Annotated in this window: 209 protein-coding genes, 1 tRNA gene, 2 rRNA genes, 1 pseudogene and 1 riboswitch (1 of these 214 cut by a window edge); of the genes and pseudogenes, 117 read left to right on the top strand and 96 right to left on the bottom strand. The window is 40.8% G+C overall.

Annotated features, from left to right (window positions below; genetic code table 11):
- The 3 genes from I6758_RS05315 to I6758_RS05305 all read right to left on the bottom strand — a co-directional run.
- A protein-coding gene (locus I6758_RS05315) for a DUF4446 family protein (RefSeq protein ID WP_231038527.1) crosses the window boundary here: on the bottom strand, nucleotides 1–72 show its 5' end (the start). 432 nt of this gene lie to the left of the window's left edge; only the first 72 of its 504 coding nucleotides appear in the window; it begins with the start codon at nucleotides 70–72; its stop codon lies off the left edge, out of view.
- Between the two features lie 148 nt (nucleotides 73–220).
- A complete protein-coding gene (locus tag I6758_RS05310) occupies nucleotides 221–1,123 on the bottom strand; it encodes a ParB/RepB/Spo0J family partition protein (protein WP_231038526.1) in 903 nt (300 codons plus the stop codon).
- Nucleotides 1,116–1,874 (bottom strand): ParA family protein, encoded by a 759-nt coding sequence (locus I6758_RS05305; RefSeq protein ID WP_196604161.1) that lies wholly within the window; start codon nucleotides 1,872–1,874, stop codon nucleotides 1,116–1,118. The genes I6758_RS05310 and I6758_RS05305 overlap by 8 nt, the downstream gene beginning before the upstream one ends.
- A gap of 438 nt (nucleotides 1,875–2,312) precedes the next feature.
- On the opposite strand from I6758_RS05305, the gene I6758_RS05300 reads away from it, so the two are divergent.
- Complete coding sequence (locus I6758_RS05300; RefSeq protein WP_196604160.1) at nucleotides 2,313–2,978, top strand: vitamin B12 dependent-methionine synthase activation domain-containing protein; 666 nt, start codon at nucleotides 2,313–2,315, stop codon at nucleotides 2,976–2,978.
- Nucleotides 2,979–3,037: 59 nt separating this feature from the next.
- Nucleotides 3,038–5,440, top strand: coding sequence for a homocysteine S-methyltransferase family protein (locus I6758_RS05295; RefSeq protein WP_196604159.1), 2,403 nt, complete (start codon nucleotides 3,038–3,040; stop codon nucleotides 5,438–5,440).
- Nucleotides 5,441–5,543: 103 nt separating this feature from the next.
- Here the strand turns inward: I6758_RS05295 and I6758_RS05290 are convergent, their stop codons facing one another.
- On the bottom strand, nucleotides 5,544–6,506 hold the full coding sequence (locus I6758_RS05290; protein ID WP_196604158.1) for an ATP-dependent 6-phosphofructokinase: 963 nt from the start codon (nucleotides 6,504–6,506) through the stop codon (nucleotides 5,544–5,546).
- 243 nt (nucleotides 6,507–6,749) lie between these two features.
- Between I6758_RS05290 and I6758_RS05285 the strand changes: the two genes are divergently transcribed.
- Nucleotides 6,750–7,922 (top strand): phosphoribosylaminoimidazolecarboxamide formyltransferase, encoded by a 1,173-nt coding sequence (locus I6758_RS05285; RefSeq protein ID WP_196604157.1) that lies wholly within the window; start codon nucleotides 6,750–6,752, stop codon nucleotides 7,920–7,922.
- A 374-nt stretch (nucleotides 7,923–8,296) separates the two neighbouring features.
- Here the strand turns inward: I6758_RS05285 and I6758_RS05280 are convergent, their stop codons facing one another.
- The 9 genes from I6758_RS05280 to rpmH all read right to left on the bottom strand — a co-directional run bounded on the left by I6758_RS05280 (nucleotide 8,297) and on the right by rpmH (nucleotide 15,582).
- On the bottom strand, nucleotides 8,297–8,986 hold the full coding sequence (locus I6758_RS05280; protein ID WP_196604156.1) for a hypothetical protein: 690 nt from the start codon (nucleotides 8,984–8,986) through the stop codon (nucleotides 8,297–8,299).
- Between the two features lie 104 nt (nucleotides 8,987–9,090).
- Nucleotides 9,091–9,807, bottom strand: a complete 717-nt coding sequence (rsmG, locus tag I6758_RS05275) for a 16S rRNA (guanine(527)-N(7))-methyltransferase RsmG (protein ID WP_196604155.1) — start codon at nucleotides 9,805–9,807, stop codon at nucleotides 9,091–9,093.
- Nucleotides 9,807–11,681 (bottom strand): tRNA uridine-5-carboxymethylaminomethyl(34) synthesis enzyme MnmG, encoded by a 1,875-nt coding sequence (mnmG, locus tag I6758_RS05270; RefSeq protein WP_196604154.1) that lies wholly within the window; start codon nucleotides 11,679–11,681, stop codon nucleotides 9,807–9,809. Before mnmG ends, rsmG begins: the two co-directional genes overlap by 1 nt.
- Nucleotides 11,682–11,745: 64 nt before the next feature.
- Entirely contained in the window at nucleotides 11,746–13,143 is a 1,398-nt protein-coding gene (mnmE, locus tag I6758_RS05265) for a tRNA uridine-5-carboxymethylaminomethyl(34) synthesis GTPase MnmE (RefSeq protein WP_231038525.1), read from the bottom strand.
- A 260-nt stretch (nucleotides 13,144–13,403) separates the two neighbouring features.
- Entirely contained in the window at nucleotides 13,404–14,042 is a 639-nt protein-coding gene (jag, locus tag I6758_RS05260) for an RNA-binding cell elongation regulator Jag/EloR (protein WP_196604153.1), read from the bottom strand.
- Between the two features lie 18 nt (nucleotides 14,043–14,060).
- The gene (locus I6758_RS05255) at nucleotides 14,061–14,726 is read right to left on the bottom strand and encodes a YidC/Oxa1 family membrane protein insertase (protein WP_196604152.1); all 666 of its coding nucleotides are present in this window, start codon (nucleotides 14,724–14,726) and stop codon (nucleotides 14,061–14,063) included.
- Between the two features lie 26 nt (nucleotides 14,727–14,752).
- Nucleotides 14,753–14,962, bottom strand: a complete 210-nt coding sequence (yidD, locus tag I6758_RS05250; RefSeq protein WP_231038553.1) for a membrane protein insertion efficiency factor YidD — start codon at nucleotides 14,960–14,962, stop codon at nucleotides 14,753–14,755.
- A 5-nt stretch (nucleotides 14,963–14,967) separates the two neighbouring features.
- The gene (gene rnpA, locus I6758_RS05245; RefSeq protein ID WP_196604150.1) at nucleotides 14,968–15,324 is read right to left on the bottom strand and encodes a ribonuclease P protein component; all 357 of its coding nucleotides are present in this window, start codon (nucleotides 15,322–15,324) and stop codon (nucleotides 14,968–14,970) included.
- Between the two features lie 123 nt (nucleotides 15,325–15,447).
- Nucleotides 15,448–15,582 carry a 50S ribosomal protein L34 gene (gene rpmH / locus I6758_RS05240; RefSeq protein ID WP_196604149.1) on the bottom strand — a complete coding sequence of 45 codons (135 nt, stop codon included), beginning with the start codon at nucleotides 15,580–15,582 and terminating at the stop codon, nucleotides 15,448–15,450.
- Nucleotides 15,583–16,012: 430 nt separating this feature from the next.
- Here rpmH and dnaA point away from each other — a divergent pair, with 430 nt between their 5' ends.
- The 10 genes from dnaA to I6758_RS05190 all read left to right on the top strand — a co-directional run bounded on the left by dnaA (nucleotide 16,013) and on the right by I6758_RS05190 (nucleotide 26,714).
- On the top strand, nucleotides 16,013–17,431 hold the full coding sequence (gene dnaA / locus I6758_RS05235; protein WP_196604148.1) for a chromosomal replication initiator protein DnaA: 1,419 nt from the start codon (nucleotides 16,013–16,015) through the stop codon (nucleotides 17,429–17,431).
- A gap of 246 nt (nucleotides 17,432–17,677) precedes the next feature.
- On the top strand, nucleotides 17,678–18,796 hold the full coding sequence (dnaN, locus tag I6758_RS05230; RefSeq protein WP_196604147.1) for a DNA polymerase III subunit beta: 1,119 nt from the start codon (nucleotides 17,678–17,680) through the stop codon (nucleotides 18,794–18,796).
- A gap of 53 nt (nucleotides 18,797–18,849) precedes the next feature.
- Nucleotides 18,850–19,965 carry a DNA replication/repair protein RecF gene (recF, locus tag I6758_RS05225; protein WP_196604146.1) on the top strand — a complete coding sequence of 372 codons (1,116 nt, stop codon included), beginning with the start codon at nucleotides 18,850–18,852 and terminating at the stop codon, nucleotides 19,963–19,965.
- Nucleotides 19,959–20,870: a DUF721 domain-containing protein gene (locus I6758_RS05220; RefSeq protein WP_196604145.1), complete on the top strand. Its 912-nt coding sequence runs from the start codon at nucleotides 19,959–19,961 to the stop codon at nucleotides 20,868–20,870. Before recF ends, I6758_RS05220 begins: the two co-directional genes overlap by 7 nt.
- The gene (gene remB / locus I6758_RS05215) at nucleotides 20,870–21,112 is read left to right on the top strand and encodes an extracellular matrix regulator RemB (RefSeq protein WP_196604144.1); all 243 of its coding nucleotides are present in this window, start codon (nucleotides 20,870–20,872) and stop codon (nucleotides 21,110–21,112) included. Before I6758_RS05220 ends, remB begins: the two co-directional genes overlap by 1 nt.
- Complete coding sequence (locus I6758_RS05210) at nucleotides 21,109–22,068, top strand: glycosyltransferase family 8 protein (RefSeq protein WP_196604143.1); 960 nt, start codon at nucleotides 21,109–21,111, stop codon at nucleotides 22,066–22,068. Before remB ends, I6758_RS05210 begins: the two co-directional genes overlap by 4 nt.
- Nucleotides 22,069–22,180: 112 nt before the next feature.
- A complete protein-coding gene (locus I6758_RS05205) occupies nucleotides 22,181–22,531 on the top strand; it encodes a PTS glucitol/sorbitol transporter subunit IIA (protein WP_196604142.1) in 351 nt (116 codons plus the stop codon).
- A gap of 193 nt (nucleotides 22,532–22,724) precedes the next feature.
- The gene (gene sucC / locus I6758_RS05200) at nucleotides 22,725–23,894 is read left to right on the top strand and encodes an ADP-forming succinate--CoA ligase subunit beta (RefSeq protein WP_196604141.1); all 1,170 of its coding nucleotides are present in this window, start codon (nucleotides 22,725–22,727) and stop codon (nucleotides 23,892–23,894) included.
- A 23-nt stretch (nucleotides 23,895–23,917) separates the two neighbouring features.
- On the top strand, nucleotides 23,918–24,820 hold the full coding sequence (gene sucD, locus I6758_RS05195; protein WP_196604140.1) for a succinate--CoA ligase subunit alpha: 903 nt from the start codon (nucleotides 23,918–23,920) through the stop codon (nucleotides 24,818–24,820).
- 280 nt (nucleotides 24,821–25,100) lie between these two features.
- Nucleotides 25,101–26,714, top strand: a complete 1,614-nt coding sequence (locus I6758_RS05190; RefSeq protein ID WP_196604139.1) for a peptide chain release factor 3 — start codon at nucleotides 25,101–25,103, stop codon at nucleotides 26,712–26,714.
- 114 nt (nucleotides 26,715–26,828) lie between these two features.
- Here the strand turns inward: I6758_RS05190 and I6758_RS05185 are convergent, their stop codons facing one another.
- Entirely contained in the window at nucleotides 26,829–27,989 is a 1,161-nt protein-coding gene (locus I6758_RS05185; RefSeq protein ID WP_196604138.1) for an iron-containing alcohol dehydrogenase, read from the bottom strand.
- 200 nt (nucleotides 27,990–28,189) lie between these two features.
- Entirely contained in the window at nucleotides 28,190–29,527 is a 1,338-nt protein-coding gene (locus I6758_RS05180) for a threonine/serine exporter family protein (RefSeq protein WP_231038524.1), read from the bottom strand.
- Nucleotides 29,528–29,777: 250 nt separating this feature from the next.
- Here I6758_RS05180 and I6758_RS05175 point away from each other — a divergent pair, with 250 nt between their 5' ends.
- The 12 genes from I6758_RS05175 to I6758_RS05120 all read left to right on the top strand — a co-directional run bounded on the left by I6758_RS05175 (nucleotide 29,778) and on the right by I6758_RS05120 (nucleotide 42,966).
- Nucleotides 29,778–30,653, top strand: a complete 876-nt coding sequence (locus tag I6758_RS05175) for a LysR family transcriptional regulator (protein WP_196604137.1) — start codon at nucleotides 29,778–29,780, stop codon at nucleotides 30,651–30,653.
- A 184-nt stretch (nucleotides 30,654–30,837) separates the two neighbouring features.
- The gene (locus tag I6758_RS05170; protein ID WP_196604136.1) at nucleotides 30,838–31,704 is read left to right on the top strand and encodes a DMT family transporter; all 867 of its coding nucleotides are present in this window, start codon (nucleotides 30,838–30,840) and stop codon (nucleotides 31,702–31,704) included.
- A gap of 12 nt (nucleotides 31,705–31,716) precedes the next feature.
- Nucleotides 31,717–32,370: a hypothetical protein gene (locus I6758_RS05165; RefSeq protein ID WP_196604135.1), complete on the top strand. Its 654-nt coding sequence runs from the start codon at nucleotides 31,717–31,719 to the stop codon at nucleotides 32,368–32,370.
- A 14-nt stretch (nucleotides 32,371–32,384) separates the two neighbouring features.
- Nucleotides 32,385–33,218 carry a DNA-formamidopyrimidine glycosylase gene (gene mutM / locus I6758_RS05160; protein WP_196604134.1) on the top strand — a complete coding sequence of 278 codons (834 nt, stop codon included), beginning with the start codon at nucleotides 32,385–32,387 and terminating at the stop codon, nucleotides 33,216–33,218.
- A 43-nt stretch (nucleotides 33,219–33,261) separates the two neighbouring features.
- The gene (gene coaE, locus I6758_RS05155) at nucleotides 33,262–33,870 is read left to right on the top strand and encodes a dephospho-CoA kinase (RefSeq protein WP_196604133.1); all 609 of its coding nucleotides are present in this window, start codon (nucleotides 33,262–33,264) and stop codon (nucleotides 33,868–33,870) included.
- The gene (locus tag I6758_RS05150) at nucleotides 33,867–34,487 is read left to right on the top strand and encodes a lytic transglycosylase domain-containing protein (RefSeq protein ID WP_231038523.1); all 621 of its coding nucleotides are present in this window, start codon (nucleotides 33,867–33,869) and stop codon (nucleotides 34,485–34,487) included. Before coaE ends, I6758_RS05150 begins: the two co-directional genes overlap by 4 nt.
- A 179-nt stretch (nucleotides 34,488–34,666) precedes the next feature.
- Entirely contained in the window at nucleotides 34,667–35,629 is a 963-nt protein-coding gene (locus I6758_RS05145; protein ID WP_196604132.1) for an aspartate carbamoyltransferase catalytic subunit, read from the top strand.
- Nucleotides 35,613–36,905, top strand: a complete 1,293-nt coding sequence (locus tag I6758_RS05140; protein ID WP_196604131.1) for a dihydroorotase — start codon at nucleotides 35,613–35,615, stop codon at nucleotides 36,903–36,905. The genes I6758_RS05145 and I6758_RS05140 overlap by 17 nt, the downstream gene beginning before the upstream one ends.
- A 95-nt stretch (nucleotides 36,906–37,000) precedes the next feature.
- Nucleotides 37,001–38,068 (top strand): carbamoyl phosphate synthase small subunit, encoded by a 1,068-nt coding sequence (locus tag I6758_RS05135; RefSeq protein WP_196604130.1) that lies wholly within the window; start codon nucleotides 37,001–37,003, stop codon nucleotides 38,066–38,068.
- Nucleotides 38,069–38,070: 2 nt separating this feature from the next.
- Entirely contained in the window at nucleotides 38,071–41,298 is a 3,228-nt protein-coding gene (gene carB, locus I6758_RS05130; protein ID WP_196604129.1) for a carbamoyl-phosphate synthase large subunit, read from the top strand.
- The gene (locus I6758_RS05125) at nucleotides 41,291–42,052 is read left to right on the top strand and encodes a dihydroorotate dehydrogenase electron transfer subunit (RefSeq protein ID WP_196604128.1); all 762 of its coding nucleotides are present in this window, start codon (nucleotides 41,291–41,293) and stop codon (nucleotides 42,050–42,052) included. Before carB ends, I6758_RS05125 begins: the two co-directional genes overlap by 8 nt.
- Complete coding sequence (locus tag I6758_RS05120; protein WP_196604127.1) at nucleotides 42,052–42,966, top strand: dihydroorotate dehydrogenase; 915 nt, start codon at nucleotides 42,052–42,054, stop codon at nucleotides 42,964–42,966. The genes I6758_RS05125 and I6758_RS05120 overlap by 1 nt, the downstream gene beginning before the upstream one ends.
- Before the next feature lie 50 nt (nucleotides 42,967–43,016).
- Here the strand turns inward: I6758_RS05120 and uraA are convergent, their stop codons facing one another.
- The gene (gene uraA / locus I6758_RS05115; protein ID WP_196604126.1) at nucleotides 43,017–44,288 is read right to left on the bottom strand and encodes a uracil permease; all 1,272 of its coding nucleotides are present in this window, start codon (nucleotides 44,286–44,288) and stop codon (nucleotides 43,017–43,019) included.
- Nucleotides 44,289–44,529: 241 nt separating this feature from the next.
- On the opposite strand from uraA, the gene I6758_RS05110 reads away from it, so the two are divergent.
- Nucleotides 44,530–46,242: a methyl-accepting chemotaxis protein gene (locus tag I6758_RS05110; RefSeq protein ID WP_196604125.1), complete on the top strand. Its 1,713-nt coding sequence runs from the start codon at nucleotides 44,530–44,532 to the stop codon at nucleotides 46,240–46,242.
- Nucleotides 46,243–46,343: 101 nt separating this feature from the next.
- Nucleotides 46,344–46,841 (top strand): hypothetical protein, encoded by a 498-nt coding sequence (locus tag I6758_RS05105; RefSeq protein WP_196604124.1) that lies wholly within the window; start codon nucleotides 46,344–46,346, stop codon nucleotides 46,839–46,841.
- A 153-nt stretch (nucleotides 46,842–46,994) separates the two neighbouring features.
- Here the strand turns inward: I6758_RS05105 and I6758_RS05100 are convergent, their stop codons facing one another.
- The 3 genes from I6758_RS05100 to I6758_RS05090 form a co-directional block, all read right to left on the bottom strand.
- Nucleotides 46,995–48,983 carry a methyl-accepting chemotaxis protein gene (locus I6758_RS05100; protein ID WP_196604123.1) on the bottom strand — a complete coding sequence of 663 codons (1,989 nt, stop codon included), beginning with the start codon at nucleotides 48,981–48,983 and terminating at the stop codon, nucleotides 46,995–46,997.
- Nucleotides 48,984–49,332: 349 nt separating this feature from the next.
- Nucleotides 49,333–49,764, bottom strand: a complete 432-nt coding sequence (locus I6758_RS05095; RefSeq protein ID WP_196604122.1) for a flavodoxin — start codon at nucleotides 49,762–49,764, stop codon at nucleotides 49,333–49,335.
- A 21-nt stretch (nucleotides 49,765–49,785) separates the two neighbouring features.
- Nucleotides 49,786–50,358: a DUF3793 family protein gene (locus tag I6758_RS05090; RefSeq protein ID WP_196604121.1), complete on the bottom strand. Its 573-nt coding sequence runs from the start codon at nucleotides 50,356–50,358 to the stop codon at nucleotides 49,786–49,788.
- A 220-nt stretch (nucleotides 50,359–50,578) separates the two neighbouring features.
- On the opposite strand from I6758_RS05090, the gene I6758_RS05085 reads away from it, so the two are divergent.
- The 7 genes from I6758_RS05085 (at nucleotide 50,579) to I6758_RS05055 (ending at nucleotide 57,698) form a co-directional block, all read left to right on the top strand.
- Entirely contained in the window at nucleotides 50,579–50,785 is a 207-nt protein-coding gene (locus I6758_RS05085) for a 50S ribosomal protein L9 (protein WP_196604120.1), read from the top strand.
- A 122-nt stretch (nucleotides 50,786–50,907) separates the two neighbouring features.
- The gene (locus tag I6758_RS14880; RefSeq protein ID WP_231038522.1) at nucleotides 50,908–51,390 is read left to right on the top strand and encodes an HMA2 domain-containing protein; all 483 of its coding nucleotides are present in this window, start codon (nucleotides 50,908–50,910) and stop codon (nucleotides 51,388–51,390) included.
- A gap of 13 nt (nucleotides 51,391–51,403) precedes the next feature.
- Nucleotides 51,404–51,991 (top strand): HMA2 domain-containing protein, encoded by a 588-nt coding sequence (locus tag I6758_RS05075; protein WP_196604119.1) that lies wholly within the window; start codon nucleotides 51,404–51,406, stop codon nucleotides 51,989–51,991.
- Nucleotides 51,982–54,135 (top strand): heavy metal translocating P-type ATPase, encoded by a 2,154-nt coding sequence (locus I6758_RS05070; RefSeq protein ID WP_307223306.1) that lies wholly within the window; start codon nucleotides 51,982–51,984, stop codon nucleotides 54,133–54,135. The genes I6758_RS05075 and I6758_RS05070 overlap by 10 nt, the downstream gene beginning before the upstream one ends.
- Nucleotides 54,136–54,748: 613 nt before the next feature.
- Nucleotides 54,749–55,537: a TIM barrel protein gene (locus I6758_RS05065; RefSeq protein WP_196604118.1), complete on the top strand. Its 789-nt coding sequence runs from the start codon at nucleotides 54,749–54,751 to the stop codon at nucleotides 55,535–55,537.
- Between the two features lie 280 nt (nucleotides 55,538–55,817).
- The gene (locus I6758_RS05060) at nucleotides 55,818–56,600 is read left to right on the top strand and encodes an AraC family transcriptional regulator (protein WP_196604117.1); all 783 of its coding nucleotides are present in this window, start codon (nucleotides 55,818–55,820) and stop codon (nucleotides 56,598–56,600) included.
- Between the two features lie 552 nt (nucleotides 56,601–57,152).
- On the top strand, nucleotides 57,153–57,698 hold the full coding sequence (locus I6758_RS05055; protein WP_196604116.1) for an NADH peroxidase: 546 nt from the start codon (nucleotides 57,153–57,155) through the stop codon (nucleotides 57,696–57,698).
- A 91-nt stretch (nucleotides 57,699–57,789) separates the two neighbouring features.
- On the opposite strand, the gene I6758_RS05050 is transcribed toward I6758_RS05055, so the two are convergent.
- The 3 genes from I6758_RS05050 to I6758_RS05040 all read right to left on the bottom strand — a co-directional run bounded on the left by I6758_RS05050 (nucleotide 57,790) and on the right by I6758_RS05040 (nucleotide 62,320).
- A complete protein-coding gene (locus I6758_RS05050) occupies nucleotides 57,790–58,608 on the bottom strand; it encodes an undecaprenyl-diphosphate phosphatase (RefSeq protein WP_196604115.1) in 819 nt (272 codons plus the stop codon).
- 215 nt (nucleotides 58,609–58,823) lie between these two features.
- The gene (locus I6758_RS05045; protein ID WP_231038520.1) at nucleotides 58,824–60,575 is read right to left on the bottom strand and encodes an ABC transporter ATP-binding protein; all 1,752 of its coding nucleotides are present in this window, start codon (nucleotides 60,573–60,575) and stop codon (nucleotides 58,824–58,826) included.
- Complete coding sequence (locus tag I6758_RS05040) at nucleotides 60,572–62,320, bottom strand: ABC transporter ATP-binding protein (RefSeq protein ID WP_231038519.1); 1,749 nt, start codon at nucleotides 62,318–62,320, stop codon at nucleotides 60,572–60,574. The genes I6758_RS05045 and I6758_RS05040 overlap by 4 nt, the downstream gene beginning before the upstream one ends.
- Before the next feature lie 124 nt (nucleotides 62,321–62,444).
- Between I6758_RS05040 and I6758_RS05035 the strand changes: the two genes are divergently transcribed.
- Nucleotides 62,445–63,311, top strand: coding sequence for a LysR family transcriptional regulator (locus tag I6758_RS05035; protein ID WP_196604114.1), 867 nt, complete (start codon nucleotides 62,445–62,447; stop codon nucleotides 63,309–63,311).
- Between the two features lie 206 nt (nucleotides 63,312–63,517).
- A complete protein-coding gene (locus I6758_RS05030) occupies nucleotides 63,518–64,240 on the top strand; it encodes a flagellar brake protein (protein ID WP_196604113.1) in 723 nt (240 codons plus the stop codon).
- A 26-nt stretch (nucleotides 64,241–64,266) separates the two neighbouring features.
- On the opposite strand, the gene I6758_RS05025 is transcribed toward I6758_RS05030, so the two are convergent.
- Nucleotides 64,267–65,022 carry a DeoR/GlpR family DNA-binding transcription regulator gene (locus I6758_RS05025; RefSeq protein WP_196604112.1) on the bottom strand — a complete coding sequence of 252 codons (756 nt, stop codon included), beginning with the start codon at nucleotides 65,020–65,022 and terminating at the stop codon, nucleotides 64,267–64,269.
- Between the two features lie 364 nt (nucleotides 65,023–65,386).
- On the opposite strand from I6758_RS05025, the gene rhaB reads away from it, so the two are divergent.
- The 7 genes from rhaB to I6758_RS04990 all read left to right on the top strand — a co-directional run bounded on the left by rhaB (nucleotide 65,387) and on the right by I6758_RS04990 (nucleotide 73,133).
- Complete coding sequence (gene rhaB, locus I6758_RS05020) at nucleotides 65,387–66,811, top strand: rhamnulokinase (RefSeq protein WP_196604111.1); 1,425 nt, start codon at nucleotides 65,387–65,389, stop codon at nucleotides 66,809–66,811.
- A 101-nt stretch (nucleotides 66,812–66,912) separates the two neighbouring features.
- The gene (locus tag I6758_RS05015; RefSeq protein WP_196604110.1) at nucleotides 66,913–68,148 is read left to right on the top strand and encodes an L-rhamnose isomerase; all 1,236 of its coding nucleotides are present in this window, start codon (nucleotides 66,913–66,915) and stop codon (nucleotides 68,146–68,148) included.
- Between the two features lie 140 nt (nucleotides 68,149–68,288).
- The gene (gene rhaD / locus I6758_RS05010) at nucleotides 68,289–69,107 is read left to right on the top strand and encodes a rhamnulose-1-phosphate aldolase (protein ID WP_196604109.1); all 819 of its coding nucleotides are present in this window, start codon (nucleotides 68,289–68,291) and stop codon (nucleotides 69,105–69,107) included.
- Nucleotides 69,108–69,264: 157 nt separating this feature from the next.
- Nucleotides 69,265–70,548, top strand: a complete 1,284-nt coding sequence (locus I6758_RS05005; protein WP_196604108.1) for an MFS transporter — start codon at nucleotides 69,265–69,267, stop codon at nucleotides 70,546–70,548.
- Between the two features lie 55 nt (nucleotides 70,549–70,603).
- The gene (locus tag I6758_RS05000) at nucleotides 70,604–70,921 is read left to right on the top strand and encodes an L-rhamnose mutarotase (protein WP_196604107.1); all 318 of its coding nucleotides are present in this window, start codon (nucleotides 70,604–70,606) and stop codon (nucleotides 70,919–70,921) included.
- 135 nt (nucleotides 70,922–71,056) lie between these two features.
- Nucleotides 71,057–71,926 carry an aldose 1-epimerase family protein gene (locus tag I6758_RS04995; RefSeq protein ID WP_196604106.1) on the top strand — a complete coding sequence of 290 codons (870 nt, stop codon included), beginning with the start codon at nucleotides 71,057–71,059 and terminating at the stop codon, nucleotides 71,924–71,926.
- Nucleotides 71,927–71,960: 34 nt separating this feature from the next.
- The gene (locus I6758_RS04990; protein WP_196604105.1) at nucleotides 71,961–73,133 is read left to right on the top strand and encodes a pyridoxal phosphate-dependent aminotransferase; all 1,173 of its coding nucleotides are present in this window, start codon (nucleotides 71,961–71,963) and stop codon (nucleotides 73,131–73,133) included.
- A gap of 111 nt (nucleotides 73,134–73,244) precedes the next feature.
- Here I6758_RS04990 and I6758_RS15135 read toward each other — a convergent pair whose 3' ends face one another.
- The 7 genes from I6758_RS15135 to I6758_RS04955 all read right to left on the bottom strand — a co-directional run bounded on the left by I6758_RS15135 (nucleotide 73,245) and on the right by I6758_RS04955 (nucleotide 81,102).
- Nucleotides 73,245–74,198 carry an AEC family transporter gene (locus tag I6758_RS15135; protein ID WP_196604104.1) on the bottom strand — a complete coding sequence of 318 codons (954 nt, stop codon included), beginning with the start codon at nucleotides 74,196–74,198 and terminating at the stop codon, nucleotides 73,245–73,247.
- A gap of 89 nt (nucleotides 74,199–74,287) precedes the next feature.
- Nucleotides 74,288–75,478 (bottom strand): D-alanyl-D-alanine carboxypeptidase family protein, encoded by a 1,191-nt coding sequence (locus I6758_RS04980; RefSeq protein WP_196604103.1) that lies wholly within the window; start codon nucleotides 75,476–75,478, stop codon nucleotides 74,288–74,290.
- Between the two features lie 30 nt (nucleotides 75,479–75,508).
- The gene (locus I6758_RS04975; RefSeq protein ID WP_196603708.1) at nucleotides 75,509–76,564 is read right to left on the bottom strand and encodes an IS30 family transposase; all 1,056 of its coding nucleotides are present in this window, start codon (nucleotides 76,562–76,564) and stop codon (nucleotides 75,509–75,511) included.
- Nucleotides 76,565–76,722: 158 nt separating this feature from the next.
- Nucleotides 76,723–77,160 (bottom strand): PaaI family thioesterase, encoded by a 438-nt coding sequence (locus I6758_RS04970; protein WP_196604102.1) that lies wholly within the window; start codon nucleotides 77,158–77,160, stop codon nucleotides 76,723–76,725.
- Nucleotides 77,161–77,356: 196 nt separating this feature from the next.
- Nucleotides 77,357–78,721, bottom strand: coding sequence for an NAD(P)-dependent oxidoreductase (locus I6758_RS04965; RefSeq protein ID WP_196604101.1), 1,365 nt, complete (start codon nucleotides 78,719–78,721; stop codon nucleotides 77,357–77,359).
- 127 nt (nucleotides 78,722–78,848) lie between these two features.
- Complete coding sequence (locus tag I6758_RS04960) at nucleotides 78,849–80,435, bottom strand: sensor histidine kinase (RefSeq protein ID WP_196604100.1); 1,587 nt, start codon at nucleotides 80,433–80,435, stop codon at nucleotides 78,849–78,851.
- On the bottom strand, nucleotides 80,410–81,102 hold the full coding sequence (locus tag I6758_RS04955; RefSeq protein WP_196604099.1) for a response regulator transcription factor: 693 nt from the start codon (nucleotides 81,100–81,102) through the stop codon (nucleotides 80,410–80,412). Before I6758_RS04955 ends, I6758_RS04960 begins: the two co-directional genes overlap by 26 nt.
- 423 nt (nucleotides 81,103–81,525) lie before the next feature.
- On the opposite strand from I6758_RS04955, the gene I6758_RS04950 reads away from it, so the two are divergent.
- The 3 genes from I6758_RS04950 (at nucleotide 81,526) to I6758_RS04940 (ending at nucleotide 83,200) form a co-directional block, all read left to right on the top strand.
- Nucleotides 81,526–81,795 (top strand): hypothetical protein, encoded by a 270-nt coding sequence (locus I6758_RS04950; protein WP_196604098.1) that lies wholly within the window; start codon nucleotides 81,526–81,528, stop codon nucleotides 81,793–81,795.
- A gap of 129 nt (nucleotides 81,796–81,924) precedes the next feature.
- Nucleotides 81,925–82,257: a thioredoxin family protein gene (locus tag I6758_RS04945; RefSeq protein ID WP_196604097.1), complete on the top strand. Its 333-nt coding sequence runs from the start codon at nucleotides 81,925–81,927 to the stop codon at nucleotides 82,255–82,257.
- Between the two features lie 4 nt (nucleotides 82,258–82,261).
- Nucleotides 82,262–83,200: an NAD(P)/FAD-dependent oxidoreductase gene (locus I6758_RS04940; RefSeq protein ID WP_196604096.1), complete on the top strand. Its 939-nt coding sequence runs from the start codon at nucleotides 82,262–82,264 to the stop codon at nucleotides 83,198–83,200.
- A 106-nt stretch (nucleotides 83,201–83,306) separates the two neighbouring features.
- Here the strand turns inward: I6758_RS04940 and bioB are convergent, their stop codons facing one another.
- Complete coding sequence (gene bioB / locus I6758_RS04935; RefSeq protein ID WP_196604095.1) at nucleotides 83,307–84,293, bottom strand: biotin synthase BioB; 987 nt, start codon at nucleotides 84,291–84,293, stop codon at nucleotides 83,307–83,309.
- A gap of 200 nt (nucleotides 84,294–84,493) precedes the next feature.
- A complete protein-coding gene (locus I6758_RS04930; RefSeq protein ID WP_196604094.1) occupies nucleotides 84,494–85,678 on the bottom strand; it encodes a MalY/PatB family protein in 1,185 nt (394 codons plus the stop codon).
- Nucleotides 85,679–86,048: 370 nt separating this feature from the next.
- On the opposite strand from I6758_RS04930, the gene I6758_RS04925 reads away from it, so the two are divergent.
- From I6758_RS04925 to I6758_RS04855, 15 genes are all read left to right on the top strand, one after another.
- Nucleotides 86,049–86,312: an HPr family phosphocarrier protein gene (locus I6758_RS04925; RefSeq protein WP_196604093.1), complete on the top strand. Its 264-nt coding sequence runs from the start codon at nucleotides 86,049–86,051 to the stop codon at nucleotides 86,310–86,312.
- A 32-nt stretch (nucleotides 86,313–86,344) separates the two neighbouring features.
- A complete protein-coding gene (gene ptsP, locus I6758_RS04920; RefSeq protein ID WP_196604092.1) occupies nucleotides 86,345–88,066 on the top strand; it encodes a phosphoenolpyruvate--protein phosphotransferase in 1,722 nt (573 codons plus the stop codon).
- A 24-nt stretch (nucleotides 88,067–88,090) separates the two neighbouring features.
- On the top strand, nucleotides 88,091–88,474 hold the full coding sequence (locus I6758_RS04915; protein ID WP_196604091.1) for a hypothetical protein: 384 nt from the start codon (nucleotides 88,091–88,093) through the stop codon (nucleotides 88,472–88,474).
- 384 nt (nucleotides 88,475–88,858) lie between these two features.
- The gene (locus tag I6758_RS04910) at nucleotides 88,859–90,208 is read left to right on the top strand and encodes a cytochrome ubiquinol oxidase subunit I (protein WP_196604090.1); all 1,350 of its coding nucleotides are present in this window, start codon (nucleotides 88,859–88,861) and stop codon (nucleotides 90,206–90,208) included.
- Entirely contained in the window at nucleotides 90,208–91,218 is a 1,011-nt protein-coding gene (gene cydB, locus I6758_RS04905; protein WP_196604089.1) for a cytochrome d ubiquinol oxidase subunit II, read from the top strand. Before I6758_RS04910 ends, cydB begins: the two co-directional genes overlap by 1 nt.
- A gap of 91 nt (nucleotides 91,219–91,309) precedes the next feature.
- On the top strand, nucleotides 91,310–93,028 hold the full coding sequence (cydD, locus tag I6758_RS04900) for a thiol reductant ABC exporter subunit CydD (protein ID WP_196604088.1): 1,719 nt from the start codon (nucleotides 91,310–91,312) through the stop codon (nucleotides 93,026–93,028).
- Nucleotides 93,025–94,713 (top strand): thiol reductant ABC exporter subunit CydC, encoded by a 1,689-nt coding sequence (gene cydC / locus I6758_RS04895; protein WP_196604087.1) that lies wholly within the window; start codon nucleotides 93,025–93,027, stop codon nucleotides 94,711–94,713. Before cydD ends, cydC begins: the two co-directional genes overlap by 4 nt.
- A 28-nt stretch (nucleotides 94,714–94,741) precedes the next feature.
- Nucleotides 94,742–95,284, top strand: a complete 543-nt coding sequence (locus I6758_RS04890; RefSeq protein WP_196604086.1) for an ECF transporter S component — start codon at nucleotides 94,742–94,744, stop codon at nucleotides 95,282–95,284.
- Between the two features lie 58 nt (nucleotides 95,285–95,342).
- A complete protein-coding gene (locus I6758_RS04885; RefSeq protein WP_196604085.1) occupies nucleotides 95,343–96,515 on the top strand; it encodes a phosphopentomutase in 1,173 nt (390 codons plus the stop codon).
- A 64-nt stretch (nucleotides 96,516–96,579) separates the two neighbouring features.
- A complete protein-coding gene (locus tag I6758_RS04880; protein ID WP_196604084.1) occupies nucleotides 96,580–97,902 on the top strand; it encodes a pyrimidine-nucleoside phosphorylase in 1,323 nt (440 codons plus the stop codon).
- Between the two features lie 12 nt (nucleotides 97,903–97,914).
- On the top strand, nucleotides 97,915–98,316 hold the full coding sequence (locus I6758_RS04875; RefSeq protein WP_196604083.1) for a cytidine deaminase: 402 nt from the start codon (nucleotides 97,915–97,917) through the stop codon (nucleotides 98,314–98,316).
- 195 nt (nucleotides 98,317–98,511) lie between these two features.
- Nucleotides 98,512–99,267: a MurR/RpiR family transcriptional regulator gene (locus I6758_RS04870; RefSeq protein WP_196604082.1), complete on the top strand. Its 756-nt coding sequence runs from the start codon at nucleotides 98,512–98,514 to the stop codon at nucleotides 99,265–99,267.
- Between the two features lie 134 nt (nucleotides 99,268–99,401).
- Entirely contained in the window at nucleotides 99,402–100,253 is an 852-nt protein-coding gene (locus I6758_RS04865; protein WP_231038518.1) for a tagatose bisphosphate family class II aldolase, read from the top strand.
- A gap of 17 nt (nucleotides 100,254–100,270) precedes the next feature.
- Nucleotides 100,271–101,197 carry a 1-phosphofructokinase family hexose kinase gene (locus I6758_RS04860; RefSeq protein ID WP_196604081.1) on the top strand — a complete coding sequence of 309 codons (927 nt, stop codon included), beginning with the start codon at nucleotides 100,271–100,273 and terminating at the stop codon, nucleotides 101,195–101,197.
- Nucleotides 101,194–102,579, top strand: coding sequence for a PTS fructose transporter subunit IIC (locus tag I6758_RS04855; RefSeq protein ID WP_196604080.1), 1,386 nt, complete (start codon nucleotides 101,194–101,196; stop codon nucleotides 102,577–102,579). Before I6758_RS04860 ends, I6758_RS04855 begins: the two co-directional genes overlap by 4 nt.
- Nucleotides 102,580–102,629: 50 nt before the next feature.
- On the opposite strand, the gene I6758_RS04850 is transcribed toward I6758_RS04855, so the two are convergent.
- Nucleotides 102,630–103,658: an IS6 family transposase gene (locus I6758_RS04850; protein WP_196604079.1), complete on the bottom strand. Its 1,029-nt coding sequence runs from the start codon at nucleotides 103,656–103,658 to the stop codon at nucleotides 102,630–102,632.
- Between the two features lie 119 nt (nucleotides 103,659–103,777).
- On the opposite strand from I6758_RS04850, the gene I6758_RS04845 reads away from it, so the two are divergent.
- Entirely contained in the window at nucleotides 103,778–104,224 is a 447-nt protein-coding gene (locus I6758_RS04845; protein WP_196604078.1) for a PTS sugar transporter subunit IIA, read from the top strand.
- 39 nt (nucleotides 104,225–104,263) lie between these two features.
- Here I6758_RS04845 and I6758_RS04840 read toward each other — a convergent pair whose 3' ends face one another.
- The 4 genes from I6758_RS04840 to I6758_RS04825 form a co-directional block, all read right to left on the bottom strand.
- Nucleotides 104,264–105,682 (bottom strand): DUF362 domain-containing protein, encoded by a 1,419-nt coding sequence (locus I6758_RS04840; protein WP_196604077.1) that lies wholly within the window; start codon nucleotides 105,680–105,682, stop codon nucleotides 104,264–104,266.
- A gap of 266 nt (nucleotides 105,683–105,948) precedes the next feature.
- Nucleotides 105,949–107,115, bottom strand: a complete 1,167-nt coding sequence (locus tag I6758_RS04835) for a hypothetical protein (RefSeq protein ID WP_231038517.1) — start codon at nucleotides 107,113–107,115, stop codon at nucleotides 105,949–105,951.
- A gap of 36 nt (nucleotides 107,116–107,151) precedes the next feature.
- Complete coding sequence (locus tag I6758_RS04830; RefSeq protein WP_196604076.1) at nucleotides 107,152–107,934, bottom strand: histidinol-phosphatase HisJ family protein; 783 nt, start codon at nucleotides 107,932–107,934, stop codon at nucleotides 107,152–107,154.
- A gap of 32 nt (nucleotides 107,935–107,966) precedes the next feature.
- A complete protein-coding gene (locus I6758_RS04825) occupies nucleotides 107,967–108,224 on the bottom strand; it encodes a TIGR03905 family TSCPD domain-containing protein (RefSeq protein WP_196604075.1) in 258 nt (85 codons plus the stop codon).
- A gap of 524 nt (nucleotides 108,225–108,748) precedes the next feature.
- Between I6758_RS04825 and I6758_RS04820 the strand changes: the two genes are divergently transcribed.
- From I6758_RS04820 to I6758_RS04800, 5 genes are all read left to right on the top strand, one after another.
- Complete coding sequence (locus I6758_RS04820) at nucleotides 108,749–110,071, top strand: UDP-glucose dehydrogenase family protein (RefSeq protein WP_196604074.1); 1,323 nt, start codon at nucleotides 108,749–108,751, stop codon at nucleotides 110,069–110,071.
- A 61-nt stretch (nucleotides 110,072–110,132) separates the two neighbouring features.
- Nucleotides 110,133–110,702 (top strand): dTDP-4-dehydrorhamnose 3,5-epimerase, encoded by a 570-nt coding sequence (rfbC, locus tag I6758_RS04815; protein ID WP_196604073.1) that lies wholly within the window; start codon nucleotides 110,133–110,135, stop codon nucleotides 110,700–110,702.
- 32 nt (nucleotides 110,703–110,734) lie between these two features.
- Nucleotides 110,735–111,628, top strand: a complete 894-nt coding sequence (locus I6758_RS04810) for a GHMP family kinase ATP-binding protein (protein WP_196604072.1) — start codon at nucleotides 110,735–110,737, stop codon at nucleotides 111,626–111,628.
- Between the two features lie 45 nt (nucleotides 111,629–111,673).
- On the top strand, nucleotides 111,674–112,756 hold the full coding sequence (gene cobD / locus I6758_RS04805) for a threonine-phosphate decarboxylase CobD (RefSeq protein ID WP_196604071.1): 1,083 nt from the start codon (nucleotides 111,674–111,676) through the stop codon (nucleotides 112,754–112,756).
- Between the two features lie 190 nt (nucleotides 112,757–112,946).
- Nucleotides 112,947–113,993 (top strand): aldose epimerase family protein, encoded by a 1,047-nt coding sequence (locus I6758_RS04800; protein WP_196604070.1) that lies wholly within the window; start codon nucleotides 112,947–112,949, stop codon nucleotides 113,991–113,993.
- A gap of 51 nt (nucleotides 113,994–114,044) precedes the next feature.
- On the opposite strand, the gene I6758_RS04795 is transcribed toward I6758_RS04800, so the two are convergent.
- From I6758_RS04795 to I6758_RS04760, 8 genes are all read right to left on the bottom strand, one after another.
- Nucleotides 114,045–116,759, bottom strand: coding sequence for a sigma-54-dependent transcriptional regulator (locus I6758_RS04795; protein WP_196604069.1), 2,715 nt, complete (start codon nucleotides 116,757–116,759; stop codon nucleotides 114,045–114,047).
- Nucleotides 116,760–116,927: 168 nt separating this feature from the next.
- Complete coding sequence (locus I6758_RS04790) at nucleotides 116,928–117,755, bottom strand: PTS system mannose/fructose/sorbose family transporter subunit IID (protein WP_231038515.1); 828 nt, start codon at nucleotides 117,753–117,755, stop codon at nucleotides 116,928–116,930.
- Complete coding sequence (locus tag I6758_RS04785; protein ID WP_196604068.1) at nucleotides 117,752–118,561, bottom strand: PTS mannose/fructose/sorbose/N-acetylgalactosamine transporter subunit IIC; 810 nt, start codon at nucleotides 118,559–118,561, stop codon at nucleotides 117,752–117,754. Before I6758_RS04785 ends, I6758_RS04790 begins: the two co-directional genes overlap by 4 nt.
- Before the next feature lie 18 nt (nucleotides 118,562–118,579).
- Nucleotides 118,580–119,068 carry a PTS sugar transporter subunit IIB gene (locus I6758_RS04780; protein ID WP_196604067.1) on the bottom strand — a complete coding sequence of 163 codons (489 nt, stop codon included), beginning with the start codon at nucleotides 119,066–119,068 and terminating at the stop codon, nucleotides 118,580–118,582.
- A 14-nt stretch (nucleotides 119,069–119,082) separates the two neighbouring features.
- A complete protein-coding gene (locus I6758_RS04775) occupies nucleotides 119,083–119,499 on the bottom strand; it encodes a PTS sugar transporter subunit IIA (protein ID WP_196604066.1) in 417 nt (138 codons plus the stop codon).
- Between the two features lie 21 nt (nucleotides 119,500–119,520).
- On the bottom strand, nucleotides 119,521–120,168 hold the full coding sequence (locus tag I6758_RS04770) for a bifunctional 4-hydroxy-2-oxoglutarate aldolase/2-dehydro-3-deoxy-phosphogluconate aldolase (RefSeq protein ID WP_196604065.1): 648 nt from the start codon (nucleotides 120,166–120,168) through the stop codon (nucleotides 119,521–119,523).
- 16 nt (nucleotides 120,169–120,184) lie between these two features.
- Nucleotides 120,185–121,141, bottom strand: coding sequence for a phosphoglycerate dehydrogenase (locus tag I6758_RS04765; RefSeq protein WP_196604064.1), 957 nt, complete (start codon nucleotides 121,139–121,141; stop codon nucleotides 120,185–120,187).
- Nucleotides 121,142–121,330: 189 nt separating this feature from the next.
- Nucleotides 121,331–121,867 (bottom strand): hypothetical protein, encoded by a 537-nt coding sequence (locus tag I6758_RS04760; RefSeq protein WP_196604063.1) that lies wholly within the window; start codon nucleotides 121,865–121,867, stop codon nucleotides 121,331–121,333.
- An 80-nt stretch (nucleotides 121,868–121,947) separates the two neighbouring features.
- On the opposite strand from I6758_RS04760, the gene I6758_RS04755 reads away from it, so the two are divergent.
- The 3 genes from I6758_RS04755 to I6758_RS04745 all read left to right on the top strand — a co-directional run bounded on the left by I6758_RS04755 (nucleotide 121,948) and on the right by I6758_RS04745 (nucleotide 124,553).
- A complete protein-coding gene (locus I6758_RS04755; RefSeq protein WP_196604062.1) occupies nucleotides 121,948–122,100 on the top strand; it encodes a hypothetical protein in 153 nt (50 codons plus the stop codon).
- Between the two features lie 52 nt (nucleotides 122,101–122,152).
- On the top strand, nucleotides 122,153–122,719 hold the full coding sequence (locus I6758_RS04750; protein WP_196604061.1) for an N-acetylmuramoyl-L-alanine amidase family protein: 567 nt from the start codon (nucleotides 122,153–122,155) through the stop codon (nucleotides 122,717–122,719).
- 253 nt (nucleotides 122,720–122,972) lie between these two features.
- Nucleotides 122,973–124,553: a hypothetical protein gene (locus tag I6758_RS04745; protein WP_196604060.1), complete on the top strand. Its 1,581-nt coding sequence runs from the start codon at nucleotides 122,973–122,975 to the stop codon at nucleotides 124,551–124,553.
- Nucleotides 124,554–124,614: 61 nt separating this feature from the next.
- Here I6758_RS04745 and I6758_RS04740 read toward each other — a convergent pair whose 3' ends face one another.
- From I6758_RS04740 to I6758_RS04725, 4 genes are all read right to left on the bottom strand, one after another.
- Entirely contained in the window at nucleotides 124,615–125,844 is a 1,230-nt protein-coding gene (locus tag I6758_RS04740; protein WP_196604059.1) for a hypothetical protein, read from the bottom strand.
- A 174-nt stretch (nucleotides 125,845–126,018) separates the two neighbouring features.
- The gene (locus I6758_RS04735; RefSeq protein WP_196604058.1) at nucleotides 126,019–127,263 is read right to left on the bottom strand and encodes a hypothetical protein; all 1,245 of its coding nucleotides are present in this window, start codon (nucleotides 127,261–127,263) and stop codon (nucleotides 126,019–126,021) included.
- Between the two features lie 276 nt (nucleotides 127,264–127,539).
- Entirely contained in the window at nucleotides 127,540–128,004 is a 465-nt protein-coding gene (locus I6758_RS04730) for a chemotaxis protein CheX (protein WP_196604057.1), read from the bottom strand.
- Complete coding sequence (locus I6758_RS04725; RefSeq protein WP_196604056.1) at nucleotides 127,995–128,855, bottom strand: response regulator; 861 nt, start codon at nucleotides 128,853–128,855, stop codon at nucleotides 127,995–127,997. Before I6758_RS04725 ends, I6758_RS04730 begins: the two co-directional genes overlap by 10 nt.
- Nucleotides 128,856–129,073: 218 nt before the next feature.
- Here I6758_RS04725 and rfbB point away from each other — a divergent pair, with 218 nt between their 5' ends.
- On the top strand, nucleotides 129,074–130,090 hold the full coding sequence (gene rfbB, locus I6758_RS04720) for a dTDP-glucose 4,6-dehydratase (protein WP_196604055.1): 1,017 nt from the start codon (nucleotides 129,074–129,076) through the stop codon (nucleotides 130,088–130,090).
- A gap of 247 nt (nucleotides 130,091–130,337) precedes the next feature.
- Here rfbB and I6758_RS04715 read toward each other — a convergent pair whose 3' ends face one another.
- Nucleotides 130,338–130,649, bottom strand: coding sequence for a hypothetical protein (locus I6758_RS04715; RefSeq protein ID WP_196604054.1), 312 nt, complete (start codon nucleotides 130,647–130,649; stop codon nucleotides 130,338–130,340).
- Nucleotides 130,650–131,015: 366 nt separating this feature from the next.
- On the opposite strand from I6758_RS04715, the gene I6758_RS04710 reads away from it, so the two are divergent.
- Complete coding sequence (locus I6758_RS04710; RefSeq protein ID WP_196604053.1) at nucleotides 131,016–132,266, top strand: efflux RND transporter periplasmic adaptor subunit; 1,251 nt, start codon at nucleotides 131,016–131,018, stop codon at nucleotides 132,264–132,266.
- A complete protein-coding gene (locus I6758_RS04705; protein ID WP_196604052.1) occupies nucleotides 132,263–135,397 on the top strand; it encodes an efflux RND transporter permease subunit in 3,135 nt (1,044 codons plus the stop codon). The genes I6758_RS04710 and I6758_RS04705 overlap by 4 nt, the downstream gene beginning before the upstream one ends.
- Before the next feature lie 44 nt (nucleotides 135,398–135,441).
- On the opposite strand, the gene I6758_RS04700 is transcribed toward I6758_RS04705, so the two are convergent.
- From I6758_RS04700 to thiD, 4 genes are all read right to left on the bottom strand, one after another.
- Nucleotides 135,442–136,659 carry a multidrug efflux MFS transporter gene (locus tag I6758_RS04700; protein WP_196604051.1) on the bottom strand — a complete coding sequence of 406 codons (1,218 nt, stop codon included), beginning with the start codon at nucleotides 136,657–136,659 and terminating at the stop codon, nucleotides 135,442–135,444.
- Nucleotides 136,660–136,677: 18 nt separating this feature from the next.
- Nucleotides 136,678–137,250, bottom strand: a complete 573-nt coding sequence (locus tag I6758_RS04695; protein WP_196604050.1) for a TetR/AcrR family transcriptional regulator — start codon at nucleotides 137,248–137,250, stop codon at nucleotides 136,678–136,680.
- A 242-nt stretch (nucleotides 137,251–137,492) separates the two neighbouring features.
- Complete coding sequence (locus I6758_RS04690) at nucleotides 137,493–137,870, bottom strand: RidA family protein (RefSeq protein WP_196604049.1); 378 nt, start codon at nucleotides 137,868–137,870, stop codon at nucleotides 137,493–137,495.
- A 100-nt stretch (nucleotides 137,871–137,970) separates the two neighbouring features.
- Nucleotides 137,971–138,774 carry a bifunctional hydroxymethylpyrimidine kinase/phosphomethylpyrimidine kinase gene (thiD, locus tag I6758_RS04685; RefSeq protein WP_196604048.1) on the bottom strand — a complete coding sequence of 268 codons (804 nt, stop codon included), beginning with the start codon at nucleotides 138,772–138,774 and terminating at the stop codon, nucleotides 137,971–137,973.
- 141 nt (nucleotides 138,775–138,915) lie between these two features.
- Here thiD and I6758_RS04680 point away from each other — a divergent pair.
- From I6758_RS04680 to I6758_RS04610, 15 genes are all read left to right on the top strand, one after another.
- A tRNA-Pro gene (locus tag I6758_RS04680) sits at nucleotides 138,916–138,992 on the top strand.
- Between the two features lie 225 nt (nucleotides 138,993–139,217).
- A complete protein-coding gene (locus tag I6758_RS04675) occupies nucleotides 139,218–139,856 on the top strand; it encodes a precorrin-2 dehydrogenase/sirohydrochlorin ferrochelatase family protein (protein ID WP_196604047.1) in 639 nt (212 codons plus the stop codon).
- Nucleotides 139,825–141,141 carry a glutamyl-tRNA reductase gene (gene hemA, locus I6758_RS04670; protein ID WP_196604046.1) on the top strand — a complete coding sequence of 439 codons (1,317 nt, stop codon included), beginning with the start codon at nucleotides 139,825–139,827 and terminating at the stop codon, nucleotides 141,139–141,141. The genes I6758_RS04675 and hemA overlap by 32 nt, the downstream gene beginning before the upstream one ends.
- On the top strand, nucleotides 141,104–142,036 hold the full coding sequence (gene hemC / locus I6758_RS04665) for a hydroxymethylbilane synthase (protein WP_196604045.1): 933 nt from the start codon (nucleotides 141,104–141,106) through the stop codon (nucleotides 142,034–142,036). The genes hemA and hemC overlap by 38 nt, the downstream gene beginning before the upstream one ends.
- Nucleotides 142,037–142,094: 58 nt before the next feature.
- Complete coding sequence (gene cobA / locus I6758_RS04660; RefSeq protein ID WP_196604044.1) at nucleotides 142,095–143,606, top strand: uroporphyrinogen-III C-methyltransferase; 1,512 nt, start codon at nucleotides 142,095–142,097, stop codon at nucleotides 143,604–143,606.
- A gap of 99 nt (nucleotides 143,607–143,705) precedes the next feature.
- On the top strand, nucleotides 143,706–144,548 hold the full coding sequence (locus I6758_RS04655) for a transporter substrate-binding domain-containing protein (RefSeq protein WP_196604043.1): 843 nt from the start codon (nucleotides 143,706–143,708) through the stop codon (nucleotides 144,546–144,548).
- 139 nt (nucleotides 144,549–144,687) lie between these two features.
- The gene (locus I6758_RS04650; protein WP_196604042.1) at nucleotides 144,688–145,485 is read left to right on the top strand and encodes an amino acid ABC transporter permease; all 798 of its coding nucleotides are present in this window, start codon (nucleotides 144,688–144,690) and stop codon (nucleotides 145,483–145,485) included.
- Nucleotides 145,486–145,510: 25 nt separating this feature from the next.
- Nucleotides 145,511–146,242, top strand: coding sequence for an amino acid ABC transporter ATP-binding protein (locus tag I6758_RS04645; protein ID WP_196604467.1), 732 nt, complete (start codon nucleotides 145,511–145,513; stop codon nucleotides 146,240–146,242).
- A 132-nt stretch (nucleotides 146,243–146,374) separates the two neighbouring features.
- The gene (gene hemB, locus I6758_RS04640) at nucleotides 146,375–147,373 is read left to right on the top strand and encodes a porphobilinogen synthase (RefSeq protein ID WP_231038513.1); all 999 of its coding nucleotides are present in this window, start codon (nucleotides 146,375–146,377) and stop codon (nucleotides 147,371–147,373) included.
- A 40-nt stretch (nucleotides 147,374–147,413) separates the two neighbouring features.
- A complete protein-coding gene (gene hemL, locus I6758_RS04635) occupies nucleotides 147,414–148,736 on the top strand; it encodes a glutamate-1-semialdehyde 2,1-aminomutase (protein ID WP_196604041.1) in 1,323 nt (440 codons plus the stop codon).
- 175 nt (nucleotides 148,737–148,911) lie between these two features.
- Nucleotides 148,912–150,285, top strand: coding sequence for a PTS transporter subunit EIIC (locus I6758_RS04630; RefSeq protein ID WP_196604040.1), 1,374 nt, complete (start codon nucleotides 148,912–148,914; stop codon nucleotides 150,283–150,285).
- A 14-nt stretch (nucleotides 150,286–150,299) separates the two neighbouring features.
- Nucleotides 150,300–151,457 (top strand): N-acetylglucosamine-6-phosphate deacetylase, encoded by a 1,158-nt coding sequence (gene nagA / locus I6758_RS04625; protein ID WP_196604039.1) that lies wholly within the window; start codon nucleotides 150,300–150,302, stop codon nucleotides 151,455–151,457.
- A gap of 34 nt (nucleotides 151,458–151,491) precedes the next feature.
- The gene (locus tag I6758_RS04620) at nucleotides 151,492–151,959 is read left to right on the top strand and encodes a PTS sugar transporter subunit IIA (protein ID WP_196604038.1); all 468 of its coding nucleotides are present in this window, start codon (nucleotides 151,492–151,494) and stop codon (nucleotides 151,957–151,959) included.
- Between the two features lie 262 nt (nucleotides 151,960–152,221).
- Entirely contained in the window at nucleotides 152,222–153,025 is an 804-nt protein-coding gene (locus I6758_RS04615; RefSeq protein WP_196604037.1) for a hypothetical protein, read from the top strand.
- Between the two features lie 185 nt (nucleotides 153,026–153,210).
- Nucleotides 153,211–153,363, top strand: a complete 153-nt coding sequence (locus I6758_RS04610; RefSeq protein ID WP_196604036.1) for a hypothetical protein — start codon at nucleotides 153,211–153,213, stop codon at nucleotides 153,361–153,363.
- Nucleotides 153,364–153,408: 45 nt separating this feature from the next.
- Here the strand turns inward: I6758_RS04610 and I6758_RS04605 are convergent, their stop codons facing one another.
- Entirely contained in the window at nucleotides 153,409–153,738 is a 330-nt protein-coding gene (locus tag I6758_RS04605; protein ID WP_196604035.1) for a hypothetical protein, read from the bottom strand.
- Here I6758_RS04605 and I6758_RS14875 point away from each other — a divergent pair.
- Nucleotides 153,731–154,177: pseudogene (locus I6758_RS14875) on the top strand (transposase). The gene I6758_RS04605 and the pseudogene I6758_RS14875 overlap by 8 nt on opposite strands.
- Before the next feature lie 154 nt (nucleotides 154,178–154,331).
- Here the strand turns inward: I6758_RS14875 and I6758_RS04590 are convergent.
- The 13 genes from I6758_RS04590 to I6758_RS04530 all read right to left on the bottom strand — a co-directional run bounded on the left by I6758_RS04590 (nucleotide 154,332) and on the right by I6758_RS04530 (nucleotide 171,040).
- Nucleotides 154,332–156,674: an FAD-dependent oxidoreductase gene (locus I6758_RS04590; RefSeq protein ID WP_196604032.1), complete on the bottom strand. Its 2,343-nt coding sequence runs from the start codon at nucleotides 156,672–156,674 to the stop codon at nucleotides 154,332–154,334.
- Nucleotides 156,675–156,691: 17 nt separating this feature from the next.
- Nucleotides 156,692–158,323 (bottom strand): glutamate synthase-related protein, encoded by a 1,632-nt coding sequence (locus I6758_RS04585; protein ID WP_196604031.1) that lies wholly within the window; start codon nucleotides 158,321–158,323, stop codon nucleotides 156,692–156,694.
- Entirely contained in the window at nucleotides 158,311–159,417 is a 1,107-nt protein-coding gene (locus tag I6758_RS04580) for a class II glutamine amidotransferase domain-containing protein (RefSeq protein WP_196604030.1), read from the bottom strand. Before I6758_RS04580 ends, I6758_RS04585 begins: the two co-directional genes overlap by 13 nt.
- A 608-nt stretch (nucleotides 159,418–160,025) precedes the next feature.
- Complete coding sequence (locus I6758_RS04575) at nucleotides 160,026–160,949, bottom strand: M23 family metallopeptidase (RefSeq protein ID WP_196604029.1); 924 nt, start codon at nucleotides 160,947–160,949, stop codon at nucleotides 160,026–160,028.
- A gap of 110 nt (nucleotides 160,950–161,059) precedes the next feature.
- Nucleotides 161,060–161,911, bottom strand: coding sequence for a CsgG/HfaB family protein (locus I6758_RS04570; protein WP_196604028.1), 852 nt, complete (start codon nucleotides 161,909–161,911; stop codon nucleotides 161,060–161,062).
- A complete protein-coding gene (locus I6758_RS04565; RefSeq protein ID WP_196604027.1) occupies nucleotides 161,901–162,734 on the bottom strand; it encodes a phosphorylase family protein in 834 nt (277 codons plus the stop codon). Before I6758_RS04565 ends, I6758_RS04570 begins: the two co-directional genes overlap by 11 nt.
- 31 nt (nucleotides 162,735–162,765) lie before the next feature.
- Nucleotides 162,766–163,797, bottom strand: a complete 1,032-nt coding sequence (mqnC, locus tag I6758_RS04560) for a cyclic dehypoxanthinyl futalosine synthase (RefSeq protein ID WP_196604026.1) — start codon at nucleotides 163,795–163,797, stop codon at nucleotides 162,766–162,768.
- A 42-nt stretch (nucleotides 163,798–163,839) separates the two neighbouring features.
- On the bottom strand, nucleotides 163,840–164,940 hold the full coding sequence (locus tag I6758_RS04555) for a radical SAM protein (protein ID WP_196604025.1): 1,101 nt from the start codon (nucleotides 164,938–164,940) through the stop codon (nucleotides 163,840–163,842).
- 18 nt (nucleotides 164,941–164,958) lie between these two features.
- Nucleotides 164,959–166,044 (bottom strand): aminofutalosine synthase MqnE, encoded by a 1,086-nt coding sequence (mqnE, locus tag I6758_RS04550; RefSeq protein ID WP_196604024.1) that lies wholly within the window; start codon nucleotides 166,042–166,044, stop codon nucleotides 164,959–164,961.
- A 157-nt stretch (nucleotides 166,045–166,201) separates the two neighbouring features.
- On the bottom strand, nucleotides 166,202–167,212 hold the full coding sequence (holA, locus tag I6758_RS04545) for a DNA polymerase III subunit delta (RefSeq protein WP_196604023.1): 1,011 nt from the start codon (nucleotides 167,210–167,212) through the stop codon (nucleotides 166,202–166,204).
- A 14-nt stretch (nucleotides 167,213–167,226) separates the two neighbouring features.
- A complete protein-coding gene (locus I6758_RS04540; RefSeq protein ID WP_196604022.1) occupies nucleotides 167,227–169,593 on the bottom strand; it encodes a DNA internalization-related competence protein ComEC/Rec2 in 2,367 nt (788 codons plus the stop codon).
- Complete coding sequence (locus tag I6758_RS04535) at nucleotides 169,590–170,177, bottom strand: helix-hairpin-helix domain-containing protein (protein WP_196604021.1); 588 nt, start codon at nucleotides 170,175–170,177, stop codon at nucleotides 169,590–169,592. Before I6758_RS04535 ends, I6758_RS04540 begins: the two co-directional genes overlap by 4 nt.
- A 95-nt stretch (nucleotides 170,178–170,272) precedes the next feature.
- Nucleotides 170,273–171,040, bottom strand: coding sequence for a DUF4931 domain-containing protein (locus tag I6758_RS04530; protein ID WP_196604020.1), 768 nt, complete (start codon nucleotides 171,038–171,040; stop codon nucleotides 170,273–170,275).
- 263 nt (nucleotides 171,041–171,303) lie between these two features.
- On the opposite strand from I6758_RS04530, the gene I6758_RS04525 reads away from it, so the two are divergent.
- On the top strand, nucleotides 171,304–172,983 hold the full coding sequence (locus I6758_RS04525; RefSeq protein WP_196604465.1) for a putative polysaccharide biosynthesis protein: 1,680 nt from the start codon (nucleotides 171,304–171,306) through the stop codon (nucleotides 172,981–172,983).
- A 2-nt stretch (nucleotides 172,984–172,985) separates the two neighbouring features.
- Entirely contained in the window at nucleotides 172,986–173,867 is an 882-nt protein-coding gene (locus tag I6758_RS04520) for a YegS/Rv2252/BmrU family lipid kinase (protein WP_196604019.1), read from the top strand.
- Between the two features lie 108 nt (nucleotides 173,868–173,975).
- On the opposite strand, the gene I6758_RS04515 is transcribed toward I6758_RS04520, so the two are convergent.
- Nucleotides 173,976–175,451 carry an acetyl-CoA carboxylase biotin carboxylase subunit gene (locus tag I6758_RS04515; RefSeq protein WP_196604018.1) on the bottom strand — a complete coding sequence of 492 codons (1,476 nt, stop codon included), beginning with the start codon at nucleotides 175,449–175,451 and terminating at the stop codon, nucleotides 173,976–173,978.
- A gap of 364 nt (nucleotides 175,452–175,815) precedes the next feature.
- Nucleotides 175,816–176,805: a Gfo/Idh/MocA family protein gene (locus tag I6758_RS04510; RefSeq protein ID WP_196604017.1), complete on the bottom strand. Its 990-nt coding sequence runs from the start codon at nucleotides 176,803–176,805 to the stop codon at nucleotides 175,816–175,818.
- A 215-nt stretch (nucleotides 176,806–177,020) separates the two neighbouring features.
- On the opposite strand from I6758_RS04510, the gene addA reads away from it, so the two are divergent.
- On the top strand, nucleotides 177,021–180,692 hold the full coding sequence (gene addA, locus I6758_RS04505; protein ID WP_196604016.1) for a helicase-exonuclease AddAB subunit AddA: 3,672 nt from the start codon (nucleotides 177,021–177,023) through the stop codon (nucleotides 180,690–180,692).
- A gap of 106 nt (nucleotides 180,693–180,798) precedes the next feature.
- Here addA and I6758_RS04500 read toward each other — a convergent pair whose 3' ends face one another.
- The 5 genes from I6758_RS04500 to I6758_RS04480 form a co-directional block, all read right to left on the bottom strand.
- Nucleotides 180,799–181,944, bottom strand: coding sequence for a mannitol-1-phosphate 5-dehydrogenase (locus tag I6758_RS04500; protein WP_196604015.1), 1,146 nt, complete (start codon nucleotides 181,942–181,944; stop codon nucleotides 180,799–180,801).
- 28 nt (nucleotides 181,945–181,972) lie between these two features.
- Nucleotides 181,973–183,397 carry a PTS mannitol transporter subunit IICB gene (locus I6758_RS04495; RefSeq protein WP_196604014.1) on the bottom strand — a complete coding sequence of 475 codons (1,425 nt, stop codon included), beginning with the start codon at nucleotides 183,395–183,397 and terminating at the stop codon, nucleotides 181,973–181,975.
- Between the two features lie 66 nt (nucleotides 183,398–183,463).
- Nucleotides 183,464–183,901, bottom strand: a complete 438-nt coding sequence (locus I6758_RS04490) for a PTS sugar transporter subunit IIA (RefSeq protein WP_196604013.1) — start codon at nucleotides 183,899–183,901, stop codon at nucleotides 183,464–183,466.
- Between the two features lie 24 nt (nucleotides 183,902–183,925).
- A complete protein-coding gene (gene hxlB, locus I6758_RS04485; RefSeq protein ID WP_196604012.1) occupies nucleotides 183,926–184,483 on the bottom strand; it encodes a 6-phospho-3-hexuloisomerase in 558 nt (185 codons plus the stop codon).
- A 1-nt stretch (nucleotide 184,484) separates the two neighbouring features.
- Nucleotides 184,485–185,183, bottom strand: a complete 699-nt coding sequence (locus tag I6758_RS04480; protein ID WP_196604011.1) for a ribulose-phosphate 3-epimerase — start codon at nucleotides 185,181–185,183, stop codon at nucleotides 184,485–184,487.
- Between the two features lie 196 nt (nucleotides 185,184–185,379).
- Between I6758_RS04480 and I6758_RS04475 the strand changes: the two genes are divergently transcribed.
- Nucleotides 185,380–186,147 (top strand): DeoR/GlpR family DNA-binding transcription regulator, encoded by a 768-nt coding sequence (locus I6758_RS04475; RefSeq protein WP_196604010.1) that lies wholly within the window; start codon nucleotides 185,380–185,382, stop codon nucleotides 186,145–186,147.
- Nucleotides 186,148–186,252: 105 nt separating this feature from the next.
- Here the strand turns inward: I6758_RS04475 and mscL are convergent, their stop codons facing one another.
- The 6 genes from mscL to I6758_RS04445 all read right to left on the bottom strand — a co-directional run bounded on the left by mscL (nucleotide 186,253) and on the right by I6758_RS04445 (nucleotide 192,879).
- Entirely contained in the window at nucleotides 186,253–186,690 is a 438-nt protein-coding gene (mscL, locus tag I6758_RS04470) for a large conductance mechanosensitive channel protein MscL (protein WP_196604009.1), read from the bottom strand.
- A 123-nt stretch (nucleotides 186,691–186,813) separates the two neighbouring features.
- A complete protein-coding gene (locus I6758_RS04465) occupies nucleotides 186,814–187,275 on the bottom strand; it encodes a MarR family winged helix-turn-helix transcriptional regulator (RefSeq protein WP_196604008.1) in 462 nt (153 codons plus the stop codon).
- A 140-nt stretch (nucleotides 187,276–187,415) separates the two neighbouring features.
- Nucleotides 187,416–188,609, bottom strand: a complete 1,194-nt coding sequence (locus I6758_RS04460) for an MFS transporter (protein WP_196604007.1) — start codon at nucleotides 188,607–188,609, stop codon at nucleotides 187,416–187,418.
- A gap of 191 nt (nucleotides 188,610–188,800) precedes the next feature.
- Nucleotides 188,801–189,982, bottom strand: coding sequence for an amidohydrolase (locus tag I6758_RS04455; protein ID WP_196604006.1), 1,182 nt, complete (start codon nucleotides 189,980–189,982; stop codon nucleotides 188,801–188,803).
- Entirely contained in the window at nucleotides 189,979–192,207 is a 2,229-nt protein-coding gene (locus I6758_RS04450) for a cell division protein FtsA (protein ID WP_196604005.1), read from the bottom strand. The genes I6758_RS04455 and I6758_RS04450 overlap by 4 nt, the downstream gene beginning before the upstream one ends.
- Before the next feature lie 186 nt (nucleotides 192,208–192,393).
- A complete protein-coding gene (locus I6758_RS04445; protein WP_196604004.1) occupies nucleotides 192,394–192,879 on the bottom strand; it encodes a GNAT family N-acetyltransferase in 486 nt (161 codons plus the stop codon).
- A 241-nt stretch (nucleotides 192,880–193,120) separates the two neighbouring features.
- Here I6758_RS04445 and I6758_RS04440 point away from each other — a divergent pair, with 241 nt between their 5' ends.
- The 6 genes from I6758_RS04440 (at nucleotide 193,121) to I6758_RS04415 (ending at nucleotide 197,369) form a co-directional block, all read left to right on the top strand.
- A complete protein-coding gene (locus I6758_RS04440; protein WP_196604003.1) occupies nucleotides 193,121–194,413 on the top strand; it encodes a DAK2 domain-containing protein in 1,293 nt (430 codons plus the stop codon).
- Nucleotides 194,414–194,996: 583 nt separating this feature from the next.
- Nucleotides 194,997–195,149, top strand: a complete 153-nt coding sequence (locus tag I6758_RS04435) for an aminoglycoside phosphotransferase (RefSeq protein ID WP_196604002.1) — start codon at nucleotides 194,997–194,999, stop codon at nucleotides 195,147–195,149.
- 44 nt (nucleotides 195,150–195,193) lie between these two features.
- Nucleotides 195,194–195,469: a hypothetical protein gene (locus tag I6758_RS04430; RefSeq protein ID WP_196604001.1), complete on the top strand. Its 276-nt coding sequence runs from the start codon at nucleotides 195,194–195,196 to the stop codon at nucleotides 195,467–195,469.
- 26 nt (nucleotides 195,470–195,495) lie between these two features.
- The gene (locus I6758_RS04425; protein WP_196604000.1) at nucleotides 195,496–196,080 is read left to right on the top strand and encodes a hypothetical protein; all 585 of its coding nucleotides are present in this window, start codon (nucleotides 195,496–195,498) and stop codon (nucleotides 196,078–196,080) included.
- A 118-nt stretch (nucleotides 196,081–196,198) separates the two neighbouring features.
- Nucleotides 196,199–197,032: a menaquinone biosynthetic enzyme MqnA/MqnD family protein gene (locus I6758_RS04420; protein WP_231038545.1), complete on the top strand. Its 834-nt coding sequence runs from the start codon at nucleotides 196,199–196,201 to the stop codon at nucleotides 197,030–197,032.
- Nucleotides 197,033–197,078: 46 nt separating this feature from the next.
- Nucleotides 197,079–197,369 (top strand): hypothetical protein, encoded by a 291-nt coding sequence (locus I6758_RS04415; RefSeq protein WP_196603998.1) that lies wholly within the window; start codon nucleotides 197,079–197,081, stop codon nucleotides 197,367–197,369.
- A gap of 91 nt (nucleotides 197,370–197,460) precedes the next feature.
- Here I6758_RS04415 and I6758_RS04410 read toward each other — a convergent pair whose 3' ends face one another.
- The 3 genes from I6758_RS04410 to I6758_RS04400 all read right to left on the bottom strand — a co-directional run bounded on the left by I6758_RS04410 (nucleotide 197,461) and on the right by I6758_RS04400 (nucleotide 200,159).
- Nucleotides 197,461–197,946, bottom strand: a complete 486-nt coding sequence (locus I6758_RS04410) for a hypothetical protein (protein ID WP_196603997.1) — start codon at nucleotides 197,944–197,946, stop codon at nucleotides 197,461–197,463.
- Between the two features lie 29 nt (nucleotides 197,947–197,975).
- On the bottom strand, nucleotides 197,976–198,275 hold the full coding sequence (locus I6758_RS04405) for a hypothetical protein (protein WP_196603996.1): 300 nt from the start codon (nucleotides 198,273–198,275) through the stop codon (nucleotides 197,976–197,978).
- Nucleotides 198,276–198,437: 162 nt separating this feature from the next.
- The gene (locus I6758_RS04400) at nucleotides 198,438–200,159 is read right to left on the bottom strand and encodes a methyl-accepting chemotaxis protein (RefSeq protein WP_196603995.1); all 1,722 of its coding nucleotides are present in this window, start codon (nucleotides 200,157–200,159) and stop codon (nucleotides 198,438–198,440) included.
- 299 nt (nucleotides 200,160–200,458) lie between these two features.
- On the opposite strand from I6758_RS04400, the gene I6758_RS04395 reads away from it, so the two are divergent.
- The 5 genes from I6758_RS04395 to I6758_RS04375 all read left to right on the top strand — a co-directional run bounded on the left by I6758_RS04395 (nucleotide 200,459) and on the right by I6758_RS04375 (nucleotide 207,301).
- Nucleotides 200,459–201,490 (top strand): hypothetical protein, encoded by a 1,032-nt coding sequence (locus I6758_RS04395; protein WP_196603994.1) that lies wholly within the window; start codon nucleotides 200,459–200,461, stop codon nucleotides 201,488–201,490.
- A 167-nt stretch (nucleotides 201,491–201,657) separates the two neighbouring features.
- Complete coding sequence (locus I6758_RS04390) at nucleotides 201,658–202,602, top strand: AAA family ATPase (RefSeq protein ID WP_196603993.1); 945 nt, start codon at nucleotides 201,658–201,660, stop codon at nucleotides 202,600–202,602.
- A gap of 2 nt (nucleotides 202,603–202,604) precedes the next feature.
- Complete coding sequence (locus I6758_RS04385; RefSeq protein ID WP_196603992.1) at nucleotides 202,605–203,726, top strand: DUF58 domain-containing protein; 1,122 nt, start codon at nucleotides 202,605–202,607, stop codon at nucleotides 203,724–203,726.
- Nucleotides 203,723–206,110 carry a transglutaminase-like domain-containing protein gene (locus I6758_RS04380; RefSeq protein WP_196603991.1) on the top strand — a complete coding sequence of 796 codons (2,388 nt, stop codon included), beginning with the start codon at nucleotides 203,723–203,725 and terminating at the stop codon, nucleotides 206,108–206,110. The genes I6758_RS04385 and I6758_RS04380 overlap by 4 nt, the downstream gene beginning before the upstream one ends.
- Before the next feature lie 24 nt (nucleotides 206,111–206,134).
- Entirely contained in the window at nucleotides 206,135–207,301 is a 1,167-nt protein-coding gene (locus I6758_RS04375) for a DNA polymerase IV (RefSeq protein WP_196603990.1), read from the top strand.
- A 93-nt stretch (nucleotides 207,302–207,394) separates the two neighbouring features.
- Here I6758_RS04375 and I6758_RS04370 read toward each other — a convergent pair whose 3' ends face one another.
- On the bottom strand, nucleotides 207,395–207,748 hold the full coding sequence (locus tag I6758_RS04370) for a winged helix-turn-helix transcriptional regulator (RefSeq protein WP_196603989.1): 354 nt from the start codon (nucleotides 207,746–207,748) through the stop codon (nucleotides 207,395–207,397).
- A 349-nt stretch (nucleotides 207,749–208,097) separates the two neighbouring features.
- Here I6758_RS04370 and I6758_RS04365 point away from each other — a divergent pair, with 349 nt between their 5' ends.
- Both I6758_RS04365 and I6758_RS04360 read left to right on the top strand, forming a co-directional pair.
- Nucleotides 208,098–208,409 carry a hypothetical protein gene (locus tag I6758_RS04365; protein WP_196603988.1) on the top strand — a complete coding sequence of 104 codons (312 nt, stop codon included), beginning with the start codon at nucleotides 208,098–208,100 and terminating at the stop codon, nucleotides 208,407–208,409.
- Between the two features lie 178 nt (nucleotides 208,410–208,587).
- Nucleotides 208,588–209,643, top strand: coding sequence for an IS30 family transposase (locus tag I6758_RS04360; RefSeq protein WP_196603708.1), 1,056 nt, complete (start codon nucleotides 208,588–208,590; stop codon nucleotides 209,641–209,643).
- A gap of 84 nt (nucleotides 209,644–209,727) precedes the next feature.
- On the opposite strand, the gene I6758_RS04355 is transcribed toward I6758_RS04360, so the two are convergent.
- The 5 genes from I6758_RS04355 to I6758_RS04335 all read right to left on the bottom strand — a co-directional run bounded on the left by I6758_RS04355 (nucleotide 209,728) and on the right by I6758_RS04335 (nucleotide 213,647).
- The gene (locus I6758_RS04355; protein ID WP_196603987.1) at nucleotides 209,728–210,522 is read right to left on the bottom strand and encodes an ABC transporter ATP-binding protein; all 795 of its coding nucleotides are present in this window, start codon (nucleotides 210,520–210,522) and stop codon (nucleotides 209,728–209,730) included.
- Nucleotides 210,522–211,403, bottom strand: coding sequence for an ABC transporter permease (locus tag I6758_RS04350; protein WP_196603986.1), 882 nt, complete (start codon nucleotides 211,401–211,403; stop codon nucleotides 210,522–210,524). The genes I6758_RS04355 and I6758_RS04350 overlap by 1 nt, the downstream gene beginning before the upstream one ends.
- Before the next feature lie 20 nt (nucleotides 211,404–211,423).
- The gene (locus tag I6758_RS04345; protein ID WP_196603985.1) at nucleotides 211,424–212,431 is read right to left on the bottom strand and encodes an ABC transporter substrate-binding protein; all 1,008 of its coding nucleotides are present in this window, start codon (nucleotides 212,429–212,431) and stop codon (nucleotides 211,424–211,426) included.
- 131 nt (nucleotides 212,432–212,562) lie between these two features.
- Nucleotides 212,563–213,423, bottom strand: a complete 861-nt coding sequence (locus I6758_RS04340; RefSeq protein WP_196603984.1) for an RluA family pseudouridine synthase — start codon at nucleotides 213,421–213,423, stop codon at nucleotides 212,563–212,565.
- Nucleotides 213,420–213,647, bottom strand: coding sequence for an AtpZ/AtpI family protein (locus tag I6758_RS04335; RefSeq protein WP_196603983.1), 228 nt, complete (start codon nucleotides 213,645–213,647; stop codon nucleotides 213,420–213,422). Before I6758_RS04335 ends, I6758_RS04340 begins: the two co-directional genes overlap by 4 nt.
- A 131-nt stretch (nucleotides 213,648–213,778) precedes the next feature.
- Here I6758_RS04335 and I6758_RS04330 point away from each other — a divergent pair, with 131 nt between their 5' ends.
- Nucleotides 213,779–214,252 (top strand): hypothetical protein, encoded by a 474-nt coding sequence (locus tag I6758_RS04330; protein WP_196603982.1) that lies wholly within the window; start codon nucleotides 213,779–213,781, stop codon nucleotides 214,250–214,252.
- 91 nt (nucleotides 214,253–214,343) lie between these two features.
- Here the strand turns inward: I6758_RS04330 and larC are convergent, their stop codons facing one another.
- Nucleotides 214,344–215,528, bottom strand: a complete 1,185-nt coding sequence (gene larC, locus I6758_RS04325; protein ID WP_196603981.1) for a nickel pincer cofactor biosynthesis protein LarC — start codon at nucleotides 215,526–215,528, stop codon at nucleotides 214,344–214,346.
- A gap of 20 nt (nucleotides 215,529–215,548) precedes the next feature.
- Nucleotides 215,549–216,148, bottom strand: a complete 600-nt coding sequence (locus tag I6758_RS04320; protein ID WP_196603980.1) for a DedA family protein — start codon at nucleotides 216,146–216,148, stop codon at nucleotides 215,549–215,551.
- 230 nt (nucleotides 216,149–216,378) lie between these two features.
- Nucleotides 216,379–216,563, top strand: a riboswitch (cobalamin riboswitch).
- 273 nt (nucleotides 216,564–216,836) lie between these two features.
- On the opposite strand from I6758_RS04320, the gene I6758_RS04315 reads away from it, so the two are divergent.
- From I6758_RS04315 to I6758_RS04295, 5 genes are all read left to right on the top strand, one after another.
- Nucleotides 216,837–217,832, top strand: a complete 996-nt coding sequence (locus tag I6758_RS04315) for a sirohydrochlorin cobaltochelatase (protein ID WP_196603979.1) — start codon at nucleotides 216,837–216,839, stop codon at nucleotides 217,830–217,832.
- Nucleotides 217,833–218,070: 238 nt separating this feature from the next.
- Entirely contained in the window at nucleotides 218,071–218,769 is a 699-nt protein-coding gene (gene cobI, locus I6758_RS04310; protein ID WP_196603978.1) for a precorrin-2 C(20)-methyltransferase, read from the top strand.
- Between the two features lie 42 nt (nucleotides 218,770–218,811).
- Nucleotides 218,812–219,765 carry an ABC transporter substrate-binding protein gene (locus I6758_RS04305; RefSeq protein ID WP_196603977.1) on the top strand — a complete coding sequence of 318 codons (954 nt, stop codon included), beginning with the start codon at nucleotides 218,812–218,814 and terminating at the stop codon, nucleotides 219,763–219,765.
- A gap of 118 nt (nucleotides 219,766–219,883) precedes the next feature.
- Nucleotides 219,884–220,840, top strand: a complete 957-nt coding sequence (locus I6758_RS04300) for a FecCD family ABC transporter permease (protein ID WP_231038544.1) — start codon at nucleotides 219,884–219,886, stop codon at nucleotides 220,838–220,840.
- A complete protein-coding gene (locus tag I6758_RS04295) occupies nucleotides 220,840–221,628 on the top strand; it encodes an ABC transporter ATP-binding protein (RefSeq protein ID WP_196603975.1) in 789 nt (262 codons plus the stop codon). The genes I6758_RS04300 and I6758_RS04295 overlap by 1 nt, the downstream gene beginning before the upstream one ends.
- 103 nt (nucleotides 221,629–221,731) lie before the next feature.
- Here I6758_RS04295 and I6758_RS04290 read toward each other — a convergent pair whose 3' ends face one another.
- Both I6758_RS04290 and I6758_RS04285 read right to left on the bottom strand, forming a co-directional pair.
- Entirely contained in the window at nucleotides 221,732–222,208 is a 477-nt protein-coding gene (locus tag I6758_RS04290; RefSeq protein ID WP_231038511.1) for an acyl-CoA thioesterase, read from the bottom strand.
- 189 nt (nucleotides 222,209–222,397) lie between these two features.
- Nucleotides 222,398–223,033 (bottom strand): HAD family hydrolase, encoded by a 636-nt coding sequence (locus I6758_RS04285; RefSeq protein ID WP_196603974.1) that lies wholly within the window; start codon nucleotides 223,031–223,033, stop codon nucleotides 222,398–222,400.
- A gap of 198 nt (nucleotides 223,034–223,231) precedes the next feature.
- On the opposite strand from I6758_RS04285, the gene I6758_RS04280 reads away from it, so the two are divergent.
- Complete coding sequence (locus I6758_RS04280; protein WP_196604463.1) at nucleotides 223,232–224,482, top strand: Nramp family divalent metal transporter; 1,251 nt, start codon at nucleotides 223,232–223,234, stop codon at nucleotides 224,480–224,482.
- A gap of 178 nt (nucleotides 224,483–224,660) precedes the next feature.
- Nucleotides 224,661–225,317: an MgtC/SapB family protein gene (locus tag I6758_RS04275; protein ID WP_196603973.1), complete on the top strand. Its 657-nt coding sequence runs from the start codon at nucleotides 224,661–224,663 to the stop codon at nucleotides 225,315–225,317.
- Between the two features lie 12 nt (nucleotides 225,318–225,329).
- Here the strand turns inward: I6758_RS04275 and I6758_RS04270 are convergent, their stop codons facing one another.
- Nucleotides 225,330–226,367 (bottom strand): DUF805 domain-containing protein, encoded by a 1,038-nt coding sequence (locus I6758_RS04270; protein WP_456291236.1) that lies wholly within the window; start codon nucleotides 226,365–226,367, stop codon nucleotides 225,330–225,332.
- 91 nt (nucleotides 226,368–226,458) lie between these two features.
- Nucleotides 226,459–226,929, bottom strand: a complete 471-nt coding sequence (ybaK, locus tag I6758_RS04265; RefSeq protein ID WP_196603971.1) for a Cys-tRNA(Pro) deacylase — start codon at nucleotides 226,927–226,929, stop codon at nucleotides 226,459–226,461.
- A 169-nt stretch (nucleotides 226,930–227,098) separates the two neighbouring features.
- Between ybaK and I6758_RS04260 the strand changes: the two genes are divergently transcribed.
- From I6758_RS04260 to I6758_RS04250, 3 genes are all read left to right on the top strand, one after another.
- Nucleotides 227,099–227,308 (top strand): hypothetical protein, encoded by a 210-nt coding sequence (locus tag I6758_RS04260; RefSeq protein WP_196603367.1) that lies wholly within the window; start codon nucleotides 227,099–227,101, stop codon nucleotides 227,306–227,308.
- Between the two features lie 194 nt (nucleotides 227,309–227,502).
- Nucleotides 227,503–229,052 (top strand): 16S ribosomal RNA (locus I6758_RS04255).
- Between the two features lie 463 nt (nucleotides 229,053–229,515).
- A 23S ribosomal RNA gene (locus I6758_RS04250) occupies nucleotides 229,516–230,686 on the top strand; the annotation flags it as partial.

Genomic DNA, 230,686 nt, shown 5'->3' with positions numbered 1-230,686 from the left:
AAGTAATACCGCCATCGCAGCTATTATATACAATACTGTTTCATTCATCATTCCTATAGAACCATTTGTCATGTTCTACTAATCTCCTTTATCTAAAAATAGGCTTATTTTTTACGGAATTAAAAAAACACCTCTATTGGCTGCCCATAACCAATTACTCAAAATTTTTCAACCGTGAGTACAAGTTATTATACCACAAAAATAATTTTCTTATCAAAACTTATATGAAAAATTCATGCTCTGCTATTTCCTTTTTCTCATCTTTCTTCATCACAGCATCAATTATTCTGTCCAAATCCTCAGCAGAGCCGAATTCTATTTCAATTTTGTTTTTTCTGGTACCTGTCTTAATATTTACTTTCGTTCCCAGGAGGAGTGCCAATTTTTCTTCTATATCTGCTATAAAAACATCATCAGCAAAATGTTTTTTCCTTTTTCCATCTATATCGGTTTGTTTTTGCAATATCTTTTTTACCACATCTTCAGCTTCTCTTGCTGATAATTCATTGGCCAATATATACACAGCTGTCTTCTCCTGAAGCTTTTCATCTTTTATCGCCAACAGAGGTTTAGCTTGTCCCATATTAAGATTTCCTTCCATTATGAGGAGTTGTATAGGTTTGGCTAAATGCAGGAGCCGTAAAAAATTTGCCACGTGGCTGCGGCTTTTCCCTATATATTGTGAAAGCTCATTCTGCGTGATTCCTGTTTCTGAAAGAAGCCGTGAATAGGCTGAAGCCTCCTCCATAGCATTTAGATCTTCTCTCTGCAAATTTTCAATAAGCGCAATTTGGGCTACTTCCCTATCCGAATAATCACGTATTATCGCCGGTATTACATCAAGTTTTATTTTTTTACATGCACGCCATCTCCTTTCTCCACTTATCAATTGATATCCTTCCGAAATTTTTCTCAGCAAAACAGGCTGCAATATACCACATTTTTCAATTGACTGTGCCAATTCTGTAATGGATTTCTCGTCGAAATTCGAGCGTGGTTGAAAAGGATTTGTTCTTATATCATTTGTATTGATCTGTTCTATTTTTTCTTTACTGTCAATTTCAATATTATTCAACAAAGCTCCCAGACCCCGTCCCAAGCCAGTATGTGTATTTTTAGGCATGAGACATCACCTCGTCCGCCAATGCCGCGTATGCGGCAGCGCCTCTTGATGAAGGATCATATTCATTTATCGGGCATCCGTATGATGGAGCCTCGCTCAATCGCACATTGCGGGGAATTATCGTTTTATATAATTTTTCAGGAAAATGTCTGTTCACTTCCTCTGCCACTTGCGCTGATAGCTTCGTTCTGCTGTCATACATTGTCAGTACAACTCCTTCCAAAAACAATTTTTCATTTAGATTTTCTTTTACCAAATTTATAGTATTCAAAATTTGTGTCATCCCTTCCAACGCATAATACTCACACTGCAATGGCAAAATTACTGAATCAGCAGCAGTCAGCGCATTTATAGTCAGCAATCCCAAGGAGGGCGGACAATCGATTACGACATAATCATACTCTGCTTTTACTTTATCCAATGCTTTTTTTAACTTTGTTTCACGTGAAAACATCGCCACAAGTTCCACTTCTGCACCAGCCAAATCTATAGTTGCAGGTAAAATATCTATTCCGCTCTTCGTTTTTCGCAGAATTTCTTTTATTTTTTCTTCTCTGAGCAATAAATCATACAGTGACTTCTCTATCTGTCCTTTTTCAATACCGCAGCCACTTGTAGCATTTCCCTGCGGATCAGCATCTATCAGCATTACCTTTTTATCTGCCTTAACAAAAGCTGCACTTAAGTTAATTGCAGTGGTAGTTTTTCCTACGCCGCCTTTTTGATTTGCTATAGCAATTATCTTTGTCATCTGATCTCCCCTTATTGATCTGCGTGTCAATTAAATGACCCTCTGCAGAAAACTCTCTTGTCCATTAATACATTCATTTTATCATCAATATTCATTTTTTCCATTTTCAGCCGCATATTCACAAAACATTTTTTACTAAGGCATATACTATATCCAGCTAAAAATTTTCTATATTACCACAGATAATTGTTTTATGATAGAATATATTATACTTCTTTCCTACAGAAAATAATTTTTAACAGCAATATAAACCGCATTGATATTTACCGCAATTATCTTCATTCACTGTATAAATATTATTCAGCAGAAAATCATCAATTGTGCTTTTCACCTTTCAGATTTATTCGCTGCTATCCATTTTTTAACCTGCCAGCCGGAAATATTTCTGAATTCTACATACTATTTTTACTATTTTATTTCATAAGGTGGTCTGCTCCCATGCCGATATATAATCCTCCTTTAAGAACTGTTGATATAAAGGAAACACGACGCTATGCCGGTCTTTCTGCCGCTGATTTCAGTGAACAAGCTATTATCGCTGCCTGCAACGAAATGGTATATCTTGCAGAACCGCGAGGAAGCTGGGAAATGTATAACTATGACAACATCAAAGGTATCGTTTCCGCTTCTGTTCCGTTTAGACTGCAGGGCAGTAAAATTCTTAAGCATCTGAGCCATTCTGAAAAAGTGATATTACTTTCTGTGACAGCAGGCAGTAATATTGAAACTGCCATTGAAAAAAATTTCCATGAGGGAAGCTACACACACGGGCTGCTGCTTGATGCAGCAGCCACAGCTGCAGTTGAACAAGTAGCTGACGGTCTTGAAAAAAACATTGATATTTCGATCAAGCCGCTTGGCTATAAACGTATTTGGCGATTCAGCCCAGGATATGGCGATTGGGATATAAGCTGTCAGCCGCATATGCTTCGTCTGACTAACGCGTCTGCCATAGGAATAGAATATACTTCATCCATGATGCTGACTCCCAGAAAATCTGTTACTGCTATCATCGGACTTGTGCCTGAGACAGATCCCTTCACTCCGCAAAGACCTTCCTGTGCTACATGCCCGCAAAAAAATTGTTCTTCCCGTATACAATAACAAAGATTCAATAAACTTACTGCATGTTTCACGTGCAACATTAAAAGGAGTTAATATCTATGCTTAATATATTTGACGGAGCCATGGGCACTATTTTGCAGTCAGCCGGTATTTTAAAAACAGGAGCATGTCCTGAAATACTTAATCTCAATAATACTGCTGCTATTATCGATGTCCATAAACAGTATATTTCCGCTGGATCGACCATTATTGAAACCAACACTTTTGGTGCCAGCTCCTTGAAACTTTCACATTATAATTTAGCTGACAAGGTACGTGAAATAAATATTGCTGGTGTAAAAAATGCAAAAGCGGCTGCACAAGGCCGCTGCAAAGTTGCCGGCTCAATGGGCCCTATCGGCAGATTTATCGACCCACTTGGTGATATCAGCTTTGATGAAGTATATAAAGCATATTTTGAACAGGCACACGCATTGATAGAAGGCGGTGCGGATTATCTATTAATCGAAACATGTATAGATCTGCAGGAAATGAGAGCAGCTCTCTTAGCCGTCAAAGATGCCTCTCCTGCAATTCCCGTCATCTGCCAAATGTCATATTCTGAAGATGCCAGAACCGTTACCGGAACCGATCCGCAGACTGCAGCGATCACACTTGAAGCAATGGGAGCTGATATTATCGGAGCCAACTGCTCCACCGGGCCTGAGGAATTACTTCCCATAGTAAAAATACTCGCCGACAATTGCAGGTGTCCTATCAGTGTTCAGCCTAACGCCGGCATGCCTCACTTGATAGGCGGACAAACTGTATTTCCGATGACTCCCGATGATATGGGCAGCTGGGCGCCAAAACTGGTAGAAGCAGGTGCCTCTTTTGTCGGCGGCTGCTGTGGGACAACCCCCGCACATATAGCCGCAATAAAAAATGCTATTGCGGATCAGTCTGATCCTATACGCAAGTCACCGCTAAAAAGGCTTGCTCTGACCAGCCGCACCAAGACTATTTTTATTGGTGCAGATCTTCCGACAAAACTCATTGGTGAACGAATAAATCCGACCGGCCGTAAAAAGCTTGCTGCTGAGATAAAAACAGGGTCCTTCATATCTGTAAAAAAAGAAGCTGTAGAGCAGACAAATGCCGGTGCTGACATTCTTGATGTCAATATGGGCGTGGGTGGCATTGATCAATCCATTGCCATGGAAAAAGCAATAAAAGAAATATCTCAGATAGTACCTACTCCCCTGTCGATAGATACCAGCGATCCAAAAGCTCTGGAAGCAGGATTAAAAGCCTATCCCGGACGTGCACTCATAAATTCAGTTTCTGCAGAACCTGATCGTTTAAAATATTTTCTGCCGCTGGCAAAAAGATATGGTGCTGCGGTCCTATGCCTTCCCTTATCCGATAAGGGACTGCCCAAAACGGGAAATGAACGCATCGCTATTCTGAAAAAAATAATTACGGCTGCCAAAAAATTCGGACTGCATGACAATGATTTTATTCTCGATTGTCTGGTAATGACTATTGCCGCAGATAAAACTGCCGCTGTTGAAGTATTAACAGCCTTATCTCTGTACCGCAGCGAGTTTGGCTACCCTTCGACAATGGGTTTATCAAATATATCTTTTGGACTTCCCAACAGACCTCTTATAAATAGTACTTTTTTTGCCATGTGCCTGGCAGTCGGTCTTGATGCTCCCATAATAAATCCTTATGATCATTTAATGAAAAACACATTACTGGCTGCTTCTGCTTTAAATGGAAAAGACTCAAACGGCCAAAAATACAGTTTATATGCATCAGATCAAGCTGTCGACAAGCCTGCCTCAATAATTGAAATAACAGATGAAAATATTATTGAGGCAATTAAACAGTCTATCATAACCGGAGAAAAGGAAAATATTGCCGGACTGGTGGAAAGAGCTTTAAAAAATGGACATTCATCAAATGAAATAACGGAAAATGCTCTTACAGCCGCAATGAATATTGTTGGTAAAAATTTTGGCGCCAAAAAAATTTTTTTACCGCAGGTCATGCTTTCTGCTGAAGCTATGCGAGAAGCGTTCTTAAAAATAAAAGAGATCCTGCCGGCCCAGCTGGCAAAAAGCAAGGGAACCGTTGTTATTGCTACCGTAAAGGGTGACATACACGATCTTGGAAAAAATATAGTTTCCGCACTTTTGGAAAATAACGGTTTTAAGCTTATAGATTTGGGCAAAGATGTTGATAATGAAAAGATTGTCCGAGCTGCCATCGAAAATGATGCTGACATAGTTGGTCTCTGCTCACTAATGACCACGACTATGACTCAAATTGACGCCGTCATAGCCTCTCTGAAAGAAGCAGGATCAACTGCTCAGGTAATAGTAGGCGGTGCCGTACTCACACAGGAATATGCCGACAGTGCCGGAGCCGATGCATATGCCGCGGATGGTGTTGTCGCCGTGGAAATAGCAAAAAATCTCACAAATAAGAGAAAAAATGATTCTTTCCCACAGTAAATATTTTTTAATAATATGGCTGCACAAAAATAAGGACCAAAATAAAATGGTCCTTATTTTTATGCTCTATAAATTTAAGCTCCGGCTGCCGCATGAAGACTTATTAGGTCAAAATTCTGGCAATACGCGCATATTCTCTGTCAAGCTCCTTCGTATTGGCAACAGCATCTTTCAAATCTATAGTAACAATATCATTTCTGTCATAACCTATTACCATATCATAAAGACCCGATAATAATGCCAATGCTGCTTTTTCACCCAGACGGCTTGCCTTCACTCTATCCTCCACAGTAGGAGAACCACCGCGCAGAATAAGATCCAACACAGAAATACGCGTATCCAAATGCGTTTTCTCGGCAATCTCCCTGCCTATTTTCATAATATCTCCGCAGCCATCGGCAACTACTATAAGGCTGTATGTTTTTTCTAAAGTATGCCGTTTTTTAAGTGCTTTTACTAATCCATCCATATCAATGCTGTATTCGGGAACTAAAATATATTCTGCCCCACTGGCTATTCCCGATACCATCGGCAGCCACCCGCATTTTTTCCCCGATACTTCTACTACAATAACGCGGCGATGGGAAAGTGCCGTATCGCGCAGTTTATTAAGCGCCTCAACCACCGTATTAGCTGCAGTATCGCAGCCTATAGTATAGTCAGTCCCCCAAATATCATTTTCTATTGTAGCGGGAATTCCCACTATCGGAAAAGCAAACTCTTCACTGAAAACTTTAGCACCTTTCATCGTACCATCTCCGCCGATAACGATCATCCCGTCGATTTTATGCTTCCTCAAATTTTCAAAGGCTCTTTTTCTTCCCGCGGTCGTTTCAAATTCAGGACAAAAACTTGTTCCCAAAAAAGTTCCCCCACGTTGAATAGTGTCACTGACCGATATCGATTTTAATAGGTTCATCTCATCATGTACCAACCCATAAAATCCATCATTAACTCCCCAGACAGTTTTTTTCTCAAACAATACCGCCCTCGTTACAGCTCTTATAGCAGCGTTCATGCCCGGACTATCGGTCCCACTAGTTAAAACGGCAATACTTTTTATCATTATATAAAACCCCCTCCCAAATCAGTCTATTATCTTCATCAACATTATACATATAAAAAATCTAAACGTCTATCGCTTATTAAGCTGTCAAATTTTCTAAAAAAGTGCTTTCCTGTATACCGTCTATTCTGTCTTGACAAAATATCACGTAAAATGATAAAGTGAGCTCATAAACAGATACTTTCTGTCTTTTTAACATCTTATCGATATGCATATATATCTGAAACCCAAAGGAGTATTGATATGAACTCAATAGAACTAAAATATGGCTGCAATCCGAACCAAAAACCCGCAAAAGTTTTCATAAACGAAGGCAATCTCCCTTTTACTGTATTAAACGGCCGCCCTGGTTATATCAATCTGCTTGATGCTTTTAACAGCTGGCAGCTCGTACAAGAGCTGCACGAAGCCACAAATCTTCCCTCAGCTGCTTCTTTTAAACATGTAAGTCCTGCCGGTGCCGCTGTCGGACTTCCTCTTTCAGCTTTGCTGAAAAAAATTTATTTTGTAGAAGATATTGAACTTACACCTCTTGCCGAAGCCTATATTCGCGCACGCGGCGCCGACCGTATGTCCTCCTACGGAGATTTTGCCGCTTTATCCGATGAATGCGATGCCGCTACGGCATCTTTCCTGACCCGTGAAGTTTCTGACGGTATAATAGCGCCTTCTTATTCAGCGGAAGCTCTTTCCATATTGAAGAAAAAAAGAAAAGGTAATTATCTTATAATTCAAATGGACAAAAGTTATCATGCACCGGCATCTGAAATAAAAGAAGTTTTTGGTATCACTTTTGAACAGAAACGAAATGATTTAAAAATTACTGACGATCTTTTTTCAAGTATTCCTACGGTCTGCAGAGATTTACCTCCCGATGCAAAAAGAGACCTTATTGTTGCTTTAATAACATTGAAATATACCCAGTCAAATTCCGTCTGTTATGCCAAGGACGGACAAGCCATAGGTATAGGCGCCGGACAACAGTCACGTGTTCATTGTACTCGTCTTGCCGGGAATAAAGCTGATTTCTGGCATTTACGCCAGCATCCCAAAGTTCTTTCTCTGCCATTTAAAGAAAATATTCGCCGCCCTGACAGAGATAATGCCATAGACGTATATATTTCGGATGAATATATGGATTTATTTACAGATAACAACTGGAAAAATGTTTTCACAGAAAAGCCTCCAGTTCTTAGCAGAGAAGAAAAACATGAATGGCTTTCTGCCATAACTGGTACTGCCCTCGCTTCTGATGCCTTTTTCCCATTTGGTGACAATATAGAACGTGCCCATAAAAGCGGTGTAAAATATATAGCACAAAGCGGCGGCTCCATTCGTGATGACAATGTCATTGAAACATGTGATAAATACTCAATAACTATGGCTATGACCGGTATTCGTCTCTTTCATCACTAATTTATTACTATGCAGCCATAATAGCAGATGCAAAAAAAAGAAGAATTATCCACAATTTTTAAAAATAATTTGTGGATAATTCTTCTTTTTCATTTTTCATATTAAATAAATGCCTATATATAAATCACATGGAAGCCTGATATATAAGGAAATTCGTGTTTCCAAAAAATAATTATAATTTTGCCGGCTCATAAATCCTCCTGTGGATAACTTTATTAGTTACCTACAGATTATCAACAGTTTTTTTCATTTATTCAACGGTTATCCACAAATTTTGAACATTTCCCTGTGGATATTGTGGATAACCGAATAATAAATTTCAGTTTCCTAAAGTCTTCGAACAGACACAATCCAGCTAAATACTGCCCAAATCATCACAAACCTATATTAAGCACTCTATCTAAAAAGTCTCTGGCCTGTATGTCCATACTGTTGCTCTGTGTATCAATTTTCACAAGACTTTCCTTTGTATTCACGACTGCGTTGAATATGGTTTCTTCAATGCTTCCGGGAATAATATCTTCCCAATTCTTAACAGAATACACATTCTGCGTCACATTATTAGATGGCTGCCCTACGACTTCAAGTTCACACAGGAATTGCATCTGCCGCAATTGAGGGCGTATATAATAATGATCCAGCAAATATGACTGATCAGCAGAAATATTTGAATATTTATCAGCCGGTGCACTTGCCTTGTTGGCATCAACCAATTGTATCCATACATCCATTATTTTTCTGCTGCTGTTCGGCTCAAAGATCCAGCGGGCTGATTTACGGTCAAGGTAATAAAAAAATCTGCTGTCTTTTGCTATCAGCACAAATCTTTTTTTATCGGCCTCATCCGCTTTATTCATTTTTTTAAATATATTTTCGTCTTTATCCTTTTTTGCTGCCGATCCCTTATTATCCTCAGCAGCAGTCTGTCCCACATCCTGATTTTTCACCGTTTCCGCATTTACTACCGGCTCAGAATCTATCGCGGCAGATGGAAGAGCTGCCAAAGCTGCCCTTGAGTCCAATAGAAAACTTATACACAGGACCAGTAAAATATATCTGCGCATATATCCCCCACCCTTCATATATAGTTATGATGATCATTACCATAATACTTTTTCAAAATATAGCCTCCGCTATATTATTAGCTGCCGCTCAGTAAATTCCTCTATTACAAATGTTTTCTTTCCGGACTACCCGATTTACGGGGATATACATCGGGGGTTTTATCCGTCTTGAGCACATAAACAACAGCCCGAACATCATCGAGACCCGGTAATTTGACAGGTTTTACTTCTGCCAGAGAGCCTCCTAATATTTTTATTGCATTTTCTGCCTCGCAAATTTCCTCTTTATACTGTTTTCCCTTAAGCGCTGTAAAATAACCATCTCTTTTTACAAGTGGCAGAGTATATTCACATAAAACAGGCATTCTTGCTACCGCACGGGAAAAAACTATATCAAAACTTTCTCTGTAATTTTTTTTGCGGCCTATTTCCTCAGCCCGCCCATGAACAAATTCTATATCTGATATATGAAGTTTATCGGCCACATCCTGAAGAAATTTTATACGTTTGGCAAGTGAATCCAGCAATGTTAAACGTAGCGCAGGATACATTATTTTCAAAGGTATACCGGGAAAGCCTGCACCTGTACCGACATCAATAATCCTTGCCGAAGGATCAAAAAAATTCTCATTCCAACCACTTAATGAATCAATGATATGTTTGACAGCCACTTCATCAGGATCAGTTATCGCAGTCAAATTGATTTTATTATTCCACTCAACAAGCAGTTTATAATATATATTGAATTTTTCACACTGCACTTCACTGAGCTGTATTCCATACTCTTTTGTTCGTCGCTGCAGACAATCATAAAAATCCATTAATCATTCCTCCGGCTATATTGTTCCAAATAAATCAAAAGTATAGATATATCCGCCGGAGAAACACCGGATATTCGCCCTGCCTGGCCAAGTGATAAGGGTTTTATTTTATTCAGCTTTTCAACAGCTTCTTCGCGCAAATTAGCGATTTTCATATAATCTATATCCGGTGGTATTTTTTTGTTTTCCAATTTTTCCATCCGGCTTACCTGTTCCTCCTGCTTGCTGATATATCCTTCATAAACCGCATCTGTTTCTATCTGCTTTATGACTTCATCATTTATATGAGGAAGATTAAATACCTCTTCCAATTCTTTATATCCTATATTTTTCCTTTTTAACATATCATATAAATTAATGCTTGCCCTGATTTCTTCCATATCATTTTTTCTGAGCAAATCATTTATTTCCCGGCTGGGATTGATCTTTTTCCCCTGCATTAAAATCTTTATTTCATTTATTTTATCCTTTTTTGCCAGGTATCTGCTGTATCGCTCGTCATTCACCAATCCTACTTGTCTGCCTTTTTCAGTCAAACGCATATCTGCATTATCCTGCCGTAGAAGCAAACGATATTCCGCACGTGAAGTCATCATACGGTATGGCTCCTGTGTACCCTTTGTTACTAAATCATCTATCAGCACTCCTATATAAGCTTCTGACCGCTTGAGTATGAGAGACTCTCTTCCCCTTATCTTCATGGCTGCATTGATACCGGCAATAAGACCTTGTGCCGCAGCCTCTTCATAGCCGGATGTCCCGTTAGCCTGCCCAGCAGAAAAAAATCCTTCTATATATTTATGCTCAAGCGATGGTTTCAGCTGTAAAGGATCCAAACAATCATATTCGATAGCATATCCCGGACGCATTATTTTTACGTTCTCCATCCCCGGTATAGTTTTTAAAAATTCAAATTGAATATCAACGGGCATACTTGTAGACATGCCCTGTACATACATTTCATTGGTATGCAGCCCCTCCGGCTCTATAAACAATTGGTGCTTATCTTTATCAGGAAAACGTATTATTTTTGTTTCTATGGAAGGACAATATCGCGGACCTACGCCCTCGATAATACCGTTTGCCATAGGCGCTCTATCTATGTTATCTCTGAGAATTTTATGTGTTTTTTCATTTGTATAAGTAAGCCAACAGGGAACTTGTTCACGTGTATGCTCATTGCTCAGGAAAGAGAAGTTGTGTACTTCACTATCACCGGGTTGAATCTGCATTTTAGAAAAATCCAGTGTTCTCTTGTCTACGCGCGCAGGGGTACCCGTCTTGAATCGCATAAGTTTTACTCCGATTTTCTGTAGGGACTGTGACAATGCCACCGCTGCTCTCTGCCCAATAGGACCGCCTTCATATGTTTTTTCACCTATTATTACTCTTCCGCGAAGATATGTACCAGAAGCCAGAACAATACATTGGCATGTGTATATCTCTCCTGTTTCTATCTGCACTCCAGCAATTTTTTCATTTTCTACCAGTATTTTTTCCACCAGCAATTGCTTTATATCAAGATTATCCTGATTTTCACATGTTTCTTTCATGGAAAACTGGTATGTTTTCTTATCCGCTTGAGCTCTCAAAGCCTGCACAGCTGGTCCCTTACTGGTATTGAGCATACGGAACTGTATGCATGTTTTATCGGCGTTCACCCCCATCTCACCGCCAAGCGCATCCAGTTCACGCACCAAATGCCCCTTGGCCGGTCCTCCCACTGACGGATTACACGGCATCATGGCTATATTATCCATATTCAACGTGGTGAGCAGCGTCCTGCATCCAATACGTGCCGCGGCGAGGCCGGCCTCCACTCCGGCATGGCCGGCCCCAACAACAATGACATCATAATCTCCAGCAATAAACACTTTATTTCCCCCAGTTAATGTCTAAACTTACAGTATTTCTTCCAAGCAGCAGTATTTTTATCTATTATTTCCCTATGCAGAACCGGCTGAAAATCTCATCAATTATATCTTCGCTGGCAGTGTCTCCTATAATATCCCCCAGCCTTTCCCATGCTGAACGCAAGTCTATAACCACAAGATCCTCCGGTATATCATTATCAAGGCTCTTTATGGCATCACTCAAATGTCGTTCCGCTTTTTTAAGTGCTTCACTTTGACGGACATTATTTACCAATTCACCCTCATTATAGACCACATTTCCGGCATAGACCTTCTTTTTAATAACTTCCGTCAATTCCTTTATCCCATTATCACTGACAGCAGATATATGCGCTATTTCACTGCCGGAGCATTGTTTTCTTATCCAGCGTTCGTCCAACGATTGTTCTAAATCATTTTTATTTATAACTATTACAACATTTTTTTCTTCTATCAATTTTATTATTTTTCTATCATCGTCCTCTATCGGTCTCGTTCCGTCAAACAAAGCCAAAATAAGATCAGCTTTTTCTATATAAGACCGAGCCCTGTCCACACCAATCTTTTCCACTTTATCTTCAGTATGCCGTATACCGGCTGTGTCTATAATTTTTAAAGGGATGCCTTCCATATCAGCATATTCTTCTATGCTGTCCCGTGTCGTTCCCGGAACATCTGTGACGATTGCCCTTTCAGAATGCAAAAGCCTATTAAGAAGGCTTGATTTACCTACGTTTGGTTTTCCTACTATAGCCGTAACCAATCCCTCGCTTAAAATACGTCCAGTATTGGCGCTGGCAAGCATTACATTGATCTTATCTTTAAGCTCTCCTATTTTTTCCATAACCTGTATATTATCTATTTCATCCACTTCCTCCTCAGGGAAGTCTATTGTTGCCTCATAATGAGCAATCATTTCCAATAAGGGGTCCCTTATCTGCCGTATATGTGAGGAAAAACAGCCTGATAAATGACCTGATGCCACTTTCAGCGATGCGTCTGTCTTGGCCTTTATTATATCCATAACAGCCTGCGCTTGTGCCAAATCTATTCTTCCATTCAAAAAGGCTCTTTTTGTAAATTCGCCTGGCGCTGCCAGTCTTATCTCTCCTATTTCTATTAAGAGGGATAATATTCTGCGCAGAGGCAGCATCCCGCCATGGCACTGTATCTCTACTATGTCCTCTTTTGTATAGGAATGAGGCCCTCTCATAATAATACATATTGCCTCATCTATTATATCTTTTGTTTTCGGATCTATTATTTTCCCGTATACAGCACGATGTGAATGTCTATCTGCCAATGCTCTCTTATTAATAGCCGCAAAAATCCTATCGACTGTTTCAATTGAATTTATTCCACTGACACGAATTATACCAATACCGCCTTCGCCTAATGGTGTCGCTATCGCGGCGATTGTATCATTTATATCCTTAGCTATCAATTTTTTCCTCCATCATATAATAAGCTCGGCCCTTTTTATATCAGCCAATGTTTCCTTAATATTATAACAGATAATTAAAAAAGCCGCCCCTCATTTCAGACAGCTTTTAAATGAAAATTATAAATTAATACTATTAAAAACACCTATATAAGCCTTCCTGAAATATAACCAATAAAAAAATAAAACAGACCACCCCCTGAATATCATTCAAAGGCTGGTCAGCAAAATATAAACATGACTATGCACACTGCATTAAAAATCTATCTGTTTTTCTTTATGTCTACTATTATCCTGCGATGCGGTTCTTCTCCATCACTGTAAGTTATAATATCAGCTTCATCCTGCAATGCCATATGAATTATCTTGCGTTCGTGCCTGTTCATCGGCTCTAATGTCATTTTTCTTCTTGAATTTCTTACTTTATCGGCAATTCTCCATGCCAAATGTTTTAGCGTATCCTCTCTGCGGTTCCTGTAATCTTCCACGTCCAGAATAATATGTTCTCTGTTGCTATCGGCCCCTTTATTTGCGGCCATGTTTGTAAGATATTGCAACGCATCAAGTGTTTGACCATGCTTGCCTATCATTATCCCCATATCCTGATTGCTGCTCATTTCAAACAGACATCCGAATTCAGTTTCTTTCCTGCTTATACTAACATCCATTTGCATAGCTGCGAATACATCTTTTAAAAAAGTCTGCGCTTTTTCTGAGGGAAGCAATTCCTTCACACTTGCGCGTATTTTAGCACCTTTATTGCCAATAAGACCTAGGAAACCCTTTGACGGTTCTTCCAGTATTTCAAACAGAACACGACTCTCAGGCATTTCCAGCTGCCTGAGAGCATTTCTCTTTGCTTCCTCTATATCCCGCCCTAATACTTCAATAACTTTCGCCATATTCTCAAGAAGCCCCCCTTACTTAGTTGGCTGTCCTTCATTACGGTACATCCACCACTGCTGCAATACCTGCATAATGTTCATCACTACCCAGTATAAAACCAGACCAGCCGCAAATTTAATACTTATCCATCCTATGAATATAGGCATGGCAATCATCATCACTTTCATCTGCGCTGCCTGAGCAGATGATCTGGATGTTTGCCACTGAGTGATAAGCGTGGTCAATGCCGATAAAACAGGCAGTATATATAAAGGATCCGGTAATGCAAGATTCGGTACCCACAAAAATGCCGGATTATTATCAAAATGAACACTTTGCAAAGCATAAAACATTGCCATTAATATTGGCATCTGTGCTAAAAGCGGTAGACATCCTGCCAACGGATTAACTCCCGCTTCCTTATAAATCTGCCCCATCTTCTGTTGAAGTTCCTGAGGTTTTCCCTTATACTTTTCTTGTAATGCCTTTATCTTAGGCTGTAAATCCTGCATAGCCTTCATTGACTTTACCTGCTTTACCGTAATAGGATATAGCAGCATTTTAATAACGATTGTCATTAATATTATAGCCAGACCATAATTATCCAGCCCTATAACCTGTGTCAGGGAATAAAAAAAACCCAGCACAGTTTCTAATATCTGTACTATCGGGTGAAATAGCGAATCAAAAAATCCACTCAATTCATCACATCCTAATCAATTATTTATTATTTAACGGGATCATAGCCGCCTTCATGAAATGGATGACAACGCAGTATACGCTTTATTGCCATAAGGCCGCCCTTTTTCACCCCATATTTTTCAATCGCAGTAACAGCATATTCGGAACAAGTAGGAATATATCTGCAAGAAGGTGCTTTCAAAGGAGAAATATAATTGCGATAAAAGTATATCATGCCGATAATTAATTTCTTCATCATTTTTATAGCACATCTTTCCAAATCTTTGCTCTTTTACATAAACGACAAAAAGACTTTTCTATAACAGTGTAATCTGTATTGACTGATGCCATGCGTCCGACCAGTAAAATACAACAATTTATACTAATATTTTTTTTATTTTTGCGATAAATTTCCCGTAAAACTCTTTTGATACGATTTCTGACAACGGCATTACCCAGTTTTTTACCAGCAGCAAAGCCTATTTTATGATTAAATTTACTATTATCTGCAATATGCATCACTATATATCTATCAGAAAAAGTTTTTGCCCTTTGATATATATATTGAAATTCCTCATTATATTGCATTACTATTTTTTTTGATAATTTCTGATTCATACAACTCCATATTAATGGGGGTTGACATTCCCCGCGGCTTTTGCCCGGGGATGTTCCCCTGCGCACGATTAATTTTATTAAGACTACACAAAAACTTCAGGCAATCTATATTATATTCCGTGCTTATGCAGATAATTTCTTTCTGCCGCGGGCGCGCCTTCTTTTAATAACTAACTGTCCGCCCTTTGTTTTCATGCGTTCACGAAATCCATGAGTTTGCTTTTTCCAATGGTTGTTAGGTTGAAATGTTCTTTTCACTCTATACACCTCCTTAAACTAATAAAATGACAATTTGCTATATGAAATTATAGACTACACGGCTTATAGTGTCAACAATTCAAAATAATTATTGATAACTTTATTGGCTTTTGATAAGATGATATATACATATCCACATATTTATCCACATATTTTTATTTTATCCACATATTTTATCAACAGCTTTGTAGATACTTGATTACCAGTATTTTTTTCTTAAAGCTTTTTCATTGCCTAATAGAGACAAGACTTTAAAAAAATTTGAAGTTATCAACAATTGTGCATAACTTTGTGGATAACTTTTTTTGTCCGATAAATACTTTTTTTAATCGACTATTATTACATATGCTTAATAGACAGGATCAAATTTCCTCAGTATTTTGATAAATTACAACCTGTTTTAAACTTATAGACAGAAAGGATCTTTTTAATGGAGAATGCACAGTTATATGCTACTTGGGAAGAAATACTGAAAAAATTGGAAAATTCTCTTTCAAAAATGGTATGCGACACATGGCTCAAACCTATAAAACCAATGACATTAACAACTACAGCTCTGCAACTCGGAACACCGACAGATTTTTCCAAAGATTGGATCGAAAAACATTATATGCAGCTTATTCTTGATGCAAGCTATGATGTCACAAAAGCAAGACTTGATATTATAATAACCAGCTTTCATTTACAAGACACCATGCAAGAAGAAGATCAGACACAAATTCCTTTAATTTATACACCTGCTGCTCCCGTCAATAAAATAGAGGAACCCTCGGTTTCAGATTTTCCTAAAAATAATGCACCCTTACCTATAGTACCTGGAGACTCATCATCTTTAAACCATAAATATACATTTGAAACATTCGTAACGGGGAATTCTAATCGCTTTGCCCATGCAGCCGCTTTAGCAGTAGCAGAATCTCCCGCTAAAGTTTACAATCCTTTTTTTATGTATGGCGGTGTGGGGCTTGGCAAAACACATCTCATGCATGCAATAGGTCATAAAATACTGCAAAATAATCCAGATATGCGTGTTCTATATATATCAAGCGAAAAATTTACAAATGAACTTATAAACTCTATCCGCGACGGCAAACCAGAAGCTTTTAGACAAAAATATAGAAATATTGATGTGCTGCTTGTTGATGATATCCAATTTCTTTCTAAAAAAGAACATACCCAGGAAGAATTCTTTCATACTTTTAACACCCTGCACGATGCCAATAAACAAATAATAATATCAAGTGACCGGCATCCGCGGGAAATACAAACTCTTGAAGATCGTTTACGGTCTCGTTTTGAATGGGGCCTTATAACTGATATTCAAGCTCCTGATCTTGAAACACGTATAGCAATTTTAAGGAAAAAGGCTTTATTAGAAAATCTTACTGTTCCTAATGATGTTATGGTATATATTGCCAGCCGTATAGATAACAACATCAGGGAACTGGAAGGGGCACTCACTCGTGTAATGGCTTTTTCTTCACTGAACAAACAAGTAATAACAAAAGAATTAGCTGCGGAGGCATTAAAAAATGTATTTACAAATAATGAAAGCCGTACAGTGACCCTTGAGCTTGTGCAGGAAATTGTTTCATCTTATTTTAAAATAGATATTGCCGAATTAGTCGCGAAAAAAAGAACAAGAAATCTGGCTTTTCCCCGTCAAATAGCTATGTACTTATGCAGAGAATTAACTGATTCATCCTTACCGCGTATAGGTGAAATTTTTGGCGGACGAGATCACACTACAGTCATACATGCCTATGATAAAATCAGTCAAGGACGAAAATCTGATAAAAAACTTGATAATACCATTAAAGAGTTGACAAATAAGATAAAAAATATTTAATCTAAATACTTATCCACAAAATGTGTATTTAATATGTATAAAAGGTGAACTTTATGTGGATAAAAAACTATAGCTCTTTAAAATGTGAATTTGTGAATTCAGAAGCTATACTTATCAACAGCTTATTAACACAAAAAAACCTTACTACAAAAGATAAAAAGCAAGTTATCAACATTTTCACAGCCCCTACGACTACGACGACTAACTTTATATAAATATATATTAATAATAAATAAGGAGAATAAAATGAATTTCATATGTACCAAAAATGACCTTTTACAAGCTATTCAAATCAACATAAAAGCCATATCAAGCAAACCTCAAATGCCAATACTTTCAGGGATATACATACATGCAGAAAATGATATACTAAAAATAGAAACAACAGATTATGATATAGGTATAATCTGTAAAATAACCGCAGATATAAAAGAAGAAGGAACTTTAGTACTTCCAGGCAAATACTTTGCAGACGTAATAAAAACATTACCAGGAGAAGAAATAGAAATAGCATCAAATTCCGAACAAAATACAGTAACTATAAAATCAAACACAGCAAAATTTAACCTTCTAAGTATGGCTTCATCTGAATTTCCTAAAATTAAAAAATTAGAAAGCAATAACAATATCTCAATAAAAAGCAATGTACTTATTGATTTAATTAAAAAAACATCATTCGCCTGTGCCACAGAAATGATGAGACCTGTTTTCACAGGATGTTTATTTGATCTTAATAATGCTGAAATAACTATGGCGGCTACCAATACACACAGGCTTGCTGTAAAAAAAGAAATAATGGATGATAACAAAACAAACATAACAGCGAAACTAATAATTCCTGCTAAAATACTCAACGATTTATCCACATTACTTGCTTCTGATATTCCTACTGATGTAGATATTATCTATTCTCACAATCAGATCAGCTTCAGTTATGATAATGTCTACATTGTTTCCAGATTAATAGAGGGTCAGTTCCCCGATTATAACAATGTTATTCCCCCCTCATTTAGCTCATCTGCTCTTATAAAAACACGAGAATTACAAAGTGCAATAGATCGCGTAGCATTGATATCCCGTTCTAATCAATATAATATTATTACACTTAATTTTGACACAAATAACTTACTTTTATCATCAAATAACCCAGAAATAGGAAAAGCTGAAGAAAACATAAATATAAAACTCAATGGTCAACCCATAAGTATAGCCTTTAATGCCAGATATATACTGGATATGCTTAAATATATAAATACAGAAGATATAACGTTTTCTTTTAATACTGAAACCAGTCCGGCTTCTATAAAAGCAGTCGGTGATGACTTGTTTATTTATGTAGTCACGCCTGTACGCAAGGCTATATAATAAAATATCATTTTTGTTTTTTAATGTTTCTATAATTTATACGGGATATGTTTATGAATATAAATAAATTACTGCTTAAAAATTTTCGCAGCTATAAAACTCTTGAATTGACTTTTTCGCCAGCTTTAAATATATTTACAGGAAACAATGCTCAAGGTAAAACCAACATAATAGAAGCAATATACTATGCTGCTTTGGGTACATCATATCGCATAAAGAATGATGCAGATCTGATATCATGGCAGAAAAATGAGGCAGTAATAAATATTGATTTTTCAAGGATAGATATAGAAAATAATATCAAAATTTATTTAAATAAACTAAAACGCCGTCAAATAATACTTAATGGCGGAAATATACGGCAAAAAAATCTGCCGGGAAATATTACCATAGTAATGTTTTCTCCTGAAGATTTACTTTTAATAAAAGGATCACCAAGTCTCCGTCGAAGATTTTTGGATATTGAATTGTCTCAGACTGATATATTTTATTATGATATGCTGGTAAAATATAATAAGATAACAAGTCAAAGAAATAACCTTTTAAAATCCATAAGAGAAAAAAAACAAAAAGCTTCTATGCTTGATATATGGGATAGGCAGCTTATAGATACAGCTGTTTTCATATGGAAAAAACGTTATGCTGCAATAAATCAACTGTCAAATTTTGCAGCTGTTATGCAGAAAAATATATCCGATAATAGGGAAATTCTTACTATGAACTATAAAATAAACAATATAGAGTTTGCAGAAAATAATATGGAAAATTTAAAAGAATTGTATGCTGATACTATAAAAAGAAACAGATTGGATGATATCAGGCGGGGAAGTACTGGAGCCGGTCCACACCATGATGATATAGAATTTTTTATAAATAAAATAAATCTAAAAAATTTTGGTTCTCAAGGACAGCAAAGAACTACTGTTTTATCTTTAAAGTTGGCTGAACTAGAATATATAAAAAGTATCACCAGTCAATATCCTGTATTACTTTTAGATGACGTTATGAGTGAACTTGATAAAAATAGAAGAGAAAAAATGTTAGTATTTTTTAAAGAAAAAAAGATACAAACAATTGTTACAGCTACTGATATTTCTATGTTTGCTGATCTAAAAGACGCTCATCTTTATAATGTGTCGCTGGGCGATGTAAGGACTGCAGAATGCTGAAAAGAAAAAGAAAGAATACTGATTTTAACAGTGTTGGTCAAATAATGCCCAGGGCCCTAAATCATCTTACTAAATCTCCGGAATATAAACTTTATTTAATAAGATTTTATTGGGAATCTATAGTGGGAAAAGACATAGCAGATCATGCTGTTCCAAAAAATTTTGCATTTGGTACTTTGCATATAGGCACATCCAGCAGTGTATGGGCAAATAATCTTTTGTATATGAAATTTGATATTTTAGATAAAATAAATAATGCTCTTCAATATAAATTGATAAAAGATATACACTTCACTTATGGAAAAAATGGCAGTAATAAAATAATTTCGTCGAGAATAAAGGAGAAAAAAAATACAAAGAGAATATTAGCAAATACAGAACTCTCTGAAGCTGAAATGATTTCTGTTGAAAAAAAATGTGCGGCAATTAATGATGAAGATCTGGCAAAATATATTAAAAAAGTTTTAATAGTAAATGAAAAAATTAATAAGATTAAAAAACAAAATAATTGGCATGAATGTAAAAAATGTGCTGCATTATGCGCAGCAGAAGAAGATTACTGTGATAATTGCAGACGTGAACTTAAAAATATAAATTATTCTCAGATAAGAAAAATATTAATGACTAGACCTTGGGCTAGATATGGAGAAATAAAGAACTATGTTGACAATTGCTCTGCAGATATGGTCAACAAGGCTAGAATAAGTTTAGTTCAGCGCATGACAATAAATTTAAAAATTACATCGTATGATGATATTCAGCTTAAGACCCTTATTATGCTTTATAAGGCATTGCCTCCGGAGCAGATAAACCAAAAGGTAGTGAAAGAAAATATAAACAGGCTTAAATATGATTTGATATATAATGAAATGAAAAAATTGATGGAAAAAAAGGGGGAAAATTAATGTTTCTCCATATAGGACAAAATGTATCTATTCCTTTGAAAAATGTGATTGCTATATATGATATAAAAAATAAAAAGAATGATGAATTTATATTGGCAATGAAAGAAAGAATTGAGGATATATCAAAAAGTTTGCCTAAATCCTGTATAGTAACGGATAATAAAATCTATATATCATCTATATCTGCATCAACTCTATATAATCGTTCAATAGGACAAAATTTTATGGCGGTAAATAAATGACAGAAAAAAACATTATAAATATAGCATTGGGTGTGGATAATAAATATTTATCATATGCAGGTATTTTAATGACTTCCATAATAATGAATTCTTTGGGAAATAAAATAGTATTTCATGTTGCTATTAGTGAAAAATTATCAGATTTAAACAGAAAAAAAATAGATTTATTCAATAATTTATATAAAAATGCTTACATAAAAACATATGATTTGGAAGAAAAAATAAAATCATTGCCTGATTTATCAATTTATACGGATAAACGTTTTAACAAGGCTATACTTTTAAGAATATTTATCCCACAAATTTTACCCGATAATGTAAAAAAATTGATATACCTAGATGCAGATATGTTGTGTGTAGGGGATATAAAACAATTATGGGACATAGAAATACCGGATAAATATATAATAGCTGCCAGTCAGTATAAGAAGAAACATGGTATTGAACAAATAGATCGGCTGGGGTTAAAATCAGATAAATATTTTAATTCTGGAGTATTACTTATAAATATGCATTTATGGAAACTAGGAAACATAACAAAGTTGATCGAAGATTGTTATGTTAAATTTTATGAATTTTTTTTGCTTCCCGATCAGGATGCCATAAATGTAATTCTTCAAAACAATATTTATGATCTTCCACATAAATTTAATAGAATGACTGCTCCTAATGATCCGACGATTGATTTGAGAGAGAAAAATGATATAATATTGCATTTTGTCAATGAAGCAAAACCTTGGTTAAAGGGGAATACTCCTGTAATGGATAAATTATATAAAGGCTATGTATATCAATCTGTATGGAACGATTTAGAGTTTTTGGAACCTGATACCCCAGAACTTATGCTGCTTGCTGGGAGGAATTATGAAGAAATAGGTGATTATGAAAAAGCGGCATATTATTATGGAAATTCAGCTAGAGATCTAATGAAAATTCAGCTAAATATAAATAAATAGAATTGATATAATATAAAATTCATATAGTCATCATTTATTTTAATATGACGTTAAATTATTTCATAATTTTATTTAATTGTGGTATAATAATAAAAAATAAGGCGGTGTAAGGATGAAGTATGCATTTGATATAGTATCCGTTGGTGAAAATGTATCAAGCCTTTTAAAAACAAGTAAATGTATAACTATTGTAAATGATGGATGTAGTGAAGGACTCGCAGCGATGTCCATTGTTCATACGAAGGGAAAGCTTGCAGAAAACATTGAAGCAGGGGATACACTTGAATGGGGAGCCCTAAAATTCAGGATAGTTGATATCGGTTCGGATGTTAATAAAAATTTGGCCGATATAGGACATTGTACAATTTTATTTAATAAAAAAGCTTCGTTACCAGGTCAAATGTCTGTTGAAGGAGCATATTTTCCTAGTTTCAATAGAGGCGAAACCGTAAAAATATATTAATCCTTATTTTATTTTTATAATTGATTCGATCATTTTACGTCATATTTTTTATAATTTGCAGATGATGGGAAATGGTTGAATCTATTGAAATATTTTGTTTTGATGCCGTTTTTATTTTTTTTGTGAAAATTTACAATATATTATATCTTGTAATTTTTTACAGCAATAAATTTTAATGGATTGGGGTGTTTAAATGAATATTCATGAGTATCAAGGTAAAGAAATTCTTCGTTCCTATGGCGTATCTGTTCCTGATGGTAAGCCGGTTTTTTCACCCGAGGAAGCAGTAAAAGTTGCTAAAGAGCTTGGACAGGATGTAATAGTTGTAAAAGCGCAGATTCATGCTGGTGGAAGAGGAAAAGCTGGTGGCGTAAAAATTGCTAAATCTGCTGAAGAGGTTAAAAGCTATGCAAAAGAACTTTTTGGAAAAGTTTTAGTTACGAAGCAGACTGGTCCAGAGGGAAAAAAAATAAATCGTCTTTTGATAGAATCTGGCTGTAAAATAGCTAAGGAATTGTACTTAAGTTTCACGATTGATCGCAATACAGCGCAGACCGTTATGATAGGCTCAGAGGCGGGCGGTATGGAAATAGAAGAAGTAGCCTCATCTACTCCGGATAAAATAATAAAAGAATATATAGACCCGTTTATTGGTCTTGCACCTTTCCAGGCACGCCGCATGGCTTTTAAATTAAATATTGAACCTTCTCTCATTAATAAGGCAGCTTCTTTAATGACTGGATTGTATAAAGTATTCGTGGATAAGGATTGCTCTTTGGCTGAAATAAATCCTTTAGTTCTGACGCAGGATAATAATGTGATGGCACTTGATGTTAAGCTTAATTTTGATGACAGTGCTTTGTTCCGTCATCCTGATATTATTGCATTGCGTGATGAAACAGAAGAAGATCCTAAAGAAAGGGAAGCGGCGGAATTAGGACTTAATTATGTGAACCTGGGCGGTAATGTTGCGTGTATGGTTAATGGAGCAGGGTTGGCTATGGCTACTGTGGATATCATTAAACATTATGGCGGAGAACCAGCTAATTTTCTTGATGTAGGCGGTCAGGGATCGGCAGAGGATGATGCCAAGGCATTTAAAATTATGACAGCAGATGGGCAGGCAAAAGGTATTTTTGTTAATATTTTTGGTGGTATAAATAAATGTGATATTATCGCTGAAGGTATTATTGAAGCAAATAAGATGCTTGAATTGAAATTGCCTATTGTTGTTCGTCTGGACGGTACAAATGTAAAAGAAGGCCGGGAAATATTGAAAAAGGCCAATATTCCTAATGTCATTATGGTTGAATCCATGACAGAAGGTGCCAAAAAAGTTGTCGAATTAGTTAAAAATGCTTAATTGACGGAGAGGAGGATTTTTTTATGGGAATTTTTATAAATAAAGATACTAAAGTAATAGTACAGGGAATTACCGGAAAACAAGCTCTTTTTCATACAAATCATATGCTTGCCTATGGAACTAAGATAGTGGGCGGTGTGACTCCCGGAAAGGGAGGACAAACTGTAGAAGGAGTTCCTGTTTTTAATACTGTGGCAGAGGCAAAAGAAAAGACAGGTGCAAATGCTTCAGTTATTTTTGTGCCTGCAAAATTTGCGGCAGATAGTATACTGGAAGCAATAAATGCGGAAATGGACGTTGTCGTCTGCATTACGGAACATATTCCTGTTGATGATATGATAAAGGTTCGCCGCTACCTTAAAGGCAAAAAAACACGTATGATAGGTCCTAACTGTCCGGGAATAATGACTGCGGATGAATGTAATATAGGTATAATACCAGGATCAATACACAAAAAAGGTCACGTCGGTATAATTTCACGCTCAGGAACTTTGACTTATGAAGCTATGTATCAGATGAGTAATGCAGGAATTGGACAGACTACCATTATTGGTATAGGCGGTGATCCTGTAAAAGGGACAGATTTCATTGATGTATTGGAATCGTTCAATAAGGATAGTGAAACTAAGGCTGTATTGATGATAGGTGAAATAGGCGGAACAGCGGAAGAAGATGCTGCGGCATGGATACATGCTAATATGAAAAAACCTGTAGCCGCATTTATAAGCGGTCGTCAGGCTCCTCCCGGCAAACGTATGGGACATGCTGGAGCTATTATTTCCGGAGGAAAAGGTTCAGCTGCTGACAAAATAAAAGCTCTTAATGCTGCAGGCATAGAAGTTGCGGATACTGTTGCTCATATGGGAGAAACGATGGTCAAAACTTTAAAGGCAGCAGGAATATATGAAGAATGTCATAACTGTTAATAATTATTTTTAAGTTTTTAGCTTTAAGAAAAAAATCAGTGTAAAAACACTATAGAATAACAATAACATGTAAAAGCACGGTGAATTATTTTGCTGATTTATAATTTGCTGTGCTTTTTTTATTTTATCTCTATAAAATGATTTTATTGTTTATTTATGTTAGAATAATAAAGTAAGTTTTTAGTTCAACGGGTTCTCCGGTGAACTTTTAGGCATGTGCAGCCTTTAAACTGCATAATATCATTGTTATTATAATGATTAATATAAAGGGAGATATTTGATGGAGCAGCTGCAAAATGAAATAAAAAAGCGACGTACATTCGCTATAATATCACATCCGGATGCAGGAAAAACGACGCTTACGGAAAAATTACTTTTATATGGAGGCGCCATACATCTGGCCGGTTCCATAAAATCAAGAAAGGCTCAGAGGCATGCTGTATCAGACTGGATGGAAATAGAAAAGCAGCGTGGTATATCTGTAACATCAAGTGTTTTGCAGTTCGATTATGCAGGATGCAGAATAAATATATTGGATACACCGGGGCATCAGGATTTTAGCGAAGATACTTATAGAACACTGATGGCTGTTGACAGTGCGGTGATGGTAATTGATGCGGCTAAAGGTATAGAGACACAAACTAAGAAACTTTTTAAAGTGTGTAAACAAAGGAATATACCAATATTTACTTTTGTAAATAAATTAGATAGATTTGGCAAAGCGCCGCTTGACTTGATGACGGAAATAGAAAATGTTTTGGGCATACGTGCTTATCCGATGAATTGGCCGATAGGCATAGATGGACAATATCATGGCGTATATGATAGAAGAAAAAAACATATTGAGCTTTTTGCCGCAGACGATTCACACGGGCAGAAGGAAAGAGCTTCTGTTGTTTTTTCCATGAATGATAAAGATGCAATAGCACAGATTGATAATGATGTATATCAAACTCTTCTTGGCGATATAGATTTGCTTGATACGGCAGGGGAAGAGTGGAATGATGAAAAAATTTCACATGGTGAGTTAACTCCGATGTTTTTTGGCAGTGCTATGACTAATTTTGGTGTACAAAATTTTCTTGAAGAATATCTGAGGTTAGCTCCGCAGCCGCAGCCGCATGAATCGACAGAAGGAATTGTAATGCCTGATGATGAAAAATTTTCGGCATTTGTATTTAAAATTCAGGCTAATATGAATCCTGCGCATCATGACAGGCTGGCGTTTATCCGCATATGTTCTGGTAAATTTGAACGTAATATGCAAGTTTTTCATATCCAGGAAAATAAAATAATAAAACTTTCCCAGCCGCAGCAGTTTTTGGCGCAGGACAGACAGATAATAGATGATGCATATCCGGGAGATATAGTAGGATTATTTGATCCGGGTATTTTTGGTATAGGCGATACAATATGTGACACTAAAAATAAATTTAAATTTGCTGATTTTCCGGTATTTCCTCCGGAACGTTTTGCCAGGGTAGAAGCTAAAGATACTATGAAACGAAAGCAGTTTATAAAAGGAATAACACAGCTGACGCAAGAAGGTGCAGTGCAGTTATTCGAACAGCCAGGTACAGGTATGGAGAGTTATATTGTCGGTACTGTCGGACAATTGCAATTTGAGGTTTTGGAATATCGTTTAAAAAATGAATATAATGTTGACATAGTGATAACTATGCAGCCTTTTGAGGTAGCAAGATGGCTTGAGTTTAATGATGGAAAAGAAGTCGTACCTGAATCTCTGCGGGGAGCTGACAGAGGAATGTTTGTTTATGATATGAAAAACAGGCCTGTGCTGTTGTTAAATAATGAGTGGTCACTTGGATGGATAAGCGATAACAATCCTGATATCGTACTGCATAATGTACCACCGGATAAAAAAGAAGCATAAAAAAATAAAATAGAAAAAATAATTTTTGTATATAAAAAATGAACTGCCCTCCATAAGTCAGATTTCTGTTCAGCTTATGGAGGGCAGTTTATATGAGAATTATTTTTTATTTGTCTATAAACTCAAATTCAAAACTTTACGTACTATGTCAGGGTTAACTGATCCATTTTCACCAAGCTTTGTCATGTTATGTGAGATAAGTGAATCAATAATTTTTTCTACAACGGATTTATCTAAATGATAATCAGAAAAATGTGTTTTTACTCCCATTTCTTCAAAAAAAGATTGAGTTTTTTGAATAGCTTTGTCTATTTGTGCTTCAACTGGCATATTGGTATCAATGTCCCAGATCCTGTTGCCATACTGCAGCAGCTTCTGTTGTTTTTCATTTTTCATTACTTTCAGCATGGACGGGAAAACTATAGCCAATGTTTGAGCATGATCGAGACCATATAAAGCTGTAATTTCGTGGCCCACCATATGAGTGGACCAGTCTTGGGGAACACCGCTGCTGATAAGACCATTTAACGCTAGTGTTGCTGCCCACATTATATTGGCGCGGACATCATAGTTTTGAGGATTCTGCAAGGCTTTAGGTCCTTCTTCAATAAGCGTCAGGAGAAGTCCCTCTGAAAATCTATCTTGTATTTTGGCATTTACCGGATAGGTCATATATTGCTCCATTACATGAATAAAAGCATCGACAACACCGTTGGCAATTTGTTTTTGAGGCAGAGTATAAGTATAGACCGGATCAAGAATGGAAAATTTAGGAAAAACTGCTGCACTCATAAATGGAAGTTTTGATTTTAAGGATTTTCTTGTTATCACTGCTCCATTATTCATTTCTGATCCGGTTGCGGGCAAGGTAAGCACTGTACCGAAGGGAACGGCTTTTTTTACAGGAATATGCTCAGAAATTATTTTCCATGGATCATCAGCCATAAAAGGTACTGCAGCTGCTATGAATTTAGTGCCATCAATCACTGATCCGCCGCCGGCAGCCAATAAAAAATCATATTTTTCTGACCGGATTATTTCTACAGCCTGCATTAATTTTTCATATGAAGGATTTGGTTCAATGCCGCCGAATTCTCCCAACTTATAATTTTTTAAGGTATTTTTTATTTCATTAAGCAGCCCCGAACGTTTGATACTGCCGCCTCCGTAAATAATCAATACTTTGCTTCCTGCAGGAATTACAGAAGGAAGATTTTCTAAGGTATTTTTGCCGAAAATTATTTTCACTGGATTAACAAATTGAAAGTTGTTCATAAATTAGATTCTCCTTATACTTATTTTGATAAATTACCGGGAAAAGCTTAATTAAATATATAACAGGAGTAAATTTAATGAGTTATTGCACAGCAATTTTTATGGATATTAAAAGTTGCTGTGATGTTTCTTTTTTTATTATACGACCAGTTGTTTTGTTTTTCAATAATCAGGCTCTTAACATAAATAAAGATTTTTATCTATAATAAATTGATGTTAAAATTATTATTCCTTTTTTCCAATAATTTCTTGCAGTGTTCTTTTTTATTGCTGTCCAGATATCTTCTGGCAAAAATATTTGGTATAGCTACACCTACTGCTATTGCCAAAATAGTAAGGCTTGCAATAACACCGCTTTGAAAAACGTGGATCAGTGAAATTGTGTCCATGGCATTTATATTTATCAGTCCAAACATGAGCCTGTACATAAATACTCCGGGAATCATAGGAATGACCGATGGCAGAGTTATGACATGCATAGGGGTATGCACATGATGAACAACTTTTAAAGCGAGAATACTGACGATCACAGCCCCGGCAAAAGAACCGGCAGCTAAACCCATATCAAGATCAAAGTTTACAAAATTTCTTATGCATACAGATATCATTCCACCAAGGGCGACAACCCATAGAAGGCGGCGCGGTACATTAAAGATAGTTGAAAAACCGACAGATGCTATAGCGGCTGCTATGCCGTATACAAAATAGGAACTGTCAGGGTGGGTGCTTAATATAGTAAAATCCTCCACCTGACATAGTTTTATGGCCAGAACAATACCAAAACTCATGCTGCCGACCATTAATATAGTATTTACGGCTCTGGTTATGCCGGAAACTATATAATTGTCAAGAAGATCGTCAACAGAATTGATTAAGGGGATACCCGGAACTATAAAGAGTGCGCATGCCAAAAGAGGATGCCATGGTGTCAATGAGCCGGGGATAAAATGTGTCAGATAAGCAAGGATGGCTGCTGCAAAGGAAGATATGGCTATTGATGCATAGCTGTTTATATCAAGCTTGTTGCAGTAGGAGCGAAGGAGAAAACCAATGGAGGCGCATACGGCAGTATAAAAAAATGCTATCCAGTCACCGCCAAAAAGTTTGGAAAAACCGCCGCAGGCTAATCCTGCACCTATTGCAATAAAAATTGCTGTATATTGTTTTTTTAGGGTAAATATTCTATTAAGTTCAGTTTCATATTGATCTAATGTATAGTTTTTTTCTATAGATTTCCATGAAAGCTTACTTACAGCAGAAATTTTAGTCATATTTATCCCATGCTTGATACATTTTTGGAATTTTGTTATTGAATGATCGCCGTCGCTTATATTGATCATAATAGTGGTATAGGTGATGTGTATATGCAGTGTACCTGCTGTTATTCCCATAAAGGCAGCCACTCTTTTCATAGTTCTTGTTATACGGTTTGTATCAGCGGCACTTTCCATAAGAATTTGTCCTGTTTTTAGAATGAGAAGTAATTTTCGGCCAATTTCAAAATAGGGATCTTTTATATATACTTGATTATTATCCATAAATATCATATCCTTTAATATGTATAGTGTATACATAATTTTAAACTGAATTGAAGATGTGTCAAATTCTAATTTCAAAAAATATCTATTACCATATGGAATGAATATTATATACTGGAAAAATTGAAATAAAGAAGCTATAATCTATGTATAATACAATTATTTGACATACTTTTTATAATGATAATTATTACTATATAATGATTTATCTATGATAAAATATCATAGATAAAATAATAAGGAGATTTAAATGGAGCTTCAACAATTGGAATATTTTTTAGCCATAGCGCACATCGGCAATTTTACAAAAGCAGCTAAGGCAGTATCTATAACGCAATCGGCATTGAGCAGGTCAATAATTCGTTTGGAGAAAGAATTGGGCGTGCAGTTGTTAAATCGTAATACTAAAGAGGTAACGCTCACCAGATATGGAGAAATGCTTTTAGCTCATGCTGAACGTATTGTCAAAGAAGAAACTGCAGCTAAGATGGAAATAGACAGGCCTGATAAGCAGATAATAAATTTATCTTTTCTTCATTCATTAGGAAGCTATATAGTACCAAGACTTATAAGCAGTTTCAGAAAAAATCATCCACAATGTAAATTTAAACTGAATCAAGATAATTCAACTGTTCTTACAGAACGGCTCATAAAGGGAAAAACAGATTTGTGCATATGTTCGAATCTTTTAATGAACGAAACGATCGGTTGGCTGCCGTTATGTTCTGAAGAATTATTTGTGATAGTTCCTCTGGATCATCCGCTGGCGAAAAGGGAAAGTGTTAATTTGAAGGATATAGCGGATGAATCTTTTATAACATTAAAACCTTTTTATGGCTTAAGGCTTTTAGCAAATCAACTTTTTGATATGACAGGTGTTACACCTCATATTGAATTTGAGGGTGACGAAATAGTTACTGTGGCTAATTTAGTTGCTGCTGATCTTGGTGTTTCGCTCATACCTAAGATCCCCGGAATGGATAGATTAAATGTAAAATTTTTAAAACTTTCTTCTCCGCATTGCCGAAGAACTATAGGCATAGCCTGGGATACAAGCAGGCTGCTTTCTCCTTTGGTATATGAGTTTCAAAAATTTGCACTCGATAGTTTTGCTGATGAACGATGAGTTTATTGATCTTATAATGGGTCTGTGCCAGCGTTTGTGGTATGGCAGGGCAGGTAATAGTCAGGCCGCAGGAAACTGCGGCTTTTGTTATTTTTTGAGTAAATTTTACTGTCGTTATATTGTAAAATGGTAAAAGAGCTTTTATATGTGGTAAAATAATAAAAAATAAAAGAGATGTGTAATCATGTTGAATAGAGGTTTAATATTGGCTGTAGGAGCTGCACTTTCCTTTAGTATTATGAATATAATGGTAAAGAGTCTCAGTTTTTCTATGGGCAGCGGGGAAATAGTTTTTGGCAGAAGTGTAATAGGCATAATAGTTCTATTATTTATAATGAAGGAATTTGATATAAAATTTTCGAATAAAGATATCCCGGCATTGGTTTTTCGCGGTGCAGTCGGCGGGATGAGTATGTTTTTGATTTTTATAGCTATTTCTGGCATGCATTTAGGGGATGTTGCTATATTGCAGCAGTTATCAGCTATTTTTGTTCTTTTTTTATCGGCAGTATGGCTTAAAGAAAAAATACCGCCGAAAACATTTCTGCCTCTTTTGGCAATAGGAGCAGGAACTATGCTGTTGCTGCGTCCATGGGAATATAATTCTTTTTCTATATATGCAATTTTAGCTGTTTTTTCGGCTTTTTTGGCTGCACTGGCATATATTACGATTCATAAATTATTTGAAGGCGGCGGACATAATTCATGGGAAATAGTATTTTATTTTCTTTTTTGCAGTATGCTGATAGGTATTGCAGGTATGGCTGGCAATTACCATTCTCCGGATACTAAGGAGATGTTTTTACTTGCGGGTATAGGTATAGTTTCTCTCTTGGCGCAGGCTTTAATGACACAGGCATATGGGTCAGCTAATGCTGTGTTGGTCAGCTTTGTATTATATACAGGTATTTTTTTCAATGCCCTGTGGGGATATCTTTTTTTTGGTGAAATAATGCATTTTCTTTCTGTGATGGGCGGTGTATTTATAATTGGAGGATCAATGTATCTGACCATGGCAAAAAAAAAGCTGAGTATAAAAAGAAATAAATAAAAGGATTATTTTATGGATGAGAGAAAAAATAAAATTTTATCAGGTTTCAGATTATGTATTTTGCTATTTATTGCAGTAATACTGGCCGGCAGCAGCTTCTATTATTTTTATTGGCTGAAAACACCGCAATATACAGTGGGACTTATAGCCGATGCTATAAAAAAACATGATATAGAAACTTTTGATAAATATGTGGATACAGACAGCATATTAAATAAAGCATATGATGATTATTTTTATGTATATTTTTCAAAAGATCCTTTTATGCAGAAAAATCCTGTCAGAAATCTGGCAGAAGGATTAATTAAATTAGCCAAGCCTATGGCAGTAAATGAGATGAAAGCTGAAGTAGATTCTTATATAAAATCAGGAGAATGGAAAAGTTCCAGTAATGAGGAAAGCAGCGGGGAATATTCAGTATCGAAGAATAACAGTGATATAACAGAAAAATTGTCAGTGGGGAATATAAAATTCAAAAGAATAAAATATACCAAAGTTGATGGGAACAAAGCTGTTGTAGGTATTGAAACAGATAAAGATGAAAAAACGGAAAATACGGTTATAGAGATATCAATGGAAAAACAGGACGATGATACGTGGCGGGTTGTCAGTATATATAATATGAAAGAGTATGCAGAAAAAATAATCAGACAAAAAAGTGAATAGAAGAGGTTGATTTTATGCCGGAAATGCCGGAAGTAGAAACAATAAGGCGTACGCTTGAAAAAAGGATATTGGGAAAAACTATTGAATATATAGAAATCTTATTGCCAAGGCTTATCAAATTTCCTGAACTTTCTTTGTATGAAAAACGTCTTACAGGACAAAAGATAGTAAAGATGAGAAGAGAAGGAAAATATCTCATAATGCAGATGGAAAACAATATCATGGCTGTTTTTCATCTGAGAATGACAGGCCGTTTGTGTTATGTAAAGAAAGGGTATGAAGAAGATAAGTATAAGAAAATAATATTTTATTTAGATAATGGGGATAAAGTGATTTATGCAGATATGCGTACTTTTGGCACTTTATATGCCATAAAGGAAGAAGAACGGGAAAAAATAAAAGGGCTTTACGAATTAGGCTGTGAACCTTTGTCAAAAGATTTTACTGTTTCATATTTAGTATCAAGGCTGAAAAAAAACAGCGGCAAGATAAAAATGTTTCTTCTTAATCAAAAAAATATTGCCGGACTGGGCAATATTTATGTTGATGAAGCTTTGTTTCTTGCAGGTATAAATCCTGAAAAAATATCATCTTTCGTAAATGAAAATGAGGCTGAATTACTTTGTGCGTCGATAAATAAAGTTATAAGCGAGGGAATCCGCGACGGAGGAACTACTTTTCGTGATTATGTTAATGGTGAAGGCAGAAAGGGAACGCATCAGGATAATCTATTTGTTTATGGACGGGATAAAAAACCGTGTAAAAAATGTGGTACAATAATAGAAAAGATAAAAGTAGGCGGGCGCGGTACGTGTTTTTGTCCTGAATGTCAAAAATTGGAGAAATAAAAGTTTTTGACAGGCTTTGAAATGATAATACGAGGATTATGTTATGTATAAGATTGGCTTGACAGGCGGGATTGCCTGCGGAAAATCAACGGTATGCTCTTTTTTGCGGCAGGCAGGAGCAGCGGTAATTGATACGGATCAAATAGCGCACAGTTTATCTCTTCCGGGAGAGATCTTATGGCAGGCGTATGTTGATCATTTCGGCAAAATAATTATAAATAATGATAAAAGTCTTAACAGGAGAATGATAGGCAATATCGTATTCGCCGATAATAAGGAAAAAAAATGGATAAATGATACAAGCCATCCGCTTATTATGAATGAAGTAAAAAGGCAGATGGAAGAATTGGAAGGGAATAAAGAAAAAATAGCTGTTATAGATGTTCCGCTGCTGTTTGAAACAGGCTGGGATAAGTTTGTCGATGAAAAATGGGTTGTCTATATAAATAAGCGAGTGCAGATAGAACGTTTAAGAAGGCGAAACGGCTACAGCTTCGCCGAGGCAAAACGACGTATTAAAGCGCAGATGCCTTTAAAATATAAAATGGAGCGAGCAGATCAAGTAATTGATACAAGTCATGGGATAGAAACAAATAAAAAAAGGGTTTTCAGATTGTGGTTTTCCCTGTTAAAAAGGCTGGAAAATGGATGATGAACGACAACAGCAGGTCGGTAGTAGACTATTTATTGAGTGCGGCCCAGGGATTTATTATAATAATGATATTTCTGTCTGTGGTTTTTGCCGGAATTTATGAAGGATTACAGACGCATGTTATAGAAAAAGTTGAAAAAAAATATTTTTATCCTTATCCATATGAAGAAGTGGTGGAAAAATATGCCAGACAGTACAATATGGATGATTCACTGGTAGCAGGTATAATTCTTGCTGAGAGCCGTTTTTTGCCGGAGGCCAGATCACATCGAGGTGCGGTCGGGCTTATGCAGATAATGCCTGAGACTGGTGCGTGGATAGCAAATAATATAAATGATAAAAATTATAATAATGATAAACTTTATGATCCAGAGACGAATATTCATTACGGTGTCTGGTATCTGTCTTTTTTGATGAAGGAATTCGGCAATAATGAAGTTTTGGCTATTGCGGCATATAACGCGGGACACGGGCAAATAGAAGAATGGAGTAAGACCTACAGATGGGGGGGCAGTTTCAGTGATTACACACAAATTCCCTTTAAAGAGACACGTGATTATGTCCATAAGGTGATCGACAATAAAAAATCATATCAGAAGTTATATGATAAAAGATAATTTTTGGTATTTGACAATTAAACTTCTTGTGTGATATCATTTGAACAACATAATATGGCCCTTTAATAAAATCCAGCGAGGTTGAAAGGGATATCTGATTTATTTGAATGGGATAGCTATATGCTTTCTTATGCCTTGCGCATGAGAAAGCTTTTTTTTATATATGAAAAGGGGCGTATATGGTGGAAAGTAAGAGTGTTTCACTGCGAGGAAAAAATATTCTTGGTTTGGAATATTTTTCACCTGATGAGATTGAATTAGTGCTGCAAACTGCTAAGGAAATGAAAAATATTATTAGCAGGGATATTAAAAAAGTACCTGCATTGCGCGGGAAAGCAATAGTAAACCTGTTTTATGAACCCAGCACAAGGACGCGCAGTTCTTTTGAGCTTGCGGGAAAATATCTGGGAGCTGATGTTATAAATATAACAGCAGGTTCAAGCAGTATTGTCAAGGGAGAAAGTCTTCGTGATACACTTTTGACTGTTGAAGATATGGGCGTTGATGCTATTGTTATGCGGCATAAGGCGGAGGGAGCTCCAGAATATGCAACAAAGGTGGTAAAGGCAGCTATAGTCAACGCGGGAGACGGTGCACATGGGCATCCTTCACAGGGGCTGCTGGATTTATTTACTATCCGGCAGTATAAGGGCGGATTCAAAGGTCTTAAATGTGCGATAATAGGTGATATACTGCACAGCCGTGTGGCCAGAAGCGATATATGGGGAATGCGAAAAATGGGTATAGAAGTACATTTGGCAGGACCAAGGACGCTTATACCGCGTTTTCTTTTTGAGGAAAAGGGTATTTTCATCCATGATCGTATTGAAGATGCTATTGAAAATGCCGATGTGATAAATGTTTTGCGAATACAATTGGAAAGACAAAAATCAGGTCTGTTTCCTTCAACACGGGAATATGCACGTATTTTCGGGCTGAATGAAAAACGCTTGACGTTGGCTAAAAAAGATGTATTGGTAATGCATCCGGGACCAATGAACAAGGGCTGGGAAATTTCACCGAAAGTTGCTTATAGCAGTAATTCTGCTATTCAGGAGCAGGTAAGAAATGGAGTGGCTGTACGTATGGCTATTTTAACACTTATTTTGACGGGAGGAAAAAGCAATGAAATTACTGCTTAAAGGCGGCAGAGTGATAGATCCCGCAAATGGCATAGACAAAACGGCGGATGTTCTTATTGAAGATGGAAAAATAGAGCAAGTAAGTAAAAATATTCAGGCAGACAATGCCGTGCAGGTCATAGATGTATCAGGAAAAATAGTTACGCCAGGGCTTATTGATATGCATACGCATATGAGAGAGCCCGGCCAGGAAGCAAAGGAAGATTTTGCTTCCGGGTCAAGGGCGGCCGCAGCGGGAGGATATACCACTATCGCAACAATGCCGAATACCAAACCGGTCGTCGACAAGGCAATTCTGATAGATGGATTAAAGCAGCGGGCAAGAGAAGATGCTGTTGTCAATATAGAAATAATAGGTGCTTTGACGAAGGAGCAGAAGGGCGAAGAACTGGCAGAAGTGGGAGATATGTGTCAGTCCGGTGCTGTGGCATTTTCTGATGACGGACATTACGTGCAAAATTCCCGTGTTCTGCTCAACGGGCTGGATTATCTGCGTACTTTTGATAAGATAATAATATCGCATGCGGAAGAAACGGCATTGGTGGAAGATGGCGTTATGAATGAAGGAAAAAGAAGTGCTATGCTCGGCATGAAGGGACGGCCGACAGTTGCGGAAGATATAGCTGTTATGCGCGATATTCTGCTTGCCGAATATGCCGATGCGCCTATCCACATAGCACATATAAGCAGTAAAAACGCAGTGGAATTGGTGCGTCAGGCAAAGAAGCGGGGAGTAAAGGTAACTTCTGAAGTCACGCCGCATAATCTGACAATGACGGAAGATATGGTCGATATGGCGGATTCTTCTACTAAGGTAAATCCTCCTTTGCGTACAGCTGAAGATGTAAAGGCAATGCAGGAGGGACTTATAGACGGAACTATTGATGCGATAGTGACAGATCATGCCGCACACGCTGAAGAGGAAAAAGACAGAGAATTCAGGTATGCACCCAGTGGTTTCCCCGGATTGGAAACAGCAGTTGGTGTTCTTTTGACGGATTTGTATCATGAAGGAAAGATAGATTTACCTCTTTTAGTGGAAAAAATGACGTCCTCTCCCGCTAAGGTTTTTAAACTGAACAAGGGGACTTTGAGTAAAAATGCTCCGGCTGATGTTACTGTGATCGATACTGAGGCAGAGTGGATAGTAGAAAAAGAAAAATTTTATACAATGGGTGCTCATTCACCGTTTATAGGCAGAAAATTAAGGGGAAAACCCATAATGACTATTGTTGACGGAAGAATAATTATGCAAAATGGTATAATTATAGATTGAAATATATTATAATAGAAATAAACTCTCAACAGGAGGCAGATAAGATATCTGCCTGCCAATAGTACAGGGATGGATAATTTTCGGAGGTGCTCTATTTGAAAGGCAAATTGACTCTTGAGGACGGCAGCATATTCACAGGCGACCTGCTGGGCGATAAACCGGCTTGCGGTGAAGTAGTATTTAATACAGGAATGACAGGATATCAGGAAATTTTGACTGATCCGTCCTATTGTTCGCAGATTATAACATTGACATATCCGATGATTGGCAATTATGGAACTGCCGAAAAATTTAACCAAAGCCGCAATTGTTTTGCAAATGGTTTCATAACAGGAGAGCTGTGTGATGTTGGCAGTAATTGGCAAAAAGAAAGTGAATTAAGTGAATTTCTGAAGGATAAGGGTATTTCTTGTCTTTATAATGTGGATACACGTGCGCTTACCCGCTGTCTCCGTTCGGCAGGAACAATGAAAGGTATAATAACAGCGGCGGACGCAGCAGAAAATGAATGTGAAAAACTCATGAGCATACCTCTTGATCACAAAACTGTAGACAGGGTAACCACTCCGGAAAAATATGTATTGGAAAACGACGGTCTGCATATAGTTGCAATGGATTTCGGCGTAAAAAGGCATATGCTGGAATCAATGCATGAACGGGGCTGCAAGGTAACAGTTGTACCGGCTCGTACCAGTGCACGCGAGATTCTTGAGCTGAAACCGGACGGTATATTTTTGTCGAACGGACCGGGAGATCCAAAGGATGTATTGGATATTGTAGAGACAATAAAGCAGCTGATAGGAAAGAAACCCGTTTTTGGTATCTGTCTCGGACATCAATTAATAGCCTTGGCAAGCGGAGCGGATACTTATAAACTGAAATTCGGTCATCGCGGTTCAAATCAGCCTGTAAAGGACTTGCGGACGGGGCGCGTGTATATATCATCACAAAATCACGGTTATGCAGTGGATGAAAAATCGCTTGAAAGGCTTCCTTTTGATATAACTCATATATCGATGAACGATGGTACGGTAGAAGGAATGCATCATAAGACTCTGCCTTTATTTTCAGTACAGTATCATCCGGAAGCATCACCCGGACCGGATGATAATACGTATCTTTTTGACGAATTTTGCGCAATGATGAAGAAAGGGGCAATTTAACCGTGCCGAAGAAGGAATATCTGAAGAAAGTAATGGTAATTGGTTCCGGTCCGATAATTATTGGGCAGGCGGCAGAATTTGACTATGCGGGTTCACAGGCATGCAGGGCTTTGAAGGAAGAAGGACTGGAAGTTGTTCTGGTGAACAGCAATCCTGCCACTATAATGACGGATACACACATTGCCGATCGTGTTTATATAGAACCGCTGACTGTTGAATTTTTGGAGGAAATAATCAGCAAAGAACGTCCTGATGGATTGCTTGCCACTCTCGGCGGGCAGGCAGGATTGAATCTGGCTGTACAGCTGTCTGAGCATGGTGTTCTGGAAAAATATAAGGTTGAGCTTTTGGGGACATCGCTGAAAGCGATAAAGAAGGCTGAGGATCGGGAATTATTTAAGGAAACGATGCAAAAGCTGGGTGAACCGATACCGGAAAGTAAAATAGTTGAAACTGTCGAAGATGCCGTAAAATTTGCAGGAGAAATAGGCTATCCTATAATAGTACGGCCTGCCTATACAATGGGCGGCACAGGCGGCGGCATAGCCGACAATGACCAGGAACTTGTGGAAATCGTCATACGCGGACTGAAATACAGTATGATCGGACAGGTGCTTATAGAACGTTCCGTCGCCGGCTGGAAGGAAATAGAATATGAAGTGATGCGCGACAGCGGAGACAACTGCATTACTGTCTGCAATATGGAAAATTTTGATCCGGTCGGTGTACATACAGGAGACAGTATTGTTGTGGCTCCTTCGCAGACACTCACGGATCATGAATATCAGATGCTCCGATCGGCATCGCTGCGCATAATACGCGAACTTGGCATAGAAGGCGGCTGTAATGCTCAATATGCTCTGGACAGCAAAACAAATAATTACTATGTAATTGAAGTCAACCCTCGTGTAAGCAGATCGTCTGCACTGGCATCAAAAGCCACAGGCTATCCTATCGCCAAGGTGTCGGCAAAAATAGCTATAGGGTATACATTGGATGAAATAACAAATGCTGTAACACAAAAGACAAAGGCTTGTTTTGAGCCGGCATTGGATTATTGTGTGGTGAAATTCCCGCGCTGGCCATTTGATAAATTTGTTCTTGCCGATCATACACTCGGTACGCAGATGAAGGCGACAGGCGAGGTAATGTCCATCGACAGAAACTTTGAGGGTGCTATATTAAAAGCCGTTCGCTCGCTGGAAATAGGTGTGCACTATCTTAGTATGGAACATGTGGCGGAATGGAATGATGAAACTGTCCTGAAAAAGCTGGCGCTGATAAACGATGAAAGGATATTCGTTGTTGCTGAAGCTTTGCGCCGTGGCATAGCTGATATAGATAAAATAAATGAAATAACCAAAATAGATAAATGGTTTATAAGAAAAATAAAAAATATCATTGATATAGAAAAAAGAATAAAAAATGAACCTCTCACGCAGGAATTGCTGCTGGCAGCAAAAAATAAAGGCATTGCCGACCGTTCAATAGCGGAAATAGCCGGTAAAGAAATGCTGGAAATTCGGCGCATGAGGAAAGAAATGCAGATTATGCCATGTTATAAAATGGTCGATACGTGCGCTGCTGAGTTTGAAGCGGCTACGCCATACTATTATTCTACATTTCATGCTCAGGAGGATGAAGTGCAGCCTTCTGACAAGAGAAAAGTAGTTGTTTTGGGTTCAGGACCGATACGTATTGGTCAGGGTGTGGAATTTGACTACTGCTCGGTTCATTCTGTATGGGCTTTGCGGGAGATGGGCATAGAAGCAATTATAATAAATAATAATCCGGAAACTGTCAGCACGGATTTTGATATATCCGACAGACTGTATTTTGAACCGCTGACACCAGAAGATGTTCTCAATATAATCGATAAGGAAAAACCAGAGGGGGTTATAGTCCAGTTCGGCGGACAAACAGCGATAAACCTTGCCGATTCACTGGAAAAAGCGGGCGTAAAAATATTGGGTACCTCGGTGGATGATATAGACAGGGCTGAGGACAGAGAACGGTTTGATGAACTGCTGGAAGAAACTCATATATTGCGGCCGTGCGGTGAAAGCGTCACCAATGTCGCAGATGCGATAAAAGCAGCAGAAAATATAAAATATCCGTGCGTTATCCGTCCTTCTTATGTACTCGGCGGACGAGCTATGGAAATAGTCTACAACGAAGATGAATTGCGGGATTATATGGGAAGGGCTGTCAAAGTGTCACCGGAGCATCCTGTGCTCATTGATCATTACATGCAGGGAAGAGAAGTTGAAGTGGATGCTATTTGTGATGGCACTGACGTTGTTATACCGGGCATAATGGAACATATTGAACGTGCGGGTATACATTCAGGTGACAGTATTGCTGTATATCCGCCTCAGACCTTATCGGCAAGAGTGATTTATACTATTGTGGATTATACAAAAAGGCTGGCTCTGGGGCTTAATGTCAAAGGTTTGATGAATGTTCAGTACGTAATAGTCGATGAGCATGTTTATGTAATAGAAGTAAATCCGCGTTCAAGTCGCACAGTTCCGTTTTTAAGCAAAGTAACAGATATAAAAATGGTAAATGTGGCGACAAGAGCCGCATTGGGACATTCTCTCAAGGAAATGGGTTATCATTCGGGGCTTGTTACACCGAAACCATATGTAGCCTTGAAGGCGCCTGTATTTTCTTTTGCCAAAATGCAGGATGTAGATATATCGCTCGGTCCGGAAATGAAATCAACAGGCGAGGTAATGGGAATAGATTATCATTATTCGCGTGCTTTATATAAGGCTATCACCGGAGCGGGAATGAATATACCGACAAACGGAACAATACTGTTCACGGTAGCGGATAAAGATAAAGAGGAAATGCAGCAGCTTGCAAAAGCTTTCAGTGAATTAGGATTCAATCTGGTTGCCACAAAGGGAACAGCAGAGTCTATCGACAAAATGGGCATAGCTGTGGATATTGTCGGCAAAGTACACGAAAGCAAGGGCGATATTTTGGAAATGATCAAGGCAGGAAAGATAAATATGGTAATAAATACGCTTACGCCGGGAAAAACTTCAGCCAAAGACGGTTTCAAGATACGCCGTTCGACAGTGGAACATGGTATAGCATGTCTTACAGCTCTCGATACTGCATGGCAGGTTCTGCGGGTACTTTCCTTTATGCGTGAACGCCGTCTTGTTTATACACTGGCTCTGCAGGATTACGTCGGCGGCGGTGATGACCTTGCATAAGCACTTTTTGGCAGACGGGGTAATAAAAAGGCATGAAAAAATAGGCACCAATGATGTCTATCTTTTGGATATCAATATTTCTGCCAATACAGAGAAATTTGCGGCCGGACAATTTGTTCAGCTGCAGGTTCCTGATGGAGAGATTTTGCTGCGCCGTCCTTTGAGTATAGCGGATGCAGCGGGCAGTAATTTAATACTGATATACAGAGTGATAGGCAAGGGGACTAAGCGCCTTGCAAAAACCAGTGTAGGTCAGAAGGTCAGTATAATGGGGCCGTTGGGCAATGGCTTCGATCTCGCATGCAAAAAACCGCTGCTTGTAGGCGGCGGTCTCGGAATAGCACCATTGCTTTTGTTGGCGAAACGCTTTGCAGGAAAGGCAGATATACTTATGGGCTGTAAAAATGCAGAGGAAATGGACTGGCCGCTGCCGTTATTCAAAAATATAGTAAAAAATACTTTCATAACTACAGATGACGGTTCTATGGGTATGAGGGGATTTGTTTCTGAATATCTGCCGGAAATATTGACTGCAGAAAGCTATGATAAAATTTTTGTCTGTGGCCCGGAAATAATGATGAGGAGCTCGGCCGAAGTAGCGGTCAGACATGGGATAATATGCGAGGTTTCCTTGGAAAAACGTATGGCCTGCGGATTGGGAGCATGTCTTTCCTGTACTATAGAAACAAAATGCGGACGTAAAAAGGTTTGTAAGGACGGACCTGTTTTTGAGAGCAGGGAGGTATTTTTCTGATGAGCAGTGTTTCATTAAAAACGGAATTTGCCGGGATTAAACTTAATTCACCTATAATGACAGCCTCAGGGACTTTTGGATTTGGCGAAGAATTTGAAGATTTCGCTGATTTTTCTACGCTTGGTGCTATTGTGGTGAAGGGAACGACGCTGGAACCGAGAAATGGCAATAGGGGAATACGAATAGCTGAGACACCGGCAGGAATGCTTAATTGCATAGGGCTGGAAAATCCGGGGGTGCAATTTCTCGTTAATGAGATACTGCCTCGCATTGGAAAGTATAACTGCCCAATAATAGTTAATATATCCGGAAACACAGTGGAAGAGTACGGTGAACTGGCTAAAATACTTGATATTGACGGAGTGAAAGCAATTGAGCTTAATGTATCATGTCCAAATGTGAAGGAAGGCGGTATTGCTTTCGGGGTGGAGCCAAAAAGCATGGTGGCAGTTATAAAGGCTGCTAAAAAAAATACAGGCAAGCCGGTGATAATTAAACTTTCACCTAATGTGACAGATATAGCTGTTATGGCAAAAGCCGCAGAAAATGCGGGAGCTGATGCGGTATCGTTGATAAATACACTTATTGGCATGGCAATAGACATCAATACGTGCAAACCCGTATTGGGAAATATTACGGGTGGTTTGTCGGGACCGGCTGTTAAACCTGTTGCACTGCGCATGGTTTGGCAGGTTAGAAAAGCGATTTCTCTGCCAATAATAGGCATGGGCGGAATAATGAATGCCCAGGATGCCATAGAGTTTTTTCTCGCAGGGGCTGATGCAGTCGCTATAGGGACCGCAAATTTCGTCGAGCCTGACTCAACTGTTAAAATATATAGGGATTTAAAGAAATATCTGGAGCAGAAGAATTTGACAGATATAAGAGATCTGATAGGAAAGCTGCGAACATAAAAATACAGCCGGAAGAGAATAAATTCTCCGGCTGTATTTTTATATTTGAATCAATTTTTATTGTCTATATGCAGTTTTTCAAAGATGCCGAAAAAAATACTCAGAACCATTGCTGCCACGGTAGCAAGTCCCATTCCTTTAAGCTGGACAGGTCCCAACGTTAACACGGCACCGCTCAGGCCGCTGACCATAGTTACGGCGGTGAGTATCATATTTTTTGATTTGGTATAATCTACCTGTTTTTCTATGAGCATACGTATACCTGAGCAGGCTATGATGCCGAAAAGAAGTATACTGACACCACCCATTACGGGGACGGGAATGGCATGGATGACGGCTGCTATTTTACCAATAAAGGAAAACAGAACAGCAAATACGGCAGCGCCGCCTATTACCCAGACACTGTAGACACGGGTTATGGCCATGACACCTATATTTTCGCCGTAAGTAGTATTTGGTGTAGAACCGACAAAACCGGAGATTATATTGGAAAGACCATCGGCAAAAAGTGAACGGTGCAGTCCGGGATCTTTCAGCAGATCACGGTGAACGATGCTGCCTGTAATGAAAAGATGTCCCACATGTTCCGCAAAAACGACGAACAGAGCGGGCATTATCATCATAATAGCGCTAAAATTGAAATTTGGCCGGTAAAATGTCGGCACGGCAAACCACGGAGCATTTTGGACACCTGACCAGTCAACGATACCGAGAAAAAAAGAAATGATATATCCACCGACGACACCGATCAATACGGGAATAATGCCTATAAAGCCACGACCAATGACGGAAGCTAGAATTGTAATGATAAGGGTAAGGCCGGAGGAAATCATGGCTAAGTGCGGCTGTACAGCCGGAGGTGCCGAGGGATCAGTAATGAAACCAGACATGGTAAGAGCAAGCGGGGCAAGCTCCAGACCGATGACGCTGACAACCGCTCCCATGGCAGCAGGCGGCAGAATAAAATCAATCCACTTGGTTCCCGTTTTATTAATGATCAATGATAAAACAATGAATGACAGTCCAAAAGCTATGAATCCGCCTTGTGCGTCACCGTAACTCATGTTGGCAGTTGCAAGAACTGCTAACACCGGTGAAATAAAAGCAAAACTTGAACCAAGATATGCAGGGAGGCGGCCTTTACAGATAACTAAATATAAAATAGTGCCGATGCCGTTCATAAAAAGTGCCGTAGCAGGATTGACTTTCAATAAAAAAGGTACAAGTACAGTGGAGCCGAACATGGCAAATAGATGCTGCAGGCTGAGAGGAATTCCTTCTAGTAAAGGAACTTTTTCCTCGACGTCGTAGTATTTTTTCATATATTACATCCTTTATATATTTACTGATTGTAAATGAAAGATTTCTTATAAATTATTATTTTACAGCTAAAATATAAATTTTACAAATGATGAAGAAAGAACTGTTTTTCTCAATTAACATAAATTTAATAATTTTTTAAAGTAAGGACGGTAAATTTGTGCTAACGTAATGAAGCAGGCAGTTTGTCTTAATTTGCAAAAAAAATTGCTGTAAAGTATATATTACATGGAGGGATACCGTGTGGGAATTAAGGTCAGATTGGGAATGAGCTTTGCGATTATCATCTGTTTGACAGCGGCAGTGGGATTTTATGCGATTTATTGCCTGCAAACAGTGAACAGTTATTTGCAGATGATGGCAGACACAAATTTGACTAGAATGACAGCGATGCAGGAAACGGTACGTTTGCTGGAAGTACATAGGGCCGACACGTATAAATTGCTGTGGGAGCGGCATAATGGACAGATCTCAGCTCAGGCAGAGTTATTTGTTATAAAGGATATAGATGAAACAGCTAAAGATATAGATGAACACATAAGGCAGATGAAAAAATATGCCAGAGATGATCAAACAGAAAATGTTGCAGATATCGAAAATACATGGAAAAAGTATAGCGAAACGGTTAAAAAGGAAATTGTTGACAAAAATGGCGATAATTCCGCTGATATAGAAAAAAGTATGTCAAATACGGGCGACTTGGGAAAAGCTTACAGTAAGCTTATAACATTATCGGAAGGATTCAGGCAGCTTAATGAAGGCTATGTAAATATTGTTGTGAAGGATGGAGATCAGCAGTATAAAAAAGCTGCTGCAGCAATGGCCGGAGGGATAATGGCTGTTATTGCCGTGACAGTTTTAATAGCAGTTGTTTTTGGCAGATACCTTAATAAATTTATCCAAAAATTTTTGACGACGGCCAGTCAGAATGCAGCAGGAAATCTGGCTGTTCATTTGGAATTTACCGGAAAAAATGAATTTGCGATGATAGCGGCATCATATAATATGATGCTTGATAAGATATGTTCTTTGATAGGCAGTATACAAAACATGTCAGAAAAAGTAGTGAATACGGCAGGTCAGATAATGGATATTTCCGCGCAATCTTCCGAAGTAGTCAGTCAGGTCGCTGTATCAGCGGCATCAGCGGCGGATTCTGTAGACAGGCAGGTAAAGAATATCAGAAATGCGGCTTCTTTGGTGAATAATATGTCTGATAATATAGAAAATATGGCAAAGCAGGCGAAAAATTCAGCAGATGAGGCATATGCTTCGGCCAGTATTGCTGAAGCAGGAGGTAAATCTATAAAAAAGACCAGAAAACAGATGGAGTCAATATCAATGACGAATGTCAAGCTGGTCGATGGAATAAATATTCTGGGAGAAAATTCAGGGCATATAGCTGAGATAGTGGATACAATAAGCAGTATTGCCCGGCAAACCAATCTTCTGGCACTCAATGCGGCTATTGAAGCATCACGGGCGGGAGAATACGGGAAGGGGTTTGCGGTCGTAGCAGATGAAGTAAGAAAACTGGCTGAACAGTCGCAGGAAGCAGCGAAACAGATAGAAGAAATCATAAAGAATATATGTGCAAAAACGGATAAAACAGTCGAGATAATGACGGTAAATAGTAAAGAGGTCAATAAAGGCGCTGCCGATGTAAATAAATCGGGGGAAATCTTCGAACAGCTGACAAGGATAAGCAGCAGCATGTCAGGACAGATAGAAATTATATCAAGCAGTGCAGCGGAATTATCCGGAGCATCGAAAGATGTGGTGGAAAGCGTCAGTCAGATAGACGGTGACATCAATAATGTAAATGACCAGATCCAAAGTACATCAGCATCCATCGAGGAACAGTCGGCATCGCTTGAAGAAATAGTTTCGTCAAGTAAAATGCTGGCGGATATAGCACAGGATCTGACAGTGCAGGTCAGTAAATTTCATATATGAGTTTTTAATAAAAAGGTATCAGTGGCAGTTACCTTAAAAAGGAAATAAAGCAGCCGCGGCGAAGTATGAATGGTATAGCATACGGAAGAGAGGACTGCCTTATGAGTAAAAAAATTTTAGCTATAACATTTGTTATTATGCTGGCGGCTATAGTATCGGTTTCAGCGGAGGGGCGTTGGCAGAAAGTTATAAACACTGATGAATACAGATATTATTTTGATACATTGACTATCTCGTATGGGAGGACAGCTCCTGAAAATAAGCGGGATGAAATAAAACCGGATAAAAATATAATAGATTTTTATGCTCAAAAAGTTTATTGGAATCCTCAAAATACAGCTGCAATACTGGAGCAGCTCGACAGCGGTATAGATTGGAGTCAGGTATCATATTCTGTAGCGGAATATAGATATGATATAAAAAATAAGAAAATATATCAGGGGAATATATCGTTTTTTGATGCAAACAGTATGATTATAGGTACTATTACAAGAAGTACATGGCAAAAAATTATAAAAGGCAGCGATGATGAGAAAATATATGATTATATTGCTGAATATGCCAAAAAACATGACAGGGAATTGAAAAGAAGATCCTGAATCTGTCAAATATGAATAGAAACTGATTTTATGTATATGGCAGTTTGTTGAGGATTTTTACAGTGATTTACCAGCAGATCCCCCTATTGATCGAAGCTTTGTCCTTGATCGATAGGGGGATTATTTAACAGCTGGAAATATTATTAATAAAAATTATATCTTAAATGCATTTATGGATTCTTGCAGTTCCTGTGCCATTTGCGCCAGACTTTGGCTGGCGGAAGCTATTTCATCCATTGAAGCCAGCTGCTGCTGGGCGGCAGCTGAAACCATCTGTGATTCATCGGTGTTTGATTTGCCCACGTTGTCAATGATTTTTACGGAATTATTCAGTCTTTCGCTGTTGGCGGCAATTTCCTGCAAAGCGGTATGAATATTTTTTATTCCTCCTGTACTGGTATGGATTAGATTTGCGATCTGCTTTAAACTGTTGCCCACGGTATTGACACTGTCAACACCTGATTTTACTTTATCATTACCGGCAGTCATTGTCAGTACGGCAGACTCCGTATCCTGTTGAACTGTAAGTATCTCTTCGGATATTTTTTGGGCAGCGGATTGAACTTCTTCGGCTAATTTTCTGACCTCTTCGGCAACAACGGCAAAACCGCGTCCCTGCTCTCCGGCACGGGCTGCCTCGATAGCTGCGTTCAGCGCCAGCAGGTTTGTCTGGGCAGCTATACTGGATATGGTTTCAGTTATCTGGCCGATCCTTTTAGACTGCTCACCAAGCTTTATGATGACATTAGTTGAATCCTGTACCGATACTTCTATTTCACGCATATTTTTTACCATAAGATCAACATCATTGCTTCCATCGTCGGCATATTTTGCGACCTGTACGGATTCGTTAGCCACAGTTACACTGTCATTGACAATTTTTTCAATTGTGGTATTCATCAAATTCACAGTTGATGAAACTTCATCAGTGGATATTGTTTGCTTTTGAATACCGGCTGCCACAGTGGTAATAGAGTTTGCCACCTGGTTGGCGGATTGAACTGTCTGAGAAGCACTTGCAGTCAATTCTTCACTGGAAGCGGCGATGTGTTCGGATTTTTCCTGAACCTTTTTAATGAGAACATACAATTCGTCACGCATTTTATTGAAACCGGAAGCCAGAAGTGCTATTTCATCTTTGCCTGCTATTTCTATCTTTTGAGTGAAATCACCTTTCGTAATTTTCTCTACGTGATCAGATAAGATTTGCAGAGGTCGTGTAAATTTTTTTGCCAGTAGATTTGTGGCTATAAATACTACGACTAAAGCCAGAATAGTTCCTACAAGGAAGATCCATTTCAGTGAAGCAAGAGGAGCATAAGCAATGGCCGTAGGAATATTTATACCCAATATCCATTGGGTGGACGGAATTTTTTCAAACACGAGCAGAAGTTCTCTGCCATCCATAGAATATGTGGTCATACCCTGGAGCTGGTCAGAACTGTTCAACTGATCAAGAGCTGTGCTGAGAGGTTTTAAAGAAGCGGTTTCTTTTATGTTTTTATTTACGGCATCTTTATCAGGATAAGCCATTACTGTGCCTTTTGTATTTATGAGAAAGGCGAAGCTGTCATCAAAAGGTTTTATTTGGTTTACTGTTTTTAAGATGGTATCAATAAGTACATCCTCGGATAATATACCGCGTATTTGGCCAGTGCTGTTTTTCATAGGGATGCCTATCGGCAAAGCCATTTTATTGGTTACTTTATCCAGATAAGGTTCCCCAAAGGTAAGTTTGCCGGCGTTTAAGGTATCTTGATACCAGGAACGTGTACGGGCATCAAAATCGGCAGGAGGAGTCCAGCCGGAACCGTCGACGATAGAACCGTCGGCAGCATTGCCGAAATACAAATCGCTTATATCATTGTCGGCATTTTTAAAGCCGCTTACCATAGAGAACGATATAGGACCGTCTTTGGAAAATTCATCAATGGTTGCAGCCTTGGTCTTTATCACGGCAGCTTTACTGGAAAGCCAGCCGTCAAGCTGATTAGATGTTGATACCACAATTTCTTGTGCTCTTGCTTCAATTTGTTCTTTTAACGTGTTTTCTGCATAAAAATATGCTGTACATGAGATCGCGATGACGACCACTGCCATAAGCAGTGAGAAGACAAGAGTCATTTTGCTTTTTAAATTCATTTGAAATACCCCCCCGATTCATTTCTCAGGATAATAAAAAAAGACTTGAGATAACAGGACTTCTCAGTCTTCTTTGACAAAGATTATTCGTTTTTGCTGGTCATTGGGTATAGCCATATCACCGCAATAAGCAGCAGAAAATTTTATTGATATCAATAAAATTTAGGTGAAAACTAAAATTATCAGAAACTTTTACTACATAATACAATAATTGGTGAACATTGTCTATATATAATATGTTAATTTATGGAGATTTTAAGTTCGGATAATAAAGATAACCTGAAGCATTTACTGCTTCAGGTTATTTTTATTATATTAAAATTAGGGGGATATTGTAAATGAAATGGTATTAAGCTTGCGCAAAAAGCATGCCAAAGGTGCTGCAAGTTTTTTTGTCATTTTCATCAGGGGTATTATGTACGATTAGACCTTTATCGTCAAATAAAGAAACATTATCTTTTTTTATCCTGTCCTGCCATAAACGCATCCATTCTCCGTCGCCCCAGTCATAGGAACCAAAAAGAGCTATAAGTTTGTCATTCAATTTAGATTCCAATGCTGAAAAAACAGGTTCAAATTCATCTTGTTCAAGTTCTTCAGCACCCATTGCGGGACAGCCAAAAGCTATTTTTGAAAATTCATCTATGCGGTCAGCGGGGAACTCAGAAACCTGGAAAAGCTCATAATCATTGCTGGTTTGGCTTATTCCTTCGGCGATAGCCTGCGCCATCTGTTCTGTATTACCGGAAGCACTCCAATAAATAATTGCAATTTTTCCCATGATATTACCTCTTTTCTTTAATCAAACAGCTGTTTCAATAATATTTTCAAGACTTTTGCCCTCAGCAAGGGAAGAGCAGAACTTGGTGCAGCATTTTGTGTATTGCGAAAATAGTCTTTCTGCTGATTCAATATCTGAATATACTTTCCATTGTCCGCAGTATTTAAAATTCTGGCCGTTGTTTTTGATAAATCCTTCAACATCGGGAAGTGGATAACCCAGAAAAAGACCTATTTCATGGGGAAATCCTTTTTGCAAATGCATGCGTATCTTCAAATAACGAAGACAGGAAATAACACTGGAAAAATCCTTATAACCATAGGATTTCAAAAAAGTCTGATTATCGGCTTCTGAAAGAATTTTGGCAAGGTTGGTTTTGTGATAAATCATCAGTAAACGATAGTTTTGTGAATCAGATACGGTAAACATAAAAACATCATTGCAACTCAGGCATTTCCTATATTTTTGCTGTATTTGCCTGAAATTATTTATTTTGTTTTTATTTATTGAAATTAGGTTGCCGGATTTTATTCCCGCTAATGTAGGAGCACAATGAAATGCAAGTAAATGTTCAAATTTCTTAAAAGATTCCATATATCCGCCTCCAGATAAATGATAATGATTTTCAATAACAATAAAATTATAATATAAATGATAACTATTTTCAATAACTTTTTCAAAAAATATAAAAACATTGTTGATGTTGATTATTAAAATATATATAATAATGTTATGTGCATGTAAAAAACATTCTATTTTTGGAATATTTTTTATAATATTGTAATATTTTATATAAAAGCAAGGGGGATTTTTTATGTTTTCCAGAGGAGATTTTTGGATCGGAATGGCTGTCGGAGTAGTTGCAGGAATTGTGGGTTATAAATATGCAGCAAGCCGCAGCGCTGCTTTTCAGCCTGCAGCCGTGGGAACAACAGAAGTACCGATGGCTGATCTTATCAGACAGAAGGAAGAATTAGAAGATATGATAGCCGCACAGGAAGCTGCAAAGCAGGAAAAATAATAGTTTTTATTTATTTGGGAGAGATGCTAGATAATTTAGTGCGGCATCTCTTTTTTTATAAAATAAACTAGTTAATCCGATTTTTGATTTGCTGATACTGCTTCTGGAAGGGAATGATCATCATGCAAAAAATGCCTTTGGGATTGCCTCTTTTAATAAGCATGGGAGGGACGATTTTTTCTTTGGCAGGTAGACGCGGCATGCATAAACATTGGGGAGTAATTTTTACATGTCTTTCATTTTGGCATGTTTATCAATACAGAAGAAAAATATATAAAGATTTTTGTGACTTGACGGAGGAACTAAAAAAGGTGGATATATTTGCATCATTTTTGCCTAATAAAGATTTGGCTTCAATAGTGAAGAAAGCGGAGATTGCTTCATATATACCGGGACGGATAAGAATATACAGCCGGCAGTTGGTTAATAATGGCTATGCCGAAGGTATGCTGCAAAAAATGATAAGCAGATATAAGGAAATTGATGACGTAAGGATAAATATTCTTACAGGTTCGGTGCTTATAGAATATCGGCCGGAGATACTCCGCAAAAATAAAGAATTGGCTGATATTGAAACATATATACAAACTAGGATAAAAAGATAAGGGAGGCATGTATATGTCATATGCTGCTGGGATGGTATTGGGGATGAGCGTCGGGCAGAAAATTTTTGAATTATTTGCGAAGGGTGTACCGGTGACTGAAAATAAAATCATCAGTGTGGTTCCTCAGGTAAAACTTGTGCATTCACTGCAGGAACGCCGCCGGTACAGTATAGCTGCATTGAAAGATAACGCAGGTCTGGCTGCTGTATTGGAAACATATCTGATAAAATTGGATTATGTAAAAAAAGTAAATGCGAATGCAATTACAGGGTCGCTTATAATTGAATTTTCCCGTGATGCCAAGAAAATAGATGAATTAATGGATTATTTAGCAGAACACGTTTTTGGTGTGGCTGATTCTGCAAAGAAGAGAAAAAATATCGAATTAGCCAGTCTTGGCAGCCAAATATATGATTTCTTCATTTTCTGGGATAATTATTTAAAAGAAAAAACGGCTAATGCGGTCGACCTGCGTTCTTTTACAGCGTTCATGTTCATGGTTACAGGATTACGAAAGCTGTTGTTGCAAAAACAGCTGCCAGCGGCACCGCAGCTGCTGTGGTGGTCATTTTCTTTGCTTAGGAGATGGGGATGCCGATGAAAAAGTATTTTTTCAGACGGATTGCGCTAACTGTTCCGATGAGCAGACGCATGCAGCTTGTAATCTGCATGCGTCTGCAGGCAGCTTCTGATATTGCTTTTGCCAGTATAAAAAATGGAACACTGACAGTATATTATGAAGGCATATGGAAGAATAGCTGGTTGAATGACGCAATGAGCGGCAGACCGGTAGAAATCGTTCCCCGAAAAATTAAAGGAAATAGGAATAAGGCTGCCGATTTGAAGGCAGTAGAAAATCAGACAGAAAAATTTGGACGGGAAGCTTTTGTTTCTTTGGGTGGATTCGTTTTTTTTCAGGTAATGAAGCGTTTTTTCCCACAATTTTATATTAGCATGAGATTGCTGCGCAGTGCATTTGTTCTATTTTCTGCACGTAAAATCATTCATGACGGATTCAATAGTGTTGTAAAGGACAGAGAAGCCAATGCCGATACGCTTACGGCCACTGCCGTAATAGCCTCGGTGATTGCAGGGAAACCGGAATCAAGTCTGACCTTGCTGAGCCTGTCAAATGCAGCGGAAATGCTCACAAGTTATGCTGCGGAACGAGCAAGAAAGCATATATCGGATCTGCTTAGTCTTGACCAGCAGTTTACATGGCGTATAGATACCGACGGAGTGGAAAGACGCACCGCAATTGAGGATATACGGCCGGCAGACAGGATATGTGTGCATTTAGGCGAAAAAATATGTATAGACGGTATTGTGACGGAAGGCAGTGCTGCTGTTGACCAGGCTTCCATCACAGGGGAATCGCAGCCTGCAATGAAGCATAAAAATTCGCGTGTGTACGCGGGTACTGTGGTGCAGAATGGCAGTCTTACTATTTTAGTGGAAAAAGTTGGTGACGATACGTCTATCGCACGTATCGTTCATCTGGTGGAAGAAGCGCAGACGCGCAGGGCTCCGGTGCAGAATTTTGCCGACCGCATGGCAAATATGCTGGTACCTGTTTCCTTTATAGGCGCGGCATTGGTGTATGGAGTTACACGGGACTGGCAAAGAGTAATGAATTTACTGTTTATAGATTTTTCCTGCGGATTAAAGCTGTCAACGGCTACTGCGGTTTCTGCTGCTATTGCCAGAGCTGCTAGGCAGGGGATTTTGGTAAAAGGCGGCAATTATATAGAAACACTTGCCGATATCGACACTGTGGTGCTGGATAAGACAGGAACAATTACCCTTGGCATACCGCAGATTGCTGCTATTCATACGACCGGAGAAGTAACTGAAAAAGAACTGCTTCTATTGGCCGGATCAGTGGAAATGCATTCTATTCATCCTTTGGCGGTAGCTATTCAAAAGTATATAAAGGACAAAAAATGGGAAGCTCCGCCGCATATTACCACAGAAACGGTGGTAGCCAGAGGTATAAGAGGACTGGTGGATGATTTTGCCGACGGCAGCGGCGGTAAAATCATCGTTGGCAGCCGTCGGTTTATGCGTGAGGAAAATGTAGTAAACTATAATGAAATAGATGAATTTAGGCATACATCCGGCTCCTCTGTTGTATATATAGCTCGTGATGATAAATTTATCGGCTGTCTGGAAATAAATGATCCTATCAGACCGCAGATGAAGCGGACTCTCAATCAGCTCAGACGGCGGGGAGTTGATGAAATAGTGATGCTGACCGGTGATACGGAAGAGGCAGCGAAGGAAGTAGCCTTAAAAATGGATCTTGATTCTTATTATGCCGAAGTGCTGCCGGAGGATAAAGCTGATATTGTACGTCATCTTCAGAAGAACGGGCGTGTTTTGATGGTCGGGGACGGAATAAATGATGCTCCTGCGCTTTCCTTTGCCGATGTTGGGGTCGCACTTGGCGGGCGGAGGACAGATATTGCTGTGGAATCATCGGATATAACCATAAATTCGGATGATCCGTCTAAACTTATGGAGATAACACAAATAGGTGACGACACAATGAATATGATCAGGCAGAATTTTACGGCAACGATCACCTTAAATTCAATTGCCATGGTGCTGGGGGCATTGGGAAGAATAAATCCGCTTGTTGCCGCAATTGTGCATAATGCGGCGACATTGGCTGTGGTCCTGAACAGCGGGCGTATTCTGATTTCTCTTGAAAAAGGAATACTGCCGTCCGGAAACAGGAAATAGAAAAAATTTTATTGTTTGGCATATATTGATAAGCAGCGTGTATTTTAAAAATATGTGATGCCCGTAGATGAAAGCACCTGCATTTATCCGCAGCAGGTGCTTTCGCTGTAAATATCCGTGAAAATAAACCTTGATTTAAAGAAATTTGTGGTTTTTCTCAACGCTCTTAGGCTTCCGAAATTTTCGGAAGCCTTGATTTTTTTCTGGAACTGATGAATATTCTCACTGTGCTTTTATATAACTTCGGATAAAATGCAAACTTGTTTGATTATTAATCTGACAAAGATTAAGCAACGGTATATGTGATAGGACTTTTGTACTGTGTTTTGGTAAAAAATTATTTACGGACGTTCCTATTTGTTCAGTTTAATATTGCTATTAATCCAATAGCAATATTAAGAAAAAACTATAAAAGCAAGATACTTTATAAATTTATTTATTTTGATTATTTTATCAGTATCGTTGGGGGTAAAGAAGACAAAATTGAGAAATACAACAGCAGTATTATTTTTTATAATATAAATGAACAATAGATTATTTTCACGGATGATTGCGGACAGAAGTAAAGGTAGTGCTCTTAAAATCTATGTTATAAAAATCAGGAGGTTGTTTTATGTTGAAGAAAGATATTCATATTGAATCACTGTACACAGAATTGAAATTTTCGGATAGGTTTGCTGCCGCTAAAAATGATGGTTTTGGTTTCGTAGAGCTTTGGGGATGGGAGGATAAAGATTTGCCTGAGGTAAAAAAGCTTTTGGAGAAGAATGATTTGAAAATTTCGGTAATGTCTGGCGACGGTCCTTATTCCATGTGTGATCCGGTTAATAAGAAGGTATACATCGATTACATAAAAGAAGCCATTAAAGCGGCAAAAGCTATCGGCTGTCCTACTCTGGTGATTCACTCTGATTCGCTGGAAGACAATCCACAATTTGCTAAACCAATGAGCGGAGATTATTCTGATCTGCGCAGGTGGTGTGCAATGTTTGATGTTTTGAGAATCATCACTCCCCTGGCTGAGGATGAGGGCATAACATTCGTTTTGGAAGCTTTAAATACTGTAAAAGATCATTGCGGGAATTTCCTGGCATCGACCGCCGCTTCGGTTGACTTGGTGAGTGCCGTCAGTTCACCTAATTTAAAAATATTGTATGATGCTTATCATATGTATTTAAATGAAGGCAAAATTTGTGAAACTGTTGAAAAATATCTGCCTTATATCGGGCATATTCACATTGCTGATGCTCCGAGCCGCTGCGAACCGGGTACGGGTGTTATCAATTACAAAAATTTTCTTGAATACTTGGAAAAATTAGATTACAAAGAGTTTGCTGGCTTTGAATTATATGCCAGTAATAATACTGCCAAGGCCATAAAAGCCATAAAAAACTGTTTTTAAATAATTAGCATATAAATTGTTGACATAACTTCCTGTTAATTGTATTTTAAATAAATAGGAAGTTATTTTTATAATTAATCCTTTCTGATAAATTCAAGAATGTAAAAATGATGAAAATGTATACTTAGTAAAAAAAATATCAGAGAAATGAGAATATTTTATGTTAACTGTTAATTATCCCCCGAAAATAGAGAATTACAGTTGCTGCACTGCATTTTCAGCAATCTCATTGGTATCCATGGGAAAAGGTGATATAAAATGCACCAGGATGCTGCGGGCTATGCATCAGCATGACGATCGGCTGGAAATATTATTCATTAAGCAAGGGAAGAATATATACATTATAAATGGACAGAAATATTATGCTTCTCAGGGAAATGTTGTAATTATCAACAGCGGCGTACCACATGAAGAAATAGCTGCGGATAATGATGGGGCGGTGGTGTATAGCTGTGCTGTGACAAATCTGCACGTCGACGGTTTAAAGGCCAACTGCCTGATTTCTGATATACAATTCCCTATAATAAAAGATTTATCTGAATATCAAAAACAAGAAATAGAAAATATGTTTTTAATGATGTATGGGCATATAAATAAAAATAGTATATACTCCGGGGAAATTGCCATACATATTTTAAAAGCATTGATGATGAATTTATTGGAGTTGTTATGTCGGCAAAAAAATACAGATGTAGAGCAGTTTGCAAAATGTAAATATTCAAATAATATATGCCACTATATTATTTCCCACTTTGGAGAACAGATCTCTCTGGAGAAAATCGCAAGGATAATGAATTTAAATCAATATTATATTGCCCATATCTTTAAAAAAAATGTGGGCAGTTCGATTATAGAATACTTGGTCAGATGCAGGCTGGGCGAGGCACAGTCTTATTTGCTGCAGACAAATAAAACAATCACTGATATTGCTTATATAGTTGGTTTTAACAGCGGAAGCTATTTTCAGACAATATTCAAAAAATATATTGGTGTCACACCGAAAGGATACAGAAAATGTTGGACGGACTCAATCAATGGAGACTTTATAAATATTCTGATGTAAAAATGGAATTGTTCAGTCAAACGTATCATTTTATGTAAATACATTTTGTTGATAAGTGGATAAAAATGTGTATAATTAAAGAAAATTTTTTTATTGTAAAAACCGGGCCATAAATATTATGTATATATAAAAATCCAATAATAAAGCCTGTTATCATATATAGTTGTATCAAAAAAGATTAATGCTTGAAATATTAGTTATCCACAGGGATAAAAAATATATTGTGGATAACTATTTGCAGAAGCCTTTTTAATAATATAGTTAAAAACTTGTTAAAACTTATACACAAAGTTATAAACATCCTGTGGATAAGTTTTAAAAGAATAACAGGAAAGTGATTATTATTTAATATAAAAAATTAAAAAAAAGTAAATATTTAGATAGAAAGCATAAGATTGAGAAATAAAGAGTATATGCAATGAAAATACTATAAAATACGCATATACAGGTGTTTAAAAATAAATGAATTATGATTATAATATGATACATAAAGATAAATACAGCTGATAAACAAGCTGGATAGTACTACATATAAAATTGGAGGAAATTATTATGAAGAAATGGGTTTGCAGTGTTTGCGGATATGTATTCGAAGGAGAAAAAGCACCGGAACAATGTCCTATATGTAAGGCACCTGCTTCAAAATTCATCGAACAGTCCGGAGAACTGATCTTTGCTGATGAACATCGTGTGGGTATAGCAAAGGGCGTAGATGAACGTATCATAGAAGGACTTCGTCAAAATTTTAACGGTGAATGCTCTGAAGTGGGAATGTATCTGGCTATGAGCAGGGTAGCTGAACGAGAAGGTTATCCTGAAATTTCGGAAGCTTATAAGCGCTATGCCTTTGAAGAAGCCGAACATGCATCCAAATTTGCCGAATTGCTGGGTGAAGTGATAACAGACAGTACTAAAAAGAACCTTGAACTTCGTGTTGCTGCTGAACATGGCGCATGCCAGGGAAAACTAGATCTTGCTAAATTGGCTAAAGAATTGAATCTCGATGCCATTCACGATACTGTGCATGAAATGGCAAAAGATGAAGCCCGCCATGGCTGCGGCTTTAATGGTCTGCTCAAGCGTTATTTCGGCAAATAATTTCTTAACGAATTCTCCGCTATTTGTAATAGTTCCTATAAATATGAAATGAAAAAACTGTATGTCCATCAGAGGGCATACAGTTTTTTCATTATATAAGTTTGCTTATTAAAATTATACCGCCGAGCAGCCAGCAGTAAACGGCGAAAGGAAACATTGCTGTATATTCATTTTTATGGAACCATCGGGTCATCAGCCACACACATAGGAAGGCCGCCAGGGCCGAAATGATGCCGCCTATGATAGCTGTATGGAATGTACCTGTGATACTGTTATTCAAGAGATGAGGAACTTCCAGAATGCCGGCACCAAGGATAACGGGTGCTGCAAGCAGCATGGAAAAGCGCAGTGCCTCATCGTGGCGCAGCCCGGCAGCAAAACCGCCTGTTATCGTTGTACCGGAACGGGAAAAACCCGGAATAAAGGCCAGACACTGAAAGAGCCCTATCATAAAGGCTTCTCTGTAAGAAAGGTCGTTCAATGTCTTTGTACCTCGCTGCCTGAATCTTTCGCCTCCATAAAGGAAAAAACCATTTATCATCAGAAAAATGGCTGCAGTGGTTACATTGCTAAACATAAAGCGCAGGTTTTTTTCGAATAAAAAGCCGATGATCACAGCAGGCAGAGTGCCAATAATTATTAAATAAAGCAGATGATTGTCGGTAAATCTGCCGCGGCACAATTTGCTGATAATATCTTTCCACTCATTATTGAAAAAAATAAAAAGAGAGAGAGCCGTACCTAAGTGGAGCATGACCATAAATGGAAGAAAATTTTCTTTTAAGAATACAGGATCTAAATTCCAACCGAATACATATGGAGTGAGGACACTATGAGCAAGGCTGCTTATCGGAAAAAGCTCGGTGATCCCCTGCACGAGAGATAAAATTAATGTTTGTATAAAATCCAAGGCAATACTCCCTTTATATTTATTTTATCCGATAACTAACCCGCTCTAATGCTCCCGCTTCTGCAAGCGGTGAGTAAAGAGCGGCTAACTCCATGGATAATTTCGACTACTATTCAGGCGGCGTCAAAACACCGTCTGAATTAAGTCTCCATTTACCCCCATTATATATTCTTCCTATGAAATTTGTATGAAAGAGGATAATAATTTCATGGCAGTCATATAGAAAGATTTTCCTGCGAGAATTGACTGTTATATAGTTTTGAATAATAGCCGTCTTTATTTAAAAGCTCTTCATGTGTGCCGCATTCCACAACATGTCCCTGATCCATTACTATTATTTCGTCTGCTTCGCGAATAGTTGACAGGCGATGAGCAATGACGAAACTCGTGCGTCCATTCATCATTTTAAGGAAAGCCTTTTGGATACGCAGCTCGGTACGTGTATCAATATTGCTTGTTGCCTCGTCCAAAATAAGTATGGGTGGATCTACCAGCATGACTCTGGCAATAGTCAGAAGCTGTTTTTGACCCTGTGAAAGATTGCCGCCGGCATCTGTTATGATAGTTTCATATCCCTGAGGAAGCCTGCGTATGAAACTGTGGGCGTCAGAAGCTGTAGCAGCCGCTATTATTTGTTCATCTGTTGCATCTGGCATGCCATAGGCTATATTTTCACGTATAGTACCGGCAAACAGCCAAGTATCCTGCAGTACCATACCAAAATTACGGCGTAATTCACTGCGGGAAAAAGAGGTTATATCTCTGCCGTCAATTAATATACGACCTTCGTTCAATTCGTAAAAACGCATTAAAAGGTTGACAAGAGTCGTTTTTCCGGCACCGGTGTGACCGGCTATGGCTATTTTTTTCCCGGGGGTTACTTCAAGGTTAAAGTCCTGTATCAGCGGGCGCTTTTGGTCATAGGCAAAGCTTACATGTTCAAAAATTATATGCCCTTTGAAGTTGACAGGTGAGGATGATTCCGGTCTGTCAGCTTCGGCAGGAAGATCCAGAAGGTAAAAAATTCGTTTAGCTGAAGCTGCCGCACTTTGCAGTTGGGTAAAGACTGCAGTTATATCGTTGAACGGTTTTGCAAAAAGACTGGAATAAATGAGAAAACTGGCTATGTCACCTACGGTTATTTGTCCCAGTATGGTAAGAACACTGCCGCTGACACCGATTATGGCATAGGTAATATTGTTGACAAGTCGTGTGGAGGGGTTTGTGAGAGAGCCGAAAAACTGTGCCCGTACTCCTTTTTTATATAGTTCCTGGTTTAGAGAACGAAATTTATCGAAGGATCTGTCTTCGCAAGTGAATGCTTTAATTACGTTTTGACCGGAAATGCTTTCTTCAGCATAGCCGTTTAAAAGACCAAGATAACGGGCTTGAGCCTTAAAAAGGCTTTGTGTTTTTCTGGTTATGAAGCGGGCCATAAAATATGTCCCTATAGCAGAGATGATAACAACCACTGTCATTTGGAAACTTATATACAGCATAAAACCGATGGCACCGAAAATGGTGACGATACCTGTCAGAAGATTTGCCATGCCTTGGACCATGCCGTCAGAAATTGTATCGACGTCATTGATGAAGCGGCTTACAATGTCACCGTGTGAATTGTGATCGTAAAAGCTGATGGGTAATTTATTGATTTTGTCGAATACTTGATGACGCAGATTATTTGCGGTCCGGTATGATATTTCATTTGTGCAATAGGTCAGAATCCAGCTGAAAAGGCTGTTTAAAATGTAAATTACAGATAATAATTTTAAGATGACAAGCACTGAGTCGAAATTTACCATTCCAGGACCGAGCATAACATCCACGCTGCGTCCTATATAGAAAGGACCGAGTAAACTGGCTATGACACTTATGAGAGCCGATGACAAAGATGCGGCAAAATAACCAGGATAGCAGGTAAGATAGCCGATGCAGCGCTGGGATAAAGTTTTTTTCATTTTCATGCGTATGCCTCCTCTGATGAAAGCTGTGACAGGCAGATCTCACGGTATACTTCGCAGCCATTCATCAATTCAGGATGAGTGCCGCAGCCAACTAAAAGACCATCATCAAAAACGAGAATTTTGTCAGCATGCTTTATGGAGCTGGCCCGCTGGGAAACAATTATAACCGTGCTTTGTGTATAGTTTTTGTTGATGGCAGTGCGTACGGCAGCATCAGTAGCAAAATCGAGGGCACTGGTCGAATCGTCCATGATAAGTATTTCAGGATTTCCGACCAAAGCGCGTGCTATAGTCAGCCTTTGTTTTTGACCGCCGGAAAAATTTAGTCCGCCGCGTTCTACTAATGTTTTGTATCCTGCCGGCAGTTCATCAATAAATTCCGAGGCTTGTGCTATTTGAGAAGCCTTTTTGAGCTCTGACAGAGAGGCATTATCCTTGGCCCATCGCAGATTTTCTTCGATAGTACCGGTAAATAGTAAAGATTTTTGTGGAACTATGCCGAATTTTTTTCTAAGCAGAGGAAGCTTCCAGTCACGTACATCAACACCATCTACAAGCACCTGTCCTTCTGTCGCGTCATAAAATCGCGGCAGCAGATTTATAAAGGTTGATTTACCGGAGCCGGTACTGCCGATGACACCGATAGTTTCGCCATGGAGAATATCAATATTCAGATGTGACAGAGCCATATCACCTGTACGGCTGTATTTAAAAGACACATCATGCAGGCTTAGAAGTGGAGCGCTGCTGTTTTTGATCATATGTGGTGCATCAGCAGGTGATTCGGGCAGGGATGAGACAGTATCAAGCACTTGAGTGACACGGGCGGCAGAGGCGAATGCTTTGGTAAAGATTACGACCAGATTGGATATAACGATAAGCGCCAGCAGGATCTGCGTCACATAATTGGCGAAGGCGATTATCTGACCTTTGGCAAGTGTTCCTTCATTGATATGGCTGCTTCCAACCCAAAGGATCATAATTATCACGGCGTTCATAATAAAGGTAGTAAGTGGATTTAAAAGGGCAGAAACATGACCTATTTTCAAGGCATTATTCATAAGATCGTCATTTGTTTCAGAAAAACGTTTCTTTTCTTTTGTAATTTTGGCGAAGGCTCTTATTACTCTGACACCGGATAAATTTTCCCGCAGTACAGCAGCCGTTCTGTCAAGCTTTTTTTGATATGAACTGTAAAGAAAGGAAGAACGCTTAACAATGAAATATAAAATCAGGGCAAAGATCGGTGCCGCACCCCATAGTATGACAGAAAGCCGCAGATCAAGCATCATAGACATGACTATGGCACCGATGCAAATGAAGGGTGTGCGTATAACAAGCCTTATAAGCATGGCTACTGCAAGCTGGAGCTGGTTGATATCATTTGTTATTCTATTAATGAGTGAGGCGGTCCCCAGGGCATTAAGTTCTGAGTGGGACAATGTCTGCACATGCCGGAAAACCGCATCGCGTAAAGTGGTGCCAAAGCCCTGTGAAGCTCTTGCTGCAAAATACTGGCATACCATTGAACAGCAAAAACCGAGAATGGACATGAACAGCATCCAGCCGCCCATGCGGAGTACATAGTTCATATCATGTCTGGCTACGCCATTATTGATTATGAACACCATCATGGTGGGCAGGAGCAATTCTAAAATGGCCTCAAATAATTTAAATATCGGGCCTATGAAGCATTCCTTTCTATAGTTTTTCAGGAAAAAAGCCAGTTTAAGCAAAATGATCATACCCTTCTGCAATTTTTTAATTGTAATTAATAATGTTTATTAGTATGATTATAATATAAAAAAATACATATTAAAAATATTTAAAATATAGTATGACATATAAAAAAAGTATGGGAGAAAATATATGGATATACGGCAGCTAAAATATTTTATTACTATAGCAGAAGAAGGGCAGATAACAGCCGCTGCAAAAAAGCTTTGGATGGCACAGCCGCCGTTAAGCCACCAAATGAAATTACTGGAAGATGAATTAGGTGTGGTCCTTTTTGAGCGGGGACCGAGACAGATCCAATTGACAGACGCGGGGAAGATATTGTTCAATCGTGCCAGACAGATAATAGAATTGTCTGATTCAACGATAAAGGAAATAGAGGATTTCAAAAGAGGTTTCAAGGGAACGCTGAATATAGGGACAGTATCTTCTTCAGGGAATATTTTATTGAACGAAGGAATAGCAAAATTTCATAAGGAATACAGCGGGGTGAGGTTTGAAATACACGAAAGCAATACATATACGCTTATTGATTTGCTCACCAGAGGTCTTATTGAAGTCGGAATAGTCAGAACACCCTTTAAAAATGCCCTCTTTCACTGCCGCTATGCAGAAGAAGAGCCTATGGCAGCTGTTATGGATAAAAAGTATGATTGGCAAAGCGGTACAAATATCAAACTGGAAGAATTGAAGGGGAGACCGCTGATAATTTACAGACGTTTTGACAGACTTATAGAAGATGTTTGTGCATTTCATGGTTTTTCACCCGAAGTTTTTTGCCGCACAGATGATGCGCGCACTTCAATACTTTGGGCAAATGCCGGACATGGTATTGCTGTGGTACCGGCTTCTGCTGTGACATTGGCTTCCCATGAGAATCTGCGTGTGAAAATAATTGAAGAGAAAAGGCTGCGTACACAGATAACGGCCATTTGGATGAAGGGTCGTTACTTATCGCTGCTGGCTGAAAAGTTTATAAACCATTTTACGGCCATATAAGGAGGATATTTCAGGCATGAAAGAGAAAAATAAACATACTCAGCCAATCTGTGCTGAGATTTTTATGACATATTGCAATTATAGTTTCGCAGCCTGATGCAATACAGATCTTCTGCTGGCTGATTTTTTGTTATTTGTCTGATATTTAAGGAAAAGTATTGATACCGGCAATACATAAAGTAATTTTGTGGATGTGAGAGAGTAATATGGGAAATAAAATCAGTGATATATTGGAAAATACGCTTGGCGTTGAAGTCGCTTATGCCGATGACAGAGAAATTTCTTATTTGGCAGATATAAAGCTTGTAATGAAAAGCGAAATAGATTTTATGATAACAAAAACATGTACTTCTGAAGAATGTGATGTACAAAAAATACCGTTTAAAAAAGACGATGATGTATTGGTTATATTGAAGACAAAAGAATGTTGTTACAGCTACCAGGGAAAATGCACATATATAAAAGTCGGACGCTTTTTTACATTGAGCGTAAATTATCCCGTATCAGTATTCCGTGAACAAAAACGCGAGTTTGTCCGTATCTCCATCAATAAAGATATATTGCTTTTTGTTGTTGCTCAAAATAAACAACAAATGGGTACAGGGCGGCTGTTGAAAAATGATTTTTCGATAAATACACGCCGTGTAAAAAGTTTTGATATAAGCGGCGGCGGTATAGCTTTTTATGATACGGAGGCAATTGCCCCAAAAACAAATGTACTTATTGACCTTGCCTTTATAGCGCCTGATTTGGACGGCTGTCGTCAGACTGCGCAGGTACTGCGCTGTAATAAGGTAAAGGAAAATGACGGACTTTATCTTATTGGTGCTCAGTTTGTGGACCCTTCCTTTATAGTGCAGCAAAAGATAAATAGATTTGTATTTGCACAAATACGGGAGCAGGCGAAAAAGAAGAAAGAGCTCAGATGATTTGGCAGGTATTTTGTTCATCTGTTTTAATAAATGAGTTTTATATTATGCTTTTTGAGGAATGATGCCCACTTGGCAGAAGGCTGTTTATCTGTTATAACATAATTTATTTGTTTGAAATCAAGTGTTTTGGCAAATCCGTTATTATCAAATTTGGAATGGTCGGCAAGCAGGATAATCGTCCTGGCTTGTTCGGCCATTTTCTTTTTTATTATGCTTTCTGCTTCGTTGGATTCGGTGATCCCCTGCTGCATAGACATTCCTTTGCAGCCGATAAGGGCAATATCAACACAATAATTGTTGAGGGTATTGACAGCATCACTGCCGGTCAGCGAATAAGAGTGATTGCGCAGTATACCTCCGCTGGCAATGACTTTTGCACTGTTATGGATCAGTGTGTAAACGATTTTTATGGAGTTTGTTATCCAAGTCAGTGATTTTTCATTTTTTAATAATTGAACAACTTCCAGACATGTTGTGCTGGCATCGACCATTATGGAATCTTCCTTATTTATGAGCGAGCAGGCTTTCTGTGCTATTTGTTGTTTTTCTTCCAGGTTTAAGGTGATTCTTTTGGAAAAAGAGATATCATCATAAGTGTGTTCTTTTAAAACTGCTCCGCCATAGCTGCGCCGCAGAAAATCTTGTTTTTCAAGTTTTTCCAAATCACGGCGTATGGTTTCTTCGGTGACTTTGAATAAAGCGGCAAGTTCATTTACGTATACCTTTCGTTCCTGCTGCATCTTATTGATGATTTTTTGTCTGCGTTCTATTCCAAGCATTCTAATACCTCGTTTATGCATTTTTGTGAAGTGCTGTTCAAATAATTATTATACAGCAGTGTAATATTGCGGACAATCGCATATTTTTATATCTGAGCTGTGGCGGTGAAAAATATGCAGATTATTGCAGTTGTACAAAAACAACATAAAAAAATATTTAAAACGTATAAACAGACATAAACAAATAAAAAAAGTTGACAAAAAATATTCCGAATGTTAATATAACACTAACAAAGAAAAACAGACAATAAAACAGCTTATTATTATTGTTTAATCTGTTGTTCGCAATTATCAAAAAAATAAATATATAAATTTTCTGATAAAACAGAAAAAATGCTAATATGTGGAAAGGATACAGAAACGGGTGAAAAATTATTATCTGGCAATTGATATAGGAGCTTCCAGCGGACGCCATATTCTGGGATGGATGGAAAACGGCAAGATGCGTATAGAAGAAATATACCGTTTTGAAAATCATCTTGATAATAAAAACGGAGAACTCTGCTGGGATATGGAACGACTTTTCAAGGAAGTAGTGACCGGTATTGGCAAGTGCAGTGAGCTTAATCGCATTCCTAAAAGCATCGGCATAGATACATGGGGGGTTGACTTTGTTCTTTTAGACGGAGCAGGTGAGATGCTGGGTGAAGCAGTAGGCTACCGCGACGATCGTACAAAGGGAATGGATAAAAAAGTATATGAAATAATAAATGAAAAAGATCTATATAGTCGTAACGGCATCCAAAAAATGCTTCTCAATACTATTTATCACTTATATTCACTTAAGCTTAATAAGCCTGAACTTTTGGAAAAGGCCGAACATTTTCTTATGATACCGGAATATTTAAATTACAGGCTTACCGGTGTAATGAAAAATGAGTATACAAATGCAACAACTACTCAGCTTGTAAATGCTGAAAATAGGGATTGGGACTGGGAGCTTCTGGATATGCTTGGACTGCCGCGAAAAGTTTTCGGCAGACTTTATATGCCGAAAGATTCTGTGGGACTGCTGAAGGAAGAAATCGAAAGGCAGGTAGGCTTCACCAGCGAAGTGGTTTTACCGGCAACGCATGACACCGGCTCAGCTGTCATGGCTGTTCCGACCAATGATGATGATGCTATTTATATCAGCTCAGGTACATGGTCATTGATGGGAATAGAGCGTCTTATTCCTGACTGTACAGAAAAAAGCCGCATTCATAATTTTACTAATGAAGGCGGATATCATTATCGGTATCGTTACTTAAAAAATATCATGGGTTTATGGATGATGCAGTCGATAAGAAAAGAATTTTCCCATAAATATACCTTTGATGAACTCTTCACTTTGGCGTATATAGGCCGCTATTTCAGTTCTGTGGTGGATGTGACCGATATATGTTTTCTTGCTCCGAACAGCATGAGGCAGGCTGTGCAAGAACACTGCCGCGGAACGAATCAGCCGGAACCGCAGACTGAGTGCGAACTGCTGTTTTGTGTCTACAACAGTCTGGCGAAATGTTATGGTGATGTTGTAAAAGAGATTGAAGCAGTGACAGGAAATGATTATAAAAACATATATGTTGTCGGCGGCGGTTGTCAGGACAGATTTCTAAACAGACTTACGGCCTTTCACACTCAGAAAAATATTTATGCAGGGCCGGTGGAAGCCACGGCAATCGGTAATATAACAGCGCAGATGCTGAAAACAAAAGAATTTGATGATCTGGTCCAGGCTCGCGGAACAATAACAAAATCATTTGCCGTAAAAAAAGTGAATGACGATGAATTTTGCTTTGAAGACTGAGTTTATATGAACTATCAGCAGATAAAGTCAGTCATAAATATAAGATAAATTGTGCAATGATTTTTTAAATTATTGATTATTAAAACAGGAGAGTGTAAAAAATGGCAAGTATTGATGAAGCAAAGGAAGTTTATGGTCAAATTGGGGTGGATGTGGACAAGGCTATAGAAAGGCTGAAAAAGGTCCGTGTTTCCATGCATTGCTGGCAGGGTGACGATGTGCTTGGATTTGATTCCACAGAATTAACAGGGGGCATATCAGCAACGGGAAACTATCCGGGAAAAGCCACAAATCCAGATCAGCTGATGGCGGATATGAAAAAAGCTTTGTCGCTTATTCCGGGCAATCATAAAATAAATCTGCATGCATCTTATGCTATTACCGATGAAAAAATTGATCGTGATAAATTGGAACCAAAACATTTTAAGGCATGGGTTGATTTCGCCAAAGAAAATAATCTTGGTTTGGATTTTAATCCGACGTTATTTTCCCATCCGAAGGCATCCGATAATCTGACATTGTCCAATCCAGATAAAAATATTCGCGATTTTTGGATTGATCATTGCAAAGCCAGCCGTAAAATAGCGGAATATTTTGGCAAAGAACTTTCTATGACATCGTTGAATAATATTTGGATACCGGATGGTTATAAGGATGTTCCGGCTGACAGAATCGGACCGCGCAGACGTTTGAAAGAAGCTCTTGATGAGATATTCAGTGAAAACTATGATGAAAAATATTTGGCTGACAGTATCGAAGGGAAAGTGTTTGGCATAGGGGTGGAATCCTATACTGTGGGATCGCATGAATTTTATATGAATTATGCGGCAAAAAATAATAAGATGTGTTTGCTGGATACTGGACATTATCATCCCACGGAAATGGTTTCCGATAAAATACCGACAATGCTTTTGTTCAACAAAAATCTGGCACTGCATGTAAGCCGTCCTGTTCGCTGGGACAGCGATCATGTGATTTTATTTGATGATGAATTAAAGGAAATTGCCAAGGAACTGGTTCGCTGTGACGCATTGGGCAGAGTATTTATCGGTCTTGATTTCTTTGATGCAAGCATCAATCGTATTTCGGCATGGGTAGTGGGAATGCGCAATATGGAAAAGGCACTGCTTTATGCATTGCTCACACCACATGAAGCATTGAAAAAAATGCAGGATGAAGCAAACTTTACTGAACTCATGGCTTCAATGGAAGAACTGAAAACATATCCGTTCGGTGCGGTATGGGATTATTACTGTCAGGTACAAAATGTGCCGCAGAAGAAAGAATGGTACAAGGAAATACAGAGCTATGAACATGATGTTCTGGCAAAACGTTAAAAAATATCGTGTTTTTGTCTAATGACAGCTGCATGAGGCTGTCAGGATAGAAAAATTGCCGATATATGTTCTGGTGAATCGGTGAATTAATGTTACTGCCGGTTGATTTTATAAAATTAGACTTGAATGAGGGAGAACAAATGGCGATTAAAGATGCGGAATTTATACAAGGATATATCAGACTGACCGATGATGCTTTCAGGAAAGGCTGGCATGAAAGAAACGGCGGTAATTTCAGCTATCGTATCAAAGATGAAGAAGTAAAAGAGATAATGCCGGATTTAAAACCGGCCGCAGATTGGCAGCCTATAGGCACTACTGTGCCCAATATCGCGGGTGAATATTTTTTGGTCACCGGCAGCGGCAAATATATGAGGAATGTAATTTTATGTCCGGAAGATAATATAGCCGTTATAAAAATAGACGATAAAGGTGAAAGGTACAGTGTGCTCTGGGGATATGCGCATGGCGGCAGACCAACGAGTGAACTGCCTACTCATCTTATGAATCACGGCATAAAAAAAGATGCTACCAATGGATTGAACAGAGTAATTTATCATGCGCATCCTGTCAATGCAATAGCGCTTACTTTTATACTTCCGCTTGACGCAGAGGCATTTTCTCATGAATTGTGGGAAATGATGACAGAAGTTCCTGTGATTTTTCCTGAGGGAATAGGTGTGATACCATGGATGGTCCCGGGTGGAAAAGCTATCGCTGATGTCACAGGAGAGCTTATGAAAAAGTATAATGCCGTCATTTGGGCACATCATGGCGTGTTCTGTGCAGGACAGGATTTTGATGAAGCTTTCGGGTTTATGGATACAATAGAAAAAGCCGCTGAAATATCTGTAAAAGTTCATTCTATGGGCGGTAAAAAACAGACTATCGGCGATCAGGATTTTCGCGATCTGGCTAAAGCATTCAATATAAAACTAAATGAAGAATTTTTGCACTGACTGATAGAGGAGAAAAGATTGGATAAGGATTATTATATATTCTTGTCCAATCTGATTTACAGCTATTATATATTACATGTTTTCATGAAGTGTATGTATTCACAATATTTGATAAATATTGTGAATACGCATTATACAAAAGAAATGAGGAATTATAATGGATCATAATGAACCATCACCTTGGAAAAAAACGATCCTTGCAGCTATGACCAGTTATATTGATGCAGGTTCCATCGTGGCAGGGGCGGCAGGATTGAGCCTGTGGCAGTCATATCTTGGTATGGACGGATATCAGATGGGCGCATTGGCGGCATTGTCTTCGAATGCCGGGTCTGCAGCTGTGGGAGCACTTATAGGCGGGCGCATATGTGATAAATACGGCAGAAAATTTGTTTATACGTATGATTTGTTAATTTACATTGTGGGAATGCTTTTAATTGTGTTTGGTGTAAATTATGCGATGCTTTTGACCGGGTATATCATCGTCGGGCTGGGTGTCGGAGCTGATATCGTTGCTTCATGGACGCTTATTGCAGAGGAAGCGCCGGCTGAAAACAGAGCTAAGCATTGCGGTTCGGCTCAGTTTGCATGGGCTTTGGGGCCGGCAGTCGTACTATTGATTTCGGCATGGATAAATCAATTCGGTATAATAGGCAATCGTATTGTTTTTGCTCATTTGATCATTGTTGCCGCATGGGTATGGTATCAGCGTCTGAAAATGCCGGAATCGAAAGACTGGCGCGCGGCAAAAGAAGCTGAAGAAAAACTTCTTGCTGAAGGCAAGGTAGAAAAAGTATCATACTCAACTATTTTATCGGGGATTAATTTAAAAACAGTTTTGTTCCTCTGCGGTGTTTATTCCGTATGGAATCTCTGTGCCAGCACCTGGGGCTTCTTCATGCCTTATATCTATGAACATGTGGGAAATCTGTCAAACAGTATGTCTCAGCTTATGTCAGTTGGGTCATTCGTCATTTCCTTCGTAGGTACTTATTTTATATTTATGCGGCTGGGTGATAAAGTGAGCCGTCGGCTTTTATATACAATAATCGGCGGTATTTACGTTATCGGCTGGGGTGTATGGGTATTGCCGCCGGAAATGCTCAGCATGTGGATGCTGGTGATGTTTACAGTTTTTGCCGGTGTCAATAATGGTTCCGGTCAGCAGGCTTTCTATCAGCTGTGGTGTTCGGAACTTTTCCCTACAAAATATCGCGCTACGGCACAGGGACTGACGTTCTTTATCACGCGTATTGCCGCGGCTGTCTGGGGCTTCAGCGTACCTATAATCATGGATTCATTAGGCTTTAGATATGCCGCTATGCTGATGGTTGCGTTTGCTCTTATCAGCTGGATAATAGGAACATTGGGAGCACCTAATACGAGCGGAAAGACATTGAAACAAATAGAAATCGAACGTTATGGACATGAAGTAAAATAAGACAGACGGCTTGCTTAAAATAAATAATGATGGAGAATATTAAGGAGGCATAAAGTTGGAACGTTTTGCGTGGAAGGCTGTCATTAAAGACGGAATGATCGGAGAATATAAAAAACGCCATGATAATATCTGGCCGGAAATGAAAAAGGTATTGAAAGATGCCGGCATAAAAAATTATACTATATGGAATACAGGCAATGAAGTGTTTGGCTATTTTGAATGTGAAAAAAGCATTGCCTATGCTGAAAAGTATCAGGCTGAAAGCGCCGTTGTCGACAAGTGGAATGAATATATGAAGGATGTTATGACAATGGAGATGGACAAGGAAACAGGCGCCCAGCCGAAAATGAAGCAGGTATTCTTTTTGGAATGAATAGCAGACCTATTCAATAGGCTGAATATGATTAAAAAGACTGAAAAAGCTGCCCGGTATATTACTGGACAGCTTTTTTGCAGTGCACAGGGATGCAGTATGGTATAATAAAAAAAAGAATTGGAGGATTGCATAATGCTTTATGAATTACATAATAATTTTGTTCAAATCAAAGTAAAAAGTCTGGGTGCAGAGTTGAGCTCTTTGGTTTCAAGGCAGACAGGCAGAGAATATATTTGGAATGCGGATCCTGCTTATTGGAAAAGAAGCTCACCCATATTATTCCCTTTTGTGGGACGGTTGAACTGCCAGCGTTATATTCATAAGGGTGAATCTTATGAAATGGGGCAGCATGGCTTTGCAAGGGATTTAGAATTTGAAGTATCAGAAAAAGATGAGACAAGCATATCCTTTATGCTGACAGATAATACACAAATATATAAAGAATATCCGTTTCATTTTAAATTGATTCAAAAATATTCTTTGGATGGTCATAAAGTAACAGTCAGCTGGAAAGTAATAAACACTGATAAAAAAATAATGTATTTTTCAATAGGCGCTCATCCGGCATTTGTCTGCCCAAGTATGCCTGGAGAGAAATTGTGCCGCCTTCAATTTGATACGCAGGGATCATTGTTTTATAAAAAACTCAATAAAGACTCGCTTGCAGAGCATCAGGTGCATGAACTTCCTCTGGAAAAAAATGTATGGAGTTTTGAGAAAGATGTTTTTGATCAGGATGCGTATATTTTTGAAAATTATCAAATAGAAAAAGCTGCATTTCTCGACGAACAGGGAAAGCCGTATTTGTCAATGAAGTGCCATGCACCTGTAATGGGAATTTGGTCACCGCCGCATAAAGACGCACCGTTTGTTTGCCTTGAACCGTGGTTTGGCCGATGTGATTCTGTGGATTTTACGGGAGAGCTTAAGGATAGGGAATTTGGCAACAGTCTGGCCGGAGGCGCAGACTTTTCCACCCAATATGAAATAGAGATCCGATAAATATATAAGTCCTATAGGTAAAGGAGATAATAGTATGCCGTCGTTATCAAAAAGAACGCAGAATTTTACGGATTCGGTTATCAGGCGCATGACCAGAATTTCACTGAAATATGATGCAATAAATCTTTCGCAGGGATTTCCTGATTTTGATCCGCCTCATAAATTGATGGATTCTTTGGCAGACACAGCACATAAGGGGCCGCATCAATATGCCGTGACATGGGGGGCACAGAATTTTCGTGAAGCTCTGGCGAAGAAGCAGGAACATTTCATGGGGCGAAAAATTGACGCAAATAAGGAAATAGTGGTGACCTGCGGAAGTACTGAAGCAATGATGGCTGCTATGATCAGTGTGGCCGATCCGGGTGACAAGGTAGTAGTTTTTTCACCGTTTTATGAGAATTATGCCGCAGATGCCATCTTGAGCAGTGCGGAACCGATCTATGTTTCTCTTCATGCGCCAGATTTTCATTTTTCAATCGGAGAACTTGAAGCTGCCTTTCAGCAGAGACCAAAAGCTTTGATCTTGTGCAATCCTTCCAATCCCACAGGCAAGGTGTTTGGTTATGATGAGTTGAAGATAATTGCGGATATGGCTGTTAAATATGATGTGTTTGTGATCACGGATGAAGTATATGAGCATATTGTATATAAACCGTATAAGCATATTTATATGTCTTCTTTACCCGGAATGTACGAACGGACGATTTCCTGCAGTTCGTTATCAAAAACTTACTCGATAACAGGCTGGCGGCTGGGCTATATTATTGCTCCGCCGGAGATCATAGAAAGGGCGAAGAAGGTACATGATTTCCTGACTGTCGGTGCGGCAGCTCCTCTGCAGCAGGCCGCGGTGGCAGGTTTGGAAATGGATGACGTTTATTATGCTGACCTTCTTGCCTTATACAGCAGAAAACGGGATATATTTTTAAATGGTTTGGAAGCGCTTAATATAAGATATACAAAACCGCAGGGAGCTTATTATGTTATGGTGGATATAAGTGAATTTGGCTATGCGGATGATTTGGAATTCTGTGAAGTACTGGCGCGGGATGTGGGTGTTGGTGCTGTGCCGGGCTCATCTTTTTTCCATGATGACATAAATGATTTTATCCGTTTTCATTTTGCCAAAAGTGAAAAAGTGCTTACAGGGGCATTGGAACGTTTGGGGACGATGCGGAAGAAAATAAAAAAAAGAAGCCGATAAGATTTTTACATAAAAATGAAAGCCCAGACAAATATCAATAATTTGTCTGGGCTTTCATGATATGATCGTTTATCAAAATAAAATCATAAATATCCTTTTTGACCAATATTTTTATATGTAACTGAGCAATACCATGTAAACGGGAATTGTTATTATGGAAAGTATCGTGGTTATGGATACTATCACAGTGGCATATTCCACATCGGTTTTATAAAGGCTGGATAAAACTACAGTCTGGATCATTGCCGGCAGAGAAGACATTATGATAAAGTCTTTGAACATAAGGTCCGGTATGGAAAAGAATGAACCGACAATATAAGTTATAATTGGCGCCGCAATAAAACGACCGATAAGAACACCATTTAAATCGCGATTGAATTTGAGTTTGCTGAAATTCATAGAATAGAGTGTGGCGCCGATGAATATGAGTGCGACAGGTGTAGTCATATTGCCGAGATACTTGGCGGTGTCCAGGACGAACGGCGGTAGTTTGATATCAGCTAATATGAGAAGAACAGATATCAGAAAGCCGCAGATAGGTGCCGAAAAAATTTTTTTTAAGGTAGCCGCTGTCATATAATCTTTCCATGAAGCAGATTTATTTGCGTCCGATTGGATAGAAGCATTGCCTATTGTCCAAAAAAAAGTCGTATTGGCAAAGAAAAACAAAAGCGCATAAGGCAGGGCTTTTTCGCCAAACAGGGCAACAGTAACAGGGACACCGACAAAAATAGAGTTTGAGTTGGTGAAAGAGGCACTGAAGGTACCGCGATGACCATGCCTGATATTCAGGAATTTTATAAAAAGCAAACTCAAAAAATAGCATATTATCATAGAAAGAAAGGGCACGGCGGCACCGGAAATCAAATGTTCAAGCTGATCCTTACTGAAAGTGGCGGTCAGGTTATAAACAAAAAAAAGAGGCAATGATATATAGTTTACCAGTTTTGGCAGCAGAGCCCGGTTATTTTTGTCTATCCAGCCTTTGTAGGCCATATACCATCCTGAAAGTCCCATAAGAAGAAGGGTGATGACACCTTCTATTGCATGAAGGAAAACAGACACTAAAAAGCCTCCTTAAAATTCTGCCGATATCAGTTAATATTTATGACGGATTAGATAATGAATTTATGAAAGTGTGTCCGTCATTTCGATCAAGCTGTCGCAAACAAACTGGTAATACTGTCATACAGAGCATAGCATAATGATTCTAAATTAAAACCAGTGCCGCTGGATCTGTCAGCCGTCATAGGCACTTCACCGACTTTGTTATTGTTATAGAATATATCTACTGATCCGACTTTGTCACCGGTTTTGACGGGTGCCTCAAGATACTGGGGCAGGTTCACTTTGATAGAATAAGAAGTTCCGCTTTCACCGTCTATCAGAGGATATGATATGTCAGACTGCGGGACGACATTGATTTTTGCTGTTTTTCCATTATGCACGTGAATAGATTGCATGAGATCTGTTTTCTTATAGCCCGGCTGCATGCGGACATTTTTAAAACCGTAATCTAAAAGCTCCTGAGCTTCTGAAAATCGGTTTTGTCCGTCTTCTGTATGCATGACCACAGCAATAAGAGTGACGCCGTTACGTGTGGCTGATGCAGCCAGACAGCCGCCGGCATCATCGGTATAGCCTGTTTTTATACCATTCGCGTAAGGGTAATTCCATAGGAGATGATTGGTATTTTCAAATACCATTTTTTTATCGGGAGTCAGCCAATGAATCTCCTTTTCTTTGGCTGAAACTATTTTGCGAAAATCTTCATTTTCGTAAGCATAAGCAGCTATTTTGGCCATATCGCGTGCGGTTGAATAATGATTGGGATCGGGCAGACCATTTGGATTGACAAAATGGGTATTCACAGCGCCCAGTGATTGGGCTTTTTTGTTCATAAGGTCGACAAAAGCAGAAGTGGTGCCGCCTATGGCATCAGCTATTGCCACAGCAGCATCATTGCCGGAAACAAGCATCATTCCCTGACGCAATTCATCCATATGCATAATATCGCCTTTTTCCAAATATAAGGAAGAGCCGTCAACATTGGTGGCTTCATCAGAAATATGTACAATATCATTGGGATTCGTCATTTCCAATGATAAAACAGCTGTCATCATTTTGGTCATACTGGCCGGATATTCATGTACATCAGCGTTTTTTTCAAAGATGACGCGCCCTGTTGATGCTTCGATCAGTATTGCAGATTTAGCGGTCAACCCATATTCGGGAGGAGCGCCGGAAGAAAATTGCTGCAGGCTGATATCCTGCGCAGATGCTGATGTCAGAGAGGATAAAGAGAATATGACCGCAAAAATCAAATACGTAAATTGCAATAGCAAATTGAACACTTTGGTAAAATGCCGATGATCTCAGGCAATATAAAGTTTATCGAGAAAAGCGTCGAACAATTCTTCCGGTGTCTGGTAGGCAAGTCGCTTGCGCGGACGGCTATTCAATTCATCGGCAAAATGTAATATATCTTCATAAGTATATTTCTCAATCGAAACGCCCTTTGGAATATATTGACGCAAGAAGCCGTTGTGCCGTTCATTTACTGGTCGCTCCCAAGAGGAGTAAGGATGTGCATAATAAACACTGGAACCCCAGGCTTCAATCTTGGAAAATTCCTCGAATTCAGAGCCATTATCGGTTGTAATGGTTTTGAAAACAGAACTGAAACGCTCACCATATTCAGCGTGTAGTTCTTTCATCGCAGCCATGACAGACTCACTGTTTTTACCAGGAATGCGAATAGCCAGGTAATTGTTTGTAACACGCTCAATCAGAGTTAAAACAGCAGCTTCTCTGCCTTTTTTTCTGCCAATCACCGTGTCAGCTTCCCAATGGCCGAATTCCGTGCGTAAATCTACGATGTCAGGACGTTCGTCAATGCTGCGACCTTTCAGACGTTTATGCTTTCGGGTTCCTTTTTTGTTTTGCTTTCGCTTTAGAATTTCAGGCAGCTCGAACAGCGATAGCGGCAAATTACCAGCAGCCATTTCGTTATATAGGGTCTTCGTGCATACCATTTCTTTATCAGCAAAGAGCTGGTGCAGGCGCGCATGACCGACGCAAGCGTCTAACGACCACTTTTTTGCCCTAACTTGCGCAACCACCCACTTAACAAAATCTGAGCAATGTGTGATATAATGCGGCCTTTTGCACTTCATTCGATTCATTTCATATACTGCAAGACCTCGTTTGGCGCTGTACTCCGGTGTACGTCCTCTATGGCTTTTGCGCAGCGGTGTACCGCGGCGCAATTCATACATGATAGTACTTGGCGAACAATTGATTTCTCGGGCGATTGCCCGCAGAGAGTATCCTTGCTTGTTTAGTTGCTGGATCGCTCCGCGTTCTTCCCGTCCCAAATGCTGACCACGTTTTCGTTCAGGGAATACTGTGATATAATTATGGCAGTCCATAGTGATTGTCTCCTCTTTGGTTAATGGTGCTGTGAGAACTCCATTTTACCATTTAAAGAAAAGTCACTGTGGACTTTTTGCTAACTGTTCATTTTCATTTTACAATCAACCCAAAAATCAAATACCGTAAAAATCGCACAAAAATACCCCTTTATTTTTCATTTCTGCAATTCACCTATAACAAACATCGTAGCGCGGCTTTTGCAGCATAAATTATCTTCTTCATCAAAAATAGAACATTCGGCAACAATTGTCTGTCTGCCGTTGTGAATAATTTGTGTTTTTGCCCTTATGATGCTGTCTTCGGGTACAGCTTTTAACGTATTTATATTGAAATCAAGAGTCACAACACGTTTATTTATACTCAGGCAGGCGGCGCCTATAGCCGTATCTGCCAGTGACATCATCACACCGCCGTGAGCTATGCGGTACACATTAGTGTGTCTGTGTTCGATGGCAAGACTTATGCATACACTGCCTTTGTCGATTTTTTCTATAGTGATCCCTAATTCCTTGGTAAAAGGGTTGTCTTCGTAAAAAGATTTGACGGCTTCTTCCAGTGTGCAATCATTTAAATGCAGATCAAATTTTGTCATTTTCCATTTCCTATAATAATATGATTTTTGATAAAAATATTTTAATATTATACACCATCATAAATCAAACCTCAATCAAAATCAAAAGCAACAAGAGTGAAAAATAAGGAAAAATCACTCTTGCCAATTGCAAATATTATATACTGTACTGTCGAAGCGGCAAGATATATGAACAGAGAAGTGTGGCCTGCAATACTCAGTCAGTCATTTTCAGGCCGCATTTTTCCATGAGTTTTTTTGCTTCCACATATTGAGCTATACCCTTGGCGACTGTTTTTGCGTCTTTCATGGCTTTTACGACTGTGGCAGGACCGTTTACTACGTCACCGCCGGAAAAAACTCCGCTGCGCATACTCATGCCATAAGGTATATCACGGGTTTTTACATAACCGGACTCATCTACTTCTATGCCTTTGGTGGAGCCGATGATGCGGCTGGCAGGACGCTGCCCGATAGCGATTATGACTTTATTGGCAGGAATAATGGAGGTCTTTTCTGTAGGGATGAGATCTTTTCCTTCGCCTGGGTCACTCATAATATGGCAGAGGACACCTGTGACAAAATATTCACCGATCAATTCAAGGGGGCGGCGCAGTGATGTAAAGTTCACACCTTCTTTTCGGGCTGATGCGACTTCGGAAGCAAGAGCGGCTATATGGCTTTCTCTGTCGCGGTTAAGTACGGTAACGGATGCGGCCTCTCTGCGGATGGCTGTGCGCGCCGCATCGATGGCTGTATTGCCGGCGCCGATGATGACCACATTATCGCCCGGATGGATGGGGACTTCCATGGCATCAACGCTTCCCTGGTTGGCAAGCTCGACCATTTGCAAAAAGTATGTTGCCTGCACGGCACCGGGAAGTTTGATGCCGGGAAGAGAAAGGGACTTTGCCAATGCATTGCCCGTGCCGATGAAGACAGCATCAAAACCCTGCTCAAATAAATTATCAAGAGTAAGGCTGGGACCGATCATGGTATTGAGATTAAACTGTACACCGAGATTAGCTATTTTTTTTACTTCACGGCGGACCACTTGTTTGGGCAAACGAAATTCCGGTATACCATACATCAAAACACCGCCTGCCTCCTGCTGGGCATCATATACTGTCACGGAAAACCCCATTTTTGCCAGATCACCGGCGACTGTCAGACCGGCGGGGCCTGACCCGATAACGGCTATCCGTCCGCTTCGCTTTTCTTTAATAACAGCAGGGATCAAAGCCAGGTCACCGTCCATATCGGCAATGAAACGTTCTATTTTACCTACTTTGATGCCTTTGCCCTGTTTATTTAATATACAGGAGCCTTCACATTGCTTTTCATGGGGGCAGACGCGTCCGCACACGGCAGGCAGATTGCTGTGTTTTGCTATGATGGTGCTGGCCGAACCAAGATTGCCGTGCGCCATTGCCTCTATGAAGTCCGGAATTTCATTTTCGATAGGGCACCCTGTCCGGCAGCGCGGCTTTGAGCAATGCAGACAGCGTTTAGCTTCTATTATAGCTTCGCGCAGAGTAAAGCCGGCAGGATCATATTCAATAAATCTTTCTAATTCTTCCAAAATTATCCTCCTTTATGAATTTTTTAATAAATATTATTTAATATTATATCATTTTTATATTATTGATAAAAATAAAGATAAACTAAGCAGCAATAAATACAGCTTATTGCTGCTTAGTTTTCTTTTTTTATAGAAATGACAGATTTTTAAAAATGAAACTGAATACAGAACCTTTGTCTAGTACACTGTCAACTTTAATCTCAACGCCGTGTCTCATCGCTATTTGCTTGGCAATGGCAAGGCCGAGTCCGGTACCTTTTTTGTTGCGTTCATTATCTACTTTATGGAAACGGTCAAAGATGTGAGGTAATACGTCAGGACTTATACCACAGCCATTATCTGTTATTTTGAGGATTGCCAGATCATCCTTAAGACAAAGCTGCAAACTGATTTCAGAATCTGGTTCAGAAAATTTGATAGCATTGTCAAGCACGACAATGAGCATTTGCCTCAGCCTGCCATAATCGCCGAACATTTCGGCAGGGGGAAGGCTGATATCAGTGATTATGCGTATTTGCTTTGCTGCGGCGAAGGGGCGCATGGCTCTTGCGGCATCGCTTATAAGATCATTCAAGATAAATTTTGACATTTCTATTTTAAAATCGGGATTTTGCAGTTTTGACAGTTCCAGCATGTCGTTGACAAGACGTTCCAGATAGATGGTTTCATTGAGCATTTGCTGGTGATATTCTTTCTGGCGTGTCTCATCATTTATCACTCCGCTCGTCAGAGCCTCGAGAGAAGCGCGAAGAACAGTGACCGGAGTTCTTAATTCGTGTGATACGTTGGCGGTGAAGATACGTCTGGCTTTGTCAAGGCGTCCGCTTTCCTTGGCAGCTTCATTGAGCTTTATGGCCATTTGATCGAAAGATGAGGCTAGGTCACCTATTTCGTCAGATTGATGGACATCAGTTTTGATGTTGTATTTACCGTCAGCGATAGCAAGAGCCATTTTCTTCATTTTCCGCAGAGGATCAGTGCAATAATAGGAAACAAGAAGTGAGGCAGGCAGAGCTATCATCATAGCAAAAAGAGAGCTGATAAGCAGAAGCCTTATGGCATATAGGATGGAATTATTCATTTCGTTTATGGGAGAATGCATCAAAACGGCACCGACATAACTGCCGTCTGCTCCTTTTATGGGTGCTGCGGCTGTAGTGGCAGGAGTACCGAGTACCCCGCTGAAACTGTCTGCTACTATAACATTTCCCTGCAGTGCCTCGTTTATTACTTCAATGCCGCCAGGCGGAAGCTCATTATACTGTACAGGGCGATGATGCCGATTATTGCTTATAAGAAATTGGCGGTCATTGTTTATTATCCATATGTCTGACATATCCATTCTGTTGAGCAGCTTTATATAATAGACAAGTGCCCTATAGTATGGAATTGCGGTGTCCGATATGGCACTTGGATGCATGCCCATACCCATATGGCCATGGACGGCGGGAGGCATACCGTTTCCCGGCGGTATTGGCGGCGGAGATTGCTGCTGCTGGTCATCATTTGTTGTATCATTTTGGAGAAAGAGACTGATGGTATTGGCGATGGTGCTTACCTTCTCCCGCAGATCGGTGCGTCGCAGTTCTATCGTTTGCTTATTAAAGAAAAAATAGAAAAAACCGTTTATTATCAGCATGAAAATAAAAAGAACAGCGGTAAAAAAGGCAAATAATTTATAGACTATTTTATTCTTCATTTTCGGCAGTTTCAAATTTATATCCCACCCCCCAGACAGTTTTTATCATCTTACCGTAGATACTTCCAGCGTTCAATTTGGCACGCAGCCGCTTGATATGCGAGTCGACGGTTCTTGTGTCGCCAAAATAATCATAGCCCCATATACTGTCAAGCAGATTGTCGCGGGAAAAGACTTTGCCGTAGTTGGAAGCGAGCAGCCATAAAAGTTCAATTTCCTTTTTGGTCAGGGATATATCCTTCCCGGTGACAGTGACCGTATAGCTGTCAAGATCAATTTGCAGATTATCATATTTGAGGATGTTTTTTTGTCCGGAGGCTGTATCCATACGGCGCAGCACAGCTCTGACTCTGGCCATGACCTCTGCCGGAGAAAACGGTTTTACTATATAATCATCGGCACCGATGTCAAGACCCATTATACGTTCAAAATCTTCACCCCGGGCGGTTATCATTATCACAGGAACATTGGAAGTCTGTCTTATCTCTCTGCATACAGCAAAACCATCTTTTTTGGGCATCATAATATCAAGCAGAATGATATCAAGCTTTTCCTTAGCAAATACAGCGGATGCAGCTTCACCGTCAGCCGCAAAAAAAACATTAAATCCTTCCTGTTTAGCATATTCACCGAGAACGACAGCTATTTGCTCGTTGTCTTCTGCAATAAGCATATTTTTCATAGGTAACCTCTTTCTTACACGTGAACCGCCTGTGTATGGATTCTGGAACACAGCACCTATTAGAAAGTGGATGCGGCCGGAGAATGACAGGTGTTCTTGCAGATTCATTTGAATTTCAGGTAAAAAACGATGTTAAAGTTTAAAGCATATTTATTTTACTGCAATAAATTACGATTGGATATGGTTATATTATTTGTAAATGATAATACCAGATAAATTTGTTTTTTCTATGGTAATTTATACAGAATTTAGAAAAACAGTGAAGCCGTAACAGCTATATATTTTGCCAAATGAAAAGGATTATCCTATTTTGTCATAAATTTGTCATACTTTATTGGTAATATTTAAATAATATAAATAAAAAATGTCATCATAAAACATTAATATATGCTTGTATATTGAAATTGGGAGGAAAGTATCGAAATGAAAGGTAAAAAATTGATCGTTGCCATCTGTGCGGCTCTTGCAATCGGCATGGCGTCTATTACGGCCTTTGCAGCAACGGCGAGAGAAACCGGCAATGCGGGAATTGTAGCCAAGCTGACAAATAGAAGCGTGGACAGTGTTTTAACGGAAAGCTATCAGCAAAATAAATCATTTGCCCAGATAGCAGATGAAGCGGGGAAACTGAGTGATTTTAAGAAAATAAAGACAGAAGATACCGCTGTTTTTACCCATCCGGATTTGCGCTGAATATTAATATATAATGATTCGCCGGTAAATAATGTTTTTGGGAAAAAAAGCTTCTTAAATACTTGACAATTTAACAGGGATAAAATATTATATAGTCAGTAAGATATATATTGAGAGGGGGATTTTATTATGGCTGTAATACATGCAGATAAAGAACTTTTCGAAAAGATGGTAGCGGATAAAAAAACTTTTTTGGCGGATTTTTTTGCTACATGGTGCGGTCCCTGCAAAATGCTCGGCCGCGTTATTGAAAATATAGATAATAAAGGTGAATTGCCGGTTGATATTGTTAAGGTGGATATAGATGAGGAACCGGAATTGGCCCAGAAATATGATGTCAGTGTTGTCCCGACACTCTATTTTATAGCTAATGGTGAAGCAAAAGAGAATATGAGCGGTTTTGTAGCCGAAAATGTACTGGCGCCGAAATTAAAAGATCTGGCAGCCCAAAAAGCTGAGTGAGCGCATGGAAAATAATAGTATTTATGATATAGCGGTGATAGGCGGCGGTCCGGCTGGTATGACTGCCGCTATATATGCCAGCAGGGCAGGTTTGAAGACTATAGTGCTGGAAGCTGATGCTCCCGGCGGAAAGCTCGTAAAAACTTTTGCCATTGAGAATTGGCCGGGTGCTAAAACAGTAAACGGTGCTGATCTGGCATGGTCTATGTATGAGCAAACTACGGCTCTTGGTCCGGAATTTATTTTCGCTGAGGTAATTGATGTAGAAGATCATGGAATGCTGAAATCTGTGCTGTGCAGGGATGGTTCCAGTTATAAAGCTCGTGCGGTAATAATAGCGTCGGGCACGGTCGAAAGACTTATGAATATACCGGGCGAACAGGAAATGATCGGCAAGGGCATAAGCTTTTGTGCCGTATGCGATTCAGCTTTTTATAAGAATGAAGATGTAATTATTGTCGGCGGTGGTAACTCGGCGTTGGAAGAGTCTGTTTATCTTACACGGGTAGTAAAAAGTGTTACTATTGTGATTAGGCGCGATGTTTTTCGGGCTGATGAAGTTATTCAAAATAAAGTGCTGGCAAATGACAAAATAAGAATTATCAAAAGCAAGCTTCCGCAGGAAGTGCTGATAAAAGACGGCAAGGTAGCAGGGCTCAAGGTCAAAGATGCCAAGACAAATGAGCTGACGGACATTTATGCTAAGGGAATTTTCCCTTATATAGGCAATGATCCCGTTACGGGTTTTGCTGAAAAGCTTGGTGTTACAGATGAGAACGGATATGTTATTGCCGATGAGAATATGCAGACAAAAGTGAAGGGGATATACGGAGCCGGCGATGTATGCAGGAAATTTCTGCGGCAGATAGTGACCGCTGTAAACGATGGCGCTATCGCTGTGCAGGTTGCCGGGCGCTATATAGAAACTTTACAGGAATCTTGAAATATTTTGAGTGATAATATTTTTATGGTTTTGTCGTTTCGGCAAAAAGTCCCGGTGATTTTTCACCGGGACTTTTTGCTGAGCAGATGGATAAAGCGCATTAAGGTCAGGACACACAGCAGGGCTGTTTATTGCTGAGGCCAAGACGATCAAGCATTTGCATATCTTCGCGGATGGTAGTACCGGAGGTAGTCAGCATATTGCCGGTAATAGAAGCTGAGGCACCACCGATAAGTGCCGTTTCTCCGTTGCCGGGCAGCAATTTGCGGCCTGCCGCTAAACGGATATTTGCCTCTGGGTTGATAAAGCGGAAAAAAGCTATTGTTCGGAGGACATCGTTTGCTTCAAGTTGAGGAAGGTTTTCCAATTTTGTGCCTTTTATAGGCATAAGAGCGTTTACCGGAATAGACTGGATATTGAGTTCGGCAAGGCTTACAGCCATATCGAACCGGTCGTCCCATGTTTCTCCCATGCCGATGATCCCGCCGGAACAGACGCAGAGGCCTTCTGCCTGAGCGAGCTTTATAGTGCGGATCTTGTCTTCATATGTATGAGTGGTGCATATATGAGAAAAGAAACGTTTCGAGGTTTCAATATTGTGGTGATAACTGCTGACTCCCGCTTCATGCAGAAGATGAAACTGTTCAGCAGTGAGAAAGCCGTGTGACGCACAAAGGTCGATGCTGAGTTCCTTGCGCATCTGCTTGTAAGTTTCAAGCAGGGAGGTGAAAGCTTTGTCAGTGACTGTTCTGCCGGATGTTACTATTGAAAAGCGGTTTACACCGGCATTTTCGTTGGCGTGGGCATTTGCTACGATTTTATCCATGGGCAGCATGTCATATTCCTCAATGCCCGTATGATGGCAGGCAGCCTGTGCGCAGTATTTGCAGTCTTCACTGCAGCGTCCGCTGCGCCCGTTTATAATAGTGCATAAGTCAACATGATCACCGCAAAAATGTTTTTGCAGTAACTGAGCATTTTTTTGCAGCTCATCAAGCGGAGCTGTGAGAAATATAGAGAGATCCTGTCCGCGTTTTATGCGATAGCCTTTGATGATTTTTTCTGTCAGGTCAGAAAGCAGTAAGTTTGACATTATTTATCCTCTCTTCTAAAAACAATGGCAGCATTGTCATTTTACCGGTGCTGATATAAAATGATGTCTGTCGAATAGCATGTAGCCTTATATATTTAATGCTTCTAAGACTGTATTGCATATATTATATTTTAGTGTTAAAAATATGTCAACTTATTTTAAAATATGGTTTACTTAATTTAATCAACAATCTGAAATTTTTATTTGCTTTTGACTGACAGCGCATTTTTCAGACGCAGTAAAGCGCTGTCCAATGCTTTTGCCGGGCAGGCTAAATTTATCCTTTCATAGCCTTCACCCTCTTTACCGAAAATATATCCCTCATCGAAAAAGAGAGAGGCTTTTTTAGTCATAAAGGATTCTAGTTCATTTTTTTCCATGTTAAGTTTGCGGCAGTCCCACCATTGCAAATAGGTGCCCTCCAGCTTGGTTATCTTAATCTGCGGAATGTTTTTTTCCATAAAGTTTTCACAGAGTTTTCTGTTTCCGTCAATGAGCTTTAAAAGCTGTTCCAGCCACGCTTCACATTTTGTATAAGCAATTTCGCATGCTTTATAACCAAGTACATTCAATGTCCCGTAACCGGCTTTAACGGCAGTTTTTATAAATTTACGCCGTATTAGATCGTTTTTTATAATAATATTGGATACCTGCAGGCCTGCAAGATTGAAAGTTTTGCTGGGAGCGGTGCATATCAGGCAATTGTCAGCGGCATCTTCGGAAAGAGTGGCAAAAACAGTATGCCTGTGTCCCGGCATAATAATGTCTGAATGTATTTCGTCGGCGATGACGAGAACATTGTTTTTCAGACATATGTCAGCAACTCGCTGCAATTCTTCATTTGTCCATACTCTGCCGACGGGGTTATGCGGGCTGCATAAAATAAGCAGCTTATTTTGCTCAGAGCGTGCTTTTTGTTCCAGATCATCAAAATTTATGTGATAGGTGCTGCCCGTATGCAGTAACGGGTTTTTTACGATGCGGCGTTTATTTTCAGTGATTGCTCTGTAAAAGGGATAATATACAGGCGTCATGACAATGACACCGTCGCCTTTTTTTGTATAAGAGCGTATGGAATTGAAAATTGCCGGAACAACACCGGGCGAGGAAACTATCCATTCCGGGGATATTTCAAACTCATGGCGGCGCAGCATCCAGCCGCATACTGCTTGTAAATACTCATTCGTGGGGATCGTATAACCAAGAACGGCACCGGAGAGATAATCCTGCAGACCAGAAATTATTTCCGGTGCGGTGGGTAATTCCATATCTGCTACGGAAAGGGGAATTATATCGGAAGAGATCTGAGGAGCAACTTTTTTCATGGCTGCCCATTTTGCCGATCCCGAGTTTTCTCTGTCAGGACAGCTGGAAAAATCATACATATAATATACCTTCTTTACTTAGATAAAAAATTATTTATATCAGTTTACTATTTTTCCGTATATTTTTCCATATGCTTTTTGCAAAATAAACTATATATCAATATACAAACGATAACGATTATAAAAGAAACTTTATTTAATTTCTTTTACAGAGATTGATCATATAAAATATATAAAAAAATCACTATAAACAGCGGAATTAAAAAATAAAAAAAAGATTAAATCAAAATAAGTATGAATACAGTGTTAAATAATTATATACTTTATGTAAATTTTTACTGGTAATTTTTCATTCTATTCGGTATAATTTAAGAAGTGCAGTCTGACTGCTATAAATTTAATTTTTTTTAGATAAAAGGGGATATGACTCATGGAAAAAACATTAACTATCGAAAACAAAACGGGCCTGCATGCACGCCCAGCATCAATGTTTGTTCAAACAGCAAACAAGTTCAAAGCTAAGATCAAACTTACAGCCAAAGGAAAAACCGTCGATGCTAAAAGCATTCTTATGATTATGAGCCTTGGTCTTCAGCAGGGTACGGATGTTACGATCAGCGCTGATGGGGAAGATGCACAGGCAGCTCTTGATGCACTTACTGATCTTGTAAAATCTAAATTCGGCGAAGATTAATATTTATCACAAAGCCCCAAGGAGGTCTATTGATGTCAAGTAAATTACGCGGTAAAGGCGTTATTGCCGGTATAGCCATAGCTAAAGCTTTAACTCTGGAACAGGATCTAGAAAAATATGTTGCGTTGTATAATCCGGGAAGCGTTGAAGCGGAAATAGGCAAGGTAAAAAAGGCAATTGGAGAAGTAGCCGATATTCTTGCAGAAAATGTGAAAACTCTCACAGACAAGGATATGGCTGAACAAGCTGGCATTATGGAAGCGCATCGTGTTATGGTACAGGATCCGATGCTTGAAGATAATGCTGTTGCTAAAGCCGGTGAATTGAAATCGGCGCCGAGAGCCGTTTTAGCGGCATCTGAGGAATCCGCAGCAATTTTCGAAAACATGGAAGACTCTTATTTCCGTGAACGTGCTGTGGATATTCGTGATGTAGGCAAGCGTGTTGTGCGCCAAATTTTGGGGCTTAAAGGACCGGACATAGGCAGTGAACCGGTTATTTTGTGCGGGCATGAGATTGAACCGTCAGTCATTGCAAATATTCCCACAGAACAGATAGCGGGCGTAGTCTTAGGACAAGGCAGCACTACCTGCCATGCGGTCATAATCGCAAAGGCTCGTGCTATTCCTACTGTTGTTGGTCTTGAAGCAAATCTTAAGGATATAAAAAGCGGTGATCAGCTGATCATCAACGGAGAAACGGGTGAAGTCTATGTTCATCCCACCGAAGAACAGCTGATTTCTTTCAATGAGCGGATAAAAGAACAGAACAGGCTTAAAGAACATTATGCACAGCTTACTTCACTGCCGGCGGAAACCACCGATGGCCATAAAGTCATGCTTGTTGCCAATATCAGTACCCATCTTGATGTGGAAGCTGCTGTCAGCAATTTTGGCGCCGAAGGTGTGGGACTTTTCCGGTCGGAATTTTTATTCATGGGCAGAAATGAAGCTCCTGATGAGGAAATGCAGTTTCAGGCATATAAGGAAGCTGTCGAAAAATGCAAGGGCAATCTGTGTGTCATCCGCACAATGGATATAGGCGGGGATAAGCCTCTGCCGTATCTGAACATACCGAAAGAAGAAAATCCTTTCCTTGGCTGGCGTGCGCTTCGTATCTGTCTGTCGCGCCGTGATATATTCATGCCGCAGGTAAAGGCTATTTTACGGGCTGGTGTATACGGTAAGGCGGCTATGATGCTGCCGATGGTAATCAGACTGAGTGAAGTTGATAAAGTCAAACAAATAATAGAAGAAGCGAAAGTGCTTTTGTCACAGGAAAATAAAGCTTATTCGGATAATGTACAGCTGGGGATAATGGTGGAAACACCTGCAGCCGCTGTCATGACACCGATATTTGCCAAGCATGTGGATTTCTTCAGTATAGGCACTAATGATCTTATTCAATATACCTTGGCAGTTGACCGTGTCAACAGCAATGTCAGCTATTTATATGATCCGCTTAATCCGGGAGTGCTTGCACTTATTAAACGTACCATTGATTCTGCCAATGAAAATAAGATCTGGGCAGGAATGTGCGGTGAAATGGCAAGTGATCCTCATGCTGCCGTATTGCTTATGGCTATGGGTATTACTGAGCTTTCCATGAGTGCACCGTCAATACCGCGCGTAAAGGAACTTATCAGAAGCGTGAGCATGGCGGAAGCAAAAGAAGTGCTGGATAAGGTAATGTCAATGGAACATGCATCTGACATAAAGGCATATCTGCATGAAAAATTTGATGATAGAAAATGAATTATGCAGGACTGTGATTGAATTATGAGCGAAGAATCCGGGCGGACGGTTTATGGTGGAGAACAGAATATAAAAATGGCTCTTATGCAGATGATCAACGAAGGAAAAGACCCGTATGAAATCATTCTTTATATGGCGGATTATCTGGAAAGAATTTCAGGTGAAAAGGGATATAAGGAAAATGTAAGGGATTGTATACAATCCGTTTACGGAATAGGCCTTGATGAAGAAGGCCCTTTGAATTCGGCTCTTATGCAGGTGCGTCAGCGTTGCCAGCAGCTGGAAACGTCAATGGCCGGCATAGAGGAAGAAGATGTAAAAAAGCGTATTTTATTTGCCGTTGAACACCATAAAAAATTTGCGGCTTTTCTTGAAAATAAAATAAAAAAGGCAAGGGATAAGCATTAATAAGGGCAGAATTCTGTCTGCCTTGCAGTGCAGTGTATATTACTATTTAGTAAATATATGATATGATAAATATCACGAATTGTCTTAAAATGATGCAATATTACAAAAATCCAGGTCGCAAGACCTGGATTTTTGTAATATATGATAGATTAAATTTATATATTGAAGGAAAATAACAAAATATTAGGAAAACAGGCAGGTGCATTTTAAATAAAAAGCGTATTATTATAATATGCATTAAGAATCCCCTAAGAAAATTTTTTGAATGAAAAGAAATACGGTATTAGTTTATATTATTAAGTAATAACAGATTGCATTTTTCTTTATAAAAAATTATACTATATCACAGGTATTATATTTTGCTTGAATGGGGAGGATACAGATATGGATGTTATTACATTATCGCGCTTGCAGTTTGCGATAACCACTATTTACCATTTTTTATTTATTCCGCTGTCTTTGGGATTGTCTGTGCTTGTTGCTATACTGTCGACGATATATTTAAAGAACGGAAATATTGTCTATAAGCAGCTGGCAAAATTATTTGGCAAATTGTTCACTATTTCTTTTGCCATGGGTGTCGTCACAGGGATTGTTCAGGAATTTCACTTTGGGATGAACTGGTCCGAATACTCCAGATTCATGGGGGATATTTTCGGGGCGCCGCTGGCGCTTGAAGCTTTGACGGCTTTCTTTTTGGAATCTGTTTTTCTTGGGGTATGGATTTTCGGCGAGAACAGACTGCCAAAAAAAGTGCACTGCCTGTCTATATGGCTCGTGGCGTTTGGCAGTAATTTGTCATCGTTCTGGATTCTTGTTGCCAATTCTTTTATGCAGCATCCGGTAGGCTTTGCTCTCAATAACGGACGCGCTGAAATGACAGATTTTTTTGCACTTATAACTAATCCTTATGTTTTTGGTCAGTTTGCGCATGTTATGACCTCCGGCATCGTTACGGCAGGCATATTGGTCGTTGCCGTCAGTGCTTATAAGCTGCTGCGCGGTGAAAATATTGGTATTTTTAAAACTGGTATCAGAGCAGGAGCCATATATGCAGCTATCGGTCTTTTTGCCGTTATGGGCAGCGGACATTTGCATACACAATATGTAGGAAGCGCGCAGCCTATGAAATTGTCTTCGATGGAGGCTTTGTGGGAAGATGCGGATCCTGCCCCTTTTACACTGTATGCAACGATCGATACACAGAAGGAAGAAAACGAAAATACGATTGAGGTTCCTTATGCATTGTCATTTATGTTATATAATTCACCAAACGGGGAAGTCAAAGGGATAAAGACACTGCAAAAAGAGGACCAGAAAAAATATGGCTATGATAATTATATACCAAATGTGCCGCTGTTGTTCTGGAGTTTTAGGATAATGCTCGCCTGCGGCGGAATCATGCTTTTAATGATGCTCGTGACTTTATATATGAGCTTTACGAACCGTCTTTCAGAATATAATACTACGTGGCTGCGGCTGCTGATGCTGGGAGTATTTCTGCCGTTTATTTCCAATACGGTAGGCTGGTATATAGCGGAAGGCGGACGTCAGCCGTGGATGGTTACCGGGCTGCAAAAAGTGGCTGATGCTGTGTCGCAGAATATAACATCGACAGAGGTCTGGATATCACTTATTGGCTTTACTGTGGTTTACGCGCTGCTGGCGATCGCTGCATTGTTTGTTGCCGCCAAGGTAGTCCGGCAGGATGTTACTGAAGGGAGCGGTTTATAATGGATTTACAGGTATTATGGTTTATATTGGTAACTGTTTTATTCACCGGCTTCTTCTTTCTGGAAGGTTTTGATTACGGCGTGGGTATCCTTCTGCCGTTTGTCGCTAAGGATGATGATGAGCGGCGTATGCTGATAAACAGTATAGGGCCTGTGTGGGACGGTAATGAAGTATGGATGATAACCGCGGGCGGAGCGCTGTTCGCAGCCTTTCCGCATGTTTACGCTACTATGTTCAGCATGCTTTACATGGCTTTGTTCCTGATGCTCATAGGGCTTATAGTGCGCGGGGTAGCCTTCGAATTTCGTGGTAAACACCATACTGCCTGCTGGCGCAGCTTATGGGACTGGATGATATTCATCGGCAGTTTTCTTCCCGCATTTTTGTGGGGAGTGGCAGTCACCAATCTCATGAAAGGTTTTATGATTAACGGTGATAAGATATATATGGGAACGTTTTGGGATTTGCTTTCCGTGTATACTGTAATAGGCGGGATAACCTTTGTGCTTGTTTTTGCCTTTCACGGACTGACATTTTTGTCATTGAAAATAGACAAGGAATCAGCGCTCATGCCTCGTTTTCGCTTGGTCGGTACATGCCTTGGCGGGACGGCAGCTGTTTTTTATTTGATATGCATTGCCTTGACATACGCAAATACGGACGTATATAAATCGTCATTATGCCTTGGTTTAATGATTTTGGCGGCGCTGGTGTTTGTGCTGGCTATAATCGCACGTCGTCAAAATAGCAGCGGAACAGCTTTCATCGGCAGTTCTTTAGCTGTGGTGCTGACGACAGTGAGTGTTTTTGCCGGACTGTTTCCGAGGATACTTATTTCGACGATGAATCCGGAATGGAGTCTCACTATAACAAATGCTTCTTCCTCACCGTATACTCTTTCGATAATGACGATAGCCGCTTTGATTTTTGTGCCAGTGGTGATTATTTATCAGGGATGGACATATTGGATATTTAGGAAGCGCATAACGGTCAATGATTTGAAGCATTGACATGAAAGAATAAAATTCTCAGCGGACGGGGCGGCAGTCATATGCTGATAAACTGTATGGGTGTCCGACTGTTAGGGTAGGGAAATAGTTTATGATTGATAAGAATTTGTTGAAAGAATTGCAGCCTTATAAATATAAAGTGGTCATGATAATTCTTTGTGATGTCGTATCTGCTCTGGTCATTGCGGTGCGCTGCTATTGTCTGGCTTCTGTTATTGATAAGATGCTGTTTTCCCGTTTGAGCAGGGAAGCGGCAGTGCCTCAGCTGGCGCTGCTGCTTTTTCTTTTTTCACTTGAAGCGGCAGCTAATTTGGTTATACGGTTTACCGCACATAATATTTCGCTTGATATAAGAAAAAAAATACGCGGCGCATTTATAAAAAAATTGGCATGCAGCAGTCCCATGTCATCCATATATGATGTAAATATACTGCAGATGGTGACTAAGGGAGTGGATTCGTTTGAACCGTATTTTTCAAAATTTTTGCCGCAATTGTCATTGACGGCAATATTGCCGATAGTTATTTTAATCACGGCTTTTTATAATGATTGGATATCGGGTCTTATATTTTTATTTACGCTGCCATTGATCCCCTTTTTTATGGTACTTATAGGAAAAAGAGCACAATCGGAAAATAATCGGCAATGGGCGGCCCTGGCACATTTAAGCGAGCTTTTTTCTGAACTTTTGGCCGGGATGGCTGTAATTAAGATTTACAATCAGGGAAAAAGGCAGCTGGAAAAAACGGTGTGGGCAGGTGAAAGGTTTTCACAGGCGGTACTGAAGGTTCTCCGTATAGCCTTTTTATCAGCTTTTTTTCTGGAACTCATAGCAACTTTAAGTATCGCTGTGATTGCCGTAAATATTGGTCTGCGGCTTTTGTACGGACAGGCGGATTTTTTGCCGGTATTTTTTATTTTGCTGCTGGCTCCTGAATTTTATAAGCCATTGCGCCAAACAGGCAGTATGTTTCATGACGCGATGGGGGCAATTACAAATGCCGGGGAAATTTTTGCGGCAATTGAAGAAAAAAATGCAGCAGCAGGAAAAACAATGATTAATTTGACCGAGGCACCTCAGATAAAATTTTCCTCTGTGGGATATCAATATAACAGTCAGCGTGAAAATGCGCTGAAAAAAATTGATTTAAATTTTGCTGCAGGAAAGGTTACGGCTATCGTGGGACGCAGCGGAGCAGGCAAATCTACTGTATTTTCATTACTGTTAAAATATATTTCACCGATTTCAGGTAAAATACTTATCGATGGTGTGGATATTACCACCCTGGATGAAAGGGCATGGCGGAGCAATATTGCCTATGTGCCGCAGCAGGCGCATATATTTAATGCCACCCTGCGAGAAAATATCTGCATGGGAAAAACGATAAGTGATGAAAAGATAAAGAATATTATAAAGTTGGCGGGCTTGCAGGAGCTGACGGACGTCATGCCGAACGGATTGGAAACACTGGTGGGCGCCGGTGCGCGCGGACTAAGCTGCGGACAGGCAAGACGGGTAGCTATTGCCAGAGCATTGTTAGTCGAATCTTCTGTTGTGATGCTGGATGAACCAATGGAAGGCTTGGATATAATGACCGAGAAGGCAGTCTGGGCGGGCATTAAAGAAATGGTAAAAAGCAGGACAGTGATAATCATAGCACATCGATTATCATCAATAAAAAACGCGGATATGATCTATGTTATGGACAGTGGCGCAGTGTCGGAGTGCGGAACAGATGCATCGCTGCGTGCAGAAGGGGGCATTTATTGTAAAATGCTTGAAGCCGTTTCAGGAGGCGGGTTGGCATGAAAAAAAGAAAATGGCTTTTGCTGCGGTCAATTATGCCTTATTTGCTGCTTTCTGTATTCATCGGTTTTTTGTGCAACATGAGTGTGGTCGGGCTTATGGCGGCTTCTGCCTATCTTGTCACCAGTGCGGCACTGCATACACCGCTCTATGCTTTGGCTCTGGCGATAACAGGTGTACGCGCATGCGGTATCAGCCGTGCCGTTTTTCGCTATGCCGAAAGATATATTTCACACAATGCGGCTTTTGCTGCATGGCGTGAATTACGTTTTGAAGTTTATAAAAGTGTTATGCGGGCATTGCCTTTTTCTGAGCAAACTATACATAGCGGTGATGTATTCATGACAGTGATAGAAGCGCTGGATGAATTGCGGGATGCAGTTTTGCGGCTTTTTTTACCTCCTTTGGGCGGTTTTTTGCTGACGGCAGCGCTGTTTGTGTTCCTCTTTCCATACGATAGAACCGCTGCGGGGGTTTTTGCGGTATCGTTTTTTATAATAACGATAATGGTACCGTTTATTTTTCACCCGCGCAGGAAAAAACTTCTTTCTGCTCTGCAGACAGAGTTGTATGAATTTATAGACGGTGCATCGGATATGGCAGCTTTTGGTTATGCCGGAAGACGGGCTGAGCTGGCACAGAGTAAGATAGAAGAGACAGCTGCGGCAGAAAAAAGATCGTTTCGCTCCACTGCGGCAGCTGAGATGACAGCGCAGCTTATTGCCGCCGCAGCTATAGTGTTTATACTGGGGATTTTTATAGAGTCACAGTCGGCAATGACAGGCGTGGAAGCTGCGGTACTGCTTTTGGCGGTCATGGCGGCATTCGAGGTGATTCTTCCTCTCGCCGGTCTGGGAGGGCAGTGGCAAAAGGCCGCCGATGCCTTCGCGCGTCTTGATCTGCTTTTGCAGGCGAGAGAAAATAAATTACCCAGCTCTCATTTGGACTCACCGCCAAAAGAAAATTTGCTGACGGTACAGGAGCTTTCTTTTTCTCATCCGGGAGAAAAACTGCTGTATAAAAAACTTGATTTTTCTTTGGGCAAGGGAGAAAAAACAGCACTTATAGGCAGCAGCGGGAGCGGGAAAAGTACTATAGTGAACCTGCTGGTAAGGTTGTTGGCATATAACAGCGGAGCTGTCTTCTGGAAAGAACGCATTTATAACGATATTGCCGAGGAAGAAATAAGAGAAAAAATAAGAACAGCTTTGCAGGAACAGTATATTTTTGACACGACGATAAGAGAGAATTTTAAAATTCTTTACCCGGAAATAAATGATGAAGAAATATATGCGGTGCTGCAGTCGGCCGGGCTGGGGGATTTTATCGAACAATTGCCCGAAAGGCTGGATACGGACATCGGCCGTGACGGCAGATATTTATCAGGCGGACAGCGCCGGCGGCTGATTATTGCGCTGGCTCTTGCAAGAAAGTCGCCGCTGCTTATTCTCGATGAACCGACAGCGGGTCTTGATGCCTTATCAGCCGGTGAAATAGTCGAAACAATAATGAAGGTGTCAGCGGAAAAAAATGTTTTTGTGATAACACATGATCTGAGCCGAATTGAAAAATTTGATAGAGTGCTTATCCTTGATGACGGCAGAATAGCCGAAGCGGGAAAACCGGCAGACTTGATCAAAGCAAATGGTTTATTTGCCGAAATGATGTGCTGCCGCAATATTATTTAAGAAAAATAAAAGTAGAGGAACCGAGTTTATGGAATTTAATAAGGTAAGATTTTTGACCAGTATGGCTATGCTGACCGCAGTGTCATTGGTGTTGGTGGCAGCTGTTGCATTTCCGGTTATTCCGGCAGCATCGTATTTAAAATATGATCCGGCGGATGTACCTATATTGCTGGGAACTTTTTTATTCGGAACATCGGCGGGACTGCTTCTGACGGCAATTACAGCTGTTCTGCAGGGGCTTTTAATAAGTACGGATGGCGGTCCTATCGGCATATTGATGCATTTTTTTGCTACGGGAAGTTTCGTTTTGGTGGCAGGTACTATTTATCATAGGGCAAAGACAAGAAAAGCAGCCTGTGCTGCGCTTTTGTCAGGGACATTGACTATGACCGTTGTCATGGTGGTGTTTAATCTGATCTTTACACCTCTTTTTCTGGGAGCGCCAATGGAAAAGATAGTAGAGATGCTGCTGCCTGTTATCATTCCGTTCAATTTGTTGAAGGCGGGGATAAATTCCATCCTGACCTGGATAATCTATAAGCCTGTGAGTAAATTTGTGCATCGAGAATAGTTTATAATATAAAGAAACATGGATTTTTAATTTGCAGCTGAATTGTGGAGGTAGGAAAATGGATATAAACAGAGTGTTTCTGATTGTTCTTGACAGTTACGGCATGGGTGCCGCTCCTGATGCGGACAGGTTTGGCGATCATGACTGCAATACACTGCGTTCTATTGTTTCATCGGAAGAATACTTGACGCCTAATATGAAAAGGATAGGTCTTTTTAATATTGACGGAGTCGATTATCTTGAAGGTGAAGCAGATCCAATAGGAGCATTTGCCCGCATGCAGGAAAAATCAATGGGAAAAGATACGACGACCGGTCATTGGGAAATAGCAGGAATTATTTCTCAAAAGGCATTGCCCACATATCCCAGCGGTTTTCCGCAGGAAGTGATAAAGGAACTTGAGCAGGCTTTTGGCAGAAAAATACTTTGCAATAAACCTTATTCAGGAACTCAGGTCATTCATGATTACGGACAGGAACATGAAAGCACGGGAGCCCTGATAGTGTACACATCGGCGGACAGTGTGCTGCAGATAGCAGCGCATGAAGCAGTTGTCCCTTTGGAAAAATTATATGAATATTGCAGGATAGCACGCGGGATAATGAAGGGAAAGCATTCAGTGGGACGGATCATCGCAAGGCCGTTCACGGGGAAATACCCGAATTATGAAAGAACACCGCATCGTCATGATTTTTCTTTGCTGCCACCGGCAGATACAATAATTGATGCATTGCAGAAAAATGATCTTGCCACAATATGCGTGGGAAAAATTTCAGATATCTTTGCAGGTAGGGGCGTTGGCAGATATGTACCCATTGAAGGCAATGAAGATGGGATGAGAAAAACTATGGCGGAACAGGCAGAAGATTTTAAAGGCTTATGTTTTGTCAATTTAGTAGATTTTGATATGAAATACGGACATAGACGTGATACTGACGGATATGCCCGTGCTGCAACTGTATTTGACAGTCAGCTTGGCGCATTTATGGCAGGTATGCGCGAAAATGATATACTTATGATTACTGCCGATCATGGCTGCGATCCCAAAGCTCCAGGTACAGATCATACCAGAGAATATGTTCCGCTGCTTCTTTTCGGCAAAAAAATAAGGGCGGGTATAAATCTGGGTACACGTACGACTTTTGCGGATATTGCGGCAACAGTGGCCGATATATTCCATGTTCCCTTTAAAACGCAGGGAAAAAGTATGACGGATAAAATATTATTGTGATATGATATTTGTCTGTAATATGTCTTAAGCAGGATAAATATTGAGAAAGTCGCGGGAAAATATAATGAGAATATTTGATATCATTACGAAAAAGAAGCACGGCGGCATTCTGACGGATGAAGAAATAAGCTATATGATAAATGCCTTTGTGAAGGGGGACATAGCCGACTATCAGATGGCGGCTATGCTGATGGCAGTGTGGTTTCAAGGAATGAATGACCATGAACTTTCAGTTTTAACGCAAGTTATGGCGAAGTCAGGGGATAGCGTAGATTTATCGGCTATTGAGGGGAAAAAAGCCGATAAGCACAGTACCGGCGGTGTTGGGGATAAAACTACACTGATAGTAGCACCGCTTGTGGCTGCATGCGGCGGTAAGGTCGCAAAGATGTCGGGACGGGGACTTGGACATACAGGCGGAACGATTGATAAACTGGAATCTATACCGGGATTGCGCACATCGCTGACAAGAACAGAATTTTTTTCCATTGTTAATAAAATCGGCTTGTCTGTCATAAGTCAGACGGGAAATATTGCTCCTGCCGATAAAAAAATATACGCATTGCGTGATGTAACAGCTACAATTGACAGTATACCTTTGATAGCTTCATCCATAATGAGCAAGAAACTTGCTGCCGGCAGCGATTGTATAGTGCTTGATGTAAAGACTGGCAGCGGCGCTTTTATGAAAACTTTGGACGAATCGATAGAATTGGCACAAAAAATGGTATCTATAGGAGAAAGGGCCGGCAGAAAAACAGTGGCATTGATCACTGATATGGATATTCCGCTCGGGGCGGCCATAGGCAATTCGCTGGAGGTCATTGAATCTGTTGAAACACTGCGGGGCAGCGGTCCGGACGATTTAACGGAAATATGTTTGCAGCTGGCGGCTAACATGCTGCATCTGCTTGATAAAGGCAGTGTGCCTGAATGCCGGGCAATGGCAAAAAATGCTATAAATAACGGGAGTGCCTTAGAAAAATTTGCGGCTATGGTCCAAGCACAGGGCGGTGATGCATCTTTTATTTACGATACTCACAAATTTGCGGCAGCGCATTATTCCAGAAAAATTCTTGCAGCCGCTGATGGTTTTATCAGTAAAATGAATGCTGAAAAATGCGGTATAGCAGCAGCTATCCTGGGGGCAGGACGCGAGATCAAGGGTGCTGAAATAGATTCTTCGGCAGGAATAATGATCCGAAAAAAATATGGTGAAGCAGTGAGAAAAGGAGATATTTTAGCTGAATTATTTACCTCAGAGGAAAAGCGTCTGGAGGAAGCAGAACACATATATAAGGATGCTGTTGCAATAAATGAAAAAGAACCGGAAAAAATACCATTGGTTTTTGCACGAATTGAAAGTGAAAAAATTGAAAGATACTGAGGAGTATTCCCTATGGAAATAGAAAATAGTCTGCTTGAAGCTGCGAAAAAGGCGAGAGAATATGCATACTGTCCCTATTCCGGGTTTAAGGTGGGGGCGGCTGTTCTGGGCAAAAGCGGCAGAATATATACAGGCTGCAATATAGAAAATGTATCTTATGGACTCACTAATTGTGCTGAACGAACAGCTATCTTCAAAGGAATCTCAGCGGGGGAAAAAGAATTTGAAATATTGGCAGTGACCGCCGATACTAAAGCGCCTGTTGCACCATGCGGAGCTTGTCGCCAGGTTATGGCGGAGTTTAGGATAAACAGGATAATCATGAGCAATATGCAGGGCAAAAGAAAACAGGCATTATTGGAAGAGTTACTGCCTTTTTCTTTTGACGAGGAGAAACTGCGTCAGAATAAGTGAGGGAATCTGCATACAAAGAGACGAAGATAAATTTTACCGGGCAATCATAAGAAACCAAATAAATTGTAAGATGCAATATCGAACGGGGAAAATATAGGCAGATTATGAATGCATGATAATCAAAAGAATGTGTAGTATTGTACTTGGCAGGAAAAGAGTTTATGGGCAGCTGCAGGAGAGGACTTGTGAATAAAAATGCTTATAAATATTGACAGATATATAGTGGAAAGGCTGTCAAAAACAGAATTATCAATTATTCAATATATAAATGAAAAGGAAAAAGAACTGTCGGATATGTCGATTGTGGATATTGCTTTTGAAACTTTTACATCACCGGCTACTGTTTCCAGGGCTATCAGAAAATGCGGTATAAATGGATTCAATGAATTGAGATATAGGCTCAATTTACCAAAAGATAATAAAGAATTAATAAGCATTAACGAGATAATGAAAAAAACTTTGATAGAGGCAAATGAGGTTTTGCAAAGGATATCATTAAAGGATGTCCTGGACGTCGTAAATGAGATAACAGGAGCGTTTGATAAGCAGATTTATATTTTCGGAAGGGGACCAACAGAGCAGGTGGTCAAAGAATTTTCTCTGCGATTGCAATTGCTAGGATATAATGTTTTAGCGACAGAGGATCCCACTATTATGGTTAAAATAAGCCAACGATCCAATAATCAATTGATTATATTATTTTCTTTGAAGGGAGAAACCAAGGAACTTATAGAGGTGGCTGAGAATTGTTATTTAAATAAAGCTAAGCTGATTGTGATTAGTTGTGCGTCCGATAGTCCCTTGCTGCAATATGCGTCACATTATCTGCTTGGATACTATCATAAAAAAATTGCAATAAAAGAATTTGATGTCACCTCACGAATACCGTTGTCGATGATAGCACGCATAATAGTTGATTATTTAGTGGAAAAAAATAACGAAAAAACATAGAGCTGCCGTATTGATTGTTTGTAAAACAATTTTTACGACGGCTTTTTCTATTATTTTTCAAATTGCGAAAAGATTTTCATGATTAAGTATTTTATAATAACAGCGTGAAGATAAATTCAATAGGAGTGATAATAATGATATTATCAACAAGGCAAATGTTAATAGATGCACAGGAAAATCATTACGCTGTTCCCGCATTCAACATCCATAACATGGAGACTCTTCAAATTGTCGCTCAAACTGCAGTTCATATGAGATCGCCTCTTATAATTGCTGCTACACCGTCCACCGTTACTTATGCGGGCGCGGATTATCTTGTAGCAATGGCGGAAACGGCTGCACAGACTGCTGATATTCCTATAGCACTGCATTTGGATCATCATGAGGATATAAAAACAATAGAGGAAGATATTGATGCCGGGTTCAGTTCATGTATGATAGATGCGTCAATGCTTCCCTTTGAAGAAAATGTAGAAAAAGTGAAAAAAGTAGTCGCGTATGCACATAGATATGATGTTACAGTCGAAGCAGAATTGGGCAAGCTGGTCGGGATAGAGGACGATGTGACGGTGGAGGCCGAAGATGCTGTCTACACCGACCCGGATAATGCGGCTGACTTTGTGGAGAGAACAAAAATAGATTCATTGGCAGTAGCTATCGGTACAGCCCACGGCTTGTATAAAGGAAAACCAAAGCTGGATTTTGCAAGACTTGAAGCTATCCGCAGCCGGATAAGCATACCCCTTGTGTTGCATGGCGCATCAGATGTACCCGATGAATTGGTGGAAAAAGCTATAGCTTTGGGCATATGCAAAGTGAACATAGCCACTGACTTGAAAATACCGTTCTCGCAAGCGGTAAAAAAATATTTTGCGGATAATCCATCGGCAAATGATCCGCGCCAGTATATGACGCCCGGAAAAGAAGCCATGAAAAAAATAGTGGAGCATAAAATCAAAGTCTGCAAAAGTGCCGGCAGATATTGATTCGGGGAGAATATTAGATGATTTATACTTTAACTATGAATCCTGCGATTGATTTTAATATTACCGGAAGCAATATCAGGAAAAATTATGTAAACAGAACGTGGTCTCCGGTATATACACCAAACGGCAAGGGCGTAAATGTATCGCTGGTATTAAAGCATTTTGGGTATAAATCGGTTGTAATGGGTTTTTTCGGAGGATTCAGCGGCAGATATATTATTGAGGAATTGCGAAACGCCGGCGTTGAAGCAGAACCTGTATGGGTGGACGATATCACAAGGATAAATGTGTTTTTAAACGACGGAGACGATGAGTATAAATTTGTCAATAAAGGACCGTTCGTATCCGGGGAAAATCAGCGGGAACTGCTGCGGAAGATAGAAAATCTGGCGGACTGTGAATATCTGTCTATAAGCGGCAGCCTGCCGCCGGGAGTGGATGAGGAGTATTATGACAAAATAGCTCGGATATGCAAAAAAAAATATATAAAGCTGATTCTGGATATAAGCTCACCTTATTTAAAGGAACTGCTCAAATATGAACCGTTTCTTATTAAACCCAATGATGATGAGGCAAGGCAAATATTCGGCTATGAAATCATTTCCGATGAGAGTGCAGCAGCAGCTTTGGTCAGTCTCAGCAAGCAGGGTGCCAGAAATATTTTGCTGACCATGGGAGACAAAGGAGCATACTTCACAGACGGCAATGAAATTTATTTTTCTACAGCGCAGAAGATCAAGCTGCTCAGCTCAGCATGTGCGGGAGATTCGGCTTTAGCAGCTTTTTTAAGCGAATTTCTGCATGGGGGAAGAATTGAAGATGCCATGAAGAAATCGGCAGCTACAGGAGCTAATGTCGCTGAAAGCAATGCTTTGGGCGATATGAAGAACGTGGGAAGATATATCCAAAATATACGAATTATAAAGAAAGGAAAGATAAAATGAAAAAATTGTTAGCGGTTACAGGTTGCCCAACAGGGATAGCGCATACTTTTATGGCGGCTGAAGCTTTGGAACAAGCGGCTAAAGCTAATGGAGTCCAAATAAAAGTTGAAACAAATGGAGCTGTCGGGGTAGAAAATGAACTGACAGAAAAAGAGATAGCAGACGCAGACTGCATCATAATCGCATGTGATAAAGATGTTGAAATGGAAAGATTTAATGGAAAAGCAGTAATAGAAGTACCGGTATCCGATGGAATATCTAAGGCAGATGCTTTGATAAAAATAGCAATATCGGGTAAGGCTGCTGTCCGCGGCGGAGAAAAAAATTTTCTTGACGCGGCTGCGGATAATTTTGATGGTAAACCATCTATAGGACATAATATATATAAACACTTAATGGCCGGTGTTTCTAATATGATCCCCTTTGTTGTTGCCGGCGGTGTTTTGGTGGCTGTTTCTTTTTTATGGGGAATATATTCCTTTGATCCCAATTCGGATCAATATAATCCTACTGCAGCATTGATTAAGTCGGTAGGCGGAGCCTCCATGGGATTGATGGTGCCTATATTAACAGCATATATAGCAAATTCTATTGCCAACAGGCCCGGGCTTGTTGCCGGATTTGTTGCGGGAACCATAGCGTTGACGACCGGTTCCGGTTTTATTGGTGGGATTATCGGAGGTTTTGGGGCAGGATATTTTGCTAAGTGGATGGTAAAGATGCTCTCTGGACTACCAAAAGAATTTGAAGGATTAAAATCTATTTTTCTTATACCTTTGGTGACCGTCGCTGTTATTGGTGTGATAATGGCCTTATTAGGGGGGCCTGTTTCAGCAGTTAATAAATTTATGATGGACTTTTTATCTAATTTGCAGAATACTAATCCTATACTTTTGGGAATTGTTATTGGCTGCATGAGTGCTTTTGATATGGGAGGGCCGATAAATAAAGCAGCATATGTGACAGGAACTCTTTTGCTTGGACAGGGCAACTTTTATTTTATGGCTGGTGTCTCAGCTGCGTGTATTACGCCGCCGCTTGTCATCGCAATTGCTGTTACCATTTTTCCTAGAAAATTTACCAAGGATGAAAAGGCAGCCGGATTTGTCAATTATATACTGGGATGTACGCATATTACCGAAGGCGCAATACCCTTTGCGGCAAAATCACCACTTACAGTATTACCCATATTGATGCTGGCCTCATCTGTGTCAGCCGTACTGACCTATAGTATGAAGATACAGGTGCCTGCACCGCATGGGGGATTTTTGATATTGGCGCTGGTAGATAAACCATTTATTTGGGTGATATGTATTCTGGCTGGTTCTCTTATAGGGGCATTGATATATGGACTGACCAGAAAAAAACCTGGGCTTTGTTAAGTAAAAATGAAAAGATAGCTAATGTTTCTGTAGAAAAGCACTAAATTTTATTAACTTGCTAAAGAAAACAAGTTTTTCATATTGGGATTATAGTTAGCTCCGGCAACTTGAGCAGGAGTTAAATGATTAAGACCAGTATGAGGGCGCATGAAGTTGAAAAAGAAGACAAAAACAGAAATAGTAGCATTAGCAGAGTGAAAAGAATGAAAACCACGTTTGGTTTTATACCAAGCCTTGAAACGGTTGTTAAAAGCTTCGATAAGATTGTTGCTAATATCGTCCTTAAAGCTCTCGACACGAATGTGTTTAGCATGAGGAAAGTAGCACTTAGTAGGAATCTTGTAGGCACTATAGCGATCGCTAACAATGGCATTGGGATTACCTAAAGGGGAAACATGCTGAAATAAAGCATGTGCCTGAGGAGAAGAACGATGTGGTGAAAGATGAAAACCAAGAACAAAGCGGGTTTCACTATCGATGATGAACCAGATGTAGTATTTCTTTCCAGCAATTTTAACCACTGTTTCGTCAGCATGCCATTCATCAGAATTGAAATTCATAGAAGGTATGAGCTTTAAAGAAATATTATCAAAAAGCGGAGCGAATTTTTTGCACCACTCAGCAACAGTAACATGAGAAAGCTTGATGCTGTAGAGCTGATAAAGCATGAGAGAAATGTTACGAGTAGAACTTTTGCCTATGAAAAAAAGAGTTAAAACAGTGATGATTAAATGAACTGGATGACGCATGCGTGATAAATCGGATTTACCAAAAAGTTTAGAAACAGAAGGTGGCAAAGTAGCAGTTGATTTTGGTTGAAAAAATGAATGATTACATTTTTTATCAGAGCAACGAAAGTTAGAATAATCACGATAATCGTGATGCAAGAAAGACGATTTTCCACACATAGGGCAAGGAGGATACTTTTTACCTCTGACCCTGGGGAGAGCATCTGGTGCAAATTGATGTTTACAAGCAAGGCAGCGATATTTTTGATTACCGAATTTATCTTTGCCAAACTTATGAAAATGGTGATTATTGTTGCATTTAGGGCATACAATCGGTATAATTTTCTGCATGAGGCATCGTCCTTTCGATTGGTGTGTTTTCTAGCAGAAACATTGTACCATTGAAAGGTTCGGTGCCTCAATTTTCATTTAAGTTAACAAAACGAAAACCTGTATAAGGAGATTCAAAAATGAAATTATTTAGTGAGAAAACAATAAATATTAATATAGCGGCCAAAAATAAGATGGAAGCAATTGATGAGATGATGAATATGCTGTTGGCTGACGGGATACTAAATAACAGAGATCGTTATAAACAGGCTATTTTGCAACGGGAAGGTGTATCAAATACCGCTATAGGGTTCGGGATTGCCATTCCCCATGCAAAAACAGATGCCGTTAATAAACCGCGTGTTGCAGTGGCTGTTTCCAGAAAAGGAATTGATTTTGAAAGTTCTGACGGAACTCTGGTAAATCTTATATTTATGATAGCCGTTCCGAATAACGCAGATGATGTACATTTGAAAATATTGGCAAAACTGTCAAGAAAACTTATTGATTCTGCATTTCGTTCTAAGCTGATTCAGACTGAAAATAAGCAGGAAATTTTGAATTATTTAAATGAAATAGTTATTTGATTTTAAATAAAAATATGGCAAAACAACAGGCTGTTTCTGTTATTTTGCCATATCAATATATATAAGTTCAATACCGTTGTTGCCGCCGCGATTGCGACTGTAATTTTTATCATTTTCATCTGCCCAGTGTTCATGGGTACCAAGATTCTTTACTGCATGGCCCATTCCATCATAGTAAACGGTTCCGGACGGTGCATCTGCCACCTGACCGGCTTCATGAAGATAGCTTTCTATTTCCGGGTGATGACGTATCGCACCATTTTCACTGAGGATAGCGGGTTCATTCATCAGAAAATCAGCACCGACGGAATCGACGGCTACGGGATCCTGCGACACAAATATACTGGAGGCATAGTTGCCATTGAAGGGAGATTGCTGCCATTTTGAATTTTCACTTGTAACAGCGGCTTCTTCACTGGGCGCGGTTATCAGAGCGTCAAGCATGTACAATATAGTTTTACCGCCCAGCTGACTGTTGGCCATCAAATCGACCAAAGGCGTGTAGGCGTCCATTTTTTTGTCTGTCATAAATGGATGAAGATTGGCGCCGACAGGAGGGCGAACATAGTTGTCGTTCATAAATGAACCAAAATTATTTTTAGCACACAGGGATATGCCCCAGCTGTGTCCCTTTAAATTGGCCAGATTGATAATATAGGATGCTTCTGTCACGACTGTCGGAAGATAGCTGACAACATCACTGCCGTCAAACTTCTGCGACCAGATCAGAGGTGTATTCTTGTCGGCTGCGGCATTGTCTCTGCCAATGAAATGTATACCATTAAGTTTTCCCTCGGTACACATGGCGATCATATATTTAGGAAAAATCCGTGAGACATCGTACACTGAGATGTCTTCAGGATGCACACCGGCACTGTCGGCTAATGATATTAAAACTGCTTTTAATAAAACTGGATTGGCATAACTTATCTGTGTATTGCCCGAGCTGTCTTCGCTGTATTCGGATGTGCCGTTAAGATTTACTTTTATGGCTATTTTCTGGCCCGGCGTGTAGCCTGTCAGGATGCCCTGCATTTCATTATGCTTTGTGAAAAGCATATTCCATCCGGCAGAGGCATTATTTGTCCCTGTGAGCGAGGTTATACTTTTTTCCACCATCTGGAGGATTGCATTTTTATCGAAATGCTCTGTATTCCACCAATAGCCGTTACCATCCCATCGGACACTGGCCGGATCATGAGCCCAGACCACGCGGCCGGGATATATGCCAATCCCAGAGCCGTATGGTTCATGATAAGGGAAGGCAGATTGCCTGTTATGATAAATTATATCTTGAAAAGAGCCGCTGGAAGTATTGGCAATATTGACTAATTTTGTTTTTTCCTGCGGAGATATAAAATCCGTCAGCAGCTGTTTTCCTGCCGAAAAATTGATATTGGTGATGATCAGATATGCCAGCAGAATGGCAGGCAAAAATATAAAAAATGTTTTTATCAAAATACATCATCCTCGGGTATTATATAGTAAAAAATATAAAAACCAATAACATTAAGATACCACGTCAGCATTTTGATTGCAATGCCGGCAGAATGCATATAAAAAGGTATTATAAATTCGGGCAGGTGTTCTGCTGTTTCGTATTCAGGGATTATTTTTATAAGATAAAACAAAGGCTTGAATGGACAGATCGTACATGTCCATTCAAGCCTTTGTCTTTGGATGCGATTGAGCAAAGGGCAGTTATCGGTCCTTATCTATTTAAATTATAGATGTTCCTTCAGATCATTTTGCGAACCGGAATTATATTGGCTGAGCGTCGCTGTATTTGAAGCCACTGCCGAAGAATTGCTGTTGTCAGAGCGCTCGCTTAATATATCTTCTGAAGACGAATTGGACTGGCTGACTGTTTGAGCGGCAGAAACAAGAGCGTTGTCTGTTGAAGCACCGTTGGTTTTTACACCATAGAGAGTCATATCTGATTTGGTTTGGATAAAAAGTTCAGTTCCCGCGGGCAAATCAATATTCTTTCCCTTGACGAAGAGTCCGCCGACGATGCCGATAGGGCCGAGAAGAGCAATACCGGCAATGCTGGCCCCGGCAGCCATGGCTTCAGATTTCATTTCTTCTTTTGCTTTTTCACCCAGAATTGTTTCGACCATGGTACCGTCAAACGCCTGTGTCTGTTCAAAATCAATATTGACTTTGCCGTCGCGACCAAAATTTTTTGCCGTCTGCACACTGGTAACATGTCCTTCACCGAGACCTCCCGCAGCAAAAACAAGGCTGCCGTTAGATATGACATCCTCGGCAATTTGATACTTTATTTCGTCGCTGGCTTTCATCGTTTCCGAATTGATTGGAGTGATAAGTTTTATTTTTATCAGAGTATTCGCTGGCACCAGGGTATGCGAGAGCGGAATGGCCTGCTGTGAAGTGCCGAAAGCAGCGCTGCCGAGAGACAACATGCGATTATAAAAAGTACCGTCTTTTGCCTTGCCGTACAGTGTATTTTCTAAATCGGCAAGCCGCTGGCTGATAGAATGCATGGACACCTGATGCATTAAAGTCCATTCTATGCCATTCATTTGTGCTATTGCCGAAGGAGCGTAGTTATTATCGAATATCTGACCGTAAATACTGTCTATACGTGCAGAAAGGCTGCTGCTTTTATGTTCACCATAATAATCACGTTCAAGCTTATTCAGTCTGTCCATTATTGCACCTGTCTGCGGTGTGCCGTAAATTGCCTTTTCGGACGCGGAGAGCTTATCCTGCAGTGCATTGCCGGCTATGGAGTCACCTGCGGAAACAACTGATGTGCCGGTCGTTATGGCAGCATCCGCAAATGTGACAGTGGTAGAAGACATGGTGAGGGCAATGCATAATACGGCAGATAATGTCTTGAAGTTTTTCTGGGAAAAATTTTTCATACGGAATCCCCTTTCGGAATCGGGCAAAATTTATGTTTATAGCATAAAAACCGGCTGTCGGTTTTTAAAATACACAGGAATAAGGCCGCAGTTTTTTAAGAAACATGAAGCTTCTTCCAGTTTATAACCGACTGCATCTGCAGTATGGGCATCAGAGCCAATCGTTGCATAACGTCCGCCCATATTATGGTAACGTGTATAAATAGATGTGAGGGAAGAGACAGCTTCTTTGTCGGCAAAGCGTCTGGTATTAACTTCCGGTATTATATCATTGGACAATGCCGTCTGCCATATTTTGTCTATGTGAGACGGAAACTCATCATAACGCAGCTGTTTATCTTCATAAGGTGCCTTGCGGCATATATAGTCAATATGCCCTAAAACATCACCAAAAGGATGTGCCGTCAGCATATCCGCAATAGTTTGCAGATATATGCCGTAGGCTTCATTTTTACATTTTCCCTGATAATATTCGGGAAAATATATGTCGCAGCCTTCTATGATATGCTGTGATACTATGACCATATCGAAAGGAGATTTTTTTATAAATTCACCGCTTTGCAAAGCTGTCTGCGCTTGCATTCCTATTTCGACTCCGAGCAGAAAATGATTTGTTTCACGGTATTTTCGGTAAAGGGCAAAGTAATCAGCCGCATCGAATTCATATAAATCATCACCGGGGAAGTCAAAATCAATATGCTCCGTCGTGATAAGACCTAAACCCATAGCTTGAGCGATTTTCAGCGCATCTTCGATTTTCATATCGGAATCAGCCGAAAATTTTGTGTGAGAGTGGCAATCAAATAAAATAATACTCACTTCCTTCCAAAAATATAGACAGGCACAGTTTTTTAATGTTTTGCTGATAGAGCTGCTTTAAGTGCTCTTGAAAGCTGATCAGGGCATGAAGTAGTGCGCGGCCCGCATTTTATGCCGTCGAAACGAGCAATCACATCATTGGCATCCATGCCGCGGGTAATACTGGAGATGCCCTGCAAATTGCCATTGCATCCGCCGATAAAAGAAATATTTTTGATAATTGAGCCATCCAGCTCAATATTTATCTGGCTGGAACATGTGCCAGCTGTTTTGTATGTGTAAGTGTTCATCAATTCTCTCCAAACAGTATAAATTTTTTAGCATATTATAATCTGACAGGGATAGGCTAAAAATATATTTTATCCCTTCTTACTGGAATTATGCTTTTAATTATATCAAAGTTTACGTGTCTTTTGTATGGGGAATAAAGAAATGTTGCTCAAATCTTGTGTGTAAAATTAAAAAAATTATTATGAAGTCAGTACATGAATAAATAGTTTACTTTGCCGAGTAATTTTTCTTAGATAAAAATACCAATATTTTTGCTGACATATTTTTAAAGAGATTACTGGAAAAGTGCCCTCTGCGAATTATTATGAATGAAATTTTTTGCTGCATTTTTTGTGATATTTACGTATTTCATCAAAGCACTTGTAAAATTCCTATAAATATAGGAAAATATAGATTAAATGATTATGTATGCGGTTTATATATTCCGACGATGGGATCAGCATGAATAGTTTGTTATTTGCGTAACAATATAGAGAAACTGCTGCAAAAAGAGAAAAGGGATCGTTTTGGGGAGAAGATTATTTTGAAAATAGCAATGATCGGCACGGGATATGTGGGACTTGTCACGGGAACGTGCTTTGCAGAAACCGGTAATGATGTTATTTGTGTGGACGTTAATGAAAAGAAAATAAATGAGCTGCGCAATGGCAATATTCCTATTTATGAACCGGGTCTTGCTGATATGGTGAAAAATAACCATGCACGGGGAAATTTGGCGTTTACTACTGATATAGGGGAAGCTCTGAAAAAAGCAAATGTCTGTTTTATTGCGGTCGGGACACCAATGGGTGAGGACGGCAGCGCAGATCTTCGCTATGTGTTGGCAGCCGCGCGCGATATAGGCAGAAATATGGTGCATGATATGTACGTGGTAGATAAATCGACGGTACCGGTAGGAACGGGAGAAAGAGTCAGAAGCGCTATCGCCGAAGAATTGAAAAAACGGAACAGTGAGCTTAAATTTGATATAATATCAAATCCTGAATTTTTAAAGGAAGGAAATGCCTGTGCCGATTTTATGACACCGGACAGAGTGATAATCGGATCGGAAAATCCGGCATCAATCGAAGTGATGAAGGAACTTTATGAACCGTTCATACGCTCCAGAGAGGTTTTTATAATCATGGATGTGAAGAGCGCCGAGCTTACAAAATATGCGGCCAATGCAATGCTGGCGACAAAAATATCCTTTATAAATGAAGTGGCCAATATTGCTGAACGTGTCGGCGCCGACGTAAATAAAGTGCGTCACGGCATAGGGAGCGACCGGCGCATAGGGTATAGTTTTATAAATCCGGGATGCGGCTATGGCGGAAGCTGTTTTCCAAAAGATGTGCAGGCTTTGATCAAAACAAGCAGTGAATATGGTTATGAAGCCGAACTTTTGCAGTCGGTTGAGAAGGTCAATGCAAATCAAAAGAAAGTCCTTGGCAGAAAAGTAGTTAATATATTTGGCGATGATTTGAGAGGCAAGGTTTTTGCCGTATGGGGGCTGGCTTTTAAACCGGGAACGGATGATATGAGGGAAGCGCCGTCTATATCTCTCATACGCGAACTGGTTTCCCGCGGAGCTGAAGTGAAAGTATATGATCCTAAGGCAGCAGGTATGGCGCGCGAATTTTACCTTAAGGATATCGCTGTTACATATACGGACAATAAGTATGATGCTTTGGACGGAGCTGATGCACTCGTTTTGGTAACGGAATGGAAGGAATTTCAAAGTCCGGATTTTATGGAAATCAAGAACAGACTGAAGGGAAAATATATCTTCGATGGGCGTAACCAGTATAAAGTGAAAACACTTGAAAAATTTGGATTATCATATGTACAGATGGGTGTCAGATAAAATATGTCTGCAGCGTTGTTTTGCAGCATAGGCGCTGATTTGAAAAGGGAGCTTAGAAAAAATGAATGTAACAGAGACGAAGTTAAAAGATGTTTATTTGATAGAACCGAAAGTTTTTGGCGATAATCGAGGCTGGTTCATGGAAACATATTCCTATCGTGTTTTGGAAAAATATGGCATAAAAGCTCAGTTTGTGCAGGATAATCAATCATATTCAGCACCGAAAGGCACGCTCAGGGGACTGCATTTTCAAAATCCGCCAATGACACAGGCAAAACTTGTACGCTGTACAAGCGGCGCAATGATGGATATTGCAGTCGACATACGTAAAGGATCGCCTACATATAAAAAGTGGATCGCTGTGGAGCTGTCAGCGGAAAATAAACGTCAGCTTTATGTACCGCGTGGTTTTGCCCATGGATTCGTGACGATCAGCAATGATGTGGAAGTACAGTATAAGGCGGATAATTACTATGCGCCCGAAACAGAAGGGAGCATCATTTATGATGACCCCGATATCGGCATTACATGGGAAAACTGGAATAACGGCGAATATACATTTTCCGCAAAAGATAAGACGGCACCGTGCTTTAAGGATTTTGAAACACCGTTCATTTATGGACAGTACTAAATCCTGACAGGGAAAAGACAGGGGGAGAGAGCTTGACGGTATCGGTAAAGGTGCCAGGAGCATGCGGGGAATTGGTGCAGGGTGTGGCAGATGGTATTCCTTTTCTCGTTACCTGTCCAATCAACATGTGGTCAACAGCGGCTGCGTCTGTTAAAGAGCATAATGAAAAAATTGCTTTGAAGGAAAAAGCCGCACATGCGCTTAATATGGTATGCAAGAGATTTGCACTTGATAAAGCGGAGATCGCCGTCAGACTTACTTCCCAATTGTTGAGAAGCAAGGGGATGTCCTCCAGCAGTGCCGATATAGCAGCTGTTTGCAAGGCGGCAGCCCTTTTACAAGGGAAAAATCCTACAGAAGCGCAGATCGCAAAGCTGGCGGCAGAAATAGAACCGACTGACGGCGTGTTTTGCAGAGGAATAGTAAAGTTCAATCACCTAACGGGCGATATATTGGAGTATCTGGGGGAACCGCCGCCTGTAAAGATATTGGTATTTGATTGCGGCGGAAAAGTCGATACCGTTGTCTTCAACCAGCGTGGTGAATTGCCTCAGCTCAACGAAGAAAAAGAAAAGCAGGTAAAAAAAGCATTCGAGCTTGTCGCGTATGGCATAAAATATAAAGATGCAGAGGCGCTGGGGGCGGGTACGACAATAAGTGCCATTGCCAATCAGCATATTCTGTATAAGGAAGATCTGGCCGATGTAATTGAAATCGTAAAAAAATATAAGGGAACGGGGATCAATATAGCACATAGCGGTACTTTGATCGGAGCTATATTTACTGAACGGGAGAATGCAGAAGTGATGCGCGGCTGTGTGGAGGCAATCAGGAAACGATGTCCGTACACAACGTATTTATTTTCTACGGAACTCGTGTCCGGCGGTTTTTTTTACGGCGGGGGAAAAAGAATAAATTCGATTTGACGAATTTTTAACTGTACAGGCAATATAGAAGGGAGCGCAGCGTATATGCCAGACCAATTTGAACACGGCGGGGCTGTTCATGCGATCAGTGCGACAACAGGAAAACAGCAGCTGGTTGATTTCAGTGCCAATATCAATCCTCTGGGACTCGGAAAAATGGTAAGACAGGCTGTAGAAGAAAATATAGAAAACATAATTCATTATCCTGATGTTGATATGTTTTTATTGAAAGAGAAAATAGGGCAGCTGTATGATGTTGATCCGGAAAGCATAATAATGGGAAACGGCGCAGTTGAGCTGCTGTATATATTATGCCGCGTTCTTGAGCCGAAAAATGTATTGCTGCCTGCGCCGACTTTCAGTGAGTATGAAAGAGCGGCAAAGAGTGTCAATGCCAATGTTCAATATTTTTTCCTAAAAGAAAGTGATAACTTTGAACCGCAGCTGCAAAAGCTGATCGTTGCAATGAAGGATAAAAATCTTTTATTCCTTTGCAATCCGAACAATCCTACCGGAACCCTTTTTACTGTACAGGACCTGACACTTATTGTGGAACACGCGGAAGCAAACAGCTGCTTCGTCGTCATAGACGAATCCTTTGTGGATTTTATCGGCAATAAAGAGGAATTTTCGGCAAAACCTCTTTTAAAAACATGCCACAATCTGTTAATTCTTCACTCATTGACAAAATTTTTTGCTCTGCCGGGACTGCGTCTGGGATTTGCGGCATGTCCTGATAAGGAAGTAATAAGAAGAATGCATTTGAGCAAAGATCCGTGGAATGTCAATTGTCTGGCGCAGAGTGCCGGTATCGCCGCACTGCTGGATAAAACGTATCAGCGCCGCAGCCGCAGCTATGTCCGCAGTGAAATAAATTATTTATATGATGAACTGAGTCAGATGAAAAAACTGAAGATTTATAAACCGTCGGTAAATTATATTCTTATCAACATACATGATACGAAAATGACTTCGGCGCAGTTTTGCGGGAAAATGCTGGAGAAAAATATCCTTATAAGAGATTGTGCCAATTATCCGGGATTATCCGATGATTTTATCCGTATTGCCGTAAAAACGCGTGAAGAAAATGATATTCTTCTGGATGCGCTTGAACAGATATTGGAATGAGATGATTATTTTTGCTTAGTTCCTTGACATCAAGGAGGTTCACACTTGATATTAAGGAATGAAGCAAAAAGGATATAAAAGATAATGAAAAAGGTTTTAGTGAAAAGATTGAATTGACATAATTTAGAAAAAAGTGGTATGCTTTCTTTATTAAAGAAAAGGTTTACAAAAAATATATGGGGGCGGAAAAATGACTATTGAAAAATGTTCATTCGGGCAGACAAGTGATGGTAAGGCAGCTGAACTGTATACGATAACGAATAAAAACGGAATGCAGGTCGCTGTATCGACTTTTGGCGGAGCCGTACAAAAAATACTTGTACCGACAGAAAACGGTAAAATAGATGTCGTTTTGGGGTATGATAATGTTTCCGGCTATGAAGGACAGGATACATATATAGGGTCGCTTATAGGCAGAGTAGGGAATCGTATAGAAAAGGGCAGATTTATTTTAGAAGGGAAAGAGTACAACCTTTATCTGAATAACGGAAAAAATCATCTGCATGGCGGTAAGGTTGGGTTTGATAAAAAAATCTGGACAGTCGAATCAGCGGACAACAATAAAATAAGGCTCTCCTATGTAAGTGCGGATAAAGAAGAAGGATATCCCGGAGAACTTTCTATATATGTAAGCTATAAGCTGACCGAATGCAATACATTGATATTGGATTATAAGGCACATACTACAAAAGATACTCTCTGCAATCCTACTAATCACAGCTATTTTAACCTTTCAGGATACGACAGCGGCAATGTTGGGGAACAGACAGTACAGCTGTTTGCCGATGAGTATACTGCTGCCGACAAGGACTCAATACCGCACGGTGAAATTTTACCGGTGAAGGGAACACCATTTGATCTGCATGAGGCCAGACCTATTAAAAATGGCTGGGATGCGGATTTTGAAACTATCAGGGAAGCAGGAGGCTATGATCATAATTTTGTAGTACCTGAATATAATGGTAATTTGAAAAAAATTGCCAGAACACACAGTAATAAAACAAATATAAGCATGACCGTGTATACTACGCTGCCGGGATTTCAATTTTATACCGGCAACTACCTTGATCTGGCGGTAAAGGGAAAGAAGAACACACCAATGGAAAAACGTTCAGGATACTGCTTTGAAAGCCAGTATTTTCCCAATGCGGTCAATATTCCATCCTTTGTCACTCCGGTATTGAGGGCGGGGAATATTTATAAATCAACAACAGCTTACCATTTTGACGCAAAATAAAATAATACTGCATAAAAATACGAGATGGCAGAAAAGTGCCGTCTCGTATTTTTAATTACTGGCCGGCAAGCTGTTCAAAAAATAATATATCTCTCCGGACGGAACGATCAGCAGCAGATTTTTGGTGTGCGCATTGATAAGTTTTTCAAGAAAAGAAAAATCATTTTGTCTGGAAATTTTTAACTCTGCCCCCCAATCCGGTTCTTTGAGTGCCTGGTTTGAGTTCACGCGGTCAAACATACATGCCAAATGAAGATAGATTCTGACTATTGAGTCCTGGGCAATTTGCTGAACAAAAAAGTGGGCAGCTATTTTCTCGACTATTTTTTCACAGCAGTCAGCTACTTTTTCGGGGGGAAGGGATGCAGCAAATTTATTTATCTGCTCGCGTAATATTTGGTACAGTTCTTTATATTGCTTGGATAACAGGCGTGTACCGGCAGCCTGTTTGTCAGACAGTATCTTCCGGACTTTTGACAATCCCTCAGGTAAAAAAAGATCGCCTATATTAATGAATGGAACTATAGGAATATGAGGATCGGCGCTGCCGATAACGATACATAGAGAATTTTTTTCCCTGGAGTATATTTTTTCTATATCATCATTGATACCGGCAGTGAGAATGTTCATCTTATGCACTTCCGGTATGTTTTCTATAAGAATATCTTTTATTTTTTCAGCAACGCCGTAGCCGCTCATGCAGATGATCAGAATAGTTTTTTTTGTCGATGCAATAGGTTCGTTTTTGGCGCCGGAAGATTCGGATGGTTTATTGCGCATCGTTAAGACATATTCGTCGTAAGCAGCGTAAATATATTTTTCAGCCGTTTCTAAAGATAGATCCTTTGTCAATATTTGTCTGCCGGCTTCAAGGACCAATGCTGTGGTGACATTGGGAATAATTTTTACATGTATACCCGTTTCGGTGAAAAGTGTTTTTTCCATAGTAACCAGGAATCCCATATCCACCAAAAGTAATACACCCTTGCCGCTGTTGATTTTTTTTATAAATGAACACAAATCATCTATAGTTTTAGTATTATTCTGGTTAAGAGGAATATTATAATAATTGATCTCGTCTGTTCCCAGCAGATTATTTGTTACCTCAGCTAAATTTTGGGCTGTGGCTCTGCCGTGCGCTGCGACTAAAATACCAATATGGGTCGATCGCGCTTCACTGCTGTCATGTGTGAAGAACATTGCCAAAAAACCCAGTTCATCAAGAGAGACACTGACTTCCAGCTGCCGGGATATAAAATTGACTTTACCGGATATAAAAGAAAACTCTTGTTTGTGGTCATTGCGGATTTTTTCCAGGTTGGTATTATAAACTCTTCTGCCGGAGGCAACACGTTCTCTGAATTGTTGTAAATGCCATGCTAATGTCACCAATATATTGCGATTGTACGTTCTGTGAAGTACAGAAGCCGCATTTTCAAGAAGTTCACTGGCAGTATGCCAAATATGCTTATCAATGATACTTGCCGGAATATCACTGGCGGCTTCTTTTTTTAAACCTTTCATGACAACCGAAAAATATTGTTCGAGATCTTTTGCTGTTTGTATATTTATATCTTCATCGGACATTTTTAATTGTCGGTAATTATCAATTTTTCTGTCAATATATTTATAAAGATCAATACCATAGTTATTGTCCGCAATAAGGGATGATTCCCTTTCAGGTTTGATCAATAGACCGCTTGAAAAAATCTGGTTAACCGTATCATCCAATATGGTTTGATGTTTCACGTAAGTGAATATTCGGCTGGGCAGAGCATCTGTGTTGAGTGCTAATTGATTTTTACTATGAGCTTGAGCCGATAGATAACTTTTGGCACAGCAGAGTAAAATATCATTTTTAAGTTCGCCTATATTAGCAGGACAATTATATTTTGCGAAAAGTTCGATGACTTTTCCTTCAATTTGGATGGGCATGCTGAGCCGGACAGCTTCTTGATTTAAAAAATGCAGAATAAGTTTTATTCTTTCATGGATGGACCGTTCATTAATAGTCGGCAGATTTATCTGCACCGGGATACGCCGTTTGAATGTCAGCAGGAGAGAGCTGTTTATATCCTCCGAAGTCGCGCCTATAAGCATGATATTGGCTTTATGCTCTGCTTTTGTTTCACCCAGCCGCCGATAAAAACCTTTGTCAATCAATATGAACAACAATTCCTGTCCGGTAGGCGGCAAACGATGTATTTCGTCAAGAAATAAAATGCCGCCTTGTGCTCTGTCTACAACTCCTTCGTGTTCTTCGGAAGCACCGGTAAATGCTCCCTTTATATAACCGAATAACTGTGTTAAAAGAAGTTGGGCATTATCAGCATAATCGGCACATGAAAATGTTACAAATGGGACATTGCCGGGCCATCTTTCATTGGCATAAGCGGCCATAGACTCTGCCAAAAGCGACTTTCCTACACCGCTGGCGCCGCAAATAAGAGTATGAAGGCCATGCGGAGGATATAAAATAGCCGCTTTAGCCAGATCTATTTGAGCTTTTATACTGCCATTACTGCCTATTATATTGGAAAACCCGGAAAAATTTTCAACATTATTATCACTGGATAAATAATACAGCACAGGACGAGAACCGCATTTTAGCAATAAACCTTGTTTGATCAGAGTGTTTAATTCGGCGGAAGCATCAGAACGATGGATATCGAATATAGCTGCCACATCATTTGTATTGATTCCCTTTGCCGGAACATTTATATTGTGTTCATGAAAATATGAGAGTATTTTATCTATACGATTCATAGTTATCTCCTAGTGCTGGTTAATTGGCAAGAGTATAATTCCCCTATCATATATGATAATTATAGCAAAGAAATATTATATTTTCTGCTAAATGCAGGCAATTCTTCATAATGCTGCCAGACATTTAGGGAAATTTAGCTGTTAATTTCTATGTGATCATGAATATTGTCAGGAGATTACACCTAAAGCACCACCAATAAGAGCAAAAATAAATAATGCCAGCAATACATATACCACCTTTATTCCATGCATGAGCGCGCGCCAGCTGGCAATGGTTACAATCAGCGGCAGAGCTTTTGGAACTATCTTGTCAAAAAGATCTTTAACGGCTACAGCCTTATCGCCTATTACAGGAGTCCAGGATATATCTATGGTAATGAATTTGCAGACCATAATTCCTAAAACGAACAGACCCATGATAGAAAAAAATGTTGTTACTTTTTTAAACATACCACCTTCCAGAATAGCAGTGACGGCAGTGGTGCCCATTTTATAACCTTTTCTGATGGCCAGATGCGTAATCAATATATCATAGCCCAGCATTGCAATGGCAAAAACTATTGGCCCCATTATGCTTCCTGCAGCGCTCCATCCGAGACAAATGCCCAAGATACAAGGTTTATATAATCCACCTGAAATAGTATCACCAATCCCCGCAAGGGGACCCATCAGAGATGATTTCAAATCTACTATAGCGGCTTCATCAATATCTTTGCCAAGCGCTTTTTGCTCTTCCAGAGCTATCACTATTCCATGAATGACAGATCCCCAGCGAGGCTCTGTATTGAAAAACATCATATGCCTTTTAAGTCCTTCTTTAACTGCCTCGGGATTATTCGGATACAATTTTTTTAATAATGGAGCCATCATGGAAGCAAAACCACCTGCCTGCATACGCTGATAATTATAGGATAAATGGCTCATGATCCACCAGCGCAGTATGGCAAATTCCAAATCCCATTTTGAAATTCCGGATTTGTGTGTTTGGTTTATCATATTTCATCCTCACCTTCGTACAAATTATTGGAACTTTTCATACTTTCCGCTTTATGGGATGAACTGATCTGAGCGGTCGGAACATTATGCTGCAGAGAAATGTATATATATCCCATTGCAGCCCCTAAAATAGCGGCAAAAACCAGATTATTCATTCCTGTAAATGAACTGATAGCAAAGCCGATACCGAAAAATACTAACAAATCTTTTCTGCCCATATATTTTAAAAGCATAGCTATACCTAAAGCAGGCAGTACTTTACCGACAGCATTGAATCCGGCTACACCCCATGCAGGAATAGATGCCAACAGGCTTTCTATGATGGGGGGACCGTAATACGCAGCTAAGAATGCAGGAACAGCTCTGACTAATATGACGACAAATTGTGAGGGAACTGCCTGAAGAAACATAAGTTTTTTTATATTTCCATTTTCGGCGCATTTATCCTGAAGTGAGGGAATAAAAGAATTTAGAGACATAAATAAAATCCACGCATAATTGCCTATAACGCCGAGTGCAATGGCAATTACAACAGATTGTTCTGTGCTGATGCTGCCTTGTATGGCTACAGCTGTACCCAGTAATCCGGCCGAATATAAATCAGAAGGATTGGCTCCGCCGGTACTGTTCCATCCCAGGAATGCTACATTTATAGCAGCCCCTATTATTATACCTTCAACGGGCTTTCCGTAAATAAGTCCCACCCAGAAACCGGCCATTATAGGTTCTCTGACCAGCCACCAGCCAAGAGGATTAGAGGAACTTTGAAACCAGCCTAGCGCAGCTACCAAAAGTGCCTGAACCATAATATCTTCCTTTCTAAATCAGAATGTGATAGTTTGATTTATTGACAGATAAAACTTTTTATTGTCCTCTGGTGTGGCCTGAAAATAAATATTAATGTTTGGAGATATTTTTTCCAGCATGTCAAAATCTTCTTTATTTAAAGTTATATTCTGGTAGACTATTTTTCTTCCGGGACCCGCCCCAAGACCGCCTATCTGCAAGTCTATGGGATTGAACCCTTTTTGGTATGCATCAAAAACAGTTTTTACATTTTTGAATAATACCATGGCTGTTCCTTCTCCCAAATGGGTTGTTTTCCATGAGTCAACAAAATGATCAACACTGACAATAGCACATCTGACACCGGCCGGTGTTGCCATGCGATAAATGTTACCCATTGTCGGATCTTTTGACAATGTATCATTTACAATAATTATTTTTGTGGCTTGTGTTTCTTTCAGCCAGCGCGCTACAACCTGACCGTGAATCAGTCGGAAATCGATACGTATTAATGCAATGTCTGCCATATTAACACTTCCTTTTATATTTCATCTTTCTTTACTGCATTGAATTCTTCTTTTATATTTTTGCAGCCGTCTGCGCCGGATTTCAGGATATTGCCGACCAGTGTTTTTCTGTCCAAGGAGAGACGCATTGTACAGGCTTCTATCAACATGGGCATATTAATACCTGAGATACACTCAATATCATAATCATTTGACAGCATCGCAGATACATTAGAAGGAGTACCGCAAAAAAGATCACATAAGATAATGCATTGGCTGGGATCAGGGATAGTATCCAACTTGCGCTGAATTGCTTTAGCAAATTTTTCGGGTTCCATCCCGGGGATCAATCCAAAAGCAGTGATATTTTGCTGGTTCCCGATGATCATTTCGGCACTTTTTAATAGTTCGGCACCGAAATTACCATGCGTTAAAATCAGTATCTCTATCAAACTATTTCAACTCCATTTTGCTTATTTTTCAGCTGTCTTTATTGCTTTGACGAAAATTTTTGCCGCTTCGGTGACTTTATTGAAATCACCGTCCTTCTTATGTGCTTTCGTTACAAAACTGCCTACGCCAACGGCATGGCATCCGGCATCAAACCAGTCCTTTACATTGTCGGGTCTTACTCCGCCGGTGGGGACTATTTCGGCCTGCGGCAGCGGTGCTTTTATGGTTTTTACATATTGAGGACCCAGAACTTCTGCGGGGAATAATTTTACGAAATCGGCACCGGCATTTACTGTATTGATAATTTCGGTAGGTGTCATGGCACCGGATACAGTGACGGCCTGATAACGATTGGCTATGGCAAGCATTTGCGGATTGAGATTTGGACTTACAAGAAGTCTTGCACCGGCCAGCATCACGGCATTTGCTGTTTCGGCATCAAGGACAGTTCCAGCACCAACGACAATATCGTCGTGTTCATATTTTTTAGCCAGATAGGAAATAACTTCCACGGCATTGGGGACCGCCATTGTTATTTCTAACGCTTTGATACCGCCATTTACCGCGGCAACAGCGATCTTTTTAGCCTCGTCATTGTCATCTGTCCTGATTATAAGGATCATTTTACTGCTCATAATGGTCTGCATATTGTTGAATTTGCTGTTCATTGTTTAAGACTCCTTTTTATTTGATTACATTAAATTGCGGCTGTCTGCCGGATAATACGCGTATGATTTCCTCCGAAGCCATCACACCGGCGTTGGTTATTGCTTCTTTTGTATATGCACCGGCATGGGCGGTGAAAATGATGTTTTTCAGCTGAGTCAGTTTTGAATTTTTCAGAGGCTCATTTTTATAAACATCCAATGCGGCAAAGGCTATTTGTTTATTTTTTAGAGCAAGATAAAGAGCGTCCTCATCTATGAGTTCACCGCGGGCGGCATTTATCAGGACAGCAGTGTTTTTCATTGCTGCAAGACTGGTTTCATTTATCATATTGACTGTGGCGGGAAGAGCAGGAGCGTGGAGCGATATGAAATCCGCTTCCCGGAAAATTGTTTCCAGAGGTACATAGGCAATGCCGAATTTTTTTATATATTCCTGGTTGGGATAAAGATCGTACGCCAGAATTTTCATATCGAAAGCGGCGGCTCTTTTCGCCACTTCACCGCCTATATGTCCCATACCCACTATACCCAGTGTCTTTTTGCCCAGCTCGCAGCCGGTATATCTGTTCCAGCCGCCCTGTCTGACGGCGCTGTCCATGCCGGCTATGTTTCTGGCGGCACAGAGCATCAGTCCCAGTGTCAGATCGGCCACAGAGCTGCTGTTGGCACCCGGTGTGACAGTGACTGCTATACCGAATTCCCTGGCTGCTTCGATATCAATAGTATTATAGCCGACGCCCTGCTTGGCGATTATTTTGAGAGCGGGACTGCCCGCCTCTATGACTTTTCTGGTGACCTTGTCACTGCCGGCGACCATTGCGCTGGCACCCTTGATCCTGTCTATAAGCTCTTCTTCGGTCAGTGTCCGGTCAAATGGATTTAGCTCCAGCTTGTAGCCTTCATTTTTTAGAAGCGCCAAGGCTTCGTTCGATCTTGACCGCGCTCTTGAACCTATGACTATTTTTAGCGGCATATTCTCACTCCTTTTGATTTTCATAATTTATAAAAGCAAATTGCGTGCCAATACACATAAAAGCCGCAACGACGGGATAAATATAAAAAAAGACTACACATGCGGGTCAGTGTAGTCTTTAAAGACAGGATGTAAATTTTTGAGCATCAGCCATGATATTTTGTATATTTGCTGATCAAATCTGGTATTTTATTTTTTCATATAAGAATACGTTTTCTGAAAAATTTTTTCCAAAGCTTTTTTTCTTATAGCATATATTTTATAGATGGTTAAATGCTTCAAGAGGGAAACGCTTTTTACTGTATAACCATAAAAGAACAGATAATAAATTATAGATTTTTCTTCCTCACTCAAATAGTCTATGGAATACTTAAACAGAATATCATCAAAGGCAGATACATCACAAGGGAGATCAAAGGCATCCGATAAATGACAGGTATGCTTTTTCTTAAAAATAATTTTACTTGTAAGCTTAAATTTTTCATGTTTTAGGCTCTTTGATATATAAGACATGATTACCTTATCTGTTTTTACTGTGAAGTTCTCAAGATTTATCTTTTTTACTAATTCTATAATAAATAATTTTAAATCTTGCAAGGTATCTTCACCATTCAATTGGTAGCTATAACTATTTAACTGCACTGAAAATTTAGAAATTATTTCATTCATTGCAATTTGATCATTGTGGTGTACCAGAGCGATTAATTCACATAAATTCCTTTTCATATTCATTCCTCCTTGTAAATAAAGAGAAATAAATATAAGGTTTTTTAAGCGAATTACAAAAATATTCAGGTGGTGATTTTATGGAAAATATAATAACGGTATTGTCCGCAATAATAAATAAGACCGATAACGATTATTTGCTTTTTTCCATAGTTATTGCAGTTATTATTATTTCTGTGGTAATTCCATTGGGGTTATATTATCTGAAATGCAAATTCAATAAAAAAAATTAATAAAACTGATAAGGTGATCATGTACTATCAATGAAATGAGGTTTTATTAATTATGAACATTTTTTTAAATCCAGGGCATTCGCCAAATGGTGATCCGGACCCCGGTGCATGCAACTCAGCGCTCAGCTTACGCGAATGTGATATCGCATTATCTGTAGGCAGTAAAGTGCTTGAACTTCTGCGGCAGGACAGTTGCAATGTAAAGTTATTGCAAAGTGATAATTTGTGCGGAGAAACACCGTCGCAGCCCGACATCACATATGCTGCCAATTCCTGGCCGGCGGATATTTTTGTGTCGGTTCATTGCAACAGTTTCAATGGTGAAGCCCGTGGAGCAGAAACTTTAGTGTATTCCGGTTCGGCTAAAGGCTATGTTTTAGCCGATAATATTCAAAAAAATTTGATTGCGGCTATACAGGCTATAGATTCTGCGTTTACTGACAGGGGAATCAAAGAACGCAGCGATTTAGCAGTGCTTCGTTATACCGATATGCCTGCTGTGCTGATCGAATTAGGTTTTATTGATCAAAAAGACGATGCTTATATATTGACCGATCATCAGGATGAAATAGCCGCGGCTATCAGAAACGGAATCGATGAATACTGTAATATACCATAAAAATAAAAGCTGCTGCATGGAGTACATTGCCGCTTTAGGCAGCGGCTTTTTGCTTTATTATTCGCAGAAAATGCAGTATGGAATAATTAAAAAGCATTTTCTGCATAGAAGCTGAAACCATTTCGTAAATAATTTTATTTTTTTGGTAAAAATGTTAAAAAAATAAAAGCCAAATGCTCTTTATTAAATGTGTAGTGAAAATAAGCGATTATTTTCATTGTACAAATAAATTTTAATGAAACGGGGTTTTAAAATGTCAAAAGAAGAATTTCAGGTTCCGCAGAATGTAAAAATGAGTTTTGATGCCGAAAAAGTTTTTGGACCGAAAGAATCCGTAGACGAAATCATGCAGCTGCATCAGGAAGGAGAATATGCAGATATTTTAAGTTCCACGGATAACACGGAAAAATTGATCAATAACCTAATCAAGAACAAAGAAGCATTTGTTGAAATCAGTAAACTGGTAGACAGCAGCGCTGAAAGAAAAGTTATGCTGCCGATGCCAAAAGCTATGACAGTTGACTCTTTGGGCTCTATGAAACTATCTGCCGATGCTGCCACTGCCGCTCCAAACAGCACACCCGGCGGTGCCTACGTCATAAATCCAAATACGCTTTATACGGATTCAATTGCCGCCAAAGGGGATCAGCGCTGGTATGCCTTCCAGCTCACCGCCGAAAAGAAATTGACCGTTTACATGGCGCCTGTTGCCGATATCTCTGTCGATAACGATTTATATCTGTATAAATTTGATCAGATCAGCAGCTCCATTACCGTCGCTGCGGAATCTAAAAACAAAGCCGGTATGTATGAGCTTTTAAGCTATGTTGCTTCTGCAGGTATATATTTTATTTCTGTCAATTCTTATGCTTGCGATGCTGCGAATAGCTTTCAGATTATGGCCCGTATCAGTGATACATGGGACGAAGCCGAAGGTGACGACAGTATGGCTATGGCTAAAGAAATGCCGGTAAACAGTGAAATAATCGGTACATTGGATAATAGCATCGATCAGGATTGCCGGCTATGGCTTGTTAAAGAAACAGGAACTTATCAGTTGGAGCTTAGAGTTCCGGCGGACACCTTGAAATACCAGGTACAGATATTGTCCAGCAGCCAAAATCTGATTACTTCTATGGAACAAAATGCCAGAGTATTTTTTCCAAATGTAGCACCTGGCGGCTATTATATAAAGATTGTATCCGCTGACGGGCAAGTCGACCCCGCAGTAAAATATGATTTCTCAATGATTTTAATTCCTCCCGATATAATCGATACCAGCAAATATACAGGGATGCTCTCTCAGTCGGGTAAACAGCTTGTTGAATTTTTGCAGCCGGGCGCCGTGGCGGGGCTTGAACGCAATGCATTGACTGTAGACCGCAAAGAATTTAACCCGCAGTTTATAGATTTTTCCACCGGACGGCCCAGCATGCCTGGGTATCAGTGCGGCGGTCTGGGGGAAGTCAATACTCAATTTGACAATAAAAATTTGGGTGTTGGCACATATACATCTGACCTTATTAATGTTAATAATGCTATGATATGTATTGCTAAAAATGCTTTATATTTTTGGCAGCTCCGGAAAAAATTTTATCATGATTATCCAGCTGGTTATGGTCAGCCTGATCATACTTATCCCGGTGGCACGGATCAATATGGCACGCCTTACTATACCGGTGTTTGGAGAAGAGAAGGGTATTTACCAATTCAGTTTATTTTTGATGTTGATCAAATGAAAGTAGTCGATATGTATAATCCTAATTTCTTTTATGGTACTGCTGATTACACTGAGGTAAAGGGAAATGGGACACATACTTTTACTCTAAAATAATATAGCCATTAATTCGTATAAGGAACCGACTATAAATAATATAGCTGGTTCCTTGTATAGTTTATTTATGATAAGCATCTTCAAACGGCACCATTAGACTTTTAAACCATTTAGTATAATCAATGTTCCCATTAACATCTTGGAAACTGCTTAGCAGAGCATTGTTTTTTTCAGCCGGTGTTTGATCGCCTAACTCAGCCATAAATCTTTTTTTATATTCTTCATATTTCCAGGATAATGCTTTATCATCGACGGTTGCCAATGAACCACCGTTATCGCCGCCAAATTCACTAGTTAATATATTATTAGAATCGTCCCAGTAGTTGACTTCATTAAGCACTTCACCCTCTTTTCCTTTTTTAAACATATCAGTAATATAATCAATTAATTTAGTTGTTCCTACTACCGACATTTTTTTAGAATCATTTTCAACAGTCGGAGCTGTAAATAAAGATTGTTTTGCCGATTGTAATGCATCTATTATTGTATCAAAAACAGATGTATCCTTATAACATTTATTATACCCATTTATAGCTACCGCAATACTGCTTAAATGTATATTTAAATCTGCAGTCGCTGTTCCCATCCCTAACTGGTTATTTAATTCCATTGCCTTAAATTCTGGCAGTCGGCGTCCCAGTTCGTTAAAAGCGTTATTAACACAATTAATCATATCGTTTTCTGCTGGTCCTTTTCCGCCTAACTCTATTAACGCCTTAGCATCAATACCATTGGCAGTAAATTCTAAATTGGATTCATTAGCAGAAAGTGTTGATTTATCATAACGCAGTATCACATTTTTTCCTCCCAGTGTCGTTAAGTATGCAATAGCTTCTTCTGTCGGTTTCTGTCCTTTAGCCGTAACATCTATAATGGGTTTATCCGTGGAATTCATATAATCACTTAATGCCTGTAAATTATCATCATCATAATTATACTGCGAACCAGAAGTTTTATCTGTATTGCCGATTTTTTTCAGTATATCCATTAATGCAGAAATATCATCTTTATTAATTAATGGTGTATCAGAATTTGATTCAGATGATAATGTATCAGGGCTATTAGTTTTTACAGTATTAGATTGTTTAGTGCTTTCTTCTAAGAGCTGTATACGTTTTCTGAATAACTTATCCTTTACAGAATCTCTCTTGATATCAACATCAACGTTATAATCGGCCTGCCGCTGATTTTGTGTAAGCGGAGACTTTGCTTTAAATATGCTGTTAGGTGAACTTAAAGCTTTTCCGGTAAAACCAAATATACTTCCTTGACTTCGATTGATCATCGACATGTAAAAACACTCCTTTGCTAAAAATAAATAATGTACAGTGTATATTTTAGTTAAACATATATTGTTTTTCTTTTTTTATAATTAATTTAATTAAAAAAATTGATATATTATTCGTAAATATTTTTGTTTTAAAATTATTTATAATAATCATTGTCCCTATTAATATATAATGACTTACTGCTGATATACCATTCCTGTCAGATGGTTTAAACATTTATTGAAATCATCATCACTCTTTGCGTTTTGCAAATAGCTGATCAATATATCGTAGTTATTTGAGTGGGATTTATTGTCTAATTCCGCTGTAAGCCTTTTTTTATATTCTTCATATTTCCAGGATAATGCTTTATCATCGACGGTTGCCAATGAACCACCGTTATCGCCGCCAAACTCATTACTTAATATAGTATTAGAATCATCCCAATAACTACCTTCACTGAGCACTTCACCGGTTTTCCCCTTTTTGAACATATCGGTGATGTAGTCAATTAAGCTGGTAGTGCCAACTACTGACATTTTCTCTGAATCGTTTTTAACTTCCGGATCAGTAAATAAAGATTTTTTTGCTGCCTGTAAACTGTCTATTACTGTATCAAAAAAAGAGGGATCATTATAATTTTTGTTATAGGAATTTATATCTCTGGCAATGATGCGTAATCCCATACCTAAATGTGAAGCGGCTGTCCCCAGACCAAAAGCACCCTTTTGTTCAAGATTTTTATACTCTGGCAATCTTCGAGCAAGTTCGCTAAAAGTATTATTTATAACTTCAATAATATCTTTTTCAGCGCTATTTTTACTCTTTAATCGGAAAATAATATCAGCAGTAATATCAGGGGTTAGGCTGGGCGTTGAATTACCTGTTATACTGCGTATAATATCGCCTAATGTAGGCATAGTATCAGGGGTTTTGGGTGTTGAGTTATCGCCGGACGCAGCTGTTGTTTTACTAAGCTGCGCTCCCGGTGAGTCATTATTTCCTATTTTTGATGGATCGGCGATTGCGTCCTGTATATTTTTCTGCCCATCAGCGGCAGTATTTGCAGGCTGTTTACTATCAGTGTCTGCCTTATCAATTGCGTCTTTATTTTTTTCTATCAGGTCTATTAATGCTGAAACATCATCACTTCTATTTTTGAGTAATGGTGTACCGGTATCTGGGCTGGACAGCAAATCTTTCATGCCGCCGGTCTCTTTTAAAACATATGGGCTTTTAGACTTTTCTTCTAATAACTGTATACGTTTTCTGAATAACTTATCCTTTAGAGAATCTCCCTTGATATCAACATCAACGTTATAATCGGCCTGCCGCTGATTTTGTGTAAGAGGAGACTTTGCTTTAAATATGCTGTTAGGTGAACTTAAAGCTTTTCCGGTAAAACCAAATATACTTCCTTGACTTCGATTGATCATCGACATGTAAAAACACTCCTTTGTTAAAAATAAATAATGTACAGTGTATATTTTAGTTAAATATATATGGTTTTCCTTTTTTTATAATTAATTTTGTAAAAAACACTATATTATTCGTAAAATTGTTAATAAAAATGCTGTAATGAGCTATTTTAGCTCATTACAGCATTTTTATTAACAATTTTATTACAGTATTTCCATATACTGGCATAGACCTAAATAGGTTTTTTAAGTACATTATTAGTTTTGCCAAGGAAATTTATCTGTCAAAGCGGTCGTTTTTTACATTAATCCGACATGAAGCTTTATAGGAATATTATCACACAGAAGATCGATGCTTATAGTTTTCGGAACAGGCAGGGTGACCTGGCATTCAGTATCACTCATTAAAAGAGTCGGCGGAGATATATCAAGACCTTCAACATCTATTTTGCTGAACTGAGTACATGCGTTGGCGCAGACCATATTGCCCATTTCCGATAGTGCACTTAAAGCAAGATCATTAAATTCAGTGACTTCCATGCCCATCATCATTTTTGCTGCGACTTTTTTTGCACTTTCTTTGTCCATTGTTATTAAAATTGCACCCTTTATCGAACCGACTACTGCTATATTGAGTAAAATGCCCTTATAAGAAAATAAAGGACCGGTCAATGAAAGACTGGTTTTTTCTACGTTTTGAATGCCAATTTGCGGTAAAATTTCTTTGAAAGCTGTCAGGACTGGATTGATGATATTTACATCCATAGTGTCGCTCCTTTTTTAAAGCCAACACCCAGAAATATATCGCCATAATCCGTTTTAGACAGTGATTGCTCTATTTTTAAACTGGGGCTGACCAGCTCGGCGAGTTCACCATGGAACATACTGGGCGGAGAAACGCGCAGCCCAAGAGCTTTTTCTTTTTTATTGAGCATCGAACAGGCTCTCCCGCCGATTATATTGGCAAGCTCAGAAACCACAGCCAGCATTTCTTCGGAATTTTTTGGAGCGCGGTGCAGAATTGCTTTTGTAAGATTATTTGAAGTTTCAGTGGAAAGGTCCATGATCATTGTACCGGTATATTGTCCGGTTATGCCTATTATAGAAGTGATCCCTTTGGAAATATATGGTTCACTTATGGAGGAATTTTCGGCGAAGGAAAGCGGACTTTTTGCCATTCTTGTTATATTCTGGGAAAGTGCCTCTTTGAATGCTTCCAAACCTGTACGCAACAATTCTTCAAAAAGATTATCGGGGGAAAGGACCTTGTCTATAACTGAAAACAGCTCAGCAGCCTCGAATGGTTTTTGTACATAACCGGCTATGCCGATACGTTTGGCCTGCATTTCTGTTTCATAATCCTTCATAGAACTGGACAATATTATTTTAACATTGGGATCGTTGTGTAATAGGGCGCGGCTCACTTCAAAGCCGTCATGTCCGGGCATCGCTATATCCATGGTGACAATGTCGGGCTTTTTTCTATTGTACATTTCTACAGCAGTGTCGAGAGAATCAGCTTCAGCGATGACTTCATAATTTCCTTCACTGAAAATATCTGCAAGCAGTGTACGGGAAAATGGAGAATCATCTACTATCATAATTTTTACTGCCACAATATTGGCTCCCTTATAAATATATTTTCATAATATATTCGACAAAAAATATTAAAACCTTTTATTGTTTTGTGACAGAAAAGTATCAATGATTGTTTAAAATAGGGAATTGCGATCTCTGAGAAGAAAAATATCTTGCTGATTAAAAATACTCGTTATGGTAAAATATAGAAGTATATTGATTGCGATAGGCAATAATTTTGTAAGGAGCATTATTCATGAAAATATTAGTTACCGGTGGTGCCGGTTTTATAGGCAGCAATTTTGTTTATTATCAGCTTGACAAATATAATGATGAAGTAATATGCCTTGACTTGCTGACCTACGCAGGCAATCTGTCAACACTGGAAAGAGCACTGCAAAATGAAAAGTTTAAGTTTATAAAAGGCGATATAGCAGATAGAAAATTTATTTATGAACTCTTTGAGGCAGAAAAACCGGATGTGGTTGTCAATTTTGCAGCAGAAAGCCATGTCGATAGATCGATAGATTCACCAGAAATCTTTCTGCGCACCAATATAATGGGGACAGGCGTTTTGCTGGATGCGTGCCGAAAATATGGTATAAAGCGCTATCATCAGGTTTCTACGGATGAAGTTTATGGTGATCTACCGCTTGAAGCTGCTGATATGTTCTTTACCGAAACCACTCCTCTTCATGCATCAAGTCCATATTCAGCTTCGAAGGCATCGGCTGATCTTTTGGTACAAGCTTACTGCCGTACATACGGAATGCCGGTGACCATTTCCCGCTGTTCTAATAATTATGGACCTTATCATTTCCCGGAAAAACTAATTCCGTTGATGATAGCAAACGCATTTAATAATAAACCTCTGCCTGTCTACGGGAAAGGTGAAAATGTGCGTGATTGGCTCTATGTAAAGGATCATTGTGAAGCGATTGATCTTATTGTCAGAAAAGGAAAAGTGGGAGAAGTTTATAACATCGGCGGACATAATGAGAGAACAAACCTGCAGGTGGTGGAAACTATATTGAAAGAATTGGGCAAGTCACGGGAACTTATTGAATTTGTCACAGACAGACCGGGGCATGACAGAAGGTATGCTATTGATCCATCGAAAATAAGAAAAGATTTGGACTGGCAGCCGCATACTTTATTCGACGAAGGGATAAAGAAAACGATAGATTGGTATATGCGGCATAAAAAGTGGTGGGAAGATATAATGAATGGTTCGTATAGAAATTATTACAATAAAATGTATAATGACCGTTGAAGATAGTTTTATCGGTGCAAATTAAAAAATAGGTGTATTCATTTTAACAAAGAGATTTTTGTCCGTTAATAATGGATTCTATCTATATATACTGGTGATGGTATACAAGTGAGCAAATTGATAAACTTGGCGGATAAGGCAATGTATACAGCTAAAAAGTTCGATAAGAATAAATATATGTTTGTTTCATAATACTAAAAAAGGTGCTGCCTGCAATAAAGCAGGAGCACCTTTTTGTTTGGATTTATTATCTTTTATTGCTGCTCATATTGTTGATAGGCGGTCTTTGCAAATCGTTATCTATTTTATACTCTTTGGTGAGGTTTCCGTCAACTTTAGTATAGGCGGTATTATTGTCAACCCAGCTTTCATAGATGTGCCCATTGATTTCTTTTTTGCTGTAGGAAGTGGGATTGGTGTCGGCTTCGCGATAGATGCCCTTTTCACTGCTGCTCATATTCGTAATCACAAAATTTGAATTTGCGGGACTTGCCTGTGCCGCCCCTGCAAGAGAAACCCCAAATAATACTGCTGCCAACATAAATAAATTCTTTTTCATTATAAACATCCTCTCGTATATATTATTTTATTATTTAATAACTTTTTGTTTGTGATATTATAATACTATCATACATAATAAAAGTAAAGTAGTAATTTTAATATTATTAAATATAAAATAGATACTAAAGTTTATATTCTTGATAAAAAAATTTAGAAAAAATTTATTTTTATGACATAGATTTGCAACAAATAGCTTATGCAGTGGTAATATAATATACAAAATAAAGGCAGTGATGCTATATAATGGCAGTTAATGCTTCGGGACAGAAACATATAGATCAGTGTCTGTATGAACGATAAGGCAGATATCATATATTGCAATGTATTTTGTTTTGATAAAAAAAGCGAAGAGCGGAGAAATGTTATGCAATTGACTAGTCTGGCAAAAACAAAGAGAAGACGGATTATCATTATCGGTATTATTATGGCTGCGGGAATATCCTTTGTGGGAATATATCATTTATTTTATCAAAAGCAGGTACAAAATGAGAAAAAATTGGTTACAGCAGTGCATGTCGTAAGTGCTGAAAAAAAAGATCTTCTTAAAAATATTTCGCTTGTTGGGCAGACTGTGCCAAAAGCACAGGTAGATATTGCGGCAAAATATCCGGGAAAAATAGAAAACGTCAGCGCTGCACTTGGACAGCAGGTGTCATCGGGGCAGGTTTTGATCAGGGAAGATGCCGACGATGCGGCATTGACTGTTTCTGTTGACCAGCATGCGTATAATCAGGCAGTAGCTGATGCGAGAACAACACAAGTGCAGCTGAATGCAAATTATGATAAAGCAAAGGCTGATTATGACAAAGCGTTTGCAACATACCAGCGGAATAAAAATGTTTATGATGTAGGCGGGATTTCCGCGGACGATATGGATACGGCACAGCAGCAGGTGGAAGATGCCAGAGCCGCTTTAAATTCAATAGAAAATCAGATGGATGGAGGAACAGCGTCATCTGTCACATCAGCACAAGAAAATATCGCCAAGGCAAAAAGTTCTTTGGCAGCGGCACAGAAACAAAAAAATGATATGTATTTGACTTCATCGATAAACGGAACGATAGGTTATCGCCAGGTTGAAGCGGGAGATATGGTGACAGCCGGGCAGAAACTTTTGAGCGTATATGATAATAGTGTAATGTATGTGGATTATCAGGTATCAGAGCAGGATCTGCCTGCTTTTTCACTGGGGAATTCTTTGTCTGTGAATATCGAATCACTGAGCAACAGTTTTGACGGCAGTATTATATATATAAGTCCGACAATTGATTCATCGACAATGACGTATGTGCTCAGAGTTTCTGTAGAAAATCCCGACGGACTGCTCAGAGGCGGGATGTTTGCACATGCCGTGCTGAAAAGCATATTGCGCAGCAATGTAATAACGGTGCCGAAGGCAGCAGTAATAGCTAAGAATGGGAAAAATTATGTTTTTATCATTAATGCGGATAATACGGTAACACAAAAAGAAATTTCGGTCGGAGCATCGGGAGACGAGGATGAAGAGATCATCAGCGGGCTTTCAGACGGAGAAAATGTAGCCGTCGATAATTTGTCCCGTCTGAAGGATGGCATGAAAATAAATCCTTTGGGTGACGGGAGCGATGGGCAGTGAATATTACCAGGTACTGTATAAAAAAACCTATAGGGATTTCAATGATCGTTCTGTTTTTTGTGGTGCTTGGTCTGTTCAGCTTTTATCGCATCGGCGTGGAGCTGCTGCCTGCTATTAATATTCCCTATGTCACGGTGACAGTCAATTATCCGGGTGCTGACTCTGAAGAGATAGAGCAGGACGTAATAAAACCTCTGGAAAATTCGTTATCTTCTCTTACCAATTTAAAACATATGACAGCTGTGGCCAGACCGGAGAAAGCGCAGATCACTCTGGAATTCCAGTTTTGGACAAATATAGACGCTGCGGCCATTGATACCAGTCAGTATGTCAATGCTGTTTTAAATAAGCTGCCAAATGGTATCCAAACGCCGACAGTATTGAAGCGGGATGTTGACGCATTGCCGATTCTTGAGATATCGGTTTTGTCTGACAGACCGCTCGGAGAGGTTTATACTGTCGCCAATGATACTTTTGTTGAGCAATTGCAGCGTGCAGGCGGTGTTTCCGACGTTCAGCTCGGCGGCGGCAGAGATAAGGAGATAGCCGTTAATGTTGACAAAGATAAATTGGCATATTTTAATTTGTCGCTGGCGCAGATCGTTTCACGCATCGAACAGGAAAATGTAATGACCCCGGCAGGATCTGTATTTGATTCCCAGTCGGAAACGAATGTTCGTCTGACAGCGCAGTTCAAGTCCCCCGAAGAGCTGGCGGCAATACATGTGAATAATGGAAAAAATACGGCGATCCCTCTTTCGAGCATAGCCGATGTGCAGGAGCAGGATAAGCGGGTAACAAGATATGCAAGGACCAACGGGCAGGATGCGGTTTCCTTATCTGTATATAAAAACAGTGATGCCAATCTTGTGGATACTACAAAGGCTGTTATGCAGCAGCTTGATACTCTGCGGAGAGATTATCCGAATTATCAATTTGTTGTGATCACAAATTCATCCACCTATGTGGAAGACGCCTTGCATAATACCCTGGAAGCGCTGATTGAGGGACTTTTTACCACTGGGTTGGTATTGTTTTTATTTCTGCGCGGCTGGCGATCTACCATAGCTGTGCTCATAGCTATTCCTACATCGTTGATAACGACTTTTTTTATGATGTACGTGGCGGGATTTACATTCAATATGCTGTCCTTGATGGGGATGTCATTGTGTGTCGGTATATTGGTGGATGATTCTATCGTTGTTTTGGAAAATATCAACAGACATTTAAAAAAGGGAAAAAATGCTGAACAGGCAGCTGAGGACGGAAGGAACGAAATCGGTACGGCGGCGATAGCGATTACTTTATGTGATGTTGTTGTATTTATGCCGATAGCTTTTATGAACGGCATGACAGGTCAGTTTTTTCGACAGTTCGGCATGACGATAGTTTTTGCTACACTTTGCTCATTAGCCATATCATTTACTTTGACACCGATGCTGGCGGCACGATTTTATAAAAATGGGATTGGTGAGCCGCCGCAGGGTAAGTTATGGGATTTTTTCAATAATCTGGGCAATAAGATCATCATACATTATGGCAAAATATTGAACTGGAGTTTTTTCCATCCCAAAAAAATTACGGTTGCCGTAACAGTGATATTCTTGCTGGCTATCAGTCTCTACTATCCTCTGGGATTCATAGGTGGAGAATATATGCCGAAAACGGATGAAGGAAGTTTTCGAATAATGATGCAGTTTCCCGTGGGGCAAAATATCGATGCGACAAATGACAAAATAAGAGAAGCCGAAAATTATTTGATGCAGCAGCCCGAAGTCAAGAATTATTTGTCAAGCATCGGACAACCGGCAGGAAATTACGGTGCTGTGAGTGTGCAGCTGACAGACAAAAATACCCGTGAAAATATATGGCAGATCACGGATCGTGTGCGGTCATATTTGAAAAAACAATTTCCTGATGCCGCAGTTCAGGTCAATGTATCAGAAAACTCTATGCCAGGAATTTCAGGCGGTACAGGTACCGGTAATTCAGCGGGAAATACAGCGCCTATTCAGATAGAAATAAGCGGGAACGATTTAAATAATACAGTGCAGGCTTCATATAAAGTGCAGGACGCTTTGAATAATATTGACGGGATTAAAGATGTACGCAGTTCATATACAGAGGGAGCTCCTGAATTGCGGCTTGTTGTAGATAGAGAAAAACTGCGGTATTTCAATACTACTGCCAATAATATTCAGAATGTATTTTCCGGTGCCATTGCTGGATCACTGGCAGGATATTTGATGAATGATCCCAACAATGATCATCAGGATACCGATATATATGTAAGGTTAAAGGGAAGCGACGGGTTTAAAGAGTCGGACATACGCTCTATTCCGGTAAGTACGGCATCCGGTCTTATCCGGCTGGGCGATATTGCCAATGTAAAATACGATGCGGGGCCGGTGATGCTCCGGCGGGTCGATAAAAGAGAGGCTATAAATATTTCGGCCAATATAAGCGATGATCGCTCATTGCAGGATGTATTATCACAGATTTCCGCAAAACTGCCGGCGCAAAGTATGGGCAGCGGTGTTTCCTATCGGTTTACGGGACAGGCGGACAACATGAAGGATACTTTCACGGAAATGGGGCAGGCCATAGCTTTGTCACTGCTTTTGGTATATATTCTTCTGGCGGTTTTATATGAATCATTATCGACGCCATTCATAAGGATGCTGTCTTTGCCGTTTGGTTTGATAGGAGCATTTTTCTTTTTGGCAGTGACAAAAAATACAATCAATCTGTATTCCTTATTGGGAATTCTTGTCATGGACGGAGTGGTGGCAAAAAATGGTACTTTGCTGCTGGATTATACACTGACACTTATGCAGCGCGGAAAAAATGCGAGAGATGCGGTAGTCGAAGCGGCTAAAACAAGAATAAGACCTATCTTTATGACATCAATAACAATGGTGACCGGTATGCTGCCGACAGCGCTGGCCATAACACCCGGATCGGAAACGCGAGTGAGTATGGCGTGGGTGGTCATAGGCGGGCTTTTATCTTCTACCTTTTTCACCTTGGTCGTTATTCCGCTTATATTTGTATATTTATCGCAGGCTCATTTTTCAATAAGTTTCCTTTCGGCTTTTTGGCAGAAATTTGCAGTCAGCAAAAAAAAATGATATAAAAAAACAGCAGCCCTGATGATGAGCTGCTGTTTTTCTAGTCATACGGAGTGTGAAACTGCGTGGGAAAACTTCTCGTCAGCTTTTTTATAAACATATTCATGGACCCCTATGACATTAACAAGCAGAAGAAAACTGGTAGAAAAAAACAACATTCTTATGCCGAAATGTGCGGCTATCTGCCCGCCAAAAACGGAGCCGCAGAAAACTCCTAAAAATTGGGCAGTTTGATTATAACTGAACATACGTCCTGCTATCTCTGAAGGAATATTTTGCTTCAAGATAGTATTGATCGACGGAAGCATGGCGCCGGTGGCTATGCCTATAAGAAAGCGCAGCCCCATGAGCTGCCATTCATTTTGGACAAAGGCCTGTGGTATGAAGAGTATTGCTGCACAGATAAGGGCAACCAAAATCACTTTATGTGCGCCGACTTTGTCTGATAACCTGCCAAGCCAGGGTGCGGCCAGTATACTGGAAAGTCCGGAGGATGCGAAGACCAATCCGGAGATAAATGCCAGATGGTCTGTATGCGGGGATAAGGTGGATATATAGACTGTTATAACCGGTTCTATTGAGAAAAGAGCCATCTGGATAATAAAAGTGGTGACAAACATCCCGGCAATCAAAGATTTATCACTCAAAGATTGCCAAATATCGGTAAAAGACATGAGACTTTTTGCCGAGGGGGTAAAATCTTCGTGGACGAAGAAAAAAGTCAGGAGAAATGCGGTGAACAGTAAGAGCCCCATCACAATAAAAATACTGCGTATTCCTAATATCTCTACGAGATAACCACCGATGAGCGGACCTAAAAGCATGCCGCTGACGGCACCTGTAGATAATGTACCCAGCGCCCAGCCAGCTTTGCCCTTTGGCGATTGCGTGGCAATCAGTGTTATGGAACCGGAGTTATAACCGGAGATGGTTCCCATCAGTATGCGCAGACCGACCAGTTGATATACTGAATTTGCCAGACTGATGCTCCCTACAACGATGGCCATACCGAAGCTTGCTCTTAAAAGCATAGGTTTTCGTCCATATTTGTCAGCTAATTTTCCCCAAAACGGAGAAAAAAAGGCCATGACAAATGTCGTACTGCCAAAAGCGATTCCCGACCATGATTCGATATCGGCCAGGTTGTGTATACCCAGCTTTTGGATAAAAAGAGGCAGTATAGGCGCAACCTGGCTCAGTGCTGAGGAAGTGGCAAAGGAACCCAGCCAGCAGATAAATAAATTTCGTTTCCAATTTTCCATGATAGCACCTGCTTAAAATTATTCTTTTTCAACGGCTTCTACACCGTATATAAATGTCTGGACCAATAATAGATAGCTGTCTTCTTTGGCGATAGGCTGATGAAACCATCCCGATGCTTCTAGAGACACGAAACCGTGCATGATACTGCGCAGACCGCGCACAGCGTGGGTAAGATACTCATCGCGCAGCTGATACTGCGAGAGAACCTTGAATAAAACATCCATGAGATCCCGGGAAGCTGCCTTAAATTTTTCATCTTCCTTGCATTCCCAGGCAAGTGATATTATTGCCTGATATTGCCCCGGAAATATCAGGGCAAATTGCCGATAAGCCTTAGCTACTTCTAAGACAGCATCATCGCGCGATTGACCTATGGCAGCATGTGTCAGATATTGCTTTAAATGTGCGTTTGCATAGATTACAAGCTCACATTTTAAGTGAAACAGGCTGTCTATATGATTATAAAGAGACTGTTTTTTGATATTGAGCTTTGCTGCTATATATGTTAGAGTCACTGTATCAAGACCATTTTCATCGGCTATTTTTGCTGCTGTTTCAACGATAGCAGCAGTGCTGAGCTTGGCACGCATTATAAAATCACTCCTAAGAAAATCACTCCGAAAACTGACATAATACATCTTAAAACTTACTATGTCAGTTGTCAAGCAAAATATATTCTTAAAATATAAAACTCTATTTATAAAGTGAAGGTACAGGGAACATATACCTTCTGCTTTACAAATAGAGTTTTTAAAAGGATGCTGGTGAAATAAAACAATCAGCACAATAAAATAAATTTCAATGGAAGAGAAAAGTCATTATGCGAAAAAGATCATCGCAGAGCAACTGTTTCTATTTCTATGAGCATATCCTTAGGCAGACGTGCCACTTCCACACAGGAGCGTGCGGGGCATGTTCCTGTAAAATATTGTCCATAGATTTCGTTGACTTTGGAAAAATCATTCATGTTTTTGATGAAGACAGTGGTTTTTATTACCTTATCCATTGAAGAACCGGCTTCTTCCAGGACAGCTTTCAAATTATCAAGCACTTGTTTTGTCTGTGCTTCAATACCTTCGGCAATTTCTCCTGTTTCGGGAATAATGGCGATCTGACCTGATGTGAAAATCAATTTGTCAAAGATGGATATTGCCTGTGAATATGGTCCCAAAGCGGCAGGTGCTTTGGCAGTGTGGATTTCCTGTTTCATACTTCATGCTCCTTATATGTTATTAACTGTAAAATAAATTCACGGGGAATTATTGCCCGGTGAACGAATTGCCATATATGACTTATATTGAAGAAAAAATTTATTGACGTGAAGCCCAGTGACATAAAGCGCCTGTATATTGATTGAGCTTGAATGAAGCAGCCACGGCCTTTTGCATGAAGGTCTGAGTATGATTGAAAGCTTCATGGACACTAAGTCCTTTTGCCAGGCAAGCTGTCATTGCGGCAGAGAAACTGCAGCCTGCGCCGCTGTTATAGACGTTGGCTAATTTCGGTTTTTCCTCGATAAGAAAATCTTTGCCGTCGAAAAGTACATCTGTCATTTTTTCTGAATCGAAGCGGCTGCCCGATTTTATGACGATATTCTTAGCGCCGAGCTTATGAATATTGATGCAAGCCTGTTTTATGTCATCAAGGCTTTCTATACTCTCCATATCGGCCAAATATGCTGCTTCCAGAGTGTTTGGCGTTATGACATCGGCATATTTCACTAAATTTGCTTTTATGACCGCGGCTGCTTCCGGCACCATTATATCATCTATGCCTTTGCAGACCATGACGGGATCAATGACAATATTTTTAAATTTATATTTTTGAATAGAGTCAACCACTAAGTTGACAAGAGCAGCTGAACCGAGCATGCCTGTTTTAATGGCATCCGCGCCTATACCGCCGCCGACAGTGGCTATCTGACGTTCGACAGTAGCAATGTCGATGGGAAATATATCGTGAGCCCAGTCTGTGGGAGCTTGAGCCACTATGACGGTAAGTGCCGCCATTCCGTAGACACCTATTTCTTCAAAAGTTTTTAGATCTGCTTCCATGCCGGCGCTTCCGGAAGTATCCGAACCGGCAATAGTCAGCGCTTTAAATTTTTCTGCCATGCGATCACCCTTATCAGTCAATATTGTCCGCTGTGATGCGGTATGAATAAAATTATAGATAGCAGGAGGTAAAAAGTCAATTACTTTACCGTGCTTATAATGCTTGACATAAGGGGAAAATAAACTTATAATATCTATGTTCGGGACGTGGCTCAGCTTGGTAGAGCACTACCTTGGGGTGGTAGGGGTCGTGGGTTCGAATCCCGCCGTTCCGACCATAGAGAAAAAGACAGGCAGGGCATGGCTTTTTGCATGACTTGTTTTTAGCGGCATGATATTTTTTGAAGAAGCTGGAAGCCAATTTGGTTTCCGGTTTTTTTGTGCGTCTGTGATAATATATATACAGCTTTTCCGTCAAAAAACTATAATATCATAGCAATGTTTTATAGTTTGTTATATAATAAAATAATGAATGTTATTCGTAAATAAAAGAGGTGTGACGTTTGTATCCGGTAAATTTGATCCTTGATGAAAAAGCCTGTGTGGTCGTTGGCGGAGGAGAGGTCGCTTATCGTAAAATAGAAGGGCTTTTGTCAGCCGCTGCCGCGGTTACTGTCATTGCTCCGGACATTACGGAAAAGCTTTTTTCCATGTATGAGAAAGGCCTTTTTGCCTGGGTGAAGAAATCATATGAGGATGGTGATATAAAAGGCTTTTTTCTGGCCGTTTGTGCTACTGATGACGAAGAGATAAATAGAAGAGTCGCAGCCGAGGCAAAAAAAGAAGGTATTCTGATAAATGTTGTGGACAGGCTTTCTTTATGTGATTTTGCTATGCCGGCTGTTATAAGACGCGGTGATCTGCTGGTGACTTCATCAACAAACGGCAAAAGTCCTGCCATGGCGAGGGAAATACGCCGGGAACTGGAGAAGTTCCTTGATGCGGGGTATGCACCGTTCATCGAGATAATGGCAGGGCTGAGAAAGGAAGCAATGACCGTGATACCGACATTCCGGGAGCGGGAAGAGTTTTGGCGGAGCACACTTGATGAGAATATATTGAAAATGGTACGTGAAGGTAAGCTTGGAGAAGCGGAGGATAAGATTCGTAATGCAATTAGCAGTTTTGGGCCTCAATCATAAAACGGCACCGGTTGATGTGCGTGAAAAATTTTCTATCAGTCAGGAAAGCGTTATTGACGGACTTCGCCATATAGACGATTACGGAGCGATATTGGAAGCTGTGATTTTATCTACATGCAATCGCAGTGAAATTTATGCGGTTTTGGATGACGGCGATGACGGAAAAGATATATTGAAGCAGTTCCTTTTTGATTTGACCGGCAATGAAGATGAGATCGACTGCTATTTGTATTATTATCCTGATTATGCATGTATCAGGCATTTGTTTCAGGTGGCGTCCAGTCTGGATTCTTTGATCATCGGAGAAGGACAGATATTGAGCCAGGTGAAAAAGGCGTATGCCGTCGCCAGAGAAAATTCGGCAACGAGTACGGTTCTCAATACTTTGTTTCATCGGGCGATAACCACGGGAAAGAGAGTACGCACCGAAACGCATATAGCGTATAATGCCGTATCGGTCAGTTATGCTGCGGTCGAACTTGCCAAAACAGTATTCGGCGGCAGCCTCGGCAATTCTTCTGCGCTTATTTATGGTGCCGGCGAAACGGCGGAATTGACAGCAAAAAATCTTCTGGGCAAGGGAATACAGAAGATATATATAGCAAACAGACACATTGAAAAAGCACGTATGCTTGCAGAAAAATTTGCCGGGAAGGCAGTACCGTTTGATAAGGCTTTTTCCAATGCGGAGGGAATAGATATAGTTGTCACGTCCACAGGGGCGCCTCATTATGTGGTAAAGCCGTGGGAAACACAGCAGTTTATGGCCAGAAGAAAAGGGCGGCCGCTGATATTTATTGATATAGCAGTACCGCGTGATGTTGATCCGGATGTCGCTAATATAAAAGGTGTGCTTTTATATAATATAGATGATTTAAAAGCTGTGGTGGAGGATAATATAAAACGGCGCGGCGAAGAAGCAAAAGTTGCGGATAAAATAATAGCTGAGGAAGTCGATGATCTTGTGGAACGTTTTCGTTATCTGTCGTTCAGACCGGTGATGGTTCTGCTGACGGACAAGGCGGATCGGATAAGGCGGCGTGAAGTGAGGCGTGCTATGAATAAGTTGGAAAATATTACACCTGCTCAGGAACGTGCCATGGAAAATATGTCAAAAATGATAGTGCGCAAGCTTCTTCGTGAACCTATGACCAAGCTGAATAGTTCGGCAGGAACGGTACAAGAAGAATTTTATATAGAGGCTATGAAAAAATTATTCAAGCTGGATATGCTTAAGGAGAAGAACAGTGAAAAACAAGATAGTTATAGGTACGCGCAGCAGTAAGCTTGCTTTGTGGCAGGCTGAGTATATTGCAGGCTGCATACGGAAAAAGTATCCGGAAAAAACTGTGGAACTTTTGCATATTACTACCAAGGGGGACAAAGTTCTTGATGTGCCGCTGGCAAAAATAGGCGGCAAGGGTCTTTTTACCAAGGAAATAGAAACTGCCATGCTCGAAGGTGAAATCGATATAGCTGTACACAGTCTTAAGGATATGCCGACACAGCTGCCGGACGGACTTGTTTTGGCGGCTGTAACAGAACGGGCCGATGCTGCCGACGCGTTTGTCAGCATCAAATATGAAAAATTTACTTCTCTGCCGAAAGGCGCAAGAGTGGGTACTTCCAGCCTCAGGCGCAAGGCGCAGCTTTTGCATGTGAGACCGGATCTTCAGATAGGCAGTCTGCGCGGCAATGTAAATACAAGGCTGGAAAAATTGGAACAGGGATATTTTGATGCGATCATCCTGGCGGCAGCGGGACTTAAAAGGTTAGGGTTTGGAGCAAAGATACGGGAATTGCTGCCAAAGAGTCTCTGCCTGCCGGCAGTGGGGCAGGGAGTTATGGCAGTTGAAGCGCGTGAGGATGATGATGCAATGCGTGATCTGCTGCAGTTCCTGCATGATGAAAAATCATGGCAGGAGGCAATCGCTGAGAGAGCTTTTCTGGCAAGAGTGGAAGGCGGCTGTCAGGTGCCTGTGGGAGTGCATGCCGTCGCTGCCGACGGAGTGATCACTGTGGAGGCAGTAATAGCATCCTTGGACGGAAAACAGTTGTTTCATGACAGAGAGTCAGGTCCGGTTTCTTCCGCAGCTGAACTCGGCAGAAAAGCGGCAGAAAGACTGCTTGATGAAGGTGGGCTGGCAATTATGCAGGAAATAGGACTTCTGTGCGATTAGGCAGATTGGTTTTGCATATTGCGGAAAATAATATCTTGATATTAGTGCGGAGGAAAAAATGGCGGGAATTGTTTATCTTATAGGTGCCGGACCGGGCGATGCCGGACTCTTGACAATAAAGGGAGCAGAATGCATAAAAAAGGCTGACATAATAGTCTATGACTATTTAGCCGATAAGAAATTACTTGCTTATGCCGCGAACGGAGCGGAACTGATATATGTGGGAAAGCAGGCAGACAAGCACACGATGCGGCAGGAAGAAATAAATCAGCTGCTGGTGGATAAAGCCGGGGCAGGAAAAACGGTAGCCAGGTTAAAAGGCGGCGATCCTTTCGTGTTTGGACGCGGCGGTGAGGAAGCACTGGCTCTCAGAGAGAATGGACTGCCGTTTGAAATAGTTCCGGGTGTCACGTCGGCTATTTCCGCGGCTGCTTATGCCGGAATACCGGTTACACACCGTAAAGTGGCGGCATCATTTGCTGTCATCACCGGTCACGAAGATCCGACCCGCAGTGCGTCGGGGATAAATTGGCGTAATCTTGCGGTCGGCATAGACACATTGGTATTTTTGATGGGAGTAGGCAATCTGCCGCATATAACCAAACAGCTTATCGCAAACGGCAGAAAACCGGAAACTCCGGCAGCCCTTGTGAGATGGGGAACTAAGGCTCAGCAGGAAGTATTGGTGACTACTGTGGAAAATGCCGCGGCTGATGTGGAAAAGCATGGACTTAAGCCGCCGGCTGTTTTTATAGTCGGCGATGTCGTCAACTTGAGGGATTCATTGAGATGGTTTGATAATAAGGAGCTGTTTGGCAGAAAAATTCTGGTCACGAGGGCAAGAGAGCAGGCTTCAAAATTGACAGAAGGACTGGAACAGTATGGTGCCGCATGTGTGGAAGCACCTGTCATCAGTATTGAAGATCCGGATGATGATTTTGCAGGGCTGGATAATGCCATTGAAAATATCAGTACATATGATTGGATCGTATTCACCAGTGTAAATGGCGTGGCGAGATTTTTTGAACGTCTGGCTGATAAGAAACTGGATACACGTGCTTTGGGAAAAGCGTATATAGCGGCTATCGGCAGCAGTACGGAAAAGGAACTCAGCCGTTGCGGCATCAGAGCGGATGTTGTACCGTATGACTTTTGCGCGGAAGGTATATTGGCAGAGCTGGGAACACGTATCGAAAAAGGGACAAAAATACTCATTCCCAGAGCCAAAGAGGCACGATCTGTACTTCCAGATGAGCTGACTAAGGCCGGCGCAAGGGTGGATGTAGTCCAATGCTATAAAACAGTGACTGCTGCATCATCTGATGACGATATTGAAGGCAGGCTGGCGGCGGGAGAAATAGATGCTATTACATTCACCAGCTCCTCTACCGTAACGAATCTTCTTAAGCTGCTTGGCAACAAGACAGAATTGATCAATAATGCTGTTGTGGCCTGCATTGGGCCTATCACGGCACAAACATGCCGTGAAAATGGAATAAAACCTGATGTTGTTGCACAGAAGTATACTATTGCCGGTTTGATAGACGCTGTCCGCAGATTTTATGAGTGAATAGATTGAATTGACAAGCAAACTATGCGTTGTTATAATGAAAAAATATTATATTATTGTAATAATCTGGTAAATTATTTAAAAGGGTGGATGCGGTTTATGAAAGTGACAAAGAAAATTGCGGCTATAATCGCTGTATGTGTGCTGACTATCGGCACAGCTTTGATTGCCGGCTGCGGCGGTTCTGCCGATTCGGACAAAAAAGTACTGCGTGTGGGACTGGAATGCGCGTATGCCCCATTTAACTGGGCGCAGAATGACGATGCTAACGGAGCGGTAAAAATAGCGGATGCGGACCAATATGCCATGGGATATGATATTTTAATGGCTAAAAAGATCGCGGACGGCATGGGCTATAAGCTGGAAATTCATAAGATGGAATGGGACGGATTGATTCCGGCTGTTAATACAGGTAAAATAGATGCTGTAATCGCCGGTATGAGCATAACTGAAAAACGCAAACAAACAGTGGACTTTTCCGACGTATATTATAATGCTTCGATCGTTGCTCTTGTAAAAAAAGACGGCAAGTATGCCGAAGCAAAAAGTGTTGCTGATTTAAAAGGCGCAGTGGCAACATCTCAGCTCAATACGGTATGGTATGATCTGATTGATCAGATTCCAAATGCTGATAAGCAGCCGGCAATTGATAATGTGCCGGGGATGGTGGTAGCTTTGACTTCCGGCAAGGTAGACGTTTTGGTTTTGGACAAACCTACAGCCATGGCGGCGGCTTATGCCAATCCCGATCTAAAAATGCTGGACTTTAAAGATGAAGGCGGATTCAAAGCATCCACGGAAGATGTGGAAATGGGCATAGCGGTAAAAAAAGGCAACAGTGAGCTGCTGCAGAAGATAAATGAACAGCTTGCAAAGATCAATGAAGATGACCGTGCGAAAATGATGGAAGAAGCAATAAAGGACCAGCCTTTGGCTAAATGATCTGAAGATGGCACAAAGATGTGAGGGAGCGGTGTAAAAACTGCCCCTCATATTTTTTTATGGTTTAATTGCGGTAAACATAGTATAATATGTTTAGTTTTTTGCGACTTTTTGTAATCTTTGTTAAGGGAGTGGTTTGATGACAGCGGATATGCCGACAACTTTTTTCGGCTGGGTTGTATTCATCATTAATCAATACGGCGGTGCTTTGCTGCAGGGAGCTGGCGTGACTCTGCTGCTGGCTATAGTGGGCACACTCATCGGGTGTGCTATCGGTCTTTTTGTGGGAATTGTGCAAACAGTACCTATTACAGAAAGAACAAATACGGGACTTAAAATACTGAACAGGGCAGTCCAGTTTGTTTTGGCAGCCTATGTAGAGATTTTTCGCGGGACACCTATGATAGTTCAGGCCATGGTGGTTTATTACGGATCAATGGCTGTTTTTAACATCGATATGTCAGCTATGCTGGCGGGATTTTTGGTGGTTTCGGTGAATACGGGAGCTTATATGGCGGAAACGGTGCGCGGCGGTATAATTTCTATTGATAAAGGGCAGACCGAAGCTGCCATGGCAATAGGAATGAACCATTTCCAGACGATGTACACAGTTGTCCTGCCTCAGGCACTTAGAAATATAATGCCTCAGATCGGCAATAATCTTATTATAAATATAAAGGATACATCAGTACTGAATGTTATTTCGGTCACAGAGCTTTATTTTGCGTCTAAATCTGCGGCGGGTGTATATTATCGATATTTTGAAGTCTTTTTTGTTACCTGTGTGATTTATTTTATTATGACTTTTGCCGCATCACGTATTTTACGCTATTTCGAACGCAGAATGGCCGGTTCGGCGGATTATCAGCTGGTCGGCGATCCGATGGCTGATCCGAGCGGCATATTTCCTAACGGTACGAAAATGGGAGGGAAATAAATTGACTACAGAAAAGAAAAAGCCTATTTTGGCAATAAATCATCTGGTCAAATATTTTGGTGAGCGGGAAATACTTAAGGATATAGATTTTGAAGTCGGTCAGGGAAACGTGATAAGCGTGATAGGTGCTTCCGGTTCAGGAAAATCAACGATGCTGCGCTGTATAAATCTTTTGGAGATGCCCACATCAGGAGACATCATTTTTGAAGGCAAGAATGTTCTGGATACAAGCAACAACATTGCTTTGTACAGGACAAAGGTAGGAATGGTTTTTCAGTCTTTTAATTTATTCACGAATATGACTGTCCTGCAAAATTGCATGGTAAGTCCTGTCACTGTTTTGAAAAGGAGCAGGGAAGAGGCAAGACAAACAGCCATGAAATATCTGGAAAAGGTAGGTATGGCACAGTACATAAATGCCCGGCCTGATCAACTGTCAGGCGGACAGAAACAGCGTGTGGCAATAGCGCGGGCACTGGCCATCAAACCGCAGATCCTCCTGTTTGATGAACCTACTTCTGCGCTGGACCCGCAGATGGTGGGAGAAGTATTGGAAGTAATGCGTGAACTTGCCGAGGAAGGTCTTACAATGATAATCGTAACGCATGAAATGGCATTTGCCAGAGATGTATCGACGCGTGTTATTTATATGGCTGACGGAGTTATTGTTGAAGATGGCACACCGCAGGAAGTTTTTGGCAGTCCCAAACATGAAAGGACAAAGGAATTTTTGGCTCGTTTCACGCAGAATACATAACCGAAGAGTGATATCGATATATTGGAAAAAGACAGGTAAAAATCTGTTAAACAGATGATACTGTGCTATAATATGAATCAGATTCAATATTTTCGTAAGAAGAGGTGACAAAGAGAGCCGAATACTCTCTTGATGATCATGAAAGAAAGTAAATTTCCGCAAAAATTACGTCCGCGCCGCATGCGTATCTCTCCTGCTCTCCGTTCGATGGTCAGGGAAACAGAAATTTCCGCAAAGGATTTTATTTATCCTATATTTGTAGTGGCAGGCAAAAATGTCATGGAGGAAATACCGAGTATGCCTAATTGTTACCGTATTTCCGTGGATAATGCGGTGAAGCTCGCAAAAGAAATATGGGCACTGGGCATTCCGGCAGTGGAGATCTTTGGCTTGCCGGAATATAAAGATGAGATCGGTTCGTCGGCATGGGATATGCAAAGTCCCGTGCAATGCGCGATAACTGCCATAAAACAGGCTGTACCGGAAATGGTGATCGTGGGCGATGTATGTCTTTGTCAATATACTTCGCACGGACACTGCGGTAAATTGTGCGGACACTATGTGGACAATGACGCGACTCTTGAACTTTTGCAGAAAGTTGCCGTGAGTCAGGCAAAAGCAGGCGCTGATATCGTTGCCCCTTCTGATATGATGGATGGCAGAGTGTCGGCAATCCGCCAGGCGCTTGATGATGATGGCTTTATTAATATATCTGTTATGTCATATGCCGTAAAATATGCTTCAGCCTACTATGGTCCTTTCAGGGATGCGGCTGATTCTACACCTTCCTTTGGTGATCGGCGTGCTTATCAAATGGATCCGGCAAATGCGCTTGAGGCTATGAAGGAAGTGGACCTTGATTTGGACGAGGGCGCGGATATGATCATAGTCAAGCCGGCATTATCATATCTCGATATAGTGAGACGTGTCAGGGAACATATAAATCTGCCGCTTGTCACCTATAATGTGAGCGGAGAATATGCGATGGTGAAGGCTGCCGCCCAAAATGGCTGGATCGATGAAAAACGCATCGTGCTGGAGACACTGACCAGTATGAAGCGGGCAGGTGCCGACAGTATCATAACCTATCATGCCATTGATGCGGCAAAATGGCTGCGCGAAAGCGAATAGCAGATTTAGAGTAATATTATAGAGGAAAGTTGGGAAATGTATGCTTCATTTGGATAAATCTCATGCCGCTTTCAGCGAAGCGAAGACCCTGATGCCGGGAGGTGTGAACAGTCCGGTACGTTCTTATAAAAGTGTGGATTGTGATCCGCCGTTTATTGATCATGCAAAGGGAAGCAAAATATATGATATAGACGGAAATGAATATATTGACTATGTCGGCTCGTGGGGACCGATGGTTGTGGGACATGCACATCCTCAGGTGGTGGCGGCACTGCAAAAAGCCGTCGAAAAGGGAACAAGCTACGGAGCGCCGACTTTGCTTGAAAGCGAGCTGGCAAAGCTTGTCATGCAAGTTTATCCTTCCATTGAAAAGATACGGATGGTAAATTCGGGAACAGAGGCTACCATGAGTGCTCTGCGTGCCGCCAGAGGATACACCGGACGGGATAAAATCGTCAAGTTTATCGGCTGCTATCACGGACATGGTGACAGTCTGCTGGTCAAAGCCGGTTCAGGTGCGGCTACCTTCGGTGTGCCTGACAGTCCGGGTGTGACAAAAGGGACAGCGCAGGATACGATTACCGTACCATATAATGACAGTGAAGCTATAAAAAAAGTTTTGGAAGAACGGGCAGAAGAGATCGCTGCTGTGATAGTCGAGCCTGTCGCCGGCAATATGGGCCTTGTTTTGCCAAAGCAGGGGTATCTGCGTACTTTGCGTGATTTGACGCAAAAAAATGGTATTGTTTTGATTTTTGACGAAGTTATGTGCGGTTTTAGGGCATCATTGGGAGGTGCACAGGCGGCTTACGGAATAGTTCCCGATATGACCTGTCTCGGTAAGATAATAGGGGGCGGCCTGCCCGTTGCCGCATATGGCGGAAAGAAAGAAATAATGGATATGGTGGCACCAAAGGGACCGGTTTATCAGGCCGGAACATTGAGCGGCAATCCGCTGGCTATGACGGCGGGAATTGTCACACTGTCTCTGCTGACTATGGACCCTGAAGACGGGCAGCCTGATTACAGCCGCATTTTGACATTGAAAACAAAAAGACTGCTTCTCAGCATGCAGGCGTCCGCAAAGGAAGCAGGGATAAAAATACAGGCCCATCAGGCCGGTTCAATGTTTGGTATATTTTTCAATGCCGGTGAAGTTTATGATTATGAAACGGCGGCGGCTTCCGATCAGGAGGCTTTTAAAATATACTTTAGATCAATGCTGGAACAGGGGATATATCTGGCGCCTTCTCAGTTTGAAACCTTGTTCATGAGCGGTGCGCATAATGATGAAGATATAGAAAAAACAGAGATCGCTGCCCGTAATGCCTTTAAAGCTGTGGCTCAGTTTAAAAATAAATAGTAAGATGCATACACCTGGGATTGAAGGAAAAATTACTCAAGCCAAGGTGTATTTTTATGCCTGAAAAGGCAATATAAATAATTATATTGTCACTGTCCTATTGTCGGAGTACAATAAAATAATATTATTTATGATAACAATTGGCGGGAATATTTTTACATATGGGAGAAAAATAATGGATAAATGGTTTGGCGGAATGCAACGTATAGGCGGGGCGGTCATGCTGCCTATTGCGGTGCTTCCGGCTGCGGCTTTACTTTTGCGTTTGGGCGCACCCGATATATTTAATATACCTTTTATAATGAAGGCGGGAGAGACGATTTTTACGAATATAGCACTTATTTTCGCTATAGGGGTGGCAATCGGTATTGCGCGCGATAATAATGGAGCAGCAGCGCTGGCCGGTGCGATCGGCTATTTGGTGCTTACAGCTGGAATGAAAGCTATTGATGAAAATCTGGATATGGGAGTTTTGGCGGGAATCGTGAGCGGTATCGAGGCAGGCTTTTTATATAACAGATTTCATTGCATAAAAGTCCCCGAATGTGTAGGCTTTTTCGGCGGAACTCGGCTTGTTCCCATAATTACTGCACTGCTGGCAGCTGTATCGGCCGCTGTTTTTAGTATTGTCTGGGAGCCGTGTCAGAATGTTATAAATAGTCTCGGCGTGTGGATAGTAAATGCAGGCGCTGTGGGTGCTTTTATTTACGGTCTGCTTAACAGGCTGCTTATACCGATTGGGCTGCATCATATCCTAAACAGCTTCATCTGGTTTATTTCAGGTAATTATACCACCGCTGACGGAGTGGCGGTTACCGGAGATCTCAGCCGTTTTTTCGCAGGTGATCCTAATGCCGGCATGTTTATGGCAGGTTTTTATATTATGATGATGTTTGGTATGCCGGCAGCTGCACTGGCAATCTATCATGCAGCCAAACCGGAAAACAGAACAAAGATAAAAGTCATGCTGCTGATCATGGCCTTTACGTCTTTTTTCACAGGTATCACGGAACCTATAGAATTTATGTTTATGTTTTTGGCACCGGGATTGTACGTCGTTCATGCTATCCTTACCGGTCTGGCACTTGCGGCGGCATACAGTGCAGGTATACTGCATGGTTTCAGTTTTTCGGCAGGCTTTATTGACTATATACTCAATTGGGGTATTGCAACGAACCCTGTTCTGATAATACCGATTGGCCTGATCTTTGGTGTTGTCTATTACATAATATTCAGCTGGGCCATAAGATATTTTGATATCCATACCGTCGGGCGTTATTCCGAAGAAGCGGTGGAAAATGCGGAAACTGGGGTATTATATGTACCGGAGCTGATTACGAAGCTGGGAGGTGCTGACAATCTCGAAGAAGTCAGAGCATGCATCACCAGACTGAGGATCAATGTTAGAAATGCGGCACTGGTGGATGAAAAATCACTAAAGGCGCTCGGTGTGAAGGGAGTCGTCAGGAAAGGGCAAAATATACAGGTGATCGTGGGCACGCGGGCCGAGAGTATTGCCAAGGAAATAAATACGATACTAAAACGGTGACACAGGGAGGAAATATGAAGGCAATTATTAACGGACGTGTACTGATACCAGATCGGGACGGGCATTTTAAAATAATGAGCGAGCATGCAGTGCTTTATAATGAAAAAATAGAAGATATTTTACCGATGCGGCGTTTTTGTCAGCAGCAGACAGAAGAAATTCTGGACGCGGAGGGAAGCTATATCGGGCCGGGCTTTATAAATATGCATATACATGGCTGTGCGGGCTTTGATGTGATGGACAATTCGCATGAAGCATTAAAGAATATAGGAAAGTATCAAGCAGAAACAGGAGTGACAGCTTTTCTGCCGACTACCATGACCTATGATTTCCCCAGAATATATAAAGCGCTTGACTGTATAAAAGATTTTGTTAAAAATGATGATGGTAAAGGCGCCGCCGTACTCGGCTGCCATATGGAAGGACCTTTCATCAACAGTGAACGTAAGGGGGCGCAAGCCGCCGAAGATATAGCCGCTGCTGATTTTGCAAAAATAGAAAAATACAAGGATGTTATACGTATGATTACAATAGCTCCGGAGATGCTGCACGATGACTGCACATTTGTGGAGCAATGCCGTAAAAATAATATTATCGTATCGATCGGACACAGCTCCGCGGATTATGATACGGCGGTAAAGGCTATAAAAGAACAGGGTATTACACATGTGACACATCTGTTTAATGCAATGACGCCGCTGCACCATCGCAAACCGGGTATAGCGGGAGCCGCTATGGATACAAACGCGTACTGTGAGCTCATTGCTGATAATGTCCATGTACATCCGGCATTGCAGCGCATGCTGTACCGTGCCAAGGATAAAGACAGGATCATATTGATAACGGACTCTATGAGAGCGTGTATGCTGGGAGACGGCGAGTCTGAATTGGGCGGGCAGAAGGTTTTTGTCAAAGGGCAAAAGGCAGTGCTGGCAGATAAAACTATTGCCGGAAGTGTATTGACGATGGACAGAGCCATAGCAAATTTTGCGGTAAATAATAATGCAGGACTGCCGGAAGTTATTGAGCTGGCAACGAAAAATCCGGCGCAGGAATTAGGTATGTATGATAGAATAGGTTCTATAGAAAAAGGCAAACAGGCTGACATTGTCGTTTTTGGTGAAGATGTGCGGATAAAAAACGTAATAATAAAGGGACAGCTTTTTTGTTAGCTATGCAGGGAAAGAAGAAAGAGAGGAACAAATGATGTTCGGTTTATTTAATAAGAAGAAAATTGAAGTTTTTTCACCGATAAAAGGCAAAGTAATCGATATTACAGAAGTGGAAGATGAGGTGTTTTCTGCGAAAATGATGGGAGACGGTTTTGCCGTCGAGCCGGATGAGAATTTTATTTCGGCACCGTGTGACGGGGAAATAGCCATATTGGCAAAAACAAAACATGCCGTTGCTATAAGAGCTGAGGGCGTGGAAATACTCATTCATATCGGACTGGATACAGTGGAGCTGGAGGGAAAAGGTTTTACGGCGTATGTAAAAGAAGCAGACCTGGTAAAGCGCGGGGATAAACTCATAAGCTTTGATGCGGAATATATAAAAAAAGAAGGGAAAAGGATAACAACTGTCCTTGCTATAACGAATATGGATGAAAAAGTGAAACGATTGGCTAAAAACTTGCAGACACAGGAAGCTGTTCTTAAGATAGAGGTCAAATAGAATATCGCCGACTTTGATCCTAACGTAACCTATAAGCTCATGCATTTGATCAAGAAACGGCAGAACCGTCCGTTGAATACCTATGCAGTTATCCTTTTGGATGCGATTCATTGCAAGGTATATCAGGAAGGCGCCTTTGTAAATAAGGCCTTTTATATGGTCATACGCTATTTATAATTTTGATATTTATCAAATCAAAGGAAATTGTTAAAAAACATTGAATATAATCCTTATGCATCTTATTATATTGGGGGTGTTGTTTATGATATTGCCAAATAAAATTCACAAAACACGTATATTATGCATACTTGTAGGATTTTTGTCTATTGTTTCTTCAACTAGTGCTGAAACAATTGTACATTTGACTCCTACAAGACAAATAAAACAAACAGTTCCAATTGTTGCTAAATCTGTTGAAAATGCATCACATTCTGAGATAATTGAAGAGGCACAATCATCTAGAGATGAAAATATTGCTAAAAAGGAAGTAGACAATACTGCTAAAGCATACAATATGTTTGAAGTATATAATCCCTATGTAGATTATTTTAGCAACTTTATTAAAAAAGATCCGGAATTTACAACTAGCTTTGGGGAAGGTGGAGATTTAGCAGGATTGAGCAGTATTTTAAGATGCAGTAGTAAATATATTATGAATTCGATAGATGGACAGGAATCAATTAGCTTTTATGTCACAAAATATAGATTAGCCTCTTTATTTGGTAGTGATACATCTTTATGGTTCAATGTTACTTTTAAATTAAACATGCCACTTATTATTTCTAAAAAGAGGCCTCCTTCTTTTGAATTGAATTTAAATGGAAAAACAAGCATAGTTAATCTTAAAAAAATTAGTTCTTATTCTAAAGATACTTTTAGTGTTACAACTGGTAATATTCATTTTCTGGATGAATTGTATGTTCCCAATGCAAACATAACTCTTTTGATTAGTACTGAAAATGAAAAAAAGATACGCATACCTATTTCAAGTCAAGTAATCCAGCAATGGAGACAAGTTACCACTGCAGATTTAAGAAATTTGAAAAAAGAATATGAAGAAAAATGACCTGTACTGTTGCAGTATAATAAAGTTGTAACATCTCGGTCTAATAGAATATAATAAATCTGTAAAGATGAGAGGGAAAAAGATGCCGCAATAATAAGTGCAAGGATAACATGGAAAGGATTTCTTCATAGATTGTGTAAACCTTCAAGCTGATGTAATATAAAATCAGTTTGGAGGTTTTATTTATGAGCAGGAAAAATGAAAGTACCCAAAAAACAGCAATGCGGGAAATGATGAAAAATTATTTAAAGGATACTAATACCAATGTTCGTGATAGTGCAGATGTTAAAAATGTCATGAGGGATAGCGTGAAAACATTTAAACTTGGTTCATATTAAAAAAGGCAAACTTTAATACATCTTAATTAGTACCTGTTTTTTAGGCTAGGTACAGACTTCAGAAAATGTATCAGGTAACAGCCCTTGTCGTTTAAGAAACCTTACAGCTTCTGCAACAGCTGTTTTCTTCTGATTTTCACGCATTTCTGGAGGCATATCAATTTTGGGTAAATCAACAGGATTGAATGTTTCACCTGTTTGGAACATATGATAAACGGCTGTCATGATCATGCGCGCAATAGCGATTATTGCTCTTTTCTTACCGCGTCGTTTCATATATGCGTTCATAACACTTAAGCGTTCCTTTTTGTAGGCAAGCACGGGAGGATTCAGAGCAGATACCGATTGTGGCAACGAGAAAAGTTTTGTGAACATCGATGCCGCAACAGATAGTGTAAACGATCTTCATAACAACAAGGCCTCCTTTCATTATGGAGATATGAATCTTGCTGTTCCACGAGATCGTAATGGCGAATATGAACCACAGATTGTAAAGAAATATCAGAACACTGTCACTCAGGATATGGAAGAAAAAATTATTTCTATGTATGCAAAAGGAATGACTACCAGTGATATACAATCGCATATGCAAAATTTATATGGCCTGGAAATATCTGACAGCACCATCAGTCGTATAACAGACAAGATAATGCCCTTAGTTAAAGAATGGTAGGAAAGACCATTAGCAGAGGTATATGCCGTTGTTTTTATGGATGCCATTCATTACCATGTTCGTTGTGATAGGCATATTGTAAAACGGGCTGTTTATATTGCTACATATTTTGGCATAATAAAACCGACCTCCAATCGTTAGAGTTTAAAGCTAACTTTTGGAGGTCGGTTCATATGGATCAAAGCGAGGTGTCATTTTTTAGTTGACGGTATTATCCGTTATGTGGTTGTTTATTTAGAATGTCCGAATGTCAGACAGCATCAAATATATGAGAGAGTACCAGCCGCTGGAGATATTATTCGGCTTTGCTGCCGGTGCGATACATCTTTATAGGTTCGGGATTGTCATTGAGCTCCCAAATGCCGCAGGGGCAGACACCGGAACAAATACCGCAGCCTATGCATTTATCGGGATCTGATCTGTATTCAATAATACCCATGCCGTGATCGATGCGGTCAATAGCTTTTTCAGGGCAGGAGTCAAGGCATGTCCTGCAGTCACGGCAAGTACCGCAGCTTACACAGCGATCTACATCACCGAGCGGTTCCGGTAAATCTTCATGGTGATATTTTGCAAAATATTCTTTGCCAAGCATATCGGCAGGAACTTCTCTTTTTTCGGGAAAAGCGGGAACATCTTTACGCATTACATAGGCATCCGCATAATAGGCGGCTTTGTTGCCGGAACCGATAGCATCTACCAGTCTGCCCGGTTTTATCACGTCGCCGGCAACAAATATTCCGTCTAAAATGGTATTGTCCTTACCGGGAACGAGCCAGTCGCGGAATTTTTTTATTTTGTCATCCTGCGGCAGATAATCCAAGATAGGCGCTTCACCTATAGAAACGATGACCATGTCGCCTGCTATGAATTTTCCCGCATTATCATAAATCCCCTCATCGGTTATTTTAGAAGTCATGAAAGGCCATATAAGCTCGCCGCCCATTTGTTCTATATGGTCGATTTCATTTTGAAAAGCAGCCGGTTTTTGCACGTCGATGCATGTGACTTTTTCAGCACCCATATCGTAAGCTCCGCGAGCTGTGTCCATACCGGAATTGCCGCAGCCGATAACAATAACATTTTTGCCCACATAGGGGTGTTCCCCGCGGTTTATAGCTTTCAGGAAGGTCAGGCCCATTGTCAGTTTTTCGGCGCCTTCCCAAGGGAAAAATCTTGACTTATGACCGCCGGTGGCTAAAACCACCGCATCATTGTTTTGTCTTATAGCGGTAAATTTTTCGGCATCAACTTTGAATTTGGGAACAAATTTTACACCGGCATCTTCGATTCGCTTAAGCTCTGCCTGCAGCAGTTCATGCGGAAGACGTGCACGCGGAATGACTTGTTCAAGCTTACCGCCGATATGATCATCCTCATCGTATACAGTTACATCATGACCACGCTGGATGAGCTGCCATGCGGCTCCAAGCCCGGCAACACCGCCGCCTATGACAGCTATTTTTTTGCCTGTTTTTTTCGAGGTTATATCAAGTTTGGCATATACGGACTGAAAACCCAAAGGACCGATCTGGACAGACTGATCTATCTTAGCGCGTGTACATGCATCCATACACGGATTGGGACAGACAGAGGCGCATACCGAACCGGGAAACGGGGTATATTCAAGAATCAGTTTGGTTGCTTCTTCTTGCTTTTCGGTGCGGAGCAATTTATATCTCAGCTGTGTCGGGATATGTGCCGGGCAGGCAAATTCGCATGGTGCTGCGTATTTGGCATTGTTCCAGACCGGAATATGCTGGCGGTAAAGACCTTTTTCTACCAGATTTTTGACGGCAAAATCATCAACGGCAACATCACTGAACATACCACCCTTGATCCATTCATTGAGACGGAAAGAACGCATGTCAGTATGCTTTGTATCTGCATTCTGCTTTTCATCAAAGGTAAGAGGACGCAGCTTATGCCATTGACTCCAATCGGAAAGGTCATTATGCAGATTTTCCTTGCCGATCGATTCTAGGAATTTATCCATGCCTTCCGCAAGAAAGGCAATATCATCTTTATCAAGTTCTTCAAGAAGAATATCGGCAGGATGATCATGTGAATGACCGCGGAAATATACAGTGCCGCCTACCATACCTACACAGGGACGCTCGCCCAGTACGGAATCAAATTCTTCGCTGTCGAAGCCGCAGACCACGGCACGTCCGCCACCCATGAATTCGAAGGCAAAGCTGCCGACATTTTTCAATATCCAAAGCTGGGGTTCTTCATAGAGCGGATCGTGTTTCATCAAAGATCCCGTGCGTGTGCCGCCGCGCCCGCCGATGTATATTTTGCCGCCTGATGAACAATGGCCTGCAGTGTCACCGGCGTCTCCTTTTACCACTATTTTCCCGCCGGCGTTGAGCCAGCCTACATCTGCGGATACTGACCCATCGGCAATAATTTCTGTATTATTGAGACACATTGAGCCGAGCCGCTGACCGGCATTGGTGACGTGGAAATGAAGCGTCTTTCCTTCGGGATGCCATAACGGACCGCCGATATCATGCTGACCGGAAGCCGCTATTTCAAAATCAGTTTCGCCGTTTGCCACGGCACTGCCGACAGCGAGCAGTAAATCCTGTGTGGACATGCGATCGTGTCCTTTTAGAGTATCTATCTTAAACATATCTCACGGTTCCTTTCTCAGCATACATATTGAATTCCCAGCTGTTCGGCTATAGACTTGTCTGTGGAAACTAAAGCATCACTGCGGCCTACCGGCAGAGTGCTGTTGCCTATAGGTGCCATCAGTTTGCGAAGTTCTTTGTCGAAGGTAAGCACATAGTCTACTATTTTCTGAGCACCGCGGTCTATATCAAGACGTTTGACAAGACGCGGGTCCTGTGTGCAGATGCCGGTCGGGCATTTGCCTGTATTGCAGGCATTGCAGCGACCCTCTTCGTTGCCCACGCAGCCGAGCAGCTGAATAAGCATTTTGCCGACGAATACACCATTGGCGCCAAGACAAATCATTTTAAAGGCGTCAGCGGCGGCATTGCCTGTCATGCCTATTCCGCCGCCGCCGTAAAGGGGAATCTGCCCTTGCAGACCCTGCTTTACAGCGGCCAGATAGCAGTCACGGATTTTAGATACTATGGGATGACCTGTATGATCAAGTGATATTTCATTTGCGGCACCGGTGCCGCCTTGTATGCCGTCTATAAAGAAACCGCCGCAGATTTTATACGGATCACGCAGCAAATTATTATAGACTGACACGGAAGTTGCTGATGCCGCACATTTTATGGCGACGGGGACTCTGAATCCGAACGCCGCGTTGAGCGATAAATGCATCTTTTGCACAGATTCCTCTATAGAATACAGTCCCTGATGATTAGGCGGTGAGGAAAGTGTGGCTTTCGGGACGCCGCGGATTGCCTGTACGTGTTCGGCTACTTTGGCAGCCTGGAGAAGACCGCCGTCGCCTGGTTTAGCACCCTGCCCGATTTTTATTAAAACACCGGCAGGATCGGTTTTCATGCGGGGCATAGCCTTAACTATCCTGTTCCAGCCGAAATGACCGGAAGCAATTTGCAAAATCATGTATTTCAGCTGTTCAGATTCGAGCAGCTTGATAGGCATGCCGCCTTCACCGGAGCTCATGCGTACGGGAAGATCGCATTTTTCGTTTAAATATGCCACTGCCATAGCCACTGCTTCCCAAGCGCGAGTGGATAAAGCTCCTATAGACATATCGGAAAAGATGAGCGGATAGATGGAGCGGACCGGAGGTGCTTTATGCGCCATGACCAGCTTGCCATCCTGCAGGCTGAAGGGAAGATCGCTGGCCGGCAGAACACGCCCGAAAGGAGACCGTATATCAAATGTATGTCTGATCGAATCAAGTGAAGGGTCTGTCATCTGGCTGATACGGCCCACTATTATGTGGTCTAGAGTGCGCTGTGCATTCAGGTTGGTTCTGCCGCCACGTTTTACAGGGCCGGCATCACGCGATAAGAGGGTCTGTCTGCTGTCACTGTTTCTGACAGGCCGGATCGCATTGTTCGGGCAGACTTTGGCGCACATGCCGCAGCCGACGCAGGCATTGCCAATAGTGCTCACTTGTTTGATAATGGGAATAGTTCTGTGTGTGCGGCGCGGGCTGGGTTTCATATCATCCGAATATGTTTTGTCAACACGAATGACATCGGCTTTGATAGCACCGAGAGTACAGGTCGAAATGCAGCTGCCGCACATTGTACAGCGTTCCATGATGTGCTCTATATTCCATTTGAGATCAGCTTTGCTGATGTCTTGTGATTTTACTGCTTCCATCTTTGTACCTCCAGCTCATTGTCGATAACGACAACTTCTCGTTCGTTAGGATAAATATCTTTTGTCATGTCACGATCAGGCATTATTTCATTAAGCCCGCATACTTCGGAAGCGATAGCTACTGTATCTTCCGTCTGTCCGACCACTACCGGGCGGAGTTTTTTAGAGTCACAGCAGGTCAGCATGCGTCCGTCGGGAAGATTGGCAATGATTGTGTTGGGACCGTTTATTTCCAGATTGGCAAGAGACTGTCTGATTGCTTTTAATACATCTTTGTCTTCACGCTGGTCTATTTCGGCGAAAGGCAGCGGTGTTATAACATGCTTATAGTATTTTATAGGCCATTTTAATTCATGCAGCACATAATGCAGCGTATAGAGAAAATTTTGCGAATCTGATTCGAAACCGACATAACCCTTATGCAGAGATTTCTGGAATTCTTTGTTTTTGGTATAAAAGGTATTTTCTCCGTTTGCACAAAGAGTGTATCCCTGCAGGAAAAACGGGTGAGCGGCATAACGCACAATATCATAATTGGTGTTTTGGCGGCACTGGACAACGACACTTTTGGCCATCAGGCAGCCATTATCGTCCCAAAGGCGAAAGTATGTGGCAATGTCGCGCGGGTCGCCTATTTCTTTCAGTGTTAAGACATCAGGCCAGAAGGAGTAAACATAGCCTTCACCAGCCGTTTCCAATATTTCGCGAAGCTTGAGCCGTATATCAAGCAGAAGCTTTTCTTTTTCAGCCATGGTTTTATCACGATAATATTCGGGATAATCATAGTTGCGGAAGATGTAATATGGCATGGCTTTTATGTCAAGTCCCGGCTGATCATTGGGAACAGGGATCCATTCGGCTACCTGTTCAAAATTATGGCTGTCCATAAAGTCTTCGACCATTTGCGCACCACGCTGTGTACAGGCGAGCGATAAAAGCGGCTTATCCTTATATGGCGTGAAAATGCCATACAGATCCTGCATGACCATAGCAAAACCTGAGTTATCATGGCCTTCCTGCTGCGGCAGCATAAGATATAAAGCCTTTGATGGACTGAAAGCCACTTTGCTTTTTATTGAACCAATTCTACACATTATTGTTCGCCCCCAAAATAATACACAATAAGAAAATTTCAAAATAAAACGGATTAATTTTATAGACTAAAAAATCATATATTGGTCATTCACCAATATATGATGCATCAGCAACAATGCTGATTAGTCTCTCAAAAATAATAAGGTATGATTCCACTCTCAACAAACATCTATAACAATATAATTATATAGAACGACTAGCAGATAGGAAATAGACGCATATATAATTATATTAATGTATTCTTATACTGTCAATAAAAAAATTCTTGTTTTATACTAAAATATTGTATTCTTTAGGCAAAAAGAGAATGAAATACAATCTTTATTCCATATAAATATGTATAAAATACATAAAAAGAATTTTTATACATATTTTTAATAAAATGTGATAAAATGCACGTAATGTATAATTGTAATTATAATAATGGTTTATAAGATTTACTCTTAATATTTATTTAAAATATGTATTGTATTGTATTGCAGTATACAAAATACTTGTAAAGAAATAAAAAAAGACCACAGATTATTATAAAATCCGTGGCTGAATACCGTTTAAACAATGAATTTGATCATTGCAATATTTTTAATTTTTTGGTGCGGTCTGTATTTTAAAGATAACTGGATGGATCGACCGGTCTGTTGTTTACACGCACCTCGTAGTGTACATGCGGCCCCGTGCTGAACCCGGTGCTGCCGACATAAGCAATTATTTGTCCGCGCTTGACATGCTGGCCGACTGACACGACTACACTGGATGCATGGCCATAGCGGGTGATTATACCGTTGCCGTGATCTATATCGACCATATTGCCATAACCGCCTGAGTTCCAACCGGCAGTGGTGATTACACCGTCTGCTGTGGCTCTGATAGGAGCGCCGTAATCATTGGCGATATCGATACCAGGATGAAAATCCGTACCGTTCCATCTGAATCCGTATGGTGAGCTTATGGAACCGCCGGTAGGCATTCCCATTGGCGTGGTTATGGATTTTTCTGCCATAAGATCCTGCTGCTTGCGCTGCGTAATAAGAGCCTGCCGCAGATTTTCCATATTTTCCTGATGAATGGCAACACGTTTTTCCAAATTTGCCAGCACTTCGGAAAGATTTTGAACATCCGGCGCGATGACAGGTCCGCCCTGTCCTCCGTCGGTATTGACATTTTGGCTTGCTGACGAATCGTCAGTAGTCGGGACATCGATATTGGAAATAGATTTCAATTCTTTTTCGGTAGCGTTGAGTTTATCAAGATCACTCTGCAGCTGTGTGGCCTTTTGTGCCAGCTCAGTCAGCTTTTCCTGCTGAATGGTGTTGGCGTTCTGCAGATCTTCAATAGTTTGTTTATCGACTTTGTTGGCAAAAAAAGAGTAGCCGGCAAAGCAGAATACCGCTATAAGTAAAAGTCCCCCGGCTATAAGAGAAGCTATTGCGTATTTGAAAAGTCGGGATGTCAGGTGAATATTGCGCACTGTACCACCATCACTGGGGATAAGCTTGATCGTATATTCACGGCATTGTTTTTCGCTTGGCATTAAAAATCCTCCATGCATCAATACGTTTCATCACAGTGTCAACAAGAACGTTCATAAGTATAGCACAAAAATACCTGTACGACAAATAGGCATAAGGCACCGATAAAGCATCAGCCCTCTTTGATAACGGTCTGACCTATTTGCGGGCTGGCTTTATTCTGCAGCTGCCCGACAGAAGCATGGCTCTCTACGCGGATAATTTTTAATGTGCCTATTTTCTTTTTCTGATATGTGAGCATTTTACCTGTATCAGGGTCAATGACAGCCGCGCCCGTTTCGTATATTGTAAAAATATCACCGGATTTTATGCCGGATTGGCTGCCCGCATTAATATAGAGTTCTTCACCATTTACAGCAGCTATTTTGGCATATACCGGATAATTTCGATTTAATTGACGCATTATTTTATCGGCAGCATCTTCCAGAGCATTTGTATAATCGGCCTTGCCGCCGAAGCCTTTTATTTTGATATTTTGATCTGTTCCTTCGGCATTGGATGAATAAACAGTTTCACCTGTGAAACAGCTTATGATCCTTATATTCAGCCTGACCGTGGCTTCATACTGGCTGGCAAAGATAACAGAATTTTTTTCCATGGAGGCAGAATCTATATGCCCGATTATCAGATAATCAACATTGAGCATGCGCCCTGTTTCAAGCGCTGTCTTCAGATCGCCAGAGCTGCCGTAATTATTTTTGGGAGTCAGTGCGGATAGCTGGGGATTACTGATAAGGGTAAAGACGGCTTCATCGGTAAGCCGGGCAGTAAATATATCACCTGCCGCTGTGCCGAGACGTTTGCCGGAGTCATCCGTGAAAGGCAGGACTGCGGCTGTTCCGTTAGCAGCATATGACAGCGCAGGTAAAAGAGCAGTGAAAATGGCTGTCAATAGAAAAATCAGAGGTATTTTGCGGCAGGACAACAGGATATCACTTCCGGACGAGATCGTGCTAATCATCATAAATGCCTTTTAACAAAGTTTCTTTGCGCAAGGAAAGGCATTCGCAGTTTTTGTCGGAGGGAAGAGTGCGAATTGTATGCAGAATGATGTTTCCTATCATCGGCGCATCATCATAAAAAATATCTTCCAATTCTTCATGGGACCATGATTTCCTTATGCCTTCGCCGTAATTTACCACATAGTAAAGACCGGCATAGCAGGCACCTATTTCGCGCGCAAGGTATACTTCAGGGCAGATGCTCTGGCCTACAATATCTGCATGACCGTTCATCATGGCTATTTCAGCGGGGCTTTCGAAATGTCGTCCGTCTGTGTTTGCATAAATACCACGGGTAAAAACTCTGCCTTCAAAAAGTTTTTTTGTTGTTTCGATAAGTACTTTGCGCATCTGGGGACAAAGCGGATCACGCATGACCAATAAATATTTTCCTTCAAGGCCCACATCTTTTCGCACGGAAAGATCAAGGTAATCATCCGGTATGAGAAAGTCGCGCGTATCCAGCAGTTTATTGACAGTCCCCACACCGCCTTCTGATATGATCCTTTTGACACCGGCTTCGCGGAACGTCCAAAAAAGCTGTCTTGAAGCATCCGAGCGGCTGACTCCGCTTCTCCAGCCATGCATTTTACAGGTCAGCACTTTTTTACCGGCAACTTCGAAAAGACGAAGCTCAGTCGTTTTACCGTAAGGTGTTTCAAAAATAAGATGATCAGCAAGAACTTTTACATCGCTGTCGCCCGCGTTGGCGGGGAAATTGCTGGATAAGGTGCCGGAGCCGCCTATCACGGCAAATTCTGCTTTTGGGATATTTTGTTCAGTCAAATATATTGCCTCCGATCAAATATAAATGTAATTATTTGCAGTAACGTATTATATTATAAGCAGTATCACGCTGTGCGGGAATGCTGCCTGTTTTTTTTATGATGTCTGCCATGGTATTCACAGACATATGATGTGACGTCCCCGCAGCACGTACGACATTTTCTTCGAGCATGACACTGCCGAGATCATCGGCACCGAAAGTCAGAGTCAGCTGACCGATGTTTTTACCCTGAGTGACCCATGAACCTTGCATATGGCTTATATTATCAAAATAAAGGCGTGCCGTAGCCAAGGTTTTCAAGTATTCCCAGGAGGATAGTTTTTCTCCGCCGAGCTTCGTGTGACCGGGCTGAAAAGTCCATATGATAAAAGCACGAAAACCGCCTGTTTCATCTTGCAGGGTGCGTATTTTACGCATATGCTCAACGCGTTCATCTATGGTTTCACCGAGACCGAGCACCATAGTAGCAGTCGTCTTCATGCCTATGCCATGGGCACAGCGCATTATATTCAGCCACTCATCCGTCATGATTTTTTTTGGGCTGACAATTTTCCTGACTCTGTCAGCGAGGATTTCCGCGCCGCCGCCGGGCAGCGAAGACAGACCGGCAGCCTGCAGGCGTTTTAATACTTCGGTGACAGAATAGCCGGTGATTTTGCTGAAATGAAGTATTTCTGTGGCAGTGAACGAATGAATGGTGATATCATAGTTTTTTTTGATGGCAGTCAGCATATCAATGTAGTATTCGAAGCCTGCGTCGGGATGCAGGCCGCCTTGCAGCATTATCTGTGTACCGCCGGCATCGACGGTTTCCCGCACCTTTTGCAGAATGGCATCAATAGATAGCAAATACGCGCCTTTTTCTCCAGGACGACGGTAAAAGGCGCAAAAATTGCATTCATTTATGCATATATTGGTGTAATTTATGTTTCGGTCAATGATAAAGGTTACGGTATTGCCGGGATGCATCTGCCGGCGGACTTGATCCGCCTGCTGCCCGAGTGTCAGTATATCTTCATTGTGGAGAAGGGATACAGCCCTTTCATCAGTCAATCGTTCCATTTATTTCTCCTGTGTGTAATTAATGTTGCAGACAGAGGGTATTCAGCTCGGAACCGCCTGTTTGATAATATTATATAAGGAATCGCGTTCTGCCGGAATGTAACCGGCTTGGACGATCATATCATTCAATTTTTTCCTTGTCATGATACTGCCGCTTTTGGCACCTGCCGCATGGATTATTTTCTCTTCTCCCACTGTTCCGTCGAGATCATCAGCACCGAATGCCAGAGAAAGCTGGGCTATCTCTTCACTGAGCATTATCCAGAAAGCCTTGATATGATCAATATTATCAAGAACAAGACGCGACAGGGCAATAAATTTGAGATTTTCCCAAGCGGTCAGAGGTTTTATCGTATATAATTCGGCAAGCTTGGTATTCTGCGGATAAAAAGGAAAGGAGACAAAAGCGCCAAAGCCGCCGGTTTCATCCTGTATGGCACGCAGCTTGAATAAATGGGCCAAACGTTGCTCTGTGGTTTCGATGTGGCCGTAAAGAATTGAGCTGTTAGTGGGAATGCCCATGGAATGGGCTGTTTTCATGGTCTCTATCCACTCAGCTGAAGACGCTTTGTCAGGACATATGATCTGTCTGACACTGTCATCAAGGATTTCCGCACCGCCGCCCGGAAGAGAGGATAACCCTGCATCCTTCAGGTGCTGCAATACTTCTTTGATAGAAAGACCGCTTATTTTTGTGAAATAAATTATCTCCGCAGGCGTAAATGCTTGAATATGGACATGCGGCAATAGCTTTCTGACGGTATGCAGAATATCTGTATAATAGGAGAAGTTCGTATCAGGGCACAGGGAGCTTACTATATGTATCTCGGTGAGACCGGGGGTTTCCTGCATGGCTCTGCTGATCATTTCTGCGACTTTTTCAGGAGAAAGGATATAGCCGCGGGTGTCGCCTTGCTTTGCGGAAAAAGCACAGAGCGGACACAAGGCTGTGCAGGTGTTGCTCAGATTTATGTGGCGGTTGATGTTGTAATAGACATTTTTACCGCTGTGCCGTTCCTTTGCGGCTCTTGCCCATTGGCCAAGCTCAAGAAGAGACGCTTTCCGGTAAAGAAGCAGTGCCTCATCAAATGATAAGCGTGAACCGGCGCAGGCTTTTTGGCGGGCTCTAGTTAGTTCATCCATAATAAAACCTCGTTTATCTTAAAATGTCCGAATGATTTTGGAGTTACAGTCGCATTCTGCCGGTATTCTGCCGGCTTCTCTTATCGCATCAATAAGAATGTTTTTGGAAAGAGCTTTTTGCGAACTGACACCGGCTGCGTGCATTATTTTTTCACCGCCGACAGTGCCGTCTATATCATTGGCACCGAAGCCCAGAGCCAGCATAGCGACAGGCAGGGTCAGCATGACCCAGTAGGCTTTGATATTGTGGATATTATCCAGCATCAGTCGGCTTATAGCCATTGTTTTCAGGTCATCCCATACACTTGTCCGAGTGATGGAATCCTCCAGCGCTGTGTTCTTGGGCTGAAAGGGAAAGCAGATAAAGGTCTGGAGACCGCCTGTTTCGTCTTGCAGAGCACGAAGTGTCAGAAGATGATTTATTCTCTGCTCCTTGGTTTCTATATGACCATACAGCATGCTGGCATTTGTGGTTATACCGAGTCTGTGGGCAGTACGGGCGACCTCAAGCCATTCGGTGCTGGTAGCTTTGTTGGGGCAGAGTATCTGGCGGATGCTGTCATCAAGTATTTCCGCACCACCGCCGGGCATGGCCTCAAGTCCGGCGGCGATCAGCTCCCGCAGAACGGTTTCTATTGATTTTCCGCTTATCTTTACAAAATGCATTATTTCGACACCGGTAAACCCCTTCAAATGAAGCAAGGGGAAATTTGCCTTAATGGTTTTTATAATATCAAGATAGTATTCATAAGGCCAGTCGGGGTGCAGCCCGCTTACGATATGCAGATTTTTCATATCAGGATCTTCGGCGGCTTTTGCTATCCTGCTGAGAACAGATTGTTTTGTGAGCTCATAAGCTTTATCACTGCTGCTTTTACAGCCGAATGCGCAGAACTTGCACTGACCAATGCATATATTAGTAAGATTTACGTGCAGATTTACATTATAATATACATAATCACCGCTTATTTTTTTCCTTACGGAATCTGCCAGCTGTCCTATTCTGGCAAGGTCGTTTGATGAATAAAGAGCCAGTCCGTCTTCCTTTGAAAGGCGTTGGCCGCTGTGTATTTTATCTTCTATTGTATCTAGGGTAATGTCCAAAATCTATTGCTCCTCTGAAGTTTGCTAAAAATAACTGAACATATGCAGAACTTTATATACCATAAATTATACTACAAAGTATATAATGAGAAAATATATAAATAGAGACTGGTCCGGATATGGATTTATCTCCGTCAGAATATACAGTGCTGTGCTGCTATCGGCACAGCCGTATCAAAATGTCTTCAAAAAGGACAGGAGTATTCTGACCTGTTTTGAGTTTATAATCGGCATCGGCGAGAGCGGAGACCGTCTCCCGCAGCGTGTGCAGTTCAAAATGTTTTGCCTGGACGATAAGTTTTTCAGCTATGAAGGGGACCAGCCCAAGTTTTTGCCCGATTATCCGGCTGTCTGCGCCTTGCGTCAGATAGAAATTTATTTTCCAGAGCTGATGGATGTGGCGGATAAGAATGATAAGAATGCTGATGCGCGGAACGCCGCTGCTTAGCTGTTTATCTAAAAGAGCTAAGGCTTTTTTGAGATCTCTGCTGCCCGCTGCTTCGGCCAGAGCAAAGGCAGAGATTTCAGGAAGACCGGATAATATATCGATGAGATCATGTTTTCTTATATCCCGTCTTTCAGTGAATAGAGCCAGCTTGTCAAGCTCTTTATCAAGAAAGCCCAGAGATACTTTCTGCATGACGTTTATCGTTGCCAAAAGATATTCATACGCCTCCGTATCCGGTGTTTTTCCTATCTCTTTGAATTTTGTCTTAAGCCATTCACCGATATTATAAGCTCTCACAGGTTCCGCTTCGAATACCAGGCCGTATTTTTCGATTGTTTTATACAGCTTGCGTCTTTTATCCGGTTTTTCATCTGTTTCCAGTATGAGAACTGTAAATTCAGGTATATTTGCCAGCAGATCAATAAATAACAGCTCGCGTTTTTCCGCGGTTTTTCCTTTTTTTTCCCGGAAAAGACTGCTGTGTACATGGATAATATTTTTATCGCAGAAAAAAGGCATAGTCGAACAAGCTTCAATTATGTCGTTCACGGAAGCAGTATCGTCCAATTTTGTTATATTATTCTGCTTAGCCTCCGGTAAAAGTTTTGCCTTTAAAGCATTTAAAAATTTTTCCGCGAGATATTTTTCTTCACCGGCGATGAGATAGAGTTTCTTTAATTCATTTTTTCGCAGTGATATCATTGCTTCACCGTATTGCAAGAAAAATATTCCCCCTATTCGATGTATGGCTCTATTGTGCATTTTGTACCGTCAGTGTAAAAGACGACAGCACCGTTTTGATCGGTTCTGAATACTGAGGCCTTTACATTGCTGAGCCGGTCGAGCACGTTCTTGTCCGGATGACCATAGCTGTTTTCAGCACCTACCGAGATCACTGCCCAGCGTGGCCGTGCTGCTGCCAGAAATTCCTCGGAAGAAGATGTCTTTGAGCCGTGGTGAGCTACTTTGAGTACGGTACAATTGATATCTCTGCCCGCTTTTTTTAATAGTTCGGTTTCTCTTTGGGCGGGCAGATCACCGGTAAATAATACGTTGAAATTTTTATATAGAACTTTTATGATGACAGAAGTTTCATTGGTATCGTCGGTATTGGCGGCAGGAGGTGCATACAAAACAATGAACTTCACGCCATCCAGAGTGAAGGTCTGGTTTTCATTCATTACGACTGTTTTATTCATTATATCGCTTTGAGGAGAAATATGCCATACACTGGCATATTCGCTGTTTTTCTCATGCCCGATAAATATTTTGGAAACGGGCATCTGTTTGGTAATTCCGTACAGTCCGCCTGCATGGTCGGCATGTGCATGGCTTAAAAATATACCATCAAGACGGGTTATGCCATAGTGATAGAGATAAGGCACGTCAACATTTTTACCTACATCGTAATCACTGTCACGGATACCGCCGGTGTCGATCATCACCGCCCTGCCATGCGGGGTGATGATCAAGGCGGCATCTCCTTGCCCAACATCAATAAAATGAACTGATAAATCGTGTTCCCTGAAATTATTATAAAGCAGCGCTGTTAAAAAAAGGCACAAAAATACAGTATAAACAGTATGGTGCCGTATGAAGTATTCTCTGCATAATTTGTACAATCGGTCATTTAAGATGATAAACCAGCAGATATAATAGAAGATACTGCCGGAGATAGTAAGGTAGGGAAGATAAAGCATACTGCCGGGCAATTGGGCCAAAAGGCGTGTTATTTCATGAACGAGACCTAAAAGCAGGCTGCACAGAACAAAGATAATAGAGGCAAAGAAGGGAAGCAGCAGATTGAGGAAAACTGCTGACAAAGCGGCCACGATGATCATGTCTACAAGAGGAACAGCAAATATATTAGCGATTAATGAGCTCAAGGAAATGCTGTGAAAATACCATGACAAAAACGGCAGACAAAAAAACTGTGCGCCCAAGGTTATGGAAAGAGAAACCGCAAAAAAACGGGGCAGAAAGGCCAGCCTTTTTTGAAAGAAGGAGGATGTATATAATAAACCGGCCGTGGCGGCAAAGGATAGTTGGAAACTGATATTAAGGAGCAGCCCAGGTGATATGATGAGCATGAAAATACCGATGAGGGAAAGCAGGTAACGTGACTGGCTTTCTCTGCCCAGAGCAAATGCCATATAGGAAAGGATACCCATTGCTGCCGCACGGATGACCGGCGGGACCAAGCCGCAAAACACAGCATAACTGCCTATGCATATCATTAAAAGAAGAACGGTATACTTGCGGCGCAGGCGGAAAAACCGGCCTATGGAAATGATAGTACCGGCAAGAAGCGTGATATGCGAGCCCGAGACGGATAATATATGAACTATTCCGGTTACCGTAAAAGCGTCGAGCAGATCCGGATCAATACCGTTGTATCCGCCGAAAAGCATGGCAAAAACAGCAGCGGCATCCGCTGCGGGCATTACCTGTTCCATTGCGGCTTTTATTGAAAAGCGCAATTGCCCTATTTTTTTGAGCAGGCGCATGGAATCCGGCTGCGGTTCCACTGAGACGGGATTTTTTCCCGCGGCTACATATGCGTATATACCATTGAGGTTCGCCTGCAGAGTATTATTTATGCGTCCGGGATTTTTATATGAGCTGATCTTGTGTATCTTGCCGGAAGCAGTTATCTTGTCGCCTGCCTGGGCATTGATGGGATTCTTCTGGCGGGTATAAAGATAATAGCCTCCGCTGACAGGCATTCCTTTTGCCGATAAGGCGGAAAGCTCGTAACGTATATGTGTCAATCCGTCACTGTTTTTCAGGATTACAGGCTGATCCTGGAGAATACCGGTAACACTTTTAGTCTGACCAGCCGAATGAATGATATTGTCCGGCGGTACGGCAGTGAAGAAAGAATAGCGGCAGTATCCTACGGACAGGAACAGCAGTCCCAAAAGCAAAAAAGTATACTTAGACTTTTGGAAAGCGGCATAGAGGATTGACGGCAAAAGCAGAACGGCGGCTATAATAAACGGCAGCGGAGGAAAACGCAGTGCATCGTCCAGCAAGATACCCGCGGACAGACACAGTAGAAGCAGGTTGAGCATATAAAGAGGATGCTGACCGTATCTCATAGCGTTATTTTGTCTTTTAAGGCATTGAATTTAGCTTCGCCGATGCCGCGCACTTTTTTCAGATCGTCAAGCGATTGGAATAATCCTTCGGACTGGCGGTATTCGGCGATGCGTTTAGCCATGGACGGCCCCACTCCCGGTAACTTATCCAGAGTACTTTCATCTGCATAATTAATATTGATTTTTCCTGACTGGGAATCGCTGCCGGCAGGTGCAGGCGCAGGCGCTAAAACAGAACTATTCTTCGCCGGCACTTTTATCTGCGTGCCGTCTGCTATTTTCATGGACAGATTTATATTTTCCGGATCAGCCGCTTCATTCATGCCGCCGCATTTGTTTATTGCATCAATTACACGGGCATCGTCAGGCAGCTCGATCACTCCGGGATTATTTACGGCGCCTGTAACATAAATGACGATTTTCCCTTGCTGAGCCGCTGCCGGTTTATCGCCGGCGGCGGGTTCGGCTGGCTGTACAGCTTCCAGATCAATACTCTGCCGGAAATAACTGCCATAGATGACAGCACTTACGGCGGCAGCACCTATAAGCAGCAGGACGAGAAATTGTTTTTTAAACATTGGCATAAAAAAGACTCCTTTTTAAATATTTCGAATATACAGTTAAATATTCGAAAAAAATAACGAGAACCAAAATTGACTCCCGTACTGCAAGATGTTCTTTAAATATGCGAAAAATACAATTTCCGCATTTCATTGACTATTATATTAAGATTATTTGGTCTGAGACGCAGGCTGTAACCGATAAATAGAGGTGATGTAGGAAAGCGGGGCATTATTTTTACCTTTATCAGCCCTTCCGTACGGTAAAAAAAGATATTATAGCTTTTGCAGCGTTTATTAAAATGATTCATTATATAGTCAACGGATATTTTTATGAAGTCGGCTATAGTATCTGTTTCATCATTATTTTCGGTCAGAACATTGAGCTCACAAAAACCGAGCCGCGGGAACGTAGATATATTGAGTTCGACAGAGCCTTTTTTAGCGATCTGCGTGCCAAGAAAATCACTTTCTTCACACAACAGGGAATTATCCACATTTTTCAAACCAATTATTTGCATATGGGGGTGTCGCATCGTACCGCCTGAAAGAGGCCCGTAATTTTTGAAGAATAGGACAGACTTGTATTTGCCGGAATCGAGCATGGAGAACCAATGCCTGATACCAAAACGAATAAGCATGCGCATATGCTCATCGCTGTAATCCGGCATATCACTTCCGCAGTAACGTGTTTCAAGAAGAACAGTCTGGAAGGAATTTTCCAGTACATTATATTTGTTTTCCAGCAGAGTCATTTCTCCGCAGGTATCAATTATATGCTCGAGATGATCATATTCGCAGAAAGGGCACTGTGCATCCTTATCAATAATTGTCTCCGGCTTGCTTTTACCGATTTTTGTATTGAAACTGATAATATTCTTTCTCATTATGAACCCTTCGGATTATTATTTTTAAACTATAAAGATAATGTCGTTTTAATGTTGAAACTGGAAATTATGCTGGCGCAGTTTCAAGATAAATGCTATAATTTTTTAAGCTGACAGATAAAAATACATATACTGACGGAAAGGATGCCATTTATCTGAAAAATGCCTTGAAGCCGAGCTGGGGCATTCGATAATGGATGTCTTCGCTGTTTAATATATTATATATAATTTCACTAAAAAAGAAAATAAAAGTTTTGTTTAAAATGAAGCAGGTGCTGATTATAAATACTCAAACTACTACTGAAAAAAACGCCGATAGGAATACGTCCTTTCTTAAAGGCACGCTTATATTGACAGTAGCCGGTATCGTTGTTAAGGTCATAGGGTCACTGAACTGGATATTTGTTTCACGCGTTTTGGGCGGTGAGGGGATCGGTCTTTATCAGATGGCGTTTCCCATATATTTCCTTGCATTTAATATTTCTACTGCCGGAGTCCCTATTGCGATATCGATAATAACTGCGGAACATATTGCGTTGAAAGATATATGGGGAGCAAAACGAATTTTTCATATATCAATGACTTTTATGTTCTTTACTGGCATCCTGTGCAGCCTGCTTACTTATTTTGGGGCGCAATGGCTTATTGATTGGCAGTTTATACGTGACCCGCGGGCTTATTATGCTGTTGTCGCATTGGCACCGGCAATATTTTTTGTCACTATTCTGGCCAGCTCACGCGGTTATCTGCAGGGCTGGCAAAGAATGACACCAACCGGGGTATCCCAGATAGTGGAACAGATATTCCGGGTTATAACAATGATTTTGTTTGCACAGATGCTGCTGCCGTACGGTTTGGAATTTGCTGCTGCCGGAGCCAGTCTCGGTGCATTGGCAGGTGCTGTTGCCGGACTGCTGGTCCTTGTTTATTTTCACTGGCAGCTAAATAAAGACATAGACAAGATGTATGGTGGTCATTTAGCGCCGCTGCCTGATAAGAAGCAGGAAACAGTTTTTAATATCATGAAACGTATTTTTAAGCTGTCACTGCCTGTATCGGCTACCAGCATAATGCTGCCGATAGTGGCCAATCTTGATCTGATGATAGTGCCGCAGCGGCTTGAAGCGGCGGGCTATTCTGTCAACGAGGCGACAGAGCTTTTCGGTTATCTGACGGGGATGGCTGTGCCGCTTGTGAATTTGGCTACGATATTGACGGCTGCTCTGGCCGTCAGCATCGTTCCGGCTATATCAAAGGCGCGTACGCTGAAAGATCATGACAGCTGCTTTAACCAAACGGCCGCGGCAATACGCATCGCTAATTTTATCTGCTTTCCGGCATTTGTTATTGTGCTGGTATTGGCAGTACCCATTGCCAGCCTTATATACAATGCACCCGGGGCAGGTCCTGCTGTGTGGGTTTCTGCCTTTTCAATAATTCTTTTGGGGCTTCATCAGATAACGACTGCTGTGCTTCAGGGGCTTGGCCATCCTACAGTGCCGATGGTAAATATGATCATTGCGGCCGTTGCTAAAGTGATTTTAAACTGGGTGCTTACTGCGCAGCCGTCTCTCGGTATTATGGGTGCCGCATGGGCAACGGCGGCTGACATAGGCATTGCGGCGGTAATTAATCTGTATTTCCTTCACAGATATATTGGGTATAAGATGGAAATGAAGCAGATAATGAAAAATATGATCGCGGCAGCGGTCATGGCATTTGTTTTGTATTTTTCCTATTATGTGATCTTGTTGTCTGATGGGAGCAATGCTGTTGCCACGTTTGGTTCAGTGGCAGTCGGTGCGGCAGCATATATCGTTATTCTCATATTAGTGAAAGGCATGATGGAAGAAGATATGGCTGTGATTCCCGTTGTAGGAAAAATTGCTATAAGGGCGCTTCGCAAGATCGGCGTGTTTAAAGAAATTTCTCAGGAGCAATGAAGATGAAAAAGTTCGTGCTTGCATATAATCCGGTATCGGGAGATACAATGTTCAGGAAAAAGCTCGACCATCTGATAGCAATGTTTCAGGAAAGGTACTGTATATTGGTGCCGTACCGCACCAGCCCGGAAAATCGTGGCTTTTCCGGTTTTGTCAAGGCTGTTATGCCTACAGGGATCATCATTGCCGGCGGTGACGGAACATTAAATGAAATAGTGAACATCATGCTGAAAAACGGTATAAAACTTCCTATTGCAATTATACCGAGCGGTACATCAAATGACTTTGCATCGTGCCTGTCGTGCTGTGCGGGTAAATTTGACAGTTATATAGATGCGATAATAGACGGAAAAACGACAGTTATTGACATCGGCAGCATAGGCGATAAATATTTTATTAATGTAGCCAGCGCGGGGATGCTGACTTCAGTGGCGCATGATGTTGACAGACGGCTCAAAAGCACATTCGGCAAATTGGCTTATTATTTGCGCGGCATCGGGGAACTGCCTAAATTCAGATCTCTGGATATGACTGTGGAGGCAGACGGGATCGTAAAGAAAGTGAGTGCGTTTTTTGTTCTTATCGTCAACAGCAATGTTGTGGCAGGACTGAAAAATGTATCCGTGAATGCGAAACTCGATGACGGCAAGCTTGACCTGATAATGCTGAAGCAGTGCAGCCTGCCGGAATTGGTGGCATTTACGGCGGAAACTGTCGCCGGCAAGGATATAATAAATAACAAAAACGTAGAATATATTCAGGCATCTTCGTTCAGAATCGACTGTGACAAAGATGTGCAAAGTGATATTGACGGAGAGCCGGGACCGAAACTGCCGCTTGAAGTGAAAACTATTCCTGCGGCCGTTGAAATATATATAAGATAAATCTCTCAATTATTTGAGACATAAAAATCCCATGGTTTGATGAACCGCCCCATAAGTTAGATCAAAAAATCTAACCTACGGGGGCACTTCATGACCATGGGATTTTTGTTACATATAATACAAACCGGAGCGTATGGCTACGCGCATGTCATCGTCCACTTTTTCCTGTGACCATTTTGTGGCTTCCTGATCCTGACCGTTTGGCAAAACGGCGGCATTCTTCATAGTGGCAGCTGCAGTGCCTGACATTGTATAATGGTATCTGGAAAAATGATCTTTTATAAAACTAGTGTCGATATTGCCGGTGCGGAAATAATCATCCCGCAGAATTTTCTTATGAAGAGGGATGGTAGTTTTGATGCCTTCAACAGTAAATTCATCAAGTGCACGCTGCATAATTTTTATGGCATCACCGCGGGTATGGCCGTGAACTATGATTTTGGCGATCATCGAATCATAAAAGGGCGATATACTCAGACCGGCACAGACACCGCTGTCAACACGTACTCTGGGACCGCCGGGTTCAATGAAGAAATCAACTTTTCCCGGGGAGGGAAGGAAATTATTGTCGGGATCTTCGGCATTTATACGGCATTCTATGGCATGACCGGTGAACTTTATATCTTCCTGACTTATGGTAAGCGGTTCATCCGCGGCTATACGGATCTGTGTTTTAACGAGGTCAATGCCTGTTACCGCTTCCGTTATAGCATGTTCTACCTGTATACGCGGATTGATTTCCATAAAATAAAAATCGTTATCACGCAGGTTGAGTAAAAACTCAACAGTGCCGATATTGCTGTAATGAACACTTTTGGCTGCCTTAATAGCAAGATCACCCACCCGTTTTCTCATATCAGGCGTAAGAGCCACGGAAGGCGACTCCTCCAGCAGCTTCTGATTACGGCGCTGCAGCGAACATTCTCTTTCGCCAAGCTGCAGGACAGTACCGTAATTATCGGCTACGATCTGCACTTCTATATGGCGTGAATGTTCTATATAGTGCTCGTAATAATACTTTATATTCTGAAGATCGGTTATATGCAATATTTTTTTCAGATCATCTTCACTGTTGGCGACTATCATGCCTTTGCCGCCGCCGCCGGCAACAGGTTTTAAAATGATGGGATAACCGACCTCTCTGGCTTTGTTGATAGCGTCTTCTTCGTCGAGAAGCGGATCACTGCCTTTTGACATAGGAATGCCGGAAGGAATCATGGCAGCACGAGCGATATCTTTGTCGCCTACCTGGCGGATAGTAGTATAATGAGGACCGATCCATGTCATGCCCGCTTTAGTGACGCGTTCGGCAAAATCAGCGTCCTCCGATAAAAAACCATAGCCGGGATGAATAGCATCAGCCTCTGTATCAAGCGCCGCCTGCATTAATGCATTGTAATTCAAGTAGGATAGGGAAGCATCGGCAGGACCAATGTTATAGGCCAGATCGGCCAGCTTTACATGCATGGAATCCTTATCCTCGTCTGAATAGACGGCAACAGACTGAATCCCCATTTCCTTGCAGGCGCGAATAATACGGACGGCAATTTCACCGCGGTTGGCAATCAAAATACGTTTAAACAAAAATATCACTCCTATTTACGTAGTTCCACAGTTTGTGAAAAACAAAACTTAATCAGCTGAAGTTCATCTTCAGAATAAATTTTGCGGGACAAACAGCAATACTATGTGTTGTTTAGAAACTTTCCTCAAAAGGGAAAAAACGGGAAAATAAAATTTTCTATATTGATGGTAAATTGAATCTTTAAAGATCAAGATTATTCTATAACAAGAATAACTATAAGTCAAGTTAATAATATCATTAATAATATTAAGCAAAAACAAAAGAATAATATAAATTTTGACCGGCAGCGATATGCTTCAAGCTTTTTCTGTCTATAATTATACCATTATTTCCTCATAATGGTATATAATTTTCGGTTCGGTGCTATTTGCCGTCCGATGCAAATTTTATGCCGGCATCAGCGCGCAGTGCAGTAAGCGTATGCATTACGGTTTGACTGTGTTTGAGCAGTCTCAGACAGGCGGAAAAATCATTTCTTTCATAAATATCGGCAAAAGCCGCAAATTCATCTACCATGCGATTCGGATATTGTTCGCCGTCAAAATTTTCAATATTGTCTGCGGTCTTTAAGATCACATTACGACAGATATTAGGTTCGCTGTTCAGATGGATATAACCTTTTTCTCCCTCAAGAATAACACCGCTGATTCCTTCGGCATCCTTGGCGGCACTGCAGACAGCGATGGTATCATCATAAGTGAGTATCGCGGCACCGGAAGTGTCTATTCCATTGGCAGCGATATTGGCATAATATTTCATATTCAGCGGTTTGCCGAGAAGACCGATGACAAAATGCAGATTGTAAACATTGAGATCATACAGGCAGCCTCCTGAAAGTGCAGGATCAAAGGCAGGCATGACAATTCCCTGTAAAAAATTGTCATAGCGGCTGGAGTATTGAAAATAGTTGGATTGAACCATGCGTAAACGTCCGATGGAGGGCAGATGGCGGCGGATAAAATCGTAGTTTGGCGAATAAAGGAGTGTTATAGCTTCAAAAAAGAACAGATGGTTTTTCTCAGCAATTGCCATCAATTCATTGAACTCCTCAATATGAGAGGCAACCGGTTTCTCACAAATAACGTTTTTTCCGGCAAGAAGAGCGAGCTTTGCATATTCGAAATGCATACTGTTGACTATGCCAATATAGATAAAATCGATATCATTGTTTTGGAGCATGCTGTTATAATCGGTATAAACCTGAGCAATTTTGTACTTTGCCGCCAATTTGTGCGCTTTTGGCTCGCTTTTGGGACGGGCACATATAGCTGTCAGATTTATTGAATCAAGAAATGTCAAAGCTTCAAGACATGTTGCTACAATACCGCCAGTACCTGCTATTGCTAAATTCAATATTATCACCATCCTTAAAAAATTATAGATTGCCTATATATAGACAGTATATATAAGTATGCGAATATTTACAATGAACGAGATAAAATATACAAAATACGGCAAAGGTACAAGGTGAGGGCAGCGTTCTCAAAATATAAGGCGAATGATATAATAAATAAAGATAGACTAAAAAATTACGGCAAAACAGCCGCAGAAATAGAGAGGCAGAACATATGGCTTGGACTCAGGAACAGGAAGAGGCTATAAGCACGAGAGGAAAAAATATTCTTGTGGCGGCAGCCGCCGGATCAGGAAAAACGGCAGTATTGGTCGAAAGAACTATTCGGCTGGTACTTGACGACAATGTGGATATAAACGAAATTTTGATCGTAACTTTTACCAATGCAGCGGCTGCTGAAATGCGCGAACGCATCGGACGGCGTTTGGAAGAACAATTGACTGCAGCTGCTGAAATGGGAGCGGGCACTATGATGAAAAAGCTCGAACGGCAGCTGGTTCTCATGAATGCGGCCTCTATATCAACGCTGCATTCTTTTTGCCAGGGTATCATTCGGCATTATTTTCATGAGATAGATATTGATCCTAAATTCCGTCTTGCGGGAGAGCAGGAAATAAATCTGCTGAAACAGGATGTGTTGTCTGAACTGATTGAACAGCAGTATGAGAATGAAAATAATGAACTGTTTTTGCATTTTGCCGATTCATACGGCAATGAACGAGGTGATGCTGCCGTATATGAAATAATTATATCTCTTTATGAATATGCAATGAGCCAGCCTTTTCCGGAGCAATGGCTCAAACAGCTGCCGGAGTATCTGTATTCACCGGAAAATGGCGGCATTGATGATACAAAGTGGGCAAAAATATTAAAAACAGAACTTGAGCTGGTACTTGATGAGTGTATGGTCATAAACGCTTCCATGGAAAAAGCCGCTTCACAGTGCGGCTGTGAGGTGAAAGCAATACAAAGTGATCTTGCTATGCTCAGTGATATAAGTGACGGATTATTAGCGGGGTGGGAAACCCTGTATGCTGTAATGGAAGGCTTGCATTTTGCTGTTATGCGGCTGCCGTCCGATATGCCGGAACCCTTCAAAGAATATTTAAAAAGCGCTCGTCAAAGAGAGAAAGATGTAATAGGGAGCATCGTGAGCGATTTTTTCCAAATGCCGCCTAAAAAACTTTTTCTTGATCTGCATATCCAGAAAGAGAATATGCAGTTTATATGCGGGCTGACAGAGCAGTTCCTATGTGCCTTCGGCAAAGCAAAGCATGAAAGAGTAATAGCCGATTTTAACGATTTGGAACATTTTGCTCTGCGGATTCTGGCAGATGAAAGATCGACGGTGCAGAAGCTTATCCCCACAGAGGCCGCCGCAGAAATGAATGGCAAATATAAAGAAGTAATGGTCGACGAATATCAGGATACAAACGGTGTGCAGGAAGCCATCATCTCACTCATCGCCGGAGCAAAAACAAGTAAATTTTTGGTAGGCGATGTAAAGCAGAGTATTTATCGTTTCAGATTGGCTGAACCGGAACTGTTTATGGAAAAATACCGAACGTATCCTCTCCTGCCGGAACAGTGCAAACGCATAGACCTTTCCAAAAACTTTCGCAGTCGGGAAAATATTCTGCAGGCAGTTAATTTTATTTTTTCCCAGACGATGACGGAAAAAACAGCTGAAGTGAATTATAGCGGCAATGAGGCTCTGGTTTGCGGCTTGGATTATCCGCAGCAAAAAGACACGTTGGATGATACAGTAGAACTGATTTTGCTGGACAAGGATAATACGCAGGAAAATGATGCGCCGGACGATGCGCGGGAGGGAGAGGAAGGCACAGAAGAACTTTCGGGTTTTTCGATCGAGGCTGACTGCATTGCCAAAAGGATAAAAAAATTGATGGAAGGCAGTCAAAAAGTTTTTGACAAACAAAGCGGCAGGTACAGACCGCTGACATACCGGGATATAGTTATCCTGATGCGCTCGGCTGCCGGCAAGGCTGATTTAATTCTTGATGCATTACGCAGCAATAATATACCGGCTTATGCGGCTTTGAGCAGCGGATATTTTGCCGAAACAGAAATAAGAGTGATGCTGGCCTTACTGCAGATCATTGATAATCCGCGGCAGGACATACCGCTTGCGGCCGTCCTTCATTCACCGATAGTGAACTTCAGTACAGAGGAATTAGCACAGATACGGCTCAACGATACAGAGGGAGAATTGTTTGATGCGCTGCTGAAAACGGGAGAACCGCATAAAGAAGTTGCCGGCACTCTCAAAGATAAAGCAGCGGAGTTTTTACAGAACTTAAACCGCTGGCGCACTGTGGCAAAACAATTAAGCGTTCCCGAATTGATATGGCAGCTCTATGATGAAACGGGATATTATGACTACTGCGGAGCAATGCCGGGCGGAGTACTGCGGCAGGCGAATCTGCGCATGTTGTACGACAGAGCTGCCGCGTATGAAGAAACTGATTACCGCGGCTTATTCCGGTTTTTGTTATTTGTGGGGAAAATGCAAAAGAGCGGCAATGATTTATCTGTAGCCAGAACATTGGGTGAAAATGAAGATGTGGTGAGAATAATGACCATCCACAAAAGTAAAGGATTGGAATTTCCGGTAGTGATAATTGCCGATATGGGAAAAAGAATAAATCTGGCGGACAGCAGACAAGTGCTGCTTATTCATAAAAAATATGGTTTGGGGCCGTATGTATATGATCTGCAATACAATGTACGTTATCCGACTGTTGCCAGACAGGCTATCGCAAGGCAGACAGTGAAAGAAAGCAAGGCGGAGGAACTTCGTGTCCTTTATGTGGGAATGACAAGAGCCAGAGAAAAGCTGATATTGACAGGAACTGTCAGCAGCTTGGCTAAAAAAGCAGCGGTGTGGTGTCAGGCGGCGGGAGAAGCTGTCAAGACAACACTGCCGGTTTATCAAATATTAAATGCGGGAACTTATCTTGATTGGCTCTGCCCTGCACTGGCAAGGCATGCGGACGGAACCGCCCTTTACGAACTTTGTGATAGCAGCAGGACGGAAACTAGTCCCCTGCCGTATGGAAATTCAGAATGGAAGATCGAAATAAGGAATAATACGGTGGCAGCTCCAAAAGAAAAAAACACCGCGCTGCCGGAGGTATTCGAAAAAATACGGACACATCAGCCGCTTAGCGGCACAGCAGCCAAAGCTTGGGTAGAAGAGCGACTGAATTGGCAGTACTCTAAAGCTGCCGGAGTGCAGCTTCCGTCTAAGCTGTCAGTGACAGAAATAAAACGCCGCTTTGAACCCGAACCGGATACGGAAAATATATTTTCTGCCGACGAATATGCAAGACCGCGTTTCCTGCAGGAAAAAACAGCGATGACAGGTATAGAATACGGTACATTGATGCACAGTGTCATGCAGCATTTGGATCTTAAAAAAGATTTGACAGATAAGGGCATACAAATACAGTTGGAGGAAATGGCAGAAAGAGAAATTATTGAACGCGAACAGATCAAACGGGTAAACAGGCAGTCCGTACAAAAGTTTTTTTGCTCTTCTGTGGGCAGACGACTGTTGAAATCTCCTCTTGTACGGAGAGAAATGCAGTTTTCCCGTATGCTGGAAGCACAGAGATTTTATGCCGATGCACAGCCGGAAAACCGTATATTTACACAAGGTGTGATAGATCTGCTTTTCACTGAATCTGACGGATTGGTGCTGGTGGATTATAAGACAGATAATTGTTCGGGCGATGAGGCCGCTGTGAAATATAAAATGCAGATAAAATTATACAGTGAAGCTGTCGAGGCCATTTTAACAAAGCCTGTTAAAGAAAAATATCTGTATCTTTTCCATAGCGGTGAGATAGTGCCGCTTAAATAAAAAGTTTATTTCAAACAAAAAAACACGCTCCTTCGGGTAGACTGTAAAAGTTTAATTACATGTCAGACCAAAGAGCGTGTTTTAAATTAGCAATAATAGGAAAAGCCTATTTTTGCAGAAGGTTATATTTATGCAAGATAACCTTTCCCAGCTCTGTCTGGGGATTTATCCTGCTGTAATGAAATAAAGCACTGGCGATACCGTTCTTTTTGATGTGAGCCTGTAGGGCAACAGCTTCGGTATCATTTTTATAATCAAAGCAAAATGCAGCCGCAATTGCTGTCGCGTATCCATCTGAAATAATGCCTAGGTCGGCCAATTGTATAGCTGGAGCGATCAAACGATCGTTTACGCCTAATTTACGAATGGGTGATCTGCCCACTCGTGTAACATCATCTGCAATATATTTACTGGAAAATCGCTGTAAAATTCTTTGGGAATAAGCGTTAAATTCATTTATGGAAAAATCATATTTTTTGTTTAAAAGAAAACCGGCTTCTTTTAACAGGCATTTAACGATACTGCTAATATTATCATTGTTGATCGCCTGATTTATATAATTTATGTTTTGAATATAGCCTAAATAAGCAATTGCAGCGTGAGTGGCATTAACTGCGAAAAGTTTTCGCTCAATATATGCCTGTAGGTTTTTTACATAAGTTATGCCATTAACGGGTGGCTTATTTCCTGCTATACCGGTTTCATCAACATCCCATTCAAAAAATCGTTCGGTTTGCACCAGCAATTTTTCAGAGTTTTTTTGCAATGGCACTATTCTGTCAACCGCTGCATCAGGAAATCCGGCGTATTTAGAAAGCTGCTGAAGATCCTTTGAAGATAAATGATCGCATACAAGCTCCCGTAAAATAGAACTGGCTCCTTGCATGTTTTCGCAGGCTATGATGTTGATAGGAGGACAGTCTTGGGAGATCCTTTTTGATAATCCGGCAGAGATGACGGGAGCAATAAATTTTAATGCGGTGGGGCCGAGTGCAGTAGTTATGATATCGGCATGTAAGAGCTTGTCAGTGATGGCTTCGGTGTCGCTGCTGTTTAATGCTGATATATTTTGGATAAGAATGCGTTCTGGAACATCGCCGACTATTTCGATATGATATTGCTTCAGTGAGTTAATATCATCAATAACAGACTGATTGACATCAATAAAACATACTTCATAATTTGAAGCTGACAGCAGCTGACCGATAAAGCCGCGTCCAATATTTCCGGCACCAAAATGCAGGGCTAACATAATATTCCTCCGTTTTAAATTATAGAAATTATTTTTGCTGCTCTTTTATTTTTTCAATGAGCTCGCTTATCTTGGGATCTGCCAAATAATTTTCAATGGCTATGATTTTTTTATCCTTTAAAGCCAATTTAGCCCGTTCGGCCAGATTTTTATGTGTAACGACAACATCTGCTTCAGAGGGAACCTTTTCAATAGCAAAATGTTCCACACGGATATCAATACCGTTTTTCAAAAGTTTCTTTTTCATCACACTCGCACCCATGGCGCTGCTGCCCATTCCCGCATCACATGCGAAAGCTACAAATTTTATCGGAGCATTAACAGCATGTGAAGATTGAGAAGTTCCGGTTTCAGTGATATTTGAAAGGATGGCTTTTCCTTCGTCTTTCATGGATTGCGTTTGTAATATAGAGGCACTCAATGCGTCATCATTGTTGTCCTTGGATATTTTTAAGATAAAAGAAGTTATTATAAAACTTACCAGGGCTGCCACAAGAACTCCGGCAATAACGCCGACAAAATGCCCCTTCGGAGTCAATGCTAAATAAGCAAATATTGATCCTGGACTTGGTCCGGCAACAAGGCCGGCATCAAACATTTGAAAAGTGAATATACCGCACGCAGAACCGGCGATCATCGCAATAATTGTAAGCGGCTTCATCAGAACAAAAGGAAAATACATTTCATGTATTCCGCCAAAAAAATGGATGATTATTGCACCGGGCGCTGTGCTCTTGGCATTGCCCCTGCCAAATATGGAATAGGCCAGCAGCAGACCTAAACCGGCACCGGGGTTGGAAGCAGCCATAAAATATATCGACTTGCCTGTAGCCAGGGCATCCTGCATGCCGAGCGGATAATAAATCCCTTGGTCAATGACATTATTTAAAAATAATACTTTTGCAGGTTCATTTATTAGAGCAAGGACGGGTAATATCCCCGTGCTCACAAGAGCCTTTACTACAGTACTTATAAGATAATTGGCATCTTGAATGACCGGACCGATGAGAGCATTGGCAAGAAGACAGAGGATAAAGCCGATAATTCCCAGAGAAAAATTGTTTATGAGCATTTCAAAGCCTGAAGGAATACGGTTTTCGATCGATTTATCGAACTTCTTTATAATAAAAGCACTAAGTGGCCCCATTATCATGGCACCAAGGAACATTGGAATATCAGAGCCTACAATAAGTCCGATAGTACCAATAGTCCCTGCTATGCCTCCTCTTGTATCATAAACTAATTTACCTCCGGCATAGGATAACAATAAGGGAAGCAGTAAACTTACCATGGGACTTACAAGCTTAGCAAAGGCTTCATTGGGAATCCAGCCTGTTGGGATAAATAGTGCGGTAATAAAACCCCATGCTATGAATGCTCCCATATTGGGAATGACCATTGCCGTCAAAAAACCGCCAAATGCTTGTATTTTAGCACGCACATTAATTGTCATTTGTTTCATCCTTTCAATATTCTACAATTATATAAAATTATGAAAATTATATTTAAAAATTGAAAATTAGTCTGACTTTTCAATTAATTGCTGTAAATAATCAACTGAAGCTGCCGATATTATATTTTCTATTTTTTTGTCGTCAATAAATAAGTCGGCTAATTCTGACATAAGTTTCAAATGATTCTTTTCTTCATTTGCAGCCAGAACCACAACTATATTGACGGATTTTCCCTCTGGAAACATTACCGGTTTATTCAGTTTAAGAAGTGATATGCCGGTCTTTATCACACCGTTATCTGGTCGGGCATGAGCCAGAGCCACTTGCGGGACTATTACAATATAAGAACCATTTTTATTGACATTATCGATCATAGCCTGCACATATAATTCACTGATAACTTTCTTATTCACCAATACTTCACTGGCGGCGGCTATACTCTCTTCCCATGAATTCACGCTGTCCAGAAGAGAAAGATTATCCTTGAGATACTCTGCTATCATTTCAAGTCACCTCATATACGATATTTATTCAAGATTAGCATGATAATGCCATAATTTTTTTAACTCTATATGTTTGTCATTCACGATCATTGCCGCGACCGTATCGCACAATAATAACAGACTCTGCTCAAACAGGCTTGACATTGGCTGTTTCGAGGTTATTTCATCGGCAAGGTAAAGTTTTGTCTGCACAGGAATCCGCACCATAAGATCTGTAACAGGTGAAAGGCTGCTTTGCGGATTGGAGCCTATATGGACAATTTTACCGCCTATTTGTTTGGCTTTTTTTGCAATGGCAACAGGAATGAGTGATTCTCCGCTGCCTGAGCCGACTATTAATATATCCCTGTCAGTCATGGCCGGTTCCGTTATATCGCCGACCATATGGGCTTTTATACCCAGATGAACGAGCCTTTTTGCAAAAGCCTCCAGCTCAAGCTTAACACGCCCCACACCGATGAGAAAGATTTTATCGGCATGCAGGATCATGTCGATGAGCTGATTTACATCCTTCTCGTCAACCTTTGCCAGAGCGGTGGAACATTCTTCAATAACCAGTGATCTTGCCGTTTCGTACGTCATATCAATTACCGTCCTTTAAATGTTTATTAATAAGCTCGACTGCCTGCCTGTAGTTTTCGGCATAAGTATTATCCTTGCGGAATATGCTTTTACTCCCGGCAACGAGCACTTCGGCACCGGCGTCGATCAAGGCCGGAATAACGTCCATAGATACGCGCCCGTCAACAATTATTTTTGTGGAAGCGCCGTGTTCCTTGATAAAATTTTTGCAGTCTCTGATTTTATCTGTGGCATAGGTGATCATTTCCTCACTTTTACCGTCGGCATATCCGGGATTTATAAGCATCAGCAAAAGATAGTCGCATTCTTTTATTACATACTTTAGTGTATCTATCGGAGTGGCGGGATTTAAGGCAATACCTGTTTTTATTCCGGCATTCTTTATAATTTGCAGCATTTTTTCAACATGCAAAGTTGTTTCATAATGAAAAGTGATACTGGCAGGATTTATTTTTAGCAATTCATTTATGAAAAACTCATTCATTGTAGACATGATATGGATGTCAAAATCCATGAGTGATTTATGATGCAGCTGCTCTATCGTTGATAAACCGATGGGCATGCTTGGGCTGAAATGAGGATCGATGATGTCAACATGCAGTGACTGCATGCCGGCTTTTTTTAGAAGACTGACTTCGCTTTTTAGATTGCACAAGTCGGCGCATATCAGAGAAGGTGAAATTGTGATGTGATTTTCCAAGATACATTGCCCCTTAAACCAATTTTTAGCAATTTATATATTGCTTTTTATTGCTATAAACAGCATAACATTGTTGTTTTTCCTTGTCAACAACTTTTTTGTTGGTAAAAGTTGGGAAAAAGAATGACCTTATGTGGTTAAAATTACGATTGTCTGTTATAATTAAATAAAATATTATAGGTGGCGGGTGTTATTTATGGGCAGATTAATAACTGCTGAGAGAAGAAATAAGATTGCGGAATTGATCGTTTCAAATGGAAGCATAAAAGTAGGAGAATTAGCCGATAATTTTACTGTTTCTACGGAAACGATACGAAAAGATCTAATATATCTTGATAAGATGGGTGTTATAAAAAAGAGCCGCGGCGGTGCCTTATCCTCTCTTGAGGTAATGGAAAAACCGCTTGAAACAAGAAGTGCAGAAAATTTTGATTTGAAAAATGCCATAGCTAAAAAGGCGCTTTCTTTTATAAAAAATAATGCAGTTCTTTTTATTGACGCAGGAAGCACAGCTCTCTGCTTGGCAAAGATGCTTTATTTGAAAAAGGGCCTGACAATTATTACAAATTCTATCAGTGCAGCTAATGTGCTGGTTAATAGTAAAAATAAAGTTTACATGAGCGGCGGAGAGCTTAATAATACAACAATGGCATTGGAGGGGTTCGGAGCTACTGAATTTCTCAGTAAAATTAAAGTCGATGTTGCTTTTTTGGGGTCCAGCGGGTTTAAGGAGCACTGCGGACCGGTATCGATCGACTTTTCAGATGCTGATGTAAAAAGAATTATGATCAGCAATTCCAAATTGGCCATTGTTTTGGCGGACAGCAATAAATCACGGTCTACTGCACTGGTCGAATATGCGTCATGGAAAGATATTGATTACCTGATAACGAATGAAGATATTGATATCAAGGCTGTGGAAGAGCTTAAAAAATTTACTAAATTGGTTTTTACTGATAGTTAAGCAGGCGACAATAGACAAAATAAAAAAGATAACGCATAAACTGTTAAGTTTACGTGTTATCTTTTTTATTTGGTCTATTAATTCTGGTCAAAAGGAACAGAATACTCAATCAAGCTTAGATGTGCAGTGCGGGCAGCGCAATGCATCATCGGCAATGGTTTCTTTGCAGAAAGGGCAAAGACGCGGTTTTTTTTCCTCCGGCTTGGAGGCAGAGAAACGATTGATCTGCCTGACGACAATGAAAACGGCAAAAGCAACTATCAGAAAGTCTATTAATGTATTTAAAAAAGCACCATAGGCAATGACGGGAATATTGGCATCGCTGGCCTGCTGCAAAGTGTCTGCATGCGTGTCGCTCAGGTTGATAAATAAATTAGAAAAATCAATACCGCCAAGTAATTTCCCCAGAGGAGGCATTATGATGAAATTGACGAGAGAATTGACTATTTTAGTGAAGGCGGAACCAATGATGATACCGACGGCTAAATCAATAACATTACCGCGCATGGCAAAAGCCTTAAATTCCCTAAAAAACTTATTCATAAGATCATCCTTTCCTCAATGCCAGTATAGAATAAAGAGTGTAAAATGCTGTTTGATATATGCTGGCCTTTATCCCAAAGTATAACAAAAAAATCATTCGGATGAAATGGCAAAGATACATTATCATTTATCGCCTTCAGTGATATTTTTGTATATTTTGCGTAATAATCCTGCCAACAGCTGCCGGTCTGCCGAAGATAGTCCCGTTAAAGCCTGATTGCGATGCTTTTCTACAGCTGCAGCCAGCTCGGGATAAACGGAGAGAGCTGTATCTGTCAGCAGAATATTTTTTTCTTTATTATTGTTGAGACGGCAGCGGCGTATGCTGCCTTTTTTTTCAAGCTTGGCAAGAGTCTTAGAAATAGCGGCAGGCTCTATGTCAAGATATGAGGCTATTTCAGACTGTGAAACAGCCTCATGCTCCTTGACTGTTTTCAAAACAGACCACTCAGAATTATATATTCCTAAATTGCTGATAGCGTTGTTCAGGCTTTTGGAAAAAACGCGGGTGGCTTGATAAAGGCAGTGTATCAGCAGGTCATCAGATTGGGGCGTATTTGACGAATGAATGGTTATAATTATCATCTTCTTTGCATAGGATCAGAAAAGGTCATCTCTGTGTTTATTATGGTAAGAATAAGAAACTTATTAAGTATAAAGATTGTTGGCAGCTTTTATTATTTTATAGTAGCAGAGCATAAAAAGGCAAGCGGTTTTTCCTTATATCAGCTTTCATTCTTATCTGCAGCAAATGATTTCGAACGTGGATTGAAAAAATGCTGCAACAGAAAAAAGACAATAAATGCGATCATCGTGTAGATTACATAATTATACATGCTGATATATCCTATGCTTCCTGCTACGCTGCCGAGAAGAATAATGCCAGCGCTGGTACCGATATCGAGCATGTTATAAAAAGTGGCACTGGCAGCACTGCGGCGATCGGAACGCACCAGATTGAGTGTCCATGTCATCAGGGCGGGAAGCAGGAGTCCGCCACCGAGACCATATAAGACAGAAGCACCTAAAAGCATCTGCAGAGATATCGAATTTATGAGAATAAATAGGGAAAGAAGAAAACATACCGCACCGGGCAGCACCACCCAGAAAGCACCCTTCAAATCGAAAAGACGTCCGCCGAACGGACGGGAAATAAAGACAAAAACAGTTCCCAGGATAAAAAACAGACCGGCGTCAGCGATGCCCGCTTCGTTAGCCATCATAATAATAAAGGTGTTGACACTTCCGTAAGCAACACCGAACAGAATGGTAAGTATAGCTGGAACACCTGTCCCATGTTCAAATAATTTATTCTTTATTGAATTATTCAGTGCTTTGGTAGGCAGCTGAGGTATGATTTCCTTTGCATTGGAGGTTTTGGTGCACAGTATGGCAAAACATGTGGCAGCGGCAGAAAAAGCAAACAAGGATATGGAACTGTAGTTGTCAAGCAGCAGCACACCAAGTGCCGGTGCAAGAGCCATAGCTATGGTACTGCCTAAACCAAAATAGCCGATTCCTTCGCCGCGTCTGGAATCGGGAATGACATCGGATACTATGGCAGCAGCAAATGTGGTGCTCAGACCGAAACCGAAACCGTGTATGATGCGCGCCAGAATAAGTATATCTATAGAAGAAAAAAGACGGTAACTGACAGTAGCAATAAAGGACAGGAGTAAACCGATATAAAGGCATTTTTTTTTGCCCAAGGAACGCACACCTGTGTCGGTAAAAAGACGTACAAAGATAGCGGCAAAGCCAAAAATACCGGTAACGATGCCGATCTGGCTGCCGGTGGCACCGAGTGAGGCGGCATAGACAGGCAGTGTGGGCAGAAGACAGTGGAAACCCGTGAAGAGAAAACCGTTTGCTCCTGTTAAGGCAATAAAATTTTTAGTCCAAAGTTTTTCTTTGTTCATAAGACAGCTCCTTTTTATTTTGAAAAAAGTTAACTAGTTAACCATTTTTTATCAATTATAATTAACTAGTTAACTATAATTGATAAATATAACACTTACCCGAGTGCTTGTCAAATTTACACTGCTGAAAAGGCTCGAGGCATCTGAGATTGTATGAGGATGCCTCGGGTGTATAAAAGTTGTATCGGCAGTCAGGGTTCTGTCAGATAATCAGCGGCAAACTGTGCATATAAAGCTGCACCGCGTTTTAAAATATCTTCATCCACAGTGAACTTGTCGCTGTGATTGGTTTGTGTGATATGCTTTTCCTTGTTGCGTGCACCAATAAAAGCGTGCACACCCGGAACTTTTTCCATGAAAAGAGAAAAATCCTCACTGCTCATCGTCTTTGGCATGCTGCCCAGAATTTCAGGACCATAAAGACGTATCGCTGCACGTCTTGCTATTGAAGTAAGTGTATTATGTTCATTGATGACAGGACCAACATGATAGCTGTAATCCAGCTCTGCCGTGCAATTGAAGTTTTGAGCGGTACCTTCTGCTGTTTTTCTGAGCATTTTTTCTACTGCCATGCGGAGCTGTGGAGAATGTGTCCTCACTGTACCGGTCAGCTCTGCTTTGTCAGCGATTATGTTGTAAAATTGGCCTCCCTCAATTTTACCGATAGTTATGACCAGCGGCACTAAGGGATCACTCATGCGGGAAACGATAGATTGTATGGAGACCACAGTATGCGCCGCGGCAACTATGGCATCACAGCCTTTGTGCGGAGCTGCGCCGTGCGCTGCCCTGCCGTGTATTTTTATCCTGAAATTATCACAGCTGGCCATTCGGCTTCCTTCTTCAATACTTATGTACGGTGCATCGAAATCACCCCATACATGCATAGCGAATATGGCATCAATATCATTGCAAAAATTATTTTTTATATAAAAGTCAGCACCATAACTGACCTCTTCTCCTGCCTGAAACAATAACTTTATCCTGCCGGGAAAAGAATCTGTATGGCTGCTGAGAATTTTTGCCGCACCCAGAAGCATGGCTATATGACAGTCATGTCCGCAGGCATGCATAACACCGTCCTGTATGCTTGCAAAAGGCAGGGCTGAGCATTCTGTTATCGGCAGAGCGTCAATATCAGCTCTGAGTGCCACAGTTTTTCTGTTTTTAGCACTGTCTGTTCCTTCTATATAACAGTACAGCCCAGTATGGTTATCATATTCTATGGGCGTAAGTCCCATCTTGAGCAATTCATCCTTTATCTTAGCGGTGGTATTGACTTCGAGCAGAGATAATTCAGGATGACGGTGAAAATAACGGCGCATCTTGATGATATATGCTTCTGCATCTTCCGCGGCTTTCTGGAAGTTCATTTAGCGGTATTTTCCTCCTTTTTTTGTGGACTGTCATCTGAATACATGGGTGTGAGAACAAGCTTAATACTGTCATGTTCATTGACGACGGTGGTAAATTCAGCCGGTGAATTATTTTTCAGTATTTGAAAGGTTACCCTGCTGTCCGGTTTTGGCGGCGTAAAATCTGCGGCAAGCAAAACATCACCGATCATGGCTCGGGATTGGCCGCCTGATGATGTACATACGATATCGTCACCATCGTTTAATAAATATTCTGCGGAAGCGCTGTTTCCGTTCACTGAGATCGCCGATGAAGCCGATGTATGCACAACGCAGGGCTTGTCATCGAAAAGCACTGTTATATCTGCGGCAACAGACATATCCTTAAGCAATTTTTTTAAAGCAATGCGTGCCGGTTCGACAAAATCTATTTCATCATTTTCATGAATTGCATCGGATAAATATGCATCCTGCCCGTTCAGCTTTATCTGAGGCGATGATTCGCAGGTCTTTTGCAGACCGTTGAGCGTATAATTATAAATACTGTTTTTTATATTATACCCGGCACATGCCAAAGCATCAGCCACGGTGAAAGAGTCAGGCACAGTCAGGGCATCCTTGTCTTTAAGTATGGTATTTTTATCGTGACAGGGAAGTCCGTTGATAAGATAGAATTGCTTGACTGTGGTCAGTTCTCCGTTTACATAAAGATTCAAGGCAGCAGTCTGCTCCGTTACATCGCACAGCTTTACTGTCGGAACTGTACCATCAGTGCCGCATTCTATTGTTATATGGCTTTTTTCCGGGGCAATATCACTTAATGAAGCAGTTTTCCCGTTAAGCTTCAGTTTTGCCAGAGTGCCCATCGTACCGCTCAGGATTTTAGCTTTTTCATTTATGCTTATCATTATGCCTAAACCCGGTTTACCATTGTACTTATGCAGATTTACACCAGCGTTCAAAAGAATATCAGCTATAGTGAGCTCCTTAAAATTGAACATATTATATTCTTTTTCATTTATATACATGGATACAAGACTGAGCGTCTGGATAGAGGCTGTTTTTAGTATGCCCAGCGGAGTCACAGCATCGGGAGCTTTGAGCGTATCGGGAATATTTATTATACCATCCACCTTATCAGGCATTCTCACTGCAACGCGCGGGACAGGCATATCCAGCTTCTTTGCGACCTCTTGGGCAAGATGAGGTGTAAGGGAACCGCCGCCTACCAGCATGACAGCCTGTGGCGCGGCCGTGTTCAGCGTAAGGATCTGGTTGGCTATCGCCTGTGCCAGTTCGGTAATATTATTGATGACTGCTGAAACAATTTCTTCTTTTGGCAGAGTATATTCTGAGCCGAGAATGTCACAAAATGTTATTTCCTGAGCGGTATCCTCAGCAAGCTTTCTTTTGACATCTTCAGCTACGTTAAAATCAAGCAGATAATATTTGGAAATTGCTTCGGTTATTTCATCACCGGCCATAGGCACCATACCATAGGCAATAACAGAACCATCCTTCGTTATCGCTACGTCTGATGTACCGGCGCCAATATCGACGAGAGCCAGGTTCAAATGGCGCATGGTCGTCGGAATAAGAACGCTTATGGCGGCAATAGGTTCCAGCGTCAAAGCCTGCATTTCAAGTCCTGCCGTGGCGAGTGCCGATTGCATCGAATCGACTACCTGCCTGGGCAAAAAAGTGGCAATAACACTGGCGGATGCTATCCTGCCGCGCTGACCGATAAGACTCTTTATTTTTGTATCATCAAGCATGTAATATACAGTACTGTAGCCGACACAGTAATAAAGAGACGTATCCTTCACGATATTTGAAGCTGCCAGTTTTTTCTGAGCTGTCTGAACAGCGATAAAATCAAGCTGTTTTTGTTGTTCGGGTGAAATGATGCCGTCAACTTCCATCTGAGCCTCGGCAGTCATAGTATAAAGCGCACGTCCTGCCGCCGCCACAGAAACTTTTCGTAAGGGGCCGGTCCTTTCTTCCAGTCTGTTTTTCACAGCGGAGATTATTTCGGCTACCTGTGGTACGTCATGTATTTGACCATCGAGCATAGAACGTGTTTTATGCTCCTGTCTTTCCGTATCAATTATTCTGGAGTCTTCGGTCTCTGTTTTTTCCGCTACTATGCCGATAACGCTTCTGGTTCCTATATCAAGGGCAAAAATGAGATCATCGTTGGGTGCTGTCTGCTGCACGGGTACGGAGGTTTTTTGTGTTTTCATAATTATCACCACGAAAAGCTGTGGATTGCCACCTCTTTACAAAATATTGAAAAAATATATTTTTCATTAATTATAGCATAATAGCTTCCTAAAATATAATATGAAAAGAGTATAACTAGGACAGGACGGCATTTCTGCCGGGGCAAAATTGTTGGGTACGAAAAAATCAATTGTATCTAAAATGTATTACAATATTTTTTCCATAAAAATAGTTTCTTTAATTGGTGTATCATAATATTTAGGAATTTCACGGAATTTGTATTTATTTTTATAGAGGAAAATGGCTTCCTTTAGAAATGGCAGTGTATCTAAAAGTATTGATTTGTAACCAATTTTTTTGGCTTCTTCCAGTATTTTATCGATAAGTATACTAGCCAGATGATGCCCGCGGTATTGCGGAGATACATAAAGACGTTTTAATTCGCAACGCCTGTTGTCAAAACGATGGCAAGCCGCACAACCGGCGGCTTTGCCGTTGACATATGCAATATAGAGCCGTCCGTCAGGTGGTCCATACTTAGCACGTAAATTATCAAGCTCACTGTCGTAATTTTGTGCTTTTAACGATTTTGCAAAATTTGGATTTTCATTTACCAGCATAGTAGTATATTCAGTAAAAAGTATACTGATATCTTTTTTTTCATCATAGCCTGATTTTAGTTCCAATTCCATCATTAGTGCTCCATTTTCAATTAGTTGTTTTAGTAATTGTACACTAAAAAAATCATATTATCAAAAATTTTTATATGTAATTTTTATTGATTTAGTAAGAGGTTTTTGGATATATTTTTTATTAGAATTATTGATTATCAATTTAATATGATATAGTTCATTTTTGGCTGATATGGTTTATGATTGTAATTTGATGCATAATCTAGTAGAATTAAACCAATATCAAACGGAGGCGATATTTATGAGCGAAAACAAAGAAATCATAACCGGCAGTGATTTTAAACGAATGATTGCCGGCGCTTACAGCGCTTTTTTGTTGGAGTATGAAAATATAAACAGTTTGGACGGAACTTCGCTCGCTGATCAAAACTGCCCCGGAACGAATATGCTCAGAACCATGGGTTCAGCAGCTATGGCAATAAGAGATATCAGCAATGACAGTATCGGTGCAATAGCCTGTTCGGTAAGTAATTGTGCAGTGCTCGGTGCTCGGGGGAATTCAGGAGTTCTTCTGGCACAGATTTTTCGCGGAATTGCCAAGGGGCTGGCCGGAAAATATGATGTTGATTCTTCTGTATTCGGGAAGGCTTTTCAATTTGGGATACTCTATGCGCATCGTACTTCTGTTGAAGAGGCAGAAAGGTCTATAATAATTACAGCTAAGGCTGTTGCAAAAGGTGCCTATAAAGCGGTAAGAGCCAATCGTCCTATTTCGGATATATTGGCTGAGGCAATAAAGGCCGGAGACGAAGCCTTGAAAAAATCGGAAGCGCAAAATAATCCTGTTGATGCGGGAGCAAAGGCGTTGATGGTTCTTTTGCAGGGCTGTCAGTCAGGGCTTGACGGCAATTTTGTATCACCTGTGCTCATTTTCTCTTCAGGAACCAAAAAATCACATACCGTTCCTGAACCGGAAAATGATATAGTCCGTCCGTATTGTGTGCAGTTGACTATTTATAATTGCAAGGCAGCTGTGGCTGATATAAAGAAGATATTGGCAAAATATGGCAACATGGTCGTTATAGAAAGAAAAATGCACGACATGCTGATTCATTTGCATATGGAAAGACCCGGGTTGCTCGTTGAGCAAATAACAGGCTGGGGCAATTCATACGATATACATGTTGATAACATGGCTGATCTGCATAAGCCGCTTATTTTGGGACATCCGCTCAATAAACTGAGTATACTGGCAGTGGCATCTGATGAAAAGGTTGTTTTTGAGCTGCAGGACCGGGGTGCTTTGGTTATAATGACTGACACGGAGAAGCAGGGATTGGCAGTGGGGAACTTTGTCAATACAGTGCACAGTGATATAGCGGAAAAATATATTATTTTATCTAATGATGTTAATATGAATCTTATGCTGTATCAAGCTAAACGTCTTTTGGGCAAACGCATAGAAGTGATTTATAGCAACAATACAGATGAACAGCTGGCTGCGCTGAAAGTGTATGATGAGAAAATGTCTTTGGAAGAAAATGCAAAAAAGATGGAAAATGCGATAAGGCGTTTTCGTAGGTCAGTGATATAAAAAATATGCATAAATATTCTTATCTGGTTTAAAAGTGCATAAAAAAGCAGAAAAAATATTATGAAGTGGTTTTGAGATAGAGATATACTTATCCACAAGATTATATTGTGGTTGAAAAATAATGGGCACTAAATATAGTGCCCATTATTTTTATTTATGGATGATTTATCCCTATGAATAAAGGAATTAGTGGATTTTTAATTCAAAATGGTATAATCAAAAATTTTATCAGGGTGTGGATAAAATCAATTTACTTGTAGATAAAAGAGCGGTTTGTTCTGTGATTTCTTAATACTTATCCACATGGTTGCTCTTTTTGTGGATAAAATTGTGAATAACTATTGAGAAAAGAAATATGGTATTTTTATGCAGAAATGTTTTTATGACTCAAAAGATGGGTTTTACTTTACTGTAAATAAAAAACAAGAAAAAAGCTATTTGTGACATTTGCTTGTGTGTGAAAATGCTATTTGTTATAATTAGAATTAACCGTCGTTGGAATGTAGGTGACTTTATCAAATAAACAGGAGCAAGATACAATACAGCTGGCGATGGCAATATGGATTGGAGTCAATAAGGTATTATGACTGATGAAACAAGAAAAAAACTTCAGGCACGTATTGAAGCCTTAAAGAAACGAATGAATTATGATGCAAATGATTTGGACTATGAGACACATTTGCATATGATGCGCGATTTACAAAGAGTGCTGAACAATGTCAGCCGTAAAAATTGAAAAAGGTGACGAAATTACCGGAATTTTTAAAAAGGAGATAAATTATGTCTGAAAGAATAAGTTTGCAGGAGATTTTGCGCGAAGAAGGCGTTCCGCAGATAAAATTAGACATTCATGCTACGAAGGAAGAGTGTCTGCAATTGAGGGAAAAGCTTATGGCCATCCGTGATTTGAGTCATGGAGCGGAGCAGGGATATCTGGATATAGATTGTAAAGTCTATATTGATGTAGATGATATAGATCGTTATTTGTCGGGAGAGCTGGATACTCTTGCAGAGGTGTATGCTTTTCCAGAGGATATAAAGGCATATAGAGAATGATATTTATAGAAAAGAGGCGACACAACATGAATATGAAAAAAATTTTTGTATTGTTTATAGCTGGTATGATGATCTTTGGAAATATTTCTTTTGCAGCTAAAGGAGGGGCTCGTATGCCATCGGTTAAATCTCCGGCTGTTACAAGATCTGTCCCTGCAGCACCGTCAAAGAATGCAGCAGGAACGGGAAACGAGTATAAACCTTCTAAAGATGCTGCATCTTTAAATAAAAATGCAGCAAATAAGAACACAACGGCTGAGAATGGGGCAAAAGCAAATACATCATCCTCACCGTGGGGAGGAATGCTCAGAAATGTCGGTCTTTTAGCAGGAGGAATGTTCCTGGGGGGCATGCTTGCCAATTTGTTCGGTATGGGCGGTGGCTTTATGAGTGACTTGCTCGGGATAGTGGCTAATGCATTGATCTTTGCAGTGATCCTCATGCTGGCAATGACTATATGGAGAAAGATAACAAGTTCAAAAAAAAATAAAAATGAAGATAATATCAAAGCTGATAGAGAGAAGCAAAGCCAGAAAATAATAGATATACAGCCATCTTCGCATAATTCGTATGAACGTCGGTCCAAAGCCGATGAATACCGCAATAGATGATGGGCTTTTAATTTTTGAGCAGACCCTGATTGAAAGATGGATGTTGTGGGCAAAGGCCGAGGAATCTGCCTGTCTCGCATTATCAATTGCCTGGTGTCTGTTTAGGAGGTAAGGATTGATGCAGCCATGTGTGGGGCATATAAATTTTCTTAATTGTCAGCCGCTCACATATAGTTTGTTAAAATGTGGATATCACAGGGGCATTTCTTTGGTAATGGGGGTGCCGTCGGTTTTGAATAAGGCAATGGAACAGGGACAGCTTCATGTTAGTCCGATGTCTTCTTTTGCCTTTGGACAGATGAGCATCAGTCTGATGATGCTGCCGAATTTGGGGATTGTTGCAGACGGTATTGTGCAAAGTATTATTCTGGTGTCTAAGCGTCCTATTGATGCGCTGGATGGTAAAAAGATTTTGCTGACAGCACAGTCTGCTACGTCACATTGTCTCTTGAAGATAATTATGCGCAAAGCCTATAAATGCATACCACAGTATGAAGTAAGGCCGTTGGATCCGCAATGTATTTTAAACGAAGATGAGACTGCTGATCTATTTATTGGCGATGATGCCCTTTACATCAATCATAACAGGCAGGAAGGGATGTATTATTATGATTTGGGCAATGAATGGAAGAAGATGACAGGGCTGCCTATGGTGTATGCAGTCTGGGCTGCAACACGCGCCTTTGCGGAAGCATTTCCTGAGGCTTTGCGGGAAGTGTACAGTCGCCTGCGCGGTGGTTTTGATCATGGCAATGCGTTTAAGAAAGAAGCGGCCGATATGGTAGTGGGCAAAAAAAAATTTTCCAGACAGCAGCTTATGGATTATTTTGATGTCATAAAGTATGATGTGCATGAAAAACAATTGACTGCGCTGAATACTTTTTATACATTGGCACATGAATATGAATTTTTGGAGACGATACCTGCCGTGACAATTGCTGATATTGGCTGATCCGAGCGCTGAGCAAACGGGGAAATGTTGTTGATGAGGGAAAATTATGGGAGAATATCTTATTTGCGACAAGTGTAAATATAATTCTTGTTCGAAATACGGCTATCCGTGCGCCAGCTGCAAACATACAAATTACTATAAATATTTCACACCGGCAGTCAACGAGTTTATAGGGCAGTGTCCTGTTTGCGGGACACCTTTCGATGAAGGTGATGTGAGTATAAGCCGGGATCTGAAAATAGGGCCGTATAGTGTTTTAAAATGCAGCTGCCATAATTCGGCATGCGGACGTGTGAGTGTATATAAAATAGGAACCTATCTTGCAAAAGATAGATGACAGCAGAATGAGGCAGACAAGGTATGATGCAGCCTGCAATTAGATAAATTATCTGAAAAATAAAGGCGGAGCCGGAGGCTCTTCCTTTATTTTATATCAGGAAACGTGTGTAATTCTTTGGATCCATGGCTATCCAAGCGATACAGCGGGCAAATGGGGAAAGCCAGGTCAGACAGTCTTGATCCATTATGATACCAGGTTCAACGCTGCTTATAAGATATGGAAGCGGCGGCCGGGTGACAGACTTTTTTTCACCAAGCTGATTGTTCATTATTTCGTCAAATGGTTGATAATCTGTGCGACTGTATGCACAGGTCATGAGATGAGCCTTTGCCCATGACGGATTCTTCATTTTTATATAAATTTTGGTTATTCCGCCATGGCTGGAATAATCTGTAGATATAATGTAGCTTTTACCGGCAAAATCAATTTTACTGCCATTTTGCTGTATTGTCTCAGGAAATAATTGAAAAACGCTGTCATATATGGCAGATTCCAGATCGTTTTTTGTATAAACACATGTTTGGCCGTCGTGCAGAGTGATATGCGAAATGGATGAGAAAATGCTGTCCCACATAATTAGACCTCCAAAAAATGTTCATAATATTAAAGCTCAGTGCGGTTAATATTCTTTTTTATATAACGATCAGTGGCAAAATCGATCATTTCCTGCCAGGTTTTAAATTTAGTGTTTTTGGCAACATGAATATTCATTGATTTCTCCGGTAGATTCTCAAAATCCTTTTGGTCGGAGATATTAAAGCGACCGTTATTTAAAAATTGTTCGAAAGTTTTATACCGTGTATATTTTTTCATAAATGCCGTATTGAATACATCTTCGAAATCAAATGATATGGGAGATGTAAGATGCGGCAGCTTATAATAGCCGGAAAGTTTTAATTTCATGATGAGCCCTCGCATTAAAATTTTTATTAACATCAGCATACCATATATTTATTGCCATAGTCCAATAATATGGGCCAGGAGAATGCTAAATCTAAATACAGCAATAAAATAAGACATTTCTAAAAGAGACTGTTAGAAATGTCTTATAATCACGTCATAAGTTTATATTTTAAATTTACGGACAGCCTGACGCAGTTCATCTGCCATTTGGGAAAGTTTTTGACTGGATGACGCTATTTCTTCCACAGACGCCGATTGTTCCTGTGTTGCAGCTGAGATATTTTGGGTTTCTTCAGAAGCTTTTTTACTTTCATTGTCTATATCCTGAACAGCAGATACTACATTTTGGGCATGCCCTGTTACTTCTTCAATAGAAGCGGAAATTTCACGTATTTGTTCTGTCATGTCTTTGACCATATGCAGGATTTGTTCAAAATTGCTGCCGGCGCTGGAAACCACAGAGGCTCCTGTATCAACTTCATTTTTGCTGTCACTCATGAAGGTAACGGCATTATCAGTTTTAGCCTGTACCTGACTGATAAGTTCAGTGATCTGCTTTGCGGCATCCTGAGATTGTTCGGCCAGTTTTCTGACTTCTTCGGCAACCACGGCAAACCCTTTACCGGCTTCGCCTGCTCTTGCGGCCTCAATGGCTGCATTGAGAGCCAATAAATTTGTCTGACCGGAAATATTTGATATTACATCGACGATCTGGCCGATTTGTTTTGATTTTTCTTCTAATTCGCTGATTACGGCGGCAGTATTGTTGGTTTTTTCTTCGATGGTTTTCATCTGATTTACTGCATGCTTGACAGCACCTTCACCATTGCTGGCAGTTTCTGCTGTTTTTTCGGCAGAACCCGATACAGTCTGGGTGTTTTCAGCGACTTGTTTTATTGCATCGGAAATTTGTTTTACGAGACTATCGGCAGAGTTCGTAAGTTTGAGCTGCCGTTCAGCACCGTCAGCGACTTGTGTCACCGAGCCTGCAACCTGATTGGAAGCCTGCGCCGATTGCTCTGCACTGGCAGTCAGAACTTCTGAGGATGTGGCCAGTTGTTCCGCAAGATGGATCAGCTGGGATAAGAGATTTTTTACACTTGTCTGCATTGAATGGACAGCTCTTGAGATTGAACCGAATTCACTTTGGTCATTGATACTTCTCTCCGGCACGGCTTTTGAGAAATCACCTGTGCTTAAAAGGTTGAGAAAGTTGACAACATCGGACATGCGGGAGGAAATTTGTTTTGTGATAAGCCAGCCGAGGGAAAAGGCCAGAATGATGCCGATGATGATAATGGCTAAAAATATCATGTTTGCAAAGGCAAAATCTTTTTCGTTTTGCGCATTCATTTCGTCAGCGGCATTGTTTATATTAGTGGCAAGTGCAGCCAGCTCTTTCATGAATTTATCAGAGACAGGCTTGCCGTCCGCTTTGAAAAGAGCATATGCTTCATCATTTTTATCCTGCAATGATAAAGCCAGAACATTTTTTCTCACAGCACGGTATTGGGTTAAATCTGATCTTATTTCTGCAATCTGTCCTTTTGTTGCATCATTCATGGGAAGACTTTCATATTTCGTCAGATTGGCGTCAAAATGTTTTGCACGTGCATCAATGTCATCATACAATGTTTTTTGTTCTGAATCATTTGTTGTAAGCATCAAAGCATGTACATCCGACTCTATCTTATGTGCCTCTGACATATTGCTGTTGATAAGCTCTACGGCAACAAGTTTTTCTGCATACATCATATGTACATTGTTATTTGTTTTATTGAGGAAATAATAGCCGACTATGCCAACTCCGACAAGGGATATCAGCATAATAAAGAGTAATAAAACAAGTTTTTGTCTGACCTTGAGATTTTGAATGAAGTTCAAAATATCGCCCCTCTGTAAAATTGTATTAAGTAAATTTCGACTTCATATGGATGATTATGAAAAGTCCGCATATGTTACTTATATACGTAAATTCGTTGTATCTTGAGAAAAACCTTCTCAATAGTCAAATTTGGCTGCAGATAAAAATAAGGGAAATATGGCCTGTGTATATTGTTGCCTTAGGGTTTATTATGTATAATAAAATTATATAAGAAAATAAAAGTATATTTGCGGGACACCAATTTAGGGACAGCAGGCGGTGTTTGCAGCCGGCATATATTATGATGGAGGAATAGAAATTGAATTTTAAATTGATGAAGATAGTGTTTGTATTTTTTTTGCTGTTTGGTATTTTTACCGGCAGGACAATGGCACAGGAGCTGATAAAGGCTGCTGTTTCCGATATCGATCCCGCAGCAAAGCAATTATATCAGTCAGCGCTGATGAATATGGATGCGCAAAATGCGGATTATGATATGCAGCTGATGATAAATATGCCTATGGGGAATTTGGTGGCAGCAGGCGATTTTCAGTATCAAAAAAGTCCTTTGCTTATGAAAAATATTATAAAGGCTCAGTTTTTTACGATGGAAAAGCAGCAGTTTCCGATTTTTTCAATGACACAGTATGTGCAGGCGGCAGATGAACAATTGTTAATTTATTCTTCAGACGGGCAACCAGAAAAAAAAGAGAAGTGGTATTTACAAAGATATCCTTTAGCGGATTCTCTTAAGCGGAACATATTTCTTTTGCCGACAGGCGAGCAATATGCCAAACAGGTACAGGATATAGTCGATGCTGTTAAAATAATACATGCAGAAAATGAGAATGCCGGAATACAACGTCTGAATATAGCTTTTGACAGCAAAAAATTATTTGATAATAAGCGGCATGTGAGCTTTAGTGATATTGATACATCCCTATCCCCCGAAGATAAAAAGGGGATGGCAAATATTTTAAATGATTTGTTTATGGTTCTGCAAAACAGCAGTGATGTTTCAGGAACAGTAGATATAGATGTGAACACGCATAAAATTGTTAGAACGGAACTTGATCTGACCGATCAAATCAGAATTGTAGCAAAGGCAGCTTATGCAGCAATGGCGGCAGAGGAGGAAAAGACGGGTGGCTCCGAAGAGCAGACCACTGCTGCGGTTGATAAGCCGGGAATCAATATTATAAAAGATAATGCTGCTGTACAGGATGTTATAGATCATTCTACCGCACGTGTCATAATAAAGGTGAAGCCTATAGATAATGTGATGAAGCTGGCACTTCCGCAAGAGGTGAGGGATTCAGCAAAAGAAATGAAGCCGTTGAAGAAGATATAAAAGAGGATAGAAAAGCTAAAAATCAGCCGTTTCACCACGGCTGATTTTTCTTAAGAAAAAAGGTCAGGTGCCGTAGTAAAAATTACTGTAAAAAGAAATTTAATAATGGTAAAATATTACGAAGGTTTTATACCTGTATTATATTTTAGGCCCGGAGGGATAAGCTTATGTCAGATAAAAATGCAATAATAGGAGCTGTGCTGGATGAACTGCAAAAAGTCATCATTGGAAAAAGAGCGGTGCTTGAAAAGATACTGATGGCTATTTTGGCGGGAGGCCATATTCTGATAGACGATATACCGGGTGTAGGCAAGACGACAATATCTGTAGCTTTTGCTAAAGTGCTGGGGCTGTTGCAGAAAAGATTGCAATTTACACCGGATATTCTGCCCTCGGATATAACGGGTTTTTCAATGTATGATAAAAGCAGTAATGAATTTCGATATGTAGAAGGCGCGGCTATGACCAATATTCTGCTTGCCGATGAGATAAACAGAACATCACCGCGGACACAGTCGGCTCTTCTGGAAGTTATGGAAGAAGGCAGCGTGACAGTCGATGCCGTTACGAGGAGCGTGCCAAAACCTTTTATAGTTATTGCCACTCAAAATCCATCGGGCTCTATCGGGACACAGGAACTGCCCGAATCTCAGGTGGACAGGTTTTTGATAAGAATTTCGATAGGCTATCCTGATGTAAAAGAAGAGATAGAGATATTAAAGGGAATTCATGGCAACGCCCTCAGCAATGTCAGGAGCGTCCTGAATGCAGAAGAATTGTCGGCGCTGCAGGCACACACAAGCCGCGTACATGTGGCGGACAGTATTTACGAATACATAGCCAGACTGGCCGAGGCTACGAGGCAGTCGTCGGCAGTATTGCTTGGTATAAGCCCGCGCGGCAGTATTGCCGCTATAAAAATGGCACAGGCACATGCTGTGCTGTGCGGCAGAGAGTACGTTCGTCCGGAGGATGCAGCCGTTATACTGAAATCGGTTCTGCAGCACAGATTGATTATAAAAAACAGGGTGTCTTTTGATCATAACGCGGCAGATAATATTTTTGAGGAAATAATCAGGACTGTTCCTCTGCCCAAAATTGCGGAGATCTAAGCATGGCGACACGTTGGTTTATTTATATTTTTGCGTTTTCTTTCAGTATTTCCCTATATATTTTATATACGCAGTATGAGGCATTTCTTTTATTTGCGCTGCTTGCTGCGGTGCCTGCAATATCTTTGCTGCTTTTATTTATCAGTCAATGGATGTTAAAAATGCAGCTGCCGTATGGGCAATTTACGGTGCTTCACGGTGACGAAGCTGCTATACCTGTCATATTGAAAAATCGATTTCATCTGCCCTTGGCAGATTTTACTGTCAGTGTAAAAGTGAAGGATGCAAATGGCAGACTGCTTTCCGAAAGAGAGCTGTCAATAGAAAGCTTTATTTTTGCTAATGCACGCAGAAAGTTCACCTATAAGGGCACACGCTGCGGCAAGATAGAACTGCAGTTTGCTAAAAGTACTTTTTATGATCTTTTGGGATTATTTGCATACAGTAAAAAGATGAAAGTGACTGCAACTGTATTCGTGATGCCCAGATTTTATGAAAATTTTGCGGATATAAAAACGCAGGCGCTGCAGACGGCGCAGGCAGCAGGGGAACTGATGGGAATAAGGCCTTATCAGTACGGCGACAGCAGCAGAAATATTCACTGGAAGGCGAGTATTGCTCACGATGATATTTATGTGAAGGAGTTTTATGCTCCGAGTGAAATAACGGCAGTCTTGCTGATGGATATTATTCCTGATGCGGAAGAGAAAGTCTGCAATGGCATATATGAAACTTTTTATGCGGTGGGTGCATATCTCATAGGCCGTTATGGCAGCTTTGAATTTTTATATCTGATGAAGAACGGTGCTGCTGCCAAAATCAGAGTTGCAAATATGGATGACTTCGAACGTCAGCTGCTCGTCTATATGAGCGTAGATCATGTCGAGGAGCCTTTTGCTAATTTGCAGTGGCTGGCAGATAATATGAAAGAAAATAGTCATAATGTATTTTATATATCGGCATCGGATGAACAAGAAATAACAGAGAATACAGGCTTGCAAAGTTCCTTAATGCTGACAGTATTTGTTGTGGGCACGGTTTCTGCCGTATGCGGAATGAATGAGATATTTATCGATGAAAATGATGTTGCCGGAAATTTAGCGGCAGGGGTATGGCGGAAATGAAATTTGGAAAAAAGCATTTTGATGATATAGTCCGTATAATTTTATTGAATGCGGGTGTTGTAGCTGTAGTGAACTGTATTCTGTCATATGCGAAAATTTCTCTGGACGGTAATGATATTATTTTTTCTGTGCTGTTTTGCTCGGCTGTTTATGTCTGTTCCCATGCGGGAGGGAAACGTGGATGGCTGGTTTGTCATATGCTGTTTTTTTTATTGGCAGTTTATTTTGTCTATGAATATAGGGACGAGATATATCTCAGCCTGTTATATACGGTCAATAGTTTTATTGATGTTTTGAAGCAGCCGTATCATTTAAATATACAGCCGCTCAATCTGCCGTCAGATACCGGTTATACGGCAGGAGCACAGCCGATACTGCTTTTGCTGATATTTGCTGCCGGGATAGTTTTTCATGCTTTGATGGGGAGTGCCGGAGGGGCTGTCGTATTGCTGCTTCTTACTGTACCCGCCTGTTTTTTTGGCTTGTATTTTAATGTTATGCCGGACCCGCGCAGTCTGACAGGTGTTGTTGCTTTCTGGCTGACGCTCTTCATTTATATGAGCGGAAGCTATAATAAAAAAATTATAGTGAAAGCTGTCATAATATGGATTGTTGTTTTGGCGGGAAGCGGTTTAATTCAACAGGCAGTGCCGAAGGAAGAATATAAGCATCCAGATTTTATGCAGTATTTGCCGCAGCAGATGAAGGATTTTCTGAATGAGTATTTATCACCAAACGGGGCAGCTTCGGCATTGGACGATATACGGCACGGCATCAACGGACGCGGCAGGCTTGGTGATGTAGATACGTTAAGGCAGACAGGGCGAAGAATAATGGAAGTACAGACTTCTCTGCGGGCGGAGAATCGCCTTTATATGCGGAATTATTCAGGAGCGGTGTATATGAATAATTCATGGAATGATCTGCCCGAAAATGTATATGCGAAATATGATAAGCTTTTTGCAGCTTATTCACCGGGAGCCTGGTATGATCAAAGTGTAGTTATTTTTGAGGCTTTGGCGGACGATGCGCAGGGGAAAAATAGGTTTGCGGCATTTATGCACGCCGATGGGCAGTATACTGAATTGTTCAGCCCGCGTCAGTTTAGAATAGCTGAGATGTTTACAAATGAAAATGAATATTTTTTTCCTTATAATACCGATATATCAAGCTCGGGCTTTAAATATGATAAAATAGCTCAGGATGCGGGCGGCAAGCTCTACAAAGCAGAAGTATATGAACAGCCGCAGCATTATGATGAAATACCATCTTTTCTCGACAGCTACGGTGATTCTAATAAATATTTGGCTTATTACGTACAAGCGGAAAAAGGGTACAGAAGCTTTGTTTATAATTATTATCTGCAGGTACCTGATGGTGTTTTGACACAATTTGAGCAAAATTTTCCTATAAAAAAAGCATATACATATGCTGAGCGTGAAGCCTTGATAAGCCGGCTGCAGCGTTATTTTCAGGAAAATTATAAATATACGCTTTCACCGGGGAAGTTACCTGAGGGGAAAGATTTTGTGAGCTATTTTTTAAATGAATCGCATGAGGGGTATTGTACCTACTTTGCATCTGCGGCAGTGCTGATCCTGCGACAGGCAGGGATTCCTGCACGCTATGTTGTGGGATATGCGGTGCCGGATACCACCGTAACTGCGGGACAGGTTGTGGGCAGCGACGGAAGCGGAAGAGATGTGAAGGCTTTTACGGTGACAGACCGGCAGGCTCATGCGTGGGCGGAAATTTATGAAGACGGATGGGGCTGGCGTCCGGTTGATTTTACTCCGGGATATGCCGGCGCACTTCCGGAAACGGAAAAAAGCAGTAAGGATAATGAAAAAAGTCCGCAGGAAAATAAATCGCAGCCGCCGGAGAACAAACCGGAGGTGCAGGAAAAAACAGCTGCCGGACAGGAACAGGCACTGCCTGCGGAAGAAGATCATCCCACGGCCTTTTTGCTGCTGATAGCTTTAGGTGCAGCAGGGGGCGCAGTGATCATACGGTGCAAATATTGCAACGGACATATATCTCAGGTTTTAGCAAATGACTTTACTGAGGCAAATACAGTGATGCGCCTGCAGCAATTGTATGGTTATATGGAACGTCTGGCAGAGTATATAAAGCTGCCCCGGCCTCAACATATGGACTATATGGAGTATGCCGCATATCTGAAAGAACATGAGAAAGCTTGGCAAAATACAGCAATAGAAGATTTTGTTGATATGGTGCTGCGGGCGAAATTCAGCGACGGTCCGGTGACGGATAAAAAAGAATTGATAAAGGGTTTGCAAATAATCGGTGAAATGCGCTGCGGTCTTTATAAACGAATGAATAAATGGCAGAAAATAATGTTCCGCTATTTTTACAAATTATAAAAAGTGTGCAAAGATGGTGAAGTTATGAAGCGACGTGTAATGCATGTTGATATGGATGCATTTTTTGCCTCGGTGGAACAGGCAGACAATCCGGAGCTGCAGGGAAAGCCAATAATAGTGGGAGGAATCGGAAGGCGCGGTGTAGTCTGTACGGCATCTTATGAGGCCCGCGGTTATGGTGTGCATTCAGCGATGTCCGGGATGAAAGCGCGTCAATTATGCCCACAGGGAATTTTCCTTCCTGTCCGGCATGAACGTTATCGCGAAATTTCCGATATGATTTTTACAGTTTTTGCTGAATTTTCACCTCTGATAGAACCTTTGTCTATTGATGAAGCTTTTCTGGATATGACCGGAATGGAGAAGCTGTATAGTACACCCCAAGAATATGCGTCAAAATTGAAAAAACGTATTTTGGCGAAGACGGGAATTCATGCATCCATAGGGATTGCACCCAATAAATTTTTGGCTAAACTTGCCTCGGACCTGCAAAAACCGGACGGACTGGTAATTGTGGAGGAGGGGCAGGTAAAGCAATTTTTGGCAAACCTGCCCATTGGCAAGCTTTGGGGCGTAGGAGAAAAAACAGCATATCGTCTTCAAAGTGCCGGTTATCATAAAATCGGTGATATAGCAGCAGCGGATAGGACCGCATTGAAGCGAATGTTAGGTGAAAAAAGTGCGGTGCATTTATGGGAAATGGCAAACGGGATAGATGAGAGAAAAGTAGAATGCAGGCATGATGTAAAATCGGTGGGAAATGAAGAGACATATGAAGACGATATACAGGGACCGGAGGTTGTTGAGAAACATTTTCTGGCTTTCGCGGAAACCGTCGGCTGGAGGCTGAGGAAAAAAGGGCTGAAGGCAAAAACCGTAAGCATAAAGGTACGGACAGACAGTTTTGTTACTTATACAAAAAGCTGTACATTGCCGGAGGGAACCAATTTTGACGAGAAATTATATGAAGCGGCTGTGAACTTATTTCGTGCTTTGAAATTTCACGGAAAAATACGGCTTTTGGGACTTACCGGCAGTAATTTTGCACCTATTGAGGAACAATCATTATTCAGCTGTGATGAAAAGCAAAAAAATCTTTACAGGACAATTGATGATATAAAAGCAAAATTTGGGACTGCGGCTATTACAAAAGCACAGCTGTTGAAAAAAAATGACGGTGCAGCAAAATAGGCAGAGTATTTTGGGACATGGGCAGTTCTGTTATTTTATAGTTTTATCAAAAAAGCGTCAGAGTGTGAGCTCTGACGCTTTTAATATTATATATCAAGCATTTAGTACGGCATTTTCATTCTTTTTAATATATTCGATATATTTGTCGCCCCATAGTTCCAACGAATTTAATACGGGTTTGAATTCGTTGCCTATATCGCTCAGTGAATATTCGACACGAGGCGGAATTTGGTTGCAAATTTTTCTTTTTATGAGACCATGTCCCTCCAGTATCCTAAGTTGTTTGGTAAGTGTGGCCTGGGCTATAGGGGTCAGAAGCTTCTCAAGTTCATTAAACCGTAGTGTTTTGCCGTCGAGATAATGCATAATCAGCAGTGACCATTTGCCGGTCAAAACTTTTTGTGACGTAAAATATGGGCATTTTCCAAATGTCGTTTTTGTGTCCATGCTATCTTCTCCTAACGATATAATTTTTATATTAACTATTATAAACAATGTATGATAAAAATATTATGTTTTATAAAAATAATACTGTAAACAAAGGCAAAAAGCAAGTCATAAAAATTAAGATTTTCAAAAAAACAGATATCAAAAAATATAATTTAAAAAAATTATAAAAAAAATTGCTTATAAATAAGTATTAGTTACTATAGTATATCTAATTATATAAAAAATACTACTTTACTTTTAAACTGTATAATAGTATTATAATGACATAGACAAAAAGTTATTAAATAACTAAATAAAAATTAAAGAAAATAATTGTTGAGTTAAGAAAAAGAAAGGATTGTTTATAATGAAAAAGAACATATTTGCTTTATCCGCTATTCTCCTCGGGGTTGCTTTTACAGGAGTTACACATGCCGATCCAGTTGATGCACCGTTTGCCATAACCAATATGAGCAGCAGTGAAAAGGGAATTTACAGGGCGGTGGATAATAATCCCACCTCCTACAGTAAGAAGGAAATAAACGGACGTGTCTATGAAAGCTGGGTTGAAAACAATACAGCATATACAAAAGTTGACGGTGCTCTGGTCAAAGCCTATAAGATAGACAACGATTTGGAACGAGCTCCTTTTGTGAACATGAGCAGCAATTTGAGATAAAAAATAAAACAAGCCGTAATAATATGATTTACTGTCATATTATTACGGCTTGTTTTATTTTTATAGCGGTTGATTGTAAAATGAAAATGAACAGTTAGCAAAAAGTCCACAGTGACTTTTCTTTAAATGGTAAAATGGAGTTCTCACAGCACCATTAACCAAAGAGGAGACAATCACTATGGACTGCCATAATTATATCACAGTATTCCCTGAACGAAAACGTGGTCAGCATTTGGGACGGGAAGAACGCGGAGCGATCCAGCAACTAAACAAGCAAGGATACTCTCTGCGGGCAATCGCCCGAGAAATCAATTGTTCGCCAAGTACTATCATGTATGAATTGCGCCGCGGTACACCGCTGCGCAAAAGCCATAGAGGACGTACACCGGAGTACAGCGCCAAACGAGGTCTTGCAGTATATGAAATGAATCGAATGAAGTGCAAAAGGCCGCATTATATCACACATTGCTCAGATTTTGTTAAGTGGGTGGTTGCGCAAGTTAGGGCAAAAAAGTGGTCGTTAGACGCTTGCGTCGGTCATGCGCGCCTGCACCAGCTCTTTGCTGATAAAGAAATGGTATGCACGAAGACCCTATATAACGAAATGGCTGCTGGTAATTTGCCGCTATCGCTGTTCGAGCTGCCTGAAATTCTAAAGCGAAAGCAAAACAAAAAAGGAACCCGAAAGCATAAACGTCTGAAAGGTCGCAGCATTGACGAACGTCCTGACATCGTAGATTTACGCACGGAATTCGGCCATTGGGAAGCTGACACGGTGATTGGCAGAAAAAAAGGCAGAGAAGCTGCTGTTTTAACTCTGATTGAGCGTGTTACAAACAATTACCTGGCTATTCGCATTCCTGGTAAAAACAGTGAGTCTGTCATGGCTGCGATGAAAGAACTACACGCTGAATATGGTGAGCGTTTCAGTTCTGTTTTCAAAACCATTACAACCGATAATGGCTCTGAATTCGAGGAATTTTCCAAGATTGAAGCCTGGGGTTCCAGTGTTTATTATGCACATCCTTACTCCTCTTGGGAGCGACCAGTAAATGAACGGCACAACGGCTTCTTGCGTCAATATATTCCAAAGGGCGTTTCGATTGAGAAATATACTTATGAAGATATATTACATTTTGCCGATGAATTGAATAGCCGTCCGCGCAAGCGACTTGCCTACCAGACACCGGAAGAATTGTTCGACGCTTTTCTCGATAAACTTTATATTGCCTGAGATCATCGGCATTTTACCAAAGTGTTCAATTTGCTATTGCAATTTACGTTATTTTTATAGCTGAGGGATTCATCGTGAAATATTTTAACCAAGGAGCATTCGGTCGCTGTCCATTTCACTGCCCGATGCTTTTTCAAACATTTCAAGAAGATCCTGAACTTCCAGATCTTTTTTGTCCTTACCGCTGACATCAATAATGATTTTTCCGTTATACATCATTATCAGTCGATTGCCAAAACGCAGAGCATCACGCATGTTATGCGTGATCATCAGTGTAGTTAAACTGCGATCGCTGATAATGTTCTCTGTTATAGCCAGAACTTTTTCGGCGGTTTTTGGGTCGAGTGCCGCTGTATGCTCATCGAGCAGCAGTAGCTTGGGATCGGCCATTGTAGCCATGAGAAGGGTAAGAGCCTGTCTTTGACCACCGGAAAGCAGTCCCACCTTATTTTCAAGACGGTTCTCAAGCCCCAGATTGAGGGATTTCAAAAGTTCACGGAATTTTTCCCGTTCGCTTTTGGGAGCGCTCCAGCGGAAGGACGGTGTTTTACCGCGACGTGAAGCTATAGCAAGATTTTCTTCGATCATCATGCCGGCTGCGGTCCCCATCATAGGATCTTGAAATACACGGCCGATAAATTTGGCGCGCTTATGCTCCGGCCATTTGGTAATATCATTGTTGTCGATAATTATTTTTCCGGTGTCAACTAAAAATGCACCGGCTATTGAATTCATCAGTGTGGATTTTCCCGCACCGTTACCGCCTATTACAGTGACGAAATCGCCGGGGTTTAAACGCAGGGAGACATCACTCAAGGCGATCTTTTCCGTTATTGTACCGGGATTGAAAGTTTTGGAGATATTTTCTACTCTGAGCATTATCCTGCCACCCTTCTCTTTTTGCTGTTGAACTTAGCTTTGAATAAGGGCAGAGAAAGTGCCAGGGTTACAAGAACCGCGGTGAAAAGCTTTAAATCGTTCGGCGGCATTCCTAACTGCAGAACGATGGCGATAACTACGCGATAAACAATCGAACCGAGTACAACAGAAATAAGACAGTTTCTGAAGCTTTTAGTGCCAAAGAGTACTTCACCAATAATTACGGAGGCAAGCCCGATGACGATAGTGCCTACACCCATGCCCACATCGGCAAATCCGTTGCTTTGAGCGACCAGCGCTCCCGAAACAGCGACTAAGCCGTTGCTCATCAGCAGGCCCAATATGATTGTGATGTTTGTGTTTACGCCATTAGCGCGTATCATATGCTGATTGAAGCCGGTGGCTCTTATGGCAGCACCGATTTCCGTGCCGAAAAACCAATAGTTGATTATGCCGACTATTAATACGATAACAAGGCCGACGAGCAGAACCATAGTCTGATTATCGAATGAAGCGGGGAAAATAGTAAAAACCGTATCAATCTGTAAAAGCGAAAGATTGGCTTTGCCCATTATACGCAGATTGACAGAATAAAGAGCGATCATTGATAAAATTCCGGCAAGCAGTGCAGGAATTTTCAGCTTTGTGTGAAGAAAGCCGGTAACGACACCACTGAGCATTCCGGCGGCACAGGCCGCTAAAATAGCACTGATCGGATTATAGCCAATCGTCAGAAGTGCTGCGGCTACTGCACCTCCCAAGGGAAAGCTTCCTTCCACTGTTAAATCCGCAATGTCCAGTACACGAAAGGTAAGATATACACCGATGGACATTACAGACCATAAAAGTCCTTGTGATATTGTAGGGATAATGAGATCCAAAGTAATTCTCCTAATTGAATTTATTCTATGATGTCCGCGCCCTGCAGAACATCGTCAGGGACAGTAATGCCCAGAGCGGCAGCATTTTTCTTGTTCACAGTCACTTTTAAATCGTTGGCTGTTTGAATAGGCATATCGGCAGGTTTTGCTTTTCCGTCTAAAATATCGGCAGCCATGTATCCTGTCTGTACACCCAATTTATAATAATCTATGCCATAAGTGGCAAAACCGCCCTGCTTAACCATGTTCGGTTCCGCACAAATAACAGGGATTTTAGCGGCATCCGTTATAGAAGCCAACGTAGGCATTGCCGATGCGATGACATTATCGGTGGGTTCATAAAATACATCTGCTTTACCTACCAGACTTTGTGCAGCCTGCTGTATGTCATTTACTGTGGAAACAGTTGCGGTTTCCACCTTCAGGCCCTTGGATTCGGCATATGCTTTCATCCTGTTGACTTGGATTTCTGAGTTTATTTCGCTGGAAGAATATACAGTACCAATGGTTTTGGTATTGGGAAACAATTTTAGAAGAAGGTCGATTTGTTTTTCAACAGGGCCGCCGTCGGTCGTGCCGGTTACATTACCGCCGGGCTTTTCATTTGAGGCAACCAGTTTTGCAAGCTTATAGTCGGTGATAGCAGTGCCTACAATGGGGATGTCCTTGGTGACATTGGCAACTGACTGCGCCGCGGGAGTAGCAATGGCACAAATCAAATCATCCTTGTCGGCAACAAAGCGCTGAGCAATATTTTTCAAATTGGATTGGTCAGCCTGTGCATTCTGCTGATCGACAGTAATATTTTTTCCCTCTTCATAGCCGCGTTCTTTCAGACCGGCAATAAACCCCTTGTTGGCAGCATCCAGCGCATTGTGCTCTACCAGCTGAACGACACCTATTTTAAAAGTTTTTTTACCACCGGAAGAATTGTCGGCAGTTTGTGAGCCGCAGCCGGAGATAATGCCTGCAGTTAAAAAGGCAGTAAGACCTAATGCAGCAAATTTTAAATTTTTTGATTTAAACATATAGCAGCCGCACCTTTCTAAATTTTATTAATATAAACAGAGTTCTTATTTCGGTTGAATCAATATTCATCTGAAATAATCAATACTTTCAATTATACAGGATTGCAGGTTAAAAATCCACTGCGGTTTGATTATAGCAGCTGCATCATATCCGGAGGCAGATCGGATGAAATATGGATCTGTTTGTTATTTATCGGATGATTGAATATTACTTTATATGCATGCAGGGCCTGGCGATCGATAAGGCTGCAGTCACCGCCATATAGATCATCACCAAGAAGCGGATGCCCGTCCGCTGCCATGTGCACACGTATCTGGTGAGTGCGCCCCGTATAAAGCTTGAGTTCGATCAGACTGCGGTTTTGCATAGTTTTCAGGACTTTGTAGCGAGTGAGAGCAGGCTGTCCGCCGGGCATTATCATTCGTTCGATAATACTTTCCGGTTTGCGTCCTATAGAGCTGCAGAGCATGGCTTCATAAGGATGCGGATGGTCTTTTACGACGGCTTTGTATAAACGGCAAATCCTGTCATGCGATGCTGATAAATAATATTGTATCTGCGGCTGCTTGGCGATTATTATAAGACCTGTCGTATTGCGGTCCAAGCGGTAAACGGGATGGCAGCCGGCTGTCTGACCGGTTTGCATATAATAGCCTGCAATGATATTTACCAAGGTATCACTGCATATTTTACTTGTAGGATGAATTATCATATCGGCAGGCTTATCGATAATCAAAAGCCATTCATCTTCATAAACTATGTTGAGAGGTTTGTTGCAGGGAACTATAGAAGAAGTTTGCTCAAGCTCGTAACTGACCGTATCTCCTGCCTTTACAAAGGCATCAGCTGCGCGGACAGGGATATTGTTTATGCAGAGGCTGCCGTGCCATTTGATTTTTCGCCATAAATTTGTAGATACTTTAGCATGAGAAGCTAAAAAATAACGGAGCTTTTGTTCTTTGTGTCCATCAGGAACGGTGAATTTTATCATAAAACATCTTTCTTTATAATTTGATAAATGCTCACTAATGCAAGAAGAAAACCGGCTATAGTGCCTATGCATGTCAGTATAGGTTCGGTTGAAAAAAACAGATCAGCCTTGTAGCCGAGAAAAGCCGTCACGCATATGATGAGTGCAAAACTAATGCCCAGACCGCTGACACGTCCGAAAATTTGCAGTGTTGATCTGTTTTTTTTGTTATCATTTTCAGTCATAGGTATCACCCTTTGTAATTTTAGCATACTTAAAAGATATATGATATAATTAACAAAAATAGCATATGGATAAATGATTCAGACAAGCGGTTTTTTTAAAAAACAAAATGTTTTGGAGGAGCGATATGCGTATGAGAAAAAAATTAGCGGCATTTATATTCAGCCTGGTCCTGCTTTTTGCAGTATCCGCATCGGCTGATGAGCAGCAGGAGGCTGCTGCTCAGGATGACTGGATACCGATTGTCCTCGGACATGGAAATGATGACATTTTTTATTTTGATAAAACATCGCTGCATTATGATACTGAGAAAAATGGCAGCATAAACAAAAATATTGTTGCTTACAAAGAAAAAAGGATCAATCGGGATTCCGGCACGTTGGAAAATGGGTATTACAGCATCACTGACTGCAAAATTAATTTAGAAAATAGTACATTGCTGCTCGGTGAGGAAACTTTCTATAAAAGCAGCGGGGAGAAACGTTGGAGCACAGCACCGACATATCTGGTTTGGTATACAGTCAAACCGGGAACTGTCGGATGGTCAAGATTTTCTGCGGTCGCACAGTATGTCACTGAAAACCAAGAGACAGTAAAAAATGAATAGAAAACAGACAGCAGCAATTGATAATTGCTGCTGTCTGTTTCTGTAGTGATATGGCAGAGGCAATAAGCTTCATTTGGAATGTGGGAAGAAATCATTTATTGTTTTCTGCAAGGTAATAGGCTATGCGCAAGGCTTCATGCTGAACCTCTCTGATAGGGACGCTTTTTTTTGCCGCAAGCTGCCGACAGTCATCATATTCGGCAGAAATATTACTGACTTTTCCCTTGTATCGGGCAACTTTGCAATGAACGAGGCCGTAAGCAGTGGAAACAACTTTGATTTCTCTGTCAAGAGCAACCCGGTCTGTTTCACTGACACGCATGCCAAGAGTAGTAGTTTCGCTAAAAACTATATCGCACACAGTCGTATAATCGTTTTCTTTTGCCAGTACAGAAAGCATTTGTCCGGGACGATTTTTCTTCATCATAATAGGAGTGACCCATACATCAAGTGCTCCGGCGTCAAATAATTTTTCGGAGGCATAGCTGAAAATCTGAGGGCTCATATCGTCTATATTGGCTTCCAGAAGAATAAGCTTATCTATACTTGTACTTTCACAGGTTTCTTTTATGTATACGCGCAGAACATTCGGATGCGGTAAATCCCAGGTGCCGGCACCGTAGGCTATTTTGTCGTAAGAAAAATTCTGCAAAACGGAGCCTTTTTTTGCTAATGTTTTTATTATGGCGGCGCCGGTAGGCGTTATCAGTTCCTTTTCCGCCGGACCGCTTTTCAGCTCAAAACCTTTCAGCAGTTCCGCTGTCGCAGGAGCAGGAACTGGCAGCTGTCCGTGTTCACAATTGATAAAACCAGTGCCGGTATGCAGATTGCCTACGAAAATATTTTTTATATCCAGATATTCAAGACATATCGCTGCACCGACAATATCTATGATCGCATCTACGGCTCCTACTTCATGGAAATGTACTGATTTAGTGTCGGTACCGTGTATTTTCGCTTCAGCCTCAGCCAGGCTGCTGAAGACGGACAACGCAGTATCCTGAACATTTTCGCTCAGTAAAGATTTGATGATAATTTCCTGGATATCGGACAAGGTCCGGTGAGCAGAGTGCGCTTTACAAAGAACAACATTAAAATATATTGCATTTACGCCGTTTTTATTGGTATTTTCTATGAGCAGGGAATATTCGTCCGGTAAACGCAGTTTTTTCAGCTGAGATTCAAGATATTCTCCAGGTACTCCGGCATCCAGCAATGCGCCGATCAGCATATTGCCGCTTACGCCAGAAAAACAATCAAGATATATTGCTTTCATTAAATCACTCCAAATAGAAATTATTTTTGTTTTTTACGATGACGAAAATACAAATATAATACTGCCAGGATGATGATCGCAGAGATTATCAGGCTGAATTCGTGACCGATGGCGAGCATTTTTTTCCAGTTGTCACCAAGCAGTATGCCTATATAGATGATGAGGATAGTCCATGGAAGAGAACCGGCAAAGGTAAATAAAATAAATTTTTTCATATCTACGCCGGCGAATCCTGCAGGAAGAGAAATGAAGGTGCGTACGACGGGCAGGAGCCGACTGAAAAAAACAGCCTTTATGCCGTACTTGTCGAACCAGCGCTGTGCGGTGTCAATATGCGATTGCTTCATAAAAAAATATTTGCCATATTTATTGATAAAAGGACGGCCTCCCCAATATCCAATATAATATGTGACTATAGAACCTGCCATACCGCCGGCCATTCCTGCTGCAACTGCCTCTGCAAAATCAATATGCCCAATAGATACAAGATAGCCGGCAAAACCGAGAATAAGCTCACTGGGGATGGGGATGCAGGCATTTTCTACAGCCATGAGCAGAGCTATTGCCAGATATCCCCATGAAGCAATAAATTCCAAAAAAATAGTCGAGTATTGTTCCATTTAAACAGTTCCTTTTGTTGTGGAGAAATTAATATCATATTAGCAATTATACAATATTTTACGATATACCTCTAGTCTAAAATCATGTTTTATCGGTTCCTTTGCTGCAGGCATGAGAAAAGCAGATTGATTTCAGCGTATGTTCTGTACTTATCAGTTATTTTGTAAATAATGACGATTCCCTCATTGACAATAGAAGAAATTAATTGTATCATAAATAACGACAAAAATTTAATATCAGTGAAACAGGTGTCCGTAAGGACTTAAAGGAGAAGTTGGTATAAAGCCAACGCGGTCCCGCCACTGTAATGACGAGTAATTCTGCAAAATGTCACTGTGACAGTTTAGCTGCATGGGAAGGCGCAGGAGAGCTATGACTCAGAGCCAGGAGAACTGCCTGTTTGTCGATCACCGTTACACGATAAAGCTTTACTTCATAAGGCAGACTTATTGTTTGTTTTGAGGATAAGCTGCCTATATGGTTTTATTTGTGTGGTACCTGCGAGCGATGGGTTAGGTGGTATTTTCAGACAAATTTTTTGAGATTTCGTCGGATTATACCCTTCATTGCATTTTACATGAAGGGTTTTTTATTTTGATGATATTTCCTGCGACACACATTTGCCGGGAAAGTGATTGACACTGAGAATATGGTAATGAAGAAAAACTTTAGGAGAGTGTTGTCAAAATGAAATCGAATTGGAAAAAAATGTTGGTCGCTTCTATGGCGTGTGTTGCTTTAAGTGGATTTATGGCTACTTCCTATGCCAGCTATAAGCTGAACCCGGAAGTCACAGATGCTACTCCCGCTTTAAAACAAGCGGCTGAAATCGGTGTGCGCACTTATAATAATCCTCAGATGGCAAACGAAGAAAATAAAGATGCGATACTTGTCATGAGCTTTGGGACTACGTTCAAGGACTCCCGAGAAAAAACGATCGAAAAAACTGTGCAGGAAATTCAGGCGGCTCATCCTGATGCTAAGGTTGTGCTGTCTTTTACGTCACATATTATTATTGACAGAATCAAAGCCAAGGAAGGCATAACGATTCCTACGCCGGAAGATGCGCTCAAAGATCTGAAGGCACAGGGGTACACGCGCGTAGCAATAGCATCTTTGGACGTTATTCCTGGAATGGAGTATGCATATGATTCTGCAGTATATGATATATACAAGAAGGATTTTAAAAAGATGACATTGGGAACTTCCGCTATGTATTGGATGGGACAGGAAAATCAGCGTGACGATGTAATAGAATTTTTGAAAGCATTTTCCACACAGTTTCCAAAAGTAGCAAAAGACGAAGCCGTGTTGGTTATGGCACATGGAACGCCTGACCCCAGTAATGCTTATTATGCTGTCATTCAGGACAGAATAGATTCGCTGAAATTGAAAAACACATATCTGTATACAGTAGAAGGATGGCCGAATCTGGAAACTATAATCCCTGAATTAAAGGCAAAAGGTATTAAAAAGATAACACTTATGCCTATGATGATGGTAGCGGGTGATCATGCCAATAACGATATGGCAGGAGCTGAACCTGAATCACATAAATCAATTTTGGAAAAAGAAGGATTTAAGGTGGAAACATATATCCATGGACTTGGTGAAAATGCAGCGGTGCGCAATATTTTTGTGGAACGTGCAAATGAAGCATGGAGCGCCTTGGAAACAAAGTAAGTCCGCAGGATAAATAAAGAAAGTTTTAATAGGACCTTATTCCAAAATATTTTCGGTTTGGAATAAGGTCATCTGTTTCGCAAAAGAGTATTTCATTTATGGGGATCCACTGCAATTGTTTTCTACACGGAATTTCAGCAGCCATCTGACAGATTAAAAAATTTTTGCTTTTAGAGAAACTTTTCTGTATAATTTTAGACTGTATGTTAAGTATATTATATTTTTGAGGAGAATATTGATGACAGGTATTTTTTATGGGATAGGTGTCGGCCCGGGCGATCCGGAGCTGCTTACGATGAAAGCAATAAAAACATTGGAAAAAGTTGATGTGATAATAGCTCCCAAAACAGAAAAAAAAGATGGCAGTGTTGCCTTATCAATAGCCAGTCCCTATCTGAAACCGGCCGTCGAAATCGTTTATCAGGTATTCCCTATGGTGACACATTTTGAACAATCTCCTCAGAGCTGGCAGAAGAATAAAGAAGAAATATTGAATCTGCTCAATCAGGGCAAAAATGTAGCTTTTTTGACATTGGGTGATCCGATGTTTTACAGCACATATATTTATGTTCATCGCCTGCTGAAAAATGAGGCAGTGCCAATAAAAACGATTCCGGGGGTACCGGCTTTTTGTGCGATAGCAGGCCGGTTGGAATATCCTCTTGTTGAAGGCAATGATATTATAAGTGTGATACCGGCAACCGCTGATGCCGAAAAGATAAAAAAGGTGCTGGCCGTGTCAGATAATGTAGTTGTCATGAAGGTCTATAAAAATTTTGATGAAATAGTAACAGAGCTCAAAAAGAAAAAATTAGCTGATAACGCCGTTATGGTAAGCCGCTGCGGGCTGCCTGACGAAGAATGTATATATGATATAGCACAAGTAAAGCAGGTCCCAAATTATCTGTCGACTATTTTAGCACGACGCAGTAAATAAAAGTTGCTATTATCTCGACAAATCAGGGAGATGTGATTACGTATGAATAAAAAGACCGTTTTCTGTTTTCTGGTATTCATAAGTGCAGCGATATTTCTTGCCGGATGCGGCAATATCGTTGAAAAAACAAAAACAGAAGCATATTTGACCATACAGGACGATGCTGGAAGGACAGTCGCACTTGATAAAAAACCTGAACGGATTGTAGCGCTGTCCACGTCTTTCCTTGAACCGCTGCACGAGGTGGACGCGACGGTCATTGGCTGTCCTTCTTCCCAAATGGGTATCCCGGAGTATTATAAAGATATAGAAAAGGTTGGCGCTGTATATAATATAAATATAGAAAAAGTAGTCAGCCTGCAGCCGGATCTGGTAATAGCCATGAAGGGCATGAATGATAAATTTGTAGCTAATCTGGAAAGCAACAATATACCTGTTATAGTACTGGATATGAAAAGTTATGATCAGGTGAAACGCAGCCTGGATATTTTCTCGCGGATAACGGGAGAGGAAGATAAGGGCAAGAAACTTGTCGAAAAAATGGATAAAAAAATAGAGGATGTAAAAGGACAGATGCCGAAAGAAACAAAGCGTGTAGCTATTCTGCATACCACGGCACAGGATGTCACCGTTCAGCTTGACGGGTCGATAGCGGGCTCAGTAGCCAAAATGCTGGGATTTGTCAATGTGGCAGCGGATGCGAAACCGCTTGACGACAATCCGGACGCGGCTCCGTATAGTCTGGAAGTTTTGGTGAAGGCAGATCCGGATGCAGTTTTTGTGACAAGCATGGGAGATATGCAGACTATAAAAAAGGCTATGCAGGATAATGTGGAAAATAATTCAGCGTGGCAGACTTTGAGGGCAGTACGGGAAAATCATGTATATTATCTGCCGCAAAAGTTATTTCTTTTAAATCCGGGTATGCATTATCCTCAGGCGGTGGAAACGATGGCTAAAGAATTGTATCCGCAGCAGACGGCGGAAGGAAAATAAATAAGTTATAGACAAAGCGTCTGCCGTTGCTGGCAGGCGCAATTTTTACATATATAAGGTGCATATTATGAAGTACATACACGGACAGGGTATCGAGAGGAGCATTTCAAAACGCAAAATGCTTATTCTGGCAGGATTGATAGTTTTACTTGTTGTGAGTGCAGGTGTGGCTTTATCGCAGGGGGCCGTATATATAACACTGCAGGAAATACAGGATGCATTAAACGGCGGGAAGGGGGCAAACAGCCAGATTATAATGAACATACGTCTGCCGCGGACACTTCTTACCGTTTTTGTAGGAATGAATCTTGCAACAGCGGGAGCGGTATTGCAGGCAGTTATGAAAAATCCTCTGGCGGACCCGCATATTATAGGAATTTCTTCTGGCGCAGGCATAGCGGGGATATTCATAATGATAGTAGTGCCGCAGTTCAGCTTTTTGATAACGCCGGCAGCCTTTATCGGAGCGCTGCTTGCCGCATTATGCATTTACATATTGGCATGGAAAAATGGCATAAGACCATTGCGGATAATTTTGGCCGGAGTAGCTGTTTCTTCGTTTATAGGTGCGGGAATATCAGCTTTGCTTATATTGTACAGTGATAAAGTCCATGGTGCCCTGATGTGGATGGTAGGGGGCTTTGCCGCACGGTCATGGAGCCATGTGGAACTGATCTTACCATATACTGTTGCCGGAGTTTTATTTGTATTACTGTTTACAAGGCATTTAAATATTCTTTTGCTGGGGGATGAAATAGCCAGAGGGCTGGGCATGAATGTTGAACGGACACGGATCATCCTCACCGCAGCAGCAGCACTGCTTGCGGCAAGTGCTGTTTCGGTAGCGGGCTTGCTGGGATTTGTCGGACTCATTGTTCCGCACACGGCGAGGCTGATAATAGGCAGTGATTATAGATTTTTGCTGCCGGCGTCTGTCTTGCTGGGCGGGTCCGTGGTAACGCTCAGCGATACTGTAGCCAGATGTGCGTTTGCGCCGATAGAGCTGCCGGCCGGTATTTTTATGGCGATATTGGGAGTTCCGTTTTTTCTCTTTTTGCTGAGGAGGGAATTGTGATGTCTGCGCTAAGAACGGAAAATATATGCGTTTCTTTTCAAAATAAAATGGTCCTGGAAAATATTAGTCTTAATTTTCCGGAAGGAAAAATAACAGCTGTTTTGGGACCGAATGGATGCGGTAAATCAACATTGCTGCGTATAATGGCAGGATTTCATAGAAACTATGAGGGAAAAGTTTTTTTGGATGGAAAGGCGCTGCGGGAACTTTCGGCAGAAAATATTGCCCGTCGTATGGCTGTTTTGCCGCAGACTGTCAGTGTACCGGCCGATCTTAGTGTATATCAGCTGGTGGCATATGGACGTTTTCCTTATAGGGGGATTTTTAAAAAAAATGAAAAGGACGATCAAAAAATAATAGACTGGGCTATGCAGGAAACAGGTATTCAGTCTATGGCAGACAGACAACTGAACGCGTTGTCAGGTGGTGAGCGTCAGCGGGCATGGATCGCGATGGCTTTGTGTCAGCAGCCGGAAATACTGCTGCTGGATGAACCGACGACATATCTGGATATAGCTCATCAGCTCGAAATAATGCAGCTTATAAGGCTGCTGAACAAACATCGGAATATGACGGTTGTAATGGTGCTGCACGATATAAATCATGCCCGGTCTTATGCGGATAACGCCGTGCTTATCAAGGACCATAAAATTTTTTCTGAGGGACAGCCTGATAAAGTTCTGTCAGTGCCGGCACTGGCCAAGGTGTTCAATGTAAAAGCCCAGATGTATCAGAATAAAATAAATGTGTCTGATGAGATAATATTTGCCACAGGTTTATCAAAATAGCTGCTTATTAAGGCAATAGAGACGCAATATTAGTGTTTATATATTATATAAAATAAAAAAGTGCACCTGCTCATTGAGCGGTACACTTTCTTGCTTTATATGGTCAGGCTTTAGTTTCCTTTTTTTCGCAGCGCCGCTTGGCTTTATATGAGTCGTAACGGGCTTTGCCAGCCTCAAATGCAGCCTTTTCCTCAGGTGTATTTATTTCTAAAGGAAAAATCTGAGCCGGTTTGGAATTTCGATCCAGAGCAACCATCGTAAAAAATGCTGATAATGCAGGAATAGGCGGAGTATGTGAACGCAGATCCTCGACCAAAACCTTTACATGAACTTCCATCGAACTTCTGCCCGCAAATACTATTTTAGCGGAGCAGATGACAAGATCGCCTACTTTTATGGGCTGATGAAACTGCAACTCGTCTACCCGTGCTGTAACAACGTTTGTTCGTGCATAGCGCCGGGTTACGGCATAGGCGCATGAGTCCATAATCTTCATTATTTCACCACCGTGGATATTCCCCTCAACGTTGGCTTGGTTAGGCATCATTATTTCTGAAATAATCAAATCCCTTTCTTGCAAAACATTCACCTCTTTTAAATATATCCATAGTTTTTGAACGTTATATGGATTTTGCTGGACTCAAGCTGTTATACGCAAGCCTGTACTGATAAATATGACAGATATTGGCACAGGTGCCGTTTAGCATAGATATATTTTACAGTGTTTTATTTTGATGTCAAGTATAATATTGCGGTTTTGTATAAACTGTCAAAGGATTTGACTAAGGGACTGCATAATTTTTATGTGCGGATATTCAGTAAAATCGTCATACGGAGTTGCCCCAGTCAATACCGCGGCAAAGGATATACCGGCAGCTTCGGCGGTCTGAGCATCTGTTATACTGTCACCTATGTAAATTGAACAGGATTTATCAGCACGAAGTATGTCTAGAGCCTGCCAAACGGGGTCCGGTGCCGGTTTCGGTCTAACAGCATTTTCTGTACCTATTATGGTATCAACAAGATGCGCGATATTTTCCTTATTGAGAGTCTGCAGGATACGCCGGCGTGTTTTATTGGAGACAATGCCGATGTTGCAGTCCAGATTTTTCAGTTTTTTTAATATAGGAACTGTTGTTTCGTACAAATGAGTATTTTCTGTCATGCATGTATCGGCAAAAACACTGTATTGCTTTTGCAGGCGGACAAGAATATCCTGAGCTGTTTCACCTGTCAAAATGCTTATTGCTTCTGGCATCGGAAGACCTATAGTGTGTTTGATCTCATCTTTTGTTCTCGATGGGCAGCCATTTTGGGTCAAAAGCTTTTCAAAGCACATTACGATGCCTTTTTCCGAATTTGCCAGGGTATAATCAAAATCAAAGAGATATGTTTTGTATTCCATAAATTGCTCCTGTTTGAATAAATAAAATGCAGCCGTTATCTGAGCATACTTTTCAATTTGAATGTGCCATACTATATGTGGATAACAAATTACATTTTATAATAATATTTTTAATTTCACAATTAATTTGCTATACTTAATGAAAAATTATATGCAGTATATCGGCAAGTAACGAATACGGGAGGGACATAAGTGAAAATAGGAAGATATTTTGAAACTGAGATAACCAGAAAGAGTGCAAGAGATTTTTTGCGCTATATAGGTCCGGGAATATTAATAACGGTTGGTTTTATAGATCCAGGAAATTGGGCATCAAATCTGGCGGCAGGGTCAGAATATGGATATGATCTGCTGTGGATGGTGACACTTTCTACTATTATGCTTATAATATTGCAGCATAATGCTGCTCATTTGGGTATCGCAAGCGGACTTTGTATATCTGAGGCAGCCAGTTATAATTTGCCGAGGGCAGTATCTGTATTTTTGCTTATATCTGCAATGGGAGCAGCTGTATCAACCGCGTTGGCAGAAATTCTTGGCGGTGCTATTGCATTGCAGCTGCTTTTTAACGTACCGCTTATGTACGGAGCTGTTTTTATGGCAGTGTTTTGTGTCATTTTATTGAAATCAAATTCCTATCATAAAATGGAAAAAATAATCATAGGTTTTGTGTCTCTTATTGGGTTATCTTTTATAGCCGAATTATATTTGGTACCCGTGGAATGGTCAAAAGCGGCAGTCGGATGGGTATATCCTTCTATACCGCATGGCTCTCTTGTAGTTATAATGAGTGTTCTGGGAGCGGTAGTGATGCCGCACAATCTTTTCTTGCATTCGGAAATCATTCAGAGCAGACAATGGAATTTGGAAGATGAAAAAGTTATTGAACGTCAATTGAAATATGAGTTTATAGATACACTTTTTTCCATGGGAATAGGATGGGCTATCAACAGCGCAATGATATTGATAGCTGCCAGTACCTTTTTCGCGCATAACATCGTGATAGATGATTTGACACAGGCAGTGAATATGCTGAAACCTCTATTGGGAGGAAATGCAGCTATTTTATTTGCGGCAGCGCTGCTGTTTGCCGGGTTATCTTCCACGGTAACTGCGGGTATGGCCGGCGGAAGCATTTATGCAGGCTTGTTTAGAGAATCTTATGATATAAAAGATAAACATTCGTGGCATGGTGTTTTACTTACATATGGTTTGGCGGTATTGATAATATTTTTTATCAGTCAGCCGTTTGATGGATTGATATATTCTCAAATGGTGTTGAGCATGCAGCTGCCCTTTACGATATTTTTGCAGATATATCTTACATCGTCCAAAAAAATAATGGGTAAATACGCAAACAGTGTGAAACAAAAAGTGATGTTGTGGATAATAGGGATCATAGTCACAGCACTTAATATAATGCTTTTGCAGGAAATGTTTAATTTGTAATTACGAAAAGAAAATACTATTATTACTTTGTAAACTTGTTAGAAAACATTAACAAAGCGGGTTGCAGGGATGCCTTATTAGTTATCCACAATTTTATCCACATATTGTGCATGATTGTTGATAACTTTTATATACGTGCACAGGAATAAAGCAAAAGTATGAGCGGGGAGATGTTATTGTGCCTACTGAATGGGAGGCGTGCATACGGCTTGTATTGTCAGCAATACTGGGAGGTATCATCGGCTACGAGCGGCAGTATAAACATAAATCAGCGGGATTGAGAACCAATGTTCTTGTCTGTGTGGGATCCTGTCTGATAATGCTTTTATCACAAATGATATATGCGGATGTTGAGGGGAAAACAAATGCCGACCCCGCCAGGCTTGCAGCGCAAGTTGTGAGCGGAATCGGTTTTTTAGGAGCCGGAGCAATAATAAAAGAAGGCGTAAATATCATAGGACTGACAACAGCTGCCTGTATATGGGTGGTTTCCGGTGTAGGGTTGGCTATTGGAGCGGGCTATTATACGGGCGCGTTTTTGACGGCCGCAATAGTTTTTGCTGTATTGACTACGCTGTCACACATGGATAATTGGATGAAATATGGTAATTTTACCATTGTTATGGTCACAGAGGATGCGGCAGGACAGGTGCTGCTGATCTACAAATGCCTGAAAGCAGATCAGCTGACTATAAGGGGAATGCAGATCCTCGGAATGCCTAACAATGTACTTAGGCTGGAATTTGTTGTTCATGAGGGAAAAGATATTACACGCAGCGAGTTAAGTGCTAAATTATCGGCACTCAGCAATGTGATCAGTGTTGAAATATTTTAAAATGAGAACGGATCATTCTAATGTATCGGGTCTGCTGGAAAGCAATAAATCTTCACCATATTTATTCTCCCCGCTGTCGCCTTTTATAAACAGAAGATATAAATTTATACAGATTATCCAAAGAAACATGATACCGGTCAGCAAAAAACTGATAATGCTGCCTGTCGGGAAATTACTATTGCTGAACGCAGGCAGAGTAGATGTAATTAAATAATAGGGTGCTTCCGTGAGAAGAAGAAAGAAACCGTTGTGCCCCAAATCATGCCATCGGCGTATTTTCCAAAATAAGAATATCAATGTAAATATTATCCCTATAAACAGAAAAACAGAAGCTGCAAACAAAATGAAGATAATGAAGAAAGAACCTGCAATTACATTGGAAAAATTGACAGCTGACTGCAATAATATGCCAATACCGGCAAAAAGGACAAAGACAATAGACAACGCTGCACATGTTAATATGCTTATACTGAGCAAACCGATGCCGCGCAGCAGGTAACGCAGTCGATTAAGTCTCCCTTCCCAGGAAAAAGACTGCTCGAAAAGAGTGGCCGGATAAGATGTATTTACCGGTTCGCGCAAATGATAGCCGGGCATGGAGAGAAGAACACTGTCACTGAGACTGTCAGAAGAAGGCCCATACTTATTAGCATCCGTATCTCCTTTTTGCCAACATAAATAAAGAAAGAAAATAACATTGATAAGGGGAAGCATATAAAAAAATAAAAAACGATGATCTTTTCCGAGATCATAAAGTCTGCTGATGCTCATACACATAGAAGCCGCTAAAAAAAGAATACTCCATGAGATCAGGCTGCTTAAATAGTCTGTGATGATATAAGCAATATCTGGAGAATATAGATTGTAAACAGGGGGTATGGAGGTCAGAATGTCAGAAGCTGAATTCATAACAGTACTTTCTGCATGGAGCAGTGAAGTCGTAAACACTGGGATGGTAAAAGGTAATGTTAAGGCGGCAAGAATGAGGCAGCAGGCAAATAAATAGACATGAGCAAAAATGAAACGCCTGCGATTCAGACGGTACTGCATTGAAAGGTATATTTTTACATTCCTTGCGATAAAATTTTTCAATATATATGGAAACCTCTTTTCTGAATGAAATAATAGCAATAGATCCGGACTATTTCAGCAGGTCAGCAGTTTGTGCGTGTGCTGCGATGATAAGATCGGCAGGCGCAAGCAGCAGCTGTTCACCGCGCATACCTGCACTGATGGCTATCCGTGGCAGAGAAAGAGCGGTGTCATTTAAATATACGGGATACTCCTTTTTAGCACCTAACGGCGAACAGCCGCCTCTTATGTAGCCTGTAAGTCCCTGAATTTCTTTCATATGAACCATTTCGACACGTTTATTGCCGCTTATTGCTGCCAGCTTCTTTAAATCTAGTTCATCATCGCCGGGAATGCAAGCCATGAGAATCCCTGTTTTGTCGCCGCGGGCCACAAGTGTTTTAAAAATTGTCTTTATATCCATATTTACCTTGGCTGCAACATTGACTGCACTTAAATCATCAGGATCGACTTTATATGCTTTGATTTCATAAGCTATATGTAAACGATCTAATATACGGGCGGCATTTGTTTTTTTCATTTTTTTTGAGATCCTTCCTGAAAAAATAGTTGGTTATTATTAATAATTTTACATAATTATTATAGCTTAATTAGATACAGATAACAAAATAGAGCAGTAAAAAAGAGAGAAAACGGGGAAAAAAGGAACCGGCCTCTCTCTTTTTTTATTGAACGAAACAGGAAGAGACTTGCTGCCTGAAAATCATGGAAAAGCCTGCAACATAAGGGCGGACAGGCACAACAGAAAAGAAGAGAAGCAGGGAAAAGGGAGAGGGAAAAAGAGCAAAAAGGAAAAATCTGAAAAAAAGATCAGAAAAAGGATTGACAAAGAATGTGAGATTAGATATAATAATTTCTGCGCTCAAGAGAGCGGCAGGGACTCGGAAACAAATCAATAAGATTTGAAAAAAAGTTCTTGACAAACGAAAACGCCTGTGATAATATATACAAGCTGACTCGTTGAGGCAGGCACCTTGAAAACTAAACAATACATCATAATGTTTTCAAACATACCGGATGTGCGGTTTAAATATAAACCTGAAACAATTTCTTTTAAAACAAAATGAAAGAGCCAAATTGGCTCTCCAATAAATTAATGGAGAGTTTGATCCTGGCTCAGGACGAACGCTGGCGGCGTGCTTAACACATGCAAGTCGAACGGGACTTTTATTTCGGTAAAAGTCTAGTGGCAAACGGGTGAGTAACGCGTAGGCAACCTACCTTCAAGATGGGGACAACATCCCGAAAGGGGTGCTAATACCGAATGTTGTAAGAGTACTGCATGGTACTTTTACCAAAGGCGGCTTTTAGCTGTTACTTGGAGATGGGCCTGCGTCTGATTAGCTAGTTGGTGACGGTAATGGCGCACCAAGGCAACGATCAGTAGCCGGTCTGAGAGGATGGACGGCCACATTGGGACTGAGACACGGCCCAGACTCCTACGGGAGGCAGCAGTGGGGAATCTTCCGCAATGGGCGAAAGCCTGACGGAGCAACGCCGCGTGAACGAGGAAGGTCTTCGGATCGTAAAGTTCTGTTGCAGGGGACGAATGGCATTAGTGCTAATACCACTAATGAATGACGGTACCCTGTTAGAAAGCCACGGCTAACTACGTGCCAGCAGCCGCGGTAATACGTAGGCGGCAAGCGTTGTCCGGAATCATTGGGCGTAAAGGGAGCGCAGGCGGACATTTAAGCGGATCTTAAAAGTGCGGGGCTCAACCCCGTGATGGGGTCCGAACTGAATGTCTTGAGTGCAGGAGAGGAAAGCGGAATTCCCAGTGTAGCGGTGAAATGCGTAGATATTGGGAAGAACACCAGTGGCGAAGGCGGCTTTCTGGACTGTAACTGACGCTGAGGCTCGAAAGCCAGGGTAGCGAACGGGATTAGATACCCCGGTAGTCCTGGCCGTAAACGATGGATACTAGGTGTAGGGGGTATCGACCCCCCCTGTGCCGGAGTTAACGCAATAAGTATCCCGCCTGGGGAGTACGGCCGCAAGGCTGAAACTCAAAGGAATTGACGGGGGCCCGCACAAGCGGTGGAGTATGTGGTTTAATTCGACGCAACGCGAAGAACCTTACCAGGGCTTGACATTGATTGACGCATTCAGAGATGGATGCTTCCTCTTCGGAGGACAAGAAAACAGGTGGTGCATGGCTGTCGTCAGCTCGTGTCGTGAGATGTTGGGTTAAGTCCCGCAACGAGCGCAACCCCTATCATTTGTTGCCAGCACGTAACGGTGGGAACTCAAATGAGACTGCCGCGGACAACGCGGAGGAAGGCGGGGATGACGTCAAGTCATCATGCCCCTTACGTCCTGGGCTACACACGTACTACAATGGGATACACAGAGGGAAGCAAAGGAGCGATCCGGAGCGGAACCCAAAAAATATCCCCCAGTTCGGATTGCAGGCTGCAACTCGCCTGCATGAAGTCGGAATCGCTAGTAATCGCAGGTCAGCATACTGCGGTGAATACGTTCCCGGGCCTTGTACACACCGCCCGTCACACCACGAAAGTCATTCACACCCGAAGCCGGCTAAGGGCCTTATGGAACCGACCGTCTAAGGTGGGGGCGATGATTGGGGTGAAGTCGTAACAAGGTAGCCGTATCGGAAGGTGCGGCTGGATCACCTCCTTTCTAAGGATTTTTTATAAAATCTGTCGAGTACATCCGGAAAATGTGTATGAGAAGTTTATGTATTGTTTAGTTTTGAGGGTTTCTCCCTCTATAATAAAGTTTATTGTAAGCATTGTGATGATGTTTATGTAAAATTTAGATTGCACATTGAAAACTACACAGAAGAAAGCAAAGAACAATTATCACCAATGCCAAACTTGTGAAAAAACATTTTCTAGAGAATGGCGGGGAATAGTTGGACCAAGCACAATTAGGAAACTAAAAACAAAAGCTAAGACGAAACATATGAACTTAAGCTAAAAGGTGACATTTTAAGAGTAATCTTAGAATGTAACGGCAAAGCTGCAAGAAACATCATAATGCAAGGAAGGGCAAAGCTGAATGAAGAAAGCGTATTAATATACGCTGATGAGTGAAGCAAAGCACTGACGAAGCAGGATGGTATTAATGGCAGGTTTGACGAAGTTAAGCGAATAAGGGCATACGGTGGATGCCTTGGCGCCAGGAGCCGACGAAGGACGCGGTAAGCTGCGAAAAGGTACGGGGAAGAGCAAGCATCTAGTGATCCGTACATATCCGAATGGGGCAACCCGTCAGAAGAAGTTCTGACATCCGAAAGGAAGGTAAACCCGGGGAACTGAAACATCTAAGTACCCGGAGGAAGAGAAATCAAACGAGATACCCAAAGTAGCGGCGAGCGAAATGGGCAGATGCCCAAACCGTAACACTTCGGTGATACGGGGTTGAGGACCGGCAGAAATTAAGGAACGTTTAGCCGAATGACTTGGAAAGGTCAGGCATAGGAGGTAAAACCCCCGTAGGCGAAAAGCGGAACTTAAGGGCCGGGATCCAGAGTATCGCGGGGCACGAGAAACCTTGCGAGAAGCTGGGGGGACCACCCTCCAAGGCAAAACACTAACTGGCGACCGATAGCGCATAGTACCGTGAGGGAAAGGTGAAAAGAACCCCGGAAGGGGAGTGAAATAGAACCTGAAACCGTATGTCTACAAGCAGTCGAAGCTCCGTAAGAGAGCGACGGCGTGCCTATTGAAGAATGAACCGGCGAGTTACATTATATTGCGAGGTTAAGTGGAAGACACGGAGCCGAAGCGAAAGCGAGTCTTAATAGGGCGTTAAGTAATATGGTGTAGACCCGAAACCGCAGTGATCTATGCATGTCCAGGTTGAAGCGCAGGTAAAAATGCGTGGAGGACCGAACCCGTGAGTGTTGAAAAACTTTGGGATGAGGTGTGCATAGGGGTGAAATGCCAATCGAACGCGGAGATAGCTGGTACTCCCCGAAATAGCTTTAGGGCTAGCCTCAAGGGAAGATTACAGACGGTAGAGCACTGATCAGGCAAGGGGGCGTAAAGCCTACCGACCCTAGTCAAACTACGAATGGCTGTAATAAAATACTTGGGAGTCAGACTGCGAGTGATAAGACCCGTAGTCGAAAGGGAAACAGCCCAGATCACCGGCTAAGGTCCCAAATGCTGTGCTAAGTGGAAAAGGATGTAGGACTTCATAAACAACCAGGATGTTGGCTCAGAAGCAGCCACCATTAAAAGAGTGCGTAATAGCTCACTGGTCGAGAGGCTCTGCGCCGAAGATGACCGGGGCTCAAGCACAGAACC

Origin of the sequence: Pectinatus haikarae (assembly GCF_015732185.1) — a bacterium.
GTDB classification, from domain to species: Bacteria; Bacillota; Negativicutes; order Selenomonadales; family Selenomonadaceae; genus Pectinatus; species Pectinatus haikarae.
Note: the sequence above shows the minus strand (reverse complement) of the source record. Positions and strands in the feature narration are given on the sequence as shown.

Coding starts and splice junctions, on each gene's coding strand:
- I6758_RS05310 (WP_231038526.1), bottom strand. CDS start 1,123: ATGCCTAAAAATACACATACTGGCTTGGGACGGGGTCTGGGAGCTTTG.
- I6758_RS05305 (WP_196604161.1), bottom strand. CDS start 1,874: ATGACAAAGATAATTGCTATAGCAAATCAAAAAGGCGGCGTAGGAAAA.
- I6758_RS05300 (WP_196604160.1), top strand. CDS start 2,313: ATGCCGATATATAATCCTCCTTTAAGAACTGTTGATATAAAGGAAACA.
- I6758_RS05295 (WP_196604159.1), top strand. CDS start 3,038: ATGCTTAATATATTTGACGGAGCCATGGGCACTATTTTGCAGTCAGCC.
- I6758_RS05290 (WP_196604158.1), bottom strand. CDS start 6,506: ATGATAAAAAGTATTGCCGTTTTAACTAGTGGGACCGATAGTCCGGGC.
- I6758_RS05285 (WP_196604157.1), top strand. CDS start 6,750: ATGAACTCAATAGAACTAAAATATGGCTGCAATCCGAACCAAAAACCC.
- I6758_RS05280 (WP_196604156.1), bottom strand. CDS start 8,986: ATGCGCAGATATATTTTACTGGTCCTGTGTATAAGTTTTCTATTGGAC.
- rsmG (WP_196604155.1), bottom strand. CDS start 9,807: ATGGATTTTTATGATTGTCTGCAGCGACGAACAAAAGAGTATGGAATA.
- jag (WP_196604153.1), bottom strand. CDS start 14,042: ATGGCGAAAGTTATTGAAGTATTAGGGCGGGATATAGAGGAAGCAAAG.
- yidD (WP_231038553.1), bottom strand. CDS start 14,962: ATGAAGAAATTAATTATCGGCATGATATACTTTTATCGCAATTATATT.
- rnpA (WP_196604150.1), bottom strand. CDS start 15,324: ATGAATCAGAAATTATCAAAAAAAATAGTAATGCAATATAATGAGGAA.
- dnaA (WP_196604148.1), top strand. CDS start 16,013: ATGGAGAATGCACAGTTATATGCTACTTGGGAAGAAATACTGAAAAAA.
- dnaN (WP_196604147.1), top strand. CDS start 17,678: ATGAATTTCATATGTACCAAAAATGACCTTTTACAAGCTATTCAAATC.
- recF (WP_196604146.1), top strand. CDS start 18,850: ATGAATATAAATAAATTACTGCTTAAAAATTTTCGCAGCTATAAAACT.
- I6758_RS05220 (WP_196604145.1), top strand. CDS start 19,959: ATGCTGAAAAGAAAAAGAAAGAATACTGATTTTAACAGTGTTGGTCAA.
- remB (WP_196604144.1), top strand. CDS start 20,870: ATGTTTCTCCATATAGGACAAAATGTATCTATTCCTTTGAAAAATGTG.
- I6758_RS05210 (WP_196604143.1), top strand. CDS start 21,109: ATGACAGAAAAAAACATTATAAATATAGCATTGGGTGTGGATAATAAA.
- I6758_RS05205 (WP_196604142.1), top strand. CDS start 22,181: ATGAAGTATGCATTTGATATAGTATCCGTTGGTGAAAATGTATCAAGC.
- sucC (WP_196604141.1), top strand. CDS start 22,725: ATGAATATTCATGAGTATCAAGGTAAAGAAATTCTTCGTTCCTATGGC.
- sucD (WP_196604140.1), top strand. CDS start 23,918: ATGGGAATTTTTATAAATAAAGATACTAAAGTAATAGTACAGGGAATT.
- I6758_RS05190 (WP_196604139.1), top strand. CDS start 25,101: ATGGAGCAGCTGCAAAATGAAATAAAAAAGCGACGTACATTCGCTATA.
- I6758_RS05185 (WP_196604138.1), bottom strand. CDS start 27,989: ATGAACAACTTTCAATTTGTTAATCCAGTGAAAATAATTTTCGGCAAA.
- I6758_RS05180 (WP_231038524.1), bottom strand. CDS start 29,527: ATGGATAATAATCAAGTATATATAAAAGATCCCTATTTTGAAATTGGC.
- I6758_RS05175 (WP_196604137.1), top strand. CDS start 29,778: ATGGAGCTTCAACAATTGGAATATTTTTTAGCCATAGCGCACATCGGC.
- I6758_RS05170 (WP_196604136.1), top strand. CDS start 30,838: ATGTTGAATAGAGGTTTAATATTGGCTGTAGGAGCTGCACTTTCCTTT.
- I6758_RS05165 (WP_196604135.1), top strand. CDS start 31,717: ATGGATGAGAGAAAAAATAAAATTTTATCAGGTTTCAGATTATGTATT.
- mutM (WP_196604134.1), top strand. CDS start 32,385: ATGCCGGAAATGCCGGAAGTAGAAACAATAAGGCGTACGCTTGAAAAA.
- coaE (WP_196604133.1), top strand. CDS start 33,262: ATGTATAAGATTGGCTTGACAGGCGGGATTGCCTGCGGAAAATCAACG.
- I6758_RS05150 (WP_231038523.1), top strand. CDS start 33,867: ATGATGAACGACAACAGCAGGTCGGTAGTAGACTATTTATTGAGTGCG.
- I6758_RS05145 (WP_196604132.1), top strand. CDS start 34,667: ATGGTGGAAAGTAAGAGTGTTTCACTGCGAGGAAAAAATATTCTTGGT.
- I6758_RS05140 (WP_196604131.1), top strand. CDS start 35,613: ATGAAATTACTGCTTAAAGGCGGCAGAGTGATAGATCCCGCAAATGGC.
- I6758_RS05120 (WP_196604127.1), top strand. CDS start 42,052: ATGAGCAGTGTTTCATTAAAAACGGAATTTGCCGGGATTAAACTTAAT.
- uraA (WP_196604126.1), bottom strand. CDS start 44,288: ATGAAAAAATACTACGACGTCGAGGAAAAAGTTCCTTTACTAGAAGGA.
- I6758_RS05105 (WP_196604124.1), top strand. CDS start 46,344: ATGAGTAAAAAAATTTTAGCTATAACATTTGTTATTATGCTGGCGGCT.
- I6758_RS05100 (WP_196604123.1), bottom strand. CDS start 48,983: ATGAATTTAAAAAGCAAAATGACTCTTGTCTTCTCACTGCTTATGGCA.
- I6758_RS05095 (WP_196604122.1), bottom strand. CDS start 49,764: ATGGGAAAAATTGCAATTATTTATTGGAGTGCTTCCGGTAATACAGAA.
- I6758_RS05090 (WP_196604121.1), bottom strand. CDS start 50,358: ATGGAATCTTTTAAGAAATTTGAACATTTACTTGCATTTCATTGTGCT.
- I6758_RS05085 (WP_196604120.1), top strand. CDS start 50,579: ATGTTTTCCAGAGGAGATTTTTGGATCGGAATGGCTGTCGGAGTAGTT.
- I6758_RS14880 (WP_231038522.1), top strand. CDS start 50,908: ATGCAAAAAATGCCTTTGGGATTGCCTCTTTTAATAAGCATGGGAGGG.
- I6758_RS05075 (WP_196604119.1), top strand. CDS start 51,404: ATGTCATATGCTGCTGGGATGGTATTGGGGATGAGCGTCGGGCAGAAA.
- I6758_RS05070 (WP_307223306.1), top strand. CDS start 51,982: ATGCCGATGAAAAAGTATTTTTTCAGACGGATTGCGCTAACTGTTCCG.
- I6758_RS05065 (WP_196604118.1), top strand. CDS start 54,749: ATGTTGAAGAAAGATATTCATATTGAATCACTGTACACAGAATTGAAA.
- I6758_RS05060 (WP_196604117.1), top strand. CDS start 55,818: ATGCATCAGCATGACGATCGGCTGGAAATATTATTCATTAAGCAAGGG.
- I6758_RS05055 (WP_196604116.1), top strand. CDS start 57,153: ATGAAGAAATGGGTTTGCAGTGTTTGCGGATATGTATTCGAAGGAGAA.
- I6758_RS05045 (WP_231038520.1), bottom strand. CDS start 60,575: ATGAAAATGAAAAAAACTTTATCCCAGCGCTGCATCGGCTATCTTACC.
- I6758_RS05040 (WP_231038519.1), bottom strand. CDS start 62,320: ATGATCATTTTGCTTAAACTGGCTTTTTTCCTGAAAAACTATAGAAAG.
- I6758_RS05035 (WP_196604114.1), top strand. CDS start 62,445: ATGGATATACGGCAGCTAAAATATTTTATTACTATAGCAGAAGAAGGG.
- I6758_RS05030 (WP_196604113.1), top strand. CDS start 63,518: ATGGGAAATAAAATCAGTGATATATTGGAAAATACGCTTGGCGTTGAA.
- I6758_RS05025 (WP_196604112.1), bottom strand. CDS start 65,022: ATGCTTGGAATAGAACGCAGACAAAAAATCATCAATAAGATGCAGCAG.
- I6758_RS05015 (WP_196604110.1), top strand. CDS start 66,913: ATGGCAAGTATTGATGAAGCAAAGGAAGTTTATGGTCAAATTGGGGTG.
- rhaD (WP_196604109.1), top strand. CDS start 68,289: ATGGCGATTAAAGATGCGGAATTTATACAAGGATATATCAGACTGACC.
- I6758_RS05005 (WP_196604108.1), top strand. CDS start 69,265: ATGGATCATAATGAACCATCACCTTGGAAAAAAACGATCCTTGCAGCT.
- I6758_RS04995 (WP_196604106.1), top strand. CDS start 71,057: ATGCTTTATGAATTACATAATAATTTTGTTCAAATCAAAGTAAAAAGT.
- I6758_RS04990 (WP_196604105.1), top strand. CDS start 71,961: ATGCCGTCGTTATCAAAAAGAACGCAGAATTTTACGGATTCGGTTATC.
- I6758_RS04975 (WP_196603708.1), bottom strand. CDS start 76,564: ATGGACTGCCATAATTATATCACAGTATTCCCTGAACGAAAACGTGGT.
- I6758_RS04970 (WP_196604102.1), bottom strand. CDS start 77,160: ATGACAAAATTTGATCTGCATTTAAATGATTGCACACTGGAAGAAGCC.
- I6758_RS04955 (WP_196604099.1), bottom strand. CDS start 81,102: ATGAAAAATATGCTTATTGCAGAAGACAACGAGCAAATAGCTGTCGTT.
- I6758_RS04950 (WP_196604098.1), top strand. CDS start 81,526: ATGAAAGGTAAAAAATTGATCGTTGCCATCTGTGCGGCTCTTGCAATC.
- I6758_RS04945 (WP_196604097.1), top strand. CDS start 81,925: ATGGCTGTAATACATGCAGATAAAGAACTTTTCGAAAAGATGGTAGCG.
- I6758_RS04940 (WP_196604096.1), top strand. CDS start 82,262: ATGGAAAATAATAGTATTTATGATATAGCGGTGATAGGCGGCGGTCCG.
- bioB (WP_196604095.1), bottom strand. CDS start 84,293: ATGTCAAACTTACTGCTTTCTGACCTGACAGAAAAAATCATCAAAGGC.
- I6758_RS04930 (WP_196604094.1), bottom strand. CDS start 85,678: ATGTATGATTTTTCCAGCTGTCCTGACAGAGAAAACTCGGGATCGGCA.
- I6758_RS04925 (WP_196604093.1), top strand. CDS start 86,049: ATGGAAAAAACATTAACTATCGAAAACAAAACGGGCCTGCATGCACGC.
- ptsP (WP_196604092.1), top strand. CDS start 86,345: ATGTCAAGTAAATTACGCGGTAAAGGCGTTATTGCCGGTATAGCCATA.
- I6758_RS04915 (WP_196604091.1), top strand. CDS start 88,091: ATGAGCGAAGAATCCGGGCGGACGGTTTATGGTGGAGAACAGAATATA.
- I6758_RS04910 (WP_196604090.1), top strand. CDS start 88,859: ATGGATGTTATTACATTATCGCGCTTGCAGTTTGCGATAACCACTATT.
- cydB (WP_196604089.1), top strand. CDS start 90,208: ATGGATTTACAGGTATTATGGTTTATATTGGTAACTGTTTTATTCACC.
- cydD (WP_196604088.1), top strand. CDS start 91,310: ATGATTGATAAGAATTTGTTGAAAGAATTGCAGCCTTATAAATATAAA.
- cydC (WP_196604087.1), top strand. CDS start 93,025: ATGAAAAAAAGAAAATGGCTTTTGCTGCGGTCAATTATGCCTTATTTG.
- I6758_RS04890 (WP_196604086.1), top strand. CDS start 94,742: ATGGAATTTAATAAGGTAAGATTTTTGACCAGTATGGCTATGCTGACC.
- I6758_RS04885 (WP_196604085.1), top strand. CDS start 95,343: ATGGATATAAACAGAGTGTTTCTGATTGTTCTTGACAGTTACGGCATG.
- I6758_RS04880 (WP_196604084.1), top strand. CDS start 96,580: ATGAGAATATTTGATATCATTACGAAAAAGAAGCACGGCGGCATTCTG.
- I6758_RS04875 (WP_196604083.1), top strand. CDS start 97,915: ATGGAAATAGAAAATAGTCTGCTTGAAGCTGCGAAAAAGGCGAGAGAA.
- I6758_RS04870 (WP_196604082.1), top strand. CDS start 98,512: ATGCTTATAAATATTGACAGATATATAGTGGAAAGGCTGTCAAAAACA.
- I6758_RS04865 (WP_231038518.1), top strand. CDS start 99,402: ATGATATTATCAACAAGGCAAATGTTAATAGATGCACAGGAAAATCAT.
- I6758_RS04860 (WP_196604081.1), top strand. CDS start 100,271: ATGATTTATACTTTAACTATGAATCCTGCGATTGATTTTAATATTACC.
- I6758_RS04855 (WP_196604080.1), top strand. CDS start 101,194: ATGAAAAAATTGTTAGCGGTTACAGGTTGCCCAACAGGGATAGCGCAT.
- I6758_RS04850 (WP_196604079.1), bottom strand. CDS start 103,658: ATGCAGAAAATTATACCGATTGTATGCCCTAAATGCAACAATAATCAC.
- I6758_RS04845 (WP_196604078.1), top strand. CDS start 103,778: ATGAAATTATTTAGTGAGAAAACAATAAATATTAATATAGCGGCCAAA.
- I6758_RS04835 (WP_231038517.1), bottom strand. CDS start 107,115: ATGAAAAATTTTTCCCAGAAAAACTTCAAGACATTATCTGCCGTATTA.
- I6758_RS04825 (WP_196604075.1), bottom strand. CDS start 108,224: ATGAACACTTACACATACAAAACAGCTGGCACATGTTCCAGCCAGATA.
- rfbC (WP_196604073.1), top strand. CDS start 110,133: ATGAATGTAACAGAGACGAAGTTAAAAGATGTTTATTTGATAGAACCG.
- cobD (WP_196604071.1), top strand. CDS start 111,674: ATGCCAGACCAATTTGAACACGGCGGGGCTGTTCATGCGATCAGTGCG.
- I6758_RS04800 (WP_196604070.1), top strand. CDS start 112,947: ATGACTATTGAAAAATGTTCATTCGGGCAGACAAGTGATGGTAAGGCA.
- I6758_RS04795 (WP_196604069.1), bottom strand. CDS start 116,759: ATGAATCGTATAGATAAAATACTCTCATATTTTCATGAACACAATATA.
- I6758_RS04790 (WP_231038515.1), bottom strand. CDS start 117,755: ATGATAAACCAAACACACAAATCCGGAATTTCAAAATGGGATTTGGAA.
- I6758_RS04785 (WP_196604068.1), bottom strand. CDS start 118,561: ATGGTTCAGGCACTTTTGGTAGCTGCGCTAGGCTGGTTTCAAAGTTCC.
- I6758_RS04780 (WP_196604067.1), bottom strand. CDS start 119,068: ATGGCAGACATTGCATTAATACGTATCGATTTCCGACTGATTCACGGT.
- I6758_RS04770 (WP_196604065.1), bottom strand. CDS start 120,168: ATGAACAGCAAATTCAACAATATGCAGACCATTATGAGCAGTAAAATG.
- I6758_RS04765 (WP_196604064.1), bottom strand. CDS start 121,141: ATGCCGCTAAAAATAGTCATAGGTTCAAGAGCGCGGTCAAGATCGAAC.
- I6758_RS04760 (WP_196604063.1), bottom strand. CDS start 121,867: ATGAAAAGGAATTTATGTGAATTAATCGCTCTGGTACACCACAATGAT.
- I6758_RS04755 (WP_196604062.1), top strand. CDS start 121,948: ATGGAAAATATAATAACGGTATTGTCCGCAATAATAAATAAGACCGAT.
- I6758_RS04750 (WP_196604061.1), top strand. CDS start 122,153: ATGAACATTTTTTTAAATCCAGGGCATTCGCCAAATGGTGATCCGGAC.
- I6758_RS04745 (WP_196604060.1), top strand. CDS start 122,973: ATGTCAAAAGAAGAATTTCAGGTTCCGCAGAATGTAAAAATGAGTTTT.
- I6758_RS04740 (WP_196604059.1), bottom strand. CDS start 125,844: ATGTCGATGATCAATCGAAGTCAAGGAAGTATATTTGGTTTTACCGGA.
- I6758_RS04735 (WP_196604058.1), bottom strand. CDS start 127,263: ATGTCGATGATCAATCGAAGTCAAGGAAGTATATTTGGTTTTACCGGA.
- I6758_RS04730 (WP_196604057.1), bottom strand. CDS start 128,004: ATGGATGTAAATATCATCAATCCAGTCCTGACAGCTTTCAAAGAAATT.
- rfbB (WP_196604055.1), top strand. CDS start 129,074: ATGAAAATATTAGTTACCGGTGGTGCCGGTTTTATAGGCAGCAATTTT.
- I6758_RS04715 (WP_196604054.1), bottom strand. CDS start 130,649: ATGAAAAAGAATTTATTTATGTTGGCAGCAGTATTATTTGGGGTTTCT.
- I6758_RS04710 (WP_196604053.1), top strand. CDS start 131,016: ATGCAATTGACTAGTCTGGCAAAAACAAAGAGAAGACGGATTATCATT.
- I6758_RS04700 (WP_196604051.1), bottom strand. CDS start 136,659: ATGGAAAATTGGAAACGAAATTTATTTATCTGCTGGCTGGGTTCCTTT.
- I6758_RS04695 (WP_196604050.1), bottom strand. CDS start 137,250: ATGCGTGCCAAGCTCAGCACTGCTGCTATCGTTGAAACAGCAGCAAAA.
- I6758_RS04690 (WP_196604049.1), bottom strand. CDS start 137,870: ATGAAACAGGAAATCCACACTGCCAAAGCACCTGCCGCTTTGGGACCA.
- thiD (WP_196604048.1), bottom strand. CDS start 138,774: ATGGCAGAAAAATTTAAAGCGCTGACTATTGCCGGTTCGGATACTTCC.
- hemA (WP_196604046.1), top strand. CDS start 139,825: ATGCAATTAGCAGTTTTGGGCCTCAATCATAAAACGGCACCGGTTGAT.
- cobA (WP_196604044.1), top strand. CDS start 142,095: ATGGCGGGAATTGTTTATCTTATAGGTGCCGGACCGGGCGATGCCGGA.
- I6758_RS04655 (WP_196604043.1), top strand. CDS start 143,706: ATGAAAGTGACAAAGAAAATTGCGGCTATAATCGCTGTATGTGTGCTG.
- I6758_RS04650 (WP_196604042.1), top strand. CDS start 144,688: ATGACAGCGGATATGCCGACAACTTTTTTCGGCTGGGTTGTATTCATC.
- hemB (WP_231038513.1), top strand. CDS start 146,375: ATGATCATGAAAGAAAGTAAATTTCCGCAAAAATTACGTCCGCGCCGC.
- hemL (WP_196604041.1), top strand. CDS start 147,414: ATGCTTCATTTGGATAAATCTCATGCCGCTTTCAGCGAAGCGAAGACC.
- I6758_RS04630 (WP_196604040.1), top strand. CDS start 148,912: ATGGATAAATGGTTTGGCGGAATGCAACGTATAGGCGGGGCGGTCATG.
- nagA (WP_196604039.1), top strand. CDS start 150,300: ATGAAGGCAATTATTAACGGACGTGTACTGATACCAGATCGGGACGGG.
- I6758_RS04620 (WP_196604038.1), top strand. CDS start 151,492: ATGTTCGGTTTATTTAATAAGAAGAAAATTGAAGTTTTTTCACCGATA.
- I6758_RS04615 (WP_196604037.1), top strand. CDS start 152,222: ATGATATTGCCAAATAAAATTCACAAAACACGTATATTATGCATACTT.
- I6758_RS04610 (WP_196604036.1), top strand. CDS start 153,211: ATGAGCAGGAAAAATGAAAGTACCCAAAAAACAGCAATGCGGGAAATG.
- I6758_RS04605 (WP_196604035.1), bottom strand. CDS start 153,738: ATGTTCACAAAACTTTTCTCGTTGCCACAATCGGTATCTGCTCTGAAT.
- I6758_RS04590 (WP_196604032.1), bottom strand. CDS start 156,674: ATGTTTAAGATAGATACTCTAAAAGGACACGATCGCATGTCCACACAG.
- I6758_RS04585 (WP_196604031.1), bottom strand. CDS start 158,323: ATGGAAGCAGTAAAATCACAAGACATCAGCAAAGCTGATCTCAAATGG.
- I6758_RS04580 (WP_196604030.1), bottom strand. CDS start 159,417: ATGTGTAGAATTGGTTCAATAAAAAGCAAAGTGGCTTTCAGTCCATCA.
- I6758_RS04575 (WP_196604029.1), bottom strand. CDS start 160,949: ATGCCAAGCGAAAAACAATGCCGTGAATATACGATCAAGCTTATCCCC.
- I6758_RS04570 (WP_196604028.1), bottom strand. CDS start 161,911: ATGATGATTAGCACGATCTCGTCCGGAAGTGATATCCTGTTGTCCTGC.
- mqnC (WP_196604026.1), bottom strand. CDS start 163,797: ATGGAACGATTGACTGATGAAAGGGCTGTATCCCTTCTCCACAATGAA.
- I6758_RS04555 (WP_196604025.1), bottom strand. CDS start 164,940: ATGGATGAACTAACTAGAGCCCGCCAAAAAGCCTGCGCCGGTTCACGC.
- I6758_RS04540 (WP_196604022.1), bottom strand. CDS start 169,593: ATGAGATACGGTCAGCATCCTCTTTATATGCTCAACCTGCTTCTACTG.
- I6758_RS04535 (WP_196604021.1), bottom strand. CDS start 170,177: ATGCCAATGTTTAAAAAACAATTTCTCGTCCTGCTGCTTATAGGTGCT.
- I6758_RS04530 (WP_196604020.1), bottom strand. CDS start 171,040: ATGAGAAAGAATATTATCAGTTTCAATACAAAAATCGGTAAAAGCAAG.
- I6758_RS04525 (WP_196604465.1), top strand. CDS start 171,304: ATGAAGCAGGTGCTGATTATAAATACTCAAACTACTACTGAAAAAAAC.
- I6758_RS04520 (WP_196604019.1), top strand. CDS start 172,986: ATGAAAAAGTTCGTGCTTGCATATAATCCGGTATCGGGAGATACAATG.
- addA (WP_196604016.1), top strand. CDS start 177,021: ATGGCTTGGACTCAGGAACAGGAAGAGGCTATAAGCACGAGAGGAAAA.
- I6758_RS04500 (WP_196604015.1), bottom strand. CDS start 181,944: ATGTTAGCCCTGCATTTTGGTGCCGGAAATATTGGACGCGGCTTTATC.
- I6758_RS04495 (WP_196604014.1), bottom strand. CDS start 183,397: ATGACAATTAATGTGCGTGCTAAAATACAAGCATTTGGCGGTTTTTTG.
- I6758_RS04490 (WP_196604013.1), bottom strand. CDS start 183,901: ATGATAGCAGAGTATCTCAAGGATAATCTTTCTCTTCTGGACAGCGTG.
- hxlB (WP_196604012.1), bottom strand. CDS start 184,483: ATGACGTACGAAACGGCAAGATCACTGGTTATTGAAGAATGTTCCACC.
- I6758_RS04475 (WP_196604010.1), top strand. CDS start 185,380: ATGGGCAGATTAATAACTGCTGAGAGAAGAAATAAGATTGCGGAATTG.
- mscL (WP_196604009.1), bottom strand. CDS start 186,690: ATGAATAAGTTTTTTAGGGAATTTAAGGCTTTTGCCATGCGCGGTAAT.
- I6758_RS04465 (WP_196604008.1), bottom strand. CDS start 187,275: ATGATAATTATAACCATTCATTCGTCAAATACGCCCCAATCTGATGAC.
- I6758_RS04460 (WP_196604007.1), bottom strand. CDS start 188,609: ATGAACAAAGAAAAACTTTGGACTAAAAATTTTATTGCCTTAACAGGA.
- I6758_RS04455 (WP_196604006.1), bottom strand. CDS start 189,982: ATGAACTTCCAGAAAGCCGCGGAAGATGCAGAAGCATATATCATCAAG.
- I6758_RS04450 (WP_196604005.1), bottom strand. CDS start 192,207: ATGAAAACACAAAAAACCTCCGTACCCGTGCAGCAGACAGCACCCAAC.
- I6758_RS04445 (WP_196604004.1), bottom strand. CDS start 192,879: ATGGAATTGGAACTAAAATCAGGCTATGATGAAAAAAAAGATATCAGT.
- I6758_RS04440 (WP_196604003.1), top strand. CDS start 193,121: ATGAGCGAAAACAAAGAAATCATAACCGGCAGTGATTTTAAACGAATG.
- I6758_RS04435 (WP_196604002.1), top strand. CDS start 194,997: ATGACTGATGAAACAAGAAAAAAACTTCAGGCACGTATTGAAGCCTTA.
- I6758_RS04430 (WP_196604001.1), top strand. CDS start 195,194: ATGTCTGAAAGAATAAGTTTGCAGGAGATTTTGCGCGAAGAAGGCGTT.
- I6758_RS04425 (WP_196604000.1), top strand. CDS start 195,496: ATGAATATGAAAAAAATTTTTGTATTGTTTATAGCTGGTATGATGATC.
- I6758_RS04420 (WP_231038545.1), top strand. CDS start 196,199: ATGCAGCCATGTGTGGGGCATATAAATTTTCTTAATTGTCAGCCGCTC.
- I6758_RS04415 (WP_196603998.1), top strand. CDS start 197,079: ATGGGAGAATATCTTATTTGCGACAAGTGTAAATATAATTCTTGTTCG.
- I6758_RS04410 (WP_196603997.1), bottom strand. CDS start 197,946: ATGTGGGACAGCATTTTCTCATCCATTTCGCATATCACTCTGCACGAC.
- I6758_RS04405 (WP_196603996.1), bottom strand. CDS start 198,275: ATGAAATTAAAACTTTCCGGCTATTATAAGCTGCCGCATCTTACATCT.
- I6758_RS04390 (WP_196603993.1), top strand. CDS start 201,658: ATGTCAGATAAAAATGCAATAATAGGAGCTGTGCTGGATGAACTGCAA.
- I6758_RS04385 (WP_196603992.1), top strand. CDS start 202,605: ATGGCGACACGTTGGTTTATTTATATTTTTGCGTTTTCTTTCAGTATT.
- I6758_RS04380 (WP_196603991.1), top strand. CDS start 203,723: ATGAAATTTGGAAAAAAGCATTTTGATGATATAGTCCGTATAATTTTA.
- I6758_RS04375 (WP_196603990.1), top strand. CDS start 206,135: ATGAAGCGACGTGTAATGCATGTTGATATGGATGCATTTTTTGCCTCG.
- I6758_RS04370 (WP_196603989.1), bottom strand. CDS start 207,748: ATGGACACAAAAACGACATTTGGAAAATGCCCATATTTTACGTCACAA.
- I6758_RS04365 (WP_196603988.1), top strand. CDS start 208,098: ATGAAAAAGAACATATTTGCTTTATCCGCTATTCTCCTCGGGGTTGCT.
- I6758_RS04360 (WP_196603708.1), top strand. CDS start 208,588: ATGGACTGCCATAATTATATCACAGTATTCCCTGAACGAAAACGTGGT.
- I6758_RS04355 (WP_196603987.1), bottom strand. CDS start 210,522: ATGCTCAGAGTAGAAAATATCTCCAAAACTTTCAATCCCGGTACAATA.
- I6758_RS04345 (WP_196603985.1), bottom strand. CDS start 212,431: ATGTTTAAATCAAAAAATTTAAAATTTGCTGCATTAGGTCTTACTGCC.
- I6758_RS04340 (WP_196603984.1), bottom strand. CDS start 213,423: ATGATAAAATTCACCGTTCCTGATGGACACAAAGAACAAAAGCTCCGT.
- I6758_RS04335 (WP_196603983.1), bottom strand. CDS start 213,647: ATGACTGAAAATGATAACAAAAAAAACAGATCAACACTGCAAATTTTC.
- I6758_RS04330 (WP_196603982.1), top strand. CDS start 213,779: ATGAGAAAAAAATTAGCGGCATTTATATTCAGCCTGGTCCTGCTTTTT.
- larC (WP_196603981.1), bottom strand. CDS start 215,528: ATGAAAGCAATATATCTTGATTGTTTTTCTGGCGTAAGCGGCAATATG.
- I6758_RS04320 (WP_196603980.1), bottom strand. CDS start 216,148: ATGGAACAATACTCGACTATTTTTTTGGAATTTATTGCTTCATGGGGA.
- I6758_RS04315 (WP_196603979.1), top strand. CDS start 216,837: ATGAAATCGAATTGGAAAAAAATGTTGGTCGCTTCTATGGCGTGTGTT.
- cobI (WP_196603978.1), top strand. CDS start 218,071: ATGACAGGTATTTTTTATGGGATAGGTGTCGGCCCGGGCGATCCGGAG.
- I6758_RS04305 (WP_196603977.1), top strand. CDS start 218,812: ATGAATAAAAAGACCGTTTTCTGTTTTCTGGTATTCATAAGTGCAGCG.
- I6758_RS04300 (WP_231038544.1), top strand. CDS start 219,884: ATGCTTATTCTGGCAGGATTGATAGTTTTACTTGTTGTGAGTGCAGGT.
- I6758_RS04295 (WP_196603975.1), top strand. CDS start 220,840: ATGTCTGCGCTAAGAACGGAAAATATATGCGTTTCTTTTCAAAATAAA.
- I6758_RS04285 (WP_196603974.1), bottom strand. CDS start 223,033: ATGGAATACAAAACATATCTCTTTGATTTTGATTATACCCTGGCAAAT.
- I6758_RS04270 (WP_456291236.1), bottom strand. CDS start 226,367: ATGCAGTACCGTCTGAATCGCAGGCGTTTCATTTTTGCTCATGTCTAT.
- ybaK (WP_196603971.1), bottom strand. CDS start 226,929: ATGAAAAAAACAAATGCCGCCCGTATATTAGATCGTTTACATATAGCT.